The sequence below is a fragment of the Pseudomonas subflava genome (assembly GCF_023823685.1).
Classification (GTDB): Bacteria; Pseudomonadota; Gammaproteobacteria; order Pseudomonadales; family Pseudomonadaceae; genus Aquipseudomonas; species Aquipseudomonas subflava.
Genome location: NZ_JAMXBF010000011.1, coordinates 1 through 224,547, shown reverse-complemented (window position 1 = coordinate 224,547; position 224,547 = coordinate 1). Strand labels below are relative to the sequence as shown.

The window sequence follows — 224,547 nt, the reverse complement described above, 5'->3', positions numbered from 1 at the left end:
CTCGCGCAGTTCGCTGCGCGGGAACTGGCTATTGCCAGTAGGCGTGCCGGTGACCGGGGCCCAGAAGGTGATGCGGGCACCATCGTTGTAGAAGTACTGGTCGCGATAACCGGACTGGATTTGGGCGGCTTCGATGGTACGAACGGGGGTGGCTTCCGGCCGGGTCAGGCTCCAGGTGTCGAGATCGAGCATGAGAGGTATCTACTTGAAACCATGCGTAGCCAGGCCCCGCCTATACGCATGAAACGATGACGCAACCCTCCGAGGAAGCGGTAACGAACAGTGTCGCAGCCCATGTATCGTTTTTGACGCCATTAACTTGACCATCTCCCGACCAACGGTGAACGGCCTGTCCGTGGCACAATCGCCGTCCCCTCTCTACATCCACGAAGGTTTTCCGAGGAATTCGATGACGTTTACCCTTTATGGCATCAAGGCGTGCGACACCATGAAGAAGGCCCGCTCCTGGCTCGACGAGCAAGGCGTGAGCTATGCCTTCCACGATTACAAAGCCTCTGCTATCGACCGAGCGAACCTGGAGAAATGGTGCGCCGAGCATGGATGGGAAACCGTGCTGAACCGTGCCGGCACCACCTTCCGCAAGCTGGACGACGCGCAGAAGGCCGATCTTGACCAGGCCAAGGCCATCGAGCTGATGCTGGCCCAGCCGTCGATGATCAAACGCCCGGTGCTAGACCTCGGCAACCGCACGCTGGTCGGCTTCAAGCCCGAGCTGTACGCCGCCGCGCTGAAGTGATCGCGCTTCATTGATCTCGGTCTATGGGCCCGGCGCGGCAAACCGGTAGCGTTGCTTCCCGTTCAATCCGCGAGAAGGAGCGCCCCATGTCCGCCATTCATTACGACCCGACCCGCCATGGCGACATGCCCGACGTCTGGCGCGAGATCGGCATGCCGGCCGTCGCCGTGCTGCGCATCGGCTACGAGGACAGCGCCGGCGGTCTGGTGGAGCGGGTGGTGGAAACCCGCCTGTTCGCCGACCTGGCCTTCGGCCCTACGCTGCTCGCCCACTGCCGCCTGCGCGATGCGCTGCGCGAATTTCGCATCGACCGCATCCGCAGCTGCATCGACGAGGCCTCGGGCGAGCCGGTCGAAGACGTCTACGGGCATCTGCACGGGCTCTACGCGGCCACGCCGGCCTTCGCCCTCGACCGCCTCGTTGGCGAGCAGCACGATGTGCTGCGCGTGCTGCTGTACCTGCTGGAACGCGGCGACCTCGCCGCGGAACAGATCGACGCCGCGCTCACCGAGACCTGCCGCCACCTCAGCGGCGACGAACGCATCAGCGCCGAAGCGCTGAGCGCACGCCTGGCACCCTTGCGCGGCGCCGGCGCCCAGGCCTACCGCGCCTGGGTCATGCGCCTCGGCATGCGCCTGAGCCATGACGCCCGCCAGCTCCTGCTGCGCCTGGCCAACCGGCTGATCAAGCGTGAGGGCGCGCCCAACCCGGCCCAGCGCGAGGCGCTGGACTATCTCTCGGTGCGCTTCCTCGACGCCGCCTAGCGCGCCGCGGACATACGCGGCAGCGATTGGGGCTCGGGAATGTCACCGGACAGTTGTAAACTGCGCCACCACCTACCGGTTAGCGTCCGGGCCGGCCTCGCCGACCCCACTCCTGTTCTCGTTTTGTCACAAGGAATCCCATCATGTCGCACACCCTGTTCAGCCTGGCCTTCGGCGTCGGCACCCAGAACCGCCAGGGCACCTGGCTGGAAGTCTTCTACGCCCAGCCGCTGCTGAACCCGGCCGCCGAACTGGTCGCGCCGATCGTCGAGAAACTCGGCTACACCGGTGGCAACCAGGCCATCACCCTCACCACCACCCAGGCCGGTGAACTGGCCACCCTGCTGAAAGGCGTGGACGCCATCCAGGCCGCCCTGCTCACCCGCCTGGCCGAGAGCCACAAGCCGCTGGTCGCCACCCTGCTGGCCGAGGACGCCGCGCTGACCTCGACCCCCGAGGCGTACCTCAAGCTGCACCTGCTGTCGCATCGCCTGGCCAAGCCCCACGGCCTGAACCTGACCGGCATCTTCCCGCTGCTGCCGAACCTGGCCTGGACCAGCCAGGGTGCCGTCGACCTCGGCGAGCTGGCCGAGCGCCAGCTGGAAGCCCGCCTGAAGGGTGAACTGCTGGAAGTCTTCTCGGTGGACAAGTTCCCGAAAATGACCGACTACGTGGTGCCGGCCGGCGTGCGCATCGCCGACAGCGCCCGCGTGCGCCTGGGCGCCTACATCGGCGAAGGCACCACCGTGATGCACGAGGGCTTCGTCAACTTCAACGCCGGCACCGAAGGCCCGGGCATGATCGAAGGCCGCGTCTCCGCCGGCGTATTCGTCGGCAAAGGCTCGGACCTGGGCGGCGGCTGCTCGACCATGGGCACCTTGTCCGGCGGCGGCAACATTGTCATCTCCGTGGGCGAGGGCTGCCTGATCGGCGCCAATGCCGGCATCGGCATCCCGCTTGGCGACCGCAACATCGTCGAAGCCGGCCTGTACGTCACCGCTGGCACCAAGATCGCCGTGCTGGACGACCAGAACAACCTGGTCAAGGTGGTCAAGGGCCGCGATCTGGCCGGCCAGGCCGACCTGCTGTTCCGCCGCAACTCGCAGACCGGCGCAGTGGAGTGCAAGACCAACAAGTCGGCCATCGAGCTCAACGAGGCTCTGCACGCCCACAACTGAAAATCGGTCTGAAGCTGCTGCGCTAGGCCATGCGGCGTTGAAATCAGGCTGGATCGCCAGCCCGGTCGGGCTGCGCAGTTACACACCGTAAACTCCGCGCCCTCGCCTGATTGATTCGCTGGCGCTCACCCTTCGGGCCAGCCATTGGCTGTTACTCCCGCTGGTCGTTGCGCCTTGCCTGGCCATCGCTCGCGACGCTTCAGCTCCGATTTTGGCCGGGTGATGGCGAACAGGCCGGGCCTATGCCCGGCCTGTCTATTTATACTCAACACCTCCTCTTCCAGTGCCGATGCCATGTCCCTGATGTCCCCCTGGCGTGACGACTTCCCCGGACTGTCTGCTCTCGCCGCCGAAGGCCAGACCTACCTGGACAGCGCCGCTACCGCGCAGAAGCCCCAGGCGATGCTGGACAGCCTGCTCGGCTACTACGCCAGTGGCGCCGCCAACGTGCACCGCGCCCAGCACCTGCCGGGCGAGCGCGCCACCCGCGCCTTCGAGGCGACCCGCGAGAAGGCCGCGCGCTGGCTCAACGCCGTCAGCACCGAGGAAATCGTCTTCACCCGCGGCACCACCGAGTCGCTGAATCTGCTGGCCTACGGCCTGGAGCACCTGTTCCAGCCCGGCGAGCAGATCGCCGTCAGCGCCCTGGAGCACCACGCCAACCTGCTGCCCTGGCAGCAGCTGGCCGAGCGCCGAGGCCTGGAACTGCTGGTGCTGCCGCTGGATGCCGACGGTCAGATCGATCTCGACCAGGCCGCCGCGCTGATCGGCCCGCGCACCCGCCTGCTGGCCGTGTCGCAGCTGTCCAACGTGCTCGGCCGCTGGCAACCGCTGCCCGAGCTGATCGCCCTGACCCGCGCACACGGCGCGCTGAGCGTGGTCGACGGCGCCCAGGGCGTGGTCCACGGCCGCCACGACGTGCGGGCGCTGGGCTGCGACTTCTACGTCTGCTCCAGTCACAAGCTCTATGGCCCGGACGGCGTCGGCCTGCTCCACGGCCGGCAGGAGGCCCTGGCACAACTGCGCCACTGGCAGCACGGCGGCGAGATGGTGCTGCACGCCGACTACCACGCCGCCCGCTTCCGCCCGGCGCCGCTCGGTTTCGAGGCCGGCACCCCGCCGATCGCCGGGATCATCGCCTTCGGCGCCACGCTGGACTACCTCGCCGGCCTCGACGCCGCCGCCGTGGTCGGCCACGAGGCGGCGCTGCACGCCAAGCTGCTCGCCGGCCTGGCGGAGCGCGACGGCGTGCGCCTGCTCGGCGAGCCGCAGGTGGCGCTGGCCAGCTTCACCGTCGACGGCCTGCACAGCGCCGATCTGGCCCATCTGCTCACCGAACAGGGCGTCGCCGTACGCAGCGGCCATCACTGCGCCATGCCGCTGCTCAAGCGCCTCGGCGTGGCCGGCGCCATCCGCGTCTCGCTCGGTCTGTACACCGACGGCGAGGACCTGGAGCGTTTCTTCAGCGCCCTCGACAAGGCCCTGGAGCTGCTGCGATGAGCCTGCCCGCCCCGGCCCGGGAAGCCCTCGAAGCCTTCGCCGCCTGCCCCGGCTGGGAACAGCGCGCGCGTCTGCTGCTGCAGTGGGGCGAGCGCCTGGAGCCGCTGGACGAAGACGAGCGCAACGAGGCCAACCGCGTCGACGGCTGCGACAGCCTAGTCTGGCTGGTGGCCGAGCAGCGCGACGGCGCCTGGCATTTCCGCGCCGCCAGCGAGGCGCGAGTGATCCGCGGCCTGCTGGCCGTGCTGCTCGCGCGAGTCGACGGCCTCGACGCCCGGGCGCTGGTCGCCCTCGACCTGCCCGCCTGGTTCGACCAGCTCGGCCTCGCCCGCCAGCTCTCCCCGTCGCGCGCCAACGGCCTCAACGCCGTGCTCAAGCGCATGGCCGCGCTGGCCGGTCGATAGGCAGGCTTCTGCCGAACTAGCGCTTCGGCTGCCAGTGGTCGGCGTTGCCGGAGTACAGCGCCTCCTGCAGCCTTTTGAGCTCGCCGCGCCTGGCGAAATCCGCCAGCGCGGTGTTGAAGCGCTCGAGCAGCTGCCTCGCGGCCGGGTCATCGCGGCGAAAGAGCAGGCGCAGCGGCTCGGTGTTCAGGTAGCGCGGATGGTGGGTGATGCGGCGCTCGCCGGGGAACAGCCGGTGCAGCATGGCGTAGCCCACAGCCCGGTCCTGCGGGTGCAGGTCGATGCGCCCCAGCTCGAGCAGGCGCAACGCGGTGTCTTCCTTGCTGTGCTGCTCGATCTCCAGCAGGCCGTCCTGCAAGGCGCGGTCGAACTGCGGCCCATAGGAATAACCGTGCGTGGTGCCGATGCGGTAGGGCCTCAAGTCTTCGATGCGGGTCCAGTCGAAGACGCGGCCGCGACGATGGAACAGCACCACCTCGCCGCGCACCAGCGGGTCGCTGCAGATGCCGTAGTCCAGGCGCATGGGGCTGCAGCTGTAGGGCATGATGGCGTCCAACGTGCCCTGCTGCAGCATCAGCACGTTGCGGTCCCAGGGATAGAAGAAGAACTCGGCGCGGTAGCCGGCAGCGGCGAAAACCGCCGTCACCAGCCGAACCAGGGCGCCGCCATCGCCGCGCTCCTGCTCGACATAGGGCGCCCAGTCGCTGGTACCAATGCGCACCAGCGGGTCGGCCCGGAGCACGGGCGCGAGGACCAGCAGGCTCGCCAGCACACAGCGGATAACGAAGCGACGGCGATGCAGCACCGGGCGGACACCTCTCTGAGCGGACGCGGAAGGTTTTTCCATCGAGCGGGCATCCTGCCCACGCCTTGAGCTTAGCCGAGCCCCGGCGGGAGGTTCCTCAATCGGCCCGCGGCCGCTCCGCCGGGCGCCGTGCACCGGCCACCAGCTTGTCGACGATGCGCGCCGCCGCGGCCATGCCGAAGCTGGCGGTGACCATCATCACCGCGCCGAAACCACCGGCGCAGTCCAGCTTGACGCCCTCGCCGACGAAGCCCTTGGCCTGGCACACGGTGCCGTCCGGCTTGGGATAGCGCAGCTGCTCGGTGGAGAACACGCAGGGCACGCTGTAGCTGCGCCCCGGCGTGCGCGAGAAGTTGTAGTCGCGGCGCAGGGTGCTGCGCACCTTGGCGGCGAGCGGGTCGTTGAAGGTCTTGTTGAGGTCGGCGACCTGGATCTGCGCGGGGTCGACCTGCCCGCCGGCGCCGCCGGTGGTGACGATCTGGATCTTGCGCCGCTTGCACCAGGCGATCAGCGCGGCCTTGGCCGCCACGCTGTCGATGCAGTCGATCACCGCGTCGAGCTGCTCGGTGATGTACTCGGCCATGGTCTCGCGGGTGACGAAGTCGGCCACCGCGTGCACGGTGCAGGCCGGGTTGATGGCGCGGATGCGCGCGGCCATCTCGTCGACCTTGGCCTTGCCCACGGCGCCGTCGATGGCATGGACCTGGCGGTTGGTATTGGTGATGCACACGTCGTCCAGGTCGAACAGCGAGATCTCGCCCACCCCGGAGCGGGCCAGGGCCTCGGCCGCCCAGGAGCCGACGCCGCCGATACCGACCACCGCCACGTGCGCCGCCGCCAGGCGCTCCAGCCCCTCGCGCCCGTAGAGCCGGGCTATGCCGCCGAAGCGCTGTTCGTCTGTCATCTCGCCACCCTCATGAACCGGCCGGCATTATACGGGCTGAGCCGCGCAACGGTCTGCGCCGGGCCGAAGCGCAGCGCGATTCGACACGACTGCGGAACTCACCGGCCCCTGTGTCGGACCAACCGGGAGGCACGTGGATAGCGGTGCCCCGGCGGCGCTATACAGGCCGATGACCGGGGAGTAGCATGCGCGCCGACCGGCGGTCGCCGGTCTCCATTTCCAGGTTCCGTACGCAAGGCTGCCGAGCGAGGATGAGACAGGGCGGAAACGCCACCGACGCCGCGCCTCTTGCGTACCGACCCGTTCCTTGCAGCGGAACCCCTGAGTAGCCATGCCAACGCGCAAATTCGGAATCAACCTGGTGGTCGTCGTGGCGATCGCCGCCCTCTTCACCGGGTTCTGGGCCCTCTACAACCGCCCGGTCAGCGCCCCGGACTGGCCGGAGCAGATCTCCGGCTTCTCCTTCTCGCCCTTCCGCACCGGCCAGAGCCCGATGACCGGGGTCTATCCCAGCGACGAACAGATTCGCGCCGACCTCGAGCTGCTGAGCCAGCAGACCGACAACATCCGCACCTACTCGGTCGACGGCAAGCTGGCGGACATTCCGCGCATCGCCGAAGAGTTCGGTCTGCGGGTGACCCTCGGCATCTGGATCAGCGCCGATCTGGAACGCAACGAGCGCGAGATCGCCAAGGCCATCCAGCTCGCCAACGAGTCGCGCAGCGTGGTGCGGGTCACGGTGGGCAACGAGGCGGTGTACCGCACCGAGATCAAGGTCCCGGATCTCATCGCCTACATCGACCGCGTGCGTAGCGCGGTCAAGGTGCCGGTGAGCACCTCCGAGCAGTGGCACATCTGGCAGGAAAACCCCGAGCTGGCCGACCATGTCGACCTGATCGCCGCCCACGTGCTGCCCTACTGGGAATTCGTGCCGATGGAGGACTCCACCGACTTCGTCCTCGAGCGTGCCAAGGACATGAAGCGGCTGTTCCCGAAGAAGCCGCTGCTGCTGTCCGAAGTCGGCTGGCCGAGCAACGGCCGCACCCGCGGCGGCGCCGAGGCCGACCAGGCCGAGCAGGCCGTGTACCTGCGCACCCTGGTCAACTCGCTGAATGCCAAGGGCTACAACTACTTCGTGATCGAGGCCTTCGACCAGCCGTGGAAGGCCAGCGAGGAAGGTTCGGTGGGCGCCTACTGGGGCGTGTACAACCTCGATCGCCAGCCCAAGTTCGCCTTCGAGGGTCCGGTCATCGCCATTCCGCAGTGGCGCATCCTCGCGGTGGCCTCGGTGGTACTGGGCCTACTGGCCCTGGCGCTGATGCTGATCGACGGCTCCGCCCTGCGCCAACGCGGGCGCACCTTCCTCACCTTCGTCGCCTTCGTCGGCGGTTCCGCCCTGGTGTGGATCGCCTACGACTACAGCCAGCAATACAGCACCTGGTTCAGCCTGACGGTCGGCGGCCTGCTCGGCATCGGCGCGCTGGGCGTGTTCATCGTGCTGCTCACCGAGGCCCACGAACTGGCCGAGACGGCGTGGATCCGCAATCGCCGCCGGCCATTCATGCCGGTGCTGGCCGACAGCGCCTACCGGCCCAAGGTGTCGATCCACGTGCCCTGCTACAACGAGCCGCCGGAGATGGTGAAGCAGACCCTGGACGCCCTGGCGGCCCTGGATTACCCGGACTACGAAGTCATCATCATCGACAACAACACCAAGGACCCGAAGGTCTGGGAGCCGGTCGAGGCCTACTGCCAGCAACTGGGCCCGCGCTTCCGCTTCTTCCACGTGGCGCCCATCGAAGGCTTCAAGGGCGGCGCGCTGAACTACATCCTGCCGCACACCGCGCCGGATGCCGAAGTGGTGGCGGTGATCGACTCCGACTACTGCGTCGACCGCAACTGGCTCCGGCACATGGTGCCGCACTTCGCCGATCCGAAGATCGCCGTGGTGCAGTCGCCGCAGGACTACCGCGACGGCGACGAGAGCGCCTTCAAGAAGCTCTGCTACGCCGAGTACAAGGGCTTCTTCCATATCGGCATGGTCACCCGCAACGACCGCGACGCGATCATTCAGCACGGCACCATGACCATGATCCGCCGTAGCGTGATGGACGAGCTGAAGTGGGCCGATTGGACCATCTGCGAGGACGCCGAGCTGGGTCTGCGCGTGTTCGAGAAGGGCTACTCCGCCGCCTACGCCCACCAGAGCTTCGGCCGCGGCCTGATGCCGGACACCTTCATCGACTACAAGAAACAGCGCTTCCGCTGGGCCTACGGCGCCATCCAGATCATGAAGGGCCACGCCCGCGCGCTGTTCCGCGGCGAGGGTTCAGAGCTGACCCGCGGCCAGCGCTACCACTTCATCGCCGGCTGGCTGCCGTGGATCGCCGACGGCCTGAACATCTTCTTCACCGTCGGCGCCCTGCTCTGGTCGGCGGCGATGATCATCGTGCCGAACCGGGTCGACCCGCCGCTGATGATCTTCGCCATCCCGCCGCTGGCGCTGTTCTTTTTCAAGTTCGGCAAGATCATGTTCCTCTACCACAAGGCGGTCGGGGTGGACCTGAAGCGTTCGTTCCAGGCCGCCATCGCCGGCCTGGCGCTGTCGCATACCATCGCGAAGGCCGTGCTGTACGGGACCTTCACCAAGACCATCCCGTTCTTCCGCACGCCGAAGATGGCCAGCAACCACGGCATCCTGGTGGCCCTGGCCGAGGCCCGCGAAGAGGTGTTCGTCATGCTCCTGTTGTGGGGCGCGGCGATCGGCATCGCCTTCGCCCAGGACATCGGCAACGCCGACGTGAAGTTCTGGGTCGCCACCCTGCTGGTGCAGTCGCTGCCCTACCTCGCCGCACTGCTGATGGCGCTGCTCTCCTCCCTGCCCAAGCCGCAGGAGAAGGACATCGGCGAGCCGGCCGGCGCGGCCTGACCCACCCGCCCTCGTCGAGACGGCGGCCCAGCGTCTTCGGACCCTGCGCCGCCGTTTTGCTTTAACATGGCGGCCTTTCTGACATCCGCCGTCCCGGAGCCGCAATGACCGCCCTCACCCCCACCCTGGAGCTCGCCTTCGACCTGATCCGCCGCCCGTCCGTGACCCCGGTCGACGAAGGCTGCCAGGAGCTGATGATGCGCCGCCTGGCCGCACTCGGCTTCGCGGTCGAGCGCATGCGCATCGAGGAGGTGGAGAACTTCTGGGCCAAACGCGGCGGTGAAGGCCCGGTGCTGTGCTTCGCCGGCCACACCGACGTGGTGCCGACCGGCCCGCTGGAGGCCTGGCAGTACCAGCCGTTCGACGTGCGCGTGGACGACGAGGGCATGCTCTGCGGCCGCGGCGCGGCGGACATGAAGGGCAGCCTGGCGTCGATGATCGTCGCCGTGGAGCGCTTCGTCGCCGACCACCCGAACCACAATGGCGCCATCGCCTTCCTCATCACCAGCGACGAGGAAGGCCCGGCCCACCATGGCACCAAGGCCGTGGTCGAGCGCCTGCGCGAGCGCGGCGACCGCCTGGACTGGTGCATCGTCGGCGAACCCTCCAGCACCACCCTGCTCGGCGACGTGGTGAAGAACGGCCGCCGCGGCTCCCTCGGCGCCACCCTCACCGTGTACGGCAAGCAGGGCCACGTGGCCTACCCGCACCTGGCCAAGAACCCCATCCACCTCGCCGCCGGCGCCCTGGCCGAACTGGCCGCCGAGCACTGGGACGACGGCAACGCCTACTTCCCGCCAACCAGCTTCCAGGTCTCCAACCTCAACTCCGGCACCGGCGCCACCAACGTGATTCCGGGCGAGCTGAAGGCGGTGTTCAACTTCCGCTTCTCCACCGAGTCGACCGTGGAAGGCCTGCAGCAGCGGGTCACGGCCATCCTCGACAGGCACGGCCTGGACTACCACATCGACTGGGCCCTCTCCGGCCTGCCGTTCCTCACCCAGCCGGGCGAGCTGCTCGACGCCGTGGCCGCCAGCATCAAGTCCGTCACCGGCCGCGAGACCACACCGTCCACCTCCGGCGGCACCTCGGACGGGCGCTTTATCGCCACCCTGGGCACGCAGGTGGTCGAGCTGGGCCCGGTCAACGCCACCATCCACCAGATCAACGAGCGCGTGCTGGCCAGCGACCTGGACCTGCTCACCGAGGTCTACTACCAAACCCTGGTCAAACTCCTCGCATGAAAATCCATGAACATGCCTGCTACGCAACCCGATAGCTGCGTGACTCGCGATGCTCGCCCTTCGGGCCCGCCTGCGGCGGTTCAGCCGCAAGCGCCTGTGAGGCGGTACTCGCTCCTCGCCTATCTATTCGATATGTCTCGTCGCTGCGTTCCGTCCGCCTTGCTCTCGGGCCGCTCGCGACGGCCTGTTCATGGATTTTTCGCATGTTGACCTGCCCGATCTGCCAGGCGCAGCTGAGCCCGGTCGACAACGGCCTGGCCTGCCCGGCCAACCACCGCTTCGACCGTGCGCGCCAGGGCTACTACAACCTGCTGCCGGTGCAGCACAAGAACAGCCGCGACCCCGGTGACAACCAGGCCATGGTCGAGGCGCGCCGACGCTTTCTCGACGGTGGCCACTACGCGCCGCTGGCCAAGCGCCTGGCCGAGCTGGCGGCCGAACGCGGGCCGCTCACCTGGCTGGATATCGGTTGTGGCGAGGGCTACTACACCGCGCAGCTCGCCGAACTGCTACCCGAGGCCGACGGCCATGCCCTGGACATCTCCCGCGAGGCGGTGAAGCGCGCCTGCAAGCGCGCCCCCCAGCTGACCTGGCTGGTGGCGAGCATGGCACGCGTACCGCTGGGCGATGCCAGCTGCGACCTGCTGGCCAGCGTGTTCAGCCCGCTGGACTGGCAGGAGGCCCTGCGCCTGCTCAAGCCCGGCGGCGGCCTGCTGCGCATGGGCCCGACCCGCGTGCACCTGATGGAACTACGGCAGAAGCTGTACGACGAGGTGCGCGACTACGACGACCAGAAGCACCTGGAGCTGATCCCCGCGGGCATGCGCCTGGCCCACAGCGAAACCATCAGCTTCCCGCTGCTGCTGGCCGATGCCCAGGCCCGCGCCGACCTGCTGGCCATGACCCCGCACGGCTGGCGCGCCAGCGCCGAACGCCGCGCCGCGGTGATTGCCGAAGACTTCGAGGTGACCGTGTCCATTCGCTACGATTGGATCGAGAAAGGTTCGGCACGATAAATGTCTGCGCTTGGCCATGCGTCGTTGAAAGCCGGTTCGGAAAGCCGCTTGCGGCTAACGCGCTTCAGCGCGACCCGAAGGGCGAGCGAAGCGAGTACTGCTCATTTACAACGCGTAAACTCCGCGTCCTCACCGACTTTTGCCGGGGGCGCCGAGCCTAGCCCGACCTTCGCTAGACGATTTCTCGTACCGAACCGAACCTAGAGAGCCCGCCATGCGCCAACCCGATATCGAGATCTATCTGAAGGACGCCGACCAGCAGGCCGTGACCGTCTGGCTGGGCGAGGCCATCGGCCCGGTCAGTGAATGGCGCCAGCAGGGCCAGACCTTCAAGTGCCACGCCGGCGATGTACCGGTGACCTGGCTGCCGAAGGCCGTGGGCAAGTGGCACAGCCTCTACCTGGAAAGCGACGCCACGCCCTGGGCCGACGACCTGGCCTGCGCCCGCGCCGCCTACGCCGCGCTCGGCGTGCAGGTGCGCTGCGCGCCCGGTGGCTGGAGCGAGGAAGAGGCCGAGGAAGAGGCGGATCGCTGGATCAAGATCGACGCCGAGGGCGAGCAGGAAATCGTCTGGCGTACGGATTGAGCATCGCCCTCATACGTTCTCGAACCAGCGGAGCCGCGCATGAAGCGACGCGAGTTTCTCGGCGCACTGGCGACCGCCCCGCTGCTGGCCTAGTGCGCACCCGATGACAGGCGGGAGTCCTCCATGTTCTCGGTCGAAGTCTGGGTCGATTCCAGCCCGGATAACCTTGTCGCCAGCCAGGCCATCAGGCTCGCCGCCTCCCCATTACAGGAGATCCCGGCCTGTTCTCCCCGCCCGCACTGCTGACGACGAAGCTGCCCTCCGTGCTGCGGCTGGAGATCAGCTGCGAAAGGATCGCCAGCGGACATTCCCATGTGGGGGTTTCCCACGATGGGCAGCTGGTGACATCCGGAAAGTATTCGGCCCCTTCACGATCAGAGCCTTTCCAGACGATCACGCGTCCTATGTCCTGGCCGTCAAGGCCGGCGGCGAAACCGCCTAGCCGAAAAACAAAAGGCCCGTCGATGACGGGCCTTTTGTCGTGTAGCGCGGGTCTTAGACCTTCGATACGTCTTCCGCTTGCAGGCCCTTCTGGCCCTGGATCACGGAGAACTCCACCTGCTGGCCTTCAACCAGAGTGCGGTGACCCTCGCCACGAATGGCGCGGTAGTGGACGAACACGTCCGGGCCGCTTTCGCGTTGAATGAAGCCATACCCCTTGGAATCATTGAACCACTTGACGGTTCCGACCTCACGATCAGCCATTACCACTTCCCTCGATTCTCGATTTTGTTGTGGCCCTTGCGGGCTTCGACGGTTCGGCGCAAACGTTCTTTTTCTTCTTTCCGACCCCGGCCAAAACGAGCGTGGAGCGGTATTCCGAAAGGCGTCCTAATGCGACCGCAACGGGAGTATAAAACAAGCGTTCGTCTTGCCAAGGGATTTTTTCGGCCGGCTGCAAGCCCCATGGCGCATGGGCTGCAGCCCTTTTCGCTCACTTATCGGCTAGCACATCGGTCAACTTTCTGGCCAGGCTCTGATACTGATGGGGCTCGAGGCGATAGGCCCAGTCGCTGCGCCCGGGCAGCTCGGCGGGCGGCAGATCGCTGCCCTGCTCCAGCAGCAACCAGTGCTGATCGCCCTTGGCATACGTCCGCCCCTTCAGGCGCTTGCCGGCGAAGGTGTCGAGGGTGAATTGCAGCGTCGGCTCGCCGGTGAAGGTCAGTTGTGCGAGCGGCGCGGCATCGGCGAAGCGCAGGTCTTCGAAGAAGCGCGCCATACCATCGGCGGCGCCCTCGAAGGCCAGTCGCTTGCCCTTGGGCAGATCGCGCACCTGCAGATGGGCATCCCCGGCCTTGTCGCGGAACAGCGTCAGCCGCTCGCCGCCGGTGTGGCGCAGGTCCAGCGTGCGCACCTCGGCGAAGGGCACGGCAACGACGCGACGGTCCAGCCACGCCAGTTCGCTGGCCGGCAGCTCGATGCGCTGGCTGACCAGCCAGCTCTGCGCCTCGTCGGCCCGACGCACCAGCTGCCCCGACTGCTGGCCGGCGTTGCCGATCAGCAGGCTCAGCGGCGGCTCGCCCCGCTCCAGCGTGAGGCGTACGCCCTGCTCCTCCGCGGCGCCCTTATCGGCCAGGCCGAGACGACCGTGCAGCTCGGGATTGGCGGTACGCGGCTCGACCTTGCGTGCCTCGGCCAGGGCCGTGAGCAGCCTGTTCACCGCGGCCTGATCGGCTGGGTAATCGGCCTTGGCCGGCACCACCCAGCCCTGCTCGCGGCGCTCCAGGCGCACCTGCGGCTGGCCGGCGCGCTGTACCACGATGGCGTTCACCTGTTCCGGCTGCAGGCCCGGCAACCAGGCCTCGGCCTGAACCGGCGCCTGCGGCCTGCCGACCTGACTGGTAAAGTACCAGCCGGCCACCAGGGCCATCGCCAGCACCGCCAGAACGAAGAGGGATCTGCGATTCATAGCCTTGTCTCCTTAGGCAGGAGTAGAACTCGAGAAAGGGGATCCTCTCTTCCGTAAACGGGGGCACGCCCAGTGGAGAGGGTTAGGGGTAGGGAATCGGCATCCACCCTCTCCCCTACCCCTCTCCCACACGTGGGAGAGGGGTTAAAGCATCACGCGGCCTTGCGCCGGCGCCACAGCCACAGTGCCAGCACGCCGAGGGTCAGCAGCAGTGGCACGGCGAGGATGTTGGCCAGCTTGAGGGTGCGGCCCAGGTCCTCGATCTGCGCGTTGAGCTGGAAGCGCACCTCGCGCAGCTCCTTGCGGATGCGCAGCTTCTCGGCGATGAACTGCTGCACCGTGGCCTGCTGCTCGGGGGTCAGCTCCAGCGCCTTGCTCGGGTCCTGCTGCTGCAGCGAGGCGAGCTTCTGGTCGGTCTCGGCCAGGCGCTTCTGCAGGTCCTCTTCCTTGACCCGGAACTGCGCCTCGGCCTCGCGCTGCAGGGCCTCGACCACCTCGAACGGGCGGCTGAAGCGACCGCGCGAGCGCACGCTGATCAGCGCATCGCTGCCGGACAGGTTGTCCAGGGCGTTGATGGCGAAGCCGGCGTTGTCGGCGAACGGCTGCGGCACGCGCTGGCCGAAGAAGTCCTGCACCTGCACCCACATGCGGTCGGTGAGCAGGTCGGTGTCGGCCACGGCGATCACGTTGATGTTGTCAGCCGACTTCAGGCCGTCCTTCTGCCCCTCGATACCCTCGGGGAAGGCGGACTGCGCCGGACCGCTGATGCGCGCGGCGATGGCGTAGCGCTCGCCGGTCGGCTCCAGGTCGCGGATCAGCTCCTCCGGATTGGCCAGGGTGGCGAAGCGCGCGGCATCGAACGGCATGGCGTATTCCGAGCTCTGCAGCAGCGGCACGAACTGGGTCTTGGCGCCTTCGACCGGTTCGAGGATGCCGGCGGTGGCGATGTTCAGGCTCTCCAGGCTGGAGGTGGCCACGTCGTCCTGGTTCATCGCCCGCTGCGGCAGCGCCAGCCAGGCGGCATGGCGTGCCGGGCGCTGGCCCTGACCCATGCTCACCGACAGCGCATAGGAGCCGTCGCCCAGCACCTTGCCCGGGATCAGGCGCAGGCCCCAGGCCTTGAACAGCGGCGCCAGGTCCGACGCTTTTTCGGGCTGGTCGCCCGGCATCATCGGCTGCGCGTTGTCCGCCTCGCTGAGCGGGTCGACGAACACCAGCAGCTTGCCGCCGCGCAGCACGAACTGGTCGATGGCGTAGAGGGTCGGCTGCGGCAGGCTCTTCGGGTGCACCAGCAGCAGCACCGAGACCTCGTCCGGGATCTTGTCGACGCCGGCCTTGAGGCTGTCGATCTTGAACAGCTGGCGCACTTCCTCCATCACCATCCAGGGTGCGGTCGGCTGGCGCGCCATCATGTCGAAGCCGCCGTTGAGCTGCAGCCCGGAGAGCAGGCCGATCACCGGGCGCTCCGGCTTGGCCAGGCCCTGCACCAGCTGGCTCAGCTGGTACTCGAGGAATTCTTCCTGATCCAGCGGGAAGAACGGGATGACCTGCTGATCGTCCACCGCATTGGTGCCGGCCAGGCCGAAGTAGATCTGCTCGCCGCTCTGGTTCGCCGGCACGGCCTGCAGGCCGAAGCTCGCGGCCTTGTCCTCATCCTCGGAGAAGGGCTCCGGGTCGATGACGTGCAGCTTGATCTTGCCGTTCGCCTCGCGCTCGTAGGCACGCAGCATTTCCTCCACGCGCACCGCGTAGTTGCGCAGCACCGGCAGGTCGTGGGCGGCCTTGTCGGAGTAGAAGAAGTACAGGTTGATCGGCTCTTCGAGCTCGCCGAGGATGCGCTCGGTGCCCTCGGAGATGGTGTAGAGCTTCTGCTCGGTCAGGTCCAGGCGGACGCCGCCCAGGCCCAGCGCGGAGAGCATGTTGAAGGCCAGGAAGGCCACGGCGATCAGCAGCAGGCCGACGCCGGAATACATCAGTTTCTTCATGGGTCAGTCAGCCTTCTTCAGATCGACCACGATGGCGGTGGCGGCGAGCCAGGCAGCCATCAGGGAAATGAAATAGAGCAGGTCGCGCAGGTCGATCACGCCCTTGCTGATCGCGTCGAAGCGGGTCAGGAAGGACAGCGAGGCAACCGCATCGAGCAGCCACTGCGGCGCCCAGGCCAGTGCGTCGAGCACCATCGGAAAACCGCTGACGATGAACAGGAAGCAGGCGCTGACGGCGAGGATGAAGGCGATCACCTGGTTCTTCGCCAGGGCCGACATGCACGAGCCGATGGCGAGGTAGGAGCCGGCCAGCAGCCAGCTGCCGATGTAGCCGGTGAAGATCGCGCCGTTGTCCGGCTGGCCCAGGTAGTTGACCGTGATGATCATCGGGAAGGTCAGCAGCAGGGCGATGCCGGCGAATACCCAGGCGGCGAGGAACTTGCCCAGCACCGCCTCGGCGCGGGTGATCGGCAGGGTCATCAGCAGCTCGATGGAGCCGGACTTGCGCTCCTCGGCCCACAGGCGCATGGCGATGGCCGGCACCAGGAACAGGTAGAGCCATGGGTGGAAGTTGAAGAACGGCGCCAGGTCCGCCTGGCCGCTTTCGTAGAAGCCGCCGAGGTAGAAGGTGAAGACCCCGGACAGCACCAGGAAGATCAGGATGAACACATAGGCGAGCGGCGTGGCGAAATAGCTGGCCAGCTCGCGTTTGAAGACTACGGGCAACTGCTTCATGCCGCCTCTCCCCGGGTCAGGCTGCGGAACACTTCATCGAGCCGGCCGCGTTCCACGTCCAGCTCCTTGACCTGCCAGCCGCGCTGGCGAATCAACTCGTTGACCTGCGGAAAGATCACCTGGCCCGGCTGGGCCAGCAGCGTCAGGCTGCCGTCGGCGTTGTCTTCCACGCCGATCACGCCCGGCACCGCGGCCAGGGCGGCGCGATCCAGCTCGCCGTCAGCCACAAGGGTCACCGCCTGGTGGTAGCGCGAACGGCTCTCCAGTTCGAACGGCGTGCCGTCGGCCACCAGCTTGCCGGCGGCGATCACCACGGCGCGGGTGCACACGGCCGACACCTCTTCGAGGATGTGGGTGGAGATGATCACGATCTTGTCCCTGGCCAGGCTCTGGATCAGCTGGCGCACCTGGTGCTTCTGATTCGGGTCGAGGCCGTCGGTGGGCTCGTCGAGGATCAGCACCTTGGGATCGTGGAGGATCGCCTGGGCCAGGCCGACGCGGCGCTTGAAGCCCTTGGACAGGGTCTCGATGCTCTGCTCCAGCACCTTCTCCAGCTCGACCTGCTCGACCGCGCGCAGCACCCGCTGCTTCTTCTCGGCGCCGCGATAGCCGCGGACTTCGGCGATGAACTCCAGGAAGCCGCGCACCGTCATGTCGCCATAGCAGGGCGCGCCTTCGGGCAGGTAGCCGATCTGCTGCTGGGCCTTGAGGGTGTCGCGCTGGATGTCGAAGCCGAGGACGCTGGCGGTGCCGGAAGTCGGCGCCAGGAACCCGGTGAGCATCTTCATGGTGGTGGATTTACCGGCCCCGTTGGGACCGAGGAAGCCCAGCACTTCCCCCTGCTGGACCGTGAAGCTGAGGCCATCGACGGCCGTGTGATGGGCAAAACGCTTGGTTAGATTTTTTATTTCGATCATGGCTCTCGTCCCGACGGGAGAACCCCTGGCCATGCTGACCACGGGGGTCTTGCAAACGCTGGCGGACTATAAAAGTCGACCGACGGCAAGGCAAGACAAGCGGTTTTAGGAAAAGTTGCAGATCCGGCGGGATGTTGGCCGCCACGCCCCGCGCATGCGCCCGCCTCGCCTGCCCGTGCGGCGCCACAGGCCAGGCGCCACGCGGGTTGCAGTGAACACTTGTAGCCGCACGCTTTTTGCCGCGAAGGGGCGAATGCGGCACACTAGCCGCCCCGAGCAACCGCTCGTTTCCACAGCCGCACTCTATGACCCGCTCCCCGCTCCGCCGCCTCGCCTTCGGCGCCCTGCGCCGCCTGCTCTTTCTCTGGGTACGCTCGGAAACCATCAACCAGTCGTCCTTCAATCTGCGCCTGGATCGCAGCAAGCCGGTGTTCTACGTGCTGCAGCAACCCTCGGCGGCGGACCTGGCGGTGGTGGACAGGGAATGCAGCAAGGCCGGCCTGCCGCGGCCGGTGCTGCCGGTGGCGCTGGGCGACCAGCTGGAGCCGGCCGGCTTCTTCTACCTGACCCGCTCGCCGAGCTGGTTCGGCGGCCACGACAAGCGCGGGGCTCCGCCCACCCTGCAGCGCATCCTCGCCAGCCTCGACGGCAACGCCCTGGATGACGCGCAGATCATCCCGGTCAGCGTGTTCTGGGGCCAGTCGCCGGACCGCGAGACCAGCCCGTGGAAGCTGCTGTTCGCCGACACCTGGGCGGTCACCGGGCGCCTGCGCAAGCTGGTCAGCATCCTCATTCTCGGCCGCAAGACCCGCGTGCAGTTCTCCGCGCCGATCCACCTGCGCGAGCTGCTCGACCAGAACAAGGGCCGCGAGCGCACCCTGCGCATGGTCCAGCGCATCCTGCGCGTGCACTTCCGCAACCTGAAGACCACGGTGATCGGCCCCGACGTGTCGCACCGGCGCAACCTGGTGAAAGGCCTGATCCACGGCCCGCTGGTGCGCCAGGCCATCCGCGAGGAGGCCGAGCGCGAGAAGATCGGCATCGAGAAGGCCGAGGCCCAGGCTCTGCGCTACGGCAACGAGATCGCCTCGGATTATACCTACACCGCCATCCGCTTCCTCGAGACGGTGCTGAGCTGGTTCTGGAACAAGCTGTACGAGGGCATCCAGGTCAACCACCTGGAGGCGGTGCGCGACATCGCCCACGGTCACGAGATCATCTACGTGCCCTGCCACCGCAGCCACATCGACTACCTGCTGCTTTCCTACCTGCTGTTCCGCAACGGCCTGACCCCTCCACACATCGCCGCCGGCATCAACCTCAACATGCCGGTGGTCGGCAGCCTGCTGCGCCGCGGCGGCGCCTTCTTCATGCGCCGCACCTTCAAGGGCAACCCGCTGTACACCGCGGTGTTCAACGAGTACCTGCACACGCTGTTCAGCAAGGGCTTCCCGGTCGAGTACTTCGTCGAGGGCGGCCGCTCGCGCACAGGCCGCACCCTGCAGCCGAAGACCGGCATGCTGGCCATCACGCTGCGCAGCTTCCTGCGTTCGTCGCGCCTGCCAATCGCCTTCGTGCCGGTCTACATCGGCTACGAGCGCGTGCTCGAAGGCCGCACCTACCTGGGCGAGCTGCGCGGCGCGGCGAAGAAGAAGGAGTCGATCTTCGACATTTTCAAGGTCATCGGCGCCATCCGTAAGCAACGCTTCGGCAGCGTCTGGGTCAATTTCGGCGAGCCGATCAAGCTGGCCGAGTTCCTCGACGCCGAGCAACCGGGCTGGCGCGGCCAGGACTACGGCGACCAGTACCGCCCCGAGTGGCTGAACCAGACCACCAATCGCCTCGGCGAGCGCGTGGCCCAGCACCTCAACGAGGCCGCGGCGATCAACCCGGTCAACTTGGTCGGCCTGGCGCTGCTCTCCACCGCCAAGCTGGCGCTGGACGAAAAGGCCCTGGCCCGCGTGCTCGACCTGTACCTGGCGCTGCTGCGCAAGGTGCCTTACTCGCCACATGCCACCCTGCCGGAAGGCGATGGCCAGGACCTGATTCGCTACGTGCAGAGCATGGACCTGCTGGCCGAGCAGAAGGACGCCCTGGGCAAGATCCTCTACCTGGACGAGCAGAACGCCGTCCTGATGACCTACTACCGCAACAACGTGCTGCACGTGTTCGCCCTGCCCGCCCTGCTGGCTAGCTTCTTCCTCAGCAGCTCGCGCATGAGCCGCGAGCAGATCCTGCGCTACGTGGCCGCGCTGTATCCGTACCTGCAGTCGGAGCTGTTCATCCGCTGGTCCCTGGACGAGCTGGAAGGTGTGGTCGACCAGTGGCTGGAGGCGTTCGTCGAACAGGATCTGCTGCGCCGCGAGGACGACATGTTCATTCGCCCGGCGCCCAGCTCGCGCCAGTTCGTCCTGCTCACCCTGCTGGCCCGCGCCATCGTGCAGACCCTGCAGCGCTTCTACATGGCCACCGCCCTGCTGCTCAATGCTGGGCAGTACGCCCTGAGCGCGGAAGAACTGGAGAACCTCTGCGTGGTGATGGCTCAGCGCCTGTCGATTCTGCATGGCCTCAACGCGCCGGAGTTCTTCGACAAGAGCCTGTTCCGCCACTTCATCCAGACCCTGCTGGATCAGGGCGTGCTGCGCCAGAACGCCGACGGCAAGCTCAGCCACCACCCGCAACTGGCGGAGCTGGTGGAGGGTGCCGCCAAGCGCGTGTTGCCGGCAGAGATTCGCCTGTCGATCCGCCAGGTGGCGCTGGAGCGTGGCGAGGAAGCCGAGGCCCCGACCTAAGGGGCTTATCGGCGAGCGACCTCCGGCATCGCGCATGTCGGAGGCACTTGCCTCAACGCGAACTCAGACCCACTGGTCGTTGCGCTTGCGCCGCACCCGCAGCAGCGTCGGCAAAATCAGCCCCGCCAGCAGCCCGCCGCCGGCGATGCTGCTGCCGTAGACCATGTAGCGCATTAGCACCTGCTTGTTCTCGTCGCCCAGCTGCGCCTGGGCCTCGCGCAGCTCGGAGCGGACCTGAGTCAGCTCGCTGTCCAGCGAGGAGCGCGCCACCTGCAGCTCGTCGATCAGCGCCTTGCGCGAGTCCAGGGTTTCCTGCATGCCCTGCACGCGGGTCTTCCAGGTGTCGTCGATGCCCTTGAGCTCGGCGCTCAGCTCGGCCACCTGCTGCTCCAGCTGCGGCAGGCGTTCGGCCTGACCCGGCACGGTCTGCAGGTCGCGGCTGGGAATCCACACGCTGCTGCCGTCCTCGCCACGCACCTGGCTGTAATCGCCCTGGGTGCGCAGCAGTTCGACCTTCTCGCCGGAGGTGAGCGTGCCGACGATGCGGTAGCCATCGGTGGGCCCGCTGCGCACGTAGGTGTTCAGGCTGTCGCTGACCCAGCGCGCGTTGCCGGCCTCCTCGGCCTTGGCCGGGCCGGCCGCCAGCAGCCCGCCGATCAGGCAAGCGCCGAGGGTGCGGAAGCGAGGAAAAAAGGGGAAACGGGAGGGGCGAAACGGGGGCATAGGCAATCTTCACTTGGCGGTGGCATCGCGCGGCGAACGGCGGTGCGAACGAACGGAGAATCGGCCCCGCACACGCGAACGCCGGCGCCAACGCCTGAGACGAAGGGCCATGCGAACCGCCCTGGCGAGCCGACAGCAGACAGACTGCCGAGGTTCGACCAAGTTCACTCATGGCCGGGGAAAGAGACGGGCTGCCACGCGCTCGCGGCGTTTGGCTCCCCCGCCGCTCTCCGTTACTCTCAGCCGATCTCCCGTGCATTGAGGAAGCCCCATGCTCCGCGTCACCACCCTGGCCGCCAGTTTGCTGCTGTCCGCCGGCGCCCACGCGCTCACCCTGTCCGACCTGTCCCAGAGCGACGCCAGCGGCGGCCTCAAGGACGCCCTGACCCAGGGCGCGCAGATCGCCGTGAAGCAGCTCGGCAAGCCGGGCGGCTTCAGCAACAACGAGGAAGTGCGCATCGAGCTGCCCGGCAAGCTGGGCAAGGCCGCCAAGACCATGAAGATGATGGGCATGGGCGAACAGGTGGAAGAGCTCGAAGACAGCATGAACAAGGCCGCCGAAGCCGCCGTGCCGCAGGCCCAGGCGATCCTGGTGGACGCGGTGAAGAAGATGACCGTGAGCGATGCCAAGGCCATCCTCGCCGGCGGCGAGGACTCCGCCACCCAGTACCTGAACAAGAGCAGCCGCGAGCAGATCCGCGCCAAGTTCCTGCCCATCGTCAAGCAGGCCACCGACAAGGTCGGCCTGGTCCAGCAGTACAACGGCTTCGCCGGCCAGGCCGCGGCCTTCGGCGTGGTCGACGCGAAGAGCGCCAACGTCGAGAACTACGTGACCGAGCAGGCGCTGGACGGCCTGTTCAAGATGATCGCCGAGCAGGAGGCGAGCCTGCGCCAGAACCCGGCCGGCGCGGCCACCAGCCTGGCGAAGAAGGTGTTTGGCGCGCTGTAACCGCAGCAGCTGAAAAGACCGTAGCCCGGATGCAATCCGGGAAGCAGGCAAGTCCGCCCCCCGGATTGCATCCGGGCTACCGTGCTGGGTGGAACGAGCAAACCCCTGAAAAAGCAAAAGCCCGGCGAACGCCGGGCTTTTTTGTGGCTGGGCTTGTGGCCCTGCCGGGTGCCGGAACGAGCCGGCTTCGGGTAGTAACGCGTCGTACCGGGCGGATAGCCCCCACGAGGGTGTACGGCGCGTGGTGCCGGACGAGACGTCGCGGCACCGGTGAGCGCCTGGCGGCGCTCGGGGTTGCAGGAGTCACCTGACTACCGTGCAGGATGCCAGGCGAAACTTTCGGCCAGCTTTCGCAGGCCCCTCGCCAACCGTGACGGCCTGGCGAGGGTATGCGGGTGAATCAGCCGATGGTCATCAGGCTGGCGTTGCCGCCGGCGGCCGCGGTGTTCACGCTCAGCGCGTGCTCGATCAGCAGGCGCTCCAGCGGGATGTCGGTCTCGCCCCTGTTCAGGCCGTGCACGCTGACGATGGCGCCCTTGCGCTGGGCGGCCTGCTGGCTCACTTCGCGCAGCTGGTCGGAGTCGCCGTGGTGCAGGATGGCGTCGAACTCGGCCTCCAGGCTGGTCCAGTCGGCCACCGTGGCAATGCGCTTCTGCACCTCCTTGGGCAGCGCGGCGAGCAGCTCGCGCTGGCTCTCCGGCAGCAGCGCGTGGCTGCCGATGGCCAGGCAGGCGGCCAACTGCGCCAGCAGGTCGCCACGTTCCTCGGCCAGGCACAACACGCGCTCGCGCGGCAGCAGGCTGTAGGTGTTGCGTTCGCCGGTCGGCCCCGCCAGCACATGGCTGGTGAAGCTCTGCGACAACTCGCGGTAGCGGGTGAACAGCTCGGCCTGCGCCGGCTCCTGCTTGGCGGCCCAGTCGGCGAAGGCGTTGCGCGCCTTGTCCAGCTCGGCCGGCGCGCCCAGGGCGTGCACGTTGTCGCCCTTGAGCTGCTGGGCCACGGCGTCCTGCGGGCGGGTCGACAGCAGGCGATACAGGTACAGCGGGCCGCCGGCCTTGGGACCGGTGCCGGACAGGCCCTCGCCGCCGAACGGCTGCACGCCGACCACGGCACCGACGATGTTGCGGTTGACGTAGAGGTTGCCGACGCGGGCCGAGTCGACCACCAGGGCGATGGTCTCGTCGATGCGGGTGTGCACGCCCAGGGTCAGGCCGTAGCCGCTGTCGTTGATCTGCTGCAGCAGGCCGCCCAGCTCGGCGCGCGGGTAGCGCACCAGGTGCAGCACGGGGCCGAAGATCTCGCGCTTCATCTCGTCGAAGCTTTCCAGCTCGATCAGGGTCGGCAGCACGAAGGTGCCGCGCTTGAATTCCTCGGCATCGGCACGGGCGGCCTGGAACACCTTGCGGCCCTTTTCGCGCATGGCGGCGATGTGCGCCTCGATGCCGGCCTTGGCCTCGGCGTCGATCACCGGGCCGATGTCGGTGCACAGGCGCTCCGGCGATCCGATGCGGTACTCGGCCATGGCGCCCTTGAGCATCTCGATCACGCGGTCGGCCACGTCGTCCTGTACGCAGAGTACGCGCAGGGCCGAGCAGCGCTGGCCGGCGCTGTCGAAGGCGGAGCTGACCACGTCGACCACCACCTGCTCGGCCAGGGCCGAGGAGTCGACGATCATGGCGTTGAGGCCGCCGGTCTCGGCGATCAGCGGGATGGTACGGCCCTGGGCGTCCAGGCGTCCGGCGATGTTGCGCGCGAGGATGCCGGCGACTTCGGTGGAGCCGGTGAACATCACGCCGCGCACGCGCTCGTCGCCCACCAGGCGGGCACCGACGGTCTCGCCGCGGCCCGGCAGCAGCTGCACGGCACCGCCGGGCACGCCGGCCTCCAGCAGGATGCGCACGGCCTGGGCGGCGATCAGCGGAGTCTGCTCGGCCGGCTTGGCCAGCACGGTGTTGCCCGCGGCCAGCGCGGCGCAGACCTGGCCGGTGAAGATCGCCAGCGGGAAGTTCCACGGGCTGATGCACACCACCGGACCCAGCGGACGGTAGCTGTCGTTGCTGAAGGTACGGGCCTGCGCCGCGTAGTAGCGCAGGAAGTCCACCGCCTCGCGCACTTCGGCGATGGCGTTGGCGAAGGTCTTGCCGGATTCGCGCACCAGCAGGCCCATCAGTTGCTGGGTCTCGGCCTCCATCTGGTCGGCGGCGCGCTCCAGCACGGCGGCACGCTCGGCCGGCAGAGTCGACTGCCAGATCTGCCCGCTGGACTGGGCGCAGAGGATGGCGCTCTTGACGTCGGCCTCGCTGGCCTCGTGCACATGGCCGACCAGGTCGCGGTGGTCGGCCGGGTTGCGCACCGGCTCGGCCGGGCCGGGGTTCGGCGCGTCGCAGCCGAGGATCGGCGCGGCCACGTAGGCGGTGTTGGTGGACGACAGCAGCGCCGAGGACAGCGAGCCCAGACGGTGCTCGTTGGCGAGGTCGATGCCCTCGGAGTTCAGGCGTGCCTCGCCGTACAGGTCACGCGGCAGGGGAATGCGCGGGTGCGGCAGGCCCAGGGTGCCTTCCTGCGAGGCCATGCGCTCGACCTGCTCGACCGGGTCCAGCACCAGCTCCTTGAGCGAGATGCTGTGGTCGGCGATGCGGTTGACGAAGCTGGTGTTGGCGCCGTTTTCCAGCAGGCGACGAACCAGGTAGGCCAGCAGCGTCTCGTGGCTGCCGACGGGTGCGTAGATGCGGCACGGACGGTTGTACTTGCCGTCCTTGATCGAACCCACCACCTGCTCGTACAGCGGCTCGCCCATGCCGTGCAGGCACTGGAACTCGTACTGGCCCGGATAGTAGTTCTGCCCGGCGATCTGGTAGATGGCCGACAGCGAGTGGGCGTTGTGGGTGGCGAACTGCGGGTAGATGGCCTCCGGCACGGCCAGCAGCTTGCGCGCGCAGGCGATGTAGGAAACGTCGGTGTACGGCTTGCGGGTGTACACCGGGTAGCCTTCCAGGCCGTCGACCTGGGCGCGCTTGATCTCGCTGTCCCAGTAGGCGCCCTTCACCAGGCGGATCATCAGGCGGTGGCGGCTGCGCTTGGCCAGGTCGATGACGTAGTCGATCACGTACGGGCAGCGCTTCTGGTAGGCCTGGATGACGAAGCCGATGCCGTTCCAGCCGGCCAGTTCCGGGGCGAAGCACAGGCGCTCGAGCAGGTCGAGGGAGATTTCCAGGCGGTCGGCTTCCTCGGCGTCGATGTTGAGGCCGATGTCGTACTGCTTGGCCAGCTTGGTCAGGCCCAGCAGGATCGGGTACAGCTCGTCCATCACGCGGTCGTACTGGGCGCGGCTGTAGCGCGGGTGCAGGGCGGACAGCTTGATCGAGATGCCCGGCCCCTCGTAGATGCCGCGGCCATGGGAGGCCTTGCCGATGGCGTGGATCGCTTGCTCGTAGGAAGCCAGGTAGCGCTTGGCGTCTTCCTCGGTCAGCGCGGCCTCGCCGAGCATGTCGTAGGAATAGCGGAAGCCCTTGCTCTCCATGCTGGTGGCGTTGGCCAGCGCCTCGCCGATGGTCTCGCCGGTGACGAACTGCTCGCCCATCAGGCGCATGGCCATGTCCACGCCCTTGCGGATCACCGGCTCGCCGCTCTTGGAGATGATGCGGTTGAGCGCCGAGGTCATGCCGGCCTCGTTGTGGGTGGACACCAGCTTGCCGGTGATCAGCAGTCCCCAGGACGCGGCGTTGACGAACATCGACGGGCTCTGGCCCAGGTGCTGGCTCCAGTTGCCGCTGGCGATCTTGTCGCGGATCAGCGCATCGCGCGTGGCCTTGTCCGGGATGCGCAGCAGCGCCTCGGCCAGGCACATCAGCGCCACGCCTTCCTGGGACGACAGGGAGAACTCCTGTAGCAGGCCCTGCACCAGGCCCTGGCGGCCGCCGGCGCTCTTCTGGTTGCGCAGCTTCTCGGCGATGCCCAGGGCCATCTTCTGAGTGGCCTCGGCCTGTTCCTTCGGCAGGCGCGCCTGCTCCAGCAGGACCGGAAGCGCGTCGGTTTCCGGACGGCGGTAGGCGCCGGTGATGGCGGCACGCAGCACGGACTGCGGCAGGATGCTCTCGGCGAAATCGAGGAATACCTGCAGGGCCTGCTCGCTCAGCTGCTCCACCGACTCCTCGCCGGCCGCCGCGGCCAGGCCGGAATGCTCCGCGGGGGTCAGTCCACCCTCGACCTGCTCCAGGTAGTTGAAGATCGCCTGCTTGATCAGCCAGTGCGGGGTGCGGTCGAGGGACTGGGCAGCCTGCTTCAGGCGTTCACGGGTGGCATCGTCGAGTTTCACGCCAAGGGTGGTGGTGGCCATTTCTTATCCTGTTCCGATTGAGTGCGCTGCGGCGCGTGGCGGAAGATTAAACCTCTCACAGGATCAGGTGCAACTAAGTGCAACCTTACGCTCGACGGGAGGTCAGCGCAGTGCAACCTCACCCGAGCGACAGCAAGCCCGCGTGCGATAACAACAACCTTAGCCCCGTCGCAACGCGCTGCCGCGCCAACCGATGAGCTGAAACGAAAAAGCCCGGCACGGGCCGGGCTTTTCGGTGAGGCATCTCGCGCTAGCGCTCCACTTCCTTGACCCGGAACCAGGCCGCGTACAGCGCCGGCAGGAACAGCAGGGTCAGCGCCGTGGCGACAATCAGGCCGCCCATGATGGCCACCGCCATCGGCCCGAAGAACACGCTGCGCGACAGCGGAATCATCGCCAGCACCGCCGCCAGGGCGGTCAGCACGATGGGCCGGAAGCGCCGCACGGTGGCCTCGATGATCGCGTGCCAGCGGTCCAGGCCGGCGGCGATGTCCTGCTCGATCTGGTCCACCAGAATCACCGAGTTGCGCATGATCATGCCGGCCAGGGCGATGGTGCCGAGCATGGCGACGAAGCCGAACGGCTGCTGGAACACCAGCAGAAACAGGGTCACGCCGATCAGCCCCAGCGGCGCGGTGAGGAACACCATGGCCGCCCGCGACATGCTGCGCAGCTGCAGGATCAGCAGCGTCAACACCACCAGGATGAACAGCGGGATGCCGGCATTGACCGACTTCTGCCCGCGCGCCGAATCCTCGACCGTGCCGCCTACCTCCAGCAGGTAGCCGCTGGGCAGTTCGGCGCGGATCGGTTCCAGGGTCGGCAGGATCTGCTTGGTCAGGCTGGCCGGTTGCTCGGGGCCGTAGATGTCGCCATAGACGGTCACGGTCGGCAGACGGTCGCGGTGCCAGATCACGCCTTCCTCGAAGCCGTACTCCAGGGTGGCGACCTGCGACAGCGCCACGCTCTTGCCGCTGCTGGTCGGCACCGCCAGGCTCGGCAGCAACTCCAGCGCCTGGCGCTCGCGCACGGTGCCGCGCAGGAGGATCTCGATCAGTTCGTTGTCCTCGCGGAACAGGCTGACGCTCGAACCGGTCAGCGAGCTCTGCAGGAAATTCGACAGGTCGGCGCTGGTCACACCCAGGGCGCGGGCACGCTCCTGGTCGATATTCAGGTAAACCACCTTGCTCGGCTCTTCCCAGTTCAGGTGGACGTTGGCCACGTGCGGGTTCTCGCGCACCTTGGCCGCCACCTGGCGGGCGATGTCGCGGACCTCGTCGACGTGCTCGCCGCTGACCCGGAACTGGATCGGGAAGCCCACGGGCGGGCCGTTCTCCAGGCGCGACACGCGGGTGCGGGCGAAGGGGAAGTCTTGGTTCATCACCTCGATCAGCCAGCTGCGCAGCCGCTCGCGCTCCTCGATGCTCTTGGCGAGGATGACGAACTGGGCGAAGCGGGTCGCCGGCAGTTGCTGGTCCAGCGGCAGATAGAAACGCGGCGAGCCGGTGCCGACATAGGCCACGTAGTTATCGATGCCGGGATGGTCCTTGAGCTTGGCCTCCAGGCGTTTGACCTGCTCCTCGGTGGCCTTGAGCGACGAGCCCTCGGTGAGCTTGATGTCGACCATCAGTTCCAGGCGCCCCGAGGCGGGGAAGAACTGCTGGGGCACGAAGCGGAACAGCACGATGGAGGCGATGAACAGGCCAACGGTCACCAGGATCACCGTCTTGCGCCGGCGCACGCACCACTCCACCACCTCGCGCACCGTCTGGTAGAAGGTGGTCGAGTAGGGATCGTGGCCCTCGGCGCTGCCGCCGTGCTTCTTCGCGTGCAGCTTGGCCAGGTCCGGCAGCAGGCGGTCGCCCAGGTAGGGCACGAACACCACGGCGGCGATCCACGACACCAGTAGCGCGATGCACACCACCTGGAAGATCGAGCGGGTGTATTCGCCGGTGCCGGACTGGGCGGTGGCGATCGGCAGGAAGCCGGCCGCGGTGATCAGCGTGCCGGTGAGCATCGGGAAGGCCGTGCTGGTCCAGGCGAAGCTGGCCGCCCTGAGCCGGTCGTAGCCCTGCTCCATCTTGATGGCCATCATCTCCACCGCGATGATCGCGTCGTCCACCAGCAGACCCAGCGCCAGCACCAGCGCGCCGAGGGAAATCTTGTGCAGGCCGATGCCGAGGTAGTACATGGCGGCGAAGGTCATCGCCAGCACCAGCGGGATGGACAGCGCCACCACCAGGCCGGTGCGCAGGCCGAGGGAGAAGAAGCTGACCAGCAGCACGATGACCAGCGCCTCGACCAGCACGCGGACGAACTCGCCGACGCCGGTCTTCACCGCCGCGGGCTGGTCCGACACCTTGTGCAGCTGCATGCCCAGCGGCAGGGTCTGCTGCAGGCGGGCGAACTCGTGGCCCAGGGTCTCGCCCAGGTCGAGGATGTCGCCGCCCTGCTTCATCGCCACGGCGATGCCGATGGCGTCCTGGCCCATGAAGCGCATGCGCGGCGCGGGCGGGTCATTGAAGCCGCGATACACCTTGGCCACATCGCCGATGCGGAAGGTGCGATCGCCGACGCGAATGGGGAAGTCGCGGATCTCGTCCACCGTCTCGAAGCGCCCCGACACGCGCAGCTGCACGCGGTCGGTCGGCGTCTCGAAGAAGCCGGAATAGGCCACCGCGTTCTGCTCGTCCAGCGCCTGCTGCACCGCCGCCAGCGGCAGACCGAGGGTGGCCAGCTTGACGTTGGACAGTTCGATCCAAATCTTCTCGTCCTGCAGGCCGATCAGCTCGACCTTGCCCACGTCCTTGACCCGTTGCAGCTGCAGTTGCAGGCGGTCGGCGTAGTCCTTCATCACCGCGTAGTCGAAGCCCTCGCCGGTGAGCGCGTAGATGTTGCCGAAGGTGGTGCCGAATTCATCGTTGAAGAACGGCCCGCGAATGCCCGGCGGCAGCGTGTGGCGGATGTCGCCGACCTTCTTGCGCAGCTGGTACCAGAGCTCGGGGATGTCCTTGGAGTGCATGGAGTCCCGCGCCATGAAGGTGACTACCGACTCGCCGGGACGCGAGTAGGACATCACGTACATGTACTCGCCGGTCTCCATCACCTTCTTCTCGATGCGCTCGGTGATCTGCCGGGAAACTTCCTCGGCGGTGGCGCCCGGCCAGTCGACGCGCACGACCATGGCCTTGAAGGTGAAGGGCGGGTCCTCGCTCTGGCCCAGCTTGGTGTAGGACAGCGCGCCGATGACCGCCAGCACCAGCATGAAGTAGCGCACCACGCTGCGGTTGCGCAGCGCCCATTCGGACAGGTTGAAGGACATGGCTTACTCCTTGCCGGCCAGTGCAACCACGCGGTTGTCGCGCCCCACCGGCTGCACCTTCTGCCCATCGAGCAGCACGTGCACCCCGGCGGCGACCACCCAGTCGCTCTCCTTCAAGCCTTCCAGGACCGACACGCGCTCCTGGCCGTAGGCGCCCACCCGCACGGGCGTGCGCACCACCTTGGATTCCTCGGGCTCGACCACCCAGACATAGGGCTGGTCCTTCTCCGCGCTGAGGGCCGACAGGGGCACCGAGAGCGGCACCTCGCCATCGGCCTTGATCGCCACCCGCGCGCTCTGCCCCACTTCGGCCTTGACCTTGGGATCACTGAAGGTGACCCGTGCGGCGAAGGTGCGCGATTGCACATCGGCGGCCGGGGACAGCTCACGGATGCGCCCGGCGTAGCGCTTGTCCGGTTGCGACCACAGCTCGATGCCGACGTCCTGGCCGATGCGCAGGCGATCCAGGGCATGCTCCGGCACGCTGATCAGCACCTCGCGTTCGCCGTCGGCGGCCAGGGTGAACACCGTCTGGCCGGCGGCGACCACCTGCCCCACTTCGGCCAGGCGCCGCGCCACCACGCCGTCCTGCGAGGCGCGCAGCACCGAGTAGCCGGCCTGGTTACTGGCCACGTTGAATTCGGCGCGGATCTGCTTCACCCGCGCCTCGCCGGCGCGGTACTGGTTCTCGACCGTGTCGTACTGCGACTGACTGATCAGCTGACGGGCCAGCAGCGTCTTGTAGCGATCACGCTCGGAGCGCACCAGCTTGAGGTTGGCCTCGGCGGCATTGAGCTGGGCGCGGGCGGCCTCCAGCTGCAGCTTGACGTCCTGCGGGTCCAGCTCGGCCAGCGGCTGGTCCTTGCTGACCCGGTCGCCGGCGTCCACCAGGCGCTTGGCGATCTTGCCGCCGATGCGGAAGGCCAGCTCCGGCTCGTAGCGCGCCCTCACCTCGCCTGGGTAGGTGGCCACGGCGTCCGCCGCCGGCAGCGGATGCACCACCATCGCCGGCCGTATCGGCGCCTCGACGGTTTCATCGTTGCCACAGGCAACCAGGAGGGAGATCAGCGACAGCGGCACAGCGAGGGACAGAGCATGACGGAGCATGATGGACGACCTTGCGCAAAAGGAGCTTGGAATACTTATACTGCCCGGTATAGTAAAAATAGCGAACTCACCAGTCCAGTATTAAAAAGCCGAAAATGTCCGACAAATCTTTACAGCCCAGCGGCGGCCCCGGACGGCCCAAGGACCCGGCCAAGCGCCTCGCCATTCTCGAGGCGGCCAAGCGCCTGTTCATCCAGAACGGCTACGACGGCAGCAGCATGGATGCCATCGCCGCGGAAGCCGGCGTGTCGAAGCTCACGGTGTACAGCCACTTCACCGACAAGGAGACGCTGTTCGCCTGCGCGGTGGAGTCCAAGTGCGCGGAGCAGCTGCCGCCGCTGTTCTTCGAGCTGGGCCCGGAGGACAGCATCGAGCAGACCCTGCTGGCCATCGGTCGCGGCTTCAACGCGCTGATCAACAGCGAGGAGTCCCTGGCCATGCACCGCCTGATGGTCGCCCAGGGCGCGCAGAATCCGCAGCTGTCGCAGCTGTTCTTCAATGTCGGCCCGCAGCGCGTGATCGACGCCATGCAGCGTCTGCTGGAGCAGGCCAATGCCCGCGCGCAGTTGCAGATCGACAATCCTCAGCACGCCGCCGAGCATTTCTTCTGCCTGGTCAAGGGCGGCTGCCATTTCCGCCTGCTGATGGGCGTGGCCCAGCCGCTCGGCAGGCAGGAGGCCGAGGAACACGTTCAGGAAGTGGTGCGGCTGTTCGTGCGCGCCTATCGCCCCTAGGGCTTCAAGGCCTTCTTCGGATAGATGTCGTAGCGGCTGGACTTGCCCTCCAGCGCGTAGCTCGGCTTGGCACCCTCGACGATCGGCGCCTTGCGCGGGCGCTTGACCACCACCCGGTGGCTGGCCAACGCCAGCGCCGCCTCGAGCAGCGCCGGGGCGTCCAGGTCGTCGCCCACCAGCGGGCGGAACAGGCGCATCTCCTTCTTCACCAGCGCGCTCTTGTCGCGGTGCGGGAACATCGGATCGAGGTAGATCACCTGCGGCGGCTCGCCCTGCCAGTCGCGCATCAGCTCGATGGCGTTGCCGCGCAACAGGCGCATCTGCGCGGCGATGACCGCCACCTCGGCATCGCGCGCGGCGCGCGCAAGGCCATCTTCGAGCAGGGCGGCAATGATCGGCTGGCGCTCGCTGAGCGTCATGTCGCAGCCCAGGCTGGCCAGCACGAAGGCGTCGCGTCCCAGCCCGGCCGTGGCGTCCAGCACGCTCGGTCGCACGCCGGGCTGGATGCCGACCGCCTTGGCGATCATCTGCCCGCTGCCACCGCCGTACACGCGGCGATGGGCCACGGCGCCCTCGACGAAGTCCACCCGCACCGGCCCCGGCGCCTGCGGCCCCAGTTCCGCCAGCTGCAGCCCGTCCTCGCCCAGTTGCAGGGCGAACTCGGCATCGCCCGTGCTGGGCAGGCCGAGCAGCTCGGCCCAGCGGCTGGCCGCCTCGTCGAACATCGGGTGCAGCGCCTCGACTCTGATGCGCGGGGCGGGTTGTCCATCGGTCATGGGAGAAATCGCTCAAGGACTCGGCACGCGGCCGATAACAAGGGTAAGCGCCCTATTCTGCCACGTCGTCCCTGCTGCCATGTCACTGCGGTCCAACGCTCTCTCCAGCCAAACCGATTTCCTGCTGGCTCGCCGGTGGGAAGCGGGCGTGCGCGAGGCATTCGACTACCAGCGCCTGCTGCAGTCGCTGCTGCCGAAGCCGGCCGAGGACGCCCAGGAAAACGCGGAAACGGCCGACGCCGCACAGGCCGAGCCGGACCACGCGGCGACCGAGGCCTGGCTGGAGGATTTTCGCGGAGTGCTGCAACAGCGCAGTTGGTCGCTTGGCGCCGAGGAACTGCGCCGCGGGCGTTCGTTCGATCCGCTGGCGCTGGGCCTGGCCTCCGGCGCGTTGCAGCAACCCGCGGCGGCGGTCGAAGAAGATGACCTGATCCAGCAATGGCGCCTGTCGCGACTGGAAACCGCCGGCAGCCGCCGACGCAATCTGCAGAGCCCGCCCCCGCCTACCCACCAGGCGCTCACCGCCTACGGCGGCGTCACCCTGCTCGCCGCCACGCTGGCGGACCTCGACGAGCCGCTACCACTCCGCTAGCGACACAGGCTGAACAGCCCCATGTCCAGATGGAAGTGGTCGCGGTGGGCGGCGTTGTAGTCCGGCCCGAGCGTTACCTTGAAGCTGTCGCAGGCCGCGTCGCGCACCTCACGCAGAAACTGCGCCTCGGCGCCCTCCCCGCCCCAGTGCCGGGCGACGCTGATGCGCCGGCCGTCCTTCAGGCGAAAGCCGGCGATGTCCAGCGCGTTGGCGCTGGCGTGCTGGCTGCGGCGCTGACTGCCACCGATATTGCGACAGGCGAAGCTGCCGAGGTGATCGACCCGCGCCACCGGCTGACCGAAGGCGCGCCGGGCCGCGGGCTGCAGGCCGTGTTCTTCGAACAGCGCATAGGCCACGGCGAGCTTGCAGGTGGCGAGAAAGCTCGAGCTGAACTGCACGCCGGCGCGCTGCACCCGCACGCCATTCTCCACCGCGCAGCCCTTGGCCGGCTCGCTGTCGGCCACGGCGCTGTAGCGCAACACGCTGCTGTCCAGCGCCAGGCGACAGAGCTCGGGGTCCTGTTGCAAGCGCATGAGCTTGTAGCCGGTGAGCAGGCCCGGTTGCTGGCGCACGTCCAGCGGCGCCCAGGGATTCCAGCGCGGCGGCACCTGCAACCAGCCCTGGTACACCGCCAGCGGGGCGCCGATCAGCAGCGCCAACACCATCAGCCAGAACGCGCGAGCCATCCTCAGCGGAACAGATCGTTGAGCTCGTCGAACGGCATCGCCTCGCCCATGGCGACCAGACTGCCCTTGGCCAGCTCACCGGCGGCGAAGAAGAACTCGCCGTATGCCACCCGCGCCAAATTGGAGCCGACACTGACCCGCTTCACGCCCAGCTCCGCCAGTTCCGCCAGCGACAGGCGCAGGCTCGGCGAGCCGACCAGCACGTTGACCGGCTTGGGCGCGACCGCCTCGACCACCGCCTTGATCTCGTCGCGGCTGCGCAGGCCCGGCGCATAGAGCACATCGGCGCCGGCCTCGGCATAGGCCACCAGGCGGCGAATGGTGTCGTCCAGATCGGCGCGACCGTGCAGGAAGTTCTCCGCCCGGGCCACGAAGGCGAAAGGGAAATCCAGGCCGCGCGCGGCCTGCACCGCGGCGCGCACCCGCTCGACCGCCAGGTCCAGCGGGTAGATCGGATCATCGGCGCGGCCGCTGGCATCCTCGATGGAGCCGCCGACCAGGCCCGCCGCCGCGGCCAGGCGGATGGTTTCAGCGCAATCCTCGGGGGCATCGCCGTAGCCGTTCTCCAGATCGGCCGCCACTGGCAGCGAGGTGGCCTCGACGATGGCCCGGGCGTTGGCCAGCGCCTCGTCGCGCCCAACCGCGCCTTCGGCGTCGCGGCGCCCCAGGGTGAAGGCCAGGCCGGCGCTGGTGGTGGCCAGGGCGCGAAAGCCCAGGTGCGCGAGCATCTTTGCCGAGCCTGCATCCCACGGGTTGGGCAGAACCAGCAGGTTATCGCCCTGGTGCAGGGCCTGGAAGGCCTCGCCACGCTCTCGCTGCGTACTCATCTCGTTGCTCCTTGCGCTGACGGATGGAGCAACCCTAGCCGCTTCGCAGCGCAGCCGAAAGCGCCCCTGTCAGAGCAGACCCAGCTGCTCCGCCGCCGGTTCCGCCGCCGTCAGGTTCAGCGCCGGCATTCCGGGCAGGCGCTCGCTCAGGCTGGCGTGGAAACGCAGGGCCTGAGCGGCGGCCAGATGATTGTCCGGCGTGTGCAGAAACACATGCGGTGCCAGCCCCTGCTCGATCCAGGCGGCAACCTTGTCCAGCCAGGGTTCGAGGAACGCCTGGTTCGCCTCCAGGTCCGGGCCGCCGATGAAGCGCAGCTGCGGATGAGCACTGAACGCGGTCGGGCGCACCGGCAGGCGCGGTTTCTTCGACTGGGCATGCAGCACGGCGGGGTCCCGCGAGGTGCAGGCAAACAGCGCGCGGGAATCCAGGCAGATACGCTCCACGCCGCGCGCCTGCAGCGCGCGGTTGAGCAGGCGCTCGTCCTCGCCGCGGGCGAAGAACGCGGGGTGACGCAGCTCCACCGCGATGGCGCGCTCGGTGAACTCGTCCAGCCAGCTCAACAACTCGCCCAGGCGCGACGGCCCGAAAGCCGCCGGCAGCTGCAGCCAGAGCGGCGCGACGCGCTGGCCGAGCGGCGCCAGCAGGGCGAGGAAGTCGGCGGTGGCGGCGAAGTGTTCACGCAGGTCGCCGGCATGGCTGATGTCACCCGACAGCTTGGCGCAGAAGCGGAAGTGCGCCGGCATCTGCTCGGCCCAGCGCTGCACCGTCTGCGGCGACGGTCGGGCATAGAAGGTGGTATTGCCTTCGACCGCGTTGAAAGTGGCGGCGTAGCGCGCCAGGGTCTCGGAGGGACGCAGATCGGAGGGATAGAAGGAACCGCGCCAGGCCGGCTCGTTCCACGACGGGCAGCCGAGAAAATAAGGCAGCATCAGGCGTAGAGGTCGAGGCCCAGTACTTCGCTGGCGTCGCGGTCTTCGGTGTAGGCGGCGGTGTTGCCGTAGGCGGCCAGCGCCTGGTTGGCGCGCGAGCTGAGGCCGCGTTGCTGGGCGAGGTTGTCCTGCATGCGCGCCGGCAGGTTGTCGCTGCTGGCGTTGCTGGCCTGCACTCGACGCGGCTGGGCGATCTGCTCGTAACCCTGGGTGGCGGACGGCGGCGTGGGTTGCTCGCGGCGCTGCTCGACCTCGCGCTGCGCTTCGCGATAGGGCGTGACCGCGCTGCCCGGGCGGGGGGTGCGGTCCAGCGGATAGGAGGAGAAGCCGTCGATACGCATCGGTTACTGCTCGGAATACGTGGGTGGCAATTTAGCGGCGTCAGAAAAAAATGGCAATTTGCCGAGCCCGGTGACGGACGAAAGGCGCGTCAACGCAGCGGCAGCCTAGGACTGCGGCGCCTTGGGCGTGGCCACGTTGTCGCGTAGGTAGACCGGCTGCGCCTCGTCGGCCGGCAATGCCTCGCCGCGCGCCCAGGCGAATGTCGCCAAGCTGAGCAGGTCCTGGGCATGCGGCAACATCGCCGGCTCGCTGTCGCTCGGAGTGAGGGCAATGCGTTCGCCATAGGTGCCCCAGCCGGTGCCGGCGGCGAACCAGTCGCCCGCCGCGCCGCGCGGCAGTTCGGCCCGCTCGGGTGCGAGCACCGCTTCGACGCCCTGCAGACGCATTTCACCCTGCTCGGCGAGGTAGCAGCCCCAGTAGACCTCGTCCATGCGGGCGTCGATGGCCGCGGCCACCCGCTGCGCGCCGTGCTCGCGCATCGCGCGCTGGGCCAGCACCGCCAGGTTGGAGACCGGCAGCACCGGCCGGTCGAGGGCGAAGGCCAGGCCCTGGACCACGCCGATGGCGATGCGCACGCCGGTGAAGGCCCCCGGGCCGCGGCCGAAGGCGATGGCATCCAGCGCCGACAGCGCCACGCCGGCCTCGTCGAGGATCTGCCGGACCATCGGCAGCAGGCGCTGGGCGTGCAGGCGCGGGATCACCTCGTAATGGCTGAGCACCCGGCCCTCGTGCAGCAGGGCGACGGAGCAGGCTTCGGTGGCGGTATCCAGGGCCAGCAGAGTGGTCATCGGGGCATCCGGTCGGGCAGAAAAAGGGCGGCATTATAAACGCCAACGGCCCGCGATTGCGGGCCGTCGAGCGAGCGATGTGATCGGCGAGCTAGAGCTACCTCCAGCTACACCTGGGCCACGCAGCTATTTAGCTGAGCGCCTCGAGCACCTTGGCGGTGATCTCTTCCACCGAGCCGACGCCGGCGATGGCGCTGTACTTGGGGGTACCTTGGGCGGCGGAGAGCTTCTGGTAGAAGTCCACCAGCGGCTTGGTCTGCGAATGGTAGACGGACAGACGATGACGCACGGTTTCCTCGGTGTCGTCCTTGCGCTGAACCAGCTCGTCGCCGGTCTCGTCGTCCTTGCCCTCGACCTTCGGCGGGTTGTAGACCACGTGGTAGACGCGGCCGCTGGCCTCGTGCACGCGGCGGCCGGCGATGCGCTGGACGATCTCTTCGTCGTCGACGGCGATCTCGACCACGTTGTCGATGGTCACGCCGGCTTCCTTCATGGCCTCGGCCTGGGGAATGGTGCGCGGGAAACCGTCGAACAGGAAGCCGTTGGCGCAATCCGGCTGGGCGATGCGCTCCTTGACCAGGTTGATGATCAGATCATCGGAAACCAGGCCGCCGGCATCCATCACGCTCTTGGCCTGCAGGCCCAGCTCGGTGCCGGCCTTGACCGCCGCACGCAGCATGTCGCCGGTGGAGATCTGCGGAATGCCGAACTTCTTGGTGATGAAACCAGCTTGGGTACCTTTGCCGGCACCGGGCGCCCCCAGCAGAATCACGCGCATCGAAGTGCTCCTCAAATAGACAGAAAAGTCGTCGGACTCGCCTCGTGGGGCCAATCTCGTTAATGGGTTTCCGCGTCGCTGAGCGGCGAAAGGATGGCCACGATACACAGCGCATCGGTGCGGCACAAGCCACCGAAAGTCGGAGTCGGAGAGGCCTCAGCCGGTGTTGCGCAGCCCCGCCGCGATGCCCGCCACGCTGACCAGCAAAGCCTGCTCCAGAGGGCTGTCCACCGGATTCTCGCGCAGCCTGGAACGGGCCAGCAGCTCGGCCTGAAGCAGGTGCAGCGGGTCCAGGTAGATGTTGCGCACGGTAATGGCCTCGCGGGTCTCCGGACTGTGGGTGAGCAGCTCGGACTGATGGGTCAGACCGAGCACCAGACTGCGGCACTGCGACAATAGGTCGCGCAAGTGCGCACCCAGCGGTCGCAGTTCGTCCGCCACCAGCCTCTCGTCGTACAGCGTGGCGATGCTCAGGTCGGCCTTAGCCAGCACCATCTCCAGCATATCGATGCGCGTGCGGAAGAACGGCCAGTGCTCGCGCATGTCTTCCAGCAGGCCACGCCCGCCACCGTCGATGGCCTTGGCCAGCGCGCGCTCCCAGCCCAGCCAGGCGGGCAGCATCAGGCGTGTCTGGGTCCAGGCGAAGATCCAGGGAATCGCCCGCAGACTCTCCACGCCACCGGCGCGGCGCTTGGCCGGGCGACTGCCCAGCGGCAGGCGACCGAGCTCCTGCTCGGGCGTGGCCTGGCGGAAATACTCGACGAACTGCTCGTGCTCGCGCACCACGGCGCGGTAGGCGGCCACACCGTCGGCGGCCAGGCGATCCATGGCCCCGCGCCAGGCCGGCTCGGGTGCGGGAGGCGGTAGCAAGGTAGCCTCCAGCACGGCGGCCAGGTACAGGTTGAGGTTCTGCTCGGCCAGGGCCGGCAGGCCGAACTTGAAGCGGATCATCTCGCCCTGTTCGGTGATGCGGAAGCGTCCGTTCACCGAGCCTGGCGGCTGCGAAAGAATCGCCGCATGGGCCGGGCCGCCGCCGCGCCCCACGGTGCCGCCACGGCCGTGGAACAGCAGCAATTCCACCTCATGACGACGACAGATATTCACCAGCGCCTCCTGAGCGCGGTATTGGGCCCAGGCGGCGGCCGTGGTGCCGGCGTCCTTGGCAGAGTCGGAGTAGCCGATCATCACCTCCTGCGGACCGTGCAGGCGTGCGCGGTAGCCGTGCAGGCCGAGCAGGCGGTCGATGGCGGGGCCGGCGTTATCCAGGTCGGCCAGGGTCTCGAACAGGGGTGCAACCCGCATCGGTCGCTGCAGCCCGGCTTCCTTCAAGAGCAGTTGCACCGCCAGCACGTCGGAGGGCGCACCGGCCATGGAAATGACATAGGTGCCGAGCGACGCAGCCGGCGCGGCGGCGATCACCCGGCAGGTCTCCAGCACTTCGGCGGTCTCGGCCGAGGGCCGGTGTTGCGGGGGCAGTAGCGGGCGACGGTTGTCCAGTTCGCGCTGGAGGAATTCCAGGCGCTGCTCCTCGTCCCACTCGCTGTAGTTGCCGAGGCCGAGGTAGTCGGTGATCTCGGCCAGCGCGGCGGCATGCCGGGCGGCGTCCTGGCGGATGTCGAGGCGCACCAGAAACAGGCCGAAGCAGGCCGCACGGCGCAGGCAGTCGAGCAGCTGCCCTTCGGCGATCACGCCCATGCCGCAGGCATGCAGCGACTGGTAACAGAGCTCCAGCGGCTCGATCAGCTCGCGGTTGTCGTGCAGCACCTCCGGGCCCGGCGCCACGTCGTCGTCCAGCGCCGCCTCGGCCCAGGCACGGGTGGCGCGCAGGCGCTCGCGCAGCCGCTTGAGCACCGCCCGATAGGGTTCGGGATGCACGCCGACATGCACGCGCAGCTCGTCGCTGGCCTGCTGCATGGACAGCTCGGCCGCGAGGCGGTCGACGTCACGCAGATAGAGGTCCGCGGCCATCCAGCGGGCCAGCAGCAGCACCTTGCGGCTGACCTCCGCGGTGACGTTGGGGTTGCCGTCGCGGTCGCCGCCCATCCAGGAAGCGAAGCGCACCGGCGCGGCGCCCAGCGGCAGGTGCAAGCCGCACGCCTGATGCAGGGCTTGGTCGGCCTTGCGCAGGAAACTCGGCACGGCCTCCCACAGCGAATGCTCGATCACCGCGAAGCCCCACTTGGCCTCGTCTACCGGGCTCGGCCGGTTGCGCCTGATCTCGTCGGTATGCCAGGCCTCGGCGATCAGCCGGCGCAACCCGAGTTGCACCCCGGCGCGCTCTGCCGCCGACAGGTCGGTGTGATCGAGCGCCGCGAGGTGCCCGGCGATGGCGTCGTATTTCTGGATCAGCGTGCGCCGCGCCACCTCGGTGGGGTGCGCAGTGAGCACCAGCTCGATATCCAGCCGACCGATCTGGCGGGCCAGTTGCTCACGCTTATGGCCGCCCTGCACCAGGCGCTGCAACAGCTCGGCCAGCACCCGGTCATCGAAAGGTTGCGCCTCATCCGGGCGGCGTCGGCGAATGCGGTGGTACTGCTCGGCGATGTTGGCCAGATTGAGGAACTGGTTGAAGGCGCGCGCCACCGGCAGCAGCTCGTCGTCGCTGAGACCGTCAAGGGTTTCGCGCAGTTGCTGGCCGCCGGCCTGCGAGCCTTGGCGCCCGGCCTTGGAGCCCTGGCGGATGAGCTCGACCTTGTCGAGGAACTCGTCGCCGAGCTGGTTGCGGATGGTCTCGCCGAGTAGCTCGCCGAGCAGGTGAACCTCTTCGCGCAGGCGCGCATCGATCTCCGCCATGTCCGTCTCTCCGCCGTCAGGGAAGCCTCAGATTGCACAGCGCGACCCGTTCTTACAAGCAGGCGACGAACGGCCGCAGTCGCCGAACCGGCAAGCTAGTCTCAACTCTGCGGGTGCTGGCCGGCCCAACCGGACCGCGCCGCCCGCCACGATGGGTAACCGAGGTGTCTATGAAGATTCGCGAACTCGTCCGCCACTGGGAACAGAACTCCAGAGGCCGACTGACCCCGAGCCAGTACCACATCCACCTGGACCTGGAGTCCGCGGCGCGCCTGGCGGCGCTGTGCGAGATGTACCCCAGGCGCGGTACCGAGGAAATGCTCGGAGAACTGATCGGCGCCGCGCTGGAAGAGCTGGAGGCCAGCCTGCCCTACATCAAGGGCAACAAGGTCGTGGCCACCGACGAACAGGGCGACCCGCTGTACGAGGACATCGGCCCCACGCCGCGCTTCCTCGCCCTGTCACGCAAGTATCTGCAGCAGATGAGCGAGCCGCTGGACAAGACCCAGCACTGATCACGCCCGCCGCAGCCAAGGCCCCGCAGGGGCCTTTTTCATGCCCGGGAAAAATCCTGAACATTCTTTTCGAAGCGGCAGTCCCACCTCTAGGCCGGCATGACCTGTGGCGATTTTCGCCTACCGACGGACATTCGGCGGACAACTTGTTCCGATGGATTTGCATGGAGCCCAATCCCCATGAAGACGAGAACACTGCTACTGACCCTCACACTCGGCGGCAGCCTGGCGCTCGCCGGCTGCGCCGGCAACCCGCCCACCGAGCAGTTGGCCTCCGCCAGCGCGGTCATCAAGAGCGCCGAGGCGGCCGGCGGCCCCGAGTTCGCGCCGGCCGACATGAAGACGGCGAAGGACAAGATGAGCCAGGCCCAGGTGCTGATGCAGGACCATCAATACGAACAGGCCCGCCGCCTGATCGAGCAGGCAGAAGCCGACGCCCGGGTAGCCGAGCGCCGCGCCTTGGCCGGCAAGGCTCAGCGCAGCCTAGATGACGCCCAGCAGGGCGTGCAGCAGATCCGCGAGGAAGGCTCGCGCACCCCGATCATCGTGCAGTGACATGGAGGAGCGACGCATGAATCGCATGACCCACTTATTCTCCCTCTCCGCCCTGGCGCTGGTACTGGCCGGTTGCGCCCATGACCCAAACCCGAACCTAGAACAGGCCCGCGCCGGCTACGCCGAGTTGCAGGCCAATCCACAGGCCCAGACCCTGGCCGGTGTGGAAACCAAGGAAGCGGGCGACATGCTCAACCGTGCCAACCATGCCTATGACGCAGGACATGGCAGTGTCGAGGTCGACCATCTGGCCTACCTGGCCAACCGCCGCATCGACGTGGCCAAGGAAACCATCCTGCAGAAGAACGCCGAAGAGGCGCTCGAAGCGGCCCCGGCTCAGCGCACCCAGGCTCAGCTGGCCGCACGCAATCAGCAGCTGGACACTCTGCTGCAGCACCTGCAGGCCCAGGAGACCGAGCGTGGCTCGGTGGTGACCCTGGGTGACGTGCTGTTCGAGGTGGACCGTTCCGAGCTGACCGCCTCGGGCATGCAGAACGTCCAGCAGCTGGCCGACTACCTGCTGCAGAACAAGGATCGCCAGGTCGTGGTGGAAGGATTCACCGACAGCACCGGCAGCCGCGACTACAACCTGCGCCTGTCCCAGGCCCGCGCCGACTCGGTGCGCAGCGCCCTGGTGGCCCGTGGCGTCGACCCGCGCCGCATCACCGCCCATGGTTTCGGCCAGGACTACCCGGTGGCGAGCAACGACACGGCCAGTTCGCGCACGCTCAACCGTCGCGTCGAAGTGACCATCTCCCATAGCTCGGCCCCCGTGGCCCCGCGGGTGCTGGCACCGGCGATGTAAATCGGCGGCACCGAAAAAGCCCCGCTAAGCGGGGCTTTTTCATGCCTGCAACCAGTGCCGATAGCGCTCGGCCATGTCCGCGGAGAACGCCACCAGCAGCGCGCGGCGCAGGCTGCCACCCGCCCGTGGGCGCGACAGCTCGGAGACCGCGATCTGCGCGGCGGTATCGAGGGGGTATCCGTAGACGCCACAGCTGATGGCGGGAAAGGCGATGCTGGCGCATTCGGCCGACTCGGCCAGCGCCAGGCTGTTGCGGTAGCACGCGGCGAGCAATTCCGGCTCGCCCTGATCTCCGCCCCGCCATACCGGGCCGACGGTGTGTATGACGTACCGGGCCGGCAGGCGGAAGCCGGGAGTGAGGCGCGCCTCGCCGGTCGGGCAGCCACCGAGACCGCGACAATGCACCAGCAGCTCGGGACCGGCGGCGCGGTGAATCGCCCCGTCCACTCCGCCACCGCCGAGCAGCGACGCGTTGGCGGCGTTGACGATGGCGTCCACTGCCAGGCCGGTGATGTCGCCCTGAACCACTTCGATCCGCATCTGTTACTCCTGCAACGGTTCGCGCCGCTCGATGCGGCGCGCGTTGCAGATGGGACAGCGCAATCCAGCCGCCATCGCGGCGGTGCGTCGGTCCTTTATTGCAGCTCTTGCGGAGTCTCCTGCCCCATGCAGCGCACGGCCTGCTTCTTGCTATCCACCAGCACGCCGGTCAGGCCCTTCTGCTGGGTGTCGAACAGCACCAGCACGCCGTCGATGCACTGGGCGGTCTGGTTGGCCGGCTTCAGCGAGAGGCGATAGTCCTCGCCGGGCACGGTCTTGAGCATGGTGAAGTCGGCCAGCAGCAGCGCGTCTTCTTCCTTGGCGAAATGCAAGTAGCCGTAGTACCAGAGCACGACCACCGTGCCGATGACGCTGGCGATGCCGGTGAGGATGAGGGGAATGGCGTTGCGTTCTTCGCTCATGGGAAAGGCTCGTTAGGCGGAAGGCGCAGAGTTTACCCGCTGCCCGGCCGCCTCGCGCGACCGGGATGTCGCATGGGTGTTGCGGAAGGTGTTCACGCCGGAACTCATCACGGGGCCGGCGCAACGCTCACGCGCAGGCGTGCTACTTGCCGCCGGCACGCACTTCCTCGCGGGCACGGAAGGTCGCGTCGTAGACGCGCTCGGCCAGGCGCGAGAACGGCAGGCTCTGCACCCAGACGGTGCCGGTGCCCTTGAGCGTGGCCAGCAGGATGCCCTCGCCGCCGAACAGCATGCTGCGCAGGCCGCCGGCCAGACCGATGTCATAGTCGATGCCGGAGGTGAAGGCCACCAGGCAACCGGTATCCAGACGCAGGGTCTCGTTGTTCAGCTCCTTGCGGATCACCGTGCCGCCGGCGTGCACGAAGGCCAGGCCGTCGCCCTCGAGCCTCTGCAGAATGAACCCCTCGCCACCGAAGAAACCCGCGCCGATGCGCTTGTTGAAGCTGATGCCGATTTCCGTGCCGTAGGCCGCACAGAGGAAGGCGTCCTTCTGGCAGATCAGCTTGCCGCCGACCTGGGCCAGATCGACGGGCACTACGGTGCCCGGATAGGGCGCGGCGAAACCGACCCGGTGCCGGCCGTTGCCCTGGTTGCTGAAGTGGGTCATGAACAATGACTCGCCGGTGAGCAGGCGCTTGCCGGCGCCCCACAGCTTGCCCAGCATGCCGCTGGCCGAGCCGTCGCCCATGCGCGTCTCGAAGCGGATGCCTTCGGTCATGTAGTTCATCACCCCGGCCTCGGCGATCACCGTCTCGCCCGGGTCGAGGATGATTTCGACGCTCTGCGCCGAGGCGCCTAGGATTTCGTAGTCGAGTTTGTGGCTGGGCATGGCGAGGTCCTTGATCGGTAGCCCGGATGCAATCCGGGACGGCGGCCGACCCGGATTGCATCCGGGCTACCGCTCGCACTTAGAGGATGTTGGCGTAGTCGGCTTCGATCCTGTCCAGGCTGAGGTGGTTGAGGAAGTTGGAGAAGCACATCCAGGTCGCCAGTGCGTTGAGGTCGCGGAACTGCGGCGGCAGGTACTTGGGCGGCGCCACCAGCCCCTCGTCCACCAGCTGGCGCAGGGTGCGCATGTCTTCCAGGGTGGTCTTGCCGCAGAACAGCAGCGGGATCTGCTCCAGCTTGCCCTTGCGCACGGCGAGCTGGATGTAGTTGTAGATCAGGATGAAGCCCTTGAGGTAGGACAGGTCCTTGGTGAACGGCAGGCCGTCCGGGGTGGAGCCGCGGAACACCCGGCTGGCGTTGCCGTAGCTCTCCTCCATGCCGTAGCCCTGTTCCCGATAGAACTCGAACACCTGCAGGAAGTCGGCGCCCTCCTCGGCCATGTGGATGGCGCGGGTGCGGTTGGTCAGCTTGCGCAGGCGCGTGGGGTAGGAGGCGAAGGCGATCACTTCCATGAGGATGGCCAGGCCTTCCTGGGTCACCGTCGACGAGGGCGGCCCCTTGGCCAGGAAGGTGCACACCGGCTGGCTGAGGCCGTTGAGCGTGGTGCCGACATGCACCAGGCCTTCGTGCACCTCCAGCGCGCGCACGTCGCGCTCGTTGAACAGGGCGTCGGCGCGCACCTTGATGTAGTCGGCGCCGGCCGCGGCGTCGGCGACGATGCCGTCGGACTCGAACACGCGGATCGTGTCGTCGCCGAACACCTTGGCCAGGCGCTCCTGGAGGATGGCCACAGCGTCCTTGGCGGTGAGGGTCTTGGCCTCGTCCTCCAGGTCGCCACGGGCGGCGATGTTGTTCAGGTATCCGGAAAGCATCAGGCCGAGGTCGGCCAGGGTCGGGTCGCCGGCGTGGAAGGCATCGGAGGCCGCGCCGTAGAGCTCCTGGGAGATCAGGCCGAAGTCGGCGGTGCCGCGCGCCTCGAGCATGCGGATCACCATGCGGTATTCCTTGCACATGCGCCGCATGATCTGCCCGACCGGGTTGAACTGGCCGAGGCTGCGGGTGATGTCGCGCTCGATGTTCTGGAACTCCAGCTTCTTCGCCACCGGGTCGAACGCCAGCGGGCGGCCTTCGTAGAAGGCGCGGTCCACCGCCGGCATCTCGCGGCCCTTGGCCTTGAGGAAGCCCTGGCGGATGCCATCGTCCCACTTGATGGCGTCGAGCACGCGGATCGGCGTCTGCGCCTCGACGATGCGCCCGGAGAGGGCGCGGATCGTTTCGTGGTAGTCGACCTGCGAGTTGCGGCGGCTCATGGGGCTCCTTATTCGGCGCTGCGCTGGTAGCGCGCCACTTCGACGAACACGTCGGCGTTGGCCTGGTCGTCGAGATAGCCGAACACTTTGTCCAGCGGGCTGGTGATCAACACCGCGTCGCCTTCGGGGGTTTCCAGCGACTGCCCCTGGAGGGCGCCGCCCTGCATTTCCTGAAGGATGCGTTCGACGTCCAGGTTGTAGATCACCAGCTCGTTGTCGCCGGTCAGCTCGAAACCGGCGATGGCGAAGTTCGCTCCCAGGCGCTTGGGCAGGCCGGCGGAGACGTACCAGCGACGGCCGTGGTGAGCCACGGTGAAGCCGTATTCCTCGGCCGCGCCGTCCTCGGTGCTCTCGCCCCAGGCCTTGGCGCGGTACACGTTGGAACCGGCCCGGGCGATGGACAGGTATTGCTGATCACCCCATTCGTCCTTTCGTTCCCAGTCGCCGAGCAGCGGCATCGGCGCCGCCTCGTTGGCCGGGATGGGGTCCTTGAAGGTCACCAGGCATCCGCTCAGCAACAGGCTGCCGAGAACGAGCATTGCCATGCGCCAGACTTTCATCACGCACTCCTTGTACGACTGCCGCAAACGAAAAGCCCCGCCGAGGCGGGGCTGGGATCAAGCGCCGACGATCAGGTCCAGGAAGCGCTGCAGCACGGCGCGCTGGGCCTCCAGGTCGAGGTCGTCCACCCCATCGACGATGGCGTGATATTCCATCCGCAGAACCAGCGTAGTCAACACCTGCGCATCCTCGAAAGGTGCGCTGGAGCCCATCGCCCGCACGGCACGCTCGGCGAAGCTCAGGCGCAGGCTCTGGTGGGCAAGGAACAGCGGGCGCAGCTCGGCGTTGGTCAGCGCCTCCTGGCGGAACGCCAGCTCCACCAGCAACTCGTCGTCGTGCTCGCGCATCTTGCTCTGCACATGGGCCACGGCCAGGTCGATGAAGTGCGTGGCCAGCTCGCGGCGCGCGCCCGGGTCCTGCTCGATGGCCGCGGCGATGCGGCGGAAATCCTCGTCGACGCCAGCCCAGAGCGTGGCCAGGCTGGCGGAGCTGCGTTTGACGAACAGCGCGAAGCTGTCGGCGATCAGGTCCTGGATGTCGTCGAAGTAATAGGTGGTGGCCGACAGCGGCACGCCGGCCTCCGCCGCCACTGCGCGGTGGCGCACGCCGCGCAGTCCCTCGCGAACGGTGATGCGCAGCGCGGCGTCGAGAATGCTCAGGCGGCGCTGCTCGCTGCCCTGGCGACTGGCCTTGCGGCCACGGTATTGCACGGATTCGGCCAACTCACCGGCCAATCGGACCGGGCACTGCGCGGCGGAGCTGAGGTTCACGGCTGGAGCTTCCTCATACTGAAGACAAAAAACAGGGGCCTGCCACGACGGCAGACCCCTGGTTATCGAACAGCAGGCTGGCCAAGTGCCACCCGAAAGCCGACGTTGCTCGCTCCGGCCCGTGCGATCAAGCCTGCGGACGCATATGCGGGAACAGGATCACATCGCGGATGGACGGCGAGTTGGTCAGCAGCATGACCAGACGGTCGATGCCGATGCCTTCGCCGGCGGTCGGCGGCATGCCGTACTCCAGGGCGCGGACGAAGTCGGCGTCGTAGTGCATGGCCTCGTCGTCTCCGGCGTCCTTCTCGGCCACCTGCTGCAGGAAGCGCGCGGCCTGGTCTTCGGCATCGTTCAGCTCGGAGTAGGCGTTGGCGATCTCGCGGCCGCCGATGAACAGCTCGAAGCGATCGGTGACGCTCGGATCGTCGTCGCTGCGACGGGCCAGCGGCGAGACCTCGAACGGGTAACGGGTGATGAAGTGCGGCTGCTCCAGCTTGTGCTCGACCAGCTCCTCGAAAATCATCACCTGCAGCTTGCCCAGGCCCTCGTGGCCGAGCACCTTGGCGCCGGCCTTCTTGGCGATGGCGCGGGCCTTCTCCACGTCGTTGAGGTCGGCCGCGGTGATGTCCGGGTTGTACTTGAGGATCGAGTCGAACACCGACAGGCGCACGAACGGCTCGCCAAAGTGGAACACCTTGTCGCCGTAGGGCACGTCGGTGGTGCCGAGAATGGTCTGCGCCAGCTCGCGGAACAGCTCCTCGGTCAGGTCCATGTTGTCTTCGTAGTCGGCGTAGGCCTGGTAGAACTCGAGCATGGTGAACTCGGGGTTGTGCCGGGTCGAGACGCCTTCGTTACGGAAGTTGCGGTTGATCTCGAAGACCTTCTCGAAGCCACCGACCACCAGGCGCTTGAGGTACAGCTCCGGCGCGATACGCAGGAACATGGCCATGTCCAGAGCGTTGTGGTGGGTCTCGAAGGGCTTGGCCGCGGCGCCACCGGGGATGGTCTGCAGCATCGGGGTTTCCACTTCGAGGAAGCCGCGCTCGTTGAGGAAACGACGGATGTGCGCGATGACCTGGGAGCGCACGCGGAAGGTGTCGCGCACCTCCTCGTTGACGATCAGGTCGACGTAACGCTGGCGGTAGCGCTGCTCGGTGTCGGTGAGGCCGTGGTGCTTGTCCGGCAGCGGACGCAGCGACTTGGTCAGCAGGCGCACGTTGAGCATGTCGACGTACAGGTCGCCCTTGCCGGAGCGGGCCAGGGTGCCCTCGGCGGCGATGATGTCGCCCAGGTCGAAGTGCTTGACCGCTTCCAGCTGCTCGGCCGGCAGGGTCTTGCGGTTGACGTAGACCTGCAGGCGGCCGGAGGTGTCCTGCAGCACCATGAAGGCACCACGGTTGAGCATGATGCGACCGGCGACCTTGACCGGGATGGCAGCGGCTTCCAGCTCTTCCTTGGTCTTCTCCGCGTACTGCTTCTGCAGGTCGGCGCACAGGCTGTCGCGGCGGAAGTCGTTGGGGAAGGCATTGCCCTGCTCGCGGACGGCGGCAAGCTTTTCCTTGCGCTGGGCAATCAGCTTGTTTTCTTCCTGTTGCAGGTCGTGCTGGTCGGGCTGTTGGTCGCTCATGGTCGTCTGTCTGCCTGGCGTCTAATCAATAATCAATGGGGAAACCGAGGGGCACGCGACTGGCGAGCAGCCGTGCCCCACAGCGGTACGGGATCAAAGGCCCTGTTTGAGGCTGGCTTCGAGGTACTGGTCGAGGTCGCCGTCGAGCACCTTCTGGCAGTCGCTGCGCTCGACGCCGGTCCGCAGGTCCTTGATGCGCGAATCATCGAGCACGTAGGAACGGATCTGGTGGCCCCAGCCGATGTCCGACTTGCTGTCTTCCAGCGCCTGGGAGGCCGCGGTGCGCTTCTGCATCTCCAGCTCGTACAACTTGGCCCGCAGCATCTTCATGGCGGTGTCCTTGTTGGCGTGCTGCGAGCGCTCGTTCTGGCAGGCCACCACGGTGTTGGTCGGCACGTGGGTGATACGCACCGCCGAGTCGGTGGTGTTGACGTGCTGACCACCGGCGCCGGAGGAGCGGTAGGTGTCGATGCGCAGGTCGGACGGGTTGATCTCGATCTCGACCCGGTCGTCGATCTCCGGCGACACGAACACCGCCGAGAACGAGGTATGGCGACGGGCGCCGGAGTCGAACGGGCTCTTGCGCACCAGGCGGTGCACGCCGATCTCGGTGCGCAGCCAGCCGAAGGCGTACTCGCCCTTGATATGCACGGTGGCGCCCTTGATGCCGGCGACTTCGCCCTCGGAAAGCTCGACGATCTCGGCGCTGAAGCCGCGCTTGTCGGCCCAGCGCAGGTACATGCGCAGCAGGATGTTGGCCCAGTCCTGGGCCTCGGTACCGCCGGAACCGGCCTGGATGTCCAGATAGCAGTTGTTGGGGTCCATCTCGCCGCTGAACATGCGGCGGAATTCCAGCTTCTCGAGGATCTCGCGCAGGCGCTCGACTTCGGCGGCGACGTCGTTGACGGCGCCTTCGTCGTTTTCTTCGGCGGCCATTTCCAGGAGGTCGTGGGAGTCGGCCAGGCTGCCGGTGAGGTCGTCGATGGTGTCGACGATCTGCGCCAGGGTGGCGCGCTCACGGCCCAGGTTCTGGGCGTACTCCGGCTTGTTCCAGACGTTCGGGTCTTCGAGTTCGCGGTTTACTTCGACGAGACGATCATGCTTCTGATCGTAGTCAAAGATACCCCCGAATGGTCTGGGTGCGCTCGGACAGGTCCTTGATGCTGTTGAGGATCGGATTGATTTCCATGGTGGGCAGCACTCTCGGGCAGGATCGCGACCCGGCCCGCGCCCGCCCGCCGGCGCTTGGCCGGGCCGGACGTGGCGCGACATGGGCCGCGACCGCAAGGGTTCGGAAAAGCCGGCGAGTATACCCGACTGCACGCCCGCTGGCAGCCCGCAGGCTGACCGGCGGGCCGCTCCGCTCGATCGGCCACGCGAGCACGCGGCCGCTAGAACCTCAGGCTCAGCCGCGCGGCCAGGGCGTGGTCACGGGCGTCCTCGGCGTAGTCGCCGGCGTAACTCAGGCCGAGGTAGAGATCGTCGCGCAGCGCGTGGTCCAGGCTCAGGTCCAGCCGCAGGGTGCTGCGCTCGAATTCGCGGCCCTGCAGGCGCAGGGTCTCGCCGTCTGCGGCGAGCACCTCGCCGTTCAGGCGGTCGCCGCCGAGATCCTGGCGCAGTGCCAGGCTGGCGCGACCGACCCACTTGCGCTGCTGCCAGTACCAGGGCGCGGCCAGGCGCCAGCCGAGGCTGAGGTAGCCGCCCTCCTCGTCCGCCCCGGCCAGACGCACGCAGCCCTGTGCGAGGGCGGCGCTGTCCAGGCGAATCAGGGCCAGGCCGGCAAACGGCTCCAGGGTGAAGTCGCGGAAATCCAGGGCGAAGCTGCTCTCGCCGAACAGCTGCCAGCTGCGTGCGCCGGCGTGGTCGCCGCCGCCGTCCAGACGGTGCTGGCCATGCATGACGCCGAGCTTGAAGCCCAGCTGGTTGTACACGCGGGTGGCGGCGTAGAGGCCGAGGTGAGTGCTTTCGCTGTCCGCCGCGCCGCCGCTGTCCACGCGGGCGCGTGACAGCGCGATCAGGCCACCGCCGATCCACTGGCCGCCGAGCGGTTTGTCCAGGCCGAGAGTCACCGCCTCGGCATGCCGCTCCAGGCCGTCGTCCCAGCGCCCGCGGTTGCCCTGGGTGCGTATCCACAACGGCCACCGGCCCGGCTCGGCCAGCGGCTCGCGGAAGGCGAAACGCACCTGCTGCAGGCGATCCAGCGCCGCCTCGCGCGGCAGGCGGCCGTCATCCAGCAGCAGCGCGCGCTGATCGAGCAGCAGTTGGCCATCGGCGCATGCGCAATGCGCCGCCACCATCAGCATCCAACCGGCGCAAACCCTCAGTCCCATGTCGCCCTCCTCGACTGGCGGCCAGTCTAGCAGGGCAGCGGATGAGCGCTGGCCACTGCGAGCCAGAGCTCGGCCGCCGCACGCCGGCGACCACAGGCCCTAACCCTCGGCCAAGTGAGAGATTCGGCGCGGTGCTCACCGGAAACTTGAAGACTGGGTGGGCCTTTGTGCGGCATGCCGGGGCGCCTTAGCCGGACCTGCAACCGGAACGGCCTCGTTTCCGCTGCACCCCAGCCTGGCGAGCAGCCCTCGTTCAGCGATCGCAGCCACTTCGCCCTGCTCATTAACTGTTCAAGCACGTGGCCGTGCGCCTGCGCGGCGGCGATCTGATGGCGCGCCTGGGCGGAGACGAATTCGTGATGGTGCAGGTGACGGAGGCCAAGGCGCGGGACCACATCCGCCAGGTGGCCGACCGAGTGCTGCATGGCCTGCAGCAGCCGGTGCGGATCGAGAATCACGAGGTACGGGTCGGCTGCAGCCTGGGCGGCTCGCTATGGCCGCTGGATCACGCGGAGCTGGACGACCCCTGGAGCTGGCCAACCAAGCGCTGTATCGCGCCGAGCACGCCGGGCGAACCGGGCGGAGTTCCAGGACGGGACCGGGAACTCCGCCTGAAGCATCAGCCGACCAGTTCGCGACGCACCTGCGCCTCGAGCTCGGCCTTCAGCGAGGGCTCCAGCTTGAGCTGGCGGGACAGCTCGTCGAGGTAGGCGCGCTCCATGAAGTGCTCCTCGTCCACCATCAGCACGCTGGCGATATACATCTCCGCAGCCATCTCCGGTGTGGTGGCGGCGCGCGCCACTTCGGCGGGGTCGAGCGGCTTGTTCAACTCGGTATCGAGCCAGCGCAGCAGCTCGGGATCGTCTGCCAGCGCGCCGATCTGCTCCTCGATCAGCTGACGCTCCTTGGCGTCCACATGGCCGTCGGCTTTGGCCGCCGCCACCAGCGCCCGAAGGATGGCCTGGCTGTGCAGCTCGGCCTGGGGCGCGGGCAGGCGGTCCACCGTCTGCGGCTCGCTGACCGGGCGCGCGTTGCTCGCACGCTGTTGCTCCTGCCAGTTGCCATAGGCCTTGTAGGCGATCACGCCGAGCGCGGCGAGGCCACCGTAGGTGATGACCTTGCTGCCGACCTTACGCGCGCTCTTGTTGCCCAGCAGCGCGCCCAGCGCACCGGCCGCCAGGGCCCCGCCACCTGCGCCCTTGAGGAGGGTGCCGAGGTCGCCACCCTTGCCACCTTTTCCGCCGGCCATGCCGCCGAGCAAACCGCCCAGGCCGCCGGAGGACGAAGCACCGGATTTCTGCTGCAGCAGGTCCTGGCCGGATTTGAGCAGTTGATCGAGCAGTCCGCGAGTATTCATCTGAACCCTCCTTCGGGGTGGAAAGTGTCCCGATTCTAGCCTCGACCACGGCCCGGCGAAGCCGGGCTGTGCTTCCGGATATTGCGAGGCGGCAGGCCTTTGCAGCAGCCGGGCCCGCCTCGCGGCCTCCCCGGCTCGCGAAGGCGAGCGCGCGAATCGCCGGGCAGCGTGACGCAGTTCGAGAAAACGCAACGAAACGGCAGAGATCGTCAGCGAAACGGAGCTAGCCGTCACATTCGGCGAGCGGGCGATCTCACAGAATCGCCGAGCCGCCGATGGGGCGGACCGAAGTGCTCACCATGCCCTTTTCGTTGCCGATCCGCCTGTTACCGCGCCGCGCCCTTCTGGGTGCGCTGGCGTTGCTGGTCGGCGGCGCCACCAGCGCCAACGACGCCCCACCCTCGGCCCTGGCCGAGGCGATGGCCGAGAGCCGCCTGCAGGCCTGGCAGCAACTGCTGGAGAACCGCGACGGCGACGAGCGGGCGCGACTGGAGCGGGTCAACCGCTTCGTCAACCGCAGCGTGCTGCACGGCGAAGACATGCAGCTATGGGGCGAAGCCGATTACTGGGCCACCCCCGGCCAGACCCTGAGTCTGGGCCGCGGCGACTGCGAGGACATCGCCATCGCCAAGTACTTCGGCCTGCTGCAGCTGGGCCTTCCCAGCGAGAAGCTGCGTCTGACCTTCGTCAAGGATCTCGGCAGCCGCAGGCCGCACATGGTGCTCGCTTACTACGCCGGCGCCGACGCCGAACCGCTGATCCTCGACAACCTGCAGGCGCGGATACTGCCGGCCAGCCAGCGCCGCGATTTACTGCCGGTGTACGCCTTCAACAATCACGGCATCTTCCTCGGCAGCGCGCCGCAGCGGCAGTCCAAGCAGCCGCCGCAACTGCTGTCGCGCTGGCAGGACGTCAGCGCGCGGGCCTTGGTCGAAGGCTCCGGCGGGCGCCTTCCCCCGCGTAGTTGATCGGCTCAGCGATTCTTCGCACCACGCTCGTACGCCCCCAGATCGCACACGGCCAGGCCGTCACCGTCGCCATCCCGCGGCCGCGGGAAACCCCGCTGGTCGAAGGTCGGACAGTTGCCGACGGCGGCATCAAGCGCCGGGCTGGCCGGACGCAGATTGAATGCCGGCAGCCCCGAGCTGTTCGCGGACAGGGCGTAGAGCACCAGCGAATAGGCCTGCTCGTTGGCCACGTAGGCATCCGCCGCGCAGTTGCTGGAATCCAGGCCAAGCAGCAAGCCGCGGGCGCGGTAGCGGCTGCCGTCATCCAGGCAATTCTGCAAGCGGTTGTCGATGATCAGGCTGTTGCGCACCGTCAGGTCGCCACGGTTGGACAGCCCCACCGCCTGGTTGTCGGCGATGCTGGCATGGACCAGCGTCATGCTCGGGGTACCCGGGTACATCGGATAGTAGGAGCCGTTGGCCACCGCCGCGTCGGTCTCGTACTCCTGGCCCTGGCTCTTCGCCACCGTGATGTTGGCCAGGCTCAGCATGCCATCGCCATCGTTGCGGACGGCCACGCCCTCGCCGTCGCCCTGGCTCTCCAGCACGGACACCCGCGCCATGCTGGCGGTGCCGATGTTGAACAGCGCCGCGCCGATGCCTACCACGTCGTCGGTATTCACCCGGTTGGCACGGAACAGGGTGTCGCGTACGGTCAGGGTGCCGGCGTTGAACAACGCGCCGCCGAAGGCTCCGCCGCTGTCGCCGATGTCGACCCGATTACCCTCGAACTGGCTGTCGTACACCTCCAGGGTGCCGGCGTTGAAGATCGCCCCGCCGCGGTGACGGCCGCCCCAGGAATAGCGCAGTAGGTTATCCGCCAGCCGGCTGCGGCGGACCACGGCGTGACCACGGTTCTCGATGGCGCCGCCGTCTTCCGAGGAGAAGCCGTTGCGCAGGGTCAGGTCCTGCACGGTCAGCGTGGCGCCGGCCTCGACCTCCAGCAGACGGTCCAGGACGCCGCCGTCGACGATGCTGACCTGACGCCCCGCGCCGACCAGGACGAGCGAGCCGACGAGCACATCGAGATCACCGTTGAGGTTCTGATCCTCGTCGTACACCTCACCTTCCTCGCCGTACTCGGGAGGCAGCGACAGGTTGTAGATACCGGACGGCAGCAGAATGCGGTTGGTGCCGCCGAGCTGGTTGTGCATGCTCACCGCGTCGCGCAATGAACAATGGGCATCGCAAATGCCATCGAGCTGGTCGTCGAAGCGGTTGACTCGCAAATCCTGAGCCTGCAGCAAGGTGCAGCAGGACAAGCTGATGACGAAGACAAGCGGCGGGAAGCGCATGGCGGAATCCTCGAAGTCGGACGTGGTGGCGCGGACAACGCCCAGCTTCCGCATGCATGCCGCGGACGGCGGCGGATTAACCTTTAGGAGCCCACCTCCACCCCGTCAAGCCCGCTCATCCGCTCAGCGCGCCGCCAGGTGCGAGACCAGCAGTTGCACGCTCTCGCGGCCCTGGTACTCGTTGACGTCCAGCTTGTAGGCCAGCTCCACCCAGCGCACGCTCGCGTTGGGCCAGGTGTCGCGGTCGACGTTGAAGGCGATGCCGTCCAGGGTCTGGCCCCCGCACTCGGTCTTCAGCACCAGCTTGAGGTGCTTCTCGCCCACCACGCGCTGGGTGACGATCTGGAACACGCCATGGAACAGCGGCTCGGGGAAGTGCTGCCCCCACGGCCCGGCATGGCGCAGGGACTTGGCCAGCTCCAGGTGGAACTCCTCGACACCGAGCTGGCCGTCGGACAGCAGGCGCCCGGTGAGGTCGTCCTCGCTCAGCTGGCGGCGCACCTCGGCGTCGAAGGCTGCGGCGAAGGCGCCGTAGTGTTCCTGCGGCAACGACAGGCCGGCGGCCATGGCGTGGCCGCCGAATTTGCTGATCAGCCCGGGATGGCGCGCGGCAACCGCGTCCAGCGCATCGCGGATATGCAGGCCCGGCACCGAACGCGCCGAGCCCTTGAGCAGCCCGTCGCCGGCATCGGCGAAGGCGATGGCCGGGCGGTGGTAACGCTCCTTGAGGCGCGAGGCGAGGATGCCGATCACGCCCTGGTGCCAGTCCGCCTCGAACAGGCACAGGCCGAACGGCATGTCCTCCAGGCTGAGGTCCTTGAGCTGGGCCAGCGCCTCGCGCTGCATGCCCTGCTCCACGGCCTTGCGGTCCTTGTTCAGATCGTCGAGCTGCTGGGCCATGTCGCGCACCAGCGCCTCGTCGTCGCACAGCAGGCATTCGATGCCCAGGCTCATGTCGTCCATCCGCCCGGCGGCGTTCAGGCGCGGGCCGAGGATGAAGCCGAGGTCGGTGGAGCTGATGCGCGCCGCCTGGCGTCCGGCCACCTCGAGGATCGCCTTGAGCCCCGGCCGCGCCCGGCCCGCACGGATACGCGCCAGGCCCTGGTGCACTAGGATGCGGTTGTTGGCGTCGAGCGGCACCACGTCGGCCACGCTGCCCAGCGCCACCAGGTCGAGCAGCTCGCCCAGGTTCGGCTCGGCAATCCCGGCGCGGGCGAACCAGTCGACCTCGCGCAGCCGGGCGCGCAGGGCCAGCAGCACGTAGAAGATCACCCCGACCCCGGCCAGCGCCTTGCTCGGGAAGTCGCAGCCCGGCTGGTTGGGATTGACGATGGCGTCGGCCGCCGGCAGCTCTGGGCCCGGCAGGTGGTGGTCGGTGACCAGCACCTTGAGCCCGGCGGCCTTGGCCGCGGCCACGCCCTCGACGCTGGAGATGCCGTTGTCCACCGTCACCAGCAGATCCGGCCGGCGCTCCAGGGCCACAGCGACGATTTCCGGGGTCAGGCCGTAGCCGTATTCGAAGCGATTGGGCACCAGGTAGTCGACATGCGCCGCGCCGAGCATGCGCAGGCCGAGCACGCCGACCGAGCTGGCGGTGGCGCCGTCGGCGTCGAAGTCGCCGACGTAGAGAATGCGCTGACGCCGCTCCAGGGCCTGCACCAGCAGTTCCACCGCAGCATCGATGCCCTTCAGGCGCTGGTACGGAATCAGCCGCGCCAGGCCCTTGTCCAGCTCGGCGGCGGACTGCACGCCGCGGGCGGCGTACAGGCGGGTCAGCAGCGGCGGCAGCTCGCCCAGGTCGGGCAGCATGGCGGGCAATGGGCGAAGGTCGATGCGCATGGGGTGTTCCGATTGTTCTGCTAGGCGGGCCGATAGCGTCGCGGAAGGCTCCCTCTCCCTTTGGGAGAGGGTTGGGGAGAGGGAAGCTCCGTGCAGGAGATCAGCCCCTCATCCCTGGCCCCTCTCCCATCGGAGAGGGGAAACGATCAGCGCTCGCCGTGCAGCCATTCCAACGGAATCTCGTGCTGGCCGCGCTCGTCGGTGACGTAGAGCAGGCCGTCACTGATCATCACGCTCCAGCTGATCGCGCGCGGCAGATCGCGGGCCAGGTTCTCCAGGGCTTCCTGGTCGACGCCGACTACGTTGATGTTCTTCAGGCTGCGCACGCCGTCGAGCACCTTGTTCTGCCACACCCGCAGGTTGCCGTAGGCCACCAGGCTGAAGCGCTCGGTGCGACGCGAACACCAGGTGATGCGCTCGGCATCCGGCTGGCCGACCTCGATCCAGTGCAGCACGCGGTCATCCAGGCTCTTCTCCCACAGCGCCGGCTCGTCGACGTCGGACAGGCCACGACCAAAGGCCAGCTGCTCGTGGTACCACAGGGCGTAGGCGATCAGGCGCACGGCCAGGCGCTCTTCGGTCTCCGAGGGGTGCTTGGCCACGGTAAAACGCAGGTTCTCGTAGACGTTGCGGTCGAGGTCGGTGAGATTCAGTTCGACTTTGTAGGGCGTGGCTTGCAGGGCCATGGGCGGGCTTCTTGGCTGATCGGGAAGGCGGCAAGTCTACCCGATTCGTCTCAGCGCGGCTCCGCCCGGTACAGCTCCACGCGGTTGCGCCCGGCGGCCTTGGCTGCGTAGAGCGCCTGGTCGGCCAGCGACAGCAGGCGTGTCAGCTCGTAGTCGGCCAGCTGCGCCTCGGCAATGCCGATGCTCACGCTCAGCTGCCCCTCGGCGACGAACGGCATCTCGGCGAATTCGCTGCGAATGCGCTCGGCCAGCGCCAGCGCCGCCGTGGCATCGGCCTCCGCCAGCAAGCAGACGAACTCCTCACCGCCTATGCGCGCGCATAGGTCCTGCTGCCGCGAACGGCTGGCGAGAATGCGGCCGAACTCGGCCAGCGCCTGGTCGCCGGTGGCGTGGCCGAAGTTGTCGTTGAGCCGCTTGAAATGATCCAGATCGCAGAGCAGCAGCACCGCCGGGCGGCGCAGGCGGGCGCAGACACCCAGCTGGCACTCCGCCGCCTCGACGAAGGCGCGGCGGTTGCCGATGCCGGTCAGCGGATCGCGCAGGGCCGCGCTCTTGTAACGCAGCTCGGCGCGCTCCTTGACCATCGCCAGGGTGACGAACGCCAGGCCGATGACATACAGCAGCGTCTCCAGCACCACCAGCGCGAAGAAGTGCGTGCTCGCCCCGCTCGGGTCGAACGGCAGGTTGTCGTCGAAAAACGCGCGCACCGTGTAGAAGCCGGTGTGGATCAGCGTCAGCACCAGCGCCGGACGGATGTCCACCTCCAGCCGCCTCCGGCTGCGCCACAACTCCCAGGCGCCGAGCGCGGCATAGCCCGCCAGCAGCAACGAGCCGGTGGTGATGCGTATCGGCAGCGACTGGTAGAAGGCCGGCACCAGGCACAGCGCAAGCCAGACCAGCGCGCCGGCCAGCATCCCGGCGCGGCTCGGCCGACGACCGGCGAACACCCGCAACGCCGTCCAGGCCAGCGCCGCGCTCGCCAGGACCAGTACGTTGCCGAGCAGGATGGGCACCCAGTCGACGCCCATACCCCGCAAGCTGCCCACCACCGTGCCGGCCGCACCGATCAGCAGTGCCGCCGCCAGGTAGCCCAGGGTGCTGTCGCGCCCGCGGCTCCAGGCATGCAGCATCAGCACGCCGACGAGCAGCAGAATGTAGATATCCAGCAGCACCAGCGTGGCGAGATTCAGCTGCATGACGCGTCGCCTCCCAGCCGAAGGCGATGCTCTAGTAGGGCAAACATGAGGGAAATACTAAACGAGCAGTCAACAAACCACGCACTGTACGTTCAGCTCCGAGGCGACGCCAGAGCAGGTCATCAGATGGCTTGCGGCAGCTCCCACCGCGCGGACATCATGTGAGCGCTTAGGTTACCCATCAGCATCCCTTTCCTGGAGCCACGATGATCCCCAGCAAACCCCTCGCCGGTCTGAAAGTGGTCGAACTCGGCACTCTGATCGCCGGCCCCTTCGCCTCGCGCATCTGCGCGGAGTTCGGCGCCGAGGTGATCAAGGTCGAGTCGCCGGATGGCGGCGATCCGCTGCGCAAGTGGCGCAAGCTGTACGAGGGCACCTCGCTGTGGTGGTTCGTGCAGGCGCGCAACAAGCAGTCGATCACCCTCAACCTCAAGCATGAGGACGGGCGTGAGGTGCTGAAGAAACTGCTGAGCGAGGCCGACATCCTGATCGAGAACTTCCGCCCCGGCGTGCTGGAGAAGCTCGGCCTGGGCTGGCACGTGCTCCACGCGCTCAACCCCAGGCTGGTGATGGTGCGTCTGTCCGGCTTCGGCCAGAGCGGGCCGATGCAGGACCAACCGGGCTTCGGCGCAGTCGGCGAGTCCATGGGTGGGCTGCGCTACATCACCGGCTTCGAGGATCGCCCGCCGGTACGCACCGGCATCAGCATCGGCGACTCCATCGCCGCGCTATGGGGCGTGGTTGGCGCACTGATGGCGCTGCGGCACCGCGAGGTCAACGGCGGCCAGGGCCAGGTGGTGGACGTAGCGCTGTACGAGGCGACCTTCGCCATGATGGAAAGCATGGTGCCTGAGTTCGACGTGTTCGGTTTTATCCGCGAGCGCACCGGCAACATCATGCCCGGCATCACGCCCTCCTCCATCCACACCTGCGGCGACGGCAAACATATCCAGATCGGCGCCAATGGCGATGCGATCTTCCAGCGCTTTATGCGCGCCATACATAGAGAGGACTTGGCGAGCGATCCGGCGCTGGCCGACAACGCAGGCCGCGATGCCCGCCGTGACGAACTCTACGGCGTGATCGACCGCTGGGCGGCCAGCCTGCCGCTGAGCGAAGTGGAGGCCGTGCTGGTGCGCGCCGAAGTGCCGGCCAGCCGCATCTACTCCGCCGAGGACATGTTCAAGGACCCGCAATTCCTCGCCCGCGAGATGTTCCTCTCGGCCAAGCTGCCGGATGGCAAACCATTCAAGATGCCCGGCATCGTGCCCAAGCTGTCGGAAACCCCCGGCGGCGTGGAGTGGACCGGGCCGCAGCTGGGCGAGCATAACCAGGCGGTGCTGAGCCGCCTCGGCTACAGCGCCGAGCAGATCGCCGCGCTGAAGGATGGCGGCGCGATCTGAGATGCATCGCTCCATCACTCTGCTACTGGCAAGCCTGGTGATCGCTCCCAGCGCCGCGCTGTTCATCAGCCTGCTCACCGGCAGCCTGCGCCAGCAGCGCCTGACCCTGGAATGGCCGCAGCTGATCGACAGCAATGACTACTCCGTGAGCGCACTGCTGATCGCCACAGTGCCCGGCATGCTGGCTTTCCTGCTGGCGGGTACCTTTCTGCGCCGCAAAACCATGCTGGTCATCGCCTTTATCTGCAGCGCGCTGCTGGCCTGCACTTTCGCGGCAGCCCTCTTCGCCCAGGCCTTTGGCAACACCTGGAGCACCCGCGAGATCATCCTCGAACTGGTGATTGCACACTGGCACCTGGTTGCCCTGGCGCTGCTGCCCGGCACGCTAATGATCAGCGTGCTCGGGCATCAGCACGCGCCGAGCCGCTAAGGCCGCGAGTAGGCCTGGAACAGCAGTCGCACCTGCGTGCTGGGCTCGCCAAAGTACCTGCGGTACAGCGGCTCGATCTCGCCAGAGCGGTACACTCGACTCAACTCGCGATCCACCAGCAGGCGGAAGTCGTCGTCGCCACGGGCCATGGCCAGCGCGAACGGCTCCAGGTCGAACAGTCGATCCAGCACCTGCAGATCGCTGGCGGCGTGACTGAGCGCGACCTGGTTCTGCAGCACCACGTGATCGACGAAGAAGGCGTCGGCCTTGCCTTCGGCCACCACGGCCACTCCTTCGGCAAAGCCGGAAACCGGCATCACACTGGGTGGTCAGCCCGGTGAGCCCCATCTTTTGCCTGTCGCCGCCATAGCCGCCCCTTCCCTCTTTCAGCCCCTCCTCATACTAGGTGGAGCGCAGCGGCGGCGCCTGCGCGCGGCAGGCAAAATTCAGTGGCCATGGACGGCTCGCGAATCGACCGGCGCCTGCTCGCGCTGATGCAGGCCATAGTCGCGCAGTACCTCGGCCACGCGCAGGCGATAGTCGGCGAACACGCCGCCACGACCGGCCATCTGCGCCTGACGATGCTCCTCGGTATTGCGCCACTGGCGCACGGCCGCCTCGTCGCGCCAGAACGACAGCGACAGCAATTTGCCCGGCTGGCTGAGACTCTCGAAGCGCTCGATGGAAAGGAAGCCGTCGATGGCCTGCAGTTGCTCGCGCAGGTCGGCAGCCAGCCCCAGGTAGGTGTCGCGCCGGCCCGCGGCCGGCTGCACCTCGAAGATCACCGCGATCACGACTGCGGCTCCACGCCCAGAGTGCCCTCCACCACTTCGAGAAAGCTGCGCTCCTCGCGCAGGATGAAGCGCTTGTCCTGCGCCATGGCGAAATTGGCGTGGCCCTCGGCATCGCTCTTCAGCCGTGTGCGATAGGCCTCGTAGGCGGCCAGGCTGGGAAAGGCGATCAGCCCCCAGGCGATATCGTTGCTGCCTTCGTGCGGCAGGAAATAGCCGAGCAGGTGACCGCCACAGCGGGGAATGATGCGCCCCCAGTTCTCCGCGTACTCGTGGAAGGCCTCGCGCTGGAACGGGTCGATCTGGTAGCGGATGAAACAGGTGATGGGCATGGCGCGTCCTCCTGGATGATGTGGCCACGCTAACGCTTTGTCGCCACTCAATGGTTCGACTATGATCGAACCATGAAAGACGGACCCAACATCGCCCGCATCGCCGCGCTGATCGGCGACTACGCCCGCGCCGAGGTGCTCACCGCGCTCATGACCGACCGCGCGCTGACCGCCACCGAGCTGGCGGAGATCGCCGGGGTGAGCAAACAAACCATGAGCGCGCACCTGGCCAAACTGCTTGACGCCGGCCTGGTCTCCGCCGTGGCCCGGGGTCGCCACCGCTACTTCCGCCTGGCCGACGCCGATGTCGCCCGCCTGCTCGAAGCGCTGATGGGCGTGGCCTTCCGCGCCGGTGCCGTGCGCGTGCGCTCCAGCCCGCGCGAACCGGCGCTGCGCAAGGCAAGGGTGTGCTACGACCACCTGGCCGGGGAACTGGGCGTGAAGGCTTACGAGACCTTGCTGCAACGCGGCTGCATCGAGGAACAGGGCGAGGAACTGCGCCTGACCGAGGCCGGCCAGCGCTGGTTCGCCGAGCTGCAGATAGATGTAGAAGCTGCCGCCGGACGCCGGCGCCACCTGTGCCGCCCCTGCCTGGACTGGAGCGAGCGTCGCCACCACCTCGGTGGCGCCCTGGGCGCAGAATTGCTGCAACGCCTGCTGCAGCTGGGCTGGGCCAAGCGCGACCCGGCCTCGCGGGTGGTCACGTTCAGCGCCCGTGGCGAGCGCGAGCTGGATGGTCTGCTGCAGGGTTGAGCGGTGTCAGCCCCGCATTGGTTTAAGCCACATGAGCTCGTCGTGCCGAGCAGCAGCAGACGCCCAGGCGTTACTTAGGGCTTGGACCAGCGCTGCGCCGCCTGCTGATCTCTGCAGCGCCCTTCCACCCAGCGCGCTCCCTCCGGGGTGTCTTCCTTCTTCCAGAACGGCGCGCGGGTCTTCAGGTAATCCATGATGAAGTTGCAGGCGTCGAACGCCGCCTGGCGATGGGCGCTGGCGGTGCCGACGAAGACGATGGGCTCGCCTGGCTGCAGCCGGCCGACCCGGTGCAACACTTCCACCCGCAGCAACGGCCAGCGCTGCTCGGCCTCGCCGACGATGCCGGCCAGGGCCTTCTCGGTCATGCCCGGGTAGTGCTCGAGGAACATGCCGTGCACGTCCCGGCCATCGTTATAGTCGCGCACATAGCCGACGAAGGTGGCCACCGCACCGATGCCCAGGTTGGCGGCGTGCAGCGCATTGAGCTCGACGCCCGGATCGAAGGCTTCGACCTGTATCCGGACGCTCATCTCAGCCGCCTGTGACCGTAGGGAAAAACGCGATCTCGTCACCATCGGCGATTTCAGTCTCCAGGCCGCAGAGCTCCTGATTGCGCGCGCACATCAGGTTCTGCTCGGCCAGCACCTGCCACACGCCGCCGCGGCTGAGCAGGTGCTCGCGCAGCTGCTCCAGGTTGCCCAGGGCGGCGCGCTGCAGCTGCTCGCCGTCGATGCCCAGTACCTCTCGGTAGCGGGCGAAATACTGTACGCGGATCATGTCAGGCTCCCTGCCTCGTGATAGTCCAGTCTGTAGTCGCCGCTCTTGCCGCCGGACTTCTCCAGCAGGCGCACGGCCTCGATAACGATGCCGCGGTCCACGGCCTTGCACATGTCGTAGAGGGTCAGCGCGGCGACGCTGGCGGCGGTCAGCGCCTCCATCTCCACGCCGGTTTGCCCGGCCAGCTTGCAGCGCGCCTGGATGCGCACGCAGTCGATGCCCTCGGCCTGCAGCTCGACCTTGACGCTGGTGAGCAGCAGCGGATGGCACAGCGGGATCAGTTCGTGGGTCTTCTTCGCCGCCTGGATGCCGGCGATGCGCGCCACGGCGAACACGTCGCCCTTGGGGTGGCTGCCGTCGGCGATCATCGCCAGGGTGGCGGGCAGCATGCGCACGCGGGCTTCGGCCAGCGCCTCGCGCGAGGTCACCGCCTTCTCGGTGACGTCCACCATGTTGGCGCGGCCTTGGGAATCGAGATGGGTCAGCACGGTCTTGCTCCGGGGTCGATGGGGCATTGTAACGCCGCCGCAGACGGGAGCGCGCGTCCGCGACGCCCCTCCGGTCGGAGGAGCGTGCGGGCGTAGCGGTTACATGTGGGCTTCGGCGTACTCGGCCAGTACCGAGCGCGGCACGCCCTGCAGGGTCACGTGCACGCCATGGGGGAAGTCCTTGAAGCGCTCGGTGAGGTAGGTCAGGCCCGAACTGGTGGCGGACAGGTAGGGGGTGTCGATCTGCGCCAGGTTGCCCAGGCAGATCACCTTCGAACCGTTGCCGGCACGAGTGATGATGGTCTTCATCTGGTGCGGGGTGAGGTTCTGGCACTCGTCGATCAGGATCAGGCTCTGCTGGAAGCTGCGCCCGCGGATGTAGTTGAGCGACTTAAACTGCAGCGGAACCTTCTGCAGGATGTAGTCGACGCTGCCGTGGGTGCTCTCGTCATCCGAATGCAGCGCCTCCAGGTTGTCGGTGATAGCGCCGAGCCAGGGCTCCATCTTTTCCGCCTCGGTACCGGGCAGGAAGCCGATGTCCTCGTCCAGCCCCTGTACGCTGCGGGTGGCGATGATGCGCCGGTAGCGCTTGCTGACCATGGTCTGCTCGATGGCCGCGGCCAGCGCCAGGATGGTCTTGCCCGAGCCGGCGGCGCCGGACAGGTTGACCAGGTGGATATCCGGATCGAGCAGCGCGTACAGCGCCAGCGCCTGGTAGATGTCCCGCGGGCGCAGGCCCCAGGCCTCCTGGTGCAGCAACGGTTCCTGATGCAGGTCGAGGATGGTCAGACTGCTGCCCTCGATGCCCTTGACCCAGCCGACGAAGCCCTGCTCGTCGACGATGAATTCGTTGATGTGCACCGCCGGCAGGTTGTCGGTGAGCTGCACCTGGTGCCAGGTGCGGCCGTGGCCCTGGCGGGTCTCGACCTTGCTTACGCGGTCCCAGAAGGAGCCGGCGAGGTTGTGATAACCGCGCGACAGCAGGTTGACGTCATCCACCAATTGGTCAGTGTGGTAGTCCTCGGCGGAGATGCCGCAGGCACGCGCCTTCAGGCGCATGTTGATGTCCTTGGTCACCAGCACTACGCGCATGCCGGGGTTGCTGCTGCGCAGGTCGACCAGCTGGTTGATGATCTTGTTGTCGTTGAGATTCTCCGGCAGCCAGGTGATCGGCTCCGCGCGCTTGCTCATGAGGATCGACAAGGTGCCCTTGGGCCCGCTCTTGCCGCGCTGGATGGGGACGCCTTTCTCGACGTCTTCGGGGATCGCGTCGCCGAGCACCTGGTCGATCAGACGGATGGCCTGGCGGCATTCGGCGGCGACGGTGTGCTTGCCGGTCTTGAGCTTGTCCAGCTCCTCCAGCACGGTCATCGGGATGGCGACGTGGTGTTCCTGGAAATTCAGCAGCGCGTTGGGGTCGTGGATCAGGACGTTGGTGTCGAGGACGTAGAGGGTGGGCTGGGTGAAGCGGGTGCGTCCGTGATCATCCATACTCGGTCACCTTATCGAGGGGCCTGGACGACAGAGCCTCTACAGCTCCGTCGCGGAGGACCGCCCACCTCCCGAACGGGGCGGGATACGCGAGCAAAGGTGATGGCCGAGGGCCGCCACCTGTGCTGCAGGGTTCGGCGGTCTGCTTTTTTAATACCCCAATCTGGATGACAGAAAAAAGAACTTTTTCTGCGGCAGAACGCTTTTTTATCGGCTCGACGAATAACGCTTGGCGGTACCCGGATGCGCCGTTACATTCGGAAGTCCTGCCTCAGGCGATGCGCTCCGCTTCGCCGCTCCGCCTCCCCTGGCAAATCCACCCCGCCGCACCTCGGCGAGCTCTCCATCGAGCCCCACACATCTCGCAACGACAGGCTTGGCGATCCGTAACAGCGAGCCGGTAAAGTAACGGAATAACCACAAGAATCGCTCTACTCCGCACTTTAGCCGTAACCTGAAGAGATTCGTTCATGACCCCGAAACGCTACACCCCCGCGCAAATCACCCTGCACTGGCTCAGCGCTCTGCTGGTCCTGCTGATCATCGCCCTGCCCTATGGCAGCGACCTGTTCGAGCCGCTGCTCGGCGGCGGCGCAGGCGTCTTCACCCTGCACAAGTCGCTCGGTTTGCTGGTGATGCTGCTCACCCTGCTGCGCTTGGCGGTGCGCGCCCGCTCCGGCGCGCCCGAGCTGCTCGCCAGCGAACCGCCGCTGCAGCGCTTCGCCGCCAAGGGCGGTCACGCCCTGCTGTATCTGTTGCTGCTGCTCATGCCGCTGACCGGCCTGCTGTTCGGCAAGCGCCCGGTGAACCTGTTCTGGCTGGTGGAGATCGGACCACTGCCGCTGTCCGACGCGATTCGTGGCGCGGCCAAGACCTTCCACGTCACCGCCCAGTACCTGCTCTTCGCGCTGATCCTCGGCCACGCCGGCATGGCCCTGTGGCACCACCATGTGCGCCGTGACGACGTGCTGCGCTCGATGCTGCCGGCGCGCGACTAGCCGCCATCGCCGCATCGATAGGCAAACCCCTCGGCGCCGATAGCTGGAGCCGAGGGGCGCGGCGGCCTAGAATCGCGCCACGCTTTCTGGAGACGATTCGATGCTGTTGGTGATTTCCCCCGCCAAGACCCTGGACTACGACACCCCGCCGCCTATTGGCCGCTTCACCCAGCCCGAGCACCTGGACCATGCCCAGGAGCTGATCGGCCAGCTGCGCGAGATGAGCCCGCAGCAGATCGGCGAGCTGATGCACCTGTCGGACAAGCTGGCCGCGCTCAACGTGGCGCGCTATGGCAGCTGGCAGCGGCCGTTCAACCCGTCCAACGCCAAGCAGGCGCTGCTGGCGTTCAAGGGCGACGTGTACACCGGCCTGGCCGCCGAAGACTTCGCCGAGGCCGATTTCGAATTCGCCCAGCAACACCTGCGCATGCTCTCTGGCCTGTACGGCGTGCTGCGCCCGCTAGACCTGATGCAGCCGTACCGCCTGGAGATGGGCACCAAGCTCGCCAACGCCCGCGGCAACAATCTCTACGACTTCTGGGGCGAGCGCATCAGCGGCTGGCTCAACGAAGCGCTGGCCGCACAGGGCGACGACATCCTGCTCAACCTGGCCTCCAACGAGTACTTCGGCGCGGTCAAGCGCAAGGCCCTGAACGCGCGGGTGATCGACACCGAGTTCAAGGACCTGAAGAACGGCCAGTACAAGATCATCAGCTTCTACGCCAAGAAGGCCCGCGGGCTGATGGCGCGCTACGTGATCAAGGAGCGCATCCGCGATCCCGAGCGGCTCAAGGCCTTCGACTACCAGGGCTATCGCTACAGCGCCGAGCAGTCCACGCCGGACAGCCTGGTGTTCCTGCGCGACCATTCAGAGGACTGATCTGGCCGTCGCGGTCAGTACGTCGCCACCGCGAATGGTTATGATCGGGCTCCCTTCAGCGCGAGACGAGGAGTGTCCATGACCCAGCCCGTAGTCCTGATCACCGGTTGCTCCAGCGGCATCGGCCGCGCCCTGGCCGATGCCTTCAAGGCCGCCGACTACCAGGTCTGGGCCTGCGCCCGCAAACCCCAGGACCTCGCCACGCTGGCCGCCGCCGGCTTCGTCGCGGTGGCGCTGGATGTCAACGACGCCATCGCCGTGCAGCGCGCCGCCGAACGCGTGCAGGCCGAGGCCGGGCGCCTGGACGTGCTGATCAACAACGCCGGCTACGGCGCCATGGGGCCGCTGCTGGATGGCGGCGCCGAGGGCATGCGCCGGCAGTTCGAGACCAACGTGTTCAGCCTGGTCGAACTCACCCGCGCCTGCTTCCCGCTGCTGCGCGCCAGCCGCGGCCTGGTGATCAACATCGGCAGTATCTCCAGCGTGCTGATCACGCCCTTCGCCGGCGCCTACTGCGCCTCCAAGGCCGCCGTGCACGCACTCTCCGGCGCACTGCGCATGGAGCTGGCGCCGTTCGGCATTCAGGTCATGGAAGTACAACCGGGCGCCATCGCGTCGAGCTTCGGCGCCAACGCCAGCCAGAGCGCCGAGGAGCTGGTCAACGAGCAATCACCCTGGTGGCCGGTACGCGAAGGCATTCGCGCCCGCGCCAACGCCTCGCAGGAAGATCCGACCCCGGCCAGCGAGTTCGCCGCTACCCTGCTCGCCGCCGTGCGGCAGAGCGAGCGCCCGGCCCTGCTGCGCATCGGCAACGGCAGCCGCAAGTTGCCGCTGATGGCACGCCTGCTGCCGCGCAAGCTCATGGAGCGCCTGATGAGCAAGCGCTTCGGCCTCGACACCCCACTCTGAGCCACCCGGATGCCACGCCGCTTTCCGCTCTATGGCTACGTACTGGGTGCGACGGCGGCAGCCTTCCTGCTCAACGTCCTGCTGCGCGTGCCACTGAAGATCGGCGGCATGCCCGCCACCCTTCTGGCAGCGCTGCTCAGCGCCTGGATACTGCGCGCGGCCTTCGCCTGGTTCGAGAAGCGTCGCCCTCAGGCGCAGGAGCGCTGGGCCCTGGTAGCGCTGCACGCGCTGTTCCTCGGCCTGCTCTACCTGCTGCTCTGGGGGCTGATGTGGCTCCAGGACGAGCCGGGCGCCATGGGCCAGCTGATCTTCGTCCTGCACTACCTCTGCTACCCGGCCACCCTGGCGCTGGTGCTGCACCTCTGGCGCCCGCAGCGCTAGCTCAGCGCCGTGGGCAATCCGGCAATACCCGGCACTCACCTGCCGCAGTACCGGCTGCCGACAGCGGCGCCTGCATACGCGAGTCGTCCGGCGCCAGGCGCCGCGCGCACGCCCTGGCGGCGCTGGCCTGGGACACGCAACCACGTTCGTTGAGCATTTCCGACAGGTTGAACCAGCCGGCCGCAAAGTCGCCGCGCCGGCTCAGGCTCTCATGCAGCTGCCGCTCCGCACCGGCACGATCACCCGTCGCATGCAGCAGATTGGCCAGGGCGAAACCGGGCAACGGCTCGTCCGGCCACTGGCGGTGCGCGGCTCGATAGGCGGTGGCCGCTGCTTCGCGCTGGTGGGTCTGTTCGAGGTCGCTGGCGGCCTGCATCCAGGTGTTCAGTTCAGGCTCTGCAGGCAGCCGGTCCGGCGGCAGGGTCAGCACCGCCCAGCGCCCGGCACGCGCCCAGGTCTTATCGAAGGCGGTGAAATCGGTGGTCCAACGCTTGGCCCGAGCAGAACGCAGGATCAGCTCCTGCCGCCCACGGTCGTAGCCGACGGCAACCGCGAAGTGCCACTGCGGATACCAGTCCAGCCCCAGGTTCTGCATCACCAGCACCGGATTGCCCGCCGCCAGTTGCGCGAGCAGTGCATCCAGATTCGGCTGCAGCGGATAGACCAGCTGCCCGTGCTGGCGCGCACTGGCGACCAGCTCGACCTTCAGGCTGCCCTTGCGGGCGGGCAGATAGACACTCGGCAACAGGGCCTCGGGAGAGGTCTGCACCCCGCGCTGCATCAGCACCGTGGCCAGCGCGGCCGGACCACACTGATACTCGTCCTGCGGGAAGAACGGCGTATCGGTCAGCTCGACCTTTTCCGGCAAGCGCTCACTGCTGTCCGGTAATGTCAGCTGCTGGCCGGCACAGCCGGTCAGCAGCATCAGCGCGGCGAGGGCCAGCGGCCCCCACCTCAGCGCAGGCATTTGACGAAGGTGAAGATGTCGGTGGCGCAGAGCATGTCGGTGACGATGAAGATCACCAGGAACAGCACGATGATGCCAACCACGCCGGCACCGGCGGGCTCTTCGCTCAGCTGCTGGTTGAACTGCGCCAGCTCGGCCGGGGTGAGGCTGTCGATACGCTGCTCGACCTGGGCGCGGTCCACGCCCATTTCCTCGAGCTTCTGCTGCACCTGCTGATCGTCGAGCATGGCGCGCAGCTGCTGGCGGTCGACCTGTTGCTGCTGCTCCTGCAGCACCTGGGGTGTACCGATCATCGCCGCGTTGGCCAGCGGCATGTGCGCGAACAGGGCCAGGTGCAGCGCGGCCAGGGTGGCGGCCAGGAAACGCATGAAGGGATGGGAACGCATGGCGGTGTCTCCTCTTGGTATTGTTGATGTCTTGACCCTGCCAAGCGCAACGCAGTTCCTCCGATGCTTCTCTCCGACCCGCTGCACGGCCCCGCGCGGCTGTTGCCCGCCGAGTGGCGCGACCATCCCGAATGGCATCGCGGACGGCCGCGCTATGCGCTCTGGTCGATCCCGGTGGAATGCCCGCAGGCGCTCGAGCGCCTGCGCACGGCGCGCGAATTGCTGGGCGACTGGCTGCGCCCGCCGGGCGCGCGGCAGGCGCACATCACCCTGTTCGTCTGCGGCTTTCCCGCGGCGCGACCGCATCACGATGACGACATCGCGCCGGCCGTGCTGGAGGCTCAGCGCCAGGCGCTCGACGCGCTGCACCTTGCGCCTTTCGAGCTGCACATCGGCGGGCTGGACAGCTTCGCCAGCGCGGCCTTCCTCCGCGTGACGGACCAGGGCCAGCTAGCCCACCTGCGCCGGCCGCTCGGCCAGCTTTCCAGTGAGATACGCCAGGCGCCCTATGTGCCGCACCTGACCCTCGGCCTGTATCGTCATGCCGCCAGCGCCGAGGACTGGCGCCGCCGCGCCGAACCCCTACGCCACTGCCCGCCGCTGGCGCTGCCGGTGCGCGAACTGCAGCTGCTCAGCTACGCCGCCGCCGAGCCGCAGGGAGCGTTGCGCGTCGAGGCGCGGGTCGCGCTAGCATAGGCGGCGCACTCGTCAGGATGACTCCCATGCTGCACACCCTCGCCGTCGGCAACTACCGCTCCATCAACAACCTGGTGATGCCGCTCGGCCGCCTGAACCTGATCACCGGGGCCAACGGCAGCGGCAAGTCCAACCTGTACAAGGCCCTGCGTCTGCTGGCGGAAACCGCCCGCGGTGGGGTGGTCAACGCCCTGGCCCGCGAGGGCGGGCTGGACTCCACTCTGTGGGCCGGCCCGGAGAAAGCCAGCCGGCGTATGCTCAGTGGCGAGGTGCCAATCCAGGGCGGCCCGCGCAGCACCGCGGTGCGCTTGCGCCTGGGTTTTGCCGGCGAAGACTTCGGCTACGCCGTGGCCTTCGGCCTGCCGGAATCCAATTCCGGCGAAGACCGGCACACGCCCAGCGCCTTCGCTCTGGACCCTGAGATCAAGCGCGAGAGCATCTGGGCCGGCCCCTGCTACCGTCCCGCCTCGCTGCTGGTGGATCGCCAGGGCCCCATGGTGCGCCAGCGCGAAGGTCGCAGCTGGCAGGTGGTGGCCCAGCATGTGCCGACCTTCGATAGCCTGTTCGACCAGATCGGCCACACCCCCGACTGCCCGGAAGTCTTCCACCTGCGAGAACAGATCCGCAGCTGGCGCTTCTACGATCATTTCCGCACCGACGCCGATGCGCCGGCACGCCAGCCGCAGCTGGGCACCCGCACGCCGGTGCTGCACCACGACGGCCGCGACCTGGCTGCTGCGCTACAAACCATCCGCGAGATCGGCGACCGTGAGGCGCTCGACCACGCCATCGAAGACGCCTTTCCCGGCTCGCGCCTGCGCATCGACTTCCAAAGCGGCGGTCACTTCACCCTGGCCTTTCACCAGGAGGGCCTGCTGCGTCCGCTGTCGGCCGCGGAGCTGTCCGACGGCACCCTGCGCTACCTGCTGCTGGTGGCCGCCCTGCTCACTCCAAGGCCGCCGTCGCTGATGGTGCTCAACGAGCCGGAGACTAGCCTGCACCCGGACCTGCTGCCGGCGCTAGCGCGGCTGATCGTCGAGGCCTCCAGGCACACCCAGGTGTGGGTGGTGTCCCACGCCAGCCGGCTGATCGCCGCGCTGGAGCAGCACCCGGAGTGCAACTCCATCGTCCTCGACAAGAGCCTGGGACAGACCGCCATCCAGGGCCAGGGCATGCTCGACGAGCCGGCCTGGCACTGGCCGGATTAGCGGCACGCCGGGTCGCCGCGGCGCAAGCGCATCCCGGTGCGCACGGCGCACCCTACATCACTGACAAGGTGCGCCATGCGCACCGAAACCCTGTGCGCGGGGCACCCTACGCGTTACGCGCCGGGGCTGGGGTGGCGGTCGGTCCGGTCTTGCGGAACACCAGCACGTTGCCGAGCATCACCAGGCCCAGGCCGAGCAGCGCCGGCATCGTCCACTGATAGCCCTCGACGAACACCGAGATGTTCAGCGCCACCACCGGGAACAGCACGGTGCAGTAGGCTGCACGCTCCGGCCCCATGCGCCCGACCAGGGTCAGGTAGGCGGTGAAGCCGATCACCGAGCCGGGAATCGCCAGGTACAGCAGCGAGCCGATGTAGCGGGTGTTCATCTCGAAGTCGAACGGCACACCGCTGACCAGGCAGTAGCCGAACAGCAGCAGCGCGCCGTACAGCATGCCCCAGGCATTGGTGGTCAGCGGTTTGAGCCCGGCCTGCTGCTGCAGGCTGGAGAGCAGGTTGCCAGCCGAGAAGCACAGAGTGCCGAGCACGGCCAGGCCGATTCCCAGCAGCGTTTCGCGGCTGGCCTCGTGGTGGGCCAGCTCGGGCCAGAACAGCAGGCCCAGGCCGAGCAGTCCCAGGCCGCCGCCGGCCAGCACATTGGCGGCGATCCGCCGGCCCATGAAGATTCGCGCATTGAGCGCATTCCACAGGGTGGCGGTGGAGAAGATCACCGCCACCAGGCCGCTGGGGATCCACTGGCTGGCCGTGTAGAAGCACATGAAGTTGAGGCAGAACAGGCACAAGCCCTGAGCCAGGCACAGCAGTTGGCCGCGCCGGTCCAGGCGCTGCAGGCGGCGGCTGAGCAGCAGCACGGCGAACAGCACGACAGCGGCCAGGGTGAAGCGGTAGGCGATGGACAGCGGGATGGCCACCTCGCCCAGTTGCAGCTTGAGGGCGATCCAGGTGGTGCCCCAGATCAGTACGGTGAGCAGGTACAGCGACAGGTTCATGGCAGGCTCCTTGATCACGCCAGTCTGCGGGCCTCGCCGCTGCCGCGCTTGCACAAACTTGCGCTTATCTAACGCCCACCGCTGGCACCGACGTGCCGTGGGAGTAGGATGGCAGGCATTCCCACCCGGCATCCGCCCCATGTCCGCACTCGAACAGAACCTGGTCTTCCAGTCGCTCGCCGGCTCGCCCCATGCGCGCCTGCTGCGCGGCGCCGAGCTGGGCGACGAACTGGCCGCGGCGCAGTGGAGCAACCGCGACGATGCCCGCGACTACCAGGGGCCGAGCCACCACACGCTGTCGTGCTACCTGGCCGGTGGCACCGGCACCTTCCGCCGCGAGCGCCCCGGCGCCAAGGGCTCGCCGAACACGCTGTGCGTGCTGCCGGCAGGCCATGAGTCGTCCTGGGTGATCAACGGCGACATCCAGCTGGCCCACCTCTACGTCAGCCCCGAGCGCTTCGCCGCCAGCGCCGTCGCCCTGCTCGACCGCGAGCCGCGCGAGCTGCAGCTGCGCGAGGGCACCTTCCTCGACGATCCGCGTCTGGTCGAGCAGTTCCACCGTCTGGTGGCGCTGGACTGGCACGAGCCCGGCGAGCGCCTGCTGGCCAGCAGCCTCGCCCACGAGATGATCGGCCACGTGCTGCTGACCCAGGTCGGCCTGCGCAGCGGGCCGAGGCTTAGGGGAGGATTGGCGCCGCACTTGCGCCGGCGTCTGGTGGACTACATCGAGCAGCACCTGGAACAGCCGCTGACGCTGGGTGAACTGGCATGCCTCGCGGCGCTCTCCGAGTACCACTTCGCGCGCATGTTCGGCACCAGCTTCGGCCTGCCGCCACACCGCTACGTGCTGCAGCGCCGCCTATTACGGGCGAGGGAGCTGCTGCTGAAGGGCGATCTGCCGCTGGGCGAGATCGCCCTGGCCTGCGGTTTCGCCAGCGCCAGCCACTTCAGCAACCGCTTCCGCCAGGCCTTCGGCGCACCGCCGGGAATGCTCCGCGCGGCGCGCTGATCGGCGCCACGCTTCAGCTTTCTTCCACGTCCCGCCCGGTCGCCGGCGACACCTGCACCGAAGGGAAGCGCGACGAGGCGAAACGCACCACCAGAATCGCCAGGGCCAGCAGCAGAATGGCGCCCGAGACATACACCACGCCCATGCCGGGACCGTTGTGGTGCGACACATCAGAGATCAGCAGGCGGGTCAGCGCGGTGATGGCCACATAGATGAGGAAGCGCACCGGCATGTGGTTGGTCTTGAAGTAGATGCCGACCATGGCACCCAGCTCCAGGTAGATGAACAGCAGCAGGATGTCGTCGACCGTGATGTGCCCCTTATCCAGCATCCCGAGGAAGGCCGTCACCGAGGCCCAGGCGGTGATGCCGCCGATGCCGAACAGCGCCAGGTAGTGGAAGCCCTCCACCAGCAGGTTGCCGAACGACTGGGCCATGGCATGCATGCCGCCACGCAGGGCATCGACTCGCTTGTAATTCACATCACGCTCCTTGGATTCGGGGACAGCCCATGCTGGACCACGTGCATGACAACGGCTATGCAGGATGGAGGCCAGCCGACTTCAGGGACAATGCTTCCTTGGCGGCGGTTCGCTTGCCCAAATGGGGGTCGATGGAATACTGTATATCCATACACATCAATCACATGACACGGGAACGAGGTGATGAATGGCCGTCGAAGTGGTGTACCGCAGCAGTCGAGATCCGGAGCGTCTGTTCATGGATAAGGCCGAAGCCGATCGTTACGACAAGATGCTGGAACTGGCCGAGGCGGTGTCCGAGGCCCTGCACAAGGCGGTGCCTTCGCTCAACGAGGAGCAGGTGGAAGAACTCGGCATCTTCATGGCCAAGAACCGCGACGCCTTTGCCAAGGCGTTCAAGAATCAGCCCGAGGCGCTGCAGGAACTCGAAACCGAGTGAGCGCAATGAACCAGACGATGTGATGCGCACGGCGTACCCTGCGCCATGTAGGGTGCGGCGTGCGCACCATCGCCGCTTCGGCGCCGCCCGCGCAAATCGTTGACCGACCGGCCAGGCCCGGTTTAGTGTCACCGCTATCCACCGCTGGATGTATTCCATGAAAGCAGTCGCGCACGCTCAGTTCTGCCTCGTCGTTCTCCACGACGAGCGCCCGTGCGCGCCGCCATCTGTCGCACCGCCCTGCGCCCGTCGGGCCGGCACTCCTCCGCCGCCACCCGCCCGCGCCTGATCGCTCGCCACGCGGCTCGCCGCCCACGGCCGATCACTCGACTTCACGGTTCCGTCTTCTTTGCGCCCGCGCCGGCGACGGAGCCTGTTGCTCTTCTCGACAGGTGATTCTTCATGCGTTTCGATAAACCCTTCTGGGGCGCCTGCGCCTCCACCACGCTGTTCGTCCTGCTCTGGGGCAGCGGCGCGATCTTCGCCCGCCTGGGCCTCGACCACGCCTCGGCGTTCGCCTTCCTCACCCTGCGCTTCATCCTCGCCCTCGGCGTTCTGCTGCTGATCGGCGCCCTCGCCCGCAGCTGGCTGCCGGAACGCGGCCAGCGCCTGCGCACCGCCGGCACCGGTCTGCTGATGATCGGCGGCTATTCGATCTGTTACCTCCTGGCGCTGGATGAGGGCATCACCCCCGGGGTGCTGGCGACCCTGCTCGGCGTGCAGCCGATCCTCACCCTGATGCTGCTGGAGCGGCGCTTCGCCGCCCTGCGCGTGATGGGCCTGGTGCTGGCCCTGCTCGGCCTGGTGTTGGTGGTGTGGCAGAGCATCGGCCTGGCGCGTTTCTCCGTGGCCGGCATGGGCTGCGCGCTCGGCGCGCTGCTGTGCATGACTCTTGGCGCTATTGCGCAGAAGGGCCTGAGCCAGTCGCCGCTGCAGGCGTTGCCGTTGCAGTACGGCGTCAGCCTGGTGCTGTGCGGGTTGTTCCTGCCGTTCCAGCGCGTCGAGGTGGACTGGTCGCTGGACTTCCTCGTGCCGCTGCTGTGGCTGGGCATCGTCATCTCGGTGGTGGCGCAGTTGCTGCTGTATCGGCTGATCCGCGCCGGCAACCTGGTCAACGTCACCAGCCTGTTCTATCTGGTGCCCGGGGTGACGGCGGCGATGGACTACCTGTTCCTTGGCAATGCCATGAGCGGCCTGAGCCTGGCCGGGATGGTGGCGATCCTGCTGGGGCTGGTGCTGGTGTTCCGCCGCCAGCCCTCGCGAGTCGCGTAGGACCTAGCGCGAGGCCGGGCCGTACAGCAGACGCTCGGCCAGCGCATCGGCGACCCGGGCCGGGGAGCATTTCTCGGCCTGGGCATGGCCGTAGATCTCGGTCAGCCGCCGGCCGATATTCGCCAGGTGGGCGGTGATCGCCGGCAGCTCCTCGCCACGATGCTTGAGCGCGACGTAGATCAGCCCGCCGGAGTTGATCACGTAGTCCGGCGCATAGAGGATGCCGCGCCGCTCCAGCTCATCGGCGACTTCGAGGCTGGTCAGCGGATTGTTGGCCGCGCCGGCGACGGCCGCGCAATGCAGCCTGCCCACCGTGTCGGCATTCAGCACGCCGCCGAGGCCGCAGGGGGCGAAGATGTCGCAGGGCGTGGAAAACAGCGCGTCGCCGCCGACCGGGTGGGCGCCGAGCTGCTCCACCGCCAGTTGCACGCGGCCGGGATCGAGGTCGCTGACGAACAACACCGCGCCGGCCGCCGCCAGTTGCTCGGCCAGGGCGAAACCGACGTGGCCCAGCCCCTGCACGGCGACGCGCAGACCCTCCAGATCATCGCCGCCGAGGTGCGCCCGCGCCGTGGCGCGAATGCCGGCGAAGACGCCCATGGCGGTGTGCGGCGAGGGATCGCCGGCGGCAGTGGTACTGGTGACGTGGCGGGTGTGCTGGGCCACGCAATCCATGTCGGCGCTGGAGGTGCCGCTGTCCACAGCGGTGATGTAGCGGCCGTCCAGCGACTCGATCATGCGGCCGAAGGCTTCGAACAGCGCGCCGCGATTGTCGACGTGCGGCGGACGGATGATCACCGCCTTGCCGCCGCCCTGCTCGAGCCCCGCCAGCGCGGCCTTGTAGCTCATGCCCCGGGCCAGGCGGATGGCGTCGCGAATGGCGCTGTCGTCGTCGGGATAGGGCAGGTAGCGGCAGCCGCCCAGGGCCGGACCGAACCGGCTGTCGTGGATGGCGATGACGGCCTTCAGGCCGGTGGCAGGGTCGTGGGCAAGATGCAGCGCTTCGAGCCTGGCGCTTTCCATCATGGTGAACATGGCGGATGTCCTCGCTGGCTTTACCGGCCAGTATAGGCCGGCCGCCGTGCCCGGGCCGGACGGGCGGATCAGGGGTCGTCCGCTCGCCTGCGCGCGGCGCTAGCGGGCGTGGCGCCCCTGCACCTTCCACCAGGTGCAGAATTCCTCCAGGGCGGTCCAGATCGGCACCTGGGGCTCGTAGTCGAGATACTGGCGGGCGCGGCTGATATCCAGCGAGAAGTCGCGCCCCATCACCGCCACGCCGAGGCGGAACAGCGCGGGCTCAGGCCGCCCCGGCAGCAGGTTGCACAGCGTCTCATTGACCGTGGCCGCCGCGTAGGCCAGGCCGAACGGCATGTGCCTGGTCACCGGCGGCAAATCGAACTGGCGCAGCACGAAGTTGACCACGTCCCACAGCGGCACCGGCGCGCCATTGCTGATGTTGTACACCTTGCCCAGCGCAGGGCCCGCGGCCAGCAGGCTGCTGAACAGCGCGTCGTTGAGGTTCTGCATGCTGGTGAAGTCGACCTTGTTGAGGCCGTCGCCGATCACCATCAGGCGACCCTTGCGGTGCATCTCGATCAGCCGCGGGAAGATGCTGGTGTCGCCGGCCCCGGTGACGAAACGCGGACGCAGGGCGATCACCTCCAGGCCGAACTCCTGGGCCTCGAACACCTTCTGCTCGGCCAGGTACTTGGTGGCGCCGTAGTGGTCGACGAAGCTGCGCGGCACCTGTTCTTCCTTCAGCCCGACGTGGGCCTTGCCGTCGAAATACACGGACGGCGAGGACAGGTGCACCAGGCGCCGGACCTTCTGGCCCAGGCAGCCTTCGATGATGTTCTGGGTCAGCAGCACGTTGCCGCGGTGGAAGTGCTCGCGGGTGCCCCAGGTGCCGACCGCGCCGGCGCAGTGCACCACCATCTCCACGTCGCGGCACAGCCGGTGCGCCAGGTCCGGGTCGCTCAGGTCGCCCTGGACGAACTCCGCGCCACGCTTGGTCAGGTGCGCCACCGCTTCCGGCCGCCGGCCGTTGACCCGCACGCCAAGCCCCTGCTCGAGGGCGAAACGGGCGAAGCGCCCACCGATGAAACCGCTCGCCCCGGTTACCAGAATCTTCATTGCACGCCCCCCGCTTCTTGTTATGCCCCGACTCTAGCAGCCGGACCCCACGCCCGGGTGTTGCCCGTGCGGCCAGAACAACGACCTTGCAGCCCGGGATCAGGTCACCAGCCAATCGCCGACCCGGCGCTCCAGATGGCGAGTGAGGCTGGCCAGCAGCTCGCCGCCGTTGCGCCAGTGATGCCAGTACAACGGCACGTCCAGCGGACGATCCGGCAGCAGCTCGACCAGCTCGCCGCGGGCCAGCTGCTCACGCACCTGCAGCTCCGGCACCATGCCCCAGCCGAGGCCTGCGCAGGTCAGTCGCACGAACCCTTCGGACGACGGGCACAGGTGATGGGCGAAGCCGCCACCGACGCCGAGCCCGGCGAGGAAGCGGTGCTGCAGCTGGTCGTCGGCGCCGAACACGATCGACGGCACCCGCGCCAGAGTCGCGCCGTCCACGCCATCGGCGAAGTGGCGGGTGACGAATGCCGGGCTGGCCAGCGCCCGGTAGCGCATTGCCCCCAGCGGCAATGCACGGGCGCCCGCCACCGGGCGCTCCGCGGCGCACACGCAGCCGGCCACCTCGCCGGCGCGCATGCGCTTGAGGCCGACGTCCTGGTCATCCACCACATGATCGAGCAGCAGGCGGTGCTCGGCGACGAAGTCACCCACCAGCGGCGCCCACCAGGTCGCCAGGCTGTCGGCGTTGAGGGCGATGCGCAGGCGCTCGGCCGGCTGGTCCTCGGCCAGCGCGGGCACCTGGCCCTGCAGGTCACGCTCCAGCAGGCGCACCTGCTGCACATGGTTGAGCAGGCGGCGGCCGATCTCGGTTGGGGCCGGCGGCGCCGCGCGCAGCAGCACCGGCTGGCCGACCCGCGCCTCGAGCAGCTTGATGCGCTGCGATACCGCCGACTGCGACAACCCCAGCAGTTGCGCGGCGCGCTCGAAGCCGCCCTGCTCCACCACCGCGGCCAGGGCCGCCAGCAGCTTGTAGTCGAACATAAGAATCCCTAATGAGCGATCAGCATGATTGGTTTTTCTTATACAGGCGAAGCGCCCAGACTGACCAGCATCGCAACCGCCCAAGGACTCCGCCATGACCGGCGAAACCGACCTGAGCACCCTGCTCGCCAGCCTCTCTCCGCGCCTCAGCCCGGGCCGCTTCGTGTTCTGCAGCGTGGCCCAGCCCAGCGTGGTGCAGATGGCCGCCGCTCTCGGCAGCTTCCGCGAAACCGAGGGCACCACCCTGATCCTCGCCCGCGAGGAGGCCGAACGCCTGGGCCTGGCCTACGACTACCTGGCCGCCTGGATCACCCTGGAGGTGCATTCCTCGCTGGCCGCCGTCGGCCTCACCGCCACGTTCGCCCGCGCGTTGGCAGACGAGGGCATCAGTTGCAACGTGATCGCCGGCTACCACCACGACCACCTGTTCGTCGCCGAGGCCGATGCCGAACGTGCGCTGGCGGCCCTGCAGCGGCTGGGCGCGGAGAATCGCTGAGATGTGGCAGAGCTACCTCAACGGCATGCTGGTGGCGGCAGGGCTGATCGTCGCCATCGGCGCACAGAACGCCTTCGTCCTGGCCCAGAGCCTGCGCCGCGAGCACCACCTGCCGGTGGCCGCGCTGTGTGTGCTCTGCGACGCCATCCTGGTCGCCGCCGGCGTGTTCGGCCTGGCCACGCTGCTGGCGCAGAGCCCGATGCTGCTCGCCGTGGCGCGCTGGGGCGGCGCCGCGTTCCTGCTCTGGCTGGGCGTGCAGGCGCTGCGCCGGGCCTTCCATCCGCAGGCGTTGCAGCAGCGCGACTGCGGCCCGCGTTCGCGCCGTGCGGTGCTGCTGGCGGCACTGGCGGTGACCCTGCTCAACCCGCACGTGTACCTGGACACCGTGCTGCTGATCGGCTCCCTCGGCGCCCAGCAGCCGGTTCCCGGCGCCTACGCGCTGGGCGCGGCCAGCGCGTCGCTGATCTGGTTCTTCACCCTGGCCCTGGGCGCCGCGTGGCTCGCACCCTGGCTGGCGCGCCCGGCCACCTGGCGCGTGCTCGATCTGGCGGTGGCGGCGATGATGTTCGGGGTGGCCGCGCAACTGGTGCTGCGCGCACCCGGCGCATGACCGCGAACGCGCCGCGGCGTATGCTGCGGCGCTCTAATCGGATCGCGGAGGGCGTCTTGGATACGACGGTGTTCACCGTGGTGATGGCCGCCGCCGCACTGCACGCGGGCTGGAACGCCCTGCTGAAGATCGGCCTGGACCGCTACCTCACCGCCTCGCTGATCCAGATCGGCGCCGGCAGCCTCGCCCTGCTGGCCCTGCCCTTCTTCGCCGTGCCGCTGGCCGCCGCCTGGCCCTTCATCGGCCTCTCCGCGCTGCTGCACATCGGCTACAACATCTTCCTCTCCCGCGCCTACCAGCACGGCGACTTGTCCCAGGTCTATCCCATCGCCCGCGGCAGCTCGCCGCTGCTGGTCGCGTTGCTGGCCGTGCCTGCCGGCGACCTGCTGCCGCCCGGGCAATGGGCGGGGCTGCTGGTGCTGGTCGCCGGCATCTTGCTGATGGCTTGGCGTGGCGGCCACCCCGGCACCCGGCTCAACGGCCCGTTGCTGTTCAATGCCCTAGCGACGGCGGTGTGCATCGCCGGCTACACCCTGGCCGACGCCCTCGGCGCGCGCAGCAACGGCGATGCCGTCGGCTATGCGCTGTGGCTGTTCGTGGTCAACGGCTTGGTGGCGAGCGTGGTCATCGCCCTGCGCCGCGGTCCGCGCATCTTCCTGCAACTCGGGCCGCACTGGCGCGGCGGCCTGGGCGGCGGCGCCATGTCGATGCTGGCGTACAGCCTGGTGATCTGGGCCGCCACCCAGGCGCCAGTCGCCTTGGTATCGGCGCTGCGCGAGACCAGCGTGCTGTTCGCCCTGCTGATCGGCTGGCTATTCCTCAAGGAGCCCATGCCGCTGCCACGCCTGCTCGCCTGCGCCGTGATCGTGGCCGGAGTGGTGGCGATGAGGTGGGTCTAGCGCTGTCGTCACGGTGCTGGAAACAGCGCACGCGGGTCGCACTTCCAGGCCCGCTGCCTGTCCGAGCCAACATGAGCAAAGCCGCCTGGCATCGGCTTTTCCACACAGTTGCTGCGTGGATATGGCCTGGGTCGAGTGCTATGATCCCGGCCTCGCGGCACATTAATAGAGTAAAACTCGTCGCCGCCCGATTTTCCGGCCGCCCCGTGAACGGCCACGTGCGAATCGCACTTATCCCGACCCGATGAAGGAGATAGACCATGGCTTTCGAATTGCCGCCGCTGCCGTACGAGAAGAACGCCCTCGAGCCGCACCTGTCCGCCGAGACCCTGGAATACCATCACGGCAAGCACCACAACGCCTACGTCGTTAACCTGAACAACCTGATCCCGGGCACCGAGTTCGAAGGCAAGAGCCTGGAAGAGATCATCCTGTCGTCCTCCGGTGGCGTGTTCAACAACGCCGCGCAGATCTGGAACCACACCTTCTACTGGAACTGCCTGTCGCCGAATGGCGGTGGCCAGCCGACCGGCGCCTTGGCCGATGCCATCAACGCCACCTTCGGTTCCTTCGACAAGTTCAAGGAAGAGTTCAGCAAGGTCTCCATCGGCACCTTCGGTTCCGGCTGGGGCTGGCTGGTGAAGAAGGCCGACGGTTCCCTGGCCCTGGCCAGCACCATCGGCGCCGGCAACCCGATGACCAGCGGCGACACCCCGCTGCTGACCTGCGACGTCTGGGAACACGCTTACTACATCGACTACCGCAACCTGCGTCCGAAGTACGTCGAGGCGTTCTGGAACCTGGTCAACTGGGACTTCGTGGCGAAGAACTTCGCCGCCTGAATCGCCCGACCCGCATGAAAAAGCCCGGCCCAGCGCCGGGCTTTTTCATGGCCGGATGGGCCGACCGGACCGACGGGCTAAAGGAACCCGAGCGACGATCCGAAAAAGATGGGATATGGACGTAATGGCCCTTTGACGGCTCACGTGCATTTGCCAATACTCACATCGGTCCCGAGCCTCCGGCGGCGAACAAGGAATACGCATTTGAAGCTGGAACTGAAAAACAGCCTGTCGCTGAAACTGCTGCGTGTTGTCCTGATGTCGGCGCTTGTGGTCGGCGTGGTGCTGAGCTGCGGGCAGATCGTCTTCGACATCTACAAGACCCGCCAGGCAGTGGCCAGCGATGCCCAGCGCATTCTCGGCATGTTCCGCGACCCCTCCACCCAGGCCGTCTACAGCCTCGACCGCGAGATGGGCATGCAGGTCATCGAGGGCCTGTTCCAGCACGAAGCGGTGCGCTACGCCGCCATCGGCCATCCCAACGAGCCCATGCTCGCCGAGCGCTCCCGCGAGCTGACGCCTTCCTCCAGCCGCTGGATCACCGACCCCATCCTCGGCAAGGAACAGACCTTCACCACCCAGCTGGTCGGCAAGGGGCCGTACAGCGAGTACTACGGTGACCTGACCATCACCCTGGACACCGCCAGCTACGGCGAGAACTTCATCACCACCTCGGTGATCATCTTCGTGTCCGGCGTGCTGCGCGCGCTGGCCATGGCCCTGGTGCTGTACATGGTCTACCACTGGCTGCTGACCAAGCCGCTGTCGAAGATCATCGAGCACCTCAGCCACATCAACCCGGACCGCCCCAGCGAGCACAAGCTGCCGATGCTGCGCGGCAACGAGAAGAACGAACTGGGGCTGTGGATCAACACGGCCAACCAGCTGCTCGCCTCCATCGAGCGCAACACCCACCTGCGCCGCGAGGCGGAGAACAGCCTGTTGCGCATGTCGCAGTACGACTTCCTCACCGGCCTGCCCAACCGCCAGCAGCTGCAGCAGCAGCTCGACCAGATCCTCGACGATGCCGGCCGCCTGCAGCGCCGCGTAGCCGTGCTGTGCGTCGGCCTCGACGACTTCAAGGGCATCAACGAACAGTTCAGCTACCAGACCGGCGACCAGTTGCTGCTGGCCCTCTCCGACCGCCTGCGCAGCCACAGCGGCCGCCTCGGCGCCCTGGCCCGCCTCGGCGGTGACCAGTTCGCCCTGGTCCAGGCCGACATCGAGCAGCCCTACGAGGCCGCCGAGCTGGCGCAGAGCATCCTCGACAACCTGGATACCCCCTTCGCCCTCGAGCAGCAGGAAGTCCGCCTGCGCGCCACCATCGGCATCACCCTGTTCCCGGAAGACGGCGACAGCACCGAGAAGCTGCTGCAGAAAGCCGAACAGACCATGACCCTGGCCAAGAGCCGTTCGCGCAACCGCTACCAGTTCTACATCGCCAGCGTCGACAGCGAGATGCGTCGCCGGCGCGAGCTGGAGAAGGAACTGCGCGAGGCGCTCAACCGCAACGAAATGCACCTGGTGTTCCAGCCGCAGGTCGACTACCGCGACCACCGCGTGGTGGGCGTCGAGGCCCTGCTGCGCTGGCAGCATCCGCAACACGGCTTCGTCGCCCCGGACCTGTTCATTCCGCTGGCCGAGCAGAACGGCACCATCATCGCCATCGGCGAATGGGTGCTGGACCAGGCCTGCCGCCAGCTGCGCGAATGGCACGATCAGGGCTTCAGCGAACTGCGCATGGCGGTCAACCTGTCCACGGTGCAACTGCACCACGCCGAGCTGCCGCGCATGGTCAGCAACCTGCTGCAGGTCTATCGCCTGCCGCCGCGCAGCCTCGAGCTGGAAGTCACCGAGACCGGCCTGATGGAAGACATCAGCACCGCCGCCCAGCACCTGCTCAGCCTGCGCCGCGCCGGCGCGATGATCGCCATCGACGACTTCGGCACCGGCTATTCCTCGCTCAGCTACCTGAAAAGCCTGCCGCTGGACAAGATGAAGATCGACAAGAGCTTCGTGCAGGACCTGCTCGACGACGAGGACGACGCCACCATCGTTCGCGCCATCATCCAGCTCGGCAAGAGCCTGGGCATGCAGGTGATCGCCGAGGGCGTGGAGACCGCCGAGCAGGAGGCCTACATCATCGCCCAGGGCTGCAACGAGGGTCAGGGCTACCTGTACAGCAAGCCGCTGCCGGCCCGCGAGCTGACCCTCTACCTCAAGCAGGCCCGCCGTCTGAGCAACGCCGGCAACCCCGCGACCCTCTGACCCTCCGTCGCTCGACGCGGCGGCGGCCCCTGGCGCTTCTAGACTGCCAGCCAGGTCATCGCGATATCCGTCATGAAGCCAGCCCTCTTCCTCGCCCTCTCGTCGCTATGCGGCGGCGCCACCGTCGCATCGGAGCCCTGTCAGCTCAGGGTCGGCTGGGAGGAATGGTATCCCCTGATCCACCAACAGGACGGCCGGCTCACCGGCAGTGAATACCAGCGCGTTCGGCAACTCGCCGATGGCGCCGGTTGCCGCCTGGAGTTCGTCGAAGTGCCGTGGGCCCGGGCCCTGCAACTGCTCAGGAACGGGCAACTGGATATGCTCTACGGCGCCAGCCGCAGCGCCGAGCGCGAAACCTATGCCCGCTTCAGCCAGGCCTATCGGCAGGAGCGGATGGTGCTGGTGGTTCGCGCGCAGAGCAGTGCAACGACCGACCTCGAAGAGGTGTCGCTGGCGGCCTGGCTGGACGAGCCGCGCAGTGACGGCCGGCCACGCCGGCTCGGCCTGATCCGCGGCTTCCACTACGGCGAAGCGCTGAAGTCCGTTCTCGACAGCGACAAGGGGACGCGCCTGGAGGTGCGCTGGGACGAGCAACTCCAGCAGATGCTCGCGCTCGGTCGTATCGACGGCTACCTGGTCGAACTGAGCGTGGCACGTGCCCAGCAGGCAGCTGCAGATGCCGCGCCGATGCGCCTGTTCACGGTCGGCGAGCACCCACGCGAGCCCATGCACCTGATGTTCTCCCTGGGCGTGCCGGTGCAAGTGGTGGAACGCTTCGACGCGGCCATCCGTCTACAGCGGACCCGCCCCTGATCGAGACCGTCGCGCCATGCGCCCTTTACTTGTTTTGCTTGTTTTCCTGCTCGCCGGCTGCGCCTCCCTCGCCCCGCGAGACCCGCTGCGCATCGATCTGCTCGGGCTGGAGCCGTTGCCGGCGCAAGGCATGGAGATGCGTTTCGCCGTGGTACTGCGGGTGCAGAATCCCAACGACAATCCCATCGACTACGACGGCCTGAGCGTGGAGCTGGAGATCAACGACCAGCCGCTGGCCAGCGGCGTGAGCGACCAGCGCGGCCAGGTGCCGCGTTATGGCGAGGCGCTGCTGCGAGTGCCGCTGAGCATCTCGGCGTTGTCGATGATGCGCCAGGCCTGGGCCGCGGCCGGCTATCGCGAGAATCGCGGGCTGCCCTACGAGCTGCGCGGCAAGCTGGGTGGCGGGCTGTTCGGCACGGCGCGCTTCAGCGACAGCGGCACCCTCGACTGGCCGCAGCCGGCGACGACGCCCTGATCGATCAGGAGGCGCTCTTCTCGCCGAGTTCCTTGCCCTCGTGGGCATGGTGCTCGATCACCGCATTGAGCTCTGCGCCGAACAGCAGCACCGCCGAAGAGATGTACAGGTAGAGCAGGAACACGATGATCGCGCCGATACCGCCGTACGTGGCGTTGTAGTCGGCGAAGTTCTGCGCGTAGAAGCCGAAGGCCAGGGACGCGGCGATCCACACTACCACCGCCAGCACCGAGCCGGGGGTGATAAAGCGGAATTCCTGCTTCACATCCGGCGCCAGGTAGTACACCGCCGCCACCACGGCGGTCAGCATCAGCACCGCCAGCGGCCAGCGCACCCAGGCCCAGATCGTCACCATCACGCTCTCCAGGCCGACCCATTCGGCCAGCCAGCTCATCGCCTGCGGCCCGGTGACCATCAGCGCGGCGGCCAGCAGCAGGGCGATGGCGATGGCGATGGTGTAGAGCACTGACAGCGGAATCAGCTTCCAGGCAGGGCGACCGTCCTCCACGCCGTAGGCGCGGTTCATCGCCGCCATGGTCGAGCGCACCGCCGCCGAGGCGGTCCACAGCGCCAGCAGGATACCGAAGGAGAACAGCCCGGCCTGCTGCGTCTGCAATTGGGCGATCACCGGATCGACCAGGCCGAGAGCCTCCTGCGGCAGCACCAGCTCGGCCTGGTCGTGCAGCCAGTCGAAGAACTGCTGGGCGTCCAGCACGCCGATCAGCGCGATGAGGAACAGCAGAAAGGGAAACAGCGAGAAGAACAGCTGGAAGGCCAGCGCCGAGGCGTAGGTGGACAGTTCGTCGTCGACGAAATCGGTGACGGTGTGGCGCACGATGGTCCAGAAGGACACCCCGCGCAGATCGATGAAAGCCATGACAACTCCGCTGCTCTTGCTCTGCCAATTGGGACGGCGCAGCGGGCGGATCGGTTCGACCAATCGCCCCCGGATCGATAAAAGCCCTATACAATGCGCGGCCATTTTTGCCCGAACCGAGGTCACGTCATGAGCACCCTGCCGCCCTGCCCCAAGTGCAGCTCCGAATACACCTACGAGGACGGCACCCAACTGGTCTGCCCCGAGTGCGCCCACGAGTGGTCGGCCGACGCGTCGCAGGCCGGCGAGGAAGAGCGGGTGATCAAGGACTCGGTCGGCAATCAGCTGCAGGACGGCGACAGCGTCACCGTGATCAAGGACCTCAAGGTCAAGGGCTCGTCGCTGGTGGTGAAGGTCGGCACCAAGGTGAAGAACATCCGCCTGGTGGACGGCGACCACGACATCGATTGCAAAATCGACGGCATCGGCGCGATGAAGCTCAAGTCGGAGTTCGTGCGCAAGGTGTGAGGCAGCATCTGGCAGGCGGGCTCACGCCGATGCCCGGAGAAGGCCGTCCCTACGGCTCGCGCACCATGAGGCTGTGCTCCGCGCCCCAGGCGTGGAAACGCTCCAGCAACCGCCAGCCGCGCCTGGCGTAGTAGTCGGCACGATCCTGGGTGTGCAGGTAGAGACGCCGATGGCCGCGCTCGCGCGCAGTGGCGCAGATGGCCGCGATCAGGCGCTCGGCCAGTCCTCGCCCGCGCGCCTCGGGCAACACGTATACGCAGGCCAGCCAGGGCCCAGTTCCGGGCGCTGCGGCAGGTCATCGCGCGCCAGGCCGGCGCAGCCGAGCACCCGCCCCTGCTCCAGCGCGATCAGCATCTGCCAGTCGCCATTGTCCTGGCCGGCGCGGAACTCCGCCTGCCAGTCGGCCAGTGGCTGTTCGGCGAACTCATAGGGAAATTGCCGATGCAGCCAGGCGGCGACGGTGTCGCAGTGCTCGGGGTGATCGCGTAGCCAGTCGAGCTTCACGCGCGGTCTCCAGAATGGACAGTGCGCCGAGTATCGCGAGGCTACTGCACCGGCAGGAAGTTGAGGAACAGCAGGCTCTGCGCGTAGTTCACCCCGAGGCGGCGGTAGCGCTCCTCCAGCACGTGAGTGAGCAGGTCCAGGCGCGCGGTCATCTTGCCGAACTCCACCGCGTAGCTGAGGTTGCCGCCCTCGTTGGACAGCAGCAGCGGTCGGCCCCTGGCGTCGCGGCGCTGGCTCAGCATCCAGGCGGCCTTCTCGATATTGCGCGCGGCGTTGTAGATGAACTGCGCGTCGAAGGAGTCGGTGAGGTAGAACTCGGTGCGCCCGCCGTGGGCGGTCACCAGCATGCTGCCCAGGGCATAGATGAAAGCGCCGACCCGGTCGCCCTCGAAGTCGGGGCTCAGCGCGTAGCTCAGCGCCGCCACGTCGCGGCGACCGCCGAGCTGCGGCAACGGCTGGTTCTGTTCGATGGCCTCGTGGATCGCCTGCTCCGCCGCCGCGCGGGACGGCAGGCCGGTCTTGTGCCATTCCTGCGGGTTGCGCTGGTACAGCTTGCTCATCAGCTGATACAGGCTGTTGAGATTGTTGCGCATGGCCAGGGTCGCCATGCGGTCCACGTCGCTCTGCAGGAACTCGCCGGCCTTGGGCTCGCTGTTCTTGCTGACGATGCTCTCGTGCGCCAGCCGCCCCGAGCAGCCGCCCAAGCCCAGCACCATGCCCAAGATCACCACAGCCCAGCCCCGTGCGGCATTGGCTGACTTCATCGGATTGCCCCCGCTCTCCCGCGTCCCTCGGCTTGCAGTAAAGCGCAAAAGCCGCCGCTGCACCGTGAGCCAGGCCACTCGCCCGGCCCTCCGCCCGTTCGACCCCGGTTCCACTGCAACGATCTGCGTGCGCTTCGCTTGCGCGCCTCGAGGCTAGCGGCGCTGTTTTACACAGGATTTACACTGCCGCGCGCGATGAGCGAAACGCCGCGCAGTCGAAGCCTGTAACCGGACGATCCGGTTTCAGAGGAGTCTCGACCATGCTTTCGCGTATTCCCCTCATCACGGGCCTGATCGCCAGCCTCGCCTTCGCCGGCGGGCAACAGGCGCACGCGGCGGACGGCGGCGACGTGGCCGCGGGCGTCGCGGTCGGTGCCATCATCGGCGGCGTGCTGGCCAGCCAGCGGCCGGTGCGGGTCTACGAACCGGCGCCGGTCTACCATGCCCCGCCCCCGCGGGTCGTCTACTACGAGCCCCGCCCGGTCTATTACGAACCGCGCCCCGTCTATTACCGGCCGGGCCCGGTGTACTACGTGCCGGAGCCGCGTCATCGCCACAAGCATTGGCGCAAGCACCAGCGCCGCCATCATCACCATCACGATCATCGCTGGTAACCGGAAAGCCCCGCTCGATGCGGGGCTTTTTTTCTTTCTGGATCGAGGGATCAAGGGATGCGCTGATGTGACCCAGTTCGCAACTGTGGCGCTGGGCCAGTATTTCGCAGTAATGTCGGCCATCGACCTGCAAGGATGCATTCATGGCCAGCAAACCTGCGGCACCCCGTCAGCAGAAGCACCTCGCCGTACTGATCGATGCGGACAACGCCTCGGCCGCCATCGTCGAAGGGCTGTTCGAGGAAATCGCCAAGTACGGACTCGCCAGCGTCAAGCGCATCTACGGCGACTGGACCGGTCCGCAGCTCGGCGGATGGAAGAAGACGCTGCTCGACTATTCCATCCAGCCCATTCAGCAGTTCGCCTACACCACCGGCAAGAACGCCACCGACAGTTCGCTGATCATCGACGCGATGGATCTGCTGTACACCCGACGCTTCGACGGGTTCTGTTTGGTCTCCAGCGACAGCGACTTCACCCGCCTGGCCGCCCGATTGCGCGAGGAAGGGCTGGAGGTGATCGGGTTTGGTGAGCAGAAGACGCCCAAGCCGTTCGTGTCGGCGTGCGACAAGTTCATTTATACCGAGTTGCTGCGGGCTGAAGTCGCTACTCCAATTGATGTGCCAGCCGTTGCGAATGCGACGCCTGAGTCCAACGACAGCCCTCAAAAGGTGTCCACACCTGCCACGCCAGCTGCTCCGGTCAAACCCAAAGCGCCTGTCGACTTTATTGCCAAGGTGATCGAAGACAACTCCGATGAGGACGGCTGGACGCATCTTGGAGCACTCGGTCAGAACCTGAGCAAGCTGAGGCCCGATTTCGACTCTCGCCTGTATGGCCACGCCAAACTAAGCGGGCTGATCAAAGCACACCACCACCGCTTCGAAATGGAGGAACGCGGCGGCAGCGGCGGTGGCGGGAAGTCGGTTTACGCTCGAAATCGCAAAGCAGCCGTGAAGCCGAGCCCAGGCAATGTGGCGCGCTGAACCCCAGTTTCGCCCTCTAGGGCGCCTCACTTTCTTTGCTTGTGCAAAGAAAGTAAGCAAAGAAACACACCCCGACATCCGGGTCTCGCTACGCTCGACTTCCCTCCCTCCGGTGCCGCTCCGGGGGCCGGCTTACAAGGGCCATCCCTGGCCCTTTAAGCCTTTCGCCGCATCCATGCGGCTCACTCCCCTACGCAACACCTCCACTCGGCCTTCAGACGGGGAGTTTGCGCGCATGAAGGTTGCGCTTCCCACGCCGGACCGAGCTGTCGGTATGCCTACCGCCCTTTACACGAATAAGGATATTTAGATGCCAGGCTGGCTTTTCATGTACGTACCGATCATCTGCATGCTGATCCCATGCGCGTGCATCCTCATTTATCTAAAACGCCAACAGGCACAAGACCGCAAAAGCCCATTGGTTGACGATCTGCTCAGGCCGCCAGGCGAGACACTTAATCAAGGCTTTCGCGACAGCATCTTCGATCTGTGCGGGGCATTTGCCGCCTCGGTACTTTTTCCCGCCATCGGCATGATCCTCCTGCTGCATAGCTGGATAGATCCGGAGCGAATTCGCTTCAACTTCTCCGCAATTCTGGCGGCGCTGTGCGTTGTAGGAGGGATGGGATGGGCCGTCTGGAAAACCTTTCGCATCCTGCAAAAGATCACTTCAACCAACCGTGGCCTCGAAGGAGAACTCGCCACCGCGCAGCTGCTCACCCCGCTGCTGGCCGAAGGCTGGCAGCTGTTCCATGACCTTCCGATGAGGCGCGGCAATGTCGATCATGTACTGGTGGGCCCTACCGGCGTTTACGCCATCGAAACCAAATACCGATCCAAGCGCCAATCGTTAAAAGGCCAGGAAGGTGTTCGAGCCGAGTACGACGGCAAATCCATCCGCTTTGCCGGCGGCGCCACCGAGCACTTGCCGATTCAGCAGGCACAGGCGGTGGCCAAGGAACTCAGCCAATGGCTACACGGCAAGATCGGTGAACCGGTTCAGGTGGTGCCAGTGGTAGCGCTCCCCGGCTGGTTCGTAACCAGCCCTCAGCGCATTGCGAGCGGCCAAGTCCATGTCATCAACCCGAAGGGTCATTACCTATTTCGGAAACGCGCCTATCTCATGGAGCCATCGCTGCAAGTGCGCGTTGCAAATACGCTTAAAGAGTTAGCTGTTCGCCCCGCTCCCGGAGCTAACAAATGACTTGACCCAAGACCAAAGATCGGGCCGCCCGGCAGGGATGAACGGCAGATGCCGCGGGCGCAGACGATGGAGCAAAGGAAGTTTGATGGCGCCGTCGGCCATTAAATTCGGTGTGTGTCTTCTTCTTGATTAGATGTCTTTGCACACATGAAGACAAACTAAATCGCCACAAGACGAACTTATACCTTAGAGCCAATTAAGCCACAAAACTCATTATTATTAACCAACTGACTATATCCATGAAAAACCCAGAAAAAACACCTCCTTGGTCTGAAGACCAGATGAACAGAAAAGGGGTAGCCGCTTTCCTAACCAACTACCTAGATGGAAACAACCACGTAAAAGTATTAAACATAAACGCCCCATGGGGTTCGGGCAAAACTTTCTTCCTAGATAACTGGCTAAATCAACTAAAAACCGAAAGAGTGTGCGTAAAATTCAATGCTTGGGAATGCGACTATTCCGGAGACGCCTTTATATCTTTAGCAGCATCAATTAGAGAGCAGCTCTCGGATTTATCCGGACGCACAGCCAAAACAAATGAAAATATAAGAAATTTTACTGAATCTGCATCAAAAGCAATCGTAGCCGCAACACCAGCCCTTGCCAAAGGAGTCTTAAAGAAATTCACCGGCATTGATCTTGGGATAATATCTGAAAATTCTGACCCAGATTCTTTATCAGACGCAGCCGAGAAGGCAGTCGAAAGTCTAATATCAAACAATAGAGAAACACTAGAGTCCATCAAGAACTTCAAGACAAACCTTTCCGAGCTTCTTATATGAGCATCCCAAGAAATAGGCAACGATATCAAAGAAAAGCCAGCCTATATATTTATAGACGAACTAGACAGATGCCGCCCCACCTTCGCAATTGAACTACTAGAGCGAGTAAAGCATTTCTTTGATGTCGAAAACTGCTTATTTATTATCGCAACAGATACCGAACAACTAACACATTCCGTAAAAGCGATATACGGGGAGGGTTTTTCCGCCGAGCGTTATATAAAACGATTCTTCGATGCAGAATTTACTCTCGACAACACCGATATTTCGTTATGGATCAGAACTCACTGCCCCGAATTCTCCGAAACCAACACCTCCACTCTTGGAATTTATACAGAACCATTCCAAGGAGGAATTTTCCATTTTCGAGGCGAACCCACTAACCCATCGGCAAGATCTATATTAGCAGGCAATCTAAAACTTAACGCCCAACAAATAATATTGCTCTCAATCGCCAAGACTTTTAACTCCAAGCTTCGCGAACTAGAGAAAACACTCAAACATATTGATGCAATCAGCAACAATATCGAAGGCAAGTTCCATCTATTTTGGGCAGCATATCTTTGCTTCCTTAAATCAGAAAGCTCCGCACTGTATGACATGGCCATAACTGGAGACCATGCAGAAGCATCTAAACGATTAGAAGAAAAATATCCAGCCCCAGAACTTTATTTTGGTGATGACAACTTGAGCACGCATAGAATATTCAACACGTATCTATCCTTATTTAGAGGAGACCAAAAAGCAGCAACACAAAGAGCCAGAGAACTGAACAGATATCCTACCAGCGCATGCGACTCAGAAATAATCATAGATTTTTCGACCAACTTCCATAATCTCTCGATATATCCTGCCCTAGTTAGCCTAGCCCATCGAATAGAATAAGCACATCATTGATCGCTTGGAAAAGTTCGCTCATTTTAAGTAGAGACCACTCAGGTGGTCTCGGCTTTTAAATACTCCCTCGCCGCCTCATGAAACGCCCCAATCAGCGCGTTGTAATCCGCCTTCTCCCAATAGCGATACTCCGGGTGCCACTGCACGCCGACAGCAAAGGCCTTGGCACCGATCACACTGACCGCCTCGATCTGCCCGTCCTCTGAAATCGCCTCCACCTGCAGCCCCTCGCCGAGCTGGTCGATGCCCTGGCCGTGCAGCGAGTTGACCTGCACCTCGCGTTCGCCGATCAGGCGGTGCAGCACGCCGCCTTCAGTGAGTTTCACGCTGTGGATCGGACCGTAGGCCACATCGTCCGGCACGCCCTTGCGTTCGCGGTGGTCGAGACGGCCTTCCACCTCATGCACTTCGCGGTGCAGGGTGCCGCCGTACAGCACGTTGAGTTCCTGTACGCCACGGCAGATGCCGAGGAAGGGAATGCCGCGGTCGATGCAGGCGCGCATCAGGCGCAGCACGGTGGCGTCGCGGGGTTTGTCGGCCAGGCCCAGGCCGGGATGGTCGTCGCCGTAGAAGCTGGGGTGCACGTTGGACAGGGAGCCGCCGAACAGGATGCCAGAGACGTTATCGAGCACGGTGTCGATGTCCAGGTCGTCGCCGAAGGCCGGGATCATCAGCGGGAAGGCGCCGAAGCCGGTCACGGCCTGGATGTACTTCTCGCCCACCAGGTGAAACCAGCCGATGTCGCGGTCGGTCAGCTGCCAGCGGCACAGGGGAAGACCGATCAGGGGTTTGCTCATACCAGGGTGTCCTCTTCTGAGAACCGGCCCGGGAACGGCGGCACGTCGGAAAAACTGCGTTGAAAGCGGGCTCGGCTGCTCATTTACAGCGCGTAAACGCCGCGCCCTCGCCCGCTTGTACTCGCTTGCGCTCGCCCTTCTGGCCAGCCTTTGGCTGTTACACCCGTTGGTCGTTGCGCCTGGTTTTTCTCTCGCTCGCCCACTCCTGAACCGGCTCTTTGTGGTTGAAGTGGGCTGCCCTTGGGAGAGCGGGCTTGCGGAGTGCGGTCCGCTCGCCCAAGGGGTGCCGTTCCCGATCTGCGCCGGGTCACTGCACCAATGCCGCGCCCGCGCGGCAGGGTTAAATCCCCTCTCCCACGGGTGGGAGAGGGGCTGAGGGGAGAGGGCGTTGTTCGATTGCCCCTCTCCCCAACCCTCTCCCGTGAACAGCAGAGGGAGCACAGCGCGCTGCCCGGCCACTGTTGCCAGCCGGGCGGCAAAAAAAGGGCCGGTCCGAAGACCAGCCCTGGTTAGCGCTTAACCGTTGCTCGGGAAGGCGAACTGCGCCGCCTCGTGGCTGGCGCGCTGCGGCCAGCGCTGGGTGATGGTCTTGCGCTTGGTGTAGAAGCGCACGCCGTCCGGGCCGTAAGCGTGCAGGTCGCCGAACAACGAGCGCTTCCAGCCGCCGAAGCTGTGGTAGGCCACCGGCACCGGCAGCGGCACGTTGACGCCGACCATGCCCACTTCGATCTCGTCACAGAACAGGCGCGCCGCTTCACCGTCGCGGGTGAAGATGCAGGTGCCGTTGCCGTACTCGTGGTCGTTGATCAGCTGCATGGCGTCTTCCAGGCTGCCGACGCGGACGATGCACAGCACCGGGCCGAAGATCTCTTCCTGGTAGATGCTCATCTCGCGGGTGACGTTGTCGAACAGCGTGCCGCCGACGAAGAAGCCAGCCTCGTTGCCCGGCACGGACAGGCCGCGGCCGTCCACCACCAGGGTCGCGCCCTGGGCCACGCCGGCGTCGATGTAGCCCTTGACCTTGTCGCGCGCCGCGCCGGTGACCAGCGGGCCCATGTCCAGGCCGCAGGAGGTGCCGGCGCCGATCTTCAGTGCCTGGATCTTCGGCGTCAGCTTGGCCACCAGGGTGTCGGCGACCTGATCGCCCACCGCCACCACCACGGAGATGGCCATGCAGCGCTCGCCGCAGGAGCCGTAGGCGGCGCCCATCAGGGCGTTGACGGTGTTGTCGATGTCGGCGTCCGGCAGCACCACGGCGTGGTTCTTGGCGCCGCCGAGGGCCTGCACGCGCTTACCGCGCTTGTTGGCCTCGGTGTAGATGTATTCGGCGATCGGCGTGGAGCCGACGAAGCTGATGGCCTTGACTTCCGGCGCCTCGATCAGCGCGTCCACCGCTTCCTTGTCGCCGTTGATCACGTTGAGCACGCCGCGCGGCAGGCCGGCCTCGTGCAGCAGCTGGGCGATCAGCAGGGTGGAGCTGGGGTCGCGCTCGGACGGCTTGAGGATGAAGCAGTTGCCGCAGGCGATGGCCAGCGGGTACATCCACAGCGGCACCATGGCCGGGAAGTTGAACGGGGTGATGCCGGCGACCACGCCCAGCGGCTGGAAGTCGCTCCAGCTGTCGATGTTCGGGCCGGCGTTGCGGTTGAACTCGCCCTTGAGCAGCTCCGGGGCGCCGCAGGCGTACTCGACGTTCTCGATGCCGCGCTGCAGTTCGCCGACGGCGTCTTCCAGAGTCTTGCCATGCTCTTCGCTGATCAGCGCGGCGATCTTGTCCTTGTTCTGCTCCAGCAGCTGCTTGAAGCGGAACATCACCTGGGCGCGCTTGGCCGGCGGGGTGTTGCGCCAGGCCGGGAAGGCGGACTTGGCGGCGTCGATGGCGGCCTGGATGGTGGCGCGGTCGGCCAGCTCGACCTGGCGCACGGGCTCGCCGATGGACGGGTTGAAGACCTGGGCAGTGCGGCCATTGCGCAGCAAGATTTCGCCATTGATGAAGTGGGCGACGGTGCTCATGGAAACTCCTCGTTGGTGTCACGTAGGGTGGATGACGCTCTGCTCATCCACCGCGAATGGGTGTTGCCGGCCTGGTGGATGTGAACAGCGACATCCACCCTACGGCTGGGTGGTGGAAGTCGCCGTGCGGGCGTCCACCTCTGCTCGATCAAGTTCCCGCTCCCGGAGGGAGAAGGGTGAAAAGCCGTGTTCAGTCGAGCTTGTTCAGCACGTCGCCGACGGCGTAGAACAGGCGCTCCAGTTCTTCCGGCTGGGTGTTGAAGGTCGGGCCGAACTGCAGGGTGTCGCCGCCGAAGCGCACGTAGAAGCCGGCCTTCCACAGCGCCAGGCCGGCCTCGAACGGGCGGATCACGGCGTCGCCGTCGCGCGGGGCGATCTGCAGCGCGCCGACCAGGCCGCAGTTGCGGATATCGATCACGTGCTTGCTGCCCTTCAGGCCGTGTAACAGCGTCTCGAACTTCGGCGCCAGTTCGGCGGACTGCTGGATCAGGCCGTCCTTGTGCAGCAGGTCGAGGGTGGCCAGGCCCGCGGCGCAGGCGACCGGGTGCGCGGAATAGGTGTAGCCGTGGGTGAACTCGATCATGTGTTCTGCCGCCGGCTGGTTCATGAAGGTGTCGTAGATTTCCTTCGAAGCCACGACCGCGCCCAGCGGGATGGCGCCGTTGGTGATCTGCTTGGCGGCATTGAGGATGTCCGGGGTGACGCCGAAGTACTCCGCGCCGCTCCAGGTGCCCATGCGGCCGAAGCCGGTGATGACTTCGTCGAAGATCAGCAGGATGTTGTGCTGGGTGCAGATTTCGCGCAGGCGCTGCAGGTAGCCCTTCGGCGGGATCAGCGCGCCGGCCGAGCCGGACAGCGGCTCGACGATCACCGCGGCGATGTTGGAGGCGTCGTGCAGTTCGATCAGCTTGAGCAGCTCGTTGGCCAGCTCCACGCCGCCGGTTTCGGCCATGCCCTTGGTGAACGCCATGCCCGGCTGCAGGGTGTGCGGCAGGTGGTCGGCGTCCATCAGTTGGCCGTACATCTTGCGGTTGCCGCCGATGCCGCCCAGGGCGGTGCCGGCGATGTTCACGCCGTGGTAGCCGCGGGCGCGGCCGATGAAGCGGGTCTTGGTCGACTGGCCCTTGAGGCGCCAGTAGGCCTTGGCCATCTTCACCGCGGTGTCGGCGCACTCGGAGCCGGAGCCGGTGAAGAACACGTGGTTGAGCTCGCCCGGCAGCAGGTCGGCGATCTTCTCGGCGAGCTGGAACGACAGCGCGTGGCCGTACTGGAAGCCCGGGGAGTAGTCGAGGGTGCCGAGCTGGCGCGACACGGCTTCCTGGATTTCCTTACGGCCGTGGCCGGCGCCGCAGGTCCACAGGCCCGAGAGGCTGTCGAACACGCGCCGGCCCTGGTCGTCGATGAGGATGTTGCCTTCGGCGCCGACGATGATCCGCGGGTCGCGCTTGAACTGGCGGTTGGCGGAGAAGGGCATCCAGTGGGCATCCAGCTTGAGCTGGCTGGCCAGGGACGGGGTGGCAGTCTGCGGCATGTTCATCGTGGCTCTCCAGAGCGGCACTGTGGTCTTGTTGCCAGGCAAGGTGCCACGGGCCTAAAGTCACGAAAATCCAAATCTTCGCAATTTCAGTTAAGTGATCACTAAACAATGAGCAACCGCCGTTCCGACCCGCTGGCCCAGGTCAGCGACTTCGAGATCCGCCTGCTGCGCCTGTTCCGCAGCGTGGTCGAATGCGGCGGCTTCTCCGCCGCCGAGAGCGTGCTGGGCATCGGCCGCTCGGCCATCAGCCAGCAGATGAGCGATCTGGAGCAGCGTCTGGGTCTACGCCTGTGCCAGCGCGGTCGCGCCGGCTTCGCCCTGACCGAGGAAGGCCGCGAGGTGTACCAGTCCTCGCTGCAGCTGTTCGGCGCGCTGGAGAGCTTTCGCAACAACGTCAACGGCCTGCACCGCGAGCTGCGCGGCGAGCTGCACATCGGCCTCACCGACAACCTGGTGACCGTGCCGCACATGCGCATCACCCATGCGCTGGCGCGGCTCAAGGAGCTGGGCCCGGAGGTGCGCATCCAGATCCGCATGACGCCGCCCTCCGAAGTGGAACAGGGCGTGCTCGACGGCAGCCTGCACGTCGGCGTGGTGCCGCAGAGCCATGCGCTGTCCGGCCTGGAATATCAGCCGCTGTACGGCGAGCGCTCGCAGCTGTATTGCGCGGTGGGCCATCCCCTCTTCTATGTGGACGACACCCAGCTGGCAGACAGCCGCCTCAACGCCCAGGACGCCATCGCCCCGACCTTCCGCCTGCCGCCGGAGGTGCAGAGCCAGTACCAGGTGCTCAACTGCACGGCCAGCGCCTCGGACCGCGAGGGCATGGCCTTCCTCATTCTCACCGGGCGCTACATCGGCTACCTGGCCGACCACTACGCCCAGCAGTGGGTGCAGCAGGGCCGCCTGCGGGTGCTGAAGCCGGCCAGCCGCTTCTACGACCTGACCCTGGCCTCGGTGACCCGCAAGGGCCGTCGCCCGCAACTGGTGCTGGAAACCTTTCTGGAGGCGCTGGCCAAGACCAGCTGACGCCCATGAGCACGGAACTCGAGACCTTTTTCGACGACTTTGTCCGCGCCTTCGCCCGTTTCGACGGCGCGCTCATCGCCCGGCGCTATGCGACGCCCTACTTGGCGCTGGATGCGGCGGGGCAGGCACGGGCGTTCGCCACGGCCGAGGCCATCGCCGGCTATTTCCAGAGCGTGCTCGACCACTACGCCGCTCAGGGGTGTCGCAGCTGTCGCTATCACTCGCTGGAAACCGTGTCGTTGGGGAGCGCCAGCGTGCTGGCGAGCGTCACCTGGGAACTGCTCGATGGCGAAGGGCGCACGCTGGCCTCCTGGCGCGAATCGTACAACCTCAAGCGCGGCGGCGAAGGGCTGCGCATCTACGCCTCGACCGATCACGCCGAGTAGCTGGAACGCGTGTACCACTAAGGCTTGCGCCATTTTTCCAGCGAGCGTGACCGCGGCGTCTCAGACGTTTTTCTGACGCTTCAGACCGCTTTTATCGCGCCAGACGGTGCCTTCGTCCGAGAGGCACACGTTTTTGACGCCTGAGGGTTGTTTCGTGACCCGCGCTGGGGTATCTGTGCGCAACAAAATCCCGATCATCAGTACGGACCCTTCGATGCCTGCCCCCGCCCCTGCTCCCAGCACCGGCAAACCCGCCGGCCGCATCCGCCAGAAGAACGAAAAAGCCATCATCGCCGCCGCGGAAATCGAGTTCGCCCGCCACGGCTACAAAGGCACCAGCATGAACAGCATCGCCCAGGCGGTGGGGCTGCCCAAGGCCAACCTGCACTACTACTTCAGCAGCAAACAGGGGCTCTATCTCGCGGTACTGAAGAACATCCTGGGCCAGTGGGAAAGCGCCCTCGACAGCATGACGGTCGACGATGACCCGGCCGAGGCGCTGGCCCGCTACATCCGCGCCAAAATCGAGTTTTCCCGCAGCCAGCCACTGGCCTCGCGCATCTTCGCCATGGAGGTGATCAGCGGCGGCCAGCAATTGAGCGCCCACTACAACCACGACCAGCGCGACTGGTTCCGCCAGCGCACCGCGGTGTTCCAGGCCTGGATCGACGCCGGCAGGATGGACCCGATCGACCCCGCCCACCTGATCTTCCAGCTGTGGGGCGCCACCCAGCACTATGCCGACTTCGCCAGCCAGATCTGCCTGTTCACCGGCAAGAGCAGCTTGAAAAAGCCCGACTTTGAGGCCGCCGCCGACAACTTGGTGCACATGGTGCTCAAGGGCTGCGGCCTGACGCCTCCTGCACGCGCCTGACCGCGCCGCTTAGCTCGCCTGGGCAGACGCGCCGTTCCCGCCTGCTCCGCAGCGTTCATCCGCTAGATCGAGCGATGCCGCAGGTGGCTTGGTCCGCCCAAGCCACCCGAACCGGGACGGATGCCCAATCGCCCCGTACGCATTCTGGCTGCGGCGCGAGGTGACCCTTCCTCTCAGGCCCAGGGCGCCCGGGCCAGCAGCTCGGCGCAGCGCTGCTGGAGGAATTCGCGCAGCAGGCGTACCGGGCCGCTGAGCTGGTCGCGGTGGGCGCAGATCAGGTTGAGCGGCGTCGGCTCGCCGTGCCAGCCGGGCAGCGCCACTTCCAGGCGACCGTCGCGCACGTCGTCCGCCACGTCCAGCCAGGACTTGTACACCAGCCCCTGCCCCGCCACCGCCCAGCGCCGCACCACGTCGGCGTCGTCGCTGACGCGGTTGCCGCTCACCGTCAGCGCCTCGCTGCGCTTGCCGTCGGCGAAGCTCCAGCGCTCGTGCGCGCGGCCGCCGAGCATGTACAGCAGGCAGTTGTGGCGGCGCAGTTCCGCAGGCGCGCCCGGCCGGCCGTGGCGGGCGAAATAGGCCGGCGCACCGCACAGCACGCGGCGGTTGCCGGCCGCCACCGGCAGCGCCACCAGGCTGGAGTCCTCCGGCTCGCCGTAGCGCAGGGCGATGTCCACCGGCTGGCGGAACAGGTCGGCGACCCGGTCGCTGAGGAGCAGGCGCAGCGACAGCTGCGGGCGTTCGGCCTGGAACTGGTCGAGCCACGGCAGCAGCGCATTGCGGCCGAAGTCCGACGGCGCGGCGATCTGCAGCACGCCGCTGATCTCGTCGCGGGTGCCGGCCAGCTGCTGGCGACCGCTCTCCAGGCTGACCAGCGCGGCGCGGGCGTGGATCAGGTATTGCTCGCCCTCGGCAGTCAGGCGCAGGCTGCGGGTGGAGCGCAGCAACAGCCGCACCTGCAGCTGCGCCTCCAGGCGCTTGAGCGCGGCGCTGGCCACCGCCGGCGAACAGTCCAGCTCGCGGGCGGCGGCGGACAGGCTGCCCAGTTCGGCGGTGCGGACGAACAGGGCGATGTCATCGAGGCGCAGCATCTCGGCTCCATTTTCAAAATCAGATTGAAAGAGACTCTATGGCAGCCCGGTTTTTCTCGCCAGCCGATTAACCGAACATGCGCCCAACGCCAGCCCGGCCCGCCGACTAAGCTGGAGCATCCGCCTTTGCCATCGCACCCCTCGAGGACCTGCCGCATGAAAGCCATCGCCTATTACCAGTCCCTGCCCATCGACCACGCCGAGTCGCTGCTCGACGTCGAGCTGCCCGCGCCGCAGCCCGGCCCGCGCGACCTGCTGGTGCAGGTCAGGGCCATCTCGGTCAACCCGGTGGACACCAAGATCCGCCAGCGGGTGGCGCCCGAGGCCGGCCAGGCCAAGGTGCTGGGCTGGGACGTGGCCGGCGAGGTGGTCGCGGTGGGCGACGAGGTGCGCCAGTTCCGCCCCGGTGACAAGGTGTTCTACGCCGGTGCCATCGACCGCGCCGGTGCCAACAGCGAGCTGCATGTGGTGGACGAGCGCATCGTCGGGCGCATGCCCGGCTCGCTGGACTTCGCCCGCGCCGCGGCCCTGCCGCTGACCGCGATCACCGCCTGGGAGCTGCTGTTCGAACGCCTCGGCGTGCGTGAGGGCCAGGGCGACAGCGGCCAGAGCCTGCTGGTGATCGGCGCCGCCGGCGGCGTTGGCTCGATCCTGGTGCAGCTGGCACGCCAGCTCACCGGCCTGACGGTGATCGGCACCGCCTCGCGCGCCGAGACCCAGGACTGGGTGCGCGAACTGGGCGCCCATCACGTCATCGACCACGGCCAGCCGCTGCTGCCGCAGCTCGAGGCGCTGGGCATCGCGCAGGTGAGCATGGTCGCCAGCCTGACCCACACCGATCAGCACCTGGACCAGCTGGTCGAGGCGCTGGCGCCCCAGGGCAAGCTGGCGCTGATCGACGATCCGGCGCAGCTCGACGTGGCCAAGCTCAAGCGCAAGAGCCTGTCGCTGCACTGGGAGTTCATGTACACCCGCTCGCTGTTCCAGACCGACGACATGATCGAGCAGCACCGCCTGCTCAACCGCGTGAGCCAGCTGATCGACGATGGCGTGCTGAAGACCACCCTGGGCGAGCACTTCGGCCGCATCGACGCCGCCAACCTGAAGCGCGCCCATGCCCTGCTGGAGAGCGGCAAGGCGCGCGGCAAGATCGTCCTCGAGGGCTTCTGACCGGCGTCCGGCAGGCCGGACCCGAGCGGCTAGACTGAAGTGGCCCGGCGGCGCGCACCGCCGGGCACGCTTCCCTAGTCGAGGGTCTGGCATGGATTCCACGCTTTTCCGACCGCTACGCCTGCCCGGCCTCTACCTCCTCTTCGGCATCGCCTGGATCCTGTTCAGCGACCTGCTGCTGCAGGCCCTGGGCCTGCCGCTTGCGGCGCAGACCTTCAAGGGGCTGATCTAAATCGTCCCCGGCAGCCTGCTGTTCCTGGCTCTCGGCCGGGCACCAACAGCGCGTGCACCAGCGCCCTGCACCGGGACCTGGAAGATCAGCGTCAGCAACTGAAAGGCCTTGCGCCAGGGTTGCGAGCAGTGCCAGGGCTACCAGTTCAGCCGCCCGCTGAGCGCCGTGCAGCTGGCCCGCTGGCTGCGCAGCGAGCGGCAGTCGGTCGGTTGACTCAGATCATCTTCCCTTCACGAGGCAGGTCTAGACTGCAGCTTCACGCTCTCCGGGGAGGCCCGCGATGAACATTCGTATCCGTCAGGTGAACAGTGCCGGTCACCCGTGCTGGCAGGTGCAGCTGGACCAGCACGGGGTCAGTTTCCGCAGCGAGGCCGAGGCCCGCGACTTCGTCAGAGTGCTCGAGGGACGCCTGAAGGCGCCCCATCCCCTGCCCTGGCGCGCCGCGCCGCAATCCCACGCCAGCTGAGGCGCCTCAGAACTCCAGCGCCCGACGCCGCTCGTGGCGCGCGGTGAGCAGCGCCAGGATCACCGTGACCACGCCACACACGGCGATGATCAGCGCCATGGGCCGGGCGGTGCCGTCGTGCAGCGAACCGACCAGGGTCGAGGCCACGGCCGCCACGCAGAACTGCAGCGAGCCGATCAGCGCCGAGGCGCTGCCGGCATGGGCGCCCTGCCCGGCCATGGCGCAAGCGGTGGCGTTGGGCAGCACGCAGGACAGGCTGGCGGTGCTGATGAACAGCGGGATCAGCAGCGGCCACAGCTGGGCTGGCTGGGCCATGGCCACCGCCAGCAGCGCCAGGGTCGCGCCACAAAACACCCAGACCGTGCGCTTGAGCCAGTAGCCCGGCCCGTGATGGCGCAGCAGCCAGCCGTTGATCTGCGCGCTGAGGATGAAGCCGGCGGCGTTGGCGCCGAACAGCCAGCCGTAGTGTTCGGCCGGCACGCCATAGAGGTCGATGAAGACGAACGGCGAGCCTGAGATGTAGGCGAACATGCCGGCCATGGCCACGCCACCGGTGAGGCCGTGGCCGATCAGCAGGCGGTCGCGCAGCAGCATGCCGTAGCGCCCCAGCGCACCGCCCAGTGGCTGCAGCGGAAATTCGTCCGAGCGGGTCTCCGGCAGCCACAGCAGCACTGCGCCCAGGCACAGGGCGCTGAACAGCACCAGGCCGAGGAAGATCGACTGCCAGCCGAACAGCTGCAGCAGCAGGCCGCCTCCCAGCGGCGCGAGGATCGGCGCCACGCCCATCACCAGCATCAGCTTGGAAAACACCTTGGCCGAGGTCAGCGGGTCGCACAGGTCGCGTACCACGGCGCGGGAGATGACCATGCCGGCGCAACCGCCGAGGGCCTGGACGAAGCGCGCGATGATCAGCCACTCCAGGCTCTGCGCCAGGGCGCAGGCCAGCGACGCCAGGGTGAACAGCACCAGGCCGGCCAGCAGCGGCTTGCGCCGACCGAAGCGGTCCGCCAGCGGGCCGTAGATCAGCTGGCCGAGGGCGGTGCCGGCGAAGTAGGACGCCAGCGACAGCTGCACGTGCTCGACATCGGTGGCGAACGCCAGGGCCAGGGTCGGGAAGCTGGGCAGGTAGAAGTCGATGGCCATGGGGCCGAAGGCACTCAGGGTGCCGAGGATGAGCAGGATGCGAAGGGTCATGAGTTATCCACTGCGGGGTCGCCCCCGGAAAACCAAGGGCGCCTCGTGGGCGCCCGGCGATGCGTCGACCCGAGGGTGCGGGTCAGTGCTGCTCGACGGCAGCGTCCTTCTTCTTGCGACTCAGTTTCTCGCTCAATGACTCCACCAGCAGGTAGAACATCGGGATCATGAAGGTCGCCAGCAACGTGGCCGCTAGCATACCGCCAATCACCCCGGTACCGATGGAATGACGACTGGCCGAACCGGCACCGCTGCTGATCGCCAGCGGCACGCAGCCGAGGATGAAGGCCAGCGAGGTCATCACGATGGGGCGGAAGCGCAGCTTGGCGGCCTCCATCGCCGCCTCGAAGATGCCCATCTTCTGCTCCTCGCGGCACAGCACGGCGAACTCGATGATCAGGATGGCGTTCTTCGCCGCCAGGCCGATCAGCGTCACCAGGCCGACCTGGAAGTAGACGTCGTTGGCCAGGTCGCGCAGCCAGATCGCCAGGATCGCGCCGAACACGGCGAAGGGCACGGCGGTGACCACGGCCACGGGCAGCGTCCAGCGTTCGTACTGGGCGGCGAGGATCAGGAACACCAGGATCAGGCCGAAGATGAACGCGGTGCTGCCCGAACCCTGGGTCGCCAGTTCCTGGAAGGCCGAGCCGATCCAGGCCAGGTTGTACTGCTCGCCGAGCACCTCGTCGGCCACTTCCTGCATGGCCTGCAGCGCCTGACCGGAGCTGTAGCCTGGCGCCGGCCCGCCGAGCAGCTTGGCCGCCGGGTAGACGTTGAAGCGCGCGTAGGAGTCCGGCCCGAGGATCCGCTCGACCCGCACCAGCGACGCCAGCGGGATCAGGTCGCCGCCGCTGGAGCGCACGTAGACCTGGTCGAGATCTTCGGGGCTGCGGCGGAAGTTGGCCTCCGACTGCAGGCTGACCTGCCAGGTGCGGCCGTAGAGGTTGAAGTCGTTGACGTAGTAGCTGCCGAAGGTCGCCTGCATGGCGGTGAACACGTCATTGATGGCCACGCCCAGGGCCCGCGCCTTGGTGCGGTCCAGGTCGATGAAGTACTGCGGCACGTCGGCGTGGAAGGTGCTGTTGACGCCCGCCAGCTCGGGCCGCTTGGAGGCCGCGGCGACGAACTTCTGCACCACCGCGCCGAGTTCGTCGATGGAGCCGCCGCTGCGATCCTGGATGTAGGCCTCGAAGCCGCCGGTGGTGCTCATGCCGCTGATCGGCGGCGGGTTGAAGGTCATCACCAGGGCGTCCTTCTGCTTGGCGCCCATGCCCATGAATTGCCCCGGCAGGTTGCGCGCGTCCAGCTCCTCGGTGGTGCGCTCCTTCCAGTCCTTCAGCGGGATGAACGACACCCCGGCATTGCTGCGGGTGCCGAAGGTCAGTACGTCGAAGCCGGCGAAGGTGACCACGTCCTCCACGGCCGGATGCTGCATCAGCTCTTCGGTGACGGCGCTGGTCACCTGGTCGGTACGGCTCAGCGAGGCCGCCGGCGGCAGGAAGTAGGCGTTGATCACGTAGCCCTGATCCTCGTCCGGCACCAGCGAGCCCGGCACCCGGCCGAACAGCACGACCATGATGGCGATCATGCCGCCGAACAGCGCCAAGCCGATCAGCGAACGCTTGAGGAAGAAGCGCACGCCGCTGGTGTAGCCGGCGGTGAAGCGCTCGAAACCGCGGTTGAACCAGCGGAACGGTGCCGCCGGCTCCTTGTGCTCGTTCTTCAGAATGAGCGCGCAGAGCGCCGGCGACAGCGTCAGCGCGACGATGCCGGAGATCACCACCGACACCGCGATGGTGATCGCGAACTGCTTGTACATCTGCCCCGCCAGGCCGCCGAGGAAGCCCACCGGGATGAACACGGCGCAGAGCACCAGAACGATGGCGACGATGGGCCCGGTAACCTCGTCCATGGCCTTGATCGCCGCCTCACGCGGGCTGAGCTTCTCGGTGCGCATCACCCGCTCGACGTTCTCCAGCACCACGATGGCATCGTCCACTACGATGCCGATGGCCAGCACCATGCCGAACAGGGTCAGCAGGTTGATGGAGAAGCCCAGCAGGTACATGCCGGCGAAGGTGCCGATCAGCGACACCGGAATGGCCAGCACCGGGATCAGCGTGGCACGCCAGTTCTGCAGGAAGATGTAGACCACCAGCATCACCAGGATCAGCGCCTCGATGAAGGTGTGGATCACTTCCTCGATGGAGACTTCGACGAACTTGGTGGTGTCGTAGGGGATCTTGTAGGCGATGCCGTCGGGGAAGCGCTTGGACAGGCGCTCCATGGTCTGGCGCACCGCCTCGGCCGTATCCAGGGCGTTGGCGCCGGGCTGCAGGTAGATGCCGAAGGCGGCGTTCTTCTTGCCGTTGAGGCTGGTGACCAGCGAGTAGTCCTGGGCGCCCAGCTCGATGCGCGCCACATCCTTGAGGAACAGGCTGGCACCGGTCGCATCGGTGCGCAGGATCACCTGCTCGAACTCCTCCGGCGTGGTGAAGCGGCCCTTGGTGCTCACCGTGTAGGTGAAGTCCTGCGGCGAAGACAGCGGCTCCTTGCCGAAATTGCCGGCGGCGAACTGCGAGTTCTGTTCCTGGATGGCGCGGACCACGTCGCTCGGCGTCAGGTTGTACTGCGCCAGCTGGTCCGGGCGCAGCCAGATGCGCATGGAGTAGTCCTTGGAGCCGAACTGGCTGGCATCGCCCACGCCGTGGATGCGCTTGAGCTCGTCGATCACGTTGATCAGCGCGTAGTTGCTGATGAAGATCGGATCGCGCGAGTCGTCCGGCGAGAACAGGGTGACCACCTGGAGGATGTCGGAGGATTTCTTCTCCACCTTCACGCCCTGCCGGCGCACCTCCTCGGGCAGCTTGGCCAGCGCGGCCTGGACCCGGTTGTTGACGTCGATGGTGGCCTGGTCCGGGTCGGTGCCGACCTCGAAGTACACGGTCAGGCTCATGGCGCCGTTGCTGTCGGAGTTGGACAGCTGGTAGATCATGCCCTCGACGCCGTTGATCTCCTGCTCCAGCGGCGCGGCCACGGTTTCGGCGATGACCTGCGAGCTGGCGCCCGGGTAGGCCGCCGTCACCGAGACCTGCGGCGGCAGGATCTCCGGGTACTGCGCGATGGGCAGCGATCGCATGGCCGCGAGGCCGGCGAGGATGATGACGATGGAGATGACGGCCGCGAAGATCGGCCGGTCGATGAAGAACTTGGAGATCACGGGCCTGGCTCCTTACTGCTTGGCAGGGGCGGCGTCGACCACCTTGACCGGCGCGTTGGGGTGGACCTTGGGCAGGCCCTCGACGATGACCCTGTCGCCGGCGGCGATGCCGCTCTCCACCACCCAGCGGCCACCGGCGGTCTGCCCGGTGCCGACCGGGCGAATGCGCGCCATGCCCTGCTCGTCCACCACATAGACGAAGGTGCCGTTCGGCCCCTGGGATAGCGCGCGCTCCGGCACGGTGATCGCGTTGGGCTTGTTGATGCCCTTGACCACCACGCGCACGAACTGCCCCGGCATCAGCGCCTGGTCCGGGTTGGGCACCACGGCGCGGGCGCTGACGGTGCCGGTGCTGCGGTCGATGGTGCTGTCGGTGAAATCCACCTCGCCTTCCACCGGATAACTGGTGCCGTCGCCGAACTTGATCTCCACGCTCATGCGCTGGCCGCCCTCGCGCACCAGGCTGCCGCTCTGCAGGCCGCTGCGCACGTTGGACACCTCGCGGTCGGGCGCGGCGAAGTTGACGTAGATGGGGTCGAGCTGGGTGATCTGGGTCAGCAGGCTGGCATTCGGGTCGCCGGCCACCATCAGGCTGCCCTCGGAGACCGTCTCCTTGCTGGTAATACCGGAGATCGGCGCCTCCACCGTGGTGTAGTCGAGGTCGATCTGCTTGGACTGTACTTCGGCCTTGGCCGCCTCGATGTTGGCCTTGCTCTGTTCGAAGTTGGAGATGGCGTTGTCCAGCTCGCTCTCGCTGGCGAAGCCTTTCTTCTGCAGTTCGCGGATGCGCTTGAGGTCGCGTTCGGTCTGCCGGTAGCGCGCCTGCTCCTGGGCCAGCGCGCCCTTGGCGCGGGCCAGGGCGGCCTGGTACGGCCGCGGGTCGATGCGGAACAGCACCTGGCCCTGCTTGACCTGGCTGCCCTCCTGATAAGTGCGTTCCTGGAGAATGCCGCTGACCTGGGCCCGCACCTGCACCTCGCGGAAGCCCGCGGTGCGCGCCGGGTATTCGAACTGCAGCGGCAGCGACCCGGCCTTGACCTGCTCGACCACGACCTCCGGCGGCGGCATCTTCTGCTGCTGGCCGGGATCGGCCGCCTGCAGCAGCGGGCTGAACAGCATGCCAACACACAGCGCGAATGGGAGCGGGCGAGAAAACATGGTCATCTCCATGACGTCTTGAAGTGGGCAAAGCCCCGAAGGTGTGCCATATCCATTACATACAAACGTGTTTGTAAATGGCGACTTCGGCACGGATGTCGTTACACTGATTTCCCCAGAACAGAGCCTAGCCCGATTACTCCAGCCCGCCATGCGCCGAACCAAAGAACAAGCGGAACAGACCCGCACTGACATCCTGGCCGCCGCAGAACGGTTGTTTCTGGAGAAGGGCGTGGCCCACAGCACCCTGGACCAGATCGCCCGGGCGGCGGGCGTGACACGCGGCGCCGTGTACTGGCACTTCGAGAACAAGGCGCACCTGTTTCACGAGATGCTCAGCCAGGTGCGCCTGCCGCCGGAACAACTGACCGAGCGCCTGTCGGGTTGCGATGGAGTGGACTCGTTGCTGTCACTGCGCGACCTGTGCATCGAGGCCATCGAGAATCTGGCCCGCGACGAGCAACGCCGGCGCATCTTCACCATCCTGCTGCACCGCTGCGAATTCACCGACGAGCTGCGCGACGCCGAGCAGCGGCACAACGCCTTCATCAGTCAGTTCATCGACCTGGTGGAGAACCTCTTCGCCCGCCCGGCCTGCAAGCGCCGCCTGTTGCCGGGCGTGACTCCGCGCCTGGCGGCGCGGGCGCTGCATGCGCTGATCATCGGCCTGTTCACCGACTGGACCCGCGACCCGCAGCTGTTCGACCCGCTCACCGATACCCCGGCGCTGATCGACGCCCAGCTGCGCGGCCTGCTGCGCGAGTGGAATCCGCCAGCCTAGGCGGGCTCGGCGGCGTAGCCCTCTTCGCGGATCGCCGCCAACAGCTGGTCCAGATCCAGGAGGCTGGCCACCCGCACCTCACCGGCGCCGAGGTCGACCTGCACCTCCGCGGCCGGATCGCCGGCCTGCACCGCCTGGGTGATGGCCCGTACGCAGTGCCCACAGCTCATGCCGGAAACTTTCAAAACCTGCATGGGATCGCTCCTCTCCAATGACTGTAGCGCCAGTCTCGAGCCTGCCACCGTGGCAAGGTCAAGGCTTGTCCTGGCGGCCGGGCTGGACCAAGCTGCTTGGCAATGGCTGAGCGGCCACGGCCAGGCCCGATCATCAATCCGAAACTGGAGGGTTCGTCATGCGTCTGCCAGTCGCCCTGCTCGCCCTGCTCTGCCTGCCGGCCCTGGCCGACGACCCGCCCTCGCCCGCGCCGGTTTTGCCGGCACAGCCCACGCCGGCCCCGGTCACGCTCTCGCCGATGACGCTGGCGACGCCCATCGACTACGGCGTCCTGACCGTGTCCCGCGAGCGCCTGGAAGTGTCCACGCCCTGCGAGATCGGCCTTTACCTGGAAGGCAACCTCACCGCCCGTCTCTACCAGGGCCAGTCGGTAACTCTAAATCTGCCGCCGGGCCAGGTGCTGGTGCGTCTCGGCCAGCTCGGCGGCAGTCACTGCCAGCCGCGCTTCGAGCAGCTGCGCAGCCAGACCCTGCAGATCACCGCCGGGCAGATCGCCAAGTACCGCATCGCCATGGACCCGTCCGGCCTGCAGCTGATTCCGGCGCCGCTCAACTACTGAGTCGCTCGGAGGGGGCGCGGCGAACCGCCGCTTGACCTTGACCAGGTGTCAAGGTTGATCCTAAGGGCGAATCCGATGGAGACGCCCCGATGAGCAGCATCCACACCTTCGACCTTCCCATCCGCGGCATGACCTGCGCCAACTGCGCCGGCCGGGTCGAGCGCGCACTGAACAAGGTGCCCGGCGTAAGCGGCGCCAGCGTCAACCTGGCCAGCGAACGCGCCCATGTCGAGGCCGACGCCCCGCTGGCGATGCTGGTCGAGGCCGTGCAACAGGCCGGCTACCAAGTGCCCATCGGCGAGCTGAAGCTGGCGGTCGAGGGCATGACCTGCGCCAGCTGCGTTGGCCGCATCGAGCGGGCGCTGAGCAAGGCGCCGGGGGTGCGCGGCGTCAGCATCAACCTGGCCAGCGAACGCGCCCATGTGCAGCTGCTGGAGGGCACCGAGGCGGATGCACTGATCGCCGCAGTGGAACGCGCCGGCTATCGCGCCCGCCTGCTGCAGGAGGCGCCGCGGGTCGATCCGCAGGCCGCCCTGCGCCGCGAGCGCCTGGCGGTGATCGCCGCCCTGTTGCTGGCCGCGCCGCTGGTGCTGCCGATGTTCGCCGGGCACTGGATGCTGCCGGCCTGGGCGCAGTTCCTGCTGGCCACACCCGTGCAGTTCGTGCTCGGCGCGCGTTTCTATGTCGCCGCCTGGAAGGCCGTGCGTGCCGGCAGCGGCAGCATGGATCTGCTGGTGGCGCTGGGCACCAGCGCCGGTTACGGCCTCAGCCTGTACCTCTGGGCCACCGCCGGGCACCACGCGCCGCACCTGTACTTCGAGGCTTCAGCCGTAGTCATCGCCCTGGTGCTGCTCGGCAAGTACCTGGAAAGCCGCGCCAAGCGCCAGACAAGCGCCGCCATCCGCGCGCTGGAGGCCCTGCGCCCCGAGCGCGCCACGCGTATGAAAGACGGTCGCGAGGAAGAGGTCGCCATCGCCCAGCTGCGCCTGAACGACCACATCGTGGTGCGCCCCGGCGAACGCTTCCCGGTGGATGGCGAAGTGCTGGAAGGCCACAGCCAGGCCGACGAGGCGCTGATCAGCGGCGAGAGCCTGCCGGTAGCCAAGGCCCCGGGCGATACGGTCACCGGCGGCGCCATCAACGGCGAGGGCCGGCTGATCGTGCGCACCACGGCCCTGGGCGGCGAGACGGTGCTGGCGCGAATCATCCGTCTGGTGGAAGACGCCCAGGCGGCCAAGGCGCCGATCCAGAAGGCAGTGGACAGGGTCAGCGCGGTGTTCGTCCCGGCCGTGCTGCTGATCGCCCTGCTCACCCTCGGCGGCTGGCTGCTGGCCGGCGCAGGGGTGGAACAGGCGCTGATCAATGCGGTGGCGGTACTGGTGATCGCCTGCCCCTGCGCCCTCGGCCTGGCCACGCCCGCGGCGATCATGGCCGGCACCGGCGTGGCGGCGCGGCACGGCATCCTGATCAAGGACGCCGAGGCCCTGGAACTGGCGCACCGGGTTTCGGTGGTGGCCTTCGACAAGACCGGCACCCTCACCTCCGGCCAGCCGTGCGTCGTCCACCTGGCCGCCACCGGCATCGATGAGAGCGAATTGCTTCGCCTGGCCGGCGCCCTGCAGCAGGGCAGCGAGCACCCGCTGGCGCGGGCCGTGCTCGACGCGGCACGCGAACGCGATATCGCCCTGCCGGCCCTGGGCGCCAGCCAGGCGCTGTCCGGCCGCGGCATTCGCGGCGAGGTCGAGGGCCGCGCTTTGCTGCTGGGTAACCAGCGGCTGTTCGACGAACTGGGGCTGAGCAGCGAGCTGCGCGAACGGGCCACCGCCTGGGAGGCCGAGGGCCGCACCTTGTCCTGGCTGATCGAGAACGGTGAGCCGGGCCGCGTGCTGGGCCTGCTGGCCTTCGGTGACAGCCTCAAGGAAGGCGCTGCCCAAGCCATCGCTGGGCTGCGCGAACGAGGCATCGAGAGCCACCTGATCAGCGGCGACAACGCCGGCAGTGCCGGCGCGGTGGGGCGTGCCCTCGGCATCGACCGGGTCCACGCCCAGGTGCTGCCGGCGGACAAGGCCGCCCATGTCGCCGAGCTGAAGCGCGGTGGCGCCACCGTGGCCATGGTCGGCGACGGCATCAACGACGCCCCGGCCCTGGCGGCGGCGGACGTCGGCATCGCCATGGGCGGCGGCACCGATGTGGCCATGCACGCCGCCGGCATCACCCTGATGCGCGGCGACCCGCGCCTGGTGCCGGCGGCCCTGGCGATCAGCCGGCGCACCTGGAACAAGATCCGCCAGAACCTGTTCTGGGCCTTCGTCTACAACCTGATCGGCATCCCACTGGCCGCTTTCGGCCTGCTCAACCCCATGCTCGCCGGCGCCGCCATGGCGCTGTCCAGCGTCAGCGTGCTGAGCAACGCGCTGCTGCTCAACACCTGGAAACCGGACACGGAGAAGCGCCCATGAACATCGGCCAAGCGGCAAAGCAGAGCGGCCTCAGCGCCAAGATGATCCGCTATTACGAATCCATCGGCCTGCTGCAGCCGGCCGGCCGCAGCGACAGCGGCTATCGCACCTATTCGTCCAGCGACCTGCACGTGCTGGCCTTCATCAAACGCTCCCGCGACCTGGGCTTCTCGCTGGAGGAAGTCGGCAAGCTGCTCGCCCTGTGGCAAGACCGCGAACGCGCCAGCGCCGACGTCAAGGCCCTCGCCCTGGCCCACGTCGAAGACCTCGACCGCAAGATCGCCGAGCTGACCACCCTGCGCGACACCCTGAGCGAGCTGGTGCAGCACTGCCAGGGCAATGATCGGCCCGATTGTCCGATTTTGCGGGATCTGGAATCGGGAGCAGCCGGCAGTACGAACAGCTGCGACGGGGCGAGCGCTAGATGTCGATAAGGCAGAAAGCAAAACGCCGGCCCAAAGGCCGGCGTTTCGTGCGCGAGGCGTTGCGCCCCGCGTGACTGTGCCGCTTAGAAGCTGTACTTCGCGGAAGCGGTGAGGCTGCGCGGAGCACCGTAGGTAAACGCACCGTAGGCCTCGAAGAAGTCCATGTACTTCTCGTCGGTCACGTTGTTGGCGTTCAGCTGAGCGGAGAGGTTCTCGGTGATCTCGTAGCGTGCCATCAGGTTGACCAGGGCATAGGCGTCCTGCTCGACCTTCTCGGCCACACCCGAGGGGTTGGCAGCGTAGACATAGATGGAGTCTTGCCAGTTCACGCCGCCACCGATGGTCAGCTTGTCACCCAGGAAACCCGGCACACGGTAGGTGGTGAAGGTACGAATCATCTTGGTCGGGTACTGGGTATTCACGTCCTCGCCATCGGCATCTTCGACATCGAACTGGGTGTAACCCGCCATCAGGTTCCAGCCCGGAGCCAGCTCGCCGTTGATTTCCAGCTCGAAGCCATCGCTGGTAGCACCATCACCCTCTTCATAAGCGAAGGTGGGCGGAGTTTTGCCAGGGATAAAGAGACCGGTGCTCTCGGCAAGGTTGTCCTGCTTGATACGGAAAACCGCCGCAGAAGCATTCAGGCGACCATCGAAGAACTCAGCCTTGAGGCCGGTTTCGTAACTCTCGCCAACAATCGGATTCAGCTGGTTGTCGTTGATGTCGTGCTGCGACTGCGGCAGGAAGATGTCGGTGTAGCTGGCGTAGGCCGACAGGTTCTCCGTCAGGTCATACACAATGCCAGCGTAAGGGGTGATCTCGTCATCCTCCTTGATCTTCGAATTGCCCTGCTCTTTCTCGTAGTCGGTGCTGCGCACGCCGAGGATGACCTTCAGGTCGTCCGCCAGATTGATACGAGTGGCAGCATACAACGCCTTCTGCGTGGTCTCGCTGGCATCCGAATCGGTCAGCGGCTGCCAATCCGGCTCTGGCATATCGTAGAAATCATTGAAGTCGTAATTAGCCGTCGGGATATAGCCGCGGGTATCGGCATCGAAGTCCTGGTCGCTGTGGGTATAGCCGAACGCGACGTCGTGGCTACGGCCGAACAGCTCGACCGGGCCGTCGACCTGCAGGTAGTAGTCGTCCTGCGTGGTATTGGTCTTGTAGGAGCCGGCGCCATAGCCACCCATCAGACCGGTTACAGGGTCAGGGGAGCCGAAGGGGTAGATCAGGTAGGAGTCACCATCACGCTCGCCACGGGTGTAGCCGAGCTTGGCGTGCCAGTCGTTGGCAAAGGTGTGTTCCAGGTTGACGAAATAGCTTTCGTACGTGGTGTCCCACTTGCTCCAGTCGGTCGACATAGACGTGGAGCGGCTCCAGTTGGTCTCGCTACCGTCCGAATACCATACCGGCAGGCCGCCCCAGGCCGGCGAGTCGGAGTTGTTCTCCTGGCGGCTGGCACCGAACCACAGTGTGGTGTCTTCGCTCAGGTCGATATCCATGGTGCCGTAGAAGGTTTCACGCTTGTTGGTGTGGTGATCGATCCAGCTGTCGCCATCGTTGTATTCACCCACCAGACGGGCACGGATGGTGCCTTCCTCGTTCAGCGCCATGGACAGGTCACCCAGGGTGCCGTAGGTGTCCCAAGTGCCAGCGCTGACCTCTACCGAACCGGTCAACTCCTTGCTGTTGGCGCGCTTGCGCACCATGTTCAGCGAAGCGGAGGGGTCGCCCGCGCCGGTCATCAAGCCGTTGGCGCCCCGCACCACTTCGACGCGGTCGTACATGGCCAGGCTGCCGAAGATCTCGCCCGAGCTCCACGGCTGTTCGTAGATGGTCGGTACGCCATCAATCATCAGCGAGTTGAGTTCGAAACCGCGTGCGTTGATCTGGCCACGGCTGGTTTCATAACGGTTCAGCGAGACACCGACGGTGTTGTTGACCACATCGGCAATGGTCTGCAGATCCTGATCCTGGATGCGCTGCTGAGTGACCACGGTCACCGACTGGGGGGTTTCGCGCAGCGACATCTTCAACGGGGTGGCAGTCTTGGCCGCGCGGGTGGTGTAGGACTGAGTGCCCTCGGTCACGTCGCTGAGTCCGCCTTCCGCTTCGCCGGTAATGGAGACGGCGTCCAGCGTGACGGCTTCCTCGGTCGGCTCTGCGGCATATACCGGCAGGGCAGTGACGGCGGCGCCTACGGCCAGCATGTGAACGGCCAGGGCCAGCGGACGCAGAGCCAAAGACGAACGCACTACAGCAGCGTCTTGACGACGCAGGGAACTGAGGGACATGAGGATACTTCCGAGCGGTTTATAATAGTGTTGGTGATAATAATTCTCATGATAAACCGATATGCTTTGTTGCGAAAGAATTGCAATTGGAATTCAGGTTTGCTAACGGCATAGTGACATCACTGCGAGGCGTCGCTCATGTCGGCGCGACGTCAGAAACTGCGGGCGCAAAAAAAGGGAGCCACTGGCTCCCTTTTTCATTCCAACTCGAATCCCCTGGGTGCGCCATGCGCTCCAGAGCAGCCCGCCCTCAGGCTTGAGACTGCAGGTAGTTCTGCACGCCGATGCGGTCGATCAGGCCGAGCTGCTGCTCCAGCCAGTAGGCGTGGTCTTCCTCGGTGTCGTTGAGTTGCAGCACCAGGATGTCGCGGCTCATGTAGTCGCCGTGCTGCTCGCACAGCTCGATGCCCTTGGCCAGCGCGGCACGTACTTCGTACTCCAGCTTCAGATCGCTCTTCAGCATGTCCGGCACGGTGGCGCCCGGGTAGATCGCCTTGGGCGTCATGTCCGGGGTGGCCTCGAGGAACAGGATGCGCTGCAGCAGAGCGTCGGCGTGCTGGGTCTCCTCCTCCATCTCGTGGTTGATGCGCTCGTAGAGCTTGGCGAAGCCCCAGTCCTGGTACATCCGCGAATGCAGGAAGTATTGATCGCGGGCGGCCAGCTCACCGCGCAGCAGATCCTTCAGATAATCGACGACTTCGGTCGCGCCTTTCATGACTCGTTTCCCTGGTAAAAACAGCGTTCAAGGCGGCAGCTTCGACCCTCGAAGCGCATTGGTCAAGCCACAAAACGCCGCGCCTGCCTGAGCGATTCTCATTGGCGCAAAGCCGCGTGGTTGCTGGGCTGCGTGGAATTCAGGCAATAACGCAAATCACTGTCGGCATGCGTCGCCCCGATCATCACGGATCGAGGCGATTCACACCCGCCGGGGTCAGACCAACATGCCGCCGGAGACCTCCACGCGCTGCGCATTGACCCAACCGGCATCGCTCGACAGCAGCATGGCGATGGCGCTGCCGATGTCGTCCGGCAGGCCGACCCGACCCAGCGCCGTCTGCCCGGCGATGGCCGCGTTGAGCTCGCGGTTGTCGCGCACCGCGCCGCCGCCGAAGTCGGTCTCGATGGCGCCGGGGGCGATGGTGTTGGCGCGGATGCCGCGGGCGCCCAGCTCCTTGGCCATGTAGCGGGTGAGCACCTCGATGCCGCCCTTCATCGCTGCATAAGCCGCGTAGCCCGGCAGGGAGAAACGCGCCAGGCCGCTGGAGACGTTGAGGATGCGGCCACCATCGGCCAGCAGCGGCAACAATTTCTGGGTGAGGAAGAAGGTGCCTTTCAGATGGATGTTCAGCAACTGGTCGAACTGCTCTTCGCTGGTCTCGGCGAAGGGCACATGGATGCCGATGCCGGCATTGTTCACCAGCGCGTCGAAGCGCTCGCGCTGCCAGGTGTCGGCCAGCGCCTGGCGCACCCGCTCGGCGAAATCGGCGAAGCCGGCGCTGCGACCCACGTCCAGCTGCAGCGCCACGGCCTGGCGGCCCAGGGCACGGATTTCGGCGACCAGCGCCTCGGCCTCCGCGCGGCCGCTGTTGTAGGTGAGGATCAGGTCGTGGCCATGGCGCGCCAGGTGCAGGGCGGCGTTTTTGCCCAAGCCGCGGCTGGCACCGGTGATCAGGGTGATGGTGTTGTTCATCTGGTTTACCTCGTCGGGTGGGTGACTGACGAGCCTCAGACTATTGATCGAACCTGATCGGATAAATCAGACGATCCTGTTTAGACTGTCCAAGAATCACCAACAATGGACTCACCATGGACAGACTGCATGCCATGCTCGCCTTCGTCCGGGTCGCCGAACTGGCGAGCTTCACCCGCGCCGCCGACAGCCTGGGCCAGCCCAAGGCCAGCGTCTCGCTGCTGGTGCAGCAACTGGAGAACCAGCTCGGCGCCCGACTGCTGCACCGCACCACGCGGCGGGTGAGCCTGACCCAGGACGGCCAGGCCTGCTACGAACGCTGCAAGGACCTGCTGGCCGACGCCGAGGAGATCGAGGCGATGTTCCAGCTGGAGGCCAGCCAGCTGCGCGGTCGTCTGCGGGTCGACATGAACCAGGCCGTGGCGCGCGACCTGGTATTGCCGCAGCTGGCCGAATTCCTCGCCGCACACCCGCAGCTGAAACTCGAGCTGAGCTGTACCGACCACCGCGTCGACCTGATCCGCGAGGGGTTCGACTGCGTGGTGCGGGTCGGCGGCCAGGTCGACCCCGGTCTGATCGCCCGCCCGCTGGGGCAGATGGAGCAGATCAACTGCGCCAGCCCCGCGTACCTCCAGCGCTTCGGCATCCCTCGCGGCCTGGAGGACCTGGCCGAGCATCGCCTGGTGCACTATGTGCCGAACCTGGGCGCCAAGGCGGATGGCTGGGAATACCGACGCGACGGCGAAACCATCAGCCTGGACATGCCCGGCGCGCTGACGGTGAACAGCACCGACGCTTACAGCCAGGCCTGCCTGGCCGGGCTCGGTCTGATCCAGGTGCCGCGCGTGGGCGTGCTGCCCTACCTGGCCGACGGTCGCCTGGTGGAGGTGCTGCCCGAGTACCGCGCCGCGCCCATGCCGGTGTTCCTGCTCTACCCGCACCGACGCAATCTGTCGAAGCGGGTGCAGGTGTTCATGGACTGGCTGGCCGGGCTGGTGAGCCCCTACGTCGCAGAACAGAAGCCGGCAGCACGGTGATCGCCAGGCCGCCGAACACCAGCGCGCAGGCCAGCCAGCCCTGCACGGTCAGCGCCTCGCCCAGCAGCAGCCAGCCGGCCAGCAGGCCGGACACCGGCACCGCCAGGGCGAAGGGCGTGACCAGGCTGGCCGGGTAACGGCGCAGCAGGAAGCTCCAGATGGCGAAGCCGACCGTGGTGGCGAGGAAGGCGATGTACAGCAGCGCGCCGACGCCACGCCAGCTCAGGTGCTCGAGCGCCGCACCCATCGCCTGCGGCCCCTCGAACATCCAGGACAGCCCCAGCAGCGGCAGCACCGGCACCAGGCTCACCCAGCAGATCAGGCGCAGCATGTCGCTGGCCCCGGAGCGCTTGGTGGCGATGTTGGAGAAGGCCCAGGCCAGCGCTGCGGCGACCACCAGGGCGAAGGCCAGCAGGCTGTCGCCCAGCGGCCGCTGCAGGCCGATCAGCACCAGCCCGCCGGCCGCCAGCAGCAACCCGGCCACGGCCCGCGCGCTGGGCCGCTCGCCGAGCAGCACCGCGGCGATCAGCACGGTGAAGAACACCTGGCTCTGCAGCACCAGCGACGACAGCCCGGCCGGCATGCCCAGGTGCATGCCGACGAACAGCAGGCCGAACTTGATCACCCCGAGCAGCACGCCGATCTGCACAATGCGCCACCAGGGCGCCGGCAGCGGCCCGCGCAGGAACAGCAGTGGCAGCGCCGCCAGGGCGAAGCGCAGGGCGCAGAACAGCAGCGGCGGGAAGTCCTGCAGGCCGACCTTGATCACCACGAAATTGACGCCCCAGATCAGGGTGACCAGCAGGGCCAGGAGAATGTGCGGCAGCGGCATGGGCGGGCTCCGGAATGTCTGCCGTCACCCTACCAGCGCGGCCGTGCGGTGACCCGATACAGTTGCCCGCTTTCCCGGCCGGACAGGCGGGGCCTCAGCGCTCCCAGGGCGGCGGAGGCGGCTCGTCGCTCGGCGCGTCATCGGCGTTGCGCGCGGCCTCGCGGCGGGCCTGTTCGGCCAGGGCGGCCTTGATCTCGCGCATCACCGCGCCGACGTCGGCCTCCTCCTCCGGCTCGGCGAAGCGGCCGGTCAGCTGGGTCTCCGGGGTCAGCTTGCCTTCTTCGTAGAGGGCCCACATTTCCTTGGCGTAGCGCGTCTCCAGCAGCTCCGGGGCGAACTGGCCGAAGTACTCGGCCATGTTGCGTACGTCGCGCTCGAGCATGCTGAAGGCGTGGTTGTTGGCAGCGGCGTCCACCGCCTGCGGCAGGTCGATGATCACCGGGCCGTAGGGGTCGAGCAGCACGTTGAATTCCGAGAGGTCGCCATGCACCAGGCCGGCGCAGAGCATCTTGACGATCTCGCCGATCATGAAGGCGTGGAACTCCCGGGCATCCTCGGGCAGCAGGTCGACGTCGTTGAGGCGCGGCGCGGCATCGCCGTAGCCGTCATTGACCATCTCCATCAGCAGCACGCCGTCGAGGAAGTCGTAGGGCTTGGGTACCCGCACCCCGGCGACGGCCAGGCGAAACAGCGCGGCGACCTCGGCGTTCTGCCAGGCGTCTTCCTGCTCCTTGCGCCCGTACTTGCTACCCTTGGCCATGGCGCGGGCATCGCGGCTGTTGCGCGTCTTGCGTCCTTCCTGGTACTCGGCGGCCTGGCGGAAGCCGCGCTTGTTGGCCTCCTTGTACACCTTGGCGCAACGCAGCTCCCCGGCACAGCGCACGACGTAGACCGAGGCCTCCTTGCCACTCATCAGCGGCCGCACCACCTCGTCGATCAGGCCGTCTTCGAGCAGGGGTTCCAGGCGTTTCGGGGTCTTCATCGGGCAGGGGTACCTTGCTGGCGGGCGATGCCGTCCTTATACGGCAATCCTCCCGGGTCGGCCACCAGCGCCCGGCGCAGCGCCTCGATGGCGTAGCGCACCTTGGCCGGCTGGGCATCGCGCCGCGGCGTGACCAGGTGCAGGCCGATGGCCGCCGGCCGCCACTGCGGCAGCACCGCGAGCAGTTCGCCACGGACCAGCAGCTCGCGGATCTCCGGCTCCGGCTGCAGCGATAGGCCCATGCCGGCCAGGGTGAACTGGCGTACCGAGAGGATGTTGTTGCACACCACCCGGCCTTCCACGCGCAGACGCTGCACCACGCCGCCGGGCCCGTGCAGGGTCAGTTGGCCGCCGCGCTCGTGGGCCAGCCTCAGCCAGTCCAGGCCGCTGAGCTGCTCGGGGCTGTCGATGGCGCCGCAGCGCGCGAGGTAAGCCGGCGCCGCGCACAGCAGCATCGGCCAGTCGCCGATATACCGCGCCACCAGGCTGGAGTCCTCGAGCGCGCCGACGCGGATGGCCAGGTCGATGCGCTGCTCGATCAGGTCGATCTGCTCATCCTGGAAGAACAGCCGCAGGCTCAGCTGCGGGTGGGCGCGCAGCAACGGCGCCAGGGCGTCGGTCACCAGGTGCCCGGAGAAGCCCACCGGCGCGGCGATGCGCAACTCGCCCACCGGCGCGTCGCGCAGCTCGGCCAGGCGCTGCTCGGCCTGCTCGGCCAGCTGCACGATCTGCCGGCCACTCTGGTACAGCTGCTCGCCGGCCTCGGTCAGGGTCAGGCGGCGGGTGGTGCGGTGCAGCAGGCTGACCTGGGTGCTCTCCTCCAGCTTGCGGATTTGCTGGCTGACGGCCGAGGCGGTCATGCCCAGCGCCTCGGCGGCGGCCACCATGGAGCCCTTCTCCACCACGGTGGCGAACAGGGCGATGCGCTTGAGCTGTTCCATTATTAAGTTCTGCTTAATTGTTCAAGCGGATTAGGCGTCTTTTTCCGGCATTTATCCAGCTGCGATTATTCACCTCACGAAAACGCACCCTGAGGACACCCGCATGAAACTCGCCCTGATCGGCGCCACCGGCTATGTCGGCGCCGCCCTGCTGGAAGAAGCCCTGAACCGCGGTCACCAGGTGACGGCCCTGGTCCGCCACCCGGAGAAACTGCCGCAGCACGGCGGCCTCGCCGCCCAGCGCGCTGACGTTCACGACGTCGCCGCCCTCACCGAACAGTTGCGCGGCCACGACGCCGTGCTCAGCGCCTTCAACCCCGGCTGGGGCGTGGCCGACATCCGCGAGCAGTTCATTGCCGGCAGCCGCGCCATCGTCGCCGCCACCAAGGCCGCCGGGCTGAAGCGCCTGCTGGTGGTCGGCGGCGCCGGTAGTCTGTACCTCGCGCCCGGCCAGCAGCTGATCGACAGCGCAGGCTTCCCCGCCGAGTACAAGGAAGGCGCCGAGGGCGCGCGCCAGGCGCTCGATGAACTGCGCGACGAGGCCGAGCTGGAATGGACCTTCCTTTCCCCCGCCGCGCACCTGGAGCCGGGTCCACGCACCGGCCAGTTCCGCCTCGGTGGCGAGCAGCTGCTGATGAACAACGGCGCGCCGGGCCACATCTCGGTGGCCGACCTGGCGGTGGCCCTGCTCGACGAGACCGAACAGCCGCGCCACGTCCGTCAGCGCTTCACCCTCGCCTATTGAGGAGTGCTCATGAGCCATCTGCAATCCCACGCCTTCGTCGCCACGGCCACACCGGGGCGCTACATCGGCCGCCTGTGCAAGCACTTCGCGCACAAGATCCCGGTCAGCTTCGACGAACATCAGGGCCGCATCGAATTCGCCTTCGGCCTGGCCCTGCTGCAGGCCCTGGAAACCGGCCTGACGCTGAGCGTGCAGGCCGCCACCGACGAAGACCGGCAGAAGCTCGAGCAGGTGGTCGCCAGCCACTTCGAGCGCTTCGCCTGGCAGGAGGCCCTGAGCCTCGACTGGCAACCGAGCTGACGGGGCAACGCTAGCGCGACGGCAGGGTCAGCTCGATGTTCTCGCCGAGCGAGTCTTCCAGGCGCTGCAACTCGTAGTGGATGGCCGCCGCGCCATCGGCGTGGCGCTGGGCGATCAGCGCGAAGCGCTCGGCGGCCTCGATGAAGGCCAGCACCACCGAGGGGTCGAAGCGGGTGCCGCTGGCGGCGCCGATCTGCGCCGCCGCCTCGGCGTGCGTGAGCGAGGCCCGGTAGGGGTGATGGCTGGTCAGCTCCTCGTAGCAGCCGGCCACCGCCATCAGCCGCGCGGCCAGGGGAATCTGCTCGCCGCGCAGCCCCTGCGGATAGCCGCTGCCGTCCCAGTGCTCGTGCTGGCTGTAGACGATGTCGCGGGCGTCGCGCAGGAAGTCGGGCACGTTGCCCAGCTTGGCTTCCGCCGCCAGCAAGGCGTCGCGCCCGGCCACGGCATGGCCGTGCAGCAGTTGCAGGTCCTCGTCCTGCAGCAGCGTCGGGCTGAGCAGGATGCGATCCGGCAGCACCAGCCGGCCGATGCCGTGCAGCATCGCCGACTTGCCCAGCTGCGCGATGCGGGCGGCCCCCAGCTGCCCGGCCAGCAGCGGCTGCTGACGCGCCAGGGTCCGCGCCAGCTCCACCGTGTAACGCTCGATGCGCGCCAGGTGCCGGCCCCGCGGGTTCTCGCGCATGGCCGCGAGGCTGGCCATGGCCTCGATGGTCACCTCCTGCAGGCGCTGGATATCCCGCGTGCGGCGGCGCACCTCCAGTTCCAGATACTCGCTCTTGTCGCGCAGGAAGTCGGCGGCCGCCTTGAGCCGCAGCTGCGCCTCGACCCGCGCCAGGACGATGGGCGCGCTGATCGGCTTGGTGATGTAGTCCACCGCGCCGAGGTCGAAACCGTGCTGCTCGTCGGCGGGCTCGCTCTTCGCGGTGAGGAAGATCACCGGGATCGCCGCGGTCGCGGGATCGGCCTTGAGCCGTCGGCAGACCTCGTAGCCGTCCATGCGCGGCATCATCACGTCGAGCAGGATCAGGTCGGGCGGCGGCGTGCCGGCCGCGATGCGCAGGGCCTCGGCGCCGCTGTCCGCGCCCTCGACCTGGTAGTGGTCGGCCAGCAGTTCGCTCATCAGCATGAGGTTGGCCGGCGTATCGTCCACCAGCAGCACCAGAGGCTGGTCGGGCCGGTCGAGCATGTCCACCATCGTGCTTCTCCATTCGGCGGCGCCGGCGTTCCGCACCGTCTTTCCAGTAAAGGCTGCGCCGCAGCGTTCGGCCCGGCATTTCGTCTGACCCGCAAAGGCTTTGAAAGTCAGATGCGGATTGGCAGCGCCGCTGGGCGGATCGACAATCGGCCCATACGCAACCCTTGGCTGGCACCTTTCGGGAGATCGCCATGCTCGATCAAGACCACTGCTGGCAGGCCCTGTGCGAGCGCGACGCGCGCTTCGACGGCCGCTTCGTCTTCGCCGTCGGCAGCACCGGCATCTACTGCCGGCCCAGCTGCCCGGCGCGGCGCCCGCGGCGCGAAAACGTCAGCTTTCACACCGACCCGGCCAGCGCCGAGGCCGCCGGCTTTCGCCCCTGCAAGCGCTGTGCGCCGCAGGGCAAGAGCCCGGCCGAGCAGCTCGACGAACTGGTGGTGGCCGCCTGTCGCCTGCTGGAAGACAGCGAGAAGCCCCCGACGCTGGACCAGTTGGCGGCGCGCATCGGCCTGTCCGCCTCGCACTTGGCCCGGGCCTTCAAGGCGCGCACCGGCATGACCCCGCGCGCCTGGTTCGACGCCCGGCGCCGCGAGCGCCTGGAGGCCGCGCTGCCCGGCGCCGGCTCGGTGCTGCAGGCGGCGCTGGACGCCGGCTACTCCGGCACCCGCGCCTTGTATCAGGTGCCCGCGGCGATGAGCCCGGCGCGGCGCCGCCAGCAGGGCGCCGGCGAGGTGCTGCGCTACGCCATCAGCGATTGTTCGCTGGGTCTGCTGTTGCTCGCGGCCAGCGACAAGGGCGTCTGCGCCCTGCTGTTCGGCGACGACGAGGCTGAGCTGGAGATCGAACTGCGCCAGCGCTTCGCCGCCGCCGAGCTGCGCCGCGACCAGCGCGGCCTGCGCGACTGGCTGCGCGAGGCGCTGGCCCAGGTGCAGGAACCGAGCCGCGCCGCCAACCTGCCGCTGGACATGCGCGGCACTGCTTTCCAGCAACAGGTGTGGCAGGCGTTGCGCGCGATTCCGCCGGGGCAGACGCGCCGTTATGGCGAACTGGCCGAACAGCTCGGCAGCCACCCCCGCGCAGTGGCCCGCGCCTGCGCCAGCAACCCGCTGGGCCTGCTGGTGCCCTGCCACCGGGTGATCGGCGCCAGCGGCGCCCTCACCGGCTACCGCTGGGGTGTATCCCGCAAGCAGGCGCTGCTGGACAAGGAATCCCAGTGACACCATCGCCCCCCACGCGCCCTCGCACGTAGGGCGGCCTCGCCGCGCAGCGGCAGCCCGCCAAACGCCATCCACCCGCAACCTCGCCACCGAGCCCCGACGCCAGGCTTGCCCTCCCCCTTCGTCCGACCCAAGCTATGCGGCCCGAAGGAGAGCCCCATGGACATCGCCGAACTCACCCGCCGCCTGCACGCGATCCGCGACCACAACGACTGGCGCCGTTTCCACAGCCCGAAGAACCTGGCCATGGCCGCCAGCGTGGAGATGGCCGAGCTGGTAGAAATCTTCCAATGGCTGAGCGAAGACGAGTCCCGGCGCCTCTCCGCCGAGCAGCTGGAACACGCCGGCCAGGAGGTTGGCGACATCGTCCTCTACCTCCTATTGCTGTGCGCCGAGCTGAGCATCGACATGGAGCAGGCGGTGCGCGCCAAGCTGGCCGACAGCGAGAGGCGCTTCGCGTCGTGAGAATGCCTGCAAGCGTGTCGCGAGCGGCTCGAGAGCCTGGAGGCCGCGCAGTGACAAGCGAGGCTGTACGGCCGAGCACGGCGAGCTTGGAGCAAGCGGCCGACGACGCTATCGTGCCGCGCAGCAGCTATTGGAGGCCTTCTTGACTGACCGACACTTCGACGAACTGGCCACCCGCTTCGCCGAGAAGATCTACGGCGGCGCCAAGGGCGCCATCCGCCTGGCGGTGCTCCAGGCCGATCTGAAGGACGCCCTGCCGGAGCGCCCGCTGCGGGTGCTGGACGTCGGCGCCGGCCTCGGCCACATGAGCCTGTGGCTGGCCCAGCGCGGCCACGCGGTGACCCTGACCGAACCGGCCGAACCGATGCTCGAAGGCGCGCGCCAGCGCTTCGCCGAGGCGGGCGTGGAAGCACGGTTCATCCAGGCCCCGTGGCAGGACCTGCTCGGCCAGCTCACCGAACCATACGACCTGGTGATCTGCCACGCGGTGCTGGAATGGCTGGCCGAGCCCCACGCCATTCTGCCGGTGCTGCACCAGCTCACCGCGCCGGGCGGCTGGCTGTCGCTGGCCTTCTACAACAAGGACGCGCTGGTCTACCGCAACCTGCTCAAGGGCCACTTCCGCAAGCTGCGCAAAGAGCGCTTCGCCGGCGAAGGCCAGAGCCTGACCCCGCAGAAGCCGCTGGACCCACGCGAACTGGCGGCGCAACTCGACGGCCACTGGCGGGTCGAAAGCCAGAGCGGCGTGCGCGTGTTCCACGACTACATGCCGAGCGAGTTCCAGGCCAAGGCCGAACTGACCGACCTGCTGGAGATGGAACTGGCGCACCGGCGCCATCCGAGCTTCGCCGGCCTCGGCCGCTACCTGCACTGGATCTGCCGGCCCTTGCACCCCGGGATGACTCGCTAGCACGGATGCGATCCGGGAGTGCGGGAGCCCCGCCCCGGATTGCCATCCGGGCTACGCCGCGGGATCTGCCGACCCCGGATGCAATCCGGGAACGAATTCGCCCGCCTCCCGGATAACATCCGGGCTACGCTCAGCCACCCCCGCATGTTCCGGGAGCCATGATGAAAGCCTTAGTTGCCCTGCCACTGCTCCTGCTGCTCGCCGCCTGCCAGAGCGACAACCCCTACGTCGCCGGCGGCCAGCCGCTGCCGCCGGCGCCGCCCGGCGCGGCCGACCATTTCGACCGCAGCGCCTACCCGGCCGCCCCGCGCGACTTCGCCCGTTACCGCGACTGGAGCTGGCGCCAGCAGCCGGCCGGCAGTGCCTGGGCCGACGGCGCCCTGGTGGCGGAGGTGGTGGGCGGCAGCCTGGACCAGCGCGGCCTGCGCCCGGCACGCGACGGCAAGGCCGCCGACCTGCGCGTGAGCGCCTCGCTGCGCCTGGAGCGGCGCCAGTACCAGGTCCGCGACGACTACGGCAGCTACTACGGCAACGGCCCCTACGGCGACCATTACGGCATGTACGGCAGCGTGCCGCTGGTGCGCACCTATGAGGTGGAGGTGGCCGTGGTGCACATTGACCTGTTCGACGGCGCCAGCGGCCAGCCGGTGTGGAGCGGTAGCGCCGAGGCGCGCAGCGAAGGCAGCCAGAGCGAGCGCAGCGAGGCCCTGCGCCGCGCCGTGGAAGATGCCCTGGCGGCCTACCCGCCGGGCTGAGCCATGGCTTGCCGATCCGGCCGAACTGGAGTTGGATAGAGGCTCTATCACGGAGGTTTCACCATGTCCCCGCGCCTGTTGCTGATCCCGTTCCTGCTGATCCTCGCCGCCTGCCAGACGTCGCGCGTCGAGCGCGATTTCGACGCCAGCCGCGACTTCGCCGCCTACCGCAGCTGGAGCTGGCAGGCGCCGGCCCTGCAGTACCGCCCGGACGATCCGCGGATCAAGAGCGACCTCACCGAGCAGCGCATCCGCGACGCCGTCGGCCAGCAGCTCGACCAGCGCGGCCTGCGTCCGGCCCAGGCCGGTGGCAGCGCCGACCTCAAGGTGCAGGCCTGGTTGATCGTCGACCAGCGCCAGGATCAGGTCAGCACCAACTACGGCGGCTATTGGGGCGGTTACTGGGGGGGCTATTGGGGCGGGCCGATGTACACCGAGACCCGCACGGTGGACTACAAGGTGGCCACCATCCAGATCGACCTGTTCGACGGCAAGGACGGCAAGCTGGTCTGGCGCGGCAGCGCCGAGCAGATCATGCGCCAGTCGCCGCCGAGCCCGAGCGAACGCGAAACGGCGATCCGCGAGACGGTGGCCCAGGTGCTGGGCCAGTACCCGCCGCAATGAGCGCACCCGGGCTCGACCACCGGCCGGCACTGGCCGATGACCTCGACGAGGTGCTGCGCTTCGCGAGCAGCGCCGACGAACTCTTCTATGCCTTTCCCCGCGCCGACTGGCCGCTGACCCGCGAGCAGCTGGCGGCGGCCCACGCCGAGCGACGCGGCAACACCCTGGCGCTGCTCGAAGGTCGCTCCGCCGGCTTCGCCAACTTCTACCAGAGCGAGCCCGGCGACTACTGCGCCCTCGGCAACCTGATGATCGCGCCCTGGGCCCGTGGCCGCGGCGTGGCCAGCTATCTGGTGGAGGCCATGGAGCGGCAGGCGTTGGACGACTTCGACGCCCGCGAACTGCGCGTCGCCTGCTTCTGTGACAACACCGCCGGCCTGCTGCTGTACGCCCGCCTCGGCTACCAGCCGTGCGGCCTGGTGGAACGCCGTCGCGGCGAGCGGCGAGTCGCGTTGCTGCAGCTCACCAAGCGCCTGCGAACCTGACCATCAGGACAGCAAAGCGCATAATGTCCGCCCCGTTTTTCCTCAGGAGACCGCCATGCCCAACTGGTGGCTACTCGCCCTGCCCCTGCTCGCCGGCGCCGTGATGCCGCTGCAGGCCGGCATCAACGGCCAACTGGCTAAACACCTCTCCAGCGTCATGGCCGCCGCCCTGGTGTCGTTCCTGGTCGGCACACTGGCCCTGCTGATCATCGTCCTGGCCCAGCGCGAGGTCAGCGGCTTCGCCGCTCTCAAGGGCTTGTCCTGGTGGCACTGGAGCGGTGGCCTGCTCGGCGCCTTCTTCATCGCCACCGCGGCCTTCGCCGGCCCGCGCATCGGCGCGCTGCTGTTCATGGTGCTGGTATTGGCCGGGCAGCTGGGCATGGCGCTGCTGCTGGACCACAACGGCTGGGCCGGTTTTCGCGAGGCGCCCCTCACCGCGGGCAAGGCCGCCGGCCTGGCGCTGATCATCGGGGGCGTCTGGCTCATTCGTCGCGGGTGATGGCACTTTGCTTTTCTCGGCCGGAGGGCGGCGCTATGCTGGCAACATGCCGCATTTGTGATCACCGCACATGGCCCCCGATTCGTCATTCCCCCGCAACGCCTCCTTCGCACTTCTCCGGGAAAGCCAGGACACCCGCGTCCGCACCCGGCTCGGCGGCATCTACTACCTGCTGGCCTGGCTGCTGACCTGGGGCTTCTCCGCCGCGCCCGCCGCCATGCCGCTGCTCGGCACGCTGGGCAGCCTGTTCTTCGCCGCCATGCTGGCCCTGCGCTGGCTGCACCGCCTGCCACCGCAGCAGAGCGACGGTTGCCTGCGCCAGTGGATCGACCGCCACTGGGCACTGATCCTCACCACCAGCCTGGGCTGGGGCCTGACCCACGCCTGGGTGTTGCTGCACCCCGAATTCGCCCCGTCGCGGATGATCGCCACCCTCAGCACCGTGGCCTTCAGCACCGCCATGGCGTTCAACTTCCCCATGCGCAAGGCCCGCTGCGTGACGGCCATCCTGCTACTGTACGCCCCGGGGCTGGTCGCCCTGGCCAGCCAGTGGGCGAGCCAGGAGGCGCTGGCGGTGACCCTCGGTTTCTACCTGAGCTACCTGCTGCTGGCGCTCACCCGCAGCCACCGCGAATACCACGCCACCCTGGCCATGGAACAGCAACTGGTCGACCAGCGCGAGCGCTTCGACCAGCTCAGCCGCACCGACAGCCTGACCCAGCTGGGCAACCGTCTGCAGTTCAACGGCCTGTTCCCGTCCATGGTCGCCAGCGCCCGGCGCCAGGGCACGCCGCTGTCGCTGGTGCTGCTGGACATCGACTTTTTCAAGCGCATCAACGACGAGCACGGCCACAGCAGCGGCGACGCCTGCCTGAGCGATTTCGCCGAGCGCATGCGTCGGGTGTTCCGCCGCGAGAGCGACGCCCTGCTGCGTCTCGGCGGCGAGGAATTCGGCGTGCTGATGCCCGGCGCCACACTGGACGAAGCCAGCGCGCTGGCCGAACGCTTCCGCGCGGAATTGGCCAGCGACGGCTGCGAGCTGCACGGCCGGCGCCTGCCGATCACCGCCAGCCTGGGCGTCGGCAGCTTCGACCCGGCCCGCGACGACAGCCCCGAAGCGTTCTTCAAGCGCGTCGACGACGCGCTCTACCGGGCCAAGAGCGAGGGCCGCGACCGCCTGGCCCTGGCCGCCCCGGCCTGACGCGGACGCCTCACTCGGTGATGCGGAACTCCACCCGCGCCGTCGCCCCGGACTGATCCAGCAGGCTCAGCTGGTGCACGCCGGCCGCCGACAAGTTCTGCTCGATGCTCTCCCCCGGCTGGCTCTCGGCAATCGGTTCGCCGTCGAGGAACCACCAGCGCGTGCCACCGCCGCCCAGGGCCGACAGCTCCAGGCGCAAGGGCCTGGCGCTGTTGGCCGGGCGGCGCAGACTGTCGCCGTCGCGTACGCCGACGATCGACAGCGGCGCGGCCGGCGGCGGCAGCGTCGGCGGGCATTCGGTGGAAGCCGCCGGCAGTCGCGCGCTGCGCCGCTCGCGTCGCGGCAGCCAGGGCTCCAGCGGCGCCGGCCACAGCGCCACCTGCACCTCGTGCGCGCCGGCGCAATGGGCCGCCACCTGGAGGTTGTCGGCATCCAGCGAGAGGCGCTGGATCAGACCGAGGCCGAGCGGCTGATCGGCGGCCTGCAGGGTCGGCGGCACGGTGCCGTCGAGGGTCCAGGCGAAGCGCTGGCGCCGGCAATTGGGATCGTCGCGCGCCAGTTCCTGGCCCAGCGGCCAGCAGATGGCGGCCACGCCGACACTCGCCGGCACGTCCTGCACCGGTGGCGCCAGGCCACGCTGGAGGTCGCGGTTGACCAGCAGATCGTGCACCTGCAGCAGCAGCGGCGCGGCCGAGGCCAGGCCGAACTGGCCGGGCACCGGGGTGCCGTCCGGCCGGCCGATCCACACCCCGATCAGGTGCCGCGGGCCGACGCCGACGGCCCAGGCATCGCGAAAGCCGTAGCTGGTGCCGGTCTTCCAGGCCAGCACCGGGCGCTGCACCAGCTCGGCCCGCGGATCGCGGTCCGGCCGAGCCTGGCCGGAAAGAATGCGCCGCACCACCCAGGCCGCCCCCGGCGAGAGCAGGCGCCGTTCGTACAGCGCGTCCTGCGGCTGCAGGCGCGGTCGCGCGGCCATGCCGCCGCGGGCGAACGCGCTGTAGCCGGCCACCAGCTCCTCCAGGCGACTGCCGGCGCCGCCGAGGATCAGCGCCAGGTTCGGCTCGGCGCCGGCCGGCAGTGCCAGCGGCACGCCGGCACCCCGCAGCTCGCCGGCGAAGCGCTTCGGCCCGTAGGCCTCGAGCAGCTGCACCGCGGGCAGGTTGAGCGAGGTGGCCAGGGCCTCGCTGGCCGACACCGGGCCGGTGAAGCCGGCGGCGAAGTTGCCCGGGCGGTAGTCGCCGTAGCGCCGCGGCACGTCCTGCAGCAGCGACTCGGAATGGATCAGTCCGGCGTCCATGGCCAGGCCGTAGAGGAAGGGTTTGAGGGTCGAGCCGGGCGAGCGCTGGGCACGGATCATGTCGACGTGGCCGAAGCGGCGCTCGTCGCCCACGTCCAGCGAACCCAGGTAGGCGCGCACCGCCATGCTCTCGCCGTCCACCACCAGGATGGCCGCCGAGGTGCGCTCGGGCAGGCGCGCGCGCCAGCCCAGCAGCAGGTCTTCCAGGCGCCGCTGCAGGCTGGCGTCGAGGGTGGTGCGGATCAGCGGCGGGCTGCCCGCCACGTTCAGCCGTCGCGCCAGCAGCGGTGCCAGACTCGGCTCCTGGCGCGGCGCCAGCAGCACCGGCTCCTGCAGCGCCTCGTCCACGGTGGTGGGCGTCCACACTTCGAACCGGGCCAGGCGCTGTAGCACCTTGTCCCGCGCGGCCTGGGCGCGTTCCGGGTGACGATCCGGGCGCAGCCGGCTGGGCGCCTGGGGCAGCACGGCGAGCAGCGCCGCCTCGGCGCGGGTCAGCTGGCTGGGCGGTTTGCCGAGGTAGGCCCAGCTGGCCGCCGCCACGCCCTGCAGGGTGCCGCCGAAGGGCGCACGATTGAGATACAGCGTGAGGATCTCGTCCTTGGACAGGTGCCACTCCAGCTGCAGGGTGCGCCACAGCTGCTTGAACTTGCCGCCGAGGCTGCGCTGATGCGGATCGAGCAGGCGTGCCACTTGCATCGACAGGGTGCTGCCGCCGGACACCACGCGCCCGCCGGCCAGGTTCTGCCAGGCGGCGCGCACCAGCGCCAGCGGATTGACCCCGGGGTGCGCACGGAACCAGCGGTCCTCGTAGGTCAGCAGCGCCTCGAGGTAATAGGGCGACACCTCTTCCGGCGTCACCGGATAGCGCCACACGCCCTCGGCATCGGCGAAGCGCCACAGCGGCGTGCCGTCCTCGGCGAGCACCACCCGGGCCAGGCCGTCCTCGGGCAGCGGCAGCGGGAACAGCCGGTCGGCGCCCCAGAGCAGCGCCAGCAGGAGCAACGGCACCCACAACCAGGGCCTGCGCAACGCGCGTAGCGTCGACGGCGCCTTCATGAACGCGGACCACGCCGATGGAACTCGGCTCGCCCAAGCGCAGCCCAAGCTGGAGGATCAGCGCATAAGGAAGGATCTATGGATACTGAGAGCTTCTTCGAGCGGCTCGGCGAAATACTGGGCAACTTCATTCGTGTCCTGGTCGAGGCCCTGACCGGCTTCTTTCGCATGATCGGCCAGGCCGGCGCCAACTTCATCGACGGCCTGTCCCGTTCGCTGGGGATGGACCCGAACTGGGTCAGCATCCTGGTGCTGATCATCGGTCTGCTGTTACTGGTCGGCGCCGTTCGTGCCTTCCTCCGCGGCTCGATCATCTGGGGGCTGATCGTACTGCTGCTGGCATTGTGGACGTTGAGTTTGTTGATTGGGTGAGGGCTTGGGTAGTTTTCTCGACCCATTGCGCCTTCTCACCTCCTTCCCTCTCCCCCGCCCCTCTCCCACACGTGGGCGAGGGGTGACTTCAATCGACGGCTCTGTAGAAATGGCCGACTTGTTTGCGACTGCATCACTCTCCATCCGCGCAGACTGTAGCCCGGATGAAATCCGGGTCTGCCCTCACTCTCCGGCCCTGTTGACGGAAGCTGCACCCTCACCAGCCCAATCGACTGGCAACAGCCCCCGCTGCACATAACGATGAAAGCTGGACAACGGCCAGTCGCTTACCCGCTCGACCAACCCGTGCTTGAGCGGATTGGCATGGATGTAGTCCACATGGGCAGCAAAATCCGCCTCATCGCGAATCAAGTGCTCCCAGAAGCGCCGCTGCCAGACATCTGCCTCTCGCCTGGCGTTGAATCTGAGCGGAGCCCCGTTAGCCTTCAGCTCGCCAACAAACAACGACTTCATGCGGCGAACCCTCGACGAATAATCGGCATCACCACCCGGCAGAATCATTAGCAGATGCAGGTGTTCGGGCAGTACAACCGCTGCGGGCATGTCGAATGGTCGCTCCTGCATTGTCCGCCGCAACGATCTCCGTAGTTCCTCCGCGTAACGCACCAGCCAATCCCGTGATCGGTTCCGCAAAGCGAGAGTCAGGAAGTAACAGGCGCCTTCAACTCTGGCGCGTCGATAACTCACCACGACCAGACCTCCATGTCTGATGCTATGAGGTGGTTCGCGCGCGGACGCCCCCGGATTTCATCCGGGCTACGGCAGCCCGTTGCTCCCTAGAGGTTCATGCGCGAACCCGCCCAACTTCACCCGGGCCACGGCTTGTAGCCCGGATGAAATCCGGGAAAACGCCAATCAGCGCTCGTTGACCACCAACCTCGCCGGTGTCGCACCCACCGCATTCCAGGCCGGGCGATACATCGACTCGACCTGCGGCGGCGGCACGCGGTAGCTACCGGGGGTGACGGCGCGGGCCAGGTACAGCAGGTGGGTGGCGTCGTAGCCGTTGATGTCGACGGCGGCGACGAAGCGGTCGTCGCGGAACTCCTGGTGCTTGATGGCGGCGTTCTGCATCGACTTCTGCCACTCCCTCACCGCGCTGCTGGCGTCGTCCAGGCTGGCGGCGCTCTGCGCCAGGTTCTGGTTCTCCAGCTCCAGGCCGGCCGGCAGCAGGTCCACCACCAGGGCGTCCGGCACCCGCTCCTCGGCGCGCACCGCCAGGTGCACCAGCACCAGTTGGCCGCTGGCCAGGCCGTTCAGGTCCAGCGGGCGACCGTCCAGGCCATAGAAGCCGCGCTCGATGCTGAGGTTGTTGCTGCGCGGCTGCGGCGCCTGGGTCGGGTAGCCGGAGATGGTCAGCTGCTGGTAGAGCTTGTCCTCGAAACCGCTGCTCAGGCTCAGCGGTTCGCTCAGCAGGGCACCGTCCAGCTTGATCGCCGGCTGGCCGTTGCTCAGCTCGCGGGTTTGGCCGCCGCTGCTGAGGGTGGCGCTCCAGTTCTTCTCCGGGGTCTTGATCAGGCCGCGACCGGCGAGGAACAGGGCGTTGCGCTCCTGGGTCGACAGGTATTCCTGCACGGAGCGCTCCTCGGCCAGGCTGAACAGCAGCTCATCGCGGCGGGCGGCGGCCAGGCCGTTCTCCTCCAGCAGGGCGTAGATCAGCGCCTGGTCGCGCAGCGGGCTGCCGTAGTCGGCCAGCCACTCGCGCCGCTGACGGCCGAGCCCCAGGCCCAGGGCCAGGGCCTCGTCGGCGCGCGGCTTGTCGCCCATCTTCTGCAGCGCCACGGCCAGCTGCACCAGCGGCAGGCCGGACTTGGCGTCGCCGCGGCGGTCGTACAGCGCGCGCAGGCTGCCGAGCGGCGCCTGCTGGCTGCGCGACAGCACCAGGCCGGCATAGGCCTGCACGGCGAAGCGGGTGTGGTCGAGGTTGTCGCTGTAGCCGACGTCGATCAGGTGGCGATCCTGCAGGTAGCGCAGCAGGCGCTCGTTGGCCTTCTCCAGCGCCTCCGGCGGCACGGCGAAGCCCTGTTCGCGGGCGCGCAGGAGGAAGTCGGTGACATAGGCGGTCAGCCAGAACTCCTCCTCGCCGTCCGAACCCCACAGGCCGAAGCTGCCGTTGTAGCGCTGCATGCCGAGCAGGCGTTCGATGCCGATCTCCATGGAGCGGCGACGCTGCTCCTCCGGCTCGCCTTCCAGGCCCAGCTTCTCGAGCGTGGCCGAGTCGGCATAGAGCGACGGGTACAGGCCGCTGGTGGTCTGCTCTAGGCAGCCGTAGGGATAGGCCTTCAGCGCCTGGATCTGCTCGGCCAGGTTCAGTGGCGGACGGCTGGAGACGCTGAGCAGCGCCTCGCGCCCGGCCGGCTCGAACGCCGCCAGGGTGCCGGCCGGCAGTGGCCAGCTGTCGCCCTGCAGCACGCTGCGCAGGCGGGTCTGCTGCGCCGGCCAGGCCGAGCGCACGCCGATGCGCCACTCGCGGCTGAACGCCGGCAGGTTCTCGTTCGGCAGGCTCAGGCCGTTGACCCTGACGCGGATCACCCCGGCCCCGTAGCCGCCGGCGGCGCGCACCGGAATGCGCAGGGTGGTGCGCTGGGCCTGGTCGAGCTGCAGCGGCGCGGTGTAGCCGGACGGCGTCTCGGCCAGGCTCAGCTGGCCCTCGGCCTCGATCTGCACGTCGAGCTTCTGCGCGGCGCCGGACAGGTTGGTCAGGTCCAGGGCCACGCTGGTCTCGTCGCCACCGGCGAGGAAGCGCGGCGCCGACAGCTCGGCCACCAGCGGCGCGGCAACCACCGTCTTGCCCTCGCCCATGCCGTATTGCTCGTCGGTCCAGGCCTGGGCCATCAGGCGCAGCTCGCCGTTGAAGTCGGGAATGTCGAGGCTGACGTCGCCCTCGCCCTGCGCGTTCAGCTCGATCGGCACGCTCTGCAGCGCGACGATGGTGACACTGGTGTCCGGACGCTTGCCGCCCTTGGCCAGCGCCGCGTCGCCACCGAAGGCCAGCGTGGCCACCCGGCCCTGGCCCGCCTCGATCAGCTGGCCGTAGACGTCGAGCTGGTCGGCGCCGTAGGCCTTGCGGCCGAACAGTTCGGCGAACGGATCGGGCGTCTTGTATTCGGTGATGTTGAGGATGCCGACGTCCACCGCCGCCACCAGCACATTGACCTTCTGCGGCACGCTGCCGTCGGCGTTCTTCGCCTGCACCTTGACCTTCAGCGGCTGCTGCGGGCGCATCTTCTCCGGCGCCGTCAGGTTGACCTGCAGCTTGCGCGGCGCGCGGTCGAACGGCAGGTGCAGCAGGCCCACGGCGCGCTTGGGCGTGGCCCCGGCCTTGCGCTCGCCGGGGCGAATGACCAGCGCACTCACGTACAGGTCATGCCGCGCCCAGTCGTCGGCCAGGGGAACGTCGAAGCTGGCGCCCTCGGCCGGCACTTCGATCTCTTCCCACCACAGTGGGCCGTCGCTGGATTCGACCATCAGGTAGCCGCTGCCACCGGCCGGCGGCGTGACGGTGACCTTGGCCGTGTCGCCGGCGGCATAGGCCGGCTTGTCCAGCGCCAGCTTGACCTGGTCCGGGCGCACCGCGCCGCCTTCGGTATTGTCCTGCCAGGAATAGCCGGCCCAGAAGCGCAGGCTGCTGGTCAGGCCGGTGCCGGGGTCGGTGACTTCGACGCGGTACGGGCCCCACTCCACCGGGAAGCCGATCTTGGCGGTGCCGCCGGCGGCGACCTTGATGCTTTCCTCACCCAGGTTGAGGAATTTCTCGTTGTAGTGATAGTTCCAGCCCTCGCTCTCCGAGAAGCTCCAGTAGTAGTCGCGGCGCTCGCGGATCAGGCGCACCCGCAGCTCGTCGCTGGCCAGCTTGTTGCCGGCCGGGTCGGCCAGCAGCACCTCGAATTCGGCCATGCTGTCGGCGTCCACTTCCTCGCCGTCGAACAGGCCGCGCAGGCCCGGCAGGCGCTCGGCCGGCCATACCGGCTGGACCAGACGACGGGTGATCGGACGGCCGCCGGATTCCTGCAGGCTGGCCTGGAGGATCAGCTGCAGCGGCGACTTGGCCTCGGCCCAGCGGTTTTCCACGCCGACCGTGGCTTTGCCATCGGCGTCCAGGCTGGTTTCCTCCAGCTCCATGTCCTGGCTCAGCTCCTCCTCGGTCACCGAACCGAACTGGTAGCCGGGCAGCGCCTCGACGGCCTCGCGCAGCGGGCGCACGTAGACCTGGCCGGTCAGGCGATTGCCGGCGGCCGGCGCGCCGTAGAGGTAACGGCCCTCGACGCGGAAACGCGCCTCGTCGCTCGGCGCCAGGGGCGTGTCGCTGCCCTTCAGCTCCAGCGCCAGGCGCTCGGGGAGGAAGTCCTCGACGAGAAATTCATAGATCTGCTGGCGACCGCCGCCGAAGTCGAACAGCAACTGCCAGCGGCCGGTCGGCGCCTCGCCGGCCAGCTGCAGCTTGTACTGGTACAGGCCGTTGTCGCCCGGCTCCCAGACGAACTTGCGGCTGACCTGCTCGTCCGGGCGACGCACCTCCACGTTGACCGGCTGCGGCTTCACCGCACGGCCGTCGGCATCACGCAGCAACGCGTTGAGCAGCACCAGCTCGCCCGGGCGATACAGATCGCGCGGGCCGAACACGAAGAACTGCAGCGGGTTGGCCACCGCGCCGGCGATGTCGAACTCGGCCAGGTCCAGGGCGGGGCGGGACAGGTCGAGCAGGCTGGTCTGTTCGTCCTGGCGGGCGATCACCAGCGCGGCGCGGTCCACCAGCGGCAGCTCGGCATGGCCCTCGGCGTCGGTCTTGGCCTCGGCCAGCACCTGGCCCTTGTCGCCGAGCAGTTCGACGGTCACGCCGGACAGCGCCTTGCCGCCCTCCAGCGCCTGGGTGAACAGGTCGAGGCGGCCGCGGTAGCGGTGTACCGAGAGACCGATGTCGCTCAGGGTGAACAGGGTCGCCGGTTGCGAGTAGTTGTAGGTGCCGGCCTGGCGCATCACCGCCAGGTAAACGCCGGGCTGCTTGAACGGCTCGAGGCCGGCGATCGGCAGCAGCAGGGTCTCGCGGGTATTGCGCGCCGGGTTGAGGTCGAAGCGGCCGGTGTAGACCAGCTCGGCCATCGGCAAGAGCTCGCGGGATTGCCAGGTGTCGAGGTTGGAGCTGCGGCCCCACTGGGCGAGGAAATTCGGCAGCGACTCTTGCTTGATGCGGAAGAACTCGACGTTGACCTTGTCGACGTTCAGCGCGATCACCGGCAGGCCCTCGGCCAGGCGGGTCGGCAGCAGCGAGCCACGGCTGGCGAAGCCGACGGTGGGTTGCAGGTCGCGGGTATCGAGGGTGGCGCTGTACTCGGCGGCCAGTTCGCTGCCGTTGATCGCACGCAGACCGCGGTCCACCGAGAGCACCAGGCTGCGCTGCGGCTCCAGGTGGCGCAGGCGCAGCTCCATCAGGTTGTCGGACAGCTCCCAGGCGCCGTCGACCTTGCCCGTCTTCTTGTCCACCAGGTGCAGCTTGGCGGCGAAGTCCTGCTCCGGGTCCAGCGGTACGCTGAAGCTCACCGACAGGGTGCTGGCGCCGTCCAGCTGGGTTTCCGAGGCGTCGGCCACGGTCAGCTCGCGGCCGGCGTAGCGCTTGCTCAGCGCGGCCTTGTCCAGCGCCGGCTTGGGCGCGTCGGCCTGTTGCTGGGCGGCCGGCTCGGCGGGGCGCGGGGCGGGGGTATCGGGCGTGGAAGAATCGCAGGCGCTCAGCAGAGCGAGCGCCGCGGCCAAAAACAGTCCTTTGTACGTCATGGCAGACTCTCGGAAGAGTGGCGGGGGAAGGCCCAGCACTATAGTCGAGCCGACCCGCCGCTTCGAGCGTCTGCGCGGCGAACTGCGAGGTGAATCGCGTCCGTCACGCGGTCTGCTCGAAGGCCTCCAGCGCGCGCAGCGAGTAGACGTAGGCGGCGCCGCTGTTGAGGGCGATCGCCGTGGCCAGCGCCTGGGCCACTTCCTTCTCGCTGGCGCCTGCCTTGCGGGCGGCCTCGGCATGCACGCCGATGCAGCCGTCGCAGCGGGTGGTGATGGCCACGGCCAGCGAAATGAGCTCGCGGGTCTTGGCATCCAGGGCGTCATCGGCGCTGGCGGCATCGTTCAGCGCCTGGTAGGCGGCGAGCATCTTCGGATGGGACTTGCCCAGGGCGCCGAAGGCTTTCTTCACGGCGGGGACGTATTCGGACCAGTTGAACAGCATGGCGTTTCTCCTCGGGTTATGGGGCCTCGGGGGCCGACGTCTGCAGTCTCCCGGCTTTCCGCCCGCCGCTCGTGTCCGTTACGCTCGTTTCTTTGCCCCGGACGCTCAATGACCCCGCTCGACAGACTCATCGCCCTGGCTGACGTGCAGGGCACCCTGGACCTGCGCTGCCAGTTGCACGGCAGCTGGCGCCTGGACCATCCGCAGTTGCCGGAGGGCGAGGCCGCCTATCACATCGTCTCGGCCGGCGAATGCCGCCTGCAGTTGCCCGATGGCCGCAGCACCGCGCTGCGCGCCGGCCAGCTGCTGCTGTTGCCGCACGGCTCGCCCCACCTGCTGAGCCAGGGCGAGGGCAGACCGGGCAAGCCCCGCCAGGATCGCCACGGTGCGCTGCCCCGGGTGCGCATCGGTCGCGGCGCGGACGGACTGGACATGCTCTGCGGCCACTTCCATTACGCCCCGGCCTCGCCGCTGTTCGCCGCCCTGCCCGAGATGCTGCTGCTGGACCTGCAGCCCGACTCCAGCCTGGGCGCCCTGGTGGTCCTGCTGCGCCAGGAGGCCGATGCCGACCGCCAGGGCTCGCGCACGGTGATCGACAGCCTCTCCGGCGTGCTCTTCACGCTGATCCTGCGCGCCCATCTGGATCGGCATTCGGGGCTACAGGGCGCACTGGCGCTGCTGACCGACAAGCGCCTGGCCAGGGCCTGGCAGGCCATGCTGGAAGACCTCGCGCGGCCGTGGAGCGTGAGCGAGCTGGCCGCGCTGGCCAACCAGTCGCGCGCCACTTTCGCCCGCAGCTTCGCCGCCCTCGCCGGCACCACGCCCGGCGCCATGCTCACCCGGCTGCGCATGGACAAGGCCCGCACCCTGCTGCGCTCCTCGACGATGAGCCTCAACGCCGTGGCGCTGGAAGTGGGCTACGAGTCGCCGGCGGCGTTCAGCCGCGCCTTCCGCCAGTGCCACGGCGAAGCGCCCGGCCGCTACCGCCACGCCGCCGACTAGCCGGCGCGTATACTGCGGCCTCGCTCCGGAGACCCCATGCCCTCACTGCTCGACGCCTGGCGCCACGCACCGACCCACCGCCGGGTCTGGGCGCTGGCCGCGCCGATGATCCTGTCCAACCTCTCGGTGCCGCTGGTGGCCCTGGTGGACGCCACGGTGATCGGCCATCTGCCGCACACCCAGCAGCTCGGCGCCGTGGTGGTCGGCGGCAGCCTGTACGCCATGCTGGTCGGCGTCTTCGGCATTTTGCGCATGAGCGCCACCGGCTTCGCCGCCCAGGCGGCCGGGCGCGGCGATGGCAGCGCGCTGCGCCGGGTGCTGCTGCAGAGCCTGGCGCTGGCCGGCCTGATCGCCCTGCTGGTGGGGCTGCTGGCGATCCCGCTGAGCGACCTGGCGCTGCGGCTGATGCGGCCTTCGGCGCAGCTGGACGCCCTGACCCGCGACTTCTTCCACGCCCGTCTGCTCGGCCTGCCGGCGACCCTGGCCAGCGCCGCGCTGGTCGGCTGGCTGCTCGGCACCCAGAACGCCCGCGGCGCCCTGGCGGTGATGCTCACCACCAACCTGCTCAACGTCGCGCTCAACCTGTGGTTCGTCCTCGGCCTGGACTGGGGCGTGCTCGGCTCGGCGCGCGCCTCGGTGATCGCCGAATGGTGCGGCGCCCTGCTCGGCCTGGTGCTGGCCTGGCGCACGCTGCGCCGCCATCCCGGCGTCCTGCCCGTGCGAACGCTGAGCCAGTGGCGCAGCTGGCGCGCGTTGCTGGCGGTGAACCGCGACATCCTGATCCGCAGCCTGGCACTGCACCTGGTGTTCTTCCTCATCACCGTGCAGGGCACGCGCCTGGGCGACGCCACGGTGGCGGGCAACGCCCTGCTGCTCAACGGCCTGCTGGTCGTCGCCTTCGCCCTGGATGGCCTCGCTCACGCGGTGGAGGCGCTGTGCGGCCACGCCATCGGCGCCGGCGACCGCGTCACCCTGCGTCGCTCGCTGGTGGTGGCCGGCGGCTGGTCGCTGCTCGGCAGCTTGGCGTTCGCCTTGCTGTTCCTGCTCGGCGGCCGGCTGTTCGTCGAGCTGCAGAGCGACATCGTCGAAGTGCGCGCGGCCGCCTACCCTTATCTGCCATACCTGGCGCTGCTGCCGTTGATCGCCGTGTGGAGCTACCTGCTCGACGGCCTGTTCATCGGCGCCACCCGCGCCCGCGAGATGCGCAACGCCATGCTGGTCAGCCTCGCCCTGGGCCTGCTCGCCGGCTGGCTGCTGCAGGACCTGGGCAACCACGGCCTGTGGCTGGCTTTCCTATGCTTCATGTCGATGCGTGGCATCTGCCTGGCGATCCAGGCCCAGCTGCTGCGCCAACGCAACGCCTGGCTCGCCCCGAATCACTGAGCGGAGACCATCATGCTGCCTGCCCCCTGCCCCCTCGACGAACCGAAGCGCCAGCAGGCGCTGGACGACCTCGACCTGCTCGACACCCCCGCCGAGCTGTACCTGGACACCCTGGTGCGGCTGACCCGTGAGCTGTTCGAGGTGGAGACGGTGCTGATCAGCCTGGTCGACCGCGACCGCCAGTGGTTCAAGGCGCGCATCGGCCTGGAGGTGGCGGAGACGCCGCGCGACATTTCCTTCTGCGGCCACGCCGTGGCGGCGCGCAGCCCGCTGGTGGTGGAGGACGCCCTGCAGGACCCGCGCTTCGCCGACAACCCGGTGGTCACCGGCCCGCCCTTCATCCGCTTCTACGCCGGCCAGCCGCTGTTCAGCGACGACCAGGCGATCGGCACCCTGTGCATGCTGCATCCCGAGCCGCGCGGCCTGAGCCAGCAGGAACGCTTTCGCCTGCGTGACCTCGCCACCCTGGTCGAGGGCTACCTGCAGCTGCGCCGCATGACCGGCGAGACCCGCAAGCTGCGCCAGACGGTGGACCGCGAACAGCGCAAGGCGCTGATCGACCCGCTGACCCAGCTGTGGAATCGCACCGCGCTGCTGCGCTTCTTCCCCCGCGAACTGGCCGCCGCCAGCGATGCCGGGCTGAGCCTGGGCGTGCTGTATGGCGAGCTGGAGCGCTTTCGCACGGTCAAGGAAAACGGCAGCCCGGCCGGCGCCGACCAGGCCCTGTGGGAATGCTCGCGGCGCCTGAGCGCGGCGCTGCGCCCGGACGACCTGCTGGTGCGCCTGGGCGGCGAGGAATTCGTCGCCCTGGTGGCGGTGCACGATTCGGGCGAGGTGCGGCAGATCGCCGAGCGCATGCGCAAGGCCATCGCCGACGAGCCGGTCACGGCCGCCGGCCAGCGCCTGTCGCTGGGCCTGAGCATCGGCAGCGCCCTGGTGCAGCCGGGCGAGACCCAGACCCAGGTGCTGGAACGCGCCGCCCGCGCCCTGTACCGTGCCAAGCAGGGCACGGACGGAACGGCCCACAACGACGACGCCTTCTGAGGAGACCGCCATGGCCGACGCCATCGCCGCCAGCCTGCACTACCTGTCGATATTCGTGCTGTTCGCCCTGCTCACCTGCGAGCACATCCTGTTCCGCGCCGATCTGGACCACGCCACGGCACGCCGCCTGATGCGCATCGACATGGCCTACGGCGCCGCCGCCGGCCTGGTGCTGTTCACCGGCGCGGCGCGGATGATCTGGTTCGGCAAGGGCTGGGCGTACTACCTGCACAACTGGGTGTTCCACGCCAAGGTCAGCCTGTTCATCCTGGTCGGCCTGCTGTCGATCGTGCCGACCATGACCTTCTTCAACTGGCGCAACGACCTGCTGGCCGGCAAGGCCCCGACCATCACGCCCGCCCAGGCCAGGCGCACACTCATGGTGATCCGCCTGGAGCTGTTGTTGCTGGTCTGCCTGCCATTCCTGGCCAGCCTAATGGCGCGCGGCGTAGGCGTATTCAACTGATCGAGCGGCCATGAAAAAGCCCGGCCAGTGCCGGGCTTTTTCGCTTTTGTAGGGTGCGCCATGCGCACCGAAGCACCTACTGCCTTTGGGTGCGCGCGCGGCAGCCAACGCCCCCAACAGAGCAGGGCCTACCGCAGGGTGCGCCGTGCGCACCGGGCGGCCCCGACTCAGGTCGACAGGTACGAGGAACGGGTCAGGCCCAGGCGCAGGGCGTCCAGGTACTGGGCGCGCTCGTTGGCCGAGAGCTTGGCGCCGGCCACCTTGTCGCGGTAGTAGGTCATCAGCTCCTCGGGCGACAGGTGCACGTAGCGCAGCATGTCCTCGATGGTGTCGTGGGTCTCGATGCCGGTGTGGTACACGCTGCCGTCCGGGCGCTGGTAGATGTTCACCGAGTCGGTGTCGCCGAACAGGTTGTGCATGTCGCCGAGGATCTCCTGATACGCGCCGACCAGGAACACGCCGAGCACGTAGTCCTCACCGTCGCGCACTTCGTGCACCGGCAGGCTGGTCTCGATCGACTGCTCGTCGACGTACTGGCGGATCTTGCCGTCGGAGTCGCAGGTCAGGTCCTGCAGCACGGCGCGGCGCAGCGGCTCTTCTTCCAGGCGGGTCAGCGGCAGGATCGGCAGAATCTGGCCGATGGCCCAGGTGTCCGGCAGGCTCTGGAACACCGAGAAGTTGCAGATGTACTTGTCCGCCAGCTTGTCGTTGAGCTCGTCGAGCACCGCGCGGTGCGAGCGCTGGCGCGCCTTGAGCTGGTTGTGCAGGCGCCGGCAGATGGCGAAGTAGCACTGCTCGGCCAGGGCCTTTTCGGTCAGGTTGAGCTTGCCGGCGGAGTACTGCGCGGCCACTTCCTCGATGTTGTGGGTGGCGCGCCAGTAGGATTCGGCGACCATCTCCGGGTCGCTGTCGCCAAGCAGGTCGATCAGGTTCTGCAGCACTTCCGGCTGCTCGACGGCCGGGTCGATCTCCGGCACGTCGTCGTTGTGCCGCTCCACGTCGGTCACCTGCACCACCAGCACCGCATGGTGCGCGGTCATGGCCCGGCCGCTCTCGGAGAAGATATGCGGATGCGGGATGTCCTGGCGGTCGCAGAACTCCTTGAGCATGTCGACCACGGTGGAGGCGTAGTCCTCCATGTCGTAATTGATCGAGCTGGCGTTGCGCGAGTGGGTGCCGTCGTAGTCCACGCCGAGGCCGCCGCCGACGTCGATGTGATCGACCGGCAGGCCCAGGCCGCGCAGTTCGCCGTAGTAGCGGATGGCCTCGCGGAAGCCCTTGCGGTAGTCGGCGATGTTGGCGATCTGCGAACCCATGTGGAAGTGCAGCAGGCGGATGCCCTGGTCGAGCTTGGCCGCCTTGAAGCGCTCGACCACCGAGAGGATCTGCGCGGCGGACAGGCCGAACTTGGACTTTTCGCCACCGGTGTCGGCCCACTTCGACGACGCCAGCGAAGATAGGCGCACGCGCAGGCCCACCTGCGGGGTGACCTTGAGCTTGGCCGCCTCATCGATGACGAACTGCACCTCGGACTCCTTCTCGATCACGATGAACACATTGTGACCGAGCTTCTGCCCCATCAGCGCCAGGCGGATGAACTCGCGGTCCTTGTAGCCGTTGCAGACGATGGTGCCGCCCTTCGGCGCCAGCGCCAGCACGGCCATCAGCTCGGGCTTGGAGCCGGCCTCCAGGCCGATGGAGACGTCCTGGGTGGCGATGATGTTCTCCACCACCGCCTCCTGCTGGTTGACCTTGATCGGGTACAGCGCGGTGTAGCGGCTGCCGTATTCGAGACGCTCGATGGCGGCGTCGAAGGCGCCGGTCAGCTGGCGCACGCGGTACTGCAGGATATCGGGGAAGCGCACCAAGAGCGGCAGCGACAGGCCGCTGCCACGCAGGCCGTCGAGCTGGGCGTAGAGGTCGATGGGGGCACTGTCGGCGCCGTTCGGGCGCACTTCCACCCGGCCGGCATCATTGATCGAAAAGAAGCCGGCGCCCCAGTGGCGAATGCCATATACGCTGCGGCTGTCCGCGACTGTCCATTGGCTGCCATCGTCTTTGCGGGTGCGTCTTGCGGCCATCGAGGTCTCCTGTGGGCGAAAAAAGGCTGCCGCCCCGGCAGCGCTGGTAATGCATCAAAAGAAGATTGCAGGAGTGTGGACTGCCCTTCCTGCAGAGAAGTTTAGGAAGTGCCGCGTCAGCCGCCGGACTTCTTGGCCTTGAAGCCGCGCTTGCTCAACTCTTCGAGCAGCAGCTCGACCATGTCGCCCTGGATCTCGATCACCCCGTCCTTTAGCCCGCCGCCGCAGCCGCAACGCTTCTTCAGCGCGCTGGCCAGCTCCTTCAGCTCGGCCTCGGCCAGCGGCACGCCGGTGATGGTGGTGACGGTCTTGCCGCCACGGCCCTTGGTCTCGCGGCGCACGCGGGCGATACCGTCGCCATCGGGAATCCGGCTCTGTTTGCAGATGCAGGCGTCCACGGGCTGGCCGCAGTCGGGGCAATGCCGACCGCTGTCGGTGGAATAGACGAGACCGCCCAGGGCGGAGAACGACGAAGCTTTCTTGACCACCGGCTTTTCCTCGTAGGGGTCAGGATAGCGACTGGCCGGCAAGGTACCGACCGCGAAGCCCCACTCAGGCAGGGGCAGCGCAACCAGGCGGGCGCCTGGCTTGAAAGGTGGCGCAGTGTACGGGCAAAAAGCCGGGCTGCTAAGTGCAAAATTGCGCCATCGTTCGACGGATTGGCGACCTCGTGCGGCAAAGCGCACAGCGCGCCCGGAAATACTGCACAAAACCGCAGGCGGCGGGGGTTGTAGGGGGTTATGGCGGGCTGCCGCTGCGCGGCGAGGCCGCCCTACGGTGTCGCGCCGGACTCCCGGCGTGCTCGTTAAAGGCGGTGCGGCATTGGCGGCGGAGATCAGGTAACCAATTCCGTATTCCCTCGCCTCTCCATCGATAGGGGTAATAGGTGCAGCCTTACCCCAGTAGTGGCCACGGCCTTGCATAGTGGGCTGCCGCTGCGGGGCGAGGCCACCCTACGGCGAGGCCACCCTAGGATGTCCGTGCCAACCTCGAGCAGGTTTTCTCGCGTAGGCGGCACCCAGAGAGCGAGCGGAGGTTAGGCGCGTATAAAGAGGTCAGCTGGGCCAGGCGCGACGCGACTCTGCGTCGCTCACAACGAGCCCCAGCGCGACGTAGGGTGGCCTCGCCGCGCAGCGGCAGCCCACCGTCTACACGCCCCCATCGCCTCCTCCGTCCCAGACCTGATCGCTCGCCAGCGCATCAGGCCATCCAAAAGGTTCAACCGTCGGCAAGGTAGAGCCTGAGCGCTTGCAGCGAGTCCGGGCAGCAGGGTGTCGCCTCGGCCAGGGCGTGGTCCGCCGGCAGGAAGCGCGCCTCGAGCACTTCCTCCGGCTGCAGCACCAGCGGCGCGTCGGACACCGCGGAAAACACCGCGCCCCACAGGCGATTGCCCGGCTCGTCGAAGAAGAAGCGGCCATGCTCGCGCAGCGGCACCCCGGCGATGCCCAGTTCCTCGGCCAGCTCGCGGGCGGCGCAGTCGGCGTAGCTCTCGCCCTCGTCGACCATGCCGCCGGCAGCCACGTCCCAGTAGCCGGGATAGAGCGCCTTGCTCAAACTGCGGCGGTGCACGCACAGCTCGCCGCGGGTGTTGAACAGCAGGATGAAGCTGGCGCGACCGATCAGCCCACGCTCGCGCAGCTCCGCACGCGGCACGCCGCCGAGCAGGCGATCCTGCTCGTCGACCCAGGCCACCCGCTCGGCGTCGGAGGCGGCACGGTGCGCCGCCTCGCTCTCGCTGATGGACATCAGCCCTGGCTCAGCAGGGTACGCAGGTCGATGATCGCGGCGTTGGCGCGGGAGATGTAGTTGGCCATCACCAGCGAGTGGTTGGCCAGCACGCCATAGCCGCTGCCATTGAGCACCATGGGGCTCCACAGGGTCTCCTGGGCCGCCTCCAGCTCACGAATGATCTGCCGCACGCTGACGGTGGCGTTCTTTTTCGCCAGCACGTCGGCGAAGTCGACTTCAACGGCGCGCAGGAAGTGCGACAGCGCCCAGGCCTGGCCGCGGGCCTCGTAGAACACGTTGTCGATCTGCAGCCAGGGAGTCTTCACCTCTTCCTCGCGCACCGGCACCACCTGGCCCTCGGGCACCGGCTGGTTGGGTTCGAGGTCGGTGTTCAGGCGCACACGGCCGACGCTGGCCGACAACCGCTGGGACAGCGAACCGAGTCGCGTGGCCACGTCGCCCAGCCAGTTGTTCAGGTTGTCGGCACGGGCGTAAAACTGGGTGCGCGACTGGTCGCCGCTGGTGAGTTGGGCCAGGTAGCGGTCCAGCGAGTGAATGCCCGCGCGGTATTCGGCCTCGGAGGCCGGCAGCGCCCAGCTCTTGTTGTCGAAGTTGAAGCGCGGCTCGGCCCTGGCCAGGTCCGGGTCCTCGGTGGACTGCGACTGGGAGCGGGCGAAGTCCTTGCGCAGCGCCCGCGACAGGTCGCGCACCTGCACCAGCACGCCGTACTCCCAGGACGGCATGTTGTCCAGCCACAGGCCGGGCGGGGCGATGTCGTTGGAGAGATAGCCGCCGGGCTTGGTCAGCAGTGTCTCGGACACCCGCTTCAGCGTTTCCACCGTGGTGTAGCCGTTGACCAGCTTGCGCTGCGCCTGCTCCGCCGAGGCCTGGGCATGCTGCTGCACCGGGAACAGTGCCGGCTCGCCGCTCCAGTACCAGCCCACCAGCAGCGCGGCCAGCAGGTACAGCCCCAGCAGCGTGCCCAGTGTCTTGCCCACCCAGCCGCCAGCGAAATAGCTGCGAACGCCGTCCGCCGAGTCGTTGGTGTTGCCGCCACGCGGCGCGTCCGCGCGATTTTTCCAGTCCAGCATGATCTTGGTCCTTGCTTGCGTGTTCGCCTGATCCGACCTCATCCGCGGCAGATCGTTGACCTGCACTATAAGTGAACCCCCAGGGCAACGCAGGTGCCGAATGCGATACAGGGCGTCGATTCGGCCAAAAGCTGGAAATTTGGCGTCAAATGACCGAAGGTTGTTTTCAGGGCAATCACTGGTGGTAGCATCACGCCATCATCCAGCCTTCCAGGCTGAGCAACGTTCAGATGTCCATCATGACCGAGCACGAAGACCCCAGCCGCGACCGGCTCAAGCAACACTTCGCCAAGCGCGTGATCTACCAGGCGCGGCAGGTTCTGGAAGTGTGGCAGCGCCTGCAGCAGGAGGAGTGGAGCGCCAGCGTGATGGCCGAGCTGGTCGAGACCAACCTGGGCCTGCTGCGCTACGCCGAACGCTTCGAGCAGGACCTGCACATCCAGCTGGCGCGCTCCGTCGGCCAGTGCCTGGAGGCCGTGGAGGCCAACCGCGGTCGCCTCACCAGCCAGCTGATCACCGAGCTCAACCAGCTCATGCAGCGCCTGTCGCGCACCGGGCTGCGGCATGGCGACCAGTACGAGCAGACCTTCCTGCCGCCGCTGCGCAAGCCGGTCTACGTGGCCCTGCAGGATCTCGCCCGCGCCGAGCGCCTGACCCGCCAGCTGGAATTCTTCGGCCTCAGCGCCCAGCCCCTCGACAGCGCCGACGCCTTTCGCGCGGCCATGGCCGAGCGCCACCCGGCGGCGATTCTGATGGAAGTGGATTTCGCCGGCCCCGGCATGGGCCTGACCCTGGCCGACGAGGCCCAGCAGGGCCTGGAGCAGAAGCTGCCGCTGCTGTTCTTCAGCCACGACGACGTCGACACCCCGACCCGCCTGGCCGCCGTGCGCGCCGGCGGCCAGGAATTCTTCACCGGCACCCTGGACGCCTCCGGCCTGATCGAGCGCATCGAGATCCTCACCAACGTGGTCCACTACGACCCCTACAAGGTGCTGATCGTCGACGACTCCCGAGCCCAGGCCACCCACACCGAGCGCGTGCTGAACAGCGCGGGCATCGTCACCCGTACCCTCACCGAGCCGATCCAGGCCATGGCCGAGCTGGCCGAGTTCCAGCCCGACCTGATCATCCTCGACATGTACATGCCCGAGTGCAACGGCACCGAGCTGGCCAAGGTGATCCGCCACAACGACCGCTACGTCAGCGTGCCGATCATCTACCTGTCCGCCGAGGACGACCTGGACAAGCAGCTCGACGCCATGAGCGAGGGCGGCGACGACTTCCTCACCAAGCCGATCAAGCCGCGCCATCTGATCGCCACCGTGCGCAACCGCGCCGCGCGGGCACGCAACCTCAAGGCGCGCATGGTGCGCGACAGCCTCACCGGGCTGTTCAACCACACCCACACCCTGCAGCTGCTCGAGGACGCACGCTTCCGCGCGCGCCGCGACAGCCAGCCGCTGACCTTCGCGATGATCGATATCGACCACTTCAAGAAGGTCAACGACACCTACGGCCACCCCATGGGCGACCGGGTGATCAAGAGCCTGGCGCTGTTCCTCAAGCAGCGCCTGCGCAAGACCGACCACATCGGCCGCTACGGCGGCGAGGAATTCGCCGTGGTCCTGCCGGACACCGACGCCGCCACCGCGGCCAAGGTGCTCGACGAGATCCGCCGGCGTTTCGCCGAGATCCACTACCCGGCCCAGCCCCATGACCTGACCTGTACCTTCAGCTGCGGCATCGCCGAGCTGAAGGACGACATGGACATCAACATCCTCTCCAAACAGGCCGACGAAGCGCTCTATGTCGCCAAACGCGGCGGTCGCGACCGGGTCGAGGTGTTCGTCGGCGAAGCGTGAACCAGATCACGCTGTCATCAGGCTGCAACCAAACCGCAATAACCTTCCAGGCACCACCTCAGCAGTTTTTATGGTGCCGAACATGCGTCTCAAGCAGATCACCAACCTCTCTACCGCCCTCCTCGTCACCGCCTGCCTGGCACTGGGAGGCACCCTCTGGTGGTCGGAGGGTGCGCTGGAGCGGCCTTATCTGCTGATGGAGCGCTACCTCGCCCTGTCCCAGCAATTCCAGCAACGCATCGCCAACAACGTGCAGGCCTACCTGAGCCGCGGCGACGCCCTGCGCCACAAGGAGGCGCAGGAGGCCATCGCCGAGCTGGAGGGCCACCTCGGCGAACTGCCGCAGCACCTGGCCGAGGACCTGCGCCCGAGCCTGGCGGGCCTGAGCCAGTTCGTCGCCCGCGACCTGCTCGCCGCCGGCAAGCTGGCCGGCGACCCCCAGGGCCTGCTGCTGCAGGCCGAACGGGAGATCGGCGGCAATCTCGACCAGCTGCAGCGCTACGCCGAAGAGAGCGGCAACGCCCAGGCCATGGCCTACCACAAGCCGTTGTTCCAGGCCGCCCAGCATCTGGCGCGCCTGGCCCACGTGCGCGGCAAGCTGGTCAGCAGCGGCCGCGAAGAGCTGGCCGCCGACGTCGAGCGCGAAGTCGCCGCGCTGGCGCAGCTGGCCAACGAGCTGGAAGCCTTGCCGCTGCTCGGCGTGACCGAGAGCGCCGACGCCGGCAACAACTTCGCCGCCCTGCTCGGCCTCGACGCCGGCGGCGAGCAGGAGCAGGCCGAGGACAAGGGCATCGCGCTCAAGCGCGAGCTGGCCAGCCTGATCAAGCGCTACCCCTCGGAACTCGCCCGCACCCGCGAGCTGATCCGCCAGCGCGCCGACCTGGCCGCGGCCAGCGCCGCCCGCGTCGACGGCCTGCAGCAGGCCCTGGCCGCGCTGGAGCCGGAGGTGCGTGCCGAGCATGGCCGCATCCAGTTCGAGGTACGCCTGGTCCAGGGCCTGGTGATCGGCCTGATCCTGCTCATCGCCCTGGGCCTGGACCGCATCCAGCGTCGCCTCAGCAACCTGCTCGGGCGCCTGGCGCCGGAACTCGGCGCCTGGGCCGCCGGCGACTTCTCCGGCGAGGTGAAACTGGACTCGCGTACCCGCGAGATACGCGACATCGAAGACTCGCTCAATCGCCTGCGTCGCTACCTGGTGGAGCTGGTGGGCACCATCCACCAGCACGCCGGCGAGGTCGCCGGCAGCAGCCGCGTGCTGGCCGAGATGAGCCAGAGCCTGCACGGCGGCGCCGAGCGCCAGTTGGCCGACACGGCGCTGATCCGCGATTCGCTCGGCGAACTGGAGGCGACCATCGCCCAGGTCGCCGAGGATGCCAGCCAGGCCGCCAACGCCAGCCACGACGCCAGCCGCGCCGTCGAGCACGGCCAGCGGGTGATCGAACAGAGCCTGGCCGGGCTGCACGCGCTGGTCGGCGAGGTGCAGGGCAACGCCCAGTCCATCGAACAGCTGGCCGCCGAGACGGCCACCATCGGCTCGGTGCTGACGGTGATCCGCGGCGTGGCCGACCAGACCAACCTGCTGGCGCTGAACGCCGCCATCGAGGCGGCGCGCGCCGGCGAGGCCGGGCGTGGTTTCGCCGTGGTCGCCGACGAGGTGCGCTCGCTGGCCCAGCGCACCAGCGGCGCCACCGAAGAAATCCAGCAACTGATCGCGCGCCTGCAGAACGCCGCCCAGCAATCGGTCACCGCCATGCGCGCCCAGGTCGAGCACGCCGAGGCCACCGCCGGCCAGGCCGAACAGGCGGACGGCGCACTGGACGAGGTGGTCGTGGCCATCCGCACCATCGCCAGCATGGCCCAGCGCATCGCCGAGGCCACCGCCCAGCAGGGCGGCGCCGCCAGCGAGATCCGCGACCATAGCGAACGCATCCACAACCTGGGCGGCGACAACCTGGAACGCATCGGCGACGGTCGCGCCCAGGGCGAGCAACTGCTGCAGCTGGGTGGACGCCTGAATACGGCGGTGCAGGCCTTCCGCGTCTGACCTCGCCGCACATCGGCCGGCAATATCCGTTAACGCCCTGCGCCAGCGCGTCGCCTGGGGCTCACCGCCCGACTTGGGTATGATGCCGGCCAAGTCCGTCGTGCGAGCCCGTCATGCGCCGTCTGCTGCCCCTGTTCCTGCTGCTGTTCACCCTGCCCGCCCTGGCTGGCCTGTTCGACGATCCGGCGCCGCGCGGCGTCATCGACGACGCCCCGCTGAACAACAGCGCCGACTTCCTGCCCGTGCGCGAGGCCTTCCGCCTCAGCCTGGTGAGCGCCGACGCCCAGTCGGTGAAGCTGCGCTTCGTCAACGCCGAGGGCTACTACCTCTACCGCCATCGCTTCGAGTTCCGCATCGAGCCCAGCGACCTGGCCAAGGGCGAGGCCGTGCTGCCGGCCGGCGCGCCCAAGCACGACGAATACTTCGGCGACGTCGAGGTGTATTACGGCATTACCGACGTGCCCCTGCCGATCGACAATCCCATCGATCTGCCCTTCACCGTGCACGTCAGCTACCAGGGCTGCGCCGACAAGGGCCTGTGCTACCCGCCGGAAACCGAGCGCATCGAGGTCGACGGCCAGGGCAAGGCGCAGACCAGCCGCCCGGCCGAAGCGCCCGCACCGGCGCAGACGGGCTGGACCTGGAAGGAGCTGGCACTGTTCTTCCTCGGCGGCCTGGCCCTGACCTTCACGCCCTGCGTGCTGCCGATGCTGCCGATCCTCACTGGCGTGGTTCTGCGCGGCCAGCCGGGCGGCGCGCGCAGCCTGGTGCTGTCGCTGGCCTACGTGCTGCCGATGGCGATCAGCTTTGCCATCCTCGGCGCGCTGATGGGCCTGTTCGGCGCCGAGCTCAACCTGCAGGCGCGCCTGCAATCGCCCTGGGTGCTGGTGCCCTTCGCCGCCTTCTTCGCCCTGTTCGGCGCCGCCAGCCTGGGCTTCTTCGAACTGCGCCTGCCCGCCGCCCTCGACGGCCCGTTGCAGGGCCTGAGCCAGCGCCTGAAGGGCGGCACCGTCTTCAGCGCGGCGGCGCTCGGCGTGCTCTCCAGCCTGCTGGTATCGCCCTGCGTGTCCGCGCCGCTGGCCGGTGCCCTGCTCTATATCAGCGCCAGCGGCGACGCCCTCGGCGGCGGCCTCAAGCTGCTGGCACTGGGCCTGGGCATGGGCGCGCCGCTGGTGCTGTTCGCAGTGGGCGGCGGCACGCTGCTACCGAAATCCGGCCCGTGGATGGTGACCGTGCGCAATGCCTTTGGCGCGCTGCTGATGGCGGTCGCCGTGTGGCTGCTGGAGCGCGTGGTACCCGGCCCGGTCGCCCTGGCGCTGTGGGGCCTGCTGGCCGCCGGCGTGGCCCTGTGGCTCGGCGTGCTGGAGCTGACGCCCAAGACCCATCACCAGAAGCTGGCGCAGCTGATCGGCCTGCCGCTGCTGGTCTATGCCGTCATCGCCTGGGTCGGTGCGCTGCAGGGCCAGAACGATCCGCTGCGCCCGCTGGGCCATGCCCAGGCAGCTGCCGAAGCCTCGACGGCGCGTGCCGAGCACAGCCAGTGGCAGACCGTCACCACCCCCGCCGAACTGGACGCCGCCCTGGCCGAGGCGAAGGGCGCCGGCCAGCCGCTGCTGCTGGACTGGTACGCCGACTGGTGCATCAGCTGCAAGGTGATCGAGCGCGAGGTGCTGACCGCGCCGGCCGTGACCGCGCAGCTGGGCGACTACCGGCTGATCCGCTTCGACATCACCGAGAGCCGCGAGGACCAGCGCGCCCTGCTCGACCGCTACCAGCTGTTCGGGCCGCCGGCGATCCTGTTCTTCGCGCCGAAGGGTGACGAATGGTCGGATTTGCGTGTCGTAGGTGAAATCAGCGCCGCCGACTTCGCCGACCGCCTGACCCGCGCCGCCTCCCGCCAGAACTGACGACGTCATATTTCTGCCGTAAATTTCGTCCATCGTGCCGACTACTCCCGGCAACTGGACAGCCTCCGGCGCTTTCGGCATAGTCCCGGCCATTCCAAGGTCAGAACAACAAGGAAGCGCCCATGGCCACCCTCCTGGTGCTGCACGGCCCCAACCTCAACCTGCTGGGCACCCGCGAACCCGACAAATACGGCGCCACCACGCTGTCCGAGATCAACCAGGATCTGGAACAGCGCGCGCGTACCGCCGGCCATCACCTGCTGTACCTGCAGAGCAATGCCGAGTACGAACTGATCGAGCGCATTCATGCGGCGAAAGGCGAGGGAGTCGACTTCATCCTCATCAATCCAGCCGCTTTCACCCACACCAGCGTCGCATTACGTGACGCGTTGCTGGCGGTGAGCATCCCATTCATCGAAGTGCACCTGTCAAACGTGCACAAGCGCGAACCCTTCCGCCATCACTCCTACTTCTCCGACGTAGCGGTGGGAGTGATCTGCGGCCTTGGCGCCAGCGGTTACCGCCTGGCCCTGGAGGCCGCCCTGGAACAATTAGAACGCCCCTGACCTCACCCTTGGGAGTTGAAAAACTATGGATATCCGTAAAGTCAAAAAACTGATCGAGCTGCTGGAAGAGTCCGGTATCGACGAACTGGAAATCCGCGAGGGCGAAGAGTCCGTACGCATCAGCCGCCACAGCAAGCAACCGGCCTACGCCCCGCAACCGGTATACGCAGCCGCTCCGGCTCCGGCCGCCGCGCCTGTCGCTGCCGCCGCCCCAGCCGAAGCCGGCGCTCCGGCCGCCGCCAAGCTGAACGGTCACGTGGTGCGCTCGCCGATGGTCGGCACCTTCTACCGTGCCGCCTCGCCGACCTCCGCCAACTTCGCCGAAGTCGGTCAGACCGTGAAGAAGGGCGACATCCTCTGCATCGTCGAAGCCATGAAGATGATGAACCACATCGAGGCCGAGACCAGCGGCGTGATCGAATCGATCCTCGTCGAGAACGGCCAGCCGGTTGAGTACGACCAGCCCCTGTTCACCATCGTCTGATGACGGGGAGCCGGTAATGCAGAAGCTGGAAAAAGTGCTGATCGCCAACCGTGGCGAAATCGCCCTGCGCATCCTGCGCGCGTGCAAGGAACTGGATATCAAGACCGTGGCGGTCTACTCCACCGCCGACCGTGAACTCATGCACCTGGGCCTGGCCGACGAGACCGTGTGCATCGGCCCGGCGCCGGGTGCCCAGTCCTACCTGAGCATCCCGGCCATCGTCAGTGCCGCCGAAGTCACCGGCGCCACCGCGATCCACCCGGGCTACGGTTTCCTCGCCGAGAACGCCGACTTCGCCGAACAGGTGGAGAACTCCGGCTTCGCCTTCATCGGCCCGACCGCCGACGTGATCCGCCTGATGGGCGACAAGGTCTCGGCCAAGGACGCCATGATCAAGTCCGGCGTGCCCGTGGTGCCCGGCTCCGACGGCCCGCTGCCGGAAGACGAAGAAGAAGCGCTGCGTATCGCCCGCGAGGTCGGCTACCCGGTGATCATCAAGGCCGCCGGTGGCGGCGGTGGTCGCGGCATGCGCGTGGTGCACAAGGAAGAAGACCTGATCAAGTCGGCCAAGCTGACCCGCACCGAGGCCGGCGCCGCCTTCGGCAACTCGATGGTCTACCTGGAGAAGTTCCTCGGCAACCCGCGCCACGTGGAAGTCCAGGTGCTGTCCGACGGCCAGGGCAACGCCATCCACCTGTACGATCGCGACTGCTCGCTGCAGCGCCGTCACCAGAAGGTCCTGGAAGAAGCCCCTGCCCCGCTGATCGACGAGAAGGCCCGCGCCGAAGTGCTCAAGCGCTGCGTCGACGCCTGCATCGAGATCGGCTACCGCGGCGCCGGCACCTTCGAGTTCCTCTATGAAGACGGCCGCTTCTACTTCATCGAGATGAACACCCGCGTACAGGTCGAGCACCCGGTCACCGAGATGGTCACCGGCATCGACATCGTCAAGGAAATGCTCAGCATTGCCGCCGGCAACAAGCTGTCGATCAAGCAGGAAGACGTGAAGATCCTCGGTCACGCACTGGAGTGCCGGATCAACGCCGAAGACCCGGACAACTTCATGCCCTGCCCCGGCAAGGTGAAGCACTTCCACGCGCCGGGCGGCAACGGCATCCGTGTCGACTCGCACCTGTACAGCGGCTACTCGGTGCCGCCGAACTACGACTCGCTGATCGGCAAGCTGATCAGCTACGGTCGTACCCGCGACGAAGCCATGGCACGCATGCGCAATGCCCTGGACGAGATCGTGGTCGACGGCATCAAGACCAACATCCCGCTGCACCGCGACCTGACCCGCGACAAGGGCTTCCTCAAGGGTGGAATCAACATCCACTATCTGGAGAAGAAGCTGGGCATGGACAAGCACTGAGCCTCACAGCCCGCCGATCGTCGGCGGACCGTGAGTCAGATGCTCACCAGGGCCGCCTTCGGGCGGCCCTGGTCGTTTAACGCCTCCGAGTCCGCCTGAAATTTCGCGAGCCGAACAAAACGGTGGCGCGATGACCAGAAGCGCCAGCGTAAAAAGCTAAGGTCGCGCCGTTCAAGAATGGGTAAATAGGCAGCCGAGCCGCCGTATCCCGAGGCGTTTCCAACGCCGCTTGCCGACGCGCAGCAGATTTTAAGCGGGCTCTCGAGTAAGCTGCGCGCCCACGCCCTACCGCACACGAGGTCCGCCATGCCCTGGCTACAAGTCCGTCTAGCCATCACTCCCGAACAGGCCGAGACCTACGAAGACGCCCTGCTCGGCGTCGGCGCCGTGTCGGTGACCTTCATGGATGCCGAGGACCAGCCGATCTTCGAGCCGGACCTGGGCACCACCCCGCTGTGGTCCAACACCCATCTGCTCGCCCTGTTCGAGGCCGATACCGATCCGGCCAACCTGGTCGCGCACCTGCAGCTGCTCACCGGCGGAGAGCTGCCGGCCCACGAGATCGAGCACATCGCCGATCAGGACTGGGAACGCAGCTGGATGGACAACTTCCAGCCCATGCGTTTCGGCCGCCGCCTGTGGATCGTGCCGAGCTGGCACGCCGCGCCGGAGCCGGAGGCGGTCAACCTGCTGCTCGATCCGGGCCTGGCCTTCGGCACCGGCACCCACCCGACCACCGCGCTGTGCCTGGAATGGCTGGACGGCCAGGAGCTGGCCAATTGCACCGTGCTCGACTTCGGCTGCGGCTCCGGCATCCTGGCCATCGCCGCCCTGCTGCTCGGCGCACCGCAGGCCCTCGGCACCGATATCGACCCGCAGGCCCTGGAGGCCTCGCGCGACAACGCCTCGCGCAACGGCATCGACCCGGCGCGCTTCCCGGTCTACCTGCCGGCCGACCTGCCGCAGCAGCCGGCCGAGGTGGTGGTAGCCAATATCCTGGCCGGCCCGCTGGTATCGCTGGCGCCGCAGATCACCGCTCTGGTAAAAGCCGGCGGCCGCCTGGCGCTGTCCGGCATCCTCGCCGAGCAGGCCGACGAAGTGCGGGCGGCCTATGCCGACGCCTTCGACCTCGATCCCACCGCGATCAAGGACGGCTGGGTTCGCATCAGCGGCGTCAAACGCGCCTAGAGCTTGTCTATCCCTGCACCTGCTTGGGTAAACTAGCGCCCTGTTTCGCACGGACCGCCGCATGACCGACAGCTTCGTCACTCAATGCCCCCACTGCCGCACCAGCTTCCGCATCAGTCGCGCACAGCTGGGCGCCGCCCATGGCGCCGTGCGCTGCGGGGCATGCATGCGCGTGTTCAATGCCGCCCAGCAACTGCTGGTGGACCAGAACCGGGCGAACAAACCCGCTGCCGCCAAGCCGGAGCCGCAACCCGCGCGCCCCGCTGCACCTGCACCTGCACCTGCACCTGCACCTGCACCTGCACCAGCACCTGCACCTGCACCTGCACCTGCACCAGCACCTGCACCTGCACCTGCACCTGCACCTGCACCTGCACCTGCACCCAGTGTGGCGGTCGAGCCGCCGCCATCGCCAGCGGCGCCGACGGACAAGAAATCCGTCGATACCCTGTGGATTCACGACGACCTCGATCTGGACAGCCTCGACCTGGACGAGGAGCTGGCCAAGCTCGAGGAGCAGGAGCTGCAGCTGTCCCGCGAGTTTCTGGCGATGGACAGCGCGCCCAAGCCTGCCGAGCACCTGCTGGCTGCCGAGCAGGACCACGACCCGCATGACGAGAGCTGGGCCGAATCGCTGATCAAGGACGAGCCGCCCCCCGCGCCGGCGCCGCCGCGCCCGCGCCCCGAGCCGCTGCCGGAAAAGACCGAGCAGGCGCCTGTCAGGATCGAGCCGAGCCCCGCACCTAAACAGGAGCCGCCGCGCGAGCGCGCGGAGCCCGTGCTGGGCGAACCTGACGACGACGCAGCCGAGGAAATCGGCGACGGCGACTACGGCATCGCCGCCGAGCCCGCGGCGAAGCCCGCCCGCAGCGAGCCGGCCGTGCGCCACGACAGCCTGCTCGATCTCAACGACGATCCGCTGCACCTGGACTGGCAGCAGCCGAAGAAGCCCTGGGGCCGCTGGATAGGCTGGGGCCTGCTGAACCTGATCGCCGCTGGCGCCCTGGTCACCCAGTACGTGGTCTACCACTTCGAGGAGCTGGCCCGTCAGGACCAGTACCGCCCCTGGTTCGAGACCCTCTGCCCGGAGATCGGCTGCACCCTGCCATCCAAGGTCGACATCGCCCAGATCCGCAGCACCAACCTGGTGGTGCGCAGCCATCCGCAATACATGGACGCGCTGATGGTCGACGCCATCCTCTACAACCGCGCCCAGTTCGCCCAGCCCTTCCCACTGCTGGAACTGCGCTTCGCCGACCTCAACGGCCAGCTGATCGCCAGCAGCCGCTTCCGCCCCAGCGAATACCTCGGCGGGGAACTGGCCGGTCAGGACGAGATGCCGCCGCAGACGCCCATCCACATCTCGCTGGAGATCAAGGACCCGGGCGCCAAGGCCGTCAACTACAGCCTCAGTTTCCACTCCCCCGAGTAGGCTGCAAGCGCCGTATTTCCGGCCTTTGCGCCGTTCGACCTAGCCAAAGGCGATAACCCGACGGCTGCTCATAATTTGTTCAAAACAGCCTTTATCCGGTCATCGAGAGCGGGTATCATGCCCTCCCTTTTTCGCACTCCCCCGATCGCCGTTTCACCAAGTGGCGGGCTACGCCATTGCCCGAAACGGCCCTCGAGACAACAGGGATGACCATGTCGGTGGTACGCATCGGCCCATACACACTGCCCAACCCGCTGATCCTCGCCCCCATGGCGGGCGTCACCGATCAGCCGTTCCGGCAGCTGTGCCGCCGCCTCGGCGCCGGGATGGTGGTGTCCGAGATGGTCACCAGCGACGTGCGCCTGTGGAACAGCCGCAAGTCGCGCCTGCGCCTGGTCCACCAGGGCGATCCCGAGCCGCGCTCGGTGCAGATCGCCGGCGGCGATCCCGAAATGCTGGCCGAGGCCGCCCGTCGCAATGTCGAACTGGGCGCGCAGATCATCGACATCAACATGGGTTGCCCGGCCAAGAAGGTCTGCAACAAGGCCGCCGGCTCGGCGCTGATGAAGGACGAGGCGCTGGTGACGGCGATCCTCGAGGCCGTGGTCGGCGCCGTCGACGTGCCGGTGACCCTGAAGATCCGCACCGGCTGGGATCGCGCCAACAAGAACGGCATCACCGTGGCGAAGATCGCCGAGCAGGCCGGCATCGCCGCCCTCGCCGTGCACGGCCGCACCCGCGCCGACCTGTACACCGGCGAGGCCGAGTACGACACCATCGCCGCCATCAAGCAGGCGGTTTCCATTCCGGTGTTCGCCAACGGCGACATCGATTCGCCGCACAAGGCCCGCGCCGTGCTCGACGCCACTGGCGCCGATGCCCTGCTGATCGGCCGTGCGGCGCAGGGGCGGCCGTGGGTCTTCCGCGAGATCGCCCATTTCCTGGCCACCGGCAAGGAGCTGCCGGCGCCGACGCTGTACGAAGTAGAACGCATTCTGCTGGAGCACCTGGCCGCGCTGCACGCCTTCTACGGCGAGCACATGGGCGTACGCATCGCCCGCAAGCACGTCGGCTGGTATCTGGCGACTCTGCCCGGTGCGAAGGAATTCCGCGCCGAATTCAATCGTCTGGAAAGTACGGACGCGCAAGGCACCACCGTTCGGCAGTTCTTCGCCGAGCAGAACAACAAACGAGAAGGGGTGGCCGCATGACGAGGATGACCGAGCCGTTTTTTGAGCAATCCGTTTTTGATGGGGCAGTACCCGTGAGCGACAACGCCAACCTGAAGCAGCACCTCGCCACCCCGTTCGAGCAGGGCCAGTCCCTGCGCGACAGCGTGGAAAAGGCGTTGCACAACTACTTCGCGCACCTCGAGGGTGCCGATGCGACCGATGTCTACAACCTGGTACTGACCGAGGTCGAGGCGCCGCTGCTGGAAACCGTGATGAACTACGTCAAGGGCAACCAGACCAAGGCCTCCGAACTGCTCGGCCTGAACCGCGGCACTCTGCGCAAGAAGCTCAAGCAGTACGACCTGCTCTAAGCCTCGAATATCTGAAAAAGGGCGACCCCAGCGGTCGCCCTTTTCACTGAATCTCCAGCTCCGATGGACTTTGCAATGACCGACCAGACCACCCGCCTTCCCGTTCGCCGCGCCCTGATCAGCGTCTCCGACAAGACCGGCATCCTTGAGTTCGCCCGCGAGCTCGTCGCCCTCGGTGTCGAGATCCTCTCCACCGGCGGCACCTACAAGCTGCTCAAGGACAACGGCGTCGCCGCGGTGGAAGTGGCCGATTACACCGGCTTCCCGGAAATGATGGACGGTCGCGTCAAGACCCTGCACCCGAAGATCCATGGCGGCATCCTCGGTCGCCGCGCGCTGGACGGCGCGGTGATGGAAGAGCACGGCATCAAGCCGATCGACCTGGTGGCGGTCAACCTCTACCCCTTCGCCGCCACCGTGGCCAAGCCGGGCTGTGACCTGGCCGACGCCATCGAGAACATCGACATCGGCGGCCCTACCATGGTCCGCAGCGCCGCGAAGAACCACAAAGACGTGGCCATCGTGGTGAATGCCGGCGACTACGCCGGCATCGTCGAGTCGCTGAAGGCCGGCGGCCTGAGCTACGCCCAGCGCTTCGACCTGGCCCTCAAGGCCTTCGAGCACACCGCGGCCTACGACGGCATGATCGCCAACTACCTGGGCACCATCGAGCAAACTCGCGACACCCTGAGCACCGACGACCGCGGCCAGTTCCCGCGCACCTTCAACAGCCAGTTCATCAAGGCCCAGGAAATGCGCTACGGCGAGAACCCGCACCAGAGCGCGGCGTTCTACGTGGAAGCGCAGAAGGGCGAGGCCAGCGTCTCCACTGCCGTGCAGCTGCAGGGCAAGGAACTGTCGTTCAACAACGTGGCCGATACCGACGCCGCGCTGGAATGCGTGAAGAGCTTCGTCAAGCCGGCCTGCGTGATCGTCAAGCACGCCAACCCGTGCGGCGTGGCCGTGGTGCCGGAGAACGAAGGCGGCATCCGCAAGGCCTACGACCTGGCCTACGCCACCGACACCGAGTCGGCCTTCGGCGGCATCATCGCCTTCAACCGCGAGCTGGACGCCGAGACCGCCCAGGCCATCGTCGAGCGCCAGTTCGTCGAAGTGATCATCGCCCCGAAAGTCTCTGCCGAAGCCCGCGCCGTGGTGGCCGCCAAGGCCAACGTGCGTCTGCTGGAGTGCGGCGAATGGCCGGCCGAACGTGCCGCCGGCTGGGACTTCAAGCGTGTCAACGGCGGCCTGCTGGTGCAGAGCCGCGACATCGGCATGATCACCGCGGACGACCTGAAGATCGTCACCCAGCGCGCGCCGAGCGAGCAGGAAGTGCATGACCTGATCTTCGCCTGGAAAGTGGCCAAGTTCGTCAAATCCAACGCCATCGTCTATGCCAAGCACCGCCAGACCGTCGGCGTCGGCGCCGGCCAGATGAGCCGCGTCAACTCCGCACGCATCGCCGCGATCAAGGCCGAGCACGCCGGCCTGGAAGTGAAGGGCGCGGTGATGGCCTCGGACGCCTTCTTCCCGTTCCGCGACGGCATCGACAACGCGGCCAAGGCCGGCATCACCGCGGTGATCCAGCCGGGCGGTTCGATGCGCGATGCGGAAGTCATCGCTGCGGCCGACGAGGCCGGCATCGCCATGGTGTTCACCGGTATGCGTCACTTCCGCCACTGACCGTGGCACGGCCGCGCTGAAGCGCCCGTCTGCGTTGTTGGAGGCCGATTCGCCGATGCTCATTGCCAGACGGCAACTGCGCTCGTCGAACCGACCTCCGCCTAGCAGCCAGACGCTCCATCACGGCCCGATAGATTGCTAGAAGCAGCGTCGTAGCCCGGATGAAATCCGGGGACACCCCACTCAAAAGCCCCGGATTGCATCCGGGCTACGGTCAGGAGACATCCCATGAACGTATTGATCATCGGCAGCGGCGGTCGTGAACACGCCCTGGCCTGGAAAGTGGCGCAGGACAAGCGCGTCGAGAAGGTCTTCGTCGCCCCGGGCAACGCCGGCACCGCCACCGAAGCCAAGTGCGAGAACGTCGCCATCGACGTGCTGGCCATCGAGCAGCTAGCCGACTTCGCCGAGAAGAACGTGCAGCTGACCATCGTCGGCCCGGAAGCGCCGCTGGTGAAGGGCGTGGTCGACCTGTTCCGCACCCGCAAGCTGGACATCTTCGGCCCCACCGCCGCTGCCGCCCAGCTGGAAGGCTCCAAGGCCTTCACCAAGGACTTTCTGGCGCGCCACAACATCCCCACCGCCGACTATCAGAACTTCACCGAAGTCGAGCCGGCGCTGGCCTACCTGCGTGAAAAGGGTGCACCGATCGTGGTCAAGGCCGACGGCCTGGCCGCCGGCAAGGGCGTGATCGTCGCCATGACCCTGGAAGAGGCCGAAGAGGCCGTGCGCGACATGCTGTCGGGCAACGCCTTCGGCGACGCCGGCGCACGCGTGGTGATCGAGGAATTCCTCGACGGCGAAGAAGCCAGCTTCATCGTCATGGTCGACGGCGAGAACGTGCTGCCAATGGCCACCAGCCAGGATCACAAGCGCGTCGGCGACGGCGACACCGGTCCGAACACCGGCGGCATGGGCGCCTACTCGCCGGCTCCGGTGGTCACCGCCGACGTGCACAAGCGCGTGATGGACGAAGTGATCTACCCGACCGTGCGTGGCATGGCCAGCGAAGGCAATGTCTACACCGGCTTCCTGTATGCCGGTCTGATGATCGACAAGGCCGGCAAACCCAAAGTCATCGAGTTCAACTGCCGCTTCGGCGACCCGGAAACCCAGCCGATCATGGTGCGCTTGGAAAGCTCCCTGGTGCTGCTGGTCGAGGCCGCCCTGGCCAAGGCGCTGGACAAGGTCGAAGCGACCTGGGACCCGCGTCCGACCGTGGGCGTGGTGCTGGCCGCCGGCGGCTACCCGGGCGACTACGCTAAGGGCGCCGTGATCTTCGGCCTGGAAGAGGCCGCCAAGATCGATGGCAAGGTGTTCCACGCCGGTACCGCGCTGAAGGACGGCCAGGTCGTCACCGCCGGCGGCCGCGTGCTGTGCGCCACCGCCATCGGCCCGAATGTATCGGCCGCCCAGCAGCAGGCCTACCGCCTGACCAAGCAGATCGGCTGGGACGGCATGTTCCACCGCACCGACATCGGCTACCGCGCCATCGCTCGCGAGAAGGGCGAGAGCTGATCGACAGCCGCACATGAACAGGCCCCGCAATGCGGGGCCTGTTCGTTTTGGGGACGCGGCGTCGAAAGCCGCGGCGGTGCGCCACTCGGCTCCGCTCGGCGGGCTGCCGCTTCGCGGCGAGGCCGCCCTACGATCAATCCCGCCTCCAAGCCTCGCGGTGCAACGTAGGGCGCCCTCGCCCGCCAGGGCAGTGCGCCATCCGGGCCACGCACGGCGGGCTGCCGCGTCGCGGCGAGGCCGCCCTACGATCAATCCCGCCTCCCTGCCGCGCGGTGCAACGTAGGGCGCCCTCGCCCGCCAGGGCAGTGCGCCATCCGGGCCTCGCTCGGCGGGCTGCCGCTTCGCGGCGAGGCCGCCCTACCATCGATCCCGCTTCCAAGCCTTGCGGTGCAACGTAGGGCGCCCTCGCCCGCCAGGGCAGTGCGCCACTCGGCTCCGCTCGGCGGGCTGCCGCTTTGCGGCGAGGCCGCCCTACGATCAATCCCGTCTCCTAGCCTTGCGGTGCAACGTATGGCGCCCTCGCCCGCCAGGGCAGTGCGCCATCCGCGCCCCGGCTCGGCGGGCTGCCGCTTCGCGGCGAGGCCGCCCTACGATCGATCCCGCTTCCAAGCCTTGCGGTGCAACGTAGGGCGCCCTCGCCCGCCAGGGCAGTGCGCCACTCGGCTCCGCTCGGCGGGCTGCCGCTTTGCGGCGAGGCCGCCCTACGATCAATCCCGTCTCCTAGCCTTGCGGTGCAACGTATGGCGCCCTCGCCCGCCAGGGCAGTGCGCCATCCGCGCCCCGGCTCGGCGGGCTGCCGCTTCGCGGCGAGGCCGCCCTACGATCGATCCCGCTTCCAAGCCTTGCGGTGCAACGTAGGGCGCCCTCGCCCGCCAGGGCAGTGCGCCACTCGGCTCCGCTCGGCGGGCTGCCGCTTTGCGGCGAGGCCGCCCTACGATCAATCCCGTCTCCTAGCCTTGCGGTGCAACGTATGGCGCCCTCGCCCGCCAGGGCAGTGCGCCATCCGCGCCCCGGCTCGGCGGGCTGCCGCTTCGCGGCGAGGCCGCCCTACGATCGATCCCGCTTCCAAGCCTTGCGGTGCAACGTAGGGCGCCCTCGCCCGCCAGGGCAGTGCGCCATCCGCGCCCCGGCTCGGCGGGCTGCCGCTTCGCGGCGAGGCCGCCCTACGATCGCTCCCGCTTCCAAGCCTTGCGGTGCAACGTAGGGCGCCCTCGCCCGATAGGGCAGTGCGCCATCCGGGCCTAGCTCGGCGGGCTGCCGCTGCGCGGCGAGGCCGCCCTACGATCGATCCCGCCTCCTAGCCCTGCGGTGCAACGCAGGGCGCCCTCGCCCGTCAGGGCAGTGCGCCATCCGCGCCCCGGCTAGGCGGGCTGCCGCTTTGCGGCGAGGCCGCCCTACGTCGCGCACTGCGCGACGGGGTCAGTGCCAGTCGCGCAGGTCGCGGTCCTTGGTTTCCGGCATCAGGAACAGGCCGATGATGAAGGTCATCACCGCTACCACGATGGGGTACCAGAGTCCGTAGTAGATATTGCCGGTGGCGGCCACCATGGCGAAGGCGGTGGTCGGCAGGAAGCCGCCGAACCAGCCGTTGCCGATGTGGTACGGCAGCGACATCGCGGTATAGCGGATGCGGGTCGGGAACAGCTCCACCAGCAGCGCCGCGATGGGCCCGTAGACCATGGTCACGAACAGCACCAGCACGGTCAGCAGCAGCACCAGCATCGGCATGTTGATCTGCGCCGGGTCGGCCTTGGCCGGGTAGCCGTTGCTGCGGATGGCTTCGGTCATGCGGGTGTTGAAGGCGTCGGACTCAGCCTTGAACTGCTCGGCCGGCATGCCGGCGCCGGAGAACGAAGACAGCGTCTGGTCGCCGATGCGGATGCTCGCTACCGTTCCGGCCGGCGCCTCCTCGTTGGCGTAGTTCACCGAGTTGCGCGCGAGGAAGCCCTTGGCGATGTCGCAGGAAGTGACGAACTTCGAGGTGCCCACCGGGTTGAACTGGAACGAGCACTCGCTGGGGTCCGCCACCACGGTGACCGGTGCCGAGGTCTGCGCCTGCTCCAGCGCCGGGTTGGCGTAATGGGTGATCAGGCCGAACAGCGGGAAGTAGGTCAGCGCCGCGACCAGGCAGCCGCCGAGGATGATCGGCTTGCGCCCGATCTTGTCCGACAGCCAGCCGAAGAAGATGAAGAACGGCGTGCCGATCAACAGCGACAGGGCGATCAGGATGTTCGCCGTGGCGGCCTCCACCTTGAGCGTCTGGGTCAGGAAGAACAGCGCGTAGAACTGGCCGGTGTACCACACCACCGCCTGCCCGGCAGTGCCGCCGAACAGCGCCACCAGCGCTACCTTGGCGTTCTCCCAGCGGCCGAAGGCCTCGGTCAGCGGCGCCTTGGAGGTCTTGCCCTCCTCCTTCATCTTCTTGAACGCCGGGCTCTCGCTGAGGGTCAGGCGGATCCACACCGAGATGCCCAGCAGCACGATGGACAGCAGGAACGGGATGCGCCAGCCCCAGGCGGCGAACTCCTCTTCGCCGAGCCAGGTGCGGGTGCCGAGGATCACCAGCAACGAGAGGAACAGGCCCAGGGTCGCGGTGGTCTGGATCCACGAGGTGTAGAAACCGCGCCGACCATGGGGCGCATGCTCGGCCACGTAGGTCGCCGCGCCGCCGTATTCGCCGCCCAGCGCCAGGCCCTGGAACAGACGCAGCACGATGAGGATGATCGGCGCCGCGATGCCCCAGCTGGCGTACGAGGGCAGGATGCCGACGATGAAGGTCGACAGGCCCATGATCATGATGGTGATGAGGAAGGTGTACTTGCGCCCGACCAGGTCGCCGAGACGGCCGAACACCAGGGCGCCGAACGGCCGCACGGCGAAGCCGGCGGCGAAGGCCATCAGGGCGAAGATGAAGGCCGCGGTCGGGTTGACCCCCGAGAAGAACTGCGCCGCGATGATCGCCGAGAGCGACCCGTACAGGTAGAAGTCATACCACTCGAAAACGGTCCCCAGAGACGAGGCGAAAATGACCTTTCGCTCCTCCCTGGTCATCGGGCCGGCCGGGGAATGGCCGGTATCTGCAGTTGTCACGCTCATAAGGCAGTCTCCCGACGCCCCGTCGAAAAGAGCGGAATCGCCCTCGTCCGGACGTCTTTTATTGTGGTTGTTCTGACGCCAAGGCTAGACCCGCCCACCCGAAGCGTTATTAGACTTTAGTCGCAGATGACTTGAAAAACCGGGCACTATCTGGATAAGCGGGCGGGCGACAGGCTTTGGCCAAGTTCGCGACGCAGCGCAGGGTAAAGATGCGGTAAAACTCCCAGTCGCCAATCGGCATGGCTGACTTTTGCCCATTGCCCGTAGCTATAATCCGGGAATCTATTAAAGAAGGGACTCCGCCGTGCGCCGGCTCTGGATCGCCACAGGACTCATCGTCAGCCTGCTTCTGGGGCTGTCGGTCTCGGCTGCGCCGAAGCAGACACCCGCCGAGAGCTGGTCGATCCTGCTCGACAAATCGGCCGCCATGACCTTCGCCGAGGTGCAGGCGCAGACCTCGCGCTTCCAGCCTCTCGACCGCCTCTCCTTCACCCTCCCCGCCTCGCCCCAGGCCATCTGGCTCAAGGTCGACACCCGTTCCTTCTCCGCACCGCACTGGCTGTGGCTGTTCGCCCCGCGTGTGCAGAACCTGGATTTCTATCTGGTGCGCGACGGCCAGCTGGAGCAGCAGCTGCGCACCGGCGAGGCGCTGACCCTGAGCTCGCGCCCGCTGCCGTCGCGGGCCTACCTGTTCAGCCTGCCGAACGACGACGTGCCGCGCACCGCCTACCTGCGCATGACCTCCAACCACGCGCTGATGATGTGGTTCAAGGTCATCGACGAGGCCGAGCTGGTGGCCCAGGAGAAGCCGGCCTACCTATTCGGTGCGCTGCTCGGCGGCCTGCTGCTGCTGGCCCTGTTCAACCTGATGCGCATGGGCTATTCGCCCACCGCCAGCAACCTGTGGCTGGCCGGCATGCACGCCGCGTTGGCCCTGTGCGCCACCGCCAACATCGGCCTGCTCGCCGTGCTGCTGCCGGAGCAGAGCTACAACCAGTCGCTGATCGCCGACCTGTCGGCCCTGGCCGCCGCCCTGTGCATCCTCGGCTACACCCGCTTCTTCTTCAGCGGCTGCGCCGCCGAGCGCAGCCCGCTGCGCCACGTGCTGCACCTGGAATTCGCCGTGGTCGCCCTGGCGGCGGGCATGATCGCCTTCACCGGGCTGTTCTGGCACAGCTGGCTGGTCTACGGCCTCGTGGTGATGGTGGTGCTCACCGTGCCGGTCATCGCCTTCGTGCACTGGCGCGCCGGCTACCGCCCGGCCCGTCTGATCGTCGCCGCCCTGGTGATCTTCGGCCTCGGCTTCGCCGTGCTCGGCCCGGTGCTGTTCGGCTTCGACCAGCTAAACCCCGGCTGGCTGGTGCTCAGCCTGTTCAGCGTGGCCATGGTCGCCGGCCTGATCCTCAGCATCGCGCTGTCCGAGCGGCAGCGGCAGATCCAGCGCGAGAACCTGTTCCGCCGCACCAGCGAGGCCGCCACCAGCGCCGAGCTGAAGGCCAAGGCCGAGTTCCTGGCCAAGATCAGTCACGAGATCCGCACGCCCATGAACGGCGTGCTGGGCATGACCGAGCTGCTGCTCGGCACGCCGCTGTCGGCCAAGCAGCGCGACTACGTGCAGACCATCCACAGCTCCGGCAACGAGCTGCTCACCCTGATCAACGAGATCCTCGACATCTCCAAGCTGGAATCCGGGCAGATCGAGCTGGACGACGTGCAGTTCGACCTCAATGCCCTGATCGACGACTGCCTGGACATCTTCCGTGCCAAGGCCGAGCAGCAGAAGGTCGAGCTGATCAGCTTCACCCAGCCACAGGTCCCGCGGGTGATCAGCGGCGACCCGACGCGTCTGCGGCAGGTCCTCATGAGCCTGCTGGACAATGCCTTCCGCCAGACCGACGAGGGCGAGATCCTGCTGGTGGTGGCGCTGGAGACCGAGGGGCACGCGCCGCGCCTGCGCATCGCCGTGCAGGACAGCGGTCGTCCGCTGGAGCCGGGCGAGCGCGATGCCCTGCTCAACACCCAGCTGCACAGCAGCGACTTCCTCAGCGCCAGCAAGCTCGGCGGCCGTCTCGGCCCGATCATCGCCCGCCAGCTGGTGCGCCTGATGGACGGCGAGTTCGGCGTGCAGAGCGGCGGCAGCGCCGGCAGCACCCTGTGGCTGACCCTGCCGCTCGATCCGCAACGCCTGGAACACCCCACCGCCGATCTCGACGGCCCGCTGCAGGGCGCGCGCCTGCTGGTGGTGGACGACAACGAGACCTGCCGCAAGGTGCTGCAGCAGCAATGCGCCGCCTGGGGCCTGCAGGTCAGCGCGGTGCCGTCCGGCAAGGAGGCCCTGGCCCTACTGCGCACCAAGGCGCACCTGCGCGAGTTCTTCGACGCGGTGCTGCTGGACCAGGAAATGCCCGGCATGACCGGCATGCAGCTGGCCGCCAAGATCAAGGAAGACCCCAACCTCAACCACGACATCCTGCTGATCATGCTCACCGGCATCAGCAACGCGCCGAGCAAGATCATCGCGCGCAACGCCGGCATCAAGCGCATCCTGGCCAAGCCGGTGGCCGGCTACACGCTGAAGACGGTGCTCGCCGACGAACTCGCCCAGCGCCAGGCCGGCGCGCCGCCACTGCCCCAGGTCGACGCCGGCACGCTGCAGGTGCCCGGCGACTTCCGCATCCTGGTAGCCGAGGACAACAGTATCTCCACCAAGGTGATCCGCGGCATGCTGAGCAAGCTCAACCTGCAGCCGGACACCGCCAGCAACGGCGAGGAAGCCCTGCGCGCCATGCAGGAGCGGCAGTACGACCTGGTGCTGATGGACTGCGAGATGCCGGTACTCGACGGTTTCTCCGCCACCGAGCGGTTGCGCGAATGGGAACGTCTCGAGCAGCGCGAACGCACCCCGGTGGTGGCGCTGACCGCGCACATCCTGGCCGAGCACAAGGAGCGCGCACGCCAGGCCGGCATGGACGGGCACATGTCCAAGCCGGTGGAGATGTCGCAACTGCGCGAGCTGATCGCCCACTGGGTGTCCGAGCGCGAACGCCGCCAGCGCGACGCCCTGCCGTCCTGACCCCGGGGTGGCAACGCCGCCCCCCGCCCCTCTATGCTTGCCCCCATCGCCCTCTGACGAGCCCGTCCAATGCTTTCCGTGCTGTTCAGCCTTTACCTGAAGATGCTGGTCCTCTATAGCCCGTTCTTCGTGCTGTCCTGTTTCATCGGCCTGACCCCCGGCTACAGCGTCAAGGAACGCAAGAAACTGGCCTGGAAAGTGGCGCTGGGCACGCTGATCGCCAGCGTGCTGCTCTACCTCTTCGGCAAGGCCATCTTCGAGATCTTCGGCATCACCGCTGACGCCTTCCGCATCGGCGCCGGCAGCGTGCTGTTCATCTCGGCCCTCGGCATGGCCCAGGGCAAGTCCGCGGTGCAGGCGGACAACGTCCAGCAGGACGTCACCATCGTGCCGCTGACAATCCCCCTCACGGTCGGCCCCGGCACCATCGGCGCACTGCTGGTGATGGGCATCAGCCAGCCGGAATGGGACGACAAGCTGCTGGCCATTCTCGCCATCGGCATCGCCAGCGCCACGGTCGGCGCGGTCCTCTATCTGTCGGACCGGGTCGAGCGCCTGCTCGGCCAGCAGGGCCTGCAGATCCTCAGCCGCCTGATGGGCCTGTTCGTCTGCGCCCTGGCCGCGCAGATCATCTTCACCGGCGTACGCGGCTACCTCGCCCCCTGACGCTCCCTCCTGGCGCACCGCCCTCGCCCGCCGGCCCCCAAACGGGGCGGCGGCGTCTGTTCGCGCGTCTACAAGACAGAAAATATCCAAACTAATCAATCAGTTATAAACCTGGCATGACATCTGCTCTGGGAACACCAACTTGGATACAAGAAGGAATCTCGGAAGATGTCCCATCGCGGATTCGGCTGGACCCTGAGCGAATGGCAGCAGGCCTATCGCACCGAGCAACTGCAGCCGAGCGTGCTCGCCGAGCTGCTGGCCGAACTGGACGGTGACGATCCGGCCTGGATCGGCCTGGCCACGCCCGCGCAGTTGCAGGCCCAGCTCGATACTCTGGCCGAGCGCCTGGCCGAAGCCTCCGGCGACCTGAGCAAGCTGCCGCTGTACGGCGTGCCCTTCGCCATCAAGGACAACATCGACGCCGCCGGCTGGCAGACCACCGCCGCCTGCCCCGAATTCGCCTATACCGCCGAGGGCGACGCCACCGTCGTCGCCCGTCTGCGCGCCGCCGGCGCCATCCTGATCGGCAAGACCAACCTCGACCAGTTCGCCACCGGCCTGGTCGGTACCCGCTCGCCCTACGGCGCGGTACCCAACAGTTTCGATGCGGACTACGTCAGCGGCGGCTCCAGCTCCGGTTCGGCCAGCGTCGTGGCGCGCGGCCTGGTGGCCTTCTCGCTGGGCACCGACACCGCCGGCTCCGGCCGCGTGCCGGCCGGCTTCAACAACATCGTCGGACTCAAGCCGACCAAGGGCTGGCTGCCCAACACCGGCCTGGTGCCGGCCTGCCGCACCCTGGACTGCATCTCGGTGTTCGCCCACACCGCGGCCGACGCCCTGGCCGTGGCCGGCGTCGCCGGCGGCTACGACGGCGCCGACGCCTACAGCCGCAAGAATCCCCACAGCGCCAAGGTCGGCATGCCGGCCACCCCGCGCCTGGCCGTGCCGGCCGCCCCCGAATTCTTTGGCGACGCGCAGAACCAGGCCGTGTTCGAGCAGGCGCTGGGCAAGTTGCTCGAACTCGGCGCCGAGCTGGTGGAGATCGACTTCACGCCGTTCCGCGAACTGGCCGAGCAGCTCTACTACGGCTCCTGGGTCGCCGAACGCACCGTCGCGGTCGAAGGTGTCGACCCCGAACACATCAACCCGGTGGTGCGCGGCATCGTCGAGAGCGGGCACAGGTACAGCGCCTGCGACGCCTACAAGGCCGAGTACATCCGCGCCGAACTGAGCCGCCGGATCAACGATGCCCTGGCCGGCTTCGACGCCCTGGTGGTGCCGACCTCGCCGACCATCCGCACCCTGGCCGAGATGGCCGTCGAACCGGTGCTGTTCAACAGCCAGTTCGGCACCTACACCAACTTCACCAACCTGGCCGACCTCGCCGCCCTGGCGCTGCCGGCCGGGTTCCGCGACGACGGCCTGCCGGCCGGCATCACCCTGATCGCCCCGGCCTGGCACGACCACGCCCTTGCGGCTTTCGGCCAGCGCTGGCAGCAGGCCCTGGCCCTGCCGCTGGGCGCCACCGGTCGCGCGCTGCCAGCCCAGGCCGCGCCAGCCCAGGCAGCTAGTTGTGTGCGCGTAGCCGTGGTCGGCGCGCACCTCACCGGCATGCCGCTGAACTTCCAGCTGCTCACCCGCGACGCCGTGCTGGTCGAGCAGACCACCAGCTCGGCCCACTACCGCCTCTACGCCCTGCCCGGCACCGTGCCGCCCAAGCCGGGGCTGGCACGAGTCGCCGAAGGTGGCGCCGAAATCATCGTCGAGCTGTGGGACGTGCCGCAGGCGCGCTTCGGCGAGTTCGTCGCCGAGATTCCGCCGCCGCTGGGCATCGGCAACCTGGAGCTGGCCGACGGCCGCTGGGTCAAGGGCTTCATCTGCGAGCCCTACGCCCTGGAAGGGGCGCGTGACATCACCGGCTTCGGCGGCTGGCGCGCCTTTATCGCCAGCCTGCAGGCCAACAAGAACTGACGCCGCTGGGTGAGCGGCCGGACCGCTCACCCATTCGATTGCCGGAAATGAGCACGGTGAGTGCTCACCCCACGACGAGGGACCGAACGTGTTTCATACCGTACTGATCGCCAACCGTGGTGACCAGCCGCAACGCGGCGCAGCGACGAAGTCAAAGTGCCGGCTGGGCGTAGCCCAGCACGGCGATCTCGCCACGGAGGCCACCCATGTTTAAGACCGTTCTCATCGCCAACCGTGGCGAGATCGCCGTCCGCGCCATCCGCACGCTCAAGCGCCTGGGCGTGAAGAGCGTCGCCGTCTACTCCGACGCCGACCGCAACGCTCAGCATGTGCGCGACGCCGATGTCGCCATCGCACTGGGCGGCGACAAGCCCGCCGACAGCTACCTGCGCATCGACAAGATCCTCGCCGCCGCGCGGGAAACCGGCGCCCAGGCGATCTACCCCGGCTACGGTTTCCTCTCCGAAAGCGCCGAATTCGCCGATGCCTGCGAGGCCGCCGGCATCGCCTTCGTCGGCCCCAGCGGCGAACAGATCCGCGAGTTCGGCCTCAAGCACCGCGCCCGCGAACTGGCCGGCGAAGCCCGGGTGCCGATGGCGCCAGGCACTGGCCTGCTGCAGAGCCTGGAAGAAGCCCTCGCCGCCGCCGAAGGCATCGGCTACCCGGTGATGCTCAAGACCACCGCCGGCGGTGGCGGCATCGGCCTGACCCGCTGCGCCGACGCCGAATCCCTGGCCAGCGCCTACGACAGCGTCAAGCGCATGGGCGAGCAGTTCTTCAGTGACGCCGGGGTATTCCTCGAGCGCTTCGTCGACCAGGCGCGGCATGTCGAGGTGCAGATATTCGGCGACGGCCAGGGCCGCGTGGCCGCCCTCGGCGAACGCGATTGCTCGCTACAACGGCGCAATCAGAAGGTGGTCGAGGAAACCCCGGCACCGAACCTGCCCCAGGCCACCCGCGAACGCCTGCACGCCGCGGCCGTGCAGCTCGGCGAGTCGGTGAGCTACCGCAGCGCCGGTACCGTCGAGTTCATCTACGACGCCGCCCGCGACGACTTCTACTTCCTCGAAGTGAACACCCGCCTGCAGGTCGAGCACCCGGTCACCGAGATGGTCACCGGTCTCGACCTGATCGAATGCATGCTGCGCGTGGCCGCCGGCGATGCGCTGGACTGGGCCGCCCTGAGCCGCGCGCCGCAGGGCGCCGCCATCGAGGTACGCATCTACGCCGAGGACCCGCTGAAGAACTTCCAGCCCAGCCCAGGCGTGCTCACCGAAGTGCACTTCCCTGAGGGCGTGCGCGTCGACGGCTGGGTCAGCACCGGCAGCGAAGTCTCGGCGTTCTATGACCCGATGATCGCCAAGCTGATCGTCCACGGCGCCAACCGTGACGAGGCCGTCGCCAGGATGCGCAGCGCACTGGGCGAAACCCGCCTGCACGGTATCGCCAGCAATATCGACTACCTGCGCCAGGTGGTGGCCGACTCGCGCTTCGCCGCCGGCCAGGTGTGGACCCGCCTGCTCGACAGCTTCGAGTTCAACGCCAGCGTCATCGAGGTGCTGGAACCCGGCACCTATTCCAGCGTGCAGGACTTCCCGGGCCGACTCGGCTACTGGGACATCGGCGTGCCGCCGTCCGGGCCGATGGACGACTTCGCCTTTCGCCTGGCCAACCGCATCGTCGGCAACCACGCCGATGCCGCCGGCCTGGAATTCACCCTGCAGGGCCCGACCCTGCGCTTCCACTGCGCTGCGCTGATCGCCCTGACCGGCGCCGATTGCCCGGCGACCCTGGACGGTGAGGCCGTGGCCTACTGGCAGCCGATTCCGATCAAGGCCGGCCAGGTGCTCAAGCTCGGCCGCGCCAGCAGTGGCTGCCGTACCTATCTGGCGGTGCGCAACGGCTTCGATGTGCCGCAGTACCTGGGCAGCCGCTCGACCTTCGCCCTCGGCCAGTTCGGCGGCCACGCCGGCCGCACCCTGCGCCCGGCCGACATGCTGGCCATCTCGCAACCCGCCCTGCCGGCCTGCACCACGCCGGCACCGGTCAGCGCCCCCCAGGCCGTGCACCCGAGCCTTATCCCGAGCTACGGCACCACCTGGAACATCGGCGTACTCTACGGCCCGCACGGCGCGCCGGACTTCTTCACGCCCGAGGCGATCGAGGAGTTCTTCGCCGCCGAATGGGAGGTGCACTACAACTCCAACCGGCTCGGCGTGCGTCTCAGTGGCCCGAAGCCGAGCTGGACCCGCGCTGACGGCGGCGAGGCCGGCCTGCACCCGTCCAACGTGCACGACTGCGAATACGCCATCGGCGCGATCAACTTCACCGGCGACTTCCCGGTGATCCTGACCAAGGACGGCCCGAGCCTGGGCGGCTTCGTCTGCCCGGTGACCATCGCCAAGGCCGAGCTGTGGAAAGTCGGCCAGGTCAAACCCGGCGACAAGCTGCGCTTCCACCCCATCGGCTTCCAGCAGGCGCAGAGCCTGGAGCAGGCCCAGCTGGGCAGCCTCGAGGCCCTGGCCGCGATCAGCGCCGTGACCCTGCCGGCGCCCTCGCTGCAGCCGGGCGCAACCCTGTCCGCCACCGTGCTGGCCGAACTGCCGGCCGCAGCCGGCCGCCCGCGGGTGGTGTATCGCCAGGCCGGCGACGCCTACATCCTCATGGAATACGGCGACAACGTGCTCGACCTGGCCCTGCGTCTGCGCGTGCACCTGCTGATGGAAGCGCTGAAGGCCGAGCCGCTGCGCGGCCTGGAAGAGCTGGCGCCGGGCGTGCGCTCGCTGCAGCTGCGCTACGACAGCCGCGTGCTGCACCAGCAGGCGCTGATCGACCACCTGCTGGCGCTGGAACTGCGCCTCGGCGACGTCGCCGACCTCAAGGTGCCGACCCGCATCGTCCACCTGCCGATGGCCTTCGAAGACAGCGCCACCCTCGGCGCCGTCACCCGCTACCGCGAGACGGTGCGCGCCGAGGCGCCCTGGCTGCCGAACAACGTCGACTTCCTGCAGCGCATCAACGGCCTGACCAGTCGCGACGCGGTGAAGGACATCCTGTTCGACGCCAGCTACCTGATCCTCGGCCTCGGCGATGTCTACCTCGACGCGCCCTGCGCCGTGCCGCTGGACCCGCGCCACCGCCTGCTCAGCTCCAAGTACAACCCGGCGCGCACCTACACCGCCGAGGGCACCGTGGGCATCGGCGGCATGTACATGTGCATCTACGGCATGGACTCGCCCGGCGGCTACCAGCTGGTCGGCCGCACCTTGCCGATCTGGAACAAGTACGTGAAGAACGCCCAGTTCGAGAACGGCGAGCCGTGGCTGCTGCGCTTCTTCGACCAGGTGCGCTTCTACCCGGTCAGCGAGGCCGAGCTGGATGACTTCCGCGAGGCCTTCCGCGAGGGCCGCGCGCAGATCCGCATCGAGCACAGCCAGTTCGACTTCGCCGAGTATCGGCGCTTCCTCGCCGACAACCAGGACGGCATCGCCGCCTTCCAGGCCCGGCAGAAGGCCGCGTTCGACGCCGAGGTGCCGCTGTGGCGCGAGGACGAGGCCGCTGCCGTCGCCCCGCCGGCCGCCGCCCAGGACGACGACGGCGATCTCGACGGTCACCTGGTGAGCGCCGACATGTGCGGCAGCGTGTGGAAGGTGCTGGTCGAGCCCGGCCAGCACGTCGAGGCCGGCACGCCGCTGCTGGTGGTCGAGGCGATGAAGATGGAGCTGGCGGTCACCGCGCCGGTGTCCGGCATCGTCAAGTCGGTGCGCTGCCAGCCGGGCAAGGCGGTGACGCCGGGCGACGCCCTGCTCCTGCTGGTCCCGAGCGAGGCCGCCTGACATGCAACTGGTCAGTCCCGACAAGCGCGGCCGCGAGCGCCCGGAGAACCTGGCCGAGCGCATCTACGCCCAGCTCAAGGACGACATCTTCGAGTTCCGCCTGCTGCCCGGCGACCGCTTCTCCGAAGGCGAAGTCGCCGAGCGCATGGCCGTCAGCCGCACCCCGGTGCGCCAGGCCCTGTACCGGCTGGAGCGCGAGGGCTACCTGGAGGTGTATTTCCGCAGCGGCTGGCAGGTGCGGCCGTTCGACTTCCACTACTTCGAAGAGCTGTACGAGGTGCGCATCGTCCTCGAACTGGAGGCGGTCAAGCGCCTGTGCGATCGCCCGGCCGGCGAGCTGCCGGCGCCGCTGGAAGACCTGCGGCGCACCTGGATGGTGACGCCGGAGGAGCGCCTGCAGGACGGACGGGCCGTGTCGCTGCTCGACGAGCGCTTCCACTGCCAGTTGGTGGAGGCCACCGGCAACCGCGAGATGGCCCGCATGCACGCGGAAGTCAGCGAGAAGATCCGCATCATCCGGCGCCTGGACTTCACCCAGGGGCCACGCGTGGAGGCGACCTACGCCGAACACGCACAGATCCTCGGCGCGATCCTGTCGCGCCGCCAGGAAGAAGCACAGCTGATGCTCAGAGCCCACATCGAGGTGAGCAAGGCGGAAGTGCGCAAGATCACCCTGCACATGCTGCACAGCGCCCGGCAGCGGGCGATGGCCGGGCAAGGGTGACGCGATGACCTTTTGGACGACTGCCAACCAACAACCAGAAACCAGCAGTACTCACATTAGCTCGAATGGAGATCGCACCATGCAACGTCGCAGCCTGATCAAGGCCTTCACCCTTTCCGCATCCATCGCCGCCATGGGCATGACCTGGACCGTACAAGCCGCAGAGACCATCAAGGTCGGCATCCTGCACTCGCTGTCCGGCACCATGGCCATCTCCGAGACCTCGCTGAAAGACATGGCGCTGATGACCATAGACGAGATCAACGCCAAGGGCGGCGTCAACGGCAAGCAGCTCGAGCCGGTGGTGGTCGACCCGGCCTCCAACTGGCCGCTGTTCGCCGAGAAGGCGCGCCAGCTGCTGACGCAGGACAAGGTCGACGTGGTCTTCGGCTGCTGGACCTCGGTGTCGCGCAAGTCCGTGCTGCCGGTGTTCGAGGAGCTCAACGGCCTGCTGTTCTACCCGGTGCAGTACGAAGGCGAAGAGATGTCGCCGAACGTGTTCTACACCGGCGCCGCACCGAACCAGCAGGCGATCCCGGCGGTGGAATACCTGATGAGCGAAGACGGCGGCGAGGCCAAGCGCTTCTTCCTGCTGGGCACCGACTACGTCTACCCGCGCACCACCAACAAGATTCTGCGCGCCTTCCTGCATTCCAAAGGCGTACAGGACAAGGACATCGAAGAGGTCTACACCCCCTTCGGTCATAGCGACTATCAAACCATCGTCGCCAACATCAAGAAGTTCTCCGCCGGCGGCAAGACCGCGGTGATCTCCACCGTCAACGGCGACTCCAACGTGCCGTTCTACAAGGAACTGGCCAACCAGGGCATCGAAGCTACCGACATCCCGGTAGTGGCCTTCTCGGTCGGCGAGGAAGAACTGCGTGGCATCGACACCAAGCCGCTGGTGGGCCAGCTGGCCGCCTGGAACTACTTCCAGTCGGTGGACAACTCGGTCAACAGCGCCTTCGTCGACAAGTGGAAGGCCTACGCCAAGGCCAAGAACCTGCCGAACTACCAGACCGCGGTGACCAACGACCCGATGGAAGCCACCTACGTCGGCATCAACATGTGGGCCCAGGCCGTCGAGAAAGCCGGCACCACCGAAGTCGACAAGGTGCGCGAAGCCCTGGCCGGCCAGACCTTCGTCGCGCCAAGCGGCTACACCCTGACCATGGACAAGACCAACCACCACCTGCACAAGCCGGTGATGATCGGCGAAGTCCAGGAAGACGGTCAGTTCTCCATCGTCTGGCAGACCGAAGGCCCGCTGCGCGCCCAGCCGTGGAGCCCCTTCATCCCCGGCAACGACAAGAAGCCGGACTACGCGGTGAAGAGCAACTAAGCGAAGCCCCTCTCCCTAGCCCTCTCCCACCAGTGGGAGAGGGAACGGCCTGGTGTTGCTTGCTACACCTCAGCAATGCCGGGGCGTTTCCCTCCCCTCTCCCGTTCACGGGAGAGGGGCCGGGGGAGAGGCTGTTCGTAGCCCGGATGCCATCCGGGAATCGCCGCCCCGGATTGCATCCGGGCTACGGTTTCCCCCTCTCCCGCCTCGCGGGCGAGGGCCGGGAAGAGGGTTCGCCAGATCAGGCCCTCTCCCGGTCCTCCCCCATGAATGGGAGAGGGCTTGTCCCGGCGTACCCAAGGACCTTTCGTATGCCCACTGCCCTTTACCGAATCCTGCTGTCACTGGCGCTGCTGCTGCCGCTGACCGCCCACGCCGGAGAGGCCGCCGACTTCGTCGCCGCCAGCCCGGCCAAGCAGGCCAAGCTCCTCGAGAGCTGGGCCGCACAACCCGATCCCGCCCGCCAGGCGCTGCTCGATGCCCTGCAGCAGGGTCGCGTCGGCGTCGGTGCCGGCAAAACGGCGTTCCTGAAAGTCGACGGCAGCTGGCAAGCCGCCGAAGGCCAGGTCGTCGCCGACGGCACGCCGAAGACGCTGCGCCTGAACAACCGCCTGCGCGGCCTGCTGGCCAACGCCCAAGCCGCGCAGCAGCTGCTTTCCGCCGAACCGGCCCAGCGTCTGGCGGCGGCTCAGGAGCTGCAGAAGAAGGCCAAGCCCAGCCAGCTATCCCTGCTTAACGCCCAGGTGGCCGCCGAACAGGACAAGGCCGTGCGCGCCGCCTTGGCGCTGGCGCTGGCCAACCTGCAGTTGGTCGACCCCGACCCGGCCGTACGCCTGAGCGCCGTGCGCCTGCTCGGCGAAAGCGGCGACCCGCTGGCCCGCACGCGCCTGGAAGGCCTTCTGGCCGAAGGCGTGGAAAGCGACGCCGCGGTCCGTACCGCCGCCGAGACCAGCCTGGCCCAGGTCAAGCGCCGCCTGCTGGTCGGCGAGCTGCTCGGCCAGGCCTTCAGCGGCCTTAGCCTCGGCTCGATCCTGCTGCTGGCCGCCCTGGGTCTCGCCATCACCTTCGGCCTGCTCGGGGTGATCAACATGGCCCACGGCGAGATGCTGATGCTCGGCGCCTACACCACCTACATGGTGCAGATCGCCTTCCAGAATTTCGCCCCCGGCTACCTCGCCCTCTACCCGCTTGCCGCCCTGCCGGTGGCCTTCTTCGTCACTGCCGCCATCGGCATGGCGCTGGAGCGCACGGTGATCCGCCACCTCTACGGCCGGCCGCTGGAAACCCTGCTGGCGACCTGGGGCATCAGCCTGATCCTGATCCAGGCGGTGCGGGTGATCTTCGGCGCGCAAAACGTCGAAGTCGCCAACCCGGGCTGGCTGTCCGGCGGCGTGCAGGTGCTGCCCAACCTGGTACTGCCCTACAGCCGCATGGTGATCATCGGCTTCGCCCTGTTCGTGGTGGCATTGACCTGGCTGCTGCTGAACAAGACCCGCCTCGGCCTCAACGTCCGCGCCGTGACGCAGAACCGCAACATGGCGGCCTGCTGCGGCGTGCCGACCGGGCGGGTGGACATGCTCGCCTTCGGCCTCGGCTCCGGCATCGCCGGCCTCGGTGGTGTGGCCCTGTCGCAGATCGGCAACGTCGGCCCGGACCTGGGCCAGAGCTACATCATCGACTCCTTCCTGGTGGTGGTGCTCGGCGGCGTCGGCCAACTCGCCGGTAGCGTGCTGGCCGCCTTCGGCCTGGGCATCGCCAACAAACTGCTGGAGCCGCAGATCGGCGCCGTGCTCGGCAAGATCCTGATCCTCGCGTTGATCATTCTGTTCATCCAGAAACGTCCGCAAGGCCTCTTCGCACTGAAAGGACGGGTGATCGACTGATGACTCAAGCACTCAATCAAACGTTGCTTGCCCGCGCCACGGCGAAGCTGGGGCCAAAGGCGTCGCTGGCCGTGCTCGGCCTGGTACTGATCGCCCTGCTGGCCATGCCGCTGCTGCACCTGCTGCCGGCGGACAACGCCCTGCACGTCTCCGCCTATGGCCTGACCCTGGTCGGCAAAATCCTCTGCTACGCCATAGTCGCTCTGGCACTCGATCTGGTCTGGGGCTACGCCGGCATGCTCTCGCTCGGCCACGGCCTGTTCTTCGCCCTCGGCGGCTACGCCATGGGCATGTATCTCATGCGTCAAAGCGCGGGGGATGGTCTGCCGGCCTTCATGAGCTTCCTCGCCTGGAGCGAGCTGCCCTGGTACTGGTACGGCACCAGCAACTTCCTCTGGGCCATGTGCCTCGTGGTGCTGGCACCCGGCCTGCTGGCCCTGGTGTTCGGCTTCTTCGCCTTCCGCTCGCGGATCAAGGGCGTGTATTTCTCGATCATGACTCAGGCGCTGACCTTTGCCGGCATGCTGCTGTTCTTCCGCAACGAGACCGGCTTCGGCGGCAACAACGGCTTCACCAACTTCCGCACGATTCTCGGCTTCGACATCACCGCGCCGGGCACTCGCGCCTTCCTGTTCTTCTGCACCGTACTGCTGCTGGTCGGTAGCCTGGCGCTGGGCTTCGCCCTGGCACGCAGCAAGTTCGGCCGGGTGCTGACGGCGCTGCGCGATGCGGAGAACCGCCTGATGTTCTGCGGCTACGATCCGCGCGGCTACAAGCTGTTTATCTGGGTGTTGAGCGCGGTGCTGTGCGGCCTGGCTGGCGCGCTGTACGTGCCGCAGGTGGGCATCATCAACCCCAGCGAAATGTCGCCGACCAACTCCATCGAGGCCGCCATCTGGGTCGCCCTCGGCGGCCGCGGCACCCTGATCGGCCCGCTGCTCGGCGCTGGTCTGGTCAACGGCATGAAGAGCTGGTTCACCGTGGCCTTCCCCGAGTACTGGCTGTTCGCCCTGGGCGCACTGTTCATCGTCATCACCCTGTTCCTGCCCAAAGGGGTCATAGGACTGCTGCGCAAGGAGAAGGACCAATGAGAGCCACTCCAGTACCCGAATTCATGCTCGAACCCGCCTTCGACCCGGCCGGCAGCGGCCGCGATGCGCTCGGCCTCGGCAGCGCCGCGGCCAAGGGCCTGGATGTGCGCCACGGCACCATCCTCACCCTGGAAGGCATCAACGTCAGCTTCGACGGCTTCCGCGCCATCACCGACCTCAACCTGTACATCGGCGTCGGCGAACTGCGCTGCATCATCGGCCCCAACGGCGCCGGCAAGACCACCATGATGGACGTGATCACCGGCAAGACCCGCCCGGACAACGGCGTCGCCTACTTCGGCGACACCCTCGACCTGACGCAGATGAGCGAGGTCGAGATCGCCCAGGCCGGCATCGGTCGCAAGTTCCAGAAACCCACGGTGTTCGAGGCGCTCAGCGTGTTCGAGAACCTGGAACTGGCGCTGAAAACCGACAAGTCGGTGTGGGCCAGCCTGCGCGCCAGACTTTCCGGCGCGCAGAAGGACCGTATCGAGGAAGTGCTCACCACCATCCGCCTGGAGAGCTCGCGTCATCGTCCGGCCGGGCTGCTGTCGCACGGCCAGAAGCAGTTCCTCGAGATCGGCATGCTGCTGGTCCAGGACCCGCAACTGCTGCTGCTCGACGAGCCGGTGGCGGGCATGACCGACGCCGAAACCGAGTTCACCGCCGAGCTGTTCAAGTCGCTGGCACGCAAGCACTCGCTGATGGTGGTGGAGCACGACATGGGCTTCGTCGGCAGCATCGCCGACCACGTCACCGTGCTGCACCAGGGCAGCGTGCTGGCCGAGGGCTCGCTGGAAGAGGTACAGGCCAACGAGCGGGTGATCGAGGTTTATCTGGGTCGCTGATCAGCGGTGCGCACGGCGCACCCTACCGGCATGGCCCCGTAGGGTGCGCCGTGCGCACCCATACACAGGATTCCGATGGTTCCCACGCTCCGGCGTGGGAACCCTTCCCGGGACGCTCCGCGTCCCAGCGACGCAGAGCGTCGCCAGATGCATGCCCATACAAAGCGTGGGCACGATCAGACAAGGACCAAATCCATGCTGCAAGTCCAACAGCTTCACCAGTACTACGGCGGCAGCCACATCCTGCGCGGCCTGAGCTTCGAGGCGAAGATCGGCGAAGTCACCTGCCTGCTCGGCCGCAACGGCGTGGGCAAGACCACCCTGCTGAAATGCCTGATGGGCCTGATCCCGGCCAAGGAAGGCAGCATCGCCTGGGAGGGCCAGACCATCAACGGCCACAAGCCGCACCAGCGCGTGCACGCCGGCATCGCCTATGTGCCGCAGGGCCGCGAGATATTTCCGCGCCTGACCGTGGAAGAGAACCTGCTGATGGGCCTGTCGCGTTTTGGCGCCAGCGAGGCCAAGACCGTACCCGAGTTCATCTACGAGCTGTTCCCGGTGCTGCGCGAGATGAAGCAGCGCCGTGGCGGCGACCTCTCCGGCGGCCAGCAGCAACAGCTGGCCATCGGCCGCGCGCTGGCCAGCAAGCCGCGCCTGCTGATCCTCGACGAGCCCACCGAAGGCATCCAGCCTTCGGTGATCAAGGAGATCGGCGTGGTCATCCGCAAACTCGCCGAGCGCGGCGACATGGCCATCCTGCTGGTCGAGCAGTTCTACGACTTCGCCGCCGAGCTGGCCGACCAGTACCTGGTGATGAGCCGCGGCGAGATCGTCCAGCAGGGCCGTGGCGAGACCATGGAGGCCGATGGGGTACGCGGGCTGGTGGCGATCTAGACCAAGGTCGCCCTACTCGCGGGTAGGCACGAGCGGATCACGCCCTTACCATGCACGGCCTAGCGCCGGCATGGCCGTGCGCCCTATTCCAGACGGGTTCGTCGCCTATGACGCCCGCTTCCTGCGCCATGCGCGCAGTGCCATGACCATCAGGGGATCGACTCATGAGCAATGTGGTTTTCATCACCGGCGCCACCTCCGGCTTCGGCCGCGCTACCGCCCGCCGTTTTGCCGAGGCCGGCTGGTCGCTGGTGCTGTCCGGCCGCCGCCTGGAGCGTTTGCAGGAGCTGCAGGCCGAACTGGGCGCCAAGGTGCCGGTGCACATCGCCACCCTCGACGTGCGTGATGCCGCCGCCGTGCAGCAGGTCGTCGCCGAGTTGCCGCCGGCCTTCCGCCGCGTCACCGTGCTGGTCAACAACGCCGGCCTGGCGCTGGCGCCCGAGCCGGCGCAGAAGGTGGCGCTGGAGGACTGGCACACCATGATCGACACCAACATCACCGGCCTGGTCAACGTCACCCATGCGCTGCTGCCAACCCTGGTGGAGATCGGTAAAGGCACCAGCATCATCAACATCGGTTCGGTGGCCGGCGAGTGGCCCTACCCGGGCGGCCACGTGTATGGCGCGAGCAAGGCCTTCGTCAAACAGTTCAGCTTCAACCTGCGTTGCGACCTGGTGTCCACCGGCGTGCGCGTCACCGACATCGCTCCGGGCATGGCCGAAACCGAGTTCACCCTGGTGCGTACCAAGGGCAACCAGGCCGCCTCCGACGCGATGTACTCGACCACCACGCCGCTGAGCGCCGAGGACATCGCCGAGCAGATCTTCTACGTCGCCACCCTGCCGGCACACATCAATATCAATCGCCTGGAAATCATGCCGTCGCGTCAGGCCTGGTCTTCGTTCGCCGTCGACCGCGACAACTGACAGTCGACGGCCTCGACCTGTTTAGTCGCCGACCAGGAAATTGCCGATGGCGGCAGGCGCCTCGCCTTCCAGGCTGAGCACTTCCGCCTCGTCCTTGAGGCTCACGCCCGACAGCTTGCGGCGCCCGGCCTCGCGCATCAGGTACAGCAGCTTGTGCGCGGCCAGGCCGTAGCTCAGACCCTCCAGGCGCACGTTGGAGATGCAGTTGCGAAAGGCGTCGGTCAGGCCGACCTTCGGCGCATAGGTGAAGTACAGGCCGAGGCTGTCCGGCGAGCTCAGCCCCGGACGCTCGCCGATCAGGATCACCACCATCTTCGCGCCGAGCAGTTCGGCCACTTCGTCAGCCACCGCCACCCTGCCCTGGCGCACCAGGCAGATCGGCGCCAGGGTCCAGCCATCCTCGCTGGCCTGCTGCTGCCAGCGGTCGAGGAAGGCCAGGCTGTGGCGCTGCACGGCCAGGGCCGAGAGGCCGTCGGCGATCACCACGGCCAGGTCGTAACCACCGGGATGGGCATGCGGATAATCACGCAGGGTCTGCACCGAGGCGGCGTCCAGGCGCCGACCCAGGTCGGGGCGCTGCAGGTAGGTATGGCGGTCCGCCGCCGCGCTGTGCAACTGCAGTACCTGGTGGCCGCGTTCGGTCAAACCTGCGGCCAGCTCGTCGGCGTCCAGCGGCAGGTGCACGGCGTCGCGCGCCTGGGCGTGGGCGAACTGGAAGTCCAGCTGCGCGCCAGTGGGCAGGCTGGTGCCGGCACGGCCGAGGGCGATGCGCGCCGGGGTCAGGCGGCGCAGCGCCTGCCAGGGGTTGTCGATGGCGCCGCTCGGCGACTGGTCATCGTTCATCAGCAACTCCTTGTGCCGCGCCTGCTCGGGTGACACCCGCCCCTGCACGGCCACTCCGTAGGGTGCGCCGTGCGCACCGCCTCGCCACCGGTGCGCATGGCGCACCCTACCTGGAGCACACAGGTGGACATGCCCCTACCCCAGCTGCGCCAGGGCATTGCGGAAGGCCGGCGGCACCGGGTCGCCGAGGCGCAGGCGGCCGCCCTGCTGGTGCAGGATGTTCATGCGCTCCAGCCACTGTTCGAACTCCGGCGCCGGGCGCAGGCCGAGCAGCTGGCGGGCGTACAGCGCATCGTGGAACGAGGTGGTCTGGTAGTTGAGCATCACGTCGTCGGAACCGGGGATGCCCATGATGAAGTTGATGCCGGCCGCACCGAGCAGGGTCAACAGGGTATCCATGTCGTCTTGGTCGGCCTCGGCATGGTTGGTGTAGCAGATGTCGCAGCCCATCGGCACGCCGAGCAGCTTGCCGCAGAAGTGGTCTTCCAGGCCGGCGCGGATGATCTGCTTGCCGTTGTACAGGTACTCGGGGCCGATGAAACCGACCACGGTATTCACCAGGAACGGTTTGTAATGGCGCGCCACCGCGTAGGCGCGCACCTCGCAGGTCTGCTGGTCGACGCCATGGTGGGCGTTGGCCGACAGCGCACTGCCCTGGCCGGTCTCGAAGTACATCAGGTTGTCGCCCAGTGTCCCACGCTTCTGCGACAGCCCGGCCTCGTAGCCTTCCTGCAGCACCTGCAGGGTGATGCCGAAGCCGGCGTTGGCCGCCTCGGTGCCGGCAATGGACTGGAACACCAGGTCCACCGGCGCGCCGCGCTCGATGGCGGCGATGGAGCTGGTGACGTGGGTCAGCACGCAGGCCTGGGTAGGAATCTCGTAACGCTGGATGATCGCGTCGAGCATCTTCAGCAGATCGGTCAGCGCGCCCAGGCTGTCGGTGGCCGGGTTGATGCCGAACATGGCATCGCCGTTGCCGTACAGCAGGCCGTCGAGAATGCTGGCGGCGATGCCGGACGGATCGTCGGTCGGGTGGTTGGGCTGTAGGCGCGTCGACATGCGCCCACGCAGGCCCATGGTGTTGCGAAAACGGGTGACCACGCGAATCTTCTGCGCCACCAGGATCAGGTCCTGCACGCGCATGATCTTCGACACCGCCGCCACCATCTCCGGCGTCAGCCCCGGCGCCAGGGCGCGCAGGCTGGCCTCGTCGGCGCGCTCGCCGAGCAGCCAGTCGCGGAAGCCGCCGACGGTCAGGTGGGCGACCGGGGCGAAGGCCGCCGCGTCATGAGTGTCGATGATCAGCCGGGTGATCTCGTCGTCTTCGTAGGGAATCAGTGCCTCGCTCAGGAAGTGCTTGAGCGGGATGTTGGCCAGGGCCATCTGTGCGGCGACGCGCTCGGCATCGCTGCTGGCGGCCACGCCGGCCAGGTAGTCGCCGGAGCGCGCCGGGCTGGCCTTGGCCATGACCTCGCGCAGGCTGTCGAAGCGCCAGGTGTGATGGCCGACGGCATGACTGAAACTGGCCATGGGTATCTCCTGAAACAAGCGCCCGCCGTCACCGGCGGGCGTGGATCTATTACGGTTGCAGCAGAGCGTCGGCCGGCACGGCGTCGCGTTGGGCGCCGGTCAGCAGGAAATACACCATGCCGATGCTCATCAGGCCGAGGAACAGCAGGGCAATGGTGCCGTTAAACCAGATCATCGCGGCCAGGCAAACCAGCGCCAGGACCAGGGCGATGCCCGGCACCACCGGGTACCCCGGTGCCTTGAAGGTACGCTCCAGGTGCGGCTCGCTCCTGCGCAGCTTGAACAGGCTGAGCATGCTCATGATGTACATGACGATGGCGCCGAACACGCTCATGGTGATCATCGCCGCAGTCAGGCTCATGCCCTGCAGGGCGATCAGGCCGTCGCTGTAGATCGCCGCGATGCCGACCAGGCCACCGGCGATGATGGCGCGGTGCGGAGTGTGGAAGCGCGACAGCTTGGCCAGGGCAGGCGGCAGGTAGCCTGCGCGAGCCAGGGCGAAGAACTGTCGCGAGTAGCCGAGGATGATGCCGTGGAAGCTGGCGACCAGGCCGAACAGGCCGATCCACACCAGCATGTGCAGCCAGCCGGAGTTCTCGCCGACCACGGTCTTCATCGCCTGCGGCAGCGGGTCGTTGATGCCGGACAGGGCCTTCCAGTCACCCACACCTCCGGCCATCACCATCACGCCCATGGCCAGGAACACCAGGGTCAGGATGCCGGCGATATAGGCGCGCGGAATGGTGCGTTTCGGGTCCTTGGCTTCCTCGGCGGCCATGGCTGCACCCTCGATGGCGAGGAAGAACCAGATGGCGAACGGAATCGCGGCGAAGATACCGGCGATGGCCGGCATGCCGAATACGTCGCTACCGGCCCAGCCACCCAGCACGAAGTTGCTGAAGCTGAAGCCCGGCGCGACCACGCCCATGAATACCAGCAGCTCGGCGACCGCCAGCACGGTGACCACCAGTTCGAAGGTGGCAGCGATGCTGACGCCGAGGATATTGAGGGTCATGAAGATGAGGTAGGCACCGACCGCCGCCAGCTTCGGGTCGAGCCCGGGGAACTGCACGTTGAGGTAGGCGCCGATGGCCATCGCGATGGCCGGCGGAGCGAAGACGAATTCGATCAGGGTGGCCATGCCGGCGATCATCCCGCCGGTGGGGCCGAAGGCACGGCGGCTGTAGGCGAAGGGCCCACCGGCGTGCGGTATTGCAGTGGTCAGCTCGGTGAAACTGAAGATGAAGCAGCTGTACATCGCCGCCACCATCAGCGTGGTGACCAGGAAGCCCAGCGTACCCGCCACGCCCCAGCCATAGCTCCAGCCAAAATATTCCCCGGAAATCACCAGACCCACGGCGATGCCCCACAGGTGCAGGGTGCCGAGGGTCGGTTTCAGTGTCGTTGTTGTCATTGCCCATTCCTCGATGTGAGAGCCACGTCAGACGTCGATCGCTCGGCGAGGATATCCAGCCAACCCCGGCCGAGACTTGACCTTGCAAAGTCCGCGCACGGCTCCAGAGTCAAGTCGCTGCAAGGCCTGTAGAGGGCTCTGTGGCGGGCTTTTGCGCCACATGCGTGCATTGCGCCACGAGCGCGCCCCACGGCGATGCAGGAGCACGCCGCGCGGTAAGTCCGTTGGCTGACGTAGCGCCCTCTCAGGACGGGGCACGACTATTGCTTTTGCCTGCCCATCACCCTGGCGCGCCCCGTCCATGTCCCTGAACATTCCACATCCGCTGGCCATGACCGATGCCCCGAGCAATCTCGGCGTGCTGTCGGCCGCCGCCAGCGGACTGGATCGTTTCATCGGCCTGCAGGGTGGCGATGCCGAACGGGTGTTCGGCGTGGCCGGCATCGATCCCGACCTGTTGCTGCATCCGACGCTGAGCCTGAGCCTGAGCAACTACTGCAAGGTGCTGGAGGAAGCGGCCAGCCAGTCCGGCTGCGACAACTTCGGGCTGCGCTACGGCCAGCAGTTCCAGCCGCGCGCCCTCGGCCTGCTCGGCTATGTCGGGCTGTGCTCGGACAGCCTGGAGCAGGCGCTGCAGAACTTCGCCCGCGCCTTCCCCTATCACCAGCACGACACGCTGATCCGCCTGGTGGATATCGGCGAGTGCTACCGCTTCGACTATCAGGTGCGCCATCCGGCGATCCTCGACAAGCGCCAGGACGCCGAGCTGACCATGGGCATGGCGCTGAATCTGGTGCGCCACGTGCTGGGCCCGAGCTGGGCGCCGCGCGCCGTGCTGTTGGAGCACGGCAAACCGGAAGGCTGGCGCGAGCACCAGGCGGTGTTCGATGCGCCGATACTGTTCGATCAGCCGTGCAACGCCCTGCTGATCCCCAAGCGCGACCTGGCCGACCAACCGATGCCCGAGCGCGACCCGGTGCTGCTGATGCTGGTGCAGGACGCCATCGCCCGCCTCGGCGGCCAGCAGCACCAGCAATGCCTGGTCGACCAGGCCCGCGGCCTGGTGCGCGACGCCCTGCCCCTGGGCGAGCCGGCGCTGGAGCACATCGCCGCGCACCTCGGCATGACCCCGGCGGCGCTGCAGCGCCGCCTGCGCGAACAGAACCTGTGCTTTTCAGCGCTCATCGACCAGGTGCGCCGCGAACTGGCCCTGCACTACCTGCGCCGGCGCCTGCCGGTCAGCGAACTGGCGCCGCTGCTCGGCTACTCCGAGACCAGCGCCTTCTCCCGCGCCTTCCGCCGCTGGTTCGATACCAGCCCGCGGCAATGGCTGCAGACCTGCTCGGCCTGAGGACAGGACCCATGCACGCACTGCTCGCCGGCCCCGCGAGCGCGTATGCTCGCCCGACCGAGCGCCCCTGGAGCTGACATGAACATACGCGACGCCGGCGAGGCCGACCTGCCCGCCATCCTCGCCATCTACAACGACGCCGTGGCGAACACCACGGCGATCTGGAACGAAACCCTGGTCGACCTGGCCGATCGCCAGGCCTGGCTGAGCCAGCGCCGCGCCGCCGGCTTTCCGGTGCTGGTGACGGAGGACGCAGACGGCGGCGTGCTCGGCTACGCCAGCTACGGCACCTGGCGCAGCATCGAGGGCTTTCGCCATACCGTGGAGCATTCGGTCTATGTGAGTGGCGATCAGCGCGGCCGCGGGCTGGGCATCGCCCTGATGCAGGCGCTGATCGAGCGCGCCCGCGCCGCCGGCCTGCATGTGATGGTGGCCGCCATCGAGACGGAGAATGCCGCCTCCATCGGCCTGCACCGACGCCTCGGGTTCGAGATCACCGGGCAGATGCCGCAGGTGGGCTGCAAGTTCGGGCGCTGGCTCGACCTCACCTTCATGCAGCTGCTGCTGGAATAGCGCCTCAGCGCAGCTGGCTGTCCTTGCTGCCGCGCCGGTTGTAGCCGCTGAACGCCTGCTCGCGGTCGTGCGCCGCCTGGCAGTTCACGCACAGCCGCACGCCGGGCACGGCCTGGCGGCGCGCCTCGGGAATCGGTGCGTCGCATTCCTCGCAGTGATGCAGGCTCTCGCCGCGCGGCAGCTGGCTGCGGGCGCGGGCGACCGCGTCCTCGATGCTGCTGTCGATCTGGTCCTGCACCGCGCCGTCGTTGGTCCATCCTCCGGCCATGGCAACCTCCGGGATCATCGTTCCCTTGCAGATATGAGCCCGCTCGCCGGCGAATGCAAGCGCAGCGCCGGACTATGCTTGCCATACGGATGGGGAGGATCTGTCCATGCCTGGCCTGCGCGTGCTGCTGATTCTGTTGTTCGGGTGCACCGCCCTGCTGGCGCAGGCGGAGACGCGGGTCGCGCTCGACAACGCCAACCCGCCCTTCATGTACCGGCAGGACGGCCGCGCCATGGGGCTTTACCCGCGGCTGCTGGAGGCGGTCTTCGCGCGTATCGGCGAGCCGCTGAGCCTGCGCCCGATGCCCTGGAAGCGCGCCCTGCGCAGGGGGGCCGCCGGGCAGATGGGCATCGGCGGCATCTACAAGAACGCCGCGCGGCTGGAGGTGTTCGACTATTCCGCGCCAATCTTCGAGGAACGCCTGCTGCTCTATGTGCAGCGCGGCCGGGCGTTCGCCTTCGCGCGCACCGAGGACCTGCACGGCAAGCGCATCGGGGTGATCCGCGGCTGGAGCTATACTGAGGCGTTCGACCAGGCCGCGCGGGCCGGGCGGATCGACGCCGAGGAAGGCGGCTCCGACGAGGCCAACCTGCGCAAGCTGGCGTCGGGTCGACTGGACGCGGTGGTGGCCATCGAACTGGCCGGCCAGCGCCTGTTGGCCGAACCGGGGCTGGAGAACCTGCAGGCGCTGCCACGGCCGTTGAGCACCAATGCCACTCACCTGGTCTTCGCCCGGCAGGCGGGCAAGCGTGAGCTGCTGCAGCGCTTCGACGCGGCGCTGGAGGCGATGCGCCGGGACGGCTCGCTGCAGCGCCTGGTCGAGCGGGCGACCGCTACTCCTTGACGTTCATGTACTCGCGCGCCCAGACGATGTAGTCCTCGGGCTGCGTGTACTTGTGCGTCAGTTCGGTGGCGTTGAGGTCGCTGGCGGCGACGCCGCGCTGCTCGCGCAGGCAGTCGTAGGTGGCCTTGATCGCGGCGAAGTAGGCGGCGTGGCCGTCGATCACGATGCGCACGCCGAGGCTGGCCAGGCGCGCGTCGTCGCGCAGGTTGGGGTTGCCGTAGCTGACCAGCATCAGCGGCACGCTGAGGTGCGCGGCGATGGCCTCGAGGTGCTCGAAGTCGCGGATGCCGACCATGCAGATGCCATCGGCACCGGCGTCCTGATAAGCCTTGGTGCGGCGGATCACCTCGTCGACCTCGATGACCCCGGCATGGGTGCGGGCGATGATCGCCAGCCCCGGGTCGACGCGCGCCTCAAGCGCCGCGCGGATCTTGCCGACGCCTTCGTCGACGCCGATCAGGTCGGTGGACTTGCGCCCGAACTGGGCCGGCAGCAGGGTGTCCTCGAGGGTCAGCGCGGCCACGCCGGCGCGCTCCAGCTCGACCACGGTGCGCATGGCGTTGAGCGCGTTGCCGTAGCCGTGGTCGGCGTCGGCGATCACCGGCAGGCGTGCCACCCGGCCGATGCGAGTGGCCTGCTCGACGAACTCGCTCAGGGTGATCAGGGCGAAGTCCGGCGCCGCCAGAACTTGTAGTGAAGCTACAGACCCGCCCAGAATGCCGACTTCGAAACCCAAGTCGGCGGCGATGCGGGCGGACATCGGATCGAACACCGAAGCCGTGTGGTAGCAGGCGTTGGACGCGAGGAGCGCGCGGAACTGCGCGCGGAGATCTTGATGCGAGGCTCTTTGCATTGGGGTGCACTACGGGCTGGTTTCTAGTCTCTGAGTGCGGCCCATTATGTAGTAAAACTACAAAACCAGCCAGGGTGCGATCGACTCGCCCCCTGGCTCGGGCCTTGGAACGAGTCTAGAAGAGCTTCTCCATAGCGAGCGCCCAACCGCCACATGGTCGCCTGCTTGCTACGTCCGCTCGATGACAAAGTGGATTCGCCGGACATAATTTTGTTATGTTATTTCATCTATATAAGGAGATAGCATGAAATTTACCGCTTTCGCCCGCTTCTTGGGAATATCCTCACTGCTGATCCCGGGCGCCGCCATCGCCGAAGAGAGCGTGCAGCTGGACAGTCTTTCCATCTCCGGCAGCCGCGTGGAAAGCGCCACCGGCCCGGTGGATGGCTACCGCGCCACCCGCTCCTCGACCGCCACGCGCACCGACACCGATATCCGCGACACGCCGCAGAGCATCCAGGTCGTGCCCACCCAAGTGATCGAGGATCTCAACAGCACGCGCATCGACCGCGCCCTGGATTTTGCCGGTGGCGTCTCGCGGCAGAACAACTTCGGCGGCCTGACCTTCCTCAACTACAGCGTGCGCGGCTTCACCACCGGCGAGCTGTACCGTAACGGCTTCGCCGTCAACCGCGGCAGCTACAGCGCGCCGGACACCTCGGCCATCGAGCGCATTGAGGTACTCAAGGGCCCCTCGGCCAGCCTGTACGGACGTGGCGACCCCGGCGGCCTGGTCAACATCGTCAGCAAGCGCCCGCAGGAAGAGGCGTTCAGCACCCTCAATCTCAGCGCCGGCAGTTGGGATCGCTACCGCACCAGCCTGGACGTCAACACCCCGCTCAACGAAGACGGCAGCCTGTTGTCGCGGATCAACCTGGCGGTGGAGGACAACGGCAGCTTCCGCGACCACGTCGGCAACAGCCGCCAGGTGGTCACACCCTCGCTGAGCTGGCAGCTCGATCCCGACACTGTGCTGATGCTGGACGCCGAGTTCTCCCACACAGAATCGGTGTTCGACCGCGGCATTCCGGCGGTGAACGGCGAGCTGGGTTCGGTGCAGCGCTCGACCTTCCTCGGCGAGCCGAACGACGGCGAGATCCATAATGACAACCAGACCCTGGACCTGGCGCTGGAGCGCTGGCTCAACGACGACTGGAAGCTGCGCCTGGCCAACCACTACACCCAGGGCCACCTGCACGGCAATAGCTCGGAGCCGCAGAAGCTGGTCGGCGACACCATCACCCGCTTCTATCGCGAACGCGATTTCGAATGGAACGACAGCATCACCCAGGTCGAGCTGCACGGCCGTTTCGAGCTGGGCGGATGGGAGCACCAGAGCCTGATCGGCCTGGAGTACGAGAACTACCGCAACAGCCAGAAGTACCCGCAGAGCGACACCCTGCTGGAGTACGGCCAGGACATCTACAGGCCGGTGTACGGCCGGCCCAAGCCGCCGATCACCAAGCCCAACGACTTCTTCGAACAGACCGAGAGCTACGCCCTCAACCTGCAGGACCAGATCGTCTTCAACGAGCGCCTGCGCGGCCTGCTCGGCGTGCGCCTGGAGCGGGTCGAGCAGGACTCGCTCAACCGCACCACCGGCGCCAGGACCGGCCAGGACAAGGACGTCGCCACCCCGCGCATCGGCGTGCTCTACCAGCTCACCCCCGAGGTCGGCGTGTTCGCCAACGCCGCCTCGTCCTTCAAGCCCAACGCCCTCGGCACCCAGGGCCAGGTCTACCAGCCGGAGAAAGGCCTGGGCTACGAGACCGGGCTGAAGCTCGACCTGCTCGACGGCCGCCTGGGCGCCACCGTCGCGCTGTTCCACATCGACAAGGAGAACGTGGTCACCACCGATGCCACCGGCGAAAGCGTGGCGGCCGGCGAGGCGCGCAGCCAGGGCCTCGACCTGCAGTTCAGCGGCCAGTTGAGCGACGCGGTCCGGGTGATCGGCGCCTACGCCTACATCGATGCGGAAGTGACCAAGGGCGACGCCGCCATTCCCGAAGGCAGCGACCTGCTCGGCATCGCCCGCCACAGCGGCAGCCTGATGGCCGTCTACGAGTTCCAGGGCGGCGCGCTGCAGGGCTCGGATATCGGCGCGGCCGTCACCCATGTCGGCGAACGCTCCGGCCAGGCCGGCAGCGACTTCCGCCTGCCCGCGTACGAGACCCTGGACCTGCTCGCCCACTACAAGGCCAGCGAGGACCTCACGCTGGGCGTGAACCTCAACAACGTCTTCGACCGCAAGTACTACGAGCGTGGCTACAACAGCGTCTGGGTCCTGCCCGGCGAGCCGCGCAACCTCAGTTTCAGCCTCTCCCTCCAGCTCTGACACAAGGAAAACCACGATGCACAAGTCCGTTCCCCTGCTCCTCTCCCTGCTGCTCTGCGGCCAGGCCTCTGCCCACGGTCTGTGGACCGAACAACGCCGCGGCAACCACGAGGTGGTCTACGGCCACGGCGCCGAAGACGACGCCTTCAAGGCCGAGAAGATCAGCGGCGCCTGGGCCTACGACGACGCCGGCAAGATGATCCCGGTCAGCGTCCAGCGCCTGGACGATCACGCCCGCCTGCAGCCGCTGCGCGCGCCCGCCGCGCTGGCGGTGGCGCTGGACAACGGCGCCTGGTCGCAGACGCCGGACGAGCAGTGGGTCAATGCCGGGCGCAGCCAGGTGCCGAACTCGACCCGTTCCCTGCACACCTACAAGTACAGCCTGGCGATCTTCCACAAAGGCGCCAAGCTACCGGCTCTGGACAAGCTGCGCCTGGCCATCGTGCCGCAGAGCGACCCGCTCGCCGTCGGCCCGGGCAAGCCGCTGCGCGTGCGCGTGCTGGTGGACGGCAAGCCGGCCAAGGGCGTCGAGCTGATCGGTGACTACCGCAGCATGCCCCACGACGTCAGCGCCACCACCGACGCCGAGGGTTACGCCGAGGTAAAGGTGCGCAACGACGGCCTGAACATCATCGCCGCGTCGCTGTACGTGCCGGTGAAGGGTGACAAGGAGATAGACGAGCTCGGCTTCTTCAGCTCGCTCACCTTCGTCGGCAGCGAGCATCACGAGTAACGGTCAGCGGCGTTCGGCCTGCGGCAGCCAGCGCTGACGCAGGCGTTGCAGGCTGCCGTCGGCGCGCATCGCCTCGAGCTGCCGCTGCCAGGCGTCGACCTGCTCCGGCGGCGTCAGCGGCGAGAAGGCGATGTAGTAGTCGGACTGCATGAACGCGAAATGCCCCTGCACGTCGTCCACCCGCAGGCCGCCCAGCGCCAGCTCTTCGCGCAGGGTCAGGTCCTCGGTGGCGATCAGCTTGACCCGGCCGTGCTTGAGCATGTCCACCATGTGCTTCGGGCTCGGCACGCCGTGCAGGTTGGTGAAGCCGAGGCGTTCCAGGGTCTCGTAGGTGTACCACTGCTTGGGCAGCGCCAGGGTGCCGGCGCGCGCCGCGGCGTCCAGGCTGTCGACGCGCAGGCCGCTGTCCTTCAGCGAGTAGAAGCGAGTGGTGCCGCGCAGAATCGGCCCGACCCAACGGAACATCGGCTCGCGCTCGGGCGTGCGCACCACCATGAACAGGGCGACATTCGGTTCGTGGCGCGCCAGGTAGTAGCCGCGCGTCCAGGGCACCAGCTCCACGTCTGCCTCGCTGTCGGTGCGCCGCACCAGCTCGCGCACCACCTCCACCGCGTAACCGTCCGGCTCACCGTCACGCAGGAAGCTGGTGGGCGGCGCCTGTTCGGTGAGCAGGCGCAACTCGCCCGCCGCCACGCCGGGCAGCAGGGCCAGCATCAGCCAGGCGATCGACCGGGCGCGCATCGGGTTCTCCATCGACCTTTGGTCTCATCCTAGCGCAGCAGGCCGACCTGCGGCATGCACGGATTGCCGCACTCGCCTAGAATGCGCGGCCGTTTTTCCGGAGCGCAGCATGAATTCCTCCCGTCCCGCCAATGCCCTGGGCATCGACTTCGGCACCTCGAACTCCACCGTCGGCTGGTGGCGCCCCGGCGCGGAACCGCTGCTGGCCCTGGAGGATGACAACGTCACGCTGCCCTCGGTAATCTTCTTCAACACCGAGGAACGCCGCCCGGTCTACGGTCGCCAGGCGCTGGCCGAATACCTGGACGGCTACGAGGGGCGCCTGATGCGCGCGCTCAAGAGCCTGCTCGGCTCCAAGCTGCTGAAGAGCGAGACCACGGTGCTGGGCAGCGCCCTGCCCTTCCGCGACCTGCTCGGCTTCTTCATCAGCGAACTCAAGCGCCGCGCCGAGGCGCTGGCCGGCCGCGAGTTCGAGCAGGTAGTGCTGGGCCGCCCGGTGTATTTCGTCGACGACGACCCGACCGCCGATGCCGAGGCCGCCAATACCCTGCTGGCGGTGGCGCACAAGCTCGGCTTCAAGGAGGTGTCCTTCCAGTTCGAGCCCATCGCCGCGGCCTTCGACTACGAACGCACGGTGACCCGCGAGGAACTGGTGCTGATCGTCGACATCGGCGGCGGTACCTCGGACTTTTCCCTGGTGCGCCTGGCCCCGGAGCGCCGCGAGCTGGACCAGCGCCAGGACGACATTCTCGCCACCGGCGGCGTGCACATCGGCGGTACCGACTTCGACAAGCAGCTCAGCCTCGACGGCGTGATGCCGCTGTTCGGCTACGGCAGCCGGATGAAGAGCGACGCGCTGATGCCCACCAGCCACCACCTCAACCTGGCGACCTGGCACACCATCAACGCGGCGTACGCGCAGAAGGCCCAGCTGGCACTGAAGAACATGCGCTACGACATCGTCGACCCGACCGGCATCGACCGCCTGCTGCGCCTCACCGAGCAACGCGCCGGCCACTGGCTGGCGATGCAGGTGGAAGAGGCGAAGATCGCCCTGACCGAACAGCCGCTGCAGCGCATCGACCTGGAACGGATCGAGGCGGGGCTGGTGGCGGACCTCGACCGCCCGCTGTTCGAGGGCGCCATCGACGGCCTGCTGCAGCGCATCCGCGGCGGCGTGGACGAGCTGCTCAGCCGCGCCGGCATTCGCCACGAGCAGGTCGACACCCTGTTCTTCACCGGCGGCTCCAGCGGCGTGCCGGCCCTGCGTAACAGTGTCGCCGGCCTGCTGCCCAACGCCCGTCTGGCCGAGGGCAACAACTTCGGCAGCATCGGCAGCGGCCTGGCCATCGAGGCCGCGCGGCGCTACGGCTGAGCCGGCCCGGCAGCGGAAAGCTGTGATGGCGACGGCTGATTCATCGCGCCGCGCAGGCTATGTTTGCTCACCCCTATCCCCGGAGATCGCCATGCGCCACATCCTGCTTCTCGCCAGCCTGTTCGCCCTCGCCGCCTGCGATGGCGGCGCGGCCACCGCCACCACCGCCAAGCTGCAGGCGGACAAGGCGCAGCAGGCCCAGCAGCAAATGGAGCAGCTCAAGCAGCAGATCGATCAGGCCAATGCGCAGAACCAGCAGCGCCTGCAGCAGCTGGAACAGGGCCAGCAGTAAACGCCGTCGCGACAGCGGAAACGAAAAAGGCCGGGCAGATGCCCGGCCTTTTTCATGGGTGCCGCGAAATCAGGCGGCGCGGCGTAGCAGGAAGACGCCGGCCAAAGCGCAGATGCCCGCCGGCACGGCCACCGCCAGCAGCGGCGAGAAGCCGAACACCAGGCTGGACGGCCCCAGCAGGTCCTGGGCGATGCGGAACACGAAGCCCACCAGCACGCCGGTGAAGATGCGCTGGCCGAGGGTGACCGAACGCAGCGGGCCGAAGATGAAGGAAATCGCCATCAGCACCAGCGCGGCGGTCACCAGCGGCTGCAGCAGCTTGGTCCAGAACGCCAGCCAGTAGCTGCCGTTGTTCAGCCCCTGCTCGGCCAGGTAGTGGATGTAGCGCCACAGGCCGCTGACCGACAGCGCATCCGGCTCCAGCACCACGGTGCCGAGCAGCTGCGGATTGAGCTCGATGTCCCAGCGCTCGGTGGCGCTCTTCACCACCTCGGTGCGCTTGTCGTGGAACAGGGTGGTCTGCACCTGCTCCAGCTGCCAGTGGTCGTCCTGGTACTGGGCGCGCTTGGCGAAGCTGGCGGACTCCAGCTTGCGCTGCTCGTCGAATTGGTAGCGGGTCACGCCCACCAGCCTGCCGTCCGGCTGCACGGCGTTGATGTGCACGTACTCCTGCCCCTGGCGGTGCCACAGGCCGTGCTTGGAGCTTTGCGCCTCGCCGCCACCCTGGGCCAGCGAGCGATGGGCCTGGGCCATGTTCTCGCTCCAGGGCGCCAGGTATTCGCCGACCAGCACGCCGGCCAGCATCAGCACCAGCATGGGTTTCATCACCGCCCAGACGATGCGCCCGACCGACACGCCGGCGGCGCGCATGATGGTCAGCTCGCTGTTGCTGGCCAGGCTGCCGAGGCCGATCAGGCAACCGATCAGCGCCGCCATGGGCAGCATCTCGTAGGTCCGCCGCGGCAGGGTCAGCAGCACGTAGATCAGCGCTTCGAGTGTGCCGTAGCTGTCGCTGAGGTCGCCCAGCTCGTCGATGAAGGCGAACAGCAATGCCAGGCCGACGATGATGCCGAGCACCGAGAGGATGGCGAGGAATACGCTGGTACCGATGTACCGGTCGAGCTTATGCATGGGCCATCTCCTTCGCGGCACGACGACTGGCCAGCCGGAGTTTCATCGGTTGCCAGAAGAACAGGCCGGCACCGATCAGCAGGAACAGCGCGTGCACCCACCACAGGCCCAGCTCGACCGGAATCTTGCCCTTGTCCAGCTGGCCGCGGGCGCCGATCAGCAGCGCCAGGTAGGCCATGTACAGGAGGATCGCCGGCAGCAGCTTGAGGAAGCGGCCCTGGCGCGGGTTGACCCGGGCCAGCGGCACCGCCAGCAGGGTGACGATGAACACCAGCAGCGGAATGGACAGGCGCCATTGCAGCTCGGCCTGGTGGCGCGGTTCGTCGCTGCCGATCAGCTCGCGGGTGGGGATGGCCTCGCGCTCGCCGATCTCGGCGCTGACGCTGGGCTTGGGCAGCAGCACGCCGTGGGTCTCGTACTTTGTGGCGCGGTAGTCGGCACGGCCCGGGTTGCCGTCATAGCGGTAGCCGTTTTCCAAGATCAGGTAGCGGCTGCCGTCTTCCTGGATCACCTGGCGGCCCTTCTCCGCCACCAGGAGGGTGATGCCGCCTTCCTTCGGCTTCTCACCCTTGACCCGCGGCGCCTCGCGCTTCTCGGTGATGAACACTCCGGCCAGCTGGCCACGGTCCTCGGAAAGGCCCTCGGTGTAGGTGACCCGTGAGCCATCGCGCATCGCCTGGAAGCGCCCCGGCACCAGGGTGTCGAACTCGGTCAGGGCGTCCTGCTGGTTGAAGATCTTCGCCACCTCGGCGACGCCCTGGGGCGCCAGGCCCAGGCTCAGCCAGGCGACGATGGCGGCGACGATGGCCGCCGGCGCCATGCTGTAGCCGAGCAGGCGGCGGTTGCTCATGCCGGTGGCGGACAGCACGGTCATCTCGCTGTCCAGGTACAGGCGACCGTAGGCCAGCAGGAAGCCGAGAAACAGGCCCAGCGGCAGGATCAGCTGGAGGAAGCCGGGCATGCGGTAGCCCATGATCAGGAACAGCACGCCGGGGTCGAGAATGCCCTGGGCGGCCTGGGCCAGATACTTGATGAAACGGCCGCTCATGATGATCACCAGCAGCACGGCGCTCACCGCGCTGAGGGTCACCAGCACTTCGCGGGACAGATAACGGAAGACAATCAAACCGGACGCTCCAGGGTTGTCAGGCGCAGGCAGGCACGCTCACACTAGCCGCACTCGGTGGCCGACCCGCCTCGGCGGGCCTCGAAAAAATAGCCCGCATTATCAGTCAAACCCGCTTCTTTGTCTTGGGGACAGCACATGGAATTCCTCGTCAAAAGCACCCGCCCGGAAACCCTGAAGACCGCGACCCTGGTGGTCGCGCTCGGCGAAGGCCGCAAGCTCGGCGTCGCGGCCAAGGCCGTGGACGACGCCAGCGGCGGTGCCATTTCCAGCCTGCTCAAGCGCGGCGATATCGCCGGCAAGCAGGGCCAGACCCTGCTCCTGCATGCCCTGCCGGGCCTCAAGGCCGAGCGCGTGTTGCTGGTCGGCAGCGGCAAGGGCGAACTCTCCGACCGCCAGTTCCGCAAGCTGGTCGCCGGCGCCCACGGCGTGCTGAAGAACCTCGGCGGCGGCGATGCCGTGCTGGCCCTCGGCGAGCTCAAGGTCAGGGGCCGCGACGCCTACGGCAAGGCCCGCCTGCTGGTGGAGACCCTGGCCGACGGCGGCTACGTGTTCGACCGTTTCAAGAGCAAGAAGGCCGAGCCGCGCGCGCTGAAGAAGATCACCCTGATCGCCGACAAGACCGATCAGGCCGAGGTCGAGCGCGGCAGCCTGCATGCCCACGCCATCGCCACCGGCATGGCCTTCACCAAGGACCTCGGCAACCTGCCGCCGAACCTCTGCCACCCCAGCTACCTGGCCGAAGAGGCCAAGGCCCTGGCCAAGGCGCACAAGAATCTCAAGGTCGACATCCTCGACGAGAAGAAGCTCAAGGAGCTCGGCGCCGGCGCCTTCCTCGCCGTGGCCCAGGGCAGCGAGCAGCCACCGCGGATGATCGTGCTGCAGTACAACGGCGGCCGGAAGGACGAGCAGCCGTTCGCCCTGGTCGGCAAGGGCATCACCTTCGACACCGGCGGCATCAGCATCAAGCCGGCCGCCGGCATGGACGAGATGAAGTACGACATGTGCGGCGCCGCCAGCGTGTTCGGCACCCTGCGCGCCGTGCTGGAGCTGCAGCTGCCGATCAACCTGGTGTGCCTGCTGGCCTGCGCCGAGAACATGCCCAGCGGCCGCGCCACTCGCCCCGGCGACATCGTCACCACCATGAGCGGGCAGACCGTCGAGATCCTCAACACCGACGCCGAAGGCCGCCTGGTGCTGTGCGACACCCTCACCTACGCCGAGCGCTTCAAGCCGCAGGCGGTGATCGACATCGCCACCCTCACCGGCGCCTGCATCGTCGCCCTGGGCAGCAACGTGTCCGGCCTGATGGGCAACAACGACGCGCTGGTCCGGCAGATTCTCAAGGCCGGCGAGAGCGCCGACGACCGCGCCTGGCAGCTGCCGCTGTACGACGAGTATCAGGAGCAGCTGGACAGCCCGTTCGCCGACATTGCCAACATCGGCGGGCCGAAGGCCGGCACCATCACCGCCGGCTGCTTCCTGTCGCGCTTCGCCAAGGCCTACAGCTGGGCGCACCTGGACATCGCCGGCACCGCCTGGGTGAGCGGCGGCAAGGACAAGGGCGCCAGCGGCCGCCCGGTGCCGCTGCTGACCCAATACCTGCTGGATCGCGCCAAGGCGTAAGCCGCGACGGCCCGGTGGAAGTTCCGCCGGGCCGATCCGCTCCAGTCCGAGCCGCACCGGCTACCGATTCATCACCCCGAGCCCCGTATGCGCGTCGAGTTCTACGTCCTCTCCTCCGCCACGCCGGAAGGCCGCCTGCGGGCTGTCTGCCAGTTGGCCACAAAGGCCTGGAAGGCCGGCCTGCCGGTGTTCCTGCGCGGCGCCGACGCCGCCCAGTGCGCCGAGCTGGATCGCCTGCTGTGGAGCTTTCGCCCCGAGTCCTTCGTGCCCCACGGATTGCACGAGGAAGACCCGCAGGCCCCGGTGGTGATCGGCCTGGACCAGGAGCCGGCTCAGGCCGGCGGCGTGCTGCTCAACCTGCACCCGCAGCTGTCGCCGCACCTGGCCCGATTCAGCCGCGTCATCGAGATCGTCAATCAGGAGCCGGCCCTGCTCGCCCAGTGCCGCGAGAGCTTCCGCCAGTACCGCCAGCTCGGGCACGACCCGCAGCGGGTGGAACTCTGACGGAAGCCGAGGTCGAAATAGGCCTGCGCCCGACGTAGAATCCACGCCCCCGATCCCTCCTACTCCGCGACGCCCATGGACAGCTCTCCACCATCGAAGCCCAATCCCCTGCTGGATGACCTCGAGGCCATTCGCCAGTTGCTGGAGAAGGAGCAACTGGAGCCGCCGCTGCTGACCGAGACGCTGGACGACGATCTGCAGATCCCGCTGCTCTCGGACATCATCGAGCCGAGCCCGGCCGAGGCGTCCGCCAGCGTGCCGGCGCCGCCGCCCCAGCCGGTGCCCAGCGTGCCGCTGTCCTACCCGGCGCAACCGGCCCTCGCCCCGGCGCCGCCGATCAGAACCCCTCCACCGCCGCCCGGCGCGATGCCGACCAGCCAGGCCCTCCAGGGCAAGCTGGACGCCGAACTGCGCGCCGCCGCCCAGCTGATCCTGCAGGACGTGATCGACGACTTCGTCCCGCAGATCGAGGCCGAGCTCAAGCGCCGCCTCGACGCCCGCCTGGACCGCCTGCTCAAGCCCAAGTCCTGAACCCGCCTGCCGGCCGCCAGTGGCCCGCAGCGGGTGGCAGCCGGTATACTCGACGGCTTTTCCGCTCAGCCGTCAAAGGGTCCCGCCGCGCATGGACAAGACCTACCAGCCGCACGCCATCGAAACTTCCTGGTACCAGACCTGGGAGCAGAACAACTACTTCGCCCCGCAGGGTTCCGGCGATTCCTACACCATCATGATTCCGCCGCCGAACGTCACCGGCAGCCTGCACATGGGTCATGGCTTCAACAACGCCATCATGGACGCGCTGATCCGCTTCCGCCGCATGCAGGGCCGCAACACCCTGTGGCAGCCGGGCACCGACCATGCCGGCATCGCCACCCAGATGGTGGTGGAGCGCCAGCTGGCCGCCGACGGCATCGCCCGCCACGACCTGGGCCGCGAGAAGTTCCTGGATAAGGTCTGGGAGTGGAAGGAGCAGTCCGGCGGCACCATCACCCGGCAGATCCGCCGCCTGGGCAGCTCAGTGGACTGGTCGCGCGAGCGCTTCACCATGGACGAGGGTCTGTCCGAAGCGGTCAAGGAAGCCTTCGTGCGCCTGCACGAGGACGGCCTGATCTACCGCGGCAAGCGCCTGGTCAACTGGGACACCAAGTTCCACACCGCCATTTCCGACCTCGAAGTGGAGAGCCACGACGAAAAGGGCCACCTGTGGAACCTGCGTTATCCGCTGGCCGACGGCAAGAAGACCGCCGACGGCCTGGACTACTTGATCGTCGCCACCACCCGCCCGGAAACCATGCTGGGTGACTCCGCCGTCGCCGTGCACCCGGAAGACGAGCGCTACAAGGCGCTGATCGGCCACTACGTCGACCTGCCCCTGGTCGGCCGCCGCATCCCCATCGTCGCCGACGACTACTGCGACCCCGAGTTCGGCACCGGCTGCGTGAAGATCACCCCGGCCCACGACTTCAACGACTACGAAGTCGGCAAGCGCCACAACCTGCCGCTGATCAACATCTTCGACAAGAACGCCGCAGTGCTGGCCCAGGCCCAGGTGTTCAACCTGGACGGCAGCGTCAACGCCGAGCTGGACGCCACCCTACCGGCCGAGTACGCCGGCCTCGACCGCTTCGTCGCCCGCAAGCAGATCGTCGCCGCCTTCGAGGCCGCCGGCCTGCTGGAGAAGATCGAAGACCACGCCCTGAAAGTGCCGAAGGGCGACCGCTCCGGCACCGTCATCGAGCCGTGGCTGACCGACCAGTGGTACGTCTCCACCAAACCGCTGGCCGAGAAGGCCATCGCCGTGGTCGAGAGCGGCGAGATCCAGTTCGTGCCCAAGCAGTACGAGAACATGTACTTCAGCTGGATGCGCGACATCCAGGACTGGTGCATCAGCCGCCAGCTGTGGTGGGGCCACCGCATCCCCGCCTGGTACGACGAGCTGGGCAACGTCTACGTCGGCCGCGACGAGATGGAAGTGCGCAGCAAGCACGGCCTGGGCAATGAGGTCGAGCTGGTGCAGGACGAGGACGTGCTGGACACCTGGTTCAGCTCCGGCCTGTGGACCTTCTCCACCCTCGGCTGGCCGCAGCAGACCGACTTCCTCAAGACCTTCCATCCCACCGACGTGCTGGTCACCGGCTTCGACATCATCTTCTTCTGGGTCGCCCGGATGATCATGTTGTCCACCCACCTGACCGGGCAGATCCCGTTCAAGACCGTGTACGTGCACGGCCTGGTGCGCGACGGCCAGGGCCAGAAGATGTCCAAGTCCAAGGGCAACGTGCTCGACCCGCTGGACATCGTCGACGGCATCACCCTGGACGAGCTGCTGGAGAAGCGCACCAGCGGCATGATGCAGCCCAAGCTGGCCGAGAAGATCGCCAAGCAGACCAGGGCGGAATTCCCCGAAGGCATCGCCAGCTACGGCACCGACGCCCTGCGCTTCACCTTCTGCTCGCTGGCCACCACCGGCCGCGACGTGAAGTTCGACATGGGCCGCGTCGAGGGCTACCGCAACTTCTGCAACAAGCTGTGGAACGCCACCAACTTCGTGCTGGAGAACACCGACGGCAAGGACTGCGGGGTCAACGACGAGCCGGTGGAGCTGTCCGCCGTCGATCGCTGGATCATCTCCGCCCTGCAACGCTGCGAGCAGGACGTGACCCGCCACCTCGACGCCTTCCGCTTCGACCTGGCGACCCAGGCCCTCTACGAGTTCGTCTGGGACGAGTACTGCGCCTGGTATCTGGAGCTGGTCAAGCCGGTGCTGTGGGACGAGACTGCCTCGGCCGAGCGCCAGCGCGGCACCCGCCGCACCCTGGTGCGCGTGCTGGAGGTGATTCTGCGGCTGGCGCACCCGTTCATGCCCTTCATCACCGAAGAGATCTGGCAGCGCATCAAGGCCCTGGCCGGCAAGGACGGCGCCACCCTGATGCTGCAGCCCTGGCCGGTGGCCAACGAGGCGCGGGTGGATGCCGGCGCCGAGGCCGACATCGCCTGGGTCAAGACCTTCATGCTCGGCGTGCGGCAGATCCGCGGCGAGATGAAGATCTCCATGACCAAGCGCATCGACGTGGTCCTGGCCAACGCCAATGCCGAGGACCTGCGTCGCCTGGCCGAGTTCGAGCCGCTGCTGAACAAGCTGGCCAAGTTCGAGTCGATCCGCGTGCTGGCCGCCGGCGAAGAAGCGCCGATGTCCGCCACCACCCTGGTCGGCGAGCTGCAGGTACTGGTGCCCATGGCCGGGCTGATCGACAAGGACGCCGAACTGGCGCGCCTGGACAAGGAGATCGCCCGCCTGGACGGCGAGGTCAAGCGGGTCGGCGGCAAGCTGGCCAACGAAGGCTTCGTCGCCAAGGCCCCGGCAGAGGTGCTCGACAAGGAGCGCGCCAAGCTGGCCGAAGCCGAACAGGCGCTGGCCAAGCTGGCCGAGCAGCGCGAGAAGATCGCCAGCCTGTAACCCCCGAGAGGCCCGCGTTCGCGGGCCTCTTCGCATCCCGGCCAGGAGCGCCCATGGAAGTCAGCAAGACCCGCACCAGCTTCTACCGTCGCCTCTACGTGGCCTGGCTGATCGACAGCGGCGCGGCCGCCAGCGTGCCGGCGCTGATGGAGGCCACCGGCATGCCGCGCCGTACCGCCCAGGACACCCTGGCCGCCCTCGGCGAACTGGACATCGTCTGCGACTTCGTCCAGCAGGACGGCGCGCGCAACAACGCCGGGCACTACGCGATCCGCGACTGGGGCCCCATCGACCGCGCCTGGGTCGCAGCGCACCTGGCGCAGATCAAGACGCTGCTCGGTTATCCCTGAGTCGCCCGCCCGGGCCGCGCCGCTCCCTCCTGACAACACCCTTCCCTTCGTGAAGCCGCCTTCTCTCGGCCACGCCCCCGCGTTCGCCCCGTAAAAACTTGTACAAAACAAATCACTTGTACAAGTAAGCGCCCGCATGTTTACTTGTACAAGAATTTCAATTTGTACAAGTTTGGAGGTGCGCATGGACCGCCTCAAGCTGGGAATCAGCGCCTGCCTGCTCGGCGAGCGGGTGCGTTTCAACGGCGGACACAAGCACTCGTCGCTGTGCACCGAGGTGCTTGCCGAACATTTCGAGCTGGTGCCGGTGTGCCCGGAGATGGCCGTGGGCCTGGGCGCACCGCGGCCGGTCATCCGCCTGGTCGGCGACGCCAGCGCACCGCGGGCGGTGATGCCCGAGCACGGCCGCGACCTGACCGACGTGCTGCAGGCCCAGGCCGCGCGCACCGCCGACGAGCTGGCCGACATCAGCGGCTATGTGCTGATGCAGAAGTCGCCCTCCTGCGGACTGCACCGGGTCAAGCTGTACCGTGACAACGGCCACCTCGCCGAGGCCGGCGGCCGCGGCGTGTTCGCCGCCGCGCTGCAGGCCCTGCGCCCCGAATTGCCGATGGAGGAGGAAGGCCGCCTGCACGACCCGGTGCTGCGCGAAAACTTCCTCAACCGGGTGTTCGTCTATGGCCGCTGGCAGCGCCTGCTGGCCGCGGGCCTGACCCGCCAGGGCCTGATCGACTTCCACGCGCGCCACAAGTACCTGCTGATGGCCACCCATCCGCAGCAGCAGAAGGCCCTGGGTCGCCTGCTCGGCGACCTCGGCCGGCACGACCCCGAGGAGCTCGGCCCGCGCTACTTCAGCCAGCTGATGGCGGCACTGAGCCGACGCGCCACCCGCGGCACCCACAGCAACGTGCTGCAGCACCTGAGCGGCTACCTCAAGCAGCACCTCGACGACGCCGAGCGCGCGGAACTGCAACAGCTGATCGAGCAGTACCGCACCGGGGTCGTGCCGCTGGTGGTCCCCCTGACGCTGCTGCGCCACCACTTCAACCGTCACCCGCATGCCTACGTGGCGAGCCAGGACTACCTGCGTCCGTACCCGGACGATCTCAGTTTGAGGAACGCGATTTGAGCGAGACCCCCGTCGACTACCCGAGCGCCCTGGCGCTCGGCTACCTGCCCATCCGCGAAGTGGCGCGCAGCACCGGGGTCAACCCGGTGACCCTGCGCGCCTGGGAGCGGCGCTACGGTCTGGTGGTGCCCTACCGCACCGCCAAGGGCCACCGCCTGTATGCGCCGGAGCAGGTGCAGCGCATCCAGCAGGTGCTGACCTGGCTCAACCGCGGCGTGGCGGTCGGCCAGGTGCGCGATCTGCTGGAGCAGGCCGCGCCCGTCGAAGCGGCGCCCAGCGGCATCTGGGACGAACTGCGCCAGGCCATGCTCCAGGCCGTGGCGCGCCAGGCCGAGCGCAGCCTGGACGAGGCCTTCAACCGCGCCCAGTCGCTCTACCCGCCGCGGGTGCTCTGCGCGCAGCTGCTTCTTCCGCTGCTGGCGGAGCTGGACCTGCGCTGGCGCGACCTGCCGTTCGGCGCTCAGCTGGAACAGGTGTTCTTCCACTCCTGGTTGCGCAGCAAGCTGGGCGCGCGCCTGCATCACGACAACCGCCAGCACAACGGCGCACCGCTGCTGCTGGTCAGCCAGTCCGGCCTGTACCTGGAGCCGGGCCTGTGGCTGAGCGCCTGGCTGATCAACGGCGCCGGTTGCGCGGCGCAGGTGCTGGACTGGTCGGTGCCGACCAGCGAGCTGGTGCAGGCGGTGGACCACATCGGCCCGCGCGCACTGGTGCTGTATTCCAGCCAGGCCCTGGGCGCACCGCTGCGTCACCAGCTGCCGCGCCTGGTCGAGGCCTGCTCGGTGCCGCTGCTGCTGGCCGGCCCGGCGGCCACCATCCACCACGACGAGCTGCAGAGCCTCGCCGGCCTGCACCTGGCCGCCGACCCGCTGCTCGCCGAGCAGTGCCTGCGCGAGCTGGGCCTGCTGGAGAACGAGCCGTGCGCCAGCTGATCTGGCTGCGCAGCGACCTGCGCGTGGCCGACAACGGCGCGCTGGCCGCCGCCATGGCGGCCGGCCCGACGCTTGCCGTATACCTGATCAGCCCCGGGCAGTGGCGCGAGCACGACGATGCGCCGTGCAAGGTCGACTTCTGGCTGCGCAACCTGGCCGCGCTGCAGCCGCGCCTGGCCGACCTCAACGTGCCGCTGCTGATCCGCTTCGCCGACCACTGGCGCGAGGCGCCCCGGGTGCTGGCCGAGCTGTGCCGCGAGCACGAGATCGCCGCGGTCTGGGCCAACGAGGAGTACGGCGTCAACGAGCAGGCCCGCGACCACGCGGTGGAACAGGAGCTGCGGCGCCAGGGCGTCGCCTTCCAGCAGCGGCTGGACCAGCTGTTCTTCGCTCCCGGCAGCGTGCTGACCCAGTCCGGCAGCTACTTCCAGGTGTTCAGCCAGTTCCGCAAGGTCTGCTACCAGCGCCTGCACACCGCCCTGCCGGCGCGGGTGCCGATGCCGTCGCGGCAGGCGCCGCTGGCCATCGCCAGCGACCCGATTCCCTCCGCCGTCGAGGGCTTCGCCATTCCCGAAGCGGGACTGCGCGAAGCATGGCCGGCCGGCGAGGACGCCGCCCAGAAACGCCTGGCGCTGTTCGTCGACGAACTCATGGGCTGGTACCAGCAGCGCCGCGACATTCCCGGCGTGGACGGCACCAGCCGCCTCTCGCCCTACCTGGCCGCCGGCGTGGTCTCGCCACGCCAGTGCCTGCACGCCGCGCTGCGCAGCAACCAGGGCGAGTTCGAGACCGGCAATCCGGGCGCCGTCACCTGGATCAACGAGCTGCTCTGGCGCGAGTTCTACAAGCACATCCTGGTCGGCTACCCGCGCGTCTCCCGCCACCGCCCCTTCCGCCTGGAGACCGAGGCCCTGGCCTGGCGCCACGCGCCGGACGAGCTGCAGGCCTGGCAACAGGGCCGCACCGGCATCCCCATCGTCGACGCCGCCATGCGCCAGCTGCTGGCCACCGGCTGGATGCACAACCGCCTGCGCATGGTGGTAGCGATGTTCCTGACCAAGAACCTGCTGATCGACTGGCGCAAGGGCGAGCGCTGGTTCATGCGCCACCTGATCGACGGCGACCTGGCCGCCAACAACGGCGGCTGGCAATGGAGCGCCTCCACCGGCACCGACGCCGCGCCCTACTTCCGCATCTTCAACCCGGTCAGCCAGTCGCAGAAGTTCGACCCGCAGGGCCGCTTCATCCGCGCCTGGCTGCCGGAACTGGCGCAGCTAAACGACCGCGACATCCATAACCCGGCGGCGCTCGGTGGGCTGTTCGCCGCGGCCGATTACCCGGCACCCATCGTCGACCTGGGCAGCTCGCGCGAGCGCGCGCTGCAGGCGTTCAAGAACCTGCCCGCGAGGAACGTCGCCCATGTCTGATTTCCTGCGCCGCTTCGCCGCCGACTTCGCCGCCCTCGATGCCGACAACCTGCATCGCCTCGGTTCGCTGTACAGCGAGGACATCCGCTTCCGCGACCCGCTGCACGAAGTGCACGGCCTGCCGGACCTGCGGGACTATTTCGCCGAGCTGTACGCCAACGTGCGCGAGCTGCACTTCGACTTCCACGGCCACGACCAGGCGGGCGACGGCGAGGGCTACCTGCGCTGGACCATGACCTTCCGCCACCCGCGCCTGCGTGGCGGCGCGCCGATCACCGTCGACGGCTGCTCGCACCTGCTGTGGTGGGACAAGGTCTACCAGCACCGCGACTACTTCGACGCCGGCGCCATGCTCTACGAGCATCTGCCGCTGATGGGCGGAGCCATCGCCTGGCTGAAGCGGAGGCTGGCATGAGCCGGCGCATCTGGCTCACCGGCGCCAGCAGCGGCATCGGCGCGGCCCTGGCCGAGGTGCTGCTGCGCGACGGTCACCGCCTGGCCGTGAGCGCGCGCGACGCCGCCGCCCTGCAGCGGCTGGCCGAACGTTTCCCGGACCAGGTGCTGCTGGCGCCCGGCGACCTCACCGACGCCGAACAGGTGCGCGCCATCGGCGAGCGCATCGCCGGGCACTGGGGCGCGCTGGACCAGGCCATCCTCAACGCCGGCACCTGCGAATACATCGAGGTCGACGACTTCCGCGCCACCGCAGTCGAGCGGGTCATGCGCAGCAACCTGATGTCCGCCGCCCACTGCGTGGAGGCCGCGCTGCCGTTGCTGCGCGCCAGCGAACGGCCGCACCTGGTGGCGATGGGCAGCTCGGTCACCTACCTGCCGCTGCCCCGCGCCGAGGCCTATGGTGCGTCCAAGGCGGCCGTGCGCTACCTGTTCGAGTCGCTGCGCATCGACCTGGCGGCCGAGGGCATCGCCGTCACCCTGGTCAGCCCCGGCTTCGTCGACACACCGCTGACGCGGCAGAACGACTTCCCCATGCCGATGCGCTGGCCGGCGGAAAAAGCCGCCCGCCATATCGCCGCGCGACTCGACGGCCAGCCCTACGAAATCGCCTTCCCCACGCCGTTCATCACCACCCTGCGTCTGCTCGGCCTGCTGCCCGCCGGGCTGCAGCTGGCGCTCGGCAAACGTCTATCTCGCTCGGAGCAGCGCCCATGAAAGTTGCCATCGTCGGCAGTGGTATTTCCGGCCTGACCTGCGCCTACCTGCTGCATCGCCGTCACGACATCACCCTGTTCGAGGCCGGTGACTGGGTCGGCGGCCATACCCACACCGTGGACGTCGAGCTCGACGGCGAGCGCCACGCCATCGACACCGGTTTCATCGTCTTCAACGACTGGACCTACCCCAACTTCATCCGCCTCCTGGAGCGCCTCGGCGTCGCCTCGCGCCCCACCGAGATGAGCTTCTCGGTGCATGACCCGCGCAACGACGAGCAGTACAACGGCAACAACCTCAACAGCCTGTTCGCACGTCGGCGCAACCTGGTCTCGCCGGCCTTCTGGGGCATGCTGCGCGACATCCTGCGCTTCAACCGCGAGGCCCAGGCCGACCTGGCGCAGCAGCGCATCGACACCGACATCACCCTCGGTGCCTACCTGGAGCAGCGCCGCTATGGCCGGCGCTTCATCGACCACTACATCGTGCCCATGGGCGCGGCCATCTGGTCCATGTCGCTGGCCGACATGCTGGGCTTTCCGCTGCAGTTCTTCGTGCGCTTCTTCCGCAACCACGGCCTGCTGTCGGTCAACGACCGGCCGCAGTGGCGGGTGGTCGAGGGCGGCTCGCGCAGCTATATCGCGCCACTGACCGCCGGCTTCGCCGAGCGCATCCGCCTCAATTGCCCGGTGCAGCGGGTGCAGCGCGACGCCAGTGGCGTGATCGTGCACAGCCCGGCCGGCGTGGAGTATTTCGACCGCATCATCTTCGCCTGCCACAGCGACCAGGCCCTGGCCCTGCTGGCCTCGCCCAGCCTGGCCGAGCAGAGCATTCTCGGCGACCTGCGCTATGCCGAGAACGAGGTGGTGCTGCACCACGACAGCCGCCTGCTGCCCTCGCGCCGCCTGGCCTGGGCCAGCTGGAACTACCGCCTCGGCGGCGCGGCCGAGCGGCCCGCGGCGGTGACCTACAACATGAACATCCTGCAGGGCCTGCGCAGCGCCACCACCTTTTGCGTCAGCCTCAACCAGACCGAGGCCATCGACCCGGCGAAGATCCTCGGCCGCTACCGCTACGCCCATCCGCAGTACAGCCTGGCCGGCCTGCGCGCCCAGGAACGTTGGGAAGAACTGCACGGCCAGTTGCACACCTATTACTGCGGCGCCTACTGGGCCAACGGCTTCCATGAAGACGGCGTGGTCAGCGCGCTGCGCGTGGCCGAAGCCTTCGGGGAGCGCCTGTGAACAGCGCGCTGTACCAGGGCTGGGTGCAGCATCGGCGCTTTCTGCCGCGCGGCCACGCCTTCCGCTACCGCATCGGCCTGCTCTATCTGGACCTGGCCGAGCAGGACGCCGTGCTCGGCCTCTCGCCGCTGACCGGCCGCGGGCGCTGGGCGCCGTTTTCCTTCCGCGAATCCGACTATCTGCCGCACCTCACCGGCACCGGCATGCCGCTGGACCGGGCCGTGCGCCAGTGCGTCGAGCGGGCCCTGGGCCGCGCGCCGGGCGGGCGCATCTGCCTGCTGACCCAGCCGCGTAGCTGGGGCCTGGCGTTCAACCCGGCGAGCTTCTTCTACTGCTTCGACGCCGACGGCGGCCTGGCGGCGATTCTCTGCGAGGTCAGCAACACGCCATGGCGCCAGCGCTATCACTACGTGCTGCCGACCCATGCCGAGGGCGAGTCGCGCCAGCGGGTCGAGAAGAGCTTCCACGTCTCGCCCTTTCTGCCGCGCGAGCTGGAATACCGCATGCGCTACGCGCCGCCGGGTGAGCGCCTGCACATCCACATGGAGGACTGGCAGGGCGCGACCAAGCTGTTCGACGCCAGCCTCGGCCTGCACCGCCTCGAGCTGAGCCGCGCCAGCCTGCACCGTCACCTGCTGGCCTTCCCCTGGATGACCGCCACGACCCTGCTCGGCATCTACTGGCAGGCCCTGCGCCTGCTGCTCAAGCGCATTCCTATCTTCGACCACGGCGCCGCGGACGGCGCCTTCCGTACTGGCCAACTGGAGCCCCGCCATGAAGAGCCCTGACCTGATTTCCGCCAAGAGCAGCGTACGCGCCGGCAACGGCCTGGGGGCCGGGATGCTGCGCAGCCTGGTGTTGCGTCAGCTGAGCGGCCTGCGCCACGGCCGGCTGACCGTGCTGGAGAACGGCGAACGCCTGGAGTTCGGCGCGGCGGACGCCGGCCTGCACGGCGAGATCGAGGTGCTCGACCCGGCGCTGTGGGCGCTGGTGGCCGGCAATGGCTCGATCGGCGCCGGCGAGGCCTATGTCCACGGCTACTGGCGCAGCCCGGACCTGACCGCCGTGGTCCGCGTGTTCGTCGCCAATCTCGAGGTGCTCGATGCCATGGAGCGCGGCCTGGCGCTGCTCGTCGGCCGCCCGCTGATGCAGGGTCTGCACTGGCTCAATCGCAACACCCGCAGCGGCTCGCGGCGCAACATCGCCGCCCATTACGACCTGGGCAACGACCTGTTCGAGCGCCTGCTCGACCCGACCATGATGTACTCGGCGGCCATGTTCGCCGGCACCGACGACGACCTGGAGCGGGCCCAGCTGAACAAGCTCGAGCGCATCTGCCAGAAGCTCGAGCTGAAGCCCGACGACCACCTGCTGGAGATCGGCACCGGCTGGGGCGGCATGGCCCTGTACGCCGCCAGCCATTATGGCTGCCGGGTGACCACCACGACCCTGTCGCAACAGCAGTACGACTACACCCGCCGACGCATCGACGAGCAGGGCCTGCAGGACCGCGTCACCCTGCTGCTGCAGGACTACCGCGACCTGACCGGGCGCTACGACAAGCTGGTGTCCATCGAGATGGTCGAGGCTGTCGGTCATCGCTTCCTGCCGCAGTACTTCCGCCAGTGCGCCGCGCTGCTGAAGGATGACGGGCTGATGCTGCTGCAGGCCATCACCATCCGCGACCAGCGCTATGAGCAGGCCTGCCGCTCGGTGGACTTCATCCAGCGCTACATCTTCCCCGGCGGCGCCCTGCCCTCGGTGCAGAAGATGCTGCAGGTGGTCACCGCCGAGACCGACTTCAACCTGCACCACATGGAGGACTTCGGCCTGCACTACGCGCGCACCCTGCGCCTGTGGCACGCCAACCTGCAGCACGCCCGCCACGAGCTGGAGCAGCTGGGCTACGACGCCTACTTCTACCGGCTGTGGGAGTTCTACCTGTGCTACTGCGAGGGCGGCTTCCTCGAACGCAGCATCGGCACCGCCCAGCTGCTGCTGGCCAAGGCCGGCGCCCGGCCGGCGCCGCTGCTGGGACGCCTCACCGCCTGATGGGCGCGCTGCTGTTCAACGCCGGGCTGTTCCAGATCGGCTGGTGGGCCTGTGTGCTGAGCCCGCGCCAGCCCTGGCTGCTGGCGATCGTCCTGCTCTGCCTGGCCGTGCATCTGCGTTGGCCGGGCCGTCGCGGCGAGTGGCGCGCGGTGCTGGCGGTGACCCTGTTCGGCACCCTCCTGGATGGGGCGCTCGGCGCGCTGGGGCTGTTCGCCTTCGGTCTGCCACCGGCCTGGCTGATCCTGCTCTGGGCGCTGCTCGCCTGCACCCTCGGCCACAGCCTGGCGTGGAGCGCGCGCCCCTGGTGGCGAGCCGCAGTGCTCGGCGCTCTCGGCGCGCCGCCCGCCTATCTCGGCGGTGCCACGCTGGCCGGGGTCGCGCTGCCGCTGGGCACGCTGCCGACCCTGCTGGTGCTCGCCGTGGTCTGGGCGTTCGTTCTGCCGATCTGCCACCGCCTGTTCACTCGCTTCGCCGGCTAGAACCCGCATGGTCCGAGCGCAGGCAGCGGCGACGCCGGTCGGCCGGTCGCGCCAGCCCGCGCCGCCTGCCGTACACTGCGCGCCCATGAGCACCATTCCCCACCTGCAACTGCCCACCGCCGCCATCAGCTGCAGCAACTGCGCCGCCTGTTGCTGCCAGCTCGAAGTGATGCTGATCGGCGACACCGGCGTGCCCGCGCGTTTCATCGAGACCGACGACTGGGGTGGCGAGGTGATGCGCCGCCTGGACGACGGTTGGTGCGCGGCGCTGGACCGCGACAGCATGCGCTGCACCATCTACGAGGTGCGCCCGCTGATCTGCCGCGAATTCGAGATGGGCTCGGCCGAATGCCGCGACGAGCGCCGCGGCATGGCCGACATCTATCGCTGAACGACGAGCATGAAAAAGCCGGGCACGAAGCCCGGCTTTTTTTACATGCGTCCCGCCTTAGAAGCTGGTGCGGTAATGCAGGGTGTAGGCCTCTACGCCGTCGTTCGGCTGCTTGATGCCGGCGTTGGAGTAGTGCAGCGCGCGGATGCCGATCTCGTGACCGGAGAAGCGCAGGCCGGCGCCGATGCGGTCCTCGAACTGGAAGGAGGAGCCCAGGTCGTTCTCTTCCAGCTCGGTGCTGGAGAACGCCGCCACGCCGATACCGGCCTCGATGTAGGGCTGCACGCTATCGCCGGCGAATTCGTAGACGAACACGGGGGCGAAGGACAGGCTGTGGTTGCTGGCGGTTTCATCGCCATCCCAGAAGGTGTAGCCGGCATCCCAGTAGCCGGTCAGGCGGCCCACGCTGGTCTGCCACCAGCTCTTGTCCCAATCCCATTGGGCGCCGAGGCGGTAGACCATGGTGGAGTCACCGCTCTGCCCGACGGCGGCGGTGAAATCGACGGCTTGGGCGGAGAGGCTGGCCAGGCCGAGGGCTAGTACGGTCGCCTGAGCAATTATCTTCTTCATGTAACCTTCCTGTTACCGAGTGGAGATGCGAACGCTTATCGCGCTGCAGTATAGAAAAATTTTGTATAAGAGAAAGCGGTCGCCGAAATGAAACCTTCATCTCGCCTCAAACACAGAGCGGGCGGACCTGGGCAAGTTCAGACAATAATTTCGGCAGCACCGCCTGCATGGCGGCGGCATCGCCACTGCTCCAGAAGCGCACCGGCGCGGCGGGGCCCGAGGCGAGCAGCCGGCGCTGCTCCAGCAGCGATTGCAGATGGCGCGCCACGGCCGCGCCGGTGTCCACCAGGCGCACCGATTCCGGCACCAGCTCGCGCAGCAGCGGCTTGATGAAGGGATAGTGGGTGCAGCCGAGAATCAGCGTGTCGCAGCCCTCGGCCAGCAGCGGCTCGACCCAGCCGCGCAGCAGCTCGCGCGTGTGCGGGCCGTCCAGCTCCCCCGCTTCCACCTGCTCCACCAGTCCCGGGCAGGGCTGGGTGATCACCCGCACGTCGCTGGCGAAGCGATCCAGCAGGGCGGCGAACTTGGCGCTCTTCAGGGTGCCGGTGGTGGCCAGCACGCCGACCACGCCGCTGCGGGTGGCGGCGGCCGCCGGCTTCACCGCCGGCTCCATGCCGACGATGGGCAGCTCGGGATAGCGCTCGCGCAGGTCGGCCACGGCCGCCGCGGTGGCCGTGTTGCACGCCAGCACCAGCGCCTTGGCGCCCTGCCCCAGGAGGAATTCGGCGATCTTCTGGCTGCGCTCGCGGATGAACTCGGGGCTCTTCTCGCCATAGGGCACGTGGCCGCTGTCGGCCACATACAGCAGCGACTCGTCCGGCAGCCGTGCCTGAATCTCGCGCAGCACCGAGAGGCCGCCGACGCCGGAGTCGAACACGCCGACCGGCGCCTGGCTCATGGCCGCCCTCCGCACACGCTGCACGCCGGGTCGCGCCTGACCCGCAGCTCGCGAAAGCGCGAACCCAGGGCGTCGACCAGCAGCAGCCGGCCCACCAGCGGCTCGCCGAATCCAGCCAGCAGCTTGAGCGCCTCCAGCGCCTGCAGGCTGCCGACCAGGCCCACCAGCGGGCCGACCACGCCGGCCTCGCTGCAGGTCAGCTCCGTCTCGCTGCCATGGCCGTACAGGCAGTGGTAACAGGGGCTGGCCGCGTCGCGCGGGTCGAACACCGCGAGCTGCCCCTCCAGGCGAATCGCCGCGCCGGACACCAGCGGCCTGCTGGCGGCCACGCTGGCGGCGTTGACCGCCTCGCGGGTGGTGAAGTTGTCGCTGCAGTCCAGCACCAGGTCCACCGCGGCGACAGCGGCGGCCAGGGAGTCCTGGTCCAGCGCGGTGCGATGCGGCACCAGGCGGATCTGCGGATTGAGAGCGGCAAGCCGAGCCATGGCGGAATCGACCTTGGCCACGCCGACCTGGGTGCCGTCGTGGATGATCTGCCGCTGCAGGTTGGTCAGGTCGACCGTATCGAAGTCGGCCAGATGCAGCTCGCCGACACCGGCGGCGGCCAAGTACAACGCCACCGGCGAGCCGAGGCCGCCGAGACCGATGATCAGCACGCGGCTCTGCTTGAGTTTCAGCTGCCCGGCGACATCGATCTGCGGCAACAGGATCTGCCGGCTGTAGCGCAGGAGTTCGTCGTCGCTCAGTTCTACGGTCATGCGGTCCGCTGCCCCAGGGAAATACGTTCGTGGCCGCCCAGGTCGCGGCGGCTCCGCACGGCGCTGAAGCCGGCGGCTCTCAGCAGTTCGCGCACGGCCTCGGCCTGATCATAGCCGTGCTCCAGCAGCAGCCAGCCATCGGTATCGAGATGCCGCGGCGCCTGAGCGACGATCTGGCGGATATCGTCCAGCCCATCGGCGCCGGCCACCAGTGCGCTCATCGGTTCGAAGCGCACGTCGCCCTCGCCCAGGTGACGGTCGTCGGCAGCGATATAAGGCGGGTTGCTGACGATCAGGTCGAAGCGCTCGCCGGCCAGGGCCTCGAACCAGCTGCTCTGGCGGAATTCGGCATTGCTCAGGCCGAGGCGCTGGCGATTGCGCTCGGCCAGGGCCACGGCATCGACGATGCGATCCACTCCGGTCACCCGCCAGCCACCGCGCTCGCTGGCCAGGGCAAGGGCGATGGCGCCGGTGCCGGTGCCCAGGTCGAGCACTCGCCGTGGCGTGGCCGGGGCCAGTTGCAGGGCTGTTTCGACCAGCAATTCGGTGTCGGGACGGGGAATCAGGGTGTGCGGCGCGACCTCCAGGTCGAGGCTCCAGAAGCCCTGATGGCCGAGGATATAGGCCACCGGCTCGCCGCCGCGACGGCGCTCGAGCATGGCGGCGAAGACGGCCAGTTGCTCGGCGCTCGGCTCGTGCTCCGGCCAGGTGCGCAGGTAGCTGCGCGGCTTGCCGAGGGCGGCAGCCAGCAGCAGCTCGACATCCAGCCGCGCGCTCGGCGAGGCGGGTAGTGCGGTGCTGTCGAGCAGGGATTGGATGCTGGCCATGCGGGGATCTCCTCTCCCCCTCTCCCACTGACGGAAGAAGGGCTGGAAGAGGGCGCTAACGACAGCCCCCTCTCCCTAACCCTCTCCCCCGAGGGGGGGGATAATGGTTCGTGCATTCCCGGATTTCATCCGGGCTACCGGTGCGCATGGCGCACTCTACGTGGTGCGGGTCGAGTGCGCCGTGCGCACTACAACCGGCCACTCAATCTCCCAGGGCGGTCCCTGGTATTCCCTGCAGCGGCTCGATCACCTGCTGCGCCGCGCCGCCGATCACTTCGTTCGGCAAGACGGAAATGGCATTTCCCGGATTTCATCCGGGCTACCGGTGCGCATGGCGCACCCTACGTGGTGTGGGTCGGGTGCGCCGTACGCACTACAACCGGCCGCTCAATCGCCCAGGGCGGCCAGCTGGTCGGCCTGGTATTCCTGCAGCAGCGGCTCGATCACCTGCTCCACCGCGCCGCCGATCACTTCGTTCAGCGAATAGAGGGTCAGGTTGATGCGGTGATCGGTGACCCGGCCTTGCGGGAAGTTATAGGTGCGGATGCGCTCGGAGCGGTCGCCGGAGCCCACCAGCAGCTTGCGCGTGTCGGAGATTTCCTTGTGCGCCGCGGCGTCCTGCTGGTCCTGCAGCTTGGCCGCCAGCCAGGCCATGGCCTTGGCGCGGTTCTTGTGCTGCGAACGCTCCTCCTGGCACTCGACGACGATGCCGGTGGGCAGGTGGGTGATGCGGATCGCCGAGTCGGTCTTGTTCACGTGCTGGCCGCCGGCGCCCGAAGCGCGGTAGGTGTCCACGCGCAGCTCGGCCGGGTTGATCTCGATGGCCTGCTGCTCGTCCGGCTCCGGCAGCACGGCGACGGTGCAGGCGGAGGTATGGATGCGGCCCTGGGACTCGGTTTCCGGCACGCGCTGTACGCGATGGGCGCCGGACTCGAACTTGAGCTTGGCGTAGACGTTGTCGCCCTCGACGCGGCTGATGACTTCCTTGTAGCCGCCGTGCTCGCCCTCGCTCTCGGAGAGGATCTCGACCCTCCAGCCCTGGCGCTCGGCATAGCGCGAATACATGCGGAACAGGTCGCCGGAGAAGATCGCCGCCTCGTCGCCGCCGGTGCCGGCGCGGATCTCCAGGAACACGTTGCGACCGTCGTTGGGGTCCTTGGGCAGCAGCATACGCTGCAGGCGATCCTCCAGCCCGACCAGCGCCTCCTTGGCCTGGGCCACCTCCTCTTCGGCCATCTCGCGCATTTCCGCGTCGCCGTCCTTGAGCAGCGCCTGGGCGCCCTCGAGGTCGTCCTGGGTCTTGCGGAACTCGCGGTAGGCGGCGATGACCGGCTCGACCTCGGCATATTCCTTGGAATAGGCGCGGAAGCGGGTCTGGTCGCTGATCACCTCGGCATCGCCGAGCAGCGCGGTGAGCTCCTCGAAGCGGTCGTGGAGGATGTCGAGTTTCTTCAGCAGGGAGGCTTTCATGTCTTGCTCGGGCCCTCGTCGAGGGCAAAGAGTTCCTGGGCCACGGCCAGCGCTTCGAAGCGGCCGTCGGCGGAGATTTTCTTCAGCTGCACGCTGGGCGCGTGCAGCAGCTTGTTGGTCAGGCCGCGAGCCAGCTGGGCCAGTACGTCGTCGGCGTTGCTGCCGTTGGCGAGCATGCGCTGGGCCTTGGCCAGCTCCTCGTCGCGCAGGCGTTCGGCCTGCTGGCGATAGGCACGCAGCACGTCGACCGCGGCCAGTTCGCGCAGGCGCTGCATGAAGTCGTCGGCGCCGACGCTGACCAGCTCCTCGGCGGCCTGGGCAGCGCCCTGGCGGCTCTTGAGGTTCTCCTCGATGACCTCGTGCAGGTCGTCCACCGTATAGAGGTAGACGTCGTCCAGCTCGCCCACTTCCGGCTCGATGTCGCGCGGCACGGCGATGTCGACCATGAACATGGGCTTGTGCTTACGCTGCTTGAGCGCGCGCTCCACCGCGCCCTTGCCGAGGATCGGCAGCTGGCTGGCGGTGGAGCTGATGACGATGTCGCTGTGCGCCAGTTCCTGCGGGATGTCGGCCAGCAGCACGGCATGCGCGCCGAACTGCTCGGCCAACTGGCTGGCGCGCTCGAGGGTTCGGTTGGCCACGACGATGCGCTTCACGCCCTGGTCGTGCAGGTGGCGGGCGACCAGGCTGATGGTCTCGCCGGCGCCGATCAGCAGGGCCTGGCTGCGGTGCAGGTCGGCGAAGATCTGCTTGGCCAGGCTGACCGCGGCGAAGGCCACCGACACCGGGTTCTCGCCGATGGCGGTGTCGGTGCGCACCGTCTTGGCGGTGCTGAAGGTGGCCTGGAACAGGCGGCCGAGCAGCGGGCCGACGGTGCCGGCCTCGCGCGCCACGGCGTAGGCGGACTTCATCTGGCCGAGGATCTGCGGCTCGCCGAGGACCATCGAATCGAGCCCCGAGGCCACGCGCATCATGTGCCGCACGGCCTCGTTGTCCTGGTGCACGTAGGCACAGGCGCGCAGGTCGTCGAGGTCGAGGCGATGGTAGTCGGCCAGCCAGCGCAGCACGTCGTCGGCGGACAGCTGGTCCTGCTCCAGGTACAGCTCGCTGCGGTTGCAGGTGGAGAGGATCGCCGCCTCGCGGCTGGGGGTGACGCGACAGAGCTGCTGCAGGGCCTCGACCAGTTGCTCGGGGGTGAAGGCCACGCGTTCGCGGACGTCCACCGAGGCGGTCTTGTGGTTGATGCCGAGGGCGAGGAAGGCCATGCAGGGTCGCTAAGGGAATTCGAGATAGCGGGCGATTGTCCTACGTCACCCCAGGGAGAACAACTGTTGCGACAAATTGACCCGATAGCCGAGTCCCTGAGGCGCGGTGGGCTTGCGCCCGCCGCTTGTGTCATGATGCAGCCACGCCACGGACCGCAGCTTTTCTTATGAATAAATCCCTCGCGTTGCTGACCGCCTCCCTCCTGCTCGCCGGCTGCCAGACCCTGGCCCCCGCGCCCGACGGCACCCCGCCGGTGGAGGACACCGCGGCCAGCAAGGCCCCGACGCCCAAGCAGTACGCCTCGTTCAGCGAGGACACCTTGTATGCCCTGCTGGCCGCCGAACTGGCCGGCCAGCGCAATCGCTTCGACATCGCCCTCGGCAACTACGTACAGCAGGCCAATGCGACCCAGGACCCGGCCGTGGCCGAGCGCGCCTTCCGCATCGCCGAATACCTGGGCGCCGAGCAGGCCGCGCTGGACACCGCACTGATCTGGTCGAACAACGCGCCGGACAGCCTCGACGCCCAGCGCGCCGCCGCCGTGCAGCTGGCCCGCGCCGGCCGCTACGACGAGTCCATGGAATATATGGAGCGCGTCCTGCTGGGCCAGGGCGACACCCATTTCGACTTCCTCGCGCTGTCCGCCGCCGAGACCGACCCGGATACCCGCGACGGTCTGCAGCAGAGCTTCGACCGCCTCCTGCAGAAGCACCCGGAGAACGGCCAGCTGCTGTTCGGCAAGGCCCTGCTGCTGCACCAGGACGGCCGCGCCGAGGACGCCCTGGAGCTACTCGAGGCGCACGACGCCAGCCAGGAGGAAATTCCGCCACTGCTGCTACGCGCCCGCCTGCTGCAGAGCCTGGGCCGCGGCGAGGAGGCGCTGCCGCTGCTGGAGAAGGGCATCGAGAAACACCCCGAGGACAAGCGCCTGCGCCTGGCCTACGCCCGCCAGCTGGTCGAACTCAAGCGCCTGGACGAGGCCAAGAGCGAGTTCGCCGGCTTGGTCCAGCGCTTCCCGGACGATGACGACCTGCGCTACTCCCTGGCCCTGGTGTGCCTGGAGGCGGAGGCCTGGGACGAGGCCATCGTCTACCTGGAAGAACTGGTGGCGCGCGACGCCCACGTCGACGCCGCGCATTTCAATCTGGGGCGCATCTACGAGCAGCGCGGCGAGCCGGAAAGCGCGCTGATCGAATACGCCCTGGTCGGCCCCGGCGAGGACTACCTGCCCGCCCAGGTGCGCCAGACCGAGATCCTCTTCGAGCAGGGTCGCATGGCCGAGGCCGGCGCACGCCTGGCCCGCGCCCGCGACAGCCAGCCCGACTACGCCATCCAGCTGTACCTGATCGAGTCCGAGGCCCTGGCCAACCGCCAGCGCCACGAGGAGGCCTGGCAGGTCATCGTCAAGGCGCTGGAGCAGTTCCCCGGCGACACCAACCTGCTCTACACCCGCGCCATGCTCGCCGAAAAGCGCGGTGACCTGGCCGGCCTGGAGCGCGACCTGCGCAACATCATCGAGCGCGAGCCGGACAACGCCACGGCGCTGAACGCCCTCGGCTACACCCTGGCCGACCGCACCACCCGCTACGACGAGGCCAAGGCGCTGATCGAGCGCGCCCACCAGCTCAACCCCGAAGACCCCGCCACCCTCGACAGCATGGGCTGGGTCAACTATCGCCTGGGCAATCTCGAGGAGGCCGAGCGCTACCTGCGCGCGGCCCTGGCCAAGTATCCCGACCACGAGGTCGCCGCCCACCTGGGCGAAGTGCTCTGGGCCCGTGGCAAGCAGGGCGAGGCCCGCGAGGTCTGGTCCACCGCCCTCGAGGCCCAGCCCGACAGCCCCATCCTGCGCGCCACCATCCAGCGCCTGACCGGTTCCGAGAAGCTCTGATCCATGTTTCGTCACGCCATCGTCTTCAGCCTGATCGCCCTCCTCGCCGGCTGCGCCGGCCTCACCAGCCGTGAAGCCGTCGAAGGCCAGGGCGACCCGCAGCAGTGGCAGGCCCACAAGGCCAGGGTCGCCGCGCTGGATGGCTGGCAGATCAACGGCAAGGTCGGCATCCGCGCGCCGAAGGATTCCGGCAGCGGCACGCTGTTCTGGCTGCAGCGCCAGGATTACTTCGACATCCGCCTGTCCGGCCCGCTCGGTCGCGGCGCCGCGCGCCTGACCGGGCGCGAGGGCAACGTGCTGCTGGAAGTGGCCAGCCAGGGCCGCTACCAGGCCGAATCGCCCGAGGCGCTGCTGGAACAGCAACTCGGCTGGCGTCTGCCGGTGTCGCACCTGTTCTGGTGGGTGCGCGGCCTGCCCGCGCCGGACAGCAAGAGCCGCGTGACCCTCGACGCCGACAGCCACCTGGCCCGCCTGGAACAGGACGGCTGGCAGGTGCAGTACCTGAGCTACGCCGAACAGGACGGCTACCGCCTGCCCGAGCGCATCAAGCTGCACGGCGCGGACCTCGACGTCACCTTGGTGATCAAGGACTGGCAGCCGCGCCAGCTCGGTCAGTAACACCGCCCCACGGACAACCTGTAGCCCGGATGCAATCCGGGAACGACGCCACCGAAAGCGCCCCGGATTACATCCGGGCTACGACTGGCCAATAAGCGCCAGGCTCGCACCGATTATTCCCTCTCCCCTCGGGGAGAGGGCCAGGGAGAGGGGGCTACCAATAACCCTCTCCCCTACCCTCTCCCGTAAACGGGAGAGGGGACACTCCCACTCGGCATTTCAGCTCCGCACATGACGAATCCAGCTATCCCCGACCACGCCGAACTGATCCTTCCCGCCCCGGCCAAGCTCAACCTGATGCTGCATATCCTCGGCCGCCGCGCCGACGGTTACCACGAGCTACAGACCCTGTTCCAGTTCCTCGACCACGGCGACGAGCTGGGCTTCGCGCTGCGCGAGGACGGCGAGATCGTCCTGCACACCGAGATCGCCGGCGTGCCGCATGATGCCAATCTGATCGTGCGCGCCGCCCGCAAGCTGCAGGCCGAGAGCGGTTGCCGCCTCGGCGCCGATATCTGGCTGGACAAGCGCCTGCCCATGGGCGGCGGCATCGGCGGCGGCAGCTCGGATGCGGCCACCACCCTGGTCGGCCTCAACCACCTGTGGCGCCTGGAAATGAGCGAGGACCGCCTGGCCGAACTGGGCCTGGCACTGGGCGCCGACGTGCCGGTGTTCGTGCGGGGCCGCGCGGCCTTCGCCGAGGGCGTGGGCGAGCACCTGCAGCCGGTGCAGCTTGACGAGCCGTGGTTCCTGGTCGCCATTCCGCAGGTCAGCATCAGCACCGCGGAAGTTTTTGCCGACCCCGAGTTGACACGTGATACCCCCGCCATTACAGTTCGCAGCCTTCCCGAGGGGGGCGGTCGTAATGACTGTCAGCCGGTTGTCGAGAAGCGTTACCCCGAAGTACGTAACGCCCTGAAAACGCTCAACAAATTTGTTGCCGCGAAGATGACTGGAACCGGAGCTTGCGTGTTTGGGAGCTTCCCAAACCAGGCCGATGCTGATAAAGTCTCGCGCCAACTTCCGGCCACCCTGCCAAGCTTCGTCGCTCGCGGCTGCAATCGGTCTCCGCTGCACCGCAGGCTCGAAATGGCAACTCGGAAGTGAATGCCTGGCATTCGGTTATACGATACAGGGGCGTCGCCAAGCGGTAAGGCAGCAGGTTTTGATCCTGCCATGCGTTGGTTCGAATCCAGCCGCCCCTGCCATAACCTCCTCCTAGCATTCGACTGACTCCATAGGGGCGTCGCCAAGCGGTAAGGCAGCAGGTTTTGATCCTGCCATGCGTTGGTTCGAATCCAGCCGCCCCTGCCATAACCTCCTCCTAGCATTCGACTGACTCCATAGGGGCGTCGCCAAGCGGTAAGGCAGCAGGTTTTGATCCTGCCATGCGTTGGTTCGAATCCAGCCGCCCCTGCCATACACTCGAGAGCTGTTCAGGAAGCCCGCTTTCTGAACAGCTTTTTAATTCATCGGAACCACTCCCAGGCAGGTACTGCGCGTGTCCAAGATGATGGTCTTCACGGGGAACTCCAACCCCGACCTGGCCCGGCGCATCGTGCGTCAACTGCACATTCCTCTGGGCGATGCGTCCGTGGGCAAGTTCTCCGACGGCGAAGTCAGCGCCGAGATCAACGAGAACGTCCGTGGCAAGGATGTCTTCATCATCCAGCCGACCTGCGCACCGACCAACGACAACCTGATGGAACTGGTGGTGATGGCCGACGCCTTCCGCCGCTCCTCGGCGACGCGCATCACCGCCGTCATCCCCTACTTCGGCTATGCCCGCCAGGATCGCCGTCCGCGCTCCGCCCGCGTGGCCATCAGCGCCAAGGTAGTGGCCGACATGCTGACCGTGGTCGGCATCGACCGCGTTCTGACCGTCGACCTGCACGCTGACCAGATCCAGGGCTTCTTCGACATCCCCGTGGACAACATCTACGGCTCGCCGGTGCTGACCGACGACATCCAGGATCAGCGCTTCGAGAACCTGATGATCGTCTCCCCGGACATCGGCGGCGTGGTTCGCGCCCGCGCCGTGGCCAAGAGCCTGGGCGTCGACCTGGCCATCATCGACAAGCGTCGTGAGAAGGCCAACCACTCCGAAGTCATGCACATCATCGGCGATGTCGACGGCCGCACCTGCGTGCTGGTCGACGACATGGTCGACACCGCCGGCACCCTCTGCCACGCCGCCAAGGCGCTGAAAGAGCACGGCGCCTCGAAGGTCTACGCCTACGCCACCCACCCGGTGCTGTCGGGCCGCGCCATCGAGAATCTGGAAAACTCCGTGCTGGACGCGCTGGTGGTGACCAACACCATCCCGTTGTCCGCCGCGGCTCAGGCCTGCTCCCGCATCCGTCAGCTGGACATGGCCCCGGTTATCGCCGAAGCGGTTCGCCGCATCAGCAACGAAGAATCGATCAGCGCGATGTTCCGCTAAGCGGAACAGGCCTGAACGACAAGTGCCCCGCCCCGTGCGGGGCTTTTTGCCCAACCGTCCAAACGCTGGTCGCAAGCGCTGAGGACGGTTTGGTTTATTTGGAGAACTGCAATGACTGAATTTGCCCTGAATGCCAACGTGCGTTCCGACCTGGGGAAAGGTGCGAGCCGCCGCCTGCGTCGTAACGAAAGCCTGGTTCCTGCCGTGATCTACGGTGGCGACAAGCCAGCTCAATCCATCAGCATCCTCGCCAAAGAACTGGCCAAGCTGCTGGAAAACGAAGCCGCCTTCAGCCACGTGCTGGCCCTGACCGTTGACGGCGCTGCCGAAAACGTCGTGATCAAGGCCCTGCAGCGTCACCCGTCCAAGGGTTACGTCATGCACGCCGACTTCGTTCGCGTCGTTGCCGGCCAGAAGCTGAGCGCCCACGTTCCGCTGCACTTCATCAACGAAGCTACCTCCGTTGGCGTGAAGCAGCAGGGCGGCGAAGTGTCCCACACCATCAACGAAGTCGAAGTTTCCTGCCTGCCGAAAGACCTGCCGGAATTCATCGAAGTCGACCTGGCCAAGGTAGAAGTCGGTCAGATCGTTCACCTGTCCGATCTGAAGCTGCCGAAAGGCGTCGAGCTGGTGGCCCTGGCCCACGGCAACGACCTGGCAGTCGCCAACATCCACGCTGCCCGTGTAGCGAAAGAAGAAGGCGAGGAAGGCGCCGCCGAGTAATCCACTCAGCGCGCCTTTAAGGAAGGGCCCCTCCGTGACTGCCGTGCAACTGATCGTCGGCCTGGGTAATCCAGGCCCCGAATACGACCAGACCCGGCATAACGCAGGGGCCCTTTTCGTTGAGCGCCTGGCCGACAACCAACGCGTCAGCCTGAGCCTCGACAAGAAGTATTTCGGCCTGGTGGGCAAATTCAGCCATCAGGGCCGCGACGTCCGTCTGCTCATCCCCTCCACCTTCATGAACCGCAGCGGTCAGTCCGTGGCGGCGCTGGCGAATTTCTTCCGCATCCCGGTGGACGCCATGCTGGTGGCGCACGACGAACTCGACATGCCCCCCGGCGTCGCCAAGCTCAAACTCGGCGGCGGCCACGGCGGGCACAACGGCCTGCGCGACATCATCGCCCAGTGCGGCAATCAGAACGGCTTCCACCGCCTGCGCCTCGGCATCGGCCATCCCGGCCACGCCAGCCTCGTCTCCGGCTTCGTCCTCGGCCGCGCCCCGCGCAGCGAACAGGAGCTGCTGGACAAGAGCATCGACAACGCCCTGGGCGTGCTGCCCGAGATGCTCGCCGGCGACTGGACCCGCGCCATGCAGAAACTGCACAGCCAGAAAGCCTGACCTCTTTTCACGACTTCATCTCCGCGAGGGATACATCATGGGATTCAACTGCGGCATCGTCGGCCTGCCCAACGTCGGCAAGTCCACCCTGTTCAACGCCCTCACCAAATCCGGTATTGCCGCGGAGAACTTCCCCTTCTGCACCATCGAGCCGAACAGCGGCATCGTGCCCATGCCTGACAGCCGCCTGGACGCCCTGGCCGCCATCGTCAAGCCCGAGCGCGTGATCCCCACCACCATGGAGTTCGTCGACATCGCCGGCCTGGTAGCGGGCGCCTCCAAGGGTGAAGGCCTGGGCAACAAGTTCCTCGCCAACATCCGCGAGACCGATGCCATCGCGCACGTGGTGCGCTGCTTCGAGGACGAGAACGTCATCCACGTCGCCAACAGCGTCGACCCCAAGCGCGACATCGAGATCATCGACCTCGAACTGATCTTCGCCGACCTCGACAGCTGCGAGAAGCAACTGCAGAAGGTCACCCGCAACGCCAAGGGCGGCGACAAGGAAGCCCTGGCGCAGAAGGCCATCCTCGAGAAGCTCATCCCCCACTTCAGCGAAGGCAAGCCCGCACGCAGCCTGATGAAGAACATGAGCGCCGACGAGAAGGCGGTCATCCGCGGCTTCCACCTGCTCACCAGCAAGCCGGTGATGTACATCGCCAACGTCGCCGAAGACGGCTTCGACAACAACCCGCACCTCGAGGTGGTTCGCGCCATCGCCGAGGAAGAAGGCGCCGTCGTGGTGCCGGTGTGCAACAAGATCGAGGCCGAAATCGCCGAACTGGACGAAGACGAGGAGAAGCAGATGTTCCTCGAGTCCATGGGCATGGAAGAGCCGGGCCTGAACCGCGTGATCCGCGCCGGCTACGACCTGCTCAACCTGCAGACCTACTTCACCGCTGGCGTGAAGGAAGTCCGCGCCTGGACCGTGCGCATCGGCGCCACCGCCCCCCAGGCCGCCGCCGTGATCCACACCGACTTCGAGAAAGGCTTCATCCGCGCCGAAGTGGTGGCCTACGACGACTTCATCCAGTTCAAGGGTGAGAGCGGCGCCAAGGAAGCCGGCAAATGGCGCCTGGAAGGCAAGGACTACATCGTCAAGGACGGCGACGTGATGCACTTCCGCTTCAACGTCTAAGCCCGCCGTAGTCCCCTCTCCCCTCCGGGGAGAGGGCCAGGGAGAGGGGCCCAAACCCC

Annotated in this window: 208 protein-coding genes, 3 tRNA genes and 2 pseudogenes (1 of these 213 only partly in view); 124 read left to right on the top strand and 89 right to left on the bottom strand. The window is 67.6% G+C overall.

Going from position 1 to position 224,547, the window contains the following annotated elements; translation table 11 throughout:
• Nucleotides 1–192 carry the 5' portion of a polysaccharide lyase family 7 protein gene (locus tag NF616_RS16495; protein ID WP_252274383.1) on the bottom strand. 471 nt of this gene lie to the left of the window's left edge, so the window shows 192 of its 663 coding nt (coding positions 1–192); its start codon is at nt 190–192; its stop codon lies off the left edge, out of view.
• A 217-nt stretch (nt 193–409) separates the two neighbouring features.
• On the opposite strand from NF616_RS16495, the gene NF616_RS16490 reads away from it, so the two are divergent.
• The 5 genes from NF616_RS16490 to NF616_RS16470 all read left to right on the top strand — a co-directional run bounded on the left by NF616_RS16490 (nt 410) and on the right by NF616_RS16470 (nt 4,603).
• Nucleotides 410–757: an ArsC family reductase gene (locus NF616_RS16490; RefSeq protein WP_252274382.1), complete on the top strand. Its 348-nt coding sequence runs from the start codon at nt 410–412 to the stop codon at nt 755–757.
• Between the two features lie 86 nt (nt 758–843).
• Entirely contained in the window at nt 844–1,521 is a 678-nt protein-coding gene (locus tag NF616_RS16485; RefSeq protein WP_252274381.1) for a hypothetical protein, read from the top strand.
• Between the two features lie 143 nt (nt 1,522–1,664).
• Complete coding sequence (gene dapD, locus NF616_RS16480; protein WP_252274380.1) at nt 1,665–2,699, top strand: 2,3,4,5-tetrahydropyridine-2,6-dicarboxylate N-succinyltransferase; 1,035 nt, start codon at nt 1,665–1,667, stop codon at nt 2,697–2,699.
• Between the two features lie 294 nt (nt 2,700–2,993).
• Nucleotides 2,994–4,199: an aminotransferase class V-fold PLP-dependent enzyme gene (locus NF616_RS16475; RefSeq protein ID WP_252274379.1), complete on the top strand. Its 1,206-nt coding sequence runs from the start codon at nt 2,994–2,996 to the stop codon at nt 4,197–4,199.
• Nucleotides 4,196–4,603: a SufE family protein gene (locus tag NF616_RS16470; RefSeq protein ID WP_252274378.1), complete on the top strand. Its 408-nt coding sequence runs from the start codon at nt 4,196–4,198 to the stop codon at nt 4,601–4,603. The genes NF616_RS16475 and NF616_RS16470 overlap by 4 nt, the downstream gene beginning before the upstream one ends.
• Nucleotides 4,604–4,619: 16 nt before the next feature.
• On the opposite strand, the gene NF616_RS16465 is transcribed toward NF616_RS16470, so the two are convergent.
• The gene (locus NF616_RS16465) at nt 4,620–5,405 is read right to left on the bottom strand and encodes a substrate-binding periplasmic protein (RefSeq protein WP_252274377.1); all 786 of its coding nucleotides are present in this window, start codon (nt 5,403–5,405) and stop codon (nt 4,620–4,622) included.
• Nucleotides 5,406–5,502: 97 nt separating this feature from the next.
• A complete protein-coding gene (tcdA, locus tag NF616_RS16460) occupies nt 5,503–6,309 on the bottom strand; it encodes a tRNA cyclic N6-threonylcarbamoyladenosine(37) synthase TcdA (protein ID WP_252274376.1) in 807 nt (268 codons plus the stop codon).
• Nucleotides 6,310–6,640: 331 nt separating this feature from the next.
• On the opposite strand from tcdA, the gene NF616_RS16455 reads away from it, so the two are divergent.
• From NF616_RS16455 to NF616_RS16440, 4 genes are all read left to right on the top strand, one after another.
• Nucleotides 6,641–9,238, top strand: coding sequence for a glycosyltransferase (locus tag NF616_RS16455; protein ID WP_252274375.1), 2,598 nt, complete (start codon nt 6,641–6,643; stop codon nt 9,236–9,238).
• A 104-nt stretch (nt 9,239–9,342) separates the two neighbouring features.
• Nucleotides 9,343–10,482, top strand: a complete 1,140-nt coding sequence (dapE, locus tag NF616_RS16450; RefSeq protein WP_252274374.1) for a succinyl-diaminopimelate desuccinylase — start codon at nt 9,343–9,345, stop codon at nt 10,480–10,482.
• A gap of 203 nt (nt 10,483–10,685) precedes the next feature.
• The gene (locus tag NF616_RS16445) at nt 10,686–11,498 is read left to right on the top strand and encodes a putative RNA methyltransferase (protein WP_252274373.1); all 813 of its coding nucleotides are present in this window, start codon (nt 10,686–10,688) and stop codon (nt 11,496–11,498) included.
• A gap of 214 nt (nt 11,499–11,712) precedes the next feature.
• A complete protein-coding gene (locus NF616_RS16440) occupies nt 11,713–12,084 on the top strand; it encodes a hypothetical protein (RefSeq protein WP_252274372.1) in 372 nt (123 codons plus the stop codon).
• Between the two features lie 495 nt (nt 12,085–12,579).
• On the opposite strand, the gene NF616_RS16435 is transcribed toward NF616_RS16440, so the two are convergent.
• The 5 genes from NF616_RS16435 to NF616_RS16415 form a co-directional block, all read right to left on the bottom strand.
• A complete protein-coding gene (locus tag NF616_RS16435) occupies nt 12,580–12,789 on the bottom strand; it encodes a cold-shock protein (RefSeq protein ID WP_043306963.1) in 210 nt (69 codons plus the stop codon).
• 229 nt (nt 12,790–13,018) lie between these two features.
• On the bottom strand, nt 13,019–13,993 hold the full coding sequence (locus NF616_RS16430; protein ID WP_252274371.1) for a DUF4340 domain-containing protein: 975 nt from the start codon (nt 13,991–13,993) through the stop codon (nt 13,019–13,021).
• Between the two features lie 152 nt (nt 13,994–14,145).
• Nucleotides 14,146–15,978 (bottom strand): GldG family protein, encoded by a 1,833-nt coding sequence (locus NF616_RS16425; protein WP_252274370.1) that lies wholly within the window; start codon nt 15,976–15,978, stop codon nt 14,146–14,148.
• Between the two features lie 3 nt (nt 15,979–15,981).
• Nucleotides 15,982–16,713 carry an ABC transporter permease subunit gene (locus NF616_RS16420; protein WP_252274369.1) on the bottom strand — a complete coding sequence of 244 codons (732 nt, stop codon included), beginning with the start codon at nt 16,711–16,713 and terminating at the stop codon, nt 15,982–15,984.
• Nucleotides 16,710–17,630 carry an ABC transporter ATP-binding protein gene (locus NF616_RS16415; protein WP_252274368.1) on the bottom strand — a complete coding sequence of 307 codons (921 nt, stop codon included), beginning with the start codon at nt 17,628–17,630 and terminating at the stop codon, nt 16,710–16,712. The genes NF616_RS16420 and NF616_RS16415 overlap by 4 nt, the downstream gene beginning before the upstream one ends.
• A 305-nt stretch (nt 17,631–17,935) precedes the next feature.
• Between NF616_RS16415 and plsB the strand changes: the two genes are divergently transcribed.
• Nucleotides 17,936–20,422, top strand: a complete 2,487-nt coding sequence (plsB, locus tag NF616_RS16410) for a glycerol-3-phosphate 1-O-acyltransferase PlsB (protein WP_252274367.1) — start codon at nt 17,936–17,938, stop codon at nt 20,420–20,422.
• Between the two features lie 63 nt (nt 20,423–20,485).
• On the opposite strand, the gene NF616_RS16405 is transcribed toward plsB, so the two are convergent.
• A complete protein-coding gene (locus tag NF616_RS16405; protein ID WP_252274366.1) occupies nt 20,486–21,145 on the bottom strand; it encodes a TIGR04211 family SH3 domain-containing protein in 660 nt (219 codons plus the stop codon).
• Between the two features lie 271 nt (nt 21,146–21,416).
• Between NF616_RS16405 and NF616_RS16400 the strand changes: the two genes are divergently transcribed.
• The gene (locus NF616_RS16400) at nt 21,417–22,094 is read left to right on the top strand and encodes a DUF4197 domain-containing protein (protein WP_252274365.1); all 678 of its coding nucleotides are present in this window, start codon (nt 21,417–21,419) and stop codon (nt 22,092–22,094) included.
• A gap of 400 nt (nt 22,095–22,494) precedes the next feature.
• Here NF616_RS16400 and putA read toward each other — a convergent pair whose 3' ends face one another.
• From putA to NF616_RS16385, 3 genes are all read right to left on the bottom strand, one after another.
• On the bottom strand, nt 22,495–26,430 hold the full coding sequence (gene putA, locus NF616_RS16395; protein ID WP_252274364.1) for a trifunctional transcriptional regulator/proline dehydrogenase/L-glutamate gamma-semialdehyde dehydrogenase: 3,936 nt from the start codon (nt 26,428–26,430) through the stop codon (nt 22,495–22,497).
• Between the two features lie 250 nt (nt 26,431–26,680).
• On the bottom strand, nt 26,681–29,752 hold the full coding sequence (locus tag NF616_RS16390) for an efflux RND transporter permease subunit (RefSeq protein WP_252274363.1): 3,072 nt from the start codon (nt 29,750–29,752) through the stop codon (nt 26,681–26,683).
• A 3-nt stretch (nt 29,753–29,755) separates the two neighbouring features.
• Complete coding sequence (locus NF616_RS16385; protein WP_252274362.1) at nt 29,756–30,859, bottom strand: efflux RND transporter periplasmic adaptor subunit; 1,104 nt, start codon at nt 30,857–30,859, stop codon at nt 29,756–29,758.
• A 95-nt stretch (nt 30,860–30,954) separates the two neighbouring features.
• Here NF616_RS16385 and NF616_RS16380 point away from each other — a divergent pair, with 95 nt between their 5' ends.
• A complete protein-coding gene (locus NF616_RS16380) occupies nt 30,955–31,593 on the top strand; it encodes a TetR/AcrR family transcriptional regulator (RefSeq protein ID WP_252274361.1) in 639 nt (212 codons plus the stop codon).
• Here NF616_RS16380 and NF616_RS16375 read toward each other — a convergent pair.
• Entirely contained in the window at nt 31,590–32,369 is a 780-nt protein-coding gene (locus NF616_RS16375; protein WP_252274360.1) for a class I SAM-dependent methyltransferase, read from the bottom strand. The genes NF616_RS16380 and NF616_RS16375 overlap by 4 nt on opposite strands.
• Nucleotides 32,370–32,517: 148 nt before the next feature.
• Here NF616_RS16375 and NF616_RS16370 point away from each other — a divergent pair, with 148 nt between their 5' ends.
• Nucleotides 32,518–32,961 carry a hypothetical protein gene (locus NF616_RS16370; protein ID WP_252274359.1) on the top strand — a complete coding sequence of 148 codons (444 nt, stop codon included), beginning with the start codon at nt 32,518–32,520 and terminating at the stop codon, nt 32,959–32,961.
• Here the strand turns inward: NF616_RS16370 and NF616_RS16365 are convergent.
• From NF616_RS16365 to ppc, 7 genes are all read right to left on the bottom strand, one after another.
• Nucleotides 32,958–33,647: an extensin-like domain-containing protein gene (locus NF616_RS16365; protein WP_252274358.1), complete on the bottom strand. Its 690-nt coding sequence runs from the start codon at nt 33,645–33,647 to the stop codon at nt 32,958–32,960. The genes NF616_RS16370 and NF616_RS16365 overlap by 4 nt on opposite strands.
• A gap of 2 nt (nt 33,648–33,649) precedes the next feature.
• Entirely contained in the window at nt 33,650–34,474 is an 825-nt protein-coding gene (locus NF616_RS16360) for an isocitrate lyase/PEP mutase family protein (protein ID WP_252274357.1), read from the bottom strand.
• A gap of 69 nt (nt 34,475–34,543) precedes the next feature.
• Complete coding sequence (locus NF616_RS16355; RefSeq protein ID WP_252274356.1) at nt 34,544–35,404, bottom strand: DUF72 domain-containing protein; 861 nt, start codon at nt 35,402–35,404, stop codon at nt 34,544–34,546.
• On the bottom strand, nt 35,404–35,745 hold the full coding sequence (locus NF616_RS16350; protein ID WP_252274355.1) for a hypothetical protein: 342 nt from the start codon (nt 35,743–35,745) through the stop codon (nt 35,404–35,406). The genes NF616_RS16355 and NF616_RS16350 overlap by 1 nt, the downstream gene beginning before the upstream one ends.
• Nucleotides 35,746–35,850: 105 nt before the next feature.
• On the bottom strand, nt 35,851–36,534 hold the full coding sequence (tsaB, locus tag NF616_RS16345; protein ID WP_252274354.1) for a tRNA (adenosine(37)-N6)-threonylcarbamoyltransferase complex dimerization subunit type 1 TsaB: 684 nt from the start codon (nt 36,532–36,534) through the stop codon (nt 35,851–35,853).
• 130 nt (nt 36,535–36,664) lie between these two features.
• Nucleotides 36,665–37,312 (bottom strand): adenylate kinase, encoded by a 648-nt coding sequence (adk, locus tag NF616_RS16340; RefSeq protein ID WP_252274353.1) that lies wholly within the window; start codon nt 37,310–37,312, stop codon nt 36,665–36,667.
• 156 nt (nt 37,313–37,468) lie between these two features.
• Entirely contained in the window at nt 37,469–40,105 is a 2,637-nt protein-coding gene (gene ppc, locus NF616_RS16335; protein WP_252274352.1) for a phosphoenolpyruvate carboxylase, read from the bottom strand.
• Between the two features lie 170 nt (nt 40,106–40,275).
• Here ppc and NF616_RS16330 point away from each other — a divergent pair, with 170 nt between their 5' ends.
• The 3 genes from NF616_RS16330 (at nt 40,276) to NF616_RS16320 (ending at nt 41,980) form a co-directional block, all read left to right on the top strand.
• Nucleotides 40,276–40,620, top strand: coding sequence for a pilin assembly protein (locus NF616_RS16330; RefSeq protein ID WP_252274351.1), 345 nt, complete (start codon nt 40,276–40,278; stop codon nt 40,618–40,620).
• A 180-nt stretch (nt 40,621–40,800) separates the two neighbouring features.
• Nucleotides 40,801–41,175, top strand: a complete 375-nt coding sequence (locus NF616_RS16325) for a DUF4398 domain-containing protein (protein ID WP_252274350.1) — start codon at nt 40,801–40,803, stop codon at nt 41,173–41,175.
• A gap of 16 nt (nt 41,176–41,191) precedes the next feature.
• Nucleotides 41,192–41,980 carry an OmpA family protein gene (locus NF616_RS16320; RefSeq protein ID WP_252274349.1) on the top strand — a complete coding sequence of 263 codons (789 nt, stop codon included), beginning with the start codon at nt 41,192–41,194 and terminating at the stop codon, nt 41,978–41,980.
• Nucleotides 41,981–42,019: 39 nt separating this feature from the next.
• Here the strand turns inward: NF616_RS16320 and NF616_RS16315 are convergent, their stop codons facing one another.
• The 9 genes from NF616_RS16315 to NF616_RS16275 form a co-directional block, all read right to left on the bottom strand.
• Nucleotides 42,020–42,520 carry an O-acetyl-ADP-ribose deacetylase gene (locus tag NF616_RS16315; RefSeq protein WP_252274348.1) on the bottom strand — a complete coding sequence of 167 codons (501 nt, stop codon included), beginning with the start codon at nt 42,518–42,520 and terminating at the stop codon, nt 42,020–42,022.
• Nucleotides 42,521–42,615: 95 nt separating this feature from the next.
• Nucleotides 42,616–42,942, bottom strand: coding sequence for a PA3694 family proteiin (locus NF616_RS16310; protein ID WP_252274347.1), 327 nt, complete (start codon nt 42,940–42,942; stop codon nt 42,616–42,618).
• Between the two features lie 142 nt (nt 42,943–43,084).
• Nucleotides 43,085–43,831, bottom strand: coding sequence for a TIGR00266 family protein (locus NF616_RS16305; protein ID WP_252274346.1), 747 nt, complete (start codon nt 43,829–43,831; stop codon nt 43,085–43,087).
• A 79-nt stretch (nt 43,832–43,910) separates the two neighbouring features.
• Nucleotides 43,911–45,200, bottom strand: coding sequence for a flavohemoglobin expression-modulating QEGLA motif protein (locus NF616_RS16300; protein ID WP_252274345.1), 1,290 nt, complete (start codon nt 45,198–45,200; stop codon nt 43,911–43,913).
• Between the two features lie 8 nt (nt 45,201–45,208).
• Complete coding sequence (locus NF616_RS16295) at nt 45,209–45,760, bottom strand: hypothetical protein (RefSeq protein WP_252274344.1); 552 nt, start codon at nt 45,758–45,760, stop codon at nt 45,209–45,211.
• Nucleotides 45,761–45,817: 57 nt separating this feature from the next.
• The gene (locus NF616_RS16290; RefSeq protein WP_252274343.1) at nt 45,818–46,531 is read right to left on the bottom strand and encodes a TetR/AcrR family transcriptional regulator; all 714 of its coding nucleotides are present in this window, start codon (nt 46,529–46,531) and stop codon (nt 45,818–45,820) included.
• Nucleotides 46,532–46,658: 127 nt separating this feature from the next.
• A complete protein-coding gene (gene lysS, locus NF616_RS16285) occupies nt 46,659–48,161 on the bottom strand; it encodes a lysine--tRNA ligase (protein WP_252274342.1) in 1,503 nt (500 codons plus the stop codon).
• A 93-nt stretch (nt 48,162–48,254) separates the two neighbouring features.
• A protein-coding gene (gene prfB, locus NF616_RS16280; RefSeq protein ID WP_252274341.1) for a peptide chain release factor 2 occupies nt 48,255–49,350 on the bottom strand; the annotation gives its coding sequence in 2 pieces (ribosomal slippage) (nt 48,255–49,277 and nt 49,279–49,350; 1,095 coding nt in all).
• Nucleotides 49,351–49,552: 202 nt separating this feature from the next.
• Nucleotides 49,553–50,491: an autotransporter outer membrane beta-barrel domain-containing protein gene (locus NF616_RS16275; protein ID WP_252274340.1), complete on the bottom strand. Its 939-nt coding sequence runs from the start codon at nt 50,489–50,491 to the stop codon at nt 49,553–49,555.
• A 299-nt stretch (nt 50,492–50,790) separates the two neighbouring features.
• Between NF616_RS16275 and NF616_RS21275 the strand changes: the two genes are divergently transcribed.
• Nucleotides 50,791–51,201 (top strand): diguanylate cyclase domain-containing protein, encoded by a 411-nt coding sequence (locus tag NF616_RS21275; protein WP_350493496.1) that lies wholly within the window; start codon nt 50,791–50,793, stop codon nt 51,199–51,201.
• On the opposite strand, the gene NF616_RS16270 is transcribed toward NF616_RS21275, so the two are convergent.
• Complete coding sequence (locus tag NF616_RS16270; protein ID WP_252274339.1) at nt 51,111–51,848, bottom strand: tellurite resistance TerB family protein; 738 nt, start codon at nt 51,846–51,848, stop codon at nt 51,111–51,113. The two genes, NF616_RS21275 and NF616_RS16270, sit on opposite strands and share 91 nt — an antisense overlap.
• A gap of 299 nt (nt 51,849–52,147) precedes the next feature.
• On the opposite strand from NF616_RS16270, the gene NF616_RS16265 reads away from it, so the two are divergent.
• Nucleotides 52,148–52,816: a transglutaminase-like cysteine peptidase gene (locus NF616_RS16265; RefSeq protein WP_252274338.1), complete on the top strand. Its 669-nt coding sequence runs from the start codon at nt 52,148–52,150 to the stop codon at nt 52,814–52,816.
• 5 nt (nt 52,817–52,821) lie between these two features.
• Here NF616_RS16265 and NF616_RS16260 read toward each other — a convergent pair whose 3' ends face one another.
• From NF616_RS16260 to NF616_RS16245, 4 genes are all read right to left on the bottom strand, one after another.
• Entirely contained in the window at nt 52,822–54,150 is a 1,329-nt protein-coding gene (locus tag NF616_RS16260; protein WP_252274337.1) for a choice-of-anchor Q domain-containing protein, read from the bottom strand.
• 123 nt (nt 54,151–54,273) lie between these two features.
• Nucleotides 54,274–55,989 carry a single-stranded-DNA-specific exonuclease RecJ gene (recJ, locus tag NF616_RS16255; protein WP_252274336.1) on the bottom strand — a complete coding sequence of 572 codons (1,716 nt, stop codon included), beginning with the start codon at nt 55,987–55,989 and terminating at the stop codon, nt 54,274–54,276.
• Nucleotides 55,990–56,135: 146 nt separating this feature from the next.
• Nucleotides 56,136–56,675: a YaeQ family protein gene (locus NF616_RS16250; protein ID WP_252274335.1), complete on the bottom strand. Its 540-nt coding sequence runs from the start codon at nt 56,673–56,675 to the stop codon at nt 56,136–56,138.
• 50 nt (nt 56,676–56,725) lie between these two features.
• Nucleotides 56,726–57,871 (bottom strand): diguanylate cyclase, encoded by a 1,146-nt coding sequence (locus NF616_RS16245; protein WP_252274334.1) that lies wholly within the window; start codon nt 57,869–57,871, stop codon nt 56,726–56,728.
• A gap of 206 nt (nt 57,872–58,077) precedes the next feature.
• On the opposite strand from NF616_RS16245, the gene NF616_RS16240 reads away from it, so the two are divergent.
• Together NF616_RS16240 and NF616_RS16235 are read left to right on the top strand one after the other, a co-directional pair.
• Nucleotides 58,078–59,274 (top strand): CaiB/BaiF CoA transferase family protein, encoded by a 1,197-nt coding sequence (locus NF616_RS16240; protein ID WP_252274333.1) that lies wholly within the window; start codon nt 58,078–58,080, stop codon nt 59,272–59,274.
• Nucleotide 59,275: 1 nt separating this feature from the next.
• On the top strand, nt 59,276–59,704 hold the full coding sequence (locus tag NF616_RS16235; protein ID WP_252274332.1) for a hypothetical protein: 429 nt from the start codon (nt 59,276–59,278) through the stop codon (nt 59,702–59,704).
• Here the strand turns inward: NF616_RS16235 and NF616_RS16230 are convergent.
• The 3 genes from NF616_RS16230 to NF616_RS16220 all read right to left on the bottom strand — a co-directional run bounded on the left by NF616_RS16230 (nt 59,701) and on the right by NF616_RS16220 (nt 60,827).
• Entirely contained in the window at nt 59,701–59,985 is a 285-nt protein-coding gene (locus NF616_RS16230) for a type 2 periplasmic-binding domain-containing protein (protein ID WP_252274331.1), read from the bottom strand. The genes NF616_RS16235 and NF616_RS16230 overlap by 4 nt on opposite strands.
• A gap of 165 nt (nt 59,986–60,150) precedes the next feature.
• Nucleotides 60,151–60,498 carry an antibiotic biosynthesis monooxygenase family protein gene (locus tag NF616_RS16225; protein WP_252274330.1) on the bottom strand — a complete coding sequence of 116 codons (348 nt, stop codon included), beginning with the start codon at nt 60,496–60,498 and terminating at the stop codon, nt 60,151–60,153.
• Nucleotides 60,495–60,827, bottom strand: a complete 333-nt coding sequence (locus NF616_RS16220) for an NIPSNAP family protein (protein ID WP_252274329.1) — start codon at nt 60,825–60,827, stop codon at nt 60,495–60,497. Before NF616_RS16220 ends, NF616_RS16225 begins: the two co-directional genes overlap by 4 nt.
• Before the next feature lie 72 nt (nt 60,828–60,899).
• Here NF616_RS16220 and NF616_RS16215 point away from each other — a divergent pair, with 72 nt between their 5' ends.
• Nucleotides 60,900–61,580: an ArsR/SmtB family transcription factor gene (locus tag NF616_RS16215; protein WP_252274328.1), complete on the top strand. Its 681-nt coding sequence runs from the start codon at nt 60,900–60,902 to the stop codon at nt 61,578–61,580.
• 74 nt (nt 61,581–61,654) lie between these two features.
• On the opposite strand, the gene moaE is transcribed toward NF616_RS16215, so the two are convergent.
• From moaE to NF616_RS16195, 4 genes are all read right to left on the bottom strand, one after another.
• Complete coding sequence (moaE, locus tag NF616_RS16210; RefSeq protein ID WP_252274327.1) at nt 61,655–62,110, bottom strand: molybdopterin synthase catalytic subunit MoaE; 456 nt, start codon at nt 62,108–62,110, stop codon at nt 61,655–61,657.
• 1 nt (nt 62,111) lies between these two features.
• Complete coding sequence (locus NF616_RS16205) at nt 62,112–62,357, bottom strand: MoaD/ThiS family protein (RefSeq protein WP_252274326.1); 246 nt, start codon at nt 62,355–62,357, stop codon at nt 62,112–62,114.
• A complete protein-coding gene (gene moaC / locus NF616_RS16200) occupies nt 62,354–62,845 on the bottom strand; it encodes a cyclic pyranopterin monophosphate synthase MoaC (protein ID WP_252274325.1) in 492 nt (163 codons plus the stop codon). Before moaC ends, NF616_RS16205 begins: the two co-directional genes overlap by 4 nt.
• Nucleotides 62,846–62,944: 99 nt before the next feature.
• Nucleotides 62,945–64,336 carry a PhoH family protein gene (locus NF616_RS16195; RefSeq protein WP_252274324.1) on the bottom strand — a complete coding sequence of 464 codons (1,392 nt, stop codon included), beginning with the start codon at nt 64,334–64,336 and terminating at the stop codon, nt 62,945–62,947.
• 470 nt (nt 64,337–64,806) lie between these two features.
• Between NF616_RS16195 and NF616_RS16190 the strand changes: the two genes are divergently transcribed.
• From NF616_RS16190 to NF616_RS16175, 4 genes are all read left to right on the top strand, one after another.
• Complete coding sequence (locus tag NF616_RS16190) at nt 64,807–65,334, top strand: cytochrome b (RefSeq protein ID WP_252274323.1); 528 nt, start codon at nt 64,807–64,809, stop codon at nt 65,332–65,334.
• 100 nt (nt 65,335–65,434) lie between these two features.
• On the top strand, nt 65,435–66,214 hold the full coding sequence (gene yaaA / locus NF616_RS16185) for a peroxide stress protein YaaA (RefSeq protein ID WP_252274322.1): 780 nt from the start codon (nt 65,435–65,437) through the stop codon (nt 66,212–66,214).
• Between the two features lie 78 nt (nt 66,215–66,292).
• Nucleotides 66,293–67,123: an SDR family oxidoreductase gene (locus NF616_RS16180; protein ID WP_252274321.1), complete on the top strand. Its 831-nt coding sequence runs from the start codon at nt 66,293–66,295 to the stop codon at nt 67,121–67,123.
• A gap of 9 nt (nt 67,124–67,132) precedes the next feature.
• Nucleotides 67,133–67,504: a hypothetical protein gene (locus tag NF616_RS16175; protein WP_252274320.1), complete on the top strand. Its 372-nt coding sequence runs from the start codon at nt 67,133–67,135 to the stop codon at nt 67,502–67,504.
• Nucleotide 67,505: 1 nt separating this feature from the next.
• Here NF616_RS16175 and NF616_RS16170 read toward each other — a convergent pair whose 3' ends face one another.
• Nucleotides 67,506–68,471 (bottom strand): PA2778 family cysteine peptidase, encoded by a 966-nt coding sequence (locus NF616_RS16170; protein ID WP_252274319.1) that lies wholly within the window; start codon nt 68,469–68,471, stop codon nt 67,506–67,508.
• Nucleotides 68,459–68,857 carry a PA2779 family protein gene (locus tag NF616_RS16165; RefSeq protein ID WP_252274318.1) on the bottom strand — a complete coding sequence of 133 codons (399 nt, stop codon included), beginning with the start codon at nt 68,855–68,857 and terminating at the stop codon, nt 68,459–68,461. Before NF616_RS16165 ends, NF616_RS16170 begins: the two co-directional genes overlap by 13 nt.
• A gap of 63 nt (nt 68,858–68,920) precedes the next feature.
• Between NF616_RS16165 and NF616_RS16160 the strand changes: the two genes are divergently transcribed.
• Complete coding sequence (locus tag NF616_RS16160) at nt 68,921–69,553, top strand: 2'-5' RNA ligase family protein (RefSeq protein ID WP_252274317.1); 633 nt, start codon at nt 68,921–68,923, stop codon at nt 69,551–69,553.
• Nucleotides 69,554–69,579: 26 nt separating this feature from the next.
• On the top strand, nt 69,580–70,761 hold the full coding sequence (locus NF616_RS16155; RefSeq protein WP_252274316.1) for an AAA family ATPase: 1,182 nt from the start codon (nt 69,580–69,582) through the stop codon (nt 70,759–70,761).
• A gap of 106 nt (nt 70,762–70,867) precedes the next feature.
• On the opposite strand, the gene NF616_RS16150 is transcribed toward NF616_RS16155, so the two are convergent.
• Entirely contained in the window at nt 70,868–71,770 is a 903-nt protein-coding gene (locus NF616_RS16150; RefSeq protein ID WP_252274315.1) for a DMT family transporter, read from the bottom strand.
• Between the two features lie 139 nt (nt 71,771–71,909).
• On the opposite strand from NF616_RS16150, the gene NF616_RS16145 reads away from it, so the two are divergent.
• Complete coding sequence (locus NF616_RS16145; protein ID WP_252274314.1) at nt 71,910–72,779, top strand: AraC family transcriptional regulator; 870 nt, start codon at nt 71,910–71,912, stop codon at nt 72,777–72,779.
• Between the two features lie 13 nt (nt 72,780–72,792).
• Here the strand turns inward: NF616_RS16145 and NF616_RS16140 are convergent, their stop codons facing one another.
• The gene (locus NF616_RS16140) at nt 72,793–73,224 is read right to left on the bottom strand and encodes a phosphate-starvation-inducible protein PsiE (RefSeq protein WP_286675096.1); all 432 of its coding nucleotides are present in this window, start codon (nt 73,222–73,224) and stop codon (nt 72,793–72,795) included.
• 223 nt (nt 73,225–73,447) lie between these two features.
• Between NF616_RS16140 and NF616_RS16135 the strand changes: the two genes are divergently transcribed.
• Entirely contained in the window at nt 73,448–73,699 is a 252-nt protein-coding gene (locus tag NF616_RS16135; protein ID WP_252274312.1) for a YebG family protein, read from the top strand.
• A 402-nt stretch (nt 73,700–74,101) separates the two neighbouring features.
• Nucleotides 74,102–74,971, top strand: coding sequence for a DMT family transporter (locus NF616_RS16130; protein ID WP_252274311.1), 870 nt, complete (start codon nt 74,102–74,104; stop codon nt 74,969–74,971).
• Between the two features lie 3 nt (nt 74,972–74,974).
• Here NF616_RS16130 and NF616_RS16125 read toward each other — a convergent pair whose 3' ends face one another.
• The 3 genes from NF616_RS16125 to NF616_RS16115 all read right to left on the bottom strand — a co-directional run bounded on the left by NF616_RS16125 (nt 74,975) and on the right by NF616_RS16115 (nt 78,097).
• Nucleotides 74,975–76,006, bottom strand: a complete 1,032-nt coding sequence (locus tag NF616_RS16125) for a Leu/Phe/Val dehydrogenase (protein ID WP_252274310.1) — start codon at nt 76,004–76,006, stop codon at nt 74,975–74,977.
• Between the two features lie 99 nt (nt 76,007–76,105).
• Entirely contained in the window at nt 76,106–77,104 is a 999-nt protein-coding gene (locus NF616_RS16120; protein ID WP_252274309.1) for an NAD-dependent epimerase/dehydratase family protein, read from the bottom strand.
• A 99-nt stretch (nt 77,105–77,203) separates the two neighbouring features.
• Nucleotides 77,204–78,097 carry a LysR family transcriptional regulator ArgP gene (locus NF616_RS16115; RefSeq protein ID WP_252274532.1) on the bottom strand — a complete coding sequence of 298 codons (894 nt, stop codon included), beginning with the start codon at nt 78,095–78,097 and terminating at the stop codon, nt 77,204–77,206.
• 88 nt (nt 78,098–78,185) lie between these two features.
• Between NF616_RS16115 and NF616_RS16110 the strand changes: the two genes are divergently transcribed.
• The 7 genes from NF616_RS16110 to NF616_RS16080 all read left to right on the top strand — a co-directional run bounded on the left by NF616_RS16110 (nt 78,186) and on the right by NF616_RS16080 (nt 84,494).
• Complete coding sequence (locus tag NF616_RS16110; RefSeq protein WP_252274308.1) at nt 78,186–78,587, top strand: ACT domain-containing protein; 402 nt, start codon at nt 78,186–78,188, stop codon at nt 78,585–78,587.
• A 1-nt stretch (nt 78,588) separates the two neighbouring features.
• Complete coding sequence (locus tag NF616_RS16105; RefSeq protein ID WP_252274307.1) at nt 78,589–79,197, top strand: LysE/ArgO family amino acid transporter; 609 nt, start codon at nt 78,589–78,591, stop codon at nt 79,195–79,197.
• 56 nt (nt 79,198–79,253) lie between these two features.
• The gene (locus NF616_RS16100; protein WP_252274306.1) at nt 79,254–80,096 is read left to right on the top strand and encodes an EamA family transporter; all 843 of its coding nucleotides are present in this window, start codon (nt 79,254–79,256) and stop codon (nt 80,094–80,096) included.
• 260 nt (nt 80,097–80,356) lie between these two features.
• Nucleotides 80,357–80,938 carry a superoxide dismutase gene (locus tag NF616_RS16095; RefSeq protein WP_252274305.1) on the top strand — a complete coding sequence of 194 codons (582 nt, stop codon included), beginning with the start codon at nt 80,357–80,359 and terminating at the stop codon, nt 80,936–80,938.
• Between the two features lie 258 nt (nt 80,939–81,196).
• Nucleotides 81,197–83,206 (top strand): putative bifunctional diguanylate cyclase/phosphodiesterase, encoded by a 2,010-nt coding sequence (locus NF616_RS16090; RefSeq protein WP_434091901.1) that lies wholly within the window; start codon nt 81,197–81,199, stop codon nt 83,204–83,206.
• 72 nt (nt 83,207–83,278) lie between these two features.
• On the top strand, nt 83,279–84,019 hold the full coding sequence (locus tag NF616_RS16085) for a substrate-binding periplasmic protein (RefSeq protein ID WP_252274303.1): 741 nt from the start codon (nt 83,279–83,281) through the stop codon (nt 84,017–84,019).
• Between the two features lie 16 nt (nt 84,020–84,035).
• A complete protein-coding gene (locus tag NF616_RS16080; protein WP_252274302.1) occupies nt 84,036–84,494 on the top strand; it encodes an LEA/WHy family protein in 459 nt (152 codons plus the stop codon).
• 4 nt (nt 84,495–84,498) lie between these two features.
• Here NF616_RS16080 and NF616_RS16075 read toward each other — a convergent pair whose 3' ends face one another.
• Complete coding sequence (locus NF616_RS16075) at nt 84,499–85,371, bottom strand: YihY/virulence factor BrkB family protein (RefSeq protein WP_252274301.1); 873 nt, start codon at nt 85,369–85,371, stop codon at nt 84,499–84,501.
• A 129-nt stretch (nt 85,372–85,500) separates the two neighbouring features.
• Here NF616_RS16075 and NF616_RS16070 point away from each other — a divergent pair, with 129 nt between their 5' ends.
• Complete coding sequence (locus tag NF616_RS16070) at nt 85,501–85,839, top strand: zinc ribbon domain-containing protein YjdM (protein WP_252274300.1); 339 nt, start codon at nt 85,501–85,503, stop codon at nt 85,837–85,839.
• Nucleotides 85,840–85,888: 49 nt separating this feature from the next.
• Here the strand turns inward: NF616_RS16070 and NF616_RS16065 are convergent.
• A pseudogene (locus NF616_RS16065) lies at nt 85,889–86,343 on the bottom strand (GNAT family N-acetyltransferase).
• Nucleotides 86,344–86,384: 41 nt separating this feature from the next.
• Nucleotides 86,385–87,107 (bottom strand): hypothetical protein, encoded by a 723-nt coding sequence (locus NF616_RS16060; RefSeq protein ID WP_434091896.1) that lies wholly within the window; start codon nt 87,105–87,107, stop codon nt 86,385–86,387.
• A gap of 260 nt (nt 87,108–87,367) precedes the next feature.
• Between NF616_RS16060 and NF616_RS16055 the strand changes: the two genes are divergently transcribed.
• From NF616_RS16055 to NF616_RS21520, 5 genes are all read left to right on the top strand, one after another.
• Entirely contained in the window at nt 87,368–87,721 is a 354-nt protein-coding gene (locus NF616_RS16055; protein WP_252274299.1) for a hypothetical protein, read from the top strand.
• Nucleotides 87,722–87,864: 143 nt separating this feature from the next.
• Entirely contained in the window at nt 87,865–88,707 is an 843-nt protein-coding gene (locus NF616_RS16050; RefSeq protein ID WP_252274298.1) for an NYN domain-containing protein, read from the top strand.
• A 310-nt stretch (nt 88,708–89,017) separates the two neighbouring features.
• Nucleotides 89,018–89,911, top strand: coding sequence for a nuclease-related domain-containing protein (locus tag NF616_RS16045; protein WP_252274297.1), 894 nt, complete (start codon nt 89,018–89,020; stop codon nt 89,909–89,911).
• 239 nt (nt 89,912–90,150) lie between these two features.
• Nucleotides 90,151–90,696, top strand: coding sequence for a P-loop NTPase fold protein (locus tag NF616_RS21525; RefSeq protein WP_491568554.1), 546 nt, complete (start codon nt 90,151–90,153; stop codon nt 90,694–90,696).
• Between the two features lie 12 nt (nt 90,697–90,708).
• Nucleotides 90,709–91,581, top strand: a complete 873-nt coding sequence (locus NF616_RS21520) for a KAP family P-loop NTPase fold protein (RefSeq protein ID WP_491568555.1) — start codon at nt 90,709–90,711, stop codon at nt 91,579–91,581.
• Nucleotides 91,582–91,631: 50 nt separating this feature from the next.
• On the opposite strand, the gene NF616_RS16035 is transcribed toward NF616_RS21520, so the two are convergent.
• The 3 genes from NF616_RS16035 to aptA all read right to left on the bottom strand — a co-directional run bounded on the left by NF616_RS16035 (nt 91,632) and on the right by aptA (nt 95,940).
• Entirely contained in the window at nt 91,632–92,390 is a 759-nt protein-coding gene (locus tag NF616_RS16035; protein WP_252274296.1) for a gamma-glutamyl-gamma-aminobutyrate hydrolase family protein, read from the bottom strand.
• A 516-nt stretch (nt 92,391–92,906) separates the two neighbouring features.
• A complete protein-coding gene (locus NF616_RS16030) occupies nt 92,907–94,403 on the bottom strand; it encodes a CoA-acylating methylmalonate-semialdehyde dehydrogenase (protein ID WP_252274295.1) in 1,497 nt (498 codons plus the stop codon).
• Between the two features lie 190 nt (nt 94,404–94,593).
• Nucleotides 94,594–95,940: an omega-aminotransferase AptA gene (gene aptA / locus NF616_RS16025; RefSeq protein WP_252274294.1), complete on the bottom strand. Its 1,347-nt coding sequence runs from the start codon at nt 95,938–95,940 to the stop codon at nt 94,594–94,596.
• A 108-nt stretch (nt 95,941–96,048) separates the two neighbouring features.
• Here aptA and NF616_RS16020 point away from each other — a divergent pair, with 108 nt between their 5' ends.
• The 3 genes from NF616_RS16020 (at nt 96,049) to NF616_RS16010 (ending at nt 98,229) form a co-directional block, all read left to right on the top strand.
• Nucleotides 96,049–96,969: a LysR family transcriptional regulator gene (locus NF616_RS16020; RefSeq protein WP_252274293.1), complete on the top strand. Its 921-nt coding sequence runs from the start codon at nt 96,049–96,051 to the stop codon at nt 96,967–96,969.
• A 5-nt stretch (nt 96,970–96,974) separates the two neighbouring features.
• Entirely contained in the window at nt 96,975–97,355 is a 381-nt protein-coding gene (locus tag NF616_RS16015) for a DUF6841 family protein (RefSeq protein ID WP_252274292.1), read from the top strand.
• A 214-nt stretch (nt 97,356–97,569) separates the two neighbouring features.
• A complete protein-coding gene (locus NF616_RS16010) occupies nt 97,570–98,229 on the top strand; it encodes a TetR/AcrR family transcriptional regulator (protein WP_252274291.1) in 660 nt (219 codons plus the stop codon).
• A gap of 173 nt (nt 98,230–98,402) precedes the next feature.
• Here the strand turns inward: NF616_RS16010 and NF616_RS16005 are convergent, their stop codons facing one another.
• On the bottom strand, nt 98,403–99,317 hold the full coding sequence (locus NF616_RS16005; protein WP_252274290.1) for a LysR family transcriptional regulator: 915 nt from the start codon (nt 99,315–99,317) through the stop codon (nt 98,403–98,405).
• A 156-nt stretch (nt 99,318–99,473) separates the two neighbouring features.
• Here NF616_RS16005 and NF616_RS16000 point away from each other — a divergent pair, with 156 nt between their 5' ends.
• The 3 genes from NF616_RS16000 to NF616_RS15990 all read left to right on the top strand — a co-directional run bounded on the left by NF616_RS16000 (nt 99,474) and on the right by NF616_RS15990 (nt 101,185).
• Entirely contained in the window at nt 99,474–100,487 is a 1,014-nt protein-coding gene (locus NF616_RS16000; protein ID WP_252274289.1) for a zinc-binding alcohol dehydrogenase family protein, read from the top strand.
• Between the two features lie 91 nt (nt 100,488–100,578).
• Nucleotides 100,579–100,719, top strand: a complete 141-nt coding sequence (locus NF616_RS15995) for a hypothetical protein (protein ID WP_252274288.1) — start codon at nt 100,579–100,581, stop codon at nt 100,717–100,719.
• Nucleotides 100,720–100,999: 280 nt separating this feature from the next.
• Nucleotides 101,000–101,185: a hypothetical protein gene (locus NF616_RS15990; protein WP_252274287.1), complete on the top strand. Its 186-nt coding sequence runs from the start codon at nt 101,000–101,002 to the stop codon at nt 101,183–101,185.
• Nucleotides 101,186–101,191: 6 nt separating this feature from the next.
• Here the strand turns inward: NF616_RS15990 and NF616_RS15985 are convergent, their stop codons facing one another.
• From NF616_RS15985 to NF616_RS15975, 3 genes are all read right to left on the bottom strand, one after another.
• Nucleotides 101,192–102,379, bottom strand: a complete 1,188-nt coding sequence (locus NF616_RS15985; protein WP_252274286.1) for a multidrug effflux MFS transporter — start codon at nt 102,377–102,379, stop codon at nt 101,192–101,194.
• A gap of 82 nt (nt 102,380–102,461) precedes the next feature.
• Complete coding sequence (locus NF616_RS15980) at nt 102,462–105,599, bottom strand: efflux RND transporter permease subunit (protein ID WP_350493495.1); 3,138 nt, start codon at nt 105,597–105,599, stop codon at nt 102,462–102,464.
• Between the two features lie 12 nt (nt 105,600–105,611).
• Nucleotides 105,612–106,757, bottom strand: coding sequence for an efflux RND transporter periplasmic adaptor subunit (locus NF616_RS15975; RefSeq protein ID WP_434091895.1), 1,146 nt, complete (start codon nt 106,755–106,757; stop codon nt 105,612–105,614).
• Between the two features lie 151 nt (nt 106,758–106,908).
• On the opposite strand from NF616_RS15975, the gene NF616_RS15970 reads away from it, so the two are divergent.
• On the top strand, nt 106,909–107,538 hold the full coding sequence (locus NF616_RS15970; protein ID WP_252274285.1) for a TetR family transcriptional regulator: 630 nt from the start codon (nt 106,909–106,911) through the stop codon (nt 107,536–107,538).
• Here NF616_RS15970 and NF616_RS15965 read toward each other — a convergent pair.
• Nucleotides 107,535–107,732 (bottom strand): heavy-metal-associated domain-containing protein, encoded by a 198-nt coding sequence (locus tag NF616_RS15965; protein WP_252274284.1) that lies wholly within the window; start codon nt 107,730–107,732, stop codon nt 107,535–107,537. The genes NF616_RS15970 and NF616_RS15965 overlap by 4 nt on opposite strands.
• Before the next feature lie 278 nt (nt 107,733–108,010).
• Between NF616_RS15965 and NF616_RS15960 the strand changes: the two genes are divergently transcribed.
• From NF616_RS15960 to cueR, 3 genes are all read left to right on the top strand, one after another.
• Nucleotides 108,011–108,331: a hypothetical protein gene (locus tag NF616_RS15960; protein ID WP_434091900.1), complete on the top strand. Its 321-nt coding sequence runs from the start codon at nt 108,011–108,013 to the stop codon at nt 108,329–108,331.
• An 89-nt stretch (nt 108,332–108,420) separates the two neighbouring features.
• On the top strand, nt 108,421–110,790 hold the full coding sequence (locus tag NF616_RS15955; RefSeq protein WP_252274282.1) for a heavy metal translocating P-type ATPase: 2,370 nt from the start codon (nt 108,421–108,423) through the stop codon (nt 110,788–110,790).
• Nucleotides 110,787–111,224, top strand: coding sequence for a Cu(I)-responsive transcriptional regulator (gene cueR / locus NF616_RS15950; protein WP_252274281.1), 438 nt, complete (start codon nt 110,787–110,789; stop codon nt 111,222–111,224). Before NF616_RS15955 ends, cueR begins: the two co-directional genes overlap by 4 nt.
• A 74-nt stretch (nt 111,225–111,298) precedes the next feature.
• On the opposite strand, the gene NF616_RS15945 is transcribed toward cueR, so the two are convergent.
• From NF616_RS15945 to NF616_RS15935, 3 genes are all read right to left on the bottom strand, one after another.
• The gene (locus tag NF616_RS15945) at nt 111,299–113,512 is read right to left on the bottom strand and encodes a TonB-dependent siderophore receptor (protein WP_252274280.1); all 2,214 of its coding nucleotides are present in this window, start codon (nt 113,510–113,512) and stop codon (nt 111,299–111,301) included.
• Nucleotides 113,513–113,762: 250 nt separating this feature from the next.
• Nucleotides 113,763–114,227: a bacterioferritin gene (gene bfr, locus NF616_RS15940; protein ID WP_252274279.1), complete on the bottom strand. Its 465-nt coding sequence runs from the start codon at nt 114,225–114,227 to the stop codon at nt 113,763–113,765.
• 216 nt (nt 114,228–114,443) lie between these two features.
• A complete protein-coding gene (locus tag NF616_RS15935) occupies nt 114,444–115,202 on the bottom strand; it encodes an SDR family NAD(P)-dependent oxidoreductase (RefSeq protein WP_252274278.1) in 759 nt (252 codons plus the stop codon).
• 116 nt (nt 115,203–115,318) lie between these two features.
• On the opposite strand from NF616_RS15935, the gene NF616_RS15930 reads away from it, so the two are divergent.
• The gene (locus NF616_RS15930) at nt 115,319–116,239 is read left to right on the top strand and encodes a LysR family transcriptional regulator (protein WP_252274277.1); all 921 of its coding nucleotides are present in this window, start codon (nt 115,319–115,321) and stop codon (nt 116,237–116,239) included.
• Here NF616_RS15930 and NF616_RS15925 read toward each other — a convergent pair.
• From NF616_RS15925 to NF616_RS15915, 3 genes are all read right to left on the bottom strand, one after another.
• Nucleotides 116,175–117,071, bottom strand: a complete 897-nt coding sequence (locus NF616_RS15925) for an EamA family transporter (protein WP_252274276.1) — start codon at nt 117,069–117,071, stop codon at nt 116,175–116,177. The two genes, NF616_RS15930 and NF616_RS15925, sit on opposite strands and share 65 nt — an antisense overlap.
• A 94-nt stretch (nt 117,072–117,165) precedes the next feature.
• Nucleotides 117,166–118,053: a PA4780 family RIO1-like protein kinase gene (locus NF616_RS15920; RefSeq protein WP_252274275.1), complete on the bottom strand. Its 888-nt coding sequence runs from the start codon at nt 118,051–118,053 to the stop codon at nt 117,166–117,168.
• Nucleotides 118,050–118,994 carry a LysR family transcriptional regulator gene (locus NF616_RS15915; RefSeq protein ID WP_252274274.1) on the bottom strand — a complete coding sequence of 315 codons (945 nt, stop codon included), beginning with the start codon at nt 118,992–118,994 and terminating at the stop codon, nt 118,050–118,052. Before NF616_RS15915 ends, NF616_RS15920 begins: the two co-directional genes overlap by 4 nt.
• 103 nt (nt 118,995–119,097) lie before the next feature.
• On the opposite strand from NF616_RS15915, the gene NF616_RS15910 reads away from it, so the two are divergent.
• The gene (locus NF616_RS15910) at nt 119,098–119,739 is read left to right on the top strand and encodes an NAD(P)-dependent oxidoreductase (protein ID WP_252274273.1); all 642 of its coding nucleotides are present in this window, start codon (nt 119,098–119,100) and stop codon (nt 119,737–119,739) included.
• Nucleotides 119,740–119,748: 9 nt separating this feature from the next.
• Complete coding sequence (locus NF616_RS15905; protein WP_252274272.1) at nt 119,749–120,039, top strand: DUF2218 domain-containing protein; 291 nt, start codon at nt 119,749–119,751, stop codon at nt 120,037–120,039.
• A gap of 10 nt (nt 120,040–120,049) precedes the next feature.
• Here NF616_RS15905 and NF616_RS15900 read toward each other — a convergent pair whose 3' ends face one another.
• Nucleotides 120,050–121,234: an HD domain-containing phosphohydrolase gene (locus NF616_RS15900; protein ID WP_252274271.1), complete on the bottom strand. Its 1,185-nt coding sequence runs from the start codon at nt 121,232–121,234 to the stop codon at nt 120,050–120,052.
• 191 nt (nt 121,235–121,425) lie between these two features.
• On the opposite strand from NF616_RS15900, the gene ada reads away from it, so the two are divergent.
• From ada to NF616_RS15860, 8 genes are all read left to right on the top strand, one after another.
• Nucleotides 121,426–122,451, top strand: a complete 1,026-nt coding sequence (gene ada / locus NF616_RS15895) for a bifunctional DNA-binding transcriptional regulator/O6-methylguanine-DNA methyltransferase Ada (protein WP_252274270.1) — start codon at nt 121,426–121,428, stop codon at nt 122,449–122,451.
• Between the two features lie 159 nt (nt 122,452–122,610).
• On the top strand, nt 122,611–122,916 hold the full coding sequence (locus NF616_RS15890) for a nucleotide pyrophosphohydrolase (protein WP_252274269.1): 306 nt from the start codon (nt 122,611–122,613) through the stop codon (nt 122,914–122,916).
• A gap of 142 nt (nt 122,917–123,058) precedes the next feature.
• Nucleotides 123,059–123,826 (top strand): methyltransferase domain-containing protein, encoded by a 768-nt coding sequence (locus tag NF616_RS15885; RefSeq protein WP_252274268.1) that lies wholly within the window; start codon nt 123,059–123,061, stop codon nt 123,824–123,826.
• A gap of 161 nt (nt 123,827–123,987) precedes the next feature.
• The gene (locus NF616_RS15880) at nt 123,988–124,581 is read left to right on the top strand and encodes a DUF4136 domain-containing protein (RefSeq protein WP_252274267.1); all 594 of its coding nucleotides are present in this window, start codon (nt 123,988–123,990) and stop codon (nt 124,579–124,581) included.
• Between the two features lie 63 nt (nt 124,582–124,644).
• A complete protein-coding gene (locus NF616_RS15875) occupies nt 124,645–125,205 on the top strand; it encodes a DUF4136 domain-containing protein (RefSeq protein WP_252274266.1) in 561 nt (186 codons plus the stop codon).
• The gene (locus tag NF616_RS15870) at nt 125,202–125,690 is read left to right on the top strand and encodes a GNAT family N-acetyltransferase (protein WP_252274265.1); all 489 of its coding nucleotides are present in this window, start codon (nt 125,202–125,204) and stop codon (nt 125,688–125,690) included. Before NF616_RS15875 ends, NF616_RS15870 begins: the two co-directional genes overlap by 4 nt.
• A 55-nt stretch (nt 125,691–125,745) precedes the next feature.
• Nucleotides 125,746–126,189 carry a DMT family transporter gene (locus tag NF616_RS15865; protein WP_252274264.1) on the top strand — a complete coding sequence of 148 codons (444 nt, stop codon included), beginning with the start codon at nt 125,746–125,748 and terminating at the stop codon, nt 126,187–126,189.
• A 70-nt stretch (nt 126,190–126,259) separates the two neighbouring features.
• On the top strand, nt 126,260–127,390 hold the full coding sequence (locus tag NF616_RS15860) for a GGDEF domain-containing protein (protein WP_252274263.1): 1,131 nt from the start codon (nt 126,260–126,262) through the stop codon (nt 127,388–127,390).
• A gap of 10 nt (nt 127,391–127,400) precedes the next feature.
• On the opposite strand, the gene pbpC is transcribed toward NF616_RS15860, so the two are convergent.
• Nucleotides 127,401–129,743 carry a peptidoglycan glycosyltransferase PbpC gene (gene pbpC / locus NF616_RS15855; RefSeq protein WP_252274262.1) on the bottom strand — a complete coding sequence of 781 codons (2,343 nt, stop codon included), beginning with the start codon at nt 129,741–129,743 and terminating at the stop codon, nt 127,401–127,403.
• 78 nt (nt 129,744–129,821) lie between these two features.
• On the opposite strand from pbpC, the gene NF616_RS15850 reads away from it, so the two are divergent.
• Nucleotides 129,822–130,115 carry a hypothetical protein gene (locus NF616_RS15850; protein ID WP_252274261.1) on the top strand — a complete coding sequence of 98 codons (294 nt, stop codon included), beginning with the start codon at nt 129,822–129,824 and terminating at the stop codon, nt 130,113–130,115.
• A gap of 183 nt (nt 130,116–130,298) precedes the next feature.
• Here NF616_RS15850 and NF616_RS15845 read toward each other — a convergent pair whose 3' ends face one another.
• The 3 genes from NF616_RS15845 to NF616_RS15835 form a co-directional block, all read right to left on the bottom strand.
• Entirely contained in the window at nt 130,299–130,826 is a 528-nt protein-coding gene (locus NF616_RS15845; RefSeq protein WP_252274260.1) for an REP-associated tyrosine transposase, read from the bottom strand.
• Nucleotides 130,827–130,991: 165 nt separating this feature from the next.
• Entirely contained in the window at nt 130,992–135,905 is a 4,914-nt protein-coding gene (locus NF616_RS15840; protein ID WP_252274259.1) for an alpha-2-macroglobulin family protein, read from the bottom strand.
• A gap of 103 nt (nt 135,906–136,008) precedes the next feature.
• On the bottom strand, nt 136,009–136,347 hold the full coding sequence (locus NF616_RS15835; RefSeq protein ID WP_252274258.1) for a carboxymuconolactone decarboxylase family protein: 339 nt from the start codon (nt 136,345–136,347) through the stop codon (nt 136,009–136,011).
• Between the two features lie 108 nt (nt 136,348–136,455).
• On the opposite strand from NF616_RS15835, the gene NF616_RS15830 reads away from it, so the two are divergent.
• Genes NF616_RS15830 through NF616_RS15815 form a run of 4 tightly spaced genes read left to right on the top strand, consistent with a single transcriptional unit; the run spans nt 136,456 to nt 140,242 of the window.
• Nucleotides 136,456–137,349 (top strand): cupin domain-containing protein, encoded by an 894-nt coding sequence (locus NF616_RS15830; protein ID WP_252274257.1) that lies wholly within the window; start codon nt 136,456–136,458, stop codon nt 137,347–137,349.
• 36 nt (nt 137,350–137,385) lie between these two features.
• Entirely contained in the window at nt 137,386–138,732 is a 1,347-nt protein-coding gene (locus NF616_RS15825; protein ID WP_252274256.1) for an MATE family efflux transporter, read from the top strand.
• A 12-nt stretch (nt 138,733–138,744) separates the two neighbouring features.
• Nucleotides 138,745–139,776: a sensor domain-containing diguanylate cyclase gene (locus NF616_RS15820; RefSeq protein WP_252274255.1), complete on the top strand. Its 1,032-nt coding sequence runs from the start codon at nt 138,745–138,747 to the stop codon at nt 139,774–139,776.
• A 10-nt stretch (nt 139,777–139,786) separates the two neighbouring features.
• Nucleotides 139,787–140,242 carry a DUF2214 family protein gene (locus NF616_RS15815; protein ID WP_252274254.1) on the top strand — a complete coding sequence of 152 codons (456 nt, stop codon included), beginning with the start codon at nt 139,787–139,789 and terminating at the stop codon, nt 140,240–140,242.
• 167 nt (nt 140,243–140,409) lie between these two features.
• Here NF616_RS15815 and speA read toward each other — a convergent pair whose 3' ends face one another.
• From speA to NF616_RS15795, 4 genes are all read right to left on the bottom strand, one after another.
• Complete coding sequence (speA, locus tag NF616_RS15810) at nt 140,410–142,323, bottom strand: arginine decarboxylase (protein ID WP_252274253.1); 1,914 nt, start codon at nt 142,321–142,323, stop codon at nt 140,410–140,412.
• A gap of 116 nt (nt 142,324–142,439) precedes the next feature.
• On the bottom strand, nt 142,440–142,811 hold the full coding sequence (locus NF616_RS15805; protein ID WP_252274252.1) for a translation initiation factor Sui1: 372 nt from the start codon (nt 142,809–142,811) through the stop codon (nt 142,440–142,442).
• Nucleotides 142,812–143,541: 730 nt separating this feature from the next.
• A complete protein-coding gene (locus tag NF616_RS15800; protein WP_252274251.1) occupies nt 143,542–144,069 on the bottom strand; it encodes an NUDIX hydrolase in 528 nt (175 codons plus the stop codon).
• The gene (locus NF616_RS15795) at nt 144,069–145,142 is read right to left on the bottom strand and encodes a DUF2333 family protein (protein ID WP_252274250.1); all 1,074 of its coding nucleotides are present in this window, start codon (nt 145,140–145,142) and stop codon (nt 144,069–144,071) included. Before NF616_RS15795 ends, NF616_RS15800 begins: the two co-directional genes overlap by 1 nt.
• A 236-nt stretch (nt 145,143–145,378) precedes the next feature.
• Here NF616_RS15795 and NF616_RS15790 point away from each other — a divergent pair, with 236 nt between their 5' ends.
• From NF616_RS15790 to purD, 12 genes and pseudogenes are all read left to right on the top strand, one after another.
• Nucleotides 145,379–147,004, top strand: a complete 1,626-nt coding sequence (locus NF616_RS15790; RefSeq protein WP_252274524.1) for a diguanylate cyclase — start codon at nt 145,379–145,381, stop codon at nt 147,002–147,004.
• Between the two features lie 1,537 nt (nt 147,005–148,541).
• Nucleotides 148,542–149,048 (top strand): annotated as a pseudogene (locus tag NF616_RS21445) (methyl-accepting chemotaxis protein); the annotation flags it as partial.
• Nucleotides 149,049–149,161: 113 nt separating this feature from the next.
• The gene (dsbD, locus tag NF616_RS15780; protein ID WP_252274248.1) at nt 149,162–150,955 is read left to right on the top strand and encodes a protein-disulfide reductase DsbD; all 1,794 of its coding nucleotides are present in this window, start codon (nt 149,162–149,164) and stop codon (nt 150,953–150,955) included.
• Between the two features lie 122 nt (nt 150,956–151,077).
• Complete coding sequence (gene aroQ, locus NF616_RS15775) at nt 151,078–151,521, top strand: type II 3-dehydroquinate dehydratase (protein ID WP_252274247.1); 444 nt, start codon at nt 151,078–151,080, stop codon at nt 151,519–151,521.
• A 25-nt stretch (nt 151,522–151,546) separates the two neighbouring features.
• Nucleotides 151,547–152,005 carry an acetyl-CoA carboxylase biotin carboxyl carrier protein gene (gene accB / locus NF616_RS15770; RefSeq protein ID WP_252274246.1) on the top strand — a complete coding sequence of 153 codons (459 nt, stop codon included), beginning with the start codon at nt 151,547–151,549 and terminating at the stop codon, nt 152,003–152,005.
• Between the two features lie 16 nt (nt 152,006–152,021).
• On the top strand, nt 152,022–153,377 hold the full coding sequence (accC, locus tag NF616_RS15765; RefSeq protein WP_252274245.1) for an acetyl-CoA carboxylase biotin carboxylase subunit: 1,356 nt from the start codon (nt 152,022–152,024) through the stop codon (nt 153,375–153,377).
• Between the two features lie 306 nt (nt 153,378–153,683).
• The gene (gene prmA, locus NF616_RS15760; protein WP_252274244.1) at nt 153,684–154,565 is read left to right on the top strand and encodes a 50S ribosomal protein L11 methyltransferase; all 882 of its coding nucleotides are present in this window, start codon (nt 153,684–153,686) and stop codon (nt 154,563–154,565) included.
• Nucleotides 154,566–154,626: 61 nt separating this feature from the next.
• Nucleotides 154,627–155,997: a DUF3426 domain-containing protein gene (locus NF616_RS15755; RefSeq protein WP_252274243.1), complete on the top strand. Its 1,371-nt coding sequence runs from the start codon at nt 154,627–154,629 to the stop codon at nt 155,995–155,997.
• A 212-nt stretch (nt 155,998–156,209) separates the two neighbouring features.
• Nucleotides 156,210–157,208, top strand: coding sequence for a tRNA dihydrouridine synthase DusB (dusB, locus tag NF616_RS15750; RefSeq protein ID WP_252274242.1), 999 nt, complete (start codon nt 156,210–156,212; stop codon nt 157,206–157,208).
• A complete protein-coding gene (gene fis / locus NF616_RS15745; protein ID WP_252274241.1) occupies nt 157,205–157,540 on the top strand; it encodes a DNA-binding transcriptional regulator Fis in 336 nt (111 codons plus the stop codon). Before dusB ends, fis begins: the two co-directional genes overlap by 4 nt.
• 75 nt (nt 157,541–157,615) lie before the next feature.
• Nucleotides 157,616–159,223 carry a bifunctional phosphoribosylaminoimidazolecarboxamide formyltransferase/IMP cyclohydrolase gene (gene purH / locus NF616_RS15740; protein ID WP_252274240.1) on the top strand — a complete coding sequence of 536 codons (1,608 nt, stop codon included), beginning with the start codon at nt 157,616–157,618 and terminating at the stop codon, nt 159,221–159,223.
• Between the two features lie 228 nt (nt 159,224–159,451).
• Nucleotides 159,452–160,741, top strand: coding sequence for a phosphoribosylamine--glycine ligase (purD, locus tag NF616_RS15735; protein WP_252274239.1), 1,290 nt, complete (start codon nt 159,452–159,454; stop codon nt 160,739–160,741).
• 1,419 nt (nt 160,742–162,160) lie between these two features.
• On the opposite strand, the gene NF616_RS15730 is transcribed toward purD, so the two are convergent.
• A complete protein-coding gene (locus NF616_RS15730) occupies nt 162,161–163,837 on the bottom strand; it encodes an MFS transporter (RefSeq protein WP_252274238.1) in 1,677 nt (558 codons plus the stop codon).
• A gap of 304 nt (nt 163,838–164,141) precedes the next feature.
• Between NF616_RS15730 and NF616_RS15725 the strand changes: the two genes are divergently transcribed.
• The 11 genes from NF616_RS15725 (at nt 164,142) to NF616_RS15675 (ending at nt 181,097) form a co-directional block, all read left to right on the top strand.
• Nucleotides 164,142–166,910, top strand: coding sequence for a hybrid sensor histidine kinase/response regulator (locus NF616_RS15725; RefSeq protein WP_252274237.1), 2,769 nt, complete (start codon nt 164,142–164,144; stop codon nt 166,908–166,910).
• A 69-nt stretch (nt 166,911–166,979) separates the two neighbouring features.
• Nucleotides 166,980–167,576, top strand: a complete 597-nt coding sequence (locus tag NF616_RS15720) for a MarC family protein (RefSeq protein WP_252274236.1) — start codon at nt 166,980–166,982, stop codon at nt 167,574–167,576.
• A gap of 168 nt (nt 167,577–167,744) precedes the next feature.
• Nucleotides 167,745–169,550 carry an allophanate hydrolase gene (gene atzF / locus NF616_RS15715; protein WP_252274235.1) on the top strand — a complete coding sequence of 602 codons (1,806 nt, stop codon included), beginning with the start codon at nt 167,745–167,747 and terminating at the stop codon, nt 169,548–169,550.
• A 206-nt stretch (nt 169,551–169,756) separates the two neighbouring features.
• Nucleotides 169,757–173,386: an urea carboxylase gene (uca, locus tag NF616_RS15710; protein ID WP_252274234.1), complete on the top strand. Its 3,630-nt coding sequence runs from the start codon at nt 169,757–169,759 to the stop codon at nt 173,384–173,386.
• A 1-nt stretch (nt 173,387) separates the two neighbouring features.
• On the top strand, nt 173,388–174,110 hold the full coding sequence (locus tag NF616_RS15705; protein ID WP_252274233.1) for a GntR family transcriptional regulator: 723 nt from the start codon (nt 173,388–173,390) through the stop codon (nt 174,108–174,110).
• 79 nt (nt 174,111–174,189) lie between these two features.
• Nucleotides 174,190–175,455, top strand: coding sequence for an urea ABC transporter substrate-binding protein (gene urtA / locus NF616_RS15700; RefSeq protein WP_252274232.1), 1,266 nt, complete (start codon nt 174,190–174,192; stop codon nt 175,453–175,455).
• A gap of 311 nt (nt 175,456–175,766) precedes the next feature.
• Nucleotides 175,767–177,338 carry an urea ABC transporter permease subunit UrtB gene (urtB, locus tag NF616_RS15695; RefSeq protein WP_252274231.1) on the top strand — a complete coding sequence of 524 codons (1,572 nt, stop codon included), beginning with the start codon at nt 175,767–175,769 and terminating at the stop codon, nt 177,336–177,338.
• Nucleotides 177,338–178,429: an urea ABC transporter permease subunit UrtC gene (gene urtC / locus NF616_RS15690; protein ID WP_252274230.1), complete on the top strand. Its 1,092-nt coding sequence runs from the start codon at nt 177,338–177,340 to the stop codon at nt 178,427–178,429. The genes urtB and urtC overlap by 1 nt, the downstream gene beginning before the upstream one ends.
• Complete coding sequence (gene urtD / locus NF616_RS15685; protein WP_252274229.1) at nt 178,426–179,277, top strand: urea ABC transporter ATP-binding protein UrtD; 852 nt, start codon at nt 178,426–178,428, stop codon at nt 179,275–179,277. Before urtC ends, urtD begins: the two co-directional genes overlap by 4 nt.
• A gap of 195 nt (nt 179,278–179,472) precedes the next feature.
• On the top strand, nt 179,473–180,171 hold the full coding sequence (gene urtE, locus NF616_RS15680) for an urea ABC transporter ATP-binding subunit UrtE (protein ID WP_252274228.1): 699 nt from the start codon (nt 179,473–179,475) through the stop codon (nt 180,169–180,171).
• Between the two features lie 164 nt (nt 180,172–180,335).
• The gene (locus tag NF616_RS15675; RefSeq protein ID WP_252274227.1) at nt 180,336–181,097 is read left to right on the top strand and encodes an SDR family NAD(P)-dependent oxidoreductase; all 762 of its coding nucleotides are present in this window, start codon (nt 180,336–180,338) and stop codon (nt 181,095–181,097) included.
• Nucleotides 181,098–181,118: 21 nt separating this feature from the next.
• Here the strand turns inward: NF616_RS15675 and eutC are convergent, their stop codons facing one another.
• From eutC to eat, 3 genes are all read right to left on the bottom strand, one after another.
• On the bottom strand, nt 181,119–181,940 hold the full coding sequence (gene eutC, locus NF616_RS15670; RefSeq protein ID WP_252274226.1) for an ethanolamine ammonia-lyase subunit EutC: 822 nt from the start codon (nt 181,938–181,940) through the stop codon (nt 181,119–181,121).
• A gap of 135 nt (nt 181,941–182,075) precedes the next feature.
• Nucleotides 182,076–183,470 carry an ethanolamine ammonia-lyase subunit EutB gene (locus NF616_RS15665; RefSeq protein ID WP_252274225.1) on the bottom strand — a complete coding sequence of 465 codons (1,395 nt, stop codon included), beginning with the start codon at nt 183,468–183,470 and terminating at the stop codon, nt 182,076–182,078.
• A gap of 49 nt (nt 183,471–183,519) precedes the next feature.
• Complete coding sequence (gene eat, locus NF616_RS15660; RefSeq protein ID WP_252274224.1) at nt 183,520–184,884, bottom strand: ethanolamine permease; 1,365 nt, start codon at nt 184,882–184,884, stop codon at nt 183,520–183,522.
• A gap of 301 nt (nt 184,885–185,185) precedes the next feature.
• Here eat and qhpR point away from each other — a divergent pair, with 301 nt between their 5' ends.
• The gene (gene qhpR, locus NF616_RS15655; protein WP_252274223.1) at nt 185,186–186,235 is read left to right on the top strand and encodes an AraC-like transcriptional regulator QhpR; all 1,050 of its coding nucleotides are present in this window, start codon (nt 185,186–185,188) and stop codon (nt 186,233–186,235) included.
• 78 nt (nt 186,236–186,313) lie between these two features.
• Nucleotides 186,314–186,808 carry a GNAT family N-acetyltransferase gene (locus NF616_RS15650; protein ID WP_252274222.1) on the top strand — a complete coding sequence of 165 codons (495 nt, stop codon included), beginning with the start codon at nt 186,314–186,316 and terminating at the stop codon, nt 186,806–186,808.
• A gap of 4 nt (nt 186,809–186,812) precedes the next feature.
• Here NF616_RS15650 and NF616_RS15645 read toward each other — a convergent pair whose 3' ends face one another.
• The gene (locus NF616_RS15645) at nt 186,813–187,076 is read right to left on the bottom strand and encodes a DksA/TraR family C4-type zinc finger protein (protein WP_252274221.1); all 264 of its coding nucleotides are present in this window, start codon (nt 187,074–187,076) and stop codon (nt 186,813–186,815) included.
• A 106-nt stretch (nt 187,077–187,182) separates the two neighbouring features.
• Between NF616_RS15645 and NF616_RS15640 the strand changes: the two genes are divergently transcribed.
• Entirely contained in the window at nt 187,183–187,920 is a 738-nt protein-coding gene (locus NF616_RS15640; protein ID WP_252274220.1) for a substrate-binding periplasmic protein, read from the top strand.
• On the opposite strand, the gene NF616_RS15635 is transcribed toward NF616_RS15640, so the two are convergent.
• Complete coding sequence (locus tag NF616_RS15635) at nt 187,910–188,773, bottom strand: isocitrate lyase/PEP mutase family protein (protein WP_252274219.1); 864 nt, start codon at nt 188,771–188,773, stop codon at nt 187,910–187,912. The genes NF616_RS15640 and NF616_RS15635 overlap by 11 nt on opposite strands.
• A gap of 244 nt (nt 188,774–189,017) precedes the next feature.
• On the opposite strand from NF616_RS15635, the gene NF616_RS15630 reads away from it, so the two are divergent.
• Nucleotides 189,018–191,108, top strand: coding sequence for a TonB-dependent siderophore receptor (locus NF616_RS15630; RefSeq protein WP_252274218.1), 2,091 nt, complete (start codon nt 189,018–189,020; stop codon nt 191,106–191,108).
• A 16-nt stretch (nt 191,109–191,124) separates the two neighbouring features.
• On the top strand, nt 191,125–191,841 hold the full coding sequence (locus NF616_RS15625; protein ID WP_252274217.1) for a DUF4198 domain-containing protein: 717 nt from the start codon (nt 191,125–191,127) through the stop codon (nt 191,839–191,841).
• 3 nt (nt 191,842–191,844) lie between these two features.
• Here NF616_RS15625 and NF616_RS15620 read toward each other — a convergent pair whose 3' ends face one another.
• Nucleotides 191,845–192,582 carry a substrate-binding periplasmic protein gene (locus NF616_RS15620; RefSeq protein WP_252274216.1) on the bottom strand — a complete coding sequence of 246 codons (738 nt, stop codon included), beginning with the start codon at nt 192,580–192,582 and terminating at the stop codon, nt 191,845–191,847.
• A 109-nt stretch (nt 192,583–192,691) separates the two neighbouring features.
• On the opposite strand from NF616_RS15620, the gene NF616_RS15615 reads away from it, so the two are divergent.
• Nucleotides 192,692–193,957 (top strand): Hsp70 family protein, encoded by a 1,266-nt coding sequence (locus NF616_RS15615; RefSeq protein WP_252274215.1) that lies wholly within the window; start codon nt 192,692–192,694, stop codon nt 193,955–193,957.
• 91 nt (nt 193,958–194,048) lie between these two features.
• Nucleotides 194,049–194,249, top strand: coding sequence for a hypothetical protein (locus NF616_RS15610; protein WP_252274214.1), 201 nt, complete (start codon nt 194,049–194,051; stop codon nt 194,247–194,249).
• A 69-nt stretch (nt 194,250–194,318) separates the two neighbouring features.
• On the opposite strand, the gene lptG is transcribed toward NF616_RS15610, so the two are convergent.
• A complete protein-coding gene (gene lptG / locus NF616_RS15605) occupies nt 194,319–195,380 on the bottom strand; it encodes an LPS export ABC transporter permease LptG (protein WP_252274213.1) in 1,062 nt (353 codons plus the stop codon).
• Nucleotides 195,373–196,506: an LPS export ABC transporter permease LptF gene (gene lptF, locus NF616_RS15600; protein WP_252274212.1), complete on the bottom strand. Its 1,134-nt coding sequence runs from the start codon at nt 196,504–196,506 to the stop codon at nt 195,373–195,375. The genes lptG and lptF overlap by 8 nt, the downstream gene beginning before the upstream one ends.
• 138 nt (nt 196,507–196,644) lie before the next feature.
• On the opposite strand from lptF, the gene NF616_RS15595 reads away from it, so the two are divergent.
• The 15 genes from NF616_RS15595 (at nt 196,645) to NF616_RS15525 (ending at nt 211,267) form a co-directional block, all read left to right on the top strand.
• The gene (locus NF616_RS15595; protein WP_252274211.1) at nt 196,645–198,132 is read left to right on the top strand and encodes a leucyl aminopeptidase; all 1,488 of its coding nucleotides are present in this window, start codon (nt 196,645–196,647) and stop codon (nt 198,130–198,132) included.
• A gap of 87 nt (nt 198,133–198,219) precedes the next feature.
• A complete protein-coding gene (locus NF616_RS15590; RefSeq protein ID WP_252274210.1) occupies nt 198,220–198,636 on the top strand; it encodes a DNA polymerase III subunit chi in 417 nt (138 codons plus the stop codon).
• A 75-nt stretch (nt 198,637–198,711) separates the two neighbouring features.
• Nucleotides 198,712–199,167, top strand: coding sequence for a DNA polymerase III subunit chi (locus tag NF616_RS15585; RefSeq protein WP_252274209.1), 456 nt, complete (start codon nt 198,712–198,714; stop codon nt 199,165–199,167).
• A gap of 91 nt (nt 199,168–199,258) precedes the next feature.
• Complete coding sequence (locus tag NF616_RS15580; RefSeq protein ID WP_252274208.1) at nt 199,259–202,093, top strand: valine--tRNA ligase; 2,835 nt, start codon at nt 199,259–199,261, stop codon at nt 202,091–202,093.
• 53 nt (nt 202,094–202,146) lie between these two features.
• The gene (locus tag NF616_RS15575; RefSeq protein WP_252274207.1) at nt 202,147–202,443 is read left to right on the top strand and encodes a winged helix-turn-helix domain-containing protein; all 297 of its coding nucleotides are present in this window, start codon (nt 202,147–202,149) and stop codon (nt 202,441–202,443) included.
• A 184-nt stretch (nt 202,444–202,627) separates the two neighbouring features.
• Nucleotides 202,628–203,572 (top strand): YbgA family protein, encoded by a 945-nt coding sequence (locus NF616_RS15570; protein ID WP_286675082.1) that lies wholly within the window; start codon nt 202,628–202,630, stop codon nt 203,570–203,572.
• Nucleotides 203,569–204,504, top strand: coding sequence for a MerR family transcriptional regulator (locus tag NF616_RS15565; protein ID WP_252274205.1), 936 nt, complete (start codon nt 203,569–203,571; stop codon nt 204,502–204,504). The genes NF616_RS15570 and NF616_RS15565 overlap by 4 nt, the downstream gene beginning before the upstream one ends.
• Nucleotides 204,492–205,931: a deoxyribodipyrimidine photo-lyase gene (gene phrB, locus NF616_RS15560; protein WP_252274204.1), complete on the top strand. Its 1,440-nt coding sequence runs from the start codon at nt 204,492–204,494 to the stop codon at nt 205,929–205,931. Before NF616_RS15565 ends, phrB begins: the two co-directional genes overlap by 13 nt.
• Nucleotides 205,924–206,346, top strand: coding sequence for a nuclear transport factor 2 family protein (locus NF616_RS15555; RefSeq protein WP_252274203.1), 423 nt, complete (start codon nt 205,924–205,926; stop codon nt 206,344–206,346). Before phrB ends, NF616_RS15555 begins: the two co-directional genes overlap by 8 nt.
• The gene (locus NF616_RS15550; RefSeq protein WP_252274202.1) at nt 206,343–207,101 is read left to right on the top strand and encodes an SDR family NAD(P)-dependent oxidoreductase; all 759 of its coding nucleotides are present in this window, start codon (nt 206,343–206,345) and stop codon (nt 207,099–207,101) included. The genes NF616_RS15555 and NF616_RS15550 overlap by 4 nt, the downstream gene beginning before the upstream one ends.
• Entirely contained in the window at nt 207,098–208,345 is a 1,248-nt protein-coding gene (locus tag NF616_RS15545; RefSeq protein WP_252274201.1) for an NAD(P)/FAD-dependent oxidoreductase, read from the top strand. The genes NF616_RS15550 and NF616_RS15545 overlap by 4 nt, the downstream gene beginning before the upstream one ends.
• Entirely contained in the window at nt 208,342–209,133 is a 792-nt protein-coding gene (locus NF616_RS15540) for a DUF1365 domain-containing protein (protein ID WP_252274200.1), read from the top strand. The genes NF616_RS15545 and NF616_RS15540 overlap by 4 nt, the downstream gene beginning before the upstream one ends.
• Complete coding sequence (locus NF616_RS15535) at nt 209,120–210,397, top strand: SAM-dependent methyltransferase (RefSeq protein ID WP_252274199.1); 1,278 nt, start codon at nt 209,120–209,122, stop codon at nt 210,395–210,397. The genes NF616_RS15540 and NF616_RS15535 overlap by 14 nt, the downstream gene beginning before the upstream one ends.
• Nucleotides 210,397–210,876: a DUF2878 domain-containing protein gene (locus tag NF616_RS15530; RefSeq protein ID WP_252274198.1), complete on the top strand. Its 480-nt coding sequence runs from the start codon at nt 210,397–210,399 to the stop codon at nt 210,874–210,876. The genes NF616_RS15535 and NF616_RS15530 overlap by 1 nt, the downstream gene beginning before the upstream one ends.
• Before the next feature lie 85 nt (nt 210,877–210,961).
• Nucleotides 210,962–211,267, top strand: a complete 306-nt coding sequence (locus tag NF616_RS15525; RefSeq protein WP_252274197.1) for a YkgJ family cysteine cluster protein — start codon at nt 210,962–210,964, stop codon at nt 211,265–211,267.
• Between the two features lie 57 nt (nt 211,268–211,324).
• Here the strand turns inward: NF616_RS15525 and NF616_RS15520 are convergent, their stop codons facing one another.
• From NF616_RS15520 to hemA, 6 genes are all read right to left on the bottom strand, one after another.
• The gene (locus NF616_RS15520) at nt 211,325–211,837 is read right to left on the bottom strand and encodes an acyloxyacyl hydrolase (protein ID WP_252274196.1); all 513 of its coding nucleotides are present in this window, start codon (nt 211,835–211,837) and stop codon (nt 211,325–211,327) included.
• A gap of 106 nt (nt 211,838–211,943) precedes the next feature.
• Nucleotides 211,944–212,735, bottom strand: coding sequence for a glutamate racemase (gene murI / locus NF616_RS15515; RefSeq protein ID WP_252274195.1), 792 nt, complete (start codon nt 212,733–212,735; stop codon nt 211,944–211,946).
• A complete protein-coding gene (locus NF616_RS15510) occupies nt 212,732–213,493 on the bottom strand; it encodes a molybdopterin-synthase adenylyltransferase MoeB (RefSeq protein WP_252274194.1) in 762 nt (253 codons plus the stop codon). The genes murI and NF616_RS15510 overlap by 4 nt, the downstream gene beginning before the upstream one ends.
• Nucleotides 213,490–214,320 carry a peptide chain release factor N(5)-glutamine methyltransferase gene (gene prmC / locus NF616_RS15505; RefSeq protein WP_252274193.1) on the bottom strand — a complete coding sequence of 277 codons (831 nt, stop codon included), beginning with the start codon at nt 214,318–214,320 and terminating at the stop codon, nt 213,490–213,492. Before prmC ends, NF616_RS15510 begins: the two co-directional genes overlap by 4 nt.
• Before the next feature lie 387 nt (nt 214,321–214,707).
• The gene (gene prfA / locus NF616_RS15500) at nt 214,708–215,790 is read right to left on the bottom strand and encodes a peptide chain release factor 1 (RefSeq protein WP_252274192.1); all 1,083 of its coding nucleotides are present in this window, start codon (nt 215,788–215,790) and stop codon (nt 214,708–214,710) included.
• Nucleotides 215,787–217,055, bottom strand: a complete 1,269-nt coding sequence (gene hemA / locus NF616_RS15495) for a glutamyl-tRNA reductase (protein ID WP_252274191.1) — start codon at nt 217,053–217,055, stop codon at nt 215,787–215,789. The genes prfA and hemA overlap by 4 nt, the downstream gene beginning before the upstream one ends.
• A gap of 167 nt (nt 217,056–217,222) precedes the next feature.
• Between hemA and NF616_RS15490 the strand changes: the two genes are divergently transcribed.
• The 10 genes from NF616_RS15490 (at nt 217,223) to ychF (ending at nt 224,488) form a co-directional block, all read left to right on the top strand.
• Nucleotides 217,223–218,947, top strand: coding sequence for a tetratricopeptide repeat protein (locus NF616_RS15490; RefSeq protein WP_252274190.1), 1,725 nt, complete (start codon nt 217,223–217,225; stop codon nt 218,945–218,947).
• Nucleotides 218,948–218,950: 3 nt separating this feature from the next.
• Nucleotides 218,951–219,565, top strand: coding sequence for a lipoprotein insertase outer membrane protein LolB (gene lolB, locus NF616_RS15485; protein ID WP_252274189.1), 615 nt, complete (start codon nt 218,951–218,953; stop codon nt 219,563–219,565).
• A 231-nt stretch (nt 219,566–219,796) separates the two neighbouring features.
• Nucleotides 219,797–220,672 (top strand): 4-(cytidine 5'-diphospho)-2-C-methyl-D-erythritol kinase, encoded by an 876-nt coding sequence (gene ispE, locus NF616_RS15480; protein WP_252274188.1) that lies wholly within the window; start codon nt 219,797–219,799, stop codon nt 220,670–220,672.
• Nucleotides 220,673–220,698: 26 nt separating this feature from the next.
• Nucleotides 220,699–220,773 (top strand) — tRNA-Gln (locus NF616_RS15475).
• Nucleotides 220,774–220,804: 31 nt separating this feature from the next.
• A tRNA-Gln gene (locus tag NF616_RS15470) sits at nt 220,805–220,879 on the top strand.
• Between the two features lie 31 nt (nt 220,880–220,910).
• Nucleotides 220,911–220,985 (top strand) — tRNA-Gln (locus NF616_RS15465).
• Between the two features lie 81 nt (nt 220,986–221,066).
• Complete coding sequence (locus NF616_RS15460; protein ID WP_252274187.1) at nt 221,067–222,008, top strand: ribose-phosphate pyrophosphokinase; 942 nt, start codon at nt 221,067–221,069, stop codon at nt 222,006–222,008.
• A 111-nt stretch (nt 222,009–222,119) separates the two neighbouring features.
• Nucleotides 222,120–222,731 (top strand): 50S ribosomal protein L25/general stress protein Ctc, encoded by a 612-nt coding sequence (locus NF616_RS15455; RefSeq protein WP_252274186.1) that lies wholly within the window; start codon nt 222,120–222,122, stop codon nt 222,729–222,731.
• A 34-nt stretch (nt 222,732–222,765) separates the two neighbouring features.
• Nucleotides 222,766–223,350 carry an aminoacyl-tRNA hydrolase gene (gene pth, locus NF616_RS15450; protein WP_252274185.1) on the top strand — a complete coding sequence of 195 codons (585 nt, stop codon included), beginning with the start codon at nt 222,766–222,768 and terminating at the stop codon, nt 223,348–223,350.
• A 37-nt stretch (nt 223,351–223,387) separates the two neighbouring features.
• A complete protein-coding gene (gene ychF, locus NF616_RS15445) occupies nt 223,388–224,488 on the top strand; it encodes a redox-regulated ATPase YchF (RefSeq protein ID WP_252274184.1) in 1,101 nt (366 codons plus the stop codon).
• Nucleotides 224,489–224,547: the final 59 nt, after the last annotated feature.

Coding starts and splice junctions, on each gene's coding strand:
- NF616_RS16490 (WP_252274382.1), top strand. CDS start 410: ATGACGTTTACCCTTTATGGCATCAAGGCGTGCGACACCATGAAGAAG.
- plsB (WP_252274367.1), top strand. CDS start 17,936: ATGACCCGCTCCCCGCTCCGCCGCCTCGCCTTCGGCGCCCTGCGCCGC.
- aroQ (WP_252274247.1), top strand. CDS start 151,078: ATGGCCACCCTCCTGGTGCTGCACGGCCCCAACCTCAACCTGCTGGGC.
- tsaB (WP_252274354.1), bottom strand. CDS start 36,534: ATGACCACTCTGCTGGCCCTGGATACCGCCACCGAAGCCTGCTCCGTC.
- NF616_RS15730 (WP_252274238.1), bottom strand. CDS start 163,837: ATGAGCGTGACAACTGCAGATACCGGCCATTCCCCGGCCGGCCCGATG.
- NF616_RS16205 (WP_252274326.1), bottom strand. CDS start 62,357: ATGATCCGCGTACAGTATTTCGCCCGCTACCGAGAGGTACTGGGCATC.
- NF616_RS15990 (WP_252274287.1), top strand. CDS start 101,000: ATGAACATTCGTATCCGTCAGGTGAACAGTGCCGGTCACCCGTGCTGG.
- dsbD (WP_252274248.1), top strand. CDS start 149,162: ATGCGCCGTCTGCTGCCCCTGTTCCTGCTGCTGTTCACCCTGCCCGCC.
- NF616_RS16440 (WP_252274372.1), top strand. CDS start 11,713: ATGCGCCAACCCGATATCGAGATCTATCTGAAGGACGCCGACCAGCAG.
- NF616_RS16140 (WP_286675096.1), bottom strand. CDS start 73,224: ATGCATGCCATGGCCCAGTCGTTCGGCAACCTGCTGGTGGAGGGCTTC.
- purH (WP_252274240.1), top strand. CDS start 157,616: ATGACCGACCAGACCACCCGCCTTCCCGTTCGCCGCGCCCTGATCAGC.
- NF616_RS16435 (WP_043306963.1), bottom strand. CDS start 12,789: ATGGCTGATCGTGAGGTCGGAACCGTCAAGTGGTTCAATGATTCCAAG.
- NF616_RS16085 (WP_252274303.1), top strand. CDS start 83,279: ATGAAGCCAGCCCTCTTCCTCGCCCTCTCGTCGCTATGCGGCGGCGCC.
- NF616_RS16005 (WP_252274290.1), bottom strand. CDS start 99,317: ATGCTGCGCCTCGATGACATCGCCCTGTTCGTCCGCACCGCCGAACTG.
- NF616_RS15545 (WP_252274201.1), top strand. CDS start 207,098: ATGAAAGTTGCCATCGTCGGCAGTGGTATTTCCGGCCTGACCTGCGCC.
- NF616_RS16380 (WP_252274361.1), top strand. CDS start 30,955: ATGTCCGACAAATCTTTACAGCCCAGCGGCGGCCCCGGACGGCCCAAG.
- NF616_RS15535 (WP_252274199.1), top strand. CDS start 209,120: ATGAAGAGCCCTGACCTGATTTCCGCCAAGAGCAGCGTACGCGCCGGC.
- NF616_RS15925 (WP_252274276.1), bottom strand. CDS start 117,071: ATGCCGCTGCCGCACATTCTCCTGGCCCTGCTGGTCACCCTGATCTGG.
- NF616_RS16070 (WP_252274300.1), top strand. CDS start 85,501: ATGAGCACCCTGCCGCCCTGCCCCAAGTGCAGCTCCGAATACACCTAC.
- NF616_RS15865 (WP_252274264.1), top strand. CDS start 125,746: ATGCCCAACTGGTGGCTACTCGCCCTGCCCCTGCTCGCCGGCGCCGTG.
- atzF (WP_252274235.1), top strand. CDS start 167,745: ATGTCCCATCGCGGATTCGGCTGGACCCTGAGCGAATGGCAGCAGGCC.
- NF616_RS16095 (WP_252274305.1), top strand. CDS start 80,357: ATGGCTTTCGAATTGCCGCCGCTGCCGTACGAGAAGAACGCCCTCGAG.
- NF616_RS16180 (WP_252274321.1), top strand. CDS start 66,293: ATGACCCAGCCCGTAGTCCTGATCACCGGTTGCTCCAGCGGCATCGGC.
- NF616_RS16125 (WP_252274310.1), bottom strand. CDS start 76,006: ATGTTCACCATGATGGAAAGCGCCAGGCTCGAAGCGCTGCATCTTGCC.
- NF616_RS16295 (WP_252274344.1), bottom strand. CDS start 45,760: ATGAAAGTCTGGCGCATGGCAATGCTCGTTCTCGGCAGCCTGTTGCTG.
- NF616_RS15975 (WP_434091895.1), bottom strand. CDS start 106,757: ATGTTTTCTCGCCCGCTCCCATTCGCGCTGTGTGTTGGCATGCTGTTC.
- NF616_RS15530 (WP_252274198.1), top strand. CDS start 210,397: ATGGGCGCGCTGCTGTTCAACGCCGGGCTGTTCCAGATCGGCTGGTGG.
- NF616_RS15585 (WP_252274209.1), top strand. CDS start 198,712: ATGGACAGCTCTCCACCATCGAAGCCCAATCCCCTGCTGGATGACCTC.
- NF616_RS15705 (WP_252274233.1), top strand. CDS start 173,388: ATGCAACTGGTCAGTCCCGACAAGCGCGGCCGCGAGCGCCCGGAGAAC.
- NF616_RS15570 (WP_286675082.1), top strand. CDS start 202,628: ATGGACCGCCTCAAGCTGGGAATCAGCGCCTGCCTGCTCGGCGAGCGG.
- NF616_RS15620 (WP_252274216.1), bottom strand. CDS start 192,582: ATGCGCGCCCGGTCGATCGCCTGGCTGATGCTGGCCCTGCTGCCCGGC.
- hemA (WP_252274191.1), bottom strand. CDS start 217,055: ATGGCCTTCCTCGCCCTCGGCATCAACCACAAGACCGCCTCGGTGGAC.
- NF616_RS16075 (WP_252274301.1), bottom strand. CDS start 85,371: ATGGCTTTCATCGATCTGCGCGGGGTGTCCTTCTGGACCATCGTGCGC.
- NF616_RS16175 (WP_252274320.1), top strand. CDS start 67,133: ATGCCACGCCGCTTTCCGCTCTATGGCTACGTACTGGGTGCGACGGCG.
- NF616_RS16060 (WP_434091896.1), bottom strand. CDS start 87,107: ATGAAGTCAGCCAATGCCGCACGGGGCTGGGCTGTGGTGATCTTGGGC.
- NF616_RS16265 (WP_252274338.1), top strand. CDS start 52,148: ATGCCCTTTTCGTTGCCGATCCGCCTGTTACCGCGCCGCGCCCTTCTG.
- NF616_RS15835 (WP_252274258.1), bottom strand. CDS start 136,347: ATGCTGTTCAACTGGTCCGAATACGTCCCCGCCGTGAAGAAAGCCTTC.
- NF616_RS15550 (WP_252274202.1), top strand. CDS start 206,343: ATGAGCCGGCGCATCTGGCTCACCGGCGCCAGCAGCGGCATCGGCGCG.
- NF616_RS16315 (WP_252274348.1), bottom strand. CDS start 42,520: ATGCGGATCGAAGTGGTTCAGGGCGACATCACCGGCCTGGCAGTGGAC.
- NF616_RS15945 (WP_252274280.1), bottom strand. CDS start 113,512: ATGTCCCTCAGTTCCCTGCGTCGTCAAGACGCTGCTGTAGTGCGTTCG.
- NF616_RS16475 (WP_252274379.1), top strand. CDS start 2,994: ATGTCCCTGATGTCCCCCTGGCGTGACGACTTCCCCGGACTGTCTGCT.
- NF616_RS15910 (WP_252274273.1), top strand. CDS start 119,098: ATGAAACTCGCCCTGATCGGCGCCACCGGCTATGTCGGCGCCGCCCTG.
- dapE (WP_252274374.1), top strand. CDS start 9,343: ATGACCGCCCTCACCCCCACCCTGGAGCTCGCCTTCGACCTGATCCGC.
- NF616_RS15520 (WP_252274196.1), bottom strand. CDS start 211,837: ATGAAGAAGATAATTGCTCAGGCGACCGTACTAGCCCTCGGCCTGGCC.
- qhpR (WP_252274223.1), top strand. CDS start 185,186: ATGTCCCTGAACATTCCACATCCGCTGGCCATGACCGATGCCCCGAGC.
- NF616_RS15930 (WP_252274277.1), top strand. CDS start 115,319: ATGGACAGACTGCATGCCATGCTCGCCTTCGTCCGGGTCGCCGAACTG.
- pbpC (WP_252274262.1), bottom strand. CDS start 129,743: ATGAAGGCGCCGTCGACGCTACGCGCGTTGCGCAGGCCCTGGTTGTGG.
- NF616_RS15920 (WP_252274275.1), bottom strand. CDS start 118,053: ATGAAGACCCCGAAACGCCTGGAACCCCTGCTCGAAGACGGCCTGATC.
- NF616_RS15575 (WP_252274207.1), top strand. CDS start 202,147: ATGGAAGTCAGCAAGACCCGCACCAGCTTCTACCGTCGCCTCTACGTG.
- NF616_RS16470 (WP_252274378.1), top strand. CDS start 4,196: ATGAGCCTGCCCGCCCCGGCCCGGGAAGCCCTCGAAGCCTTCGCCGCC.
- eat (WP_252274224.1), bottom strand. CDS start 184,884: ATGACAACAACGACACTGAAACCGACCCTCGGCACCCTGCACCTGTGG.
- speA (WP_252274253.1), bottom strand. CDS start 142,323: ATGGCCGCAAGACGCACCCGCAAAGACGATGGCAGCCAATGGACAGTC.
- ychF (WP_252274184.1), top strand. CDS start 223,388: ATGGGATTCAACTGCGGCATCGTCGGCCTGCCCAACGTCGGCAAGTCC.
- NF616_RS16045 (WP_252274297.1), top strand. CDS start 89,018: ATGCCAGGCTGGCTTTTCATGTACGTACCGATCATCTGCATGCTGATC.
- urtA (WP_252274232.1), top strand. CDS start 174,190: ATGCAACGTCGCAGCCTGATCAAGGCCTTCACCCTTTCCGCATCCATC.
- NF616_RS15870 (WP_252274265.1), top strand. CDS start 125,202: ATGAGCGCACCCGGGCTCGACCACCGGCCGGCACTGGCCGATGACCTC.
- prmC (WP_252274193.1), bottom strand. CDS start 214,320: ATGGCCAGCATCCAATCCCTGCTCGACAGCACCGCACTACCCGCCTCG.
- NF616_RS15970 (WP_252274285.1), top strand. CDS start 106,909: ATGCGCCGAACCAAAGAACAAGCGGAACAGACCCGCACTGACATCCTG.
- ppc (WP_252274352.1), bottom strand. CDS start 40,105: ATGGCGGAGATCGATGCGCGCCTGCGCGAAGAGGTTCACCTGCTCGGC.
- NF616_RS15720 (WP_252274236.1), top strand. CDS start 166,980: ATGCTTTCCGTGCTGTTCAGCCTTTACCTGAAGATGCTGGTCCTCTAT.
- ada (WP_252274270.1), top strand. CDS start 121,426: ATGCTCGATCAAGACCACTGCTGGCAGGCCCTGTGCGAGCGCGACGCG.
- NF616_RS16260 (WP_252274337.1), bottom strand. CDS start 54,150: ATGCGCTTCCCGCCGCTTGTCTTCGTCATCAGCTTGTCCTGCTGCACC.
- NF616_RS16375 (WP_252274360.1), bottom strand. CDS start 32,369: ATGACCGATGGACAACCCGCCCCGCGCATCAGAGTCGAGGCGCTGCAC.
- NF616_RS16240 (WP_252274333.1), top strand. CDS start 58,078: ATGATCCCCAGCAAACCCCTCGCCGGTCTGAAAGTGGTCGAACTCGGC.
- accC (WP_252274245.1), top strand. CDS start 152,022: ATGCAGAAGCTGGAAAAAGTGCTGATCGCCAACCGTGGCGAAATCGCC.
- NF616_RS15615 (WP_252274215.1), top strand. CDS start 192,692: ATGAATTCCTCCCGTCCCGCCAATGCCCTGGGCATCGACTTCGGCACC.
- NF616_RS16310 (WP_252274347.1), bottom strand. CDS start 42,942: ATGAGCGAAGAACGCAACGCCATTCCCCTCATCCTCACCGGCATCGCC.
- NF616_RS16235 (WP_252274332.1), top strand. CDS start 59,276: ATGCATCGCTCCATCACTCTGCTACTGGCAAGCCTGGTGATCGCTCCC.
- fis (WP_252274241.1), top strand. CDS start 157,205: ATGACGAGGATGACCGAGCCGTTTTTTGAGCAATCCGTTTTTGATGGG.
- putA (WP_252274364.1), bottom strand. CDS start 26,430: ATGGCCACCACCACCCTTGGCGTGAAACTCGACGATGCCACCCGTGAA.
- NF616_RS16350 (WP_252274355.1), bottom strand. CDS start 35,745: ATGCGTATCGACGGCTTCTCCTCCTATCCGCTGGACCGCACCCCCCGC.
- NF616_RS16445 (WP_252274373.1), top strand. CDS start 10,686: ATGTTGACCTGCCCGATCTGCCAGGCGCAGCTGAGCCCGGTCGACAAC.
- yaaA (WP_252274322.1), top strand. CDS start 65,435: ATGCTGTTGGTGATTTCCCCCGCCAAGACCCTGGACTACGACACCCCG.
- NF616_RS16305 (WP_252274346.1), bottom strand. CDS start 43,831: ATGCCCAGCCACAAACTCGACTACGAAATCCTAGGCGCCTCGGCGCAG.
- NF616_RS16090 (WP_434091901.1), top strand. CDS start 81,197: ATGTCGGCGCTTGTGGTCGGCGTGGTGCTGAGCTGCGGGCAGATCGTC.
- eutC (WP_252274226.1), bottom strand. CDS start 181,940: ATGAACGATGACCAGTCGCCGAGCGGCGCCATCGACAACCCCTGGCAG.
- murI (WP_252274195.1), bottom strand. CDS start 212,735: ATGAGCCAGGCGCCGGTCGGCGTGTTCGACTCCGGCGTCGGCGGCCTC.
- urtE (WP_252274228.1), top strand. CDS start 179,473: ATGCTGCAAGTCCAACAGCTTCACCAGTACTACGGCGGCAGCCACATC.
- NF616_RS15935 (WP_252274278.1), bottom strand. CDS start 115,202: ATGAACAACACCATCACCCTGATCACCGGTGCCAGCCGCGGCTTGGGC.
- NF616_RS16325 (WP_252274350.1), top strand. CDS start 40,801: ATGAAGACGAGAACACTGCTACTGACCCTCACACTCGGCGGCAGCCTG.
- NF616_RS15860 (WP_252274263.1), top strand. CDS start 126,260: ATGGCCCCCGATTCGTCATTCCCCCGCAACGCCTCCTTCGCACTTCTC.
- prfA (WP_252274192.1), bottom strand. CDS start 215,790: ATGAAAGCCTCCCTGCTGAAGAAACTCGACATCCTCCACGACCGCTTC.
- NF616_RS16250 (WP_252274335.1), bottom strand. CDS start 56,675: ATGGCCCTGCAAGCCACGCCCTACAAAGTCGAACTGAATCTCACCGAC.
- NF616_RS15665 (WP_252274225.1), bottom strand. CDS start 183,470: ATGGCCAGTTTCAGTCATGCCGTCGGCCATCACACCTGGCGCTTCGAC.
- NF616_RS15755 (WP_252274243.1), top strand. CDS start 154,627: ATGACCGACAGCTTCGTCACTCAATGCCCCCACTGCCGCACCAGCTTC.
- bfr (WP_252274279.1), bottom strand. CDS start 114,227: ATGAAAGGCGCGACCGAAGTCGTCGATTATCTGAAGGATCTGCTGCGC.
- urtC (WP_252274230.1), top strand. CDS start 177,338: ATGACTCAAGCACTCAATCAAACGTTGCTTGCCCGCGCCACGGCGAAG.
- NF616_RS15650 (WP_252274222.1), top strand. CDS start 186,314: ATGAACATACGCGACGCCGGCGAGGCCGACCTGCCCGCCATCCTCGCC.
- NF616_RS15795 (WP_252274250.1), bottom strand. CDS start 145,142: ATGCTGGACTGGAAAAATCGCGCGGACGCGCCGCGTGGCGGCAACACC.
- NF616_RS21525 (WP_491568554.1), top strand. CDS start 90,151: ATGAAAAACCCAGAAAAAACACCTCCTTGGTCTGAAGACCAGATGAAC.
- NF616_RS16355 (WP_252274356.1), bottom strand. CDS start 35,404: ATGCTGCCTTATTTTCTCGGCTGCCCGTCGTGGAACGAGCCGGCCTGG.
- moaE (WP_252274327.1), bottom strand. CDS start 62,110: ATGAGCGTCCGGATACAGGTCGAAGCCTTCGATCCGGGCGTCGAGCTC.
- NF616_RS15490 (WP_252274190.1), top strand. CDS start 217,223: ATGAATAAATCCCTCGCGTTGCTGACCGCCTCCCTCCTGCTCGCCGGC.
- lolB (WP_252274189.1), top strand. CDS start 218,951: ATGTTTCGTCACGCCATCGTCTTCAGCCTGATCGCCCTCCTCGCCGGC.
- NF616_RS16055 (WP_252274299.1), top strand. CDS start 87,368: ATGCTTTCGCGTATTCCCCTCATCACGGGCCTGATCGCCAGCCTCGCC.
- NF616_RS16010 (WP_252274291.1), top strand. CDS start 97,570: ATGCCTGCCCCCGCCCCTGCTCCCAGCACCGGCAAACCCGCCGGCCGC.
- recJ (WP_252274336.1), bottom strand. CDS start 55,989: ATGCGCATCGACCTTCGCCCATTGCCCGCCATGCTGCCCGACCTGGGC.
- NF616_RS16020 (WP_252274293.1), top strand. CDS start 96,049: ATGAGCAACCGCCGTTCCGACCCGCTGGCCCAGGTCAGCGACTTCGAG.
- dapD (WP_252274380.1), top strand. CDS start 1,665: ATGTCGCACACCCTGTTCAGCCTGGCCTTCGGCGTCGGCACCCAGAAC.
- NF616_RS16110 (WP_252274308.1), top strand. CDS start 78,186: ATGACCGGCGAAACCGACCTGAGCACCCTGCTCGCCAGCCTCTCTCCG.
- NF616_RS16365 (WP_252274358.1), bottom strand. CDS start 33,647: ATGGCTCGCGCGTTCTGGCTGATGGTGTTGGCGCTGCTGATCGGCGCC.
- NF616_RS16360 (WP_252274357.1), bottom strand. CDS start 34,474: ATGAGTACGCAGCGAGAGCGTGGCGAGGCCTTCCAGGCCCTGCACCAG.
- NF616_RS15555 (WP_252274203.1), top strand. CDS start 205,924: ATGTCTGATTTCCTGCGCCGCTTCGCCGCCGACTTCGCCGCCCTCGAT.
- NF616_RS16170 (WP_252274319.1), bottom strand. CDS start 68,471: ATGCCTGCGCTGAGGTGGGGGCCGCTGGCCCTCGCCGCGCTGATGCTG.
- NF616_RS15915 (WP_252274274.1), bottom strand. CDS start 118,994: ATGGAACAGCTCAAGCGCATCGCCCTGTTCGCCACCGTGGTGGAGAAG.
- NF616_RS16385 (WP_252274362.1), bottom strand. CDS start 30,859: ATGCTCCGTCATGCTCTGTCCCTCGCTGTGCCGCTGTCGCTGATCTCC.
- NF616_RS15840 (WP_252274259.1), bottom strand. CDS start 135,905: ATGACGTACAAAGGACTGTTTTTGGCCGCGGCGCTCGCTCTGCTGAGC.
- NF616_RS16485 (WP_252274381.1), top strand. CDS start 844: ATGTCCGCCATTCATTACGACCCGACCCGCCATGGCGACATGCCCGAC.
- cueR (WP_252274281.1), top strand. CDS start 110,787: ATGAACATCGGCCAAGCGGCAAAGCAGAGCGGCCTCAGCGCCAAGATG.
- NF616_RS16015 (WP_252274292.1), top strand. CDS start 96,975: ATGAGCACGGAACTCGAGACCTTTTTCGACGACTTTGTCCGCGCCTTC.
- tcdA (WP_252274376.1), bottom strand. CDS start 6,309: ATGACAGACGAACAGCGCTTCGGCGGCATAGCCCGGCTCTACGGGCGC.
- NF616_RS16245 (WP_252274334.1), bottom strand. CDS start 57,871: ATGCAGCTGAATCTCGCCACGCTGGTGCTGCTGGATATCTACATTCTG.
- NF616_RS16080 (WP_252274302.1), top strand. CDS start 84,036: ATGCGCCCTTTACTTGTTTTGCTTGTTTTCCTGCTCGCCGGCTGCGCC.
- NF616_RS15645 (WP_252274221.1), bottom strand. CDS start 187,076: ATGGCCGGAGGATGGACCAACGACGGCGCGGTGCAGGACCAGATCGAC.
- NF616_RS16390 (WP_252274363.1), bottom strand. CDS start 29,752: ATGTCCTTCAACCTGTCCGAATGGGCGCTGCGCAACCGCAGCGTGGTG.
- NF616_RS16155 (WP_252274316.1), top strand. CDS start 69,580: ATGCTGCACACCCTCGCCGTCGGCAACTACCGCTCCATCAACAACCTG.
- NF616_RS16035 (WP_252274296.1), bottom strand. CDS start 92,390: ATGAGCAAACCCCTGATCGGTCTTCCCCTGTGCCGCTGGCAGCTGACC.
- NF616_RS16130 (WP_252274311.1), top strand. CDS start 74,102: ATGCGTTTCGATAAACCCTTCTGGGGCGCCTGCGCCTCCACCACGCTG.
- NF616_RS15890 (WP_252274269.1), top strand. CDS start 122,611: ATGGACATCGCCGAACTCACCCGCCGCCTGCACGCGATCCGCGACCAC.
- ispE (WP_252274188.1), top strand. CDS start 219,797: ATGACGAATCCAGCTATCCCCGACCACGCCGAACTGATCCTTCCCGCC.
- urtB (WP_252274231.1), top strand. CDS start 175,767: ATGCCCACTGCCCTTTACCGAATCCTGCTGTCACTGGCGCTGCTGCTG.
- NF616_RS15815 (WP_252274254.1), top strand. CDS start 139,787: ATGGCCGACGCCATCGCCGCCAGCCTGCACTACCTGTCGATATTCGTG.
- uca (WP_252274234.1), top strand. CDS start 169,757: ATGTTTAAGACCGTTCTCATCGCCAACCGTGGCGAGATCGCCGTCCGC.
- NF616_RS16330 (WP_252274351.1), top strand. CDS start 40,276: ATGAAGATTCGCGAACTCGTCCGCCACTGGGAACAGAACTCCAGAGGC.
- lptG (WP_252274213.1), bottom strand. CDS start 195,380: ATGCATAAGCTCGACCGGTACATCGGTACCAGCGTATTCCTCGCCATC.
- NF616_RS15640 (WP_252274220.1), top strand. CDS start 187,183: ATGCCTGGCCTGCGCGTGCTGCTGATTCTGTTGTTCGGGTGCACCGCC.
- NF616_RS16165 (WP_252274318.1), bottom strand. CDS start 68,857: ATGCGTTCCCATCCCTTCATGCGTTTCCTGGCCGCCACCCTGGCCGCG.
- NF616_RS16320 (WP_252274349.1), top strand. CDS start 41,192: ATGAATCGCATGACCCACTTATTCTCCCTCTCCGCCCTGGCGCTGGTA.
- purD (WP_252274239.1), top strand. CDS start 159,452: ATGAACGTATTGATCATCGGCAGCGGCGGTCGTGAACACGCCCTGGCC.
- NF616_RS16275 (WP_252274340.1), bottom strand. CDS start 50,491: ATGGGACTGAGGGTTTGCGCCGGTTGGATGCTGATGGTGGCGGCGCAT.
- NF616_RS16000 (WP_252274289.1), top strand. CDS start 99,474: ATGAAAGCCATCGCCTATTACCAGTCCCTGCCCATCGACCACGCCGAG.
- NF616_RS16190 (WP_252274323.1), top strand. CDS start 64,807: ATGACCCCGAAACGCTACACCCCCGCGCAAATCACCCTGCACTGGCTC.
- NF616_RS15580 (WP_252274208.1), top strand. CDS start 199,259: ATGGACAAGACCTACCAGCCGCACGCCATCGAAACTTCCTGGTACCAG.
- NF616_RS16430 (WP_252274371.1), bottom strand. CDS start 13,993: ATGAATCGCAGATCCCTCTTCGTTCTGGCGGTGCTGGCGATGGCCCTG.
- lysS (WP_252274342.1), bottom strand. CDS start 48,161: ATGAGCGACCAACAGCCCGACCAGCACGACCTGCAACAGGAAGAAAAC.
- NF616_RS15510 (WP_252274194.1), bottom strand. CDS start 213,493: ATGACCGTAGAACTGAGCGACGACGAACTCCTGCGCTACAGCCGGCAG.
- aptA (WP_252274294.1), bottom strand. CDS start 95,940: ATGAACATGCCGCAGACTGCCACCCCGTCCCTGGCCAGCCAGCTCAAG.
- NF616_RS16300 (WP_252274345.1), bottom strand. CDS start 45,200: ATGAGCCGCCGCAACTCGCAGGTCGACTACCACGAAACGATCCGCGCC.
- NF616_RS15965 (WP_252274284.1), bottom strand. CDS start 107,732: ATGCAGGTTTTGAAAGTTTCCGGCATGAGCTGTGGGCACTGCGTACGG.
- accB (WP_252274246.1), top strand. CDS start 151,547: ATGGATATCCGTAAAGTCAAAAAACTGATCGAGCTGCTGGAAGAGTCC.
- NF616_RS15830 (WP_252274257.1), top strand. CDS start 136,456: ATGACCCCGCTCGACAGACTCATCGCCCTGGCTGACGTGCAGGGCACC.
- urtD (WP_252274229.1), top strand. CDS start 178,426: ATGAGAGCCACTCCAGTACCCGAATTCATGCTCGAACCCGCCTTCGAC.
- NF616_RS15850 (WP_252274261.1), top strand. CDS start 129,822: ATGGATACTGAGAGCTTCTTCGAGCGGCTCGGCGAAATACTGGGCAAC.
- NF616_RS15820 (WP_252274255.1), top strand. CDS start 138,745: ATGCTGCCTGCCCCCTGCCCCCTCGACGAACCGAAGCGCCAGCAGGCG.
- NF616_RS16030 (WP_252274295.1), bottom strand. CDS start 94,403: ATGAGCACCGTCGCCCACTTCATCAATGGCGAAATCTTGCTGCGCAAT.
- NF616_RS16400 (WP_252274365.1), top strand. CDS start 21,417: ATGCTCCGCGTCACCACCCTGGCCGCCAGTTTGCTGCTGTCCGCCGGC.
- NF616_RS15630 (WP_252274218.1), top strand. CDS start 189,018: ATGAAATTTACCGCTTTCGCCCGCTTCTTGGGAATATCCTCACTGCTG.
- NF616_RS15675 (WP_252274227.1), top strand. CDS start 180,336: ATGAGCAATGTGGTTTTCATCACCGGCGCCACCTCCGGCTTCGGCCGC.
- NF616_RS16145 (WP_252274314.1), top strand. CDS start 71,910: ATGTCCGCACTCGAACAGAACCTGGTCTTCCAGTCGCTCGCCGGCTCG.
- NF616_RS15955 (WP_252274282.1), top strand. CDS start 108,421: ATGAGCAGCATCCACACCTTCGACCTTCCCATCCGCGGCATGACCTGC.
- NF616_RS15825 (WP_252274256.1), top strand. CDS start 137,386: ATGCCCTCACTGCTCGACGCCTGGCGCCACGCACCGACCCACCGCCGG.
- NF616_RS15995 (WP_252274288.1), top strand. CDS start 100,579: ATGGATTCCACGCTTTTCCGACCGCTACGCCTGCCCGGCCTCTACCTC.
- NF616_RS16105 (WP_252274307.1), top strand. CDS start 78,589: ATGTGGCAGAGCTACCTCAACGGCATGCTGGTGGCGGCAGGGCTGATC.
- NF616_RS15905 (WP_252274272.1), top strand. CDS start 119,749: ATGAGCCATCTGCAATCCCACGCCTTCGTCGCCACGGCCACACCGGGG.
- NF616_RS16160 (WP_252274317.1), top strand. CDS start 68,921: ATGCTTCTCTCCGACCCGCTGCACGGCCCCGCGCGGCTGTTGCCCGCC.
- NF616_RS16135 (WP_252274312.1), top strand. CDS start 73,448: ATGGCCGTCGAAGTGGTGTACCGCAGCAGTCGAGATCCGGAGCGTCTG.
- NF616_RS15875 (WP_252274266.1), top strand. CDS start 124,645: ATGTCCCCGCGCCTGTTGCTGATCCCGTTCCTGCTGATCCTCGCCGCC.
- NF616_RS16150 (WP_252274315.1), bottom strand. CDS start 71,770: ATGAACCTGTCGCTGTACCTGCTCACCGTACTGATCTGGGGCACCACC.
- adk (WP_252274353.1), bottom strand. CDS start 37,312: ATGCGCGTGATTCTGCTGGGGGCGCCCGGTGCCGGCAAAGGTACCCAA.
- NF616_RS16050 (WP_252274298.1), top strand. CDS start 87,865: ATGGCCAGCAAACCTGCGGCACCCCGTCAGCAGAAGCACCTCGCCGTA.
- NF616_RS15610 (WP_252274214.1), top strand. CDS start 194,049: ATGCGCCACATCCTGCTTCTCGCCAGCCTGTTCGCCCTCGCCGCCTGC.
- NF616_RS15880 (WP_252274267.1), top strand. CDS start 123,988: ATGAAAGCCTTAGTTGCCCTGCCACTGCTCCTGCTGCTCGCCGCCTGC.
- NF616_RS15635 (WP_252274219.1), bottom strand. CDS start 188,773: ATGCAAAGAGCCTCGCATCAAGATCTCCGCGCGCAGTTCCGCGCGCTC.
- NF616_RS15985 (WP_252274286.1), bottom strand. CDS start 102,379: ATGACCCTTCGCATCCTGCTCATCCTCGGCACCCTGAGTGCCTTCGGC.
- NF616_RS15960 (WP_434091900.1), top strand. CDS start 108,011: ATGACGCTGGCGACGCCCATCGACTACGGCGTCCTGACCGTGTCCCGC.
- dusB (WP_252274242.1), top strand. CDS start 156,210: ATGTCGGTGGTACGCATCGGCCCATACACACTGCCCAACCCGCTGATC.
- NF616_RS16195 (WP_252274324.1), bottom strand. CDS start 64,336: ATGGATGATCACGGACGCACCCGCTTCACCCAGCCCACCCTCTACGTC.
- NF616_RS16215 (WP_252274328.1), top strand. CDS start 60,900: ATGAAAGACGGACCCAACATCGCCCGCATCGCCGCGCTGATCGGCGAC.
- prmA (WP_252274244.1), top strand. CDS start 153,684: ATGCCCTGGCTACAAGTCCGTCTAGCCATCACTCCCGAACAGGCCGAG.
- NF616_RS15590 (WP_252274210.1), top strand. CDS start 198,220: ATGCGCGTCGAGTTCTACGTCCTCTCCTCCGCCACGCCGGAAGGCCGC.
- NF616_RS15525 (WP_252274197.1), top strand. CDS start 210,962: ATGAGCACCATTCCCCACCTGCAACTGCCCACCGCCGCCATCAGCTGC.
- NF616_RS16415 (WP_252274368.1), bottom strand. CDS start 17,630: ATGATCGAAATAAAAAATCTAACCAAGCGTTTTGCCCATCACACGGCC.
- NF616_RS15900 (WP_252274271.1), bottom strand. CDS start 121,234: ATGGTGGACATGCTCGACCGGCCCGACCAGCCTCTGGTGCTGCTGGTG.
- NF616_RS16420 (WP_252274369.1), bottom strand. CDS start 16,713: ATGAAGCAGTTGCCCGTAGTCTTCAAACGCGAGCTGGCCAGCTATTTC.
- NF616_RS15625 (WP_252274217.1), top strand. CDS start 191,125: ATGCACAAGTCCGTTCCCCTGCTCCTCTCCCTGCTGCTCTGCGGCCAG.
- NF616_RS15455 (WP_252274186.1), top strand. CDS start 222,120: ATGACTGAATTTGCCCTGAATGCCAACGTGCGTTCCGACCTGGGGAAA.
- NF616_RS16425 (WP_252274370.1), bottom strand. CDS start 15,978: ATGAAGAAACTGATGTATTCCGGCGTCGGCCTGCTGCTGATCGCCGTG.
- NF616_RS16120 (WP_252274309.1), bottom strand. CDS start 77,104: ATGAAGATTCTGGTAACCGGGGCGAGCGGTTTCATCGGTGGGCGCTTC.
- NF616_RS16405 (WP_252274366.1), bottom strand. CDS start 21,145: ATGCCCCCGTTTCGCCCCTCCCGTTTCCCCTTTTTTCCTCGCTTCCGC.
- NF616_RS16270 (WP_252274339.1), bottom strand. CDS start 51,848: ATGAATACTCGCGGACTGCTCGATCAACTGCTCAAATCCGGCCAGGAC.
- NF616_RS15800 (WP_252274251.1), bottom strand. CDS start 144,069: ATGTCCATCAGCGAGAGCGAGGCGGCGCACCGTGCCGCCTCCGACGCC.
- NF616_RS16455 (WP_252274375.1), top strand. CDS start 6,641: ATGCCAACGCGCAAATTCGGAATCAACCTGGTGGTCGTCGTGGCGATC.
- NF616_RS15595 (WP_252274211.1), top strand. CDS start 196,645: ATGGAATTCCTCGTCAAAAGCACCCGCCCGGAAACCCTGAAGACCGCG.
- NF616_RS16220 (WP_252274329.1), bottom strand. CDS start 60,827: ATGCCCATCACCTGTTTCATCCGCTACCAGATCGACCCGTTCCAGCGC.